This window comes from Microlunatus elymi, assembly GCF_007362775.1.
GTDB lineage: Bacteria > Actinomycetota > Actinomycetes > Propionibacteriales > Propionibacteriaceae > Microlunatus > Microlunatus elymi.
Window position 1 is genome coordinate 4829327 of sequence record NZ_CP041692.1, and the last position, 230133, is coordinate 5059459.

Annotated in this window: 214 protein-coding genes, 4 tRNA genes and 5 pseudogenes (2 of these 223 only partly in view); 88 read left to right on the forward strand and 135 right to left on the reverse strand. The window is 67.0% G+C overall.

Features of this window, described 5'->3' with window-relative positions:
• A protein-coding gene (locus FOE78_RS22085) for a TetR/AcrR family transcriptional regulator (protein WP_143988177.1) crosses the window boundary here: on the reverse strand, nucleotides 1-366 show its 5' portion. 261 nt of this gene lie to the left of the window's left edge; 366 of the gene's 627 nt are visible here — the first part of the coding sequence; its start codon is at nucleotides 364-366; its stop codon lies beyond the left edge, outside the window.
• Between the two features lie 117 nt (nucleotides 367-483).
• A complete protein-coding gene (locus FOE78_RS22090) occupies nucleotides 484-1041 on the reverse strand; it encodes a hypothetical protein (protein ID WP_143988178.1) in 558 nt (185 codons plus the stop codon).
• Nucleotides 1042-1113: 72 nt separating this feature from the next.
• Here FOE78_RS22090 and mshD point away from each other — a divergent pair, with 72 nt between their 5' ends.
• From mshD to FOE78_RS22105, 3 genes are all read left to right on the forward strand, one after another.
• The gene (gene mshD, locus FOE78_RS22095; RefSeq protein WP_210414712.1) at nucleotides 1114-2103 is read left to right on the forward strand and encodes a mycothiol synthase; all 990 of its coding nucleotides are present in this window, start codon (nucleotides 1114-1116) and stop codon (nucleotides 2101-2103) included.
• A 117-nt stretch (nucleotides 2104-2220) separates the two neighbouring features.
• Nucleotides 2221-4596, forward strand: a complete 2376-nt coding sequence (locus tag FOE78_RS22100) for an RNA degradosome polyphosphate kinase (RefSeq protein WP_228265951.1) — start codon at nucleotides 2221-2223, stop codon at nucleotides 4594-4596.
• Nucleotides 4597-4638: 42 nt separating this feature from the next.
• Complete coding sequence (locus FOE78_RS22105) at nucleotides 4639-5538, forward strand: NUDIX hydrolase (RefSeq protein WP_143988179.1); 900 nt, start codon at nucleotides 4639-4641, stop codon at nucleotides 5536-5538.
• Between the two features lie 58 nt (nucleotides 5539-5596).
• Here the strand turns inward: FOE78_RS22105 and FOE78_RS22110 are convergent, their stop codons facing one another.
• The gene (locus FOE78_RS22110) at nucleotides 5597-5848 is read right to left on the reverse strand and encodes a PLDc N-terminal domain-containing protein (RefSeq protein ID WP_210414713.1); all 252 of its coding nucleotides are present in this window, start codon (nucleotides 5846-5848) and stop codon (nucleotides 5597-5599) included.
• 295 nt (nucleotides 5849-6143) lie between these two features.
• Between FOE78_RS22110 and FOE78_RS22115 the strand changes: the two genes are divergently transcribed.
• Entirely contained in the window at nucleotides 6144-8813 is a 2670-nt protein-coding gene (locus FOE78_RS22115; RefSeq protein WP_143988180.1) for a LuxR C-terminal-related transcriptional regulator, read from the forward strand.
• Here FOE78_RS22115 and FOE78_RS22120 read toward each other — a convergent pair.
• Entirely contained in the window at nucleotides 8786-8986 is a 201-nt protein-coding gene (locus FOE78_RS22120; RefSeq protein WP_143988181.1) for an SHOCT domain-containing protein, read from the reverse strand. The two genes, FOE78_RS22115 and FOE78_RS22120, sit on opposite strands and share 28 nt — an antisense overlap.
• Before the next feature lie 43 nt (nucleotides 8987-9029).
• On the reverse strand, nucleotides 9030-9497 hold the full coding sequence (locus tag FOE78_RS22125; protein WP_143988182.1) for a hypothetical protein: 468 nt from the start codon (nucleotides 9495-9497) through the stop codon (nucleotides 9030-9032).
• 148 nt (nucleotides 9498-9645) lie between these two features.
• Here FOE78_RS22125 and FOE78_RS22130 point away from each other — a divergent pair, with 148 nt between their 5' ends.
• Together FOE78_RS22130 and FOE78_RS22135 are read left to right on the forward strand one after the other, a co-directional pair.
• Nucleotides 9646-10098, forward strand: a complete 453-nt coding sequence (locus FOE78_RS22130; RefSeq protein WP_143988183.1) for a DUF6325 family protein — start codon at nucleotides 9646-9648, stop codon at nucleotides 10096-10098.
• Nucleotides 10098-10430, forward strand: a complete 333-nt coding sequence (locus FOE78_RS22135) for an SHOCT domain-containing protein (RefSeq protein ID WP_210414714.1) — start codon at nucleotides 10098-10100, stop codon at nucleotides 10428-10430. The genes FOE78_RS22130 and FOE78_RS22135 overlap by 1 nt, the downstream gene beginning before the upstream one ends.
• Before the next feature lie 49 nt (nucleotides 10431-10479).
• Here FOE78_RS22135 and FOE78_RS22140 read toward each other — a convergent pair whose 3' ends face one another.
• The gene (locus FOE78_RS22140) at nucleotides 10480-11280 is read right to left on the reverse strand and encodes a CYTH domain-containing protein (protein ID WP_143988185.1); all 801 of its coding nucleotides are present in this window, start codon (nucleotides 11278-11280) and stop codon (nucleotides 10480-10482) included.
• A gap of 88 nt (nucleotides 11281-11368) precedes the next feature.
• Here FOE78_RS22140 and FOE78_RS22145 point away from each other — a divergent pair, with 88 nt between their 5' ends.
• The 8 genes from FOE78_RS22145 (at nucleotide 11369) to FOE78_RS22180 (ending at nucleotide 20398) form a co-directional block, all read left to right on the forward strand.
• Nucleotides 11369-14119 (forward strand): cation-translocating P-type ATPase, encoded by a 2751-nt coding sequence (locus FOE78_RS22145; RefSeq protein WP_143988186.1) that lies wholly within the window; start codon nucleotides 11369-11371, stop codon nucleotides 14117-14119.
• A complete protein-coding gene (locus FOE78_RS22150) occupies nucleotides 14116-15042 on the forward strand; it encodes a PPK2 family polyphosphate kinase (protein WP_143988187.1) in 927 nt (308 codons plus the stop codon). Before FOE78_RS22145 ends, FOE78_RS22150 begins: the two co-directional genes overlap by 4 nt.
• A 109-nt stretch (nucleotides 15043-15151) precedes the next feature.
• The gene (locus FOE78_RS22155) at nucleotides 15152-15556 is read left to right on the forward strand and encodes a hypothetical protein (protein WP_143988188.1); all 405 of its coding nucleotides are present in this window, start codon (nucleotides 15152-15154) and stop codon (nucleotides 15554-15556) included.
• A 268-nt stretch (nucleotides 15557-15824) separates the two neighbouring features.
• On the forward strand, nucleotides 15825-16967 hold the full coding sequence (gene pstS / locus FOE78_RS22160) for a phosphate ABC transporter substrate-binding protein PstS (RefSeq protein WP_407662599.1): 1143 nt from the start codon (nucleotides 15825-15827) through the stop codon (nucleotides 16965-16967).
• A gap of 188 nt (nucleotides 16968-17155) precedes the next feature.
• Complete coding sequence (gene pstC, locus FOE78_RS22165) at nucleotides 17156-18079, forward strand: phosphate ABC transporter permease subunit PstC (RefSeq protein WP_210415063.1); 924 nt, start codon at nucleotides 17156-17158, stop codon at nucleotides 18077-18079.
• Nucleotides 18076-18999 carry a phosphate ABC transporter permease PstA gene (pstA, locus tag FOE78_RS22170; protein WP_143988190.1) on the forward strand — a complete coding sequence of 308 codons (924 nt, stop codon included), beginning with the start codon at nucleotides 18076-18078 and terminating at the stop codon, nucleotides 18997-18999. Before pstC ends, pstA begins: the two co-directional genes overlap by 4 nt.
• Nucleotides 19000-19005: 6 nt before the next feature.
• A complete protein-coding gene (pstB, locus tag FOE78_RS22175; protein ID WP_143988191.1) occupies nucleotides 19006-19782 on the forward strand; it encodes a phosphate ABC transporter ATP-binding protein PstB in 777 nt (258 codons plus the stop codon).
• 52 nt (nucleotides 19783-19834) lie between these two features.
• Complete coding sequence (locus FOE78_RS22180) at nucleotides 19835-20398, forward strand: GrpB family protein (protein WP_143988192.1); 564 nt, start codon at nucleotides 19835-19837, stop codon at nucleotides 20396-20398.
• A gap of 325 nt (nucleotides 20399-20723) precedes the next feature.
• Here the strand turns inward: FOE78_RS22180 and FOE78_RS22185 are convergent, their stop codons facing one another.
• The 3 genes from FOE78_RS22185 to FOE78_RS22195 all read right to left on the reverse strand — a co-directional run bounded on the left by FOE78_RS22185 (nucleotide 20724) and on the right by FOE78_RS22195 (nucleotide 22892).
• A complete protein-coding gene (locus FOE78_RS22185) occupies nucleotides 20724-21932 on the reverse strand; it encodes an HNH endonuclease signature motif containing protein (protein WP_168207633.1) in 1209 nt (402 codons plus the stop codon).
• Nucleotides 21860-22249: a hypothetical protein gene (locus FOE78_RS22190; protein WP_143988194.1), complete on the reverse strand. Its 390-nt coding sequence runs from the start codon at nucleotides 22247-22249 to the stop codon at nucleotides 21860-21862. Before FOE78_RS22190 ends, FOE78_RS22185 begins: the two co-directional genes overlap by 73 nt.
• Before the next feature lie 394 nt (nucleotides 22250-22643).
• On the reverse strand, nucleotides 22644-22892 hold the full coding sequence (locus FOE78_RS22195; protein ID WP_143988195.1) for a hypothetical protein: 249 nt from the start codon (nucleotides 22890-22892) through the stop codon (nucleotides 22644-22646).
• A 124-nt stretch (nucleotides 22893-23016) separates the two neighbouring features.
• On the opposite strand from FOE78_RS22195, the gene FOE78_RS22200 reads away from it, so the two are divergent.
• Together FOE78_RS22200 and FOE78_RS22205 are read left to right on the forward strand one after the other, a co-directional pair.
• Nucleotides 23017-23916 (forward strand): DUF2510 domain-containing protein, encoded by a 900-nt coding sequence (locus tag FOE78_RS22200; RefSeq protein WP_143988196.1) that lies wholly within the window; start codon nucleotides 23017-23019, stop codon nucleotides 23914-23916.
• Nucleotides 23917-23983: 67 nt separating this feature from the next.
• The gene (locus tag FOE78_RS22205) at nucleotides 23984-24925 is read left to right on the forward strand and encodes a DUF2510 domain-containing protein (RefSeq protein ID WP_168207634.1); all 942 of its coding nucleotides are present in this window, start codon (nucleotides 23984-23986) and stop codon (nucleotides 24923-24925) included.
• Nucleotides 24926-24948: 23 nt separating this feature from the next.
• On the opposite strand, the gene FOE78_RS22210 is transcribed toward FOE78_RS22205, so the two are convergent.
• The 4 genes from FOE78_RS22210 to FOE78_RS22225 all read right to left on the reverse strand — a co-directional run bounded on the left by FOE78_RS22210 (nucleotide 24949) and on the right by FOE78_RS22225 (nucleotide 28921).
• The gene (locus FOE78_RS22210; RefSeq protein WP_143988198.1) at nucleotides 24949-26280 is read right to left on the reverse strand and encodes a glycoside hydrolase family 3 N-terminal domain-containing protein; all 1332 of its coding nucleotides are present in this window, start codon (nucleotides 26278-26280) and stop codon (nucleotides 24949-24951) included.
• Nucleotides 26273-27652 (reverse strand): mycothione reductase, encoded by a 1380-nt coding sequence (locus tag FOE78_RS22215; protein WP_143988199.1) that lies wholly within the window; start codon nucleotides 27650-27652, stop codon nucleotides 26273-26275. The genes FOE78_RS22210 and FOE78_RS22215 overlap by 8 nt, the downstream gene beginning before the upstream one ends.
• 114 nt (nucleotides 27653-27766) lie before the next feature.
• Nucleotides 27767-28321 (reverse strand): GrpB family protein, encoded by a 555-nt coding sequence (locus FOE78_RS22220; RefSeq protein WP_143988200.1) that lies wholly within the window; start codon nucleotides 28319-28321, stop codon nucleotides 27767-27769.
• A gap of 15 nt (nucleotides 28322-28336) precedes the next feature.
• Nucleotides 28337-28921 (reverse strand): GNAT family N-acetyltransferase, encoded by a 585-nt coding sequence (locus FOE78_RS22225; RefSeq protein ID WP_210414715.1) that lies wholly within the window; start codon nucleotides 28919-28921, stop codon nucleotides 28337-28339.
• A 115-nt stretch (nucleotides 28922-29036) separates the two neighbouring features.
• On the opposite strand from FOE78_RS22225, the gene FOE78_RS22230 reads away from it, so the two are divergent.
• Nucleotides 29037-29717, forward strand: coding sequence for a hypothetical protein (locus FOE78_RS22230; RefSeq protein WP_143988201.1), 681 nt, complete (start codon nucleotides 29037-29039; stop codon nucleotides 29715-29717).
• On the opposite strand, the gene FOE78_RS22235 is transcribed toward FOE78_RS22230, so the two are convergent.
• From FOE78_RS22235 to FOE78_RS22295, 13 genes are all read right to left on the reverse strand, one after another.
• The gene (locus FOE78_RS22235; protein WP_143988202.1) at nucleotides 29706-30071 is read right to left on the reverse strand and encodes a hypothetical protein; all 366 of its coding nucleotides are present in this window, start codon (nucleotides 30069-30071) and stop codon (nucleotides 29706-29708) included. The two genes, FOE78_RS22230 and FOE78_RS22235, sit on opposite strands and share 12 nt — an antisense overlap.
• A gap of 25 nt (nucleotides 30072-30096) precedes the next feature.
• On the reverse strand, nucleotides 30097-31176 hold the full coding sequence (locus tag FOE78_RS22240) for an NUDIX domain-containing protein (RefSeq protein ID WP_168207635.1): 1080 nt from the start codon (nucleotides 31174-31176) through the stop codon (nucleotides 30097-30099).
• 165 nt (nucleotides 31177-31341) lie between these two features.
• Nucleotides 31342-32169: a GNAT family N-acetyltransferase gene (locus FOE78_RS22245; protein ID WP_143988204.1), complete on the reverse strand. Its 828-nt coding sequence runs from the start codon at nucleotides 32167-32169 to the stop codon at nucleotides 31342-31344.
• A 71-nt stretch (nucleotides 32170-32240) separates the two neighbouring features.
• Nucleotides 32241-32912, reverse strand: a complete 672-nt coding sequence (locus FOE78_RS22250; protein ID WP_143988205.1) for an alpha/beta fold hydrolase — start codon at nucleotides 32910-32912, stop codon at nucleotides 32241-32243.
• 229 nt (nucleotides 32913-33141) lie between these two features.
• A complete protein-coding gene (gene ccsB, locus FOE78_RS22255; protein WP_143988206.1) occupies nucleotides 33142-34164 on the reverse strand; it encodes a c-type cytochrome biogenesis protein CcsB in 1023 nt (340 codons plus the stop codon).
• Nucleotides 34161-35987 carry a cytochrome c biogenesis protein ResB gene (gene resB / locus FOE78_RS22260; protein ID WP_228265952.1) on the reverse strand — a complete coding sequence of 609 codons (1827 nt, stop codon included), beginning with the start codon at nucleotides 35985-35987 and terminating at the stop codon, nucleotides 34161-34163. The genes ccsB and resB overlap by 4 nt, the downstream gene beginning before the upstream one ends.
• A 2-nt stretch (nucleotides 35988-35989) precedes the next feature.
• Nucleotides 35990-36709 (reverse strand): cytochrome c biogenesis CcdA family protein, encoded by a 720-nt coding sequence (locus FOE78_RS22265; RefSeq protein ID WP_210415064.1) that lies wholly within the window; start codon nucleotides 36707-36709, stop codon nucleotides 35990-35992.
• A 68-nt stretch (nucleotides 36710-36777) separates the two neighbouring features.
• Nucleotides 36778-37404 (reverse strand): TlpA family protein disulfide reductase, encoded by a 627-nt coding sequence (locus tag FOE78_RS22270; protein WP_143988208.1) that lies wholly within the window; start codon nucleotides 37402-37404, stop codon nucleotides 36778-36780.
• Complete coding sequence (locus FOE78_RS22275; RefSeq protein WP_143988209.1) at nucleotides 37404-38078, reverse strand: histidine phosphatase family protein; 675 nt, start codon at nucleotides 38076-38078, stop codon at nucleotides 37404-37406. The genes FOE78_RS22270 and FOE78_RS22275 overlap by 1 nt, the downstream gene beginning before the upstream one ends.
• A gap of 24 nt (nucleotides 38079-38102) precedes the next feature.
• On the reverse strand, nucleotides 38103-39425 hold the full coding sequence (hemL, locus tag FOE78_RS22280) for a glutamate-1-semialdehyde 2,1-aminomutase (RefSeq protein WP_143988210.1): 1323 nt from the start codon (nucleotides 39423-39425) through the stop codon (nucleotides 38103-38105).
• Entirely contained in the window at nucleotides 39422-40363 is a 942-nt protein-coding gene (hemB, locus tag FOE78_RS22285; RefSeq protein ID WP_323125725.1) for a porphobilinogen synthase, read from the reverse strand. The genes hemL and hemB overlap by 4 nt, the downstream gene beginning before the upstream one ends.
• Before the next feature lie 114 nt (nucleotides 40364-40477).
• Nucleotides 40478-40852: a type II toxin-antitoxin system VapC family toxin gene (locus FOE78_RS22290; protein ID WP_143988212.1), complete on the reverse strand. Its 375-nt coding sequence runs from the start codon at nucleotides 40850-40852 to the stop codon at nucleotides 40478-40480.
• Between the two features lie 23 nt (nucleotides 40853-40875).
• A complete protein-coding gene (locus FOE78_RS22295; RefSeq protein WP_143988213.1) occupies nucleotides 40876-41109 on the reverse strand; it encodes a FitA-like ribbon-helix-helix domain-containing protein in 234 nt (77 codons plus the stop codon).
• 155 nt (nucleotides 41110-41264) lie between these two features.
• Between FOE78_RS22295 and FOE78_RS22300 the strand changes: the two genes are divergently transcribed.
• Entirely contained in the window at nucleotides 41265-42485 is a 1221-nt protein-coding gene (locus tag FOE78_RS22300; RefSeq protein ID WP_143988214.1) for an ATP-binding protein, read from the forward strand.
• Between the two features lie 41 nt (nucleotides 42486-42526).
• Here the strand turns inward: FOE78_RS22300 and FOE78_RS22305 are convergent, their stop codons facing one another.
• From FOE78_RS22305 to FOE78_RS22330, 6 genes are all read right to left on the reverse strand, one after another.
• The gene (locus FOE78_RS22305) at nucleotides 42527-44164 is read right to left on the reverse strand and encodes a bifunctional uroporphyrinogen-III C-methyltransferase/uroporphyrinogen-III synthase (protein WP_210415065.1); all 1638 of its coding nucleotides are present in this window, start codon (nucleotides 44162-44164) and stop codon (nucleotides 42527-42529) included.
• Nucleotides 44165-44426: 262 nt separating this feature from the next.
• Nucleotides 44427-45584 carry a hydroxymethylbilane synthase gene (gene hemC / locus FOE78_RS22310; protein WP_143988216.1) on the reverse strand — a complete coding sequence of 386 codons (1158 nt, stop codon included), beginning with the start codon at nucleotides 45582-45584 and terminating at the stop codon, nucleotides 44427-44429.
• Nucleotides 45581-46939: a glutamyl-tRNA reductase gene (locus FOE78_RS22315; RefSeq protein WP_143988217.1), complete on the reverse strand. Its 1359-nt coding sequence runs from the start codon at nucleotides 46937-46939 to the stop codon at nucleotides 45581-45583. Before FOE78_RS22315 ends, hemC begins: the two co-directional genes overlap by 4 nt.
• Nucleotides 46936-47709, reverse strand: a complete 774-nt coding sequence (locus FOE78_RS22320) for a redox-sensing transcriptional repressor Rex (protein ID WP_407662600.1) — start codon at nucleotides 47707-47709, stop codon at nucleotides 46936-46938. The genes FOE78_RS22315 and FOE78_RS22320 overlap by 4 nt, the downstream gene beginning before the upstream one ends.
• Nucleotides 47710-47847: 138 nt before the next feature.
• A complete protein-coding gene (locus FOE78_RS22325) occupies nucleotides 47848-48288 on the reverse strand; it encodes a DUF7144 family membrane protein (protein WP_143988218.1) in 441 nt (146 codons plus the stop codon).
• Between the two features lie 148 nt (nucleotides 48289-48436).
• Complete coding sequence (locus FOE78_RS22330; protein WP_210414716.1) at nucleotides 48437-50530, reverse strand: LuxR family transcriptional regulator; 2094 nt, start codon at nucleotides 50528-50530, stop codon at nucleotides 48437-48439.
• A 535-nt stretch (nucleotides 50531-51065) separates the two neighbouring features.
• Here FOE78_RS22330 and FOE78_RS22335 point away from each other — a divergent pair.
• Genes FOE78_RS22335 through FOE78_RS22355 form a run of 5 tightly spaced genes read left to right on the forward strand, consistent with a single transcriptional unit; the run spans nucleotide 51066 to nucleotide 59115 of the window.
• On the forward strand, nucleotides 51066-54797 hold the full coding sequence (locus FOE78_RS22335; RefSeq protein WP_143988219.1) for a nitrate reductase subunit alpha: 3732 nt from the start codon (nucleotides 51066-51068) through the stop codon (nucleotides 54795-54797).
• Nucleotides 54794-56524, forward strand: coding sequence for a nitrate reductase subunit beta (gene narH / locus FOE78_RS22340; protein WP_143988220.1), 1731 nt, complete (start codon nucleotides 54794-54796; stop codon nucleotides 56522-56524). Before FOE78_RS22335 ends, narH begins: the two co-directional genes overlap by 4 nt.
• On the forward strand, nucleotides 56521-57153 hold the full coding sequence (narJ, locus tag FOE78_RS22345) for a nitrate reductase molybdenum cofactor assembly chaperone (RefSeq protein WP_210414717.1): 633 nt from the start codon (nucleotides 56521-56523) through the stop codon (nucleotides 57151-57153). The genes narH and narJ overlap by 4 nt, the downstream gene beginning before the upstream one ends.
• Nucleotides 57150-57902: a respiratory nitrate reductase subunit gamma gene (gene narI / locus FOE78_RS22350; protein WP_143988221.1), complete on the forward strand. Its 753-nt coding sequence runs from the start codon at nucleotides 57150-57152 to the stop codon at nucleotides 57900-57902. The genes narJ and narI overlap by 4 nt, the downstream gene beginning before the upstream one ends.
• A 4-nt stretch (nucleotides 57903-57906) precedes the next feature.
• Nucleotides 57907-59115, forward strand: coding sequence for an MFS transporter (locus FOE78_RS22355; protein WP_143988222.1), 1209 nt, complete (start codon nucleotides 57907-57909; stop codon nucleotides 59113-59115).
• 128 nt (nucleotides 59116-59243) lie between these two features.
• On the opposite strand, the gene FOE78_RS22360 is transcribed toward FOE78_RS22355, so the two are convergent.
• A complete protein-coding gene (locus FOE78_RS22360) occupies nucleotides 59244-59573 on the reverse strand; it encodes an L-rhamnose mutarotase (RefSeq protein WP_143988223.1) in 330 nt (109 codons plus the stop codon).
• Nucleotides 59574-59582: 9 nt separating this feature from the next.
• Entirely contained in the window at nucleotides 59583-59867 is a 285-nt protein-coding gene (locus FOE78_RS22365; RefSeq protein WP_143988224.1) for a glutaredoxin family protein, read from the reverse strand.
• A 166-nt stretch (nucleotides 59868-60033) separates the two neighbouring features.
• Here FOE78_RS22365 and FOE78_RS22370 point away from each other — a divergent pair, with 166 nt between their 5' ends.
• The 3 genes from FOE78_RS22370 (at nucleotide 60034) to FOE78_RS22380 (ending at nucleotide 62462) form a co-directional block, all read left to right on the forward strand.
• Nucleotides 60034-60954, forward strand: a complete 921-nt coding sequence (locus tag FOE78_RS22370) for an HAD family hydrolase (protein ID WP_143988225.1) — start codon at nucleotides 60034-60036, stop codon at nucleotides 60952-60954.
• A 97-nt stretch (nucleotides 60955-61051) separates the two neighbouring features.
• Nucleotides 61052-61381 (forward strand): nucleoside triphosphate pyrophosphohydrolase family protein, encoded by a 330-nt coding sequence (locus FOE78_RS22375; RefSeq protein ID WP_143988226.1) that lies wholly within the window; start codon nucleotides 61052-61054, stop codon nucleotides 61379-61381.
• Nucleotides 61382-61547: 166 nt separating this feature from the next.
• Entirely contained in the window at nucleotides 61548-62462 is a 915-nt protein-coding gene (locus FOE78_RS22380) for a cation diffusion facilitator family transporter (protein WP_143988227.1), read from the forward strand.
• A gap of 64 nt (nucleotides 62463-62526) precedes the next feature.
• On the opposite strand, the gene FOE78_RS22385 is transcribed toward FOE78_RS22380, so the two are convergent.
• Nucleotides 62527-63702 (reverse strand): ROK family protein, encoded by a 1176-nt coding sequence (locus FOE78_RS22385; RefSeq protein WP_143988228.1) that lies wholly within the window; start codon nucleotides 63700-63702, stop codon nucleotides 62527-62529.
• A gap of 175 nt (nucleotides 63703-63877) precedes the next feature.
• Here FOE78_RS22385 and edd point away from each other — a divergent pair.
• Nucleotides 63878-65659 (forward strand): annotated as a pseudogene (edd, locus tag FOE78_RS22390) (phosphogluconate dehydratase); the annotation flags it as partial.
• 123 nt (nucleotides 65660-65782) lie between these two features.
• Here edd and FOE78_RS24355 read toward each other — a convergent pair.
• Nucleotides 65783-66502 (reverse strand): response regulator, encoded by a 720-nt coding sequence (locus FOE78_RS24355; protein ID WP_143988230.1) that lies wholly within the window; start codon nucleotides 66500-66502, stop codon nucleotides 65783-65785.
• Nucleotides 66499-67641, reverse strand: coding sequence for a sensor histidine kinase (locus FOE78_RS22400; RefSeq protein ID WP_143988231.1), 1143 nt, complete (start codon nucleotides 67639-67641; stop codon nucleotides 66499-66501). The genes FOE78_RS24355 and FOE78_RS22400 overlap by 4 nt, the downstream gene beginning before the upstream one ends.
• Nucleotides 67642-67866: 225 nt before the next feature.
• Here FOE78_RS22400 and FOE78_RS22405 point away from each other — a divergent pair, with 225 nt between their 5' ends.
• Complete coding sequence (locus tag FOE78_RS22405) at nucleotides 67867-68541, forward strand: hypothetical protein (RefSeq protein ID WP_143988232.1); 675 nt, start codon at nucleotides 67867-67869, stop codon at nucleotides 68539-68541.
• Between the two features lie 69 nt (nucleotides 68542-68610).
• On the opposite strand, the gene FOE78_RS22410 is transcribed toward FOE78_RS22405, so the two are convergent.
• Nucleotides 68611-68712 carry a 30S ribosomal protein bS22 gene (locus FOE78_RS22410; protein WP_042842924.1) on the reverse strand — a complete coding sequence of 34 codons (102 nt, stop codon included), beginning with the start codon at nucleotides 68710-68712 and terminating at the stop codon, nucleotides 68611-68613.
• Nucleotides 68713-68968: 256 nt separating this feature from the next.
• Here FOE78_RS22410 and FOE78_RS22415 point away from each other — a divergent pair, with 256 nt between their 5' ends.
• Both FOE78_RS22415 and FOE78_RS22420 read left to right on the forward strand, forming a co-directional pair.
• A complete protein-coding gene (locus FOE78_RS22415) occupies nucleotides 68969-70252 on the forward strand; it encodes an integrase catalytic domain-containing protein (protein WP_143985799.1) in 1284 nt (427 codons plus the stop codon).
• Between the two features lie 100 nt (nucleotides 70253-70352).
• A complete protein-coding gene (locus FOE78_RS22420; protein ID WP_168207636.1) occupies nucleotides 70353-71219 on the forward strand; it encodes a phosphotransferase family protein in 867 nt (288 codons plus the stop codon).
• Here the strand turns inward: FOE78_RS22420 and FOE78_RS22425 are convergent.
• Nucleotides 71207-72862 (reverse strand): AMP-binding protein, encoded by a 1656-nt coding sequence (locus FOE78_RS22425; protein WP_143988234.1) that lies wholly within the window; start codon nucleotides 72860-72862, stop codon nucleotides 71207-71209. The genes FOE78_RS22420 and FOE78_RS22425 overlap by 13 nt on opposite strands.
• 57 nt (nucleotides 72863-72919) lie before the next feature.
• Between FOE78_RS22425 and FOE78_RS22430 the strand changes: the two genes are divergently transcribed.
• Complete coding sequence (locus FOE78_RS22430; protein ID WP_143988235.1) at nucleotides 72920-73720, forward strand: queuosine precursor transporter; 801 nt, start codon at nucleotides 72920-72922, stop codon at nucleotides 73718-73720.
• Between the two features lie 85 nt (nucleotides 73721-73805).
• Here FOE78_RS22430 and FOE78_RS22435 read toward each other — a convergent pair whose 3' ends face one another.
• Together FOE78_RS22435 and FOE78_RS22440 are read right to left on the reverse strand one after the other, a co-directional pair.
• Nucleotides 73806-74789 carry a phosphotransferase family protein gene (locus FOE78_RS22435; protein WP_168207637.1) on the reverse strand — a complete coding sequence of 328 codons (984 nt, stop codon included), beginning with the start codon at nucleotides 74787-74789 and terminating at the stop codon, nucleotides 73806-73808.
• A 35-nt stretch (nucleotides 74790-74824) separates the two neighbouring features.
• On the reverse strand, nucleotides 74825-75055 hold the full coding sequence (locus FOE78_RS22440; RefSeq protein WP_143988237.1) for a helix-turn-helix domain-containing protein: 231 nt from the start codon (nucleotides 75053-75055) through the stop codon (nucleotides 74825-74827).
• A gap of 249 nt (nucleotides 75056-75304) precedes the next feature.
• Between FOE78_RS22440 and FOE78_RS22445 the strand changes: the two genes are divergently transcribed.
• Nucleotides 75305-75592 carry a DUF1540 domain-containing protein gene (locus tag FOE78_RS22445; protein ID WP_143988238.1) on the forward strand — a complete coding sequence of 96 codons (288 nt, stop codon included), beginning with the start codon at nucleotides 75305-75307 and terminating at the stop codon, nucleotides 75590-75592.
• A gap of 3 nt (nucleotides 75593-75595) precedes the next feature.
• Here FOE78_RS22445 and FOE78_RS22450 read toward each other — a convergent pair whose 3' ends face one another.
• The 3 genes from FOE78_RS22450 to FOE78_RS22460 are packed head-to-tail and all read right to left on the reverse strand — an operon-like array spanning nucleotide 75596 to nucleotide 78659.
• A complete protein-coding gene (locus FOE78_RS22450) occupies nucleotides 75596-76756 on the reverse strand; it encodes an acetoin utilization protein AcuC (RefSeq protein WP_143988239.1) in 1161 nt (386 codons plus the stop codon).
• Entirely contained in the window at nucleotides 76756-77592 is an 837-nt protein-coding gene (gene proC / locus FOE78_RS22455) for a pyrroline-5-carboxylate reductase (RefSeq protein ID WP_143988240.1), read from the reverse strand. The genes FOE78_RS22450 and proC overlap by 1 nt, the downstream gene beginning before the upstream one ends.
• Entirely contained in the window at nucleotides 77589-78659 is a 1071-nt protein-coding gene (locus tag FOE78_RS22460; protein ID WP_143988241.1) for an aspartate-semialdehyde dehydrogenase, read from the reverse strand. The genes proC and FOE78_RS22460 overlap by 4 nt, the downstream gene beginning before the upstream one ends.
• A gap of 85 nt (nucleotides 78660-78744) precedes the next feature.
• Between FOE78_RS22460 and FOE78_RS22465 the strand changes: the two genes are divergently transcribed.
• A complete protein-coding gene (locus FOE78_RS22465) occupies nucleotides 78745-79560 on the forward strand; it encodes a CPBP family intramembrane glutamic endopeptidase (protein ID WP_228265954.1) in 816 nt (271 codons plus the stop codon).
• 4 nt (nucleotides 79561-79564) lie between these two features.
• Here FOE78_RS22465 and FOE78_RS22470 read toward each other — a convergent pair whose 3' ends face one another.
• Nucleotides 79565-80494, reverse strand: coding sequence for a sugar phosphate isomerase/epimerase family protein (locus FOE78_RS22470; RefSeq protein WP_323125703.1), 930 nt, complete (start codon nucleotides 80492-80494; stop codon nucleotides 79565-79567).
• A 76-nt stretch (nucleotides 80495-80570) separates the two neighbouring features.
• On the opposite strand from FOE78_RS22470, the gene FOE78_RS22475 reads away from it, so the two are divergent.
• The 4 genes from FOE78_RS22475 (at nucleotide 80571) to FOE78_RS22490 (ending at nucleotide 84197) form a co-directional block, all read left to right on the forward strand.
• The gene (locus FOE78_RS22475) at nucleotides 80571-81341 is read left to right on the forward strand and encodes a hypothetical protein (RefSeq protein WP_143988242.1); all 771 of its coding nucleotides are present in this window, start codon (nucleotides 80571-80573) and stop codon (nucleotides 81339-81341) included.
• A gap of 552 nt (nucleotides 81342-81893) precedes the next feature.
• Complete coding sequence (locus FOE78_RS22480) at nucleotides 81894-82538, forward strand: VOC family protein (protein WP_143988243.1); 645 nt, start codon at nucleotides 81894-81896, stop codon at nucleotides 82536-82538.
• Nucleotides 82539-82570: 32 nt separating this feature from the next.
• A complete protein-coding gene (locus FOE78_RS22485) occupies nucleotides 82571-83608 on the forward strand; it encodes a histidinol-phosphate transaminase (protein WP_266094997.1) in 1038 nt (345 codons plus the stop codon).
• Between the two features lie 115 nt (nucleotides 83609-83723).
• Nucleotides 83724-84197: a DUF4190 domain-containing protein gene (locus FOE78_RS22490; protein ID WP_143988245.1), complete on the forward strand. Its 474-nt coding sequence runs from the start codon at nucleotides 83724-83726 to the stop codon at nucleotides 84195-84197.
• A 132-nt stretch (nucleotides 84198-84329) separates the two neighbouring features.
• Here the strand turns inward: FOE78_RS22490 and FOE78_RS22495 are convergent, their stop codons facing one another.
• A complete protein-coding gene (locus tag FOE78_RS22495) occupies nucleotides 84330-84692 on the reverse strand; it encodes a hypothetical protein (protein ID WP_143988246.1) in 363 nt (120 codons plus the stop codon).
• A gap of 179 nt (nucleotides 84693-84871) precedes the next feature.
• On the opposite strand from FOE78_RS22495, the gene FOE78_RS22500 reads away from it, so the two are divergent.
• The 4 genes from FOE78_RS22500 to FOE78_RS22515 all read left to right on the forward strand — a co-directional run bounded on the left by FOE78_RS22500 (nucleotide 84872) and on the right by FOE78_RS22515 (nucleotide 89508).
• Nucleotides 84872-85771, forward strand: a complete 900-nt coding sequence (locus tag FOE78_RS22500; protein ID WP_143988247.1) for an alpha/beta hydrolase family esterase — start codon at nucleotides 84872-84874, stop codon at nucleotides 85769-85771.
• A 76-nt stretch (nucleotides 85772-85847) separates the two neighbouring features.
• Nucleotides 85848-87305: a DNA repair protein RadA gene (gene radA / locus FOE78_RS22505; protein WP_143988248.1), complete on the forward strand. Its 1458-nt coding sequence runs from the start codon at nucleotides 85848-85850 to the stop codon at nucleotides 87303-87305.
• A gap of 527 nt (nucleotides 87306-87832) precedes the next feature.
• Complete coding sequence (disA, locus tag FOE78_RS22510) at nucleotides 87833-88900, forward strand: DNA integrity scanning diadenylate cyclase DisA (protein WP_143988249.1); 1068 nt, start codon at nucleotides 87833-87835, stop codon at nucleotides 88898-88900.
• An 83-nt stretch (nucleotides 88901-88983) separates the two neighbouring features.
• Entirely contained in the window at nucleotides 88984-89508 is a 525-nt protein-coding gene (locus FOE78_RS22515) for a 2'-5' RNA ligase family protein (RefSeq protein ID WP_143988250.1), read from the forward strand.
• A gap of 103 nt (nucleotides 89509-89611) precedes the next feature.
• On the opposite strand, the gene FOE78_RS22520 is transcribed toward FOE78_RS22515, so the two are convergent.
• Nucleotides 89612-90127, reverse strand: a complete 516-nt coding sequence (locus tag FOE78_RS22520) for a methyltransferase family protein (RefSeq protein WP_143988251.1) — start codon at nucleotides 90125-90127, stop codon at nucleotides 89612-89614.
• A 67-nt stretch (nucleotides 90128-90194) separates the two neighbouring features.
• Nucleotides 90195-90881, reverse strand: coding sequence for a GNAT family N-acetyltransferase (locus FOE78_RS22525; protein ID WP_143988252.1), 687 nt, complete (start codon nucleotides 90879-90881; stop codon nucleotides 90195-90197).
• A 135-nt stretch (nucleotides 90882-91016) separates the two neighbouring features.
• Between FOE78_RS22525 and FOE78_RS22530 the strand changes: the two genes are divergently transcribed.
• Both FOE78_RS22530 and FOE78_RS22535 read left to right on the forward strand, forming a co-directional pair.
• Nucleotides 91017-91640 (forward strand): TetR/AcrR family transcriptional regulator, encoded by a 624-nt coding sequence (locus FOE78_RS22530; protein WP_210414719.1) that lies wholly within the window; start codon nucleotides 91017-91019, stop codon nucleotides 91638-91640.
• Between the two features lie 140 nt (nucleotides 91641-91780).
• Nucleotides 91781-92197, forward strand: coding sequence for a hypothetical protein (locus FOE78_RS22535; protein WP_143988253.1), 417 nt, complete (start codon nucleotides 91781-91783; stop codon nucleotides 92195-92197).
• Nucleotides 92198-92206: 9 nt separating this feature from the next.
• Here FOE78_RS22535 and FOE78_RS22540 read toward each other — a convergent pair whose 3' ends face one another.
• The 3 genes from FOE78_RS22540 to rfbB all read right to left on the reverse strand — a co-directional run bounded on the left by FOE78_RS22540 (nucleotide 92207) and on the right by rfbB (nucleotide 95540).
• Nucleotides 92207-93085, reverse strand: a complete 879-nt coding sequence (locus tag FOE78_RS22540; RefSeq protein WP_168207638.1) for a phosphotransferase — start codon at nucleotides 93083-93085, stop codon at nucleotides 92207-92209.
• Between the two features lie 62 nt (nucleotides 93086-93147).
• Nucleotides 93148-94539, reverse strand: a complete 1392-nt coding sequence (locus FOE78_RS22545; protein WP_143988255.1) for a sugar nucleotide-binding protein — start codon at nucleotides 94537-94539, stop codon at nucleotides 93148-93150.
• Nucleotides 94540-94541: 2 nt separating this feature from the next.
• Nucleotides 94542-95540, reverse strand: coding sequence for a dTDP-glucose 4,6-dehydratase (gene rfbB, locus FOE78_RS22550; RefSeq protein WP_143988256.1), 999 nt, complete (start codon nucleotides 95538-95540; stop codon nucleotides 94542-94544).
• 66 nt (nucleotides 95541-95606) lie between these two features.
• Between rfbB and rfbA the strand changes: the two genes are divergently transcribed.
• Nucleotides 95607-96482, forward strand: a complete 876-nt coding sequence (rfbA, locus tag FOE78_RS22555; protein WP_143988257.1) for a glucose-1-phosphate thymidylyltransferase RfbA — start codon at nucleotides 95607-95609, stop codon at nucleotides 96480-96482.
• Between the two features lie 65 nt (nucleotides 96483-96547).
• On the opposite strand, the gene FOE78_RS22560 is transcribed toward rfbA, so the two are convergent.
• Nucleotides 96548-97615, reverse strand: a complete 1068-nt coding sequence (locus FOE78_RS22560) for an aldo/keto reductase (protein ID WP_143988258.1) — start codon at nucleotides 97613-97615, stop codon at nucleotides 96548-96550.
• Between the two features lie 80 nt (nucleotides 97616-97695).
• On the opposite strand from FOE78_RS22560, the gene FOE78_RS22565 reads away from it, so the two are divergent.
• The 3 genes from FOE78_RS22565 to FOE78_RS22575 all read left to right on the forward strand — a co-directional run bounded on the left by FOE78_RS22565 (nucleotide 97696) and on the right by FOE78_RS22575 (nucleotide 100451).
• A complete protein-coding gene (locus FOE78_RS22565; protein WP_143988259.1) occupies nucleotides 97696-99684 on the forward strand; it encodes a M13 family metallopeptidase in 1989 nt (662 codons plus the stop codon).
• Nucleotides 99685-99774: 90 nt separating this feature from the next.
• Nucleotides 99775-100053 carry a type II toxin-antitoxin system Phd/YefM family antitoxin gene (locus FOE78_RS22570; protein WP_143988260.1) on the forward strand — a complete coding sequence of 93 codons (279 nt, stop codon included), beginning with the start codon at nucleotides 99775-99777 and terminating at the stop codon, nucleotides 100051-100053.
• Nucleotides 100050-100451: a type II toxin-antitoxin system VapC family toxin gene (locus FOE78_RS22575; RefSeq protein WP_143988261.1), complete on the forward strand. Its 402-nt coding sequence runs from the start codon at nucleotides 100050-100052 to the stop codon at nucleotides 100449-100451. The genes FOE78_RS22570 and FOE78_RS22575 overlap by 4 nt, the downstream gene beginning before the upstream one ends.
• Before the next feature lie 14 nt (nucleotides 100452-100465).
• Here FOE78_RS22575 and FOE78_RS22580 read toward each other — a convergent pair whose 3' ends face one another.
• The 8 genes from FOE78_RS22580 to FOE78_RS22615 all read right to left on the reverse strand — a co-directional run bounded on the left by FOE78_RS22580 (nucleotide 100466) and on the right by FOE78_RS22615 (nucleotide 109482).
• Complete coding sequence (locus FOE78_RS22580) at nucleotides 100466-101989, reverse strand: MFS transporter (protein ID WP_143988262.1); 1524 nt, start codon at nucleotides 101987-101989, stop codon at nucleotides 100466-100468.
• Nucleotides 101986-102543, reverse strand: coding sequence for a TetR/AcrR family transcriptional regulator (locus FOE78_RS22585; protein ID WP_210414721.1), 558 nt, complete (start codon nucleotides 102541-102543; stop codon nucleotides 101986-101988). Before FOE78_RS22585 ends, FOE78_RS22580 begins: the two co-directional genes overlap by 4 nt.
• 110 nt (nucleotides 102544-102653) lie before the next feature.
• Complete coding sequence (locus FOE78_RS22590) at nucleotides 102654-103661, reverse strand: glycine betaine ABC transporter substrate-binding protein (RefSeq protein WP_143988263.1); 1008 nt, start codon at nucleotides 103659-103661, stop codon at nucleotides 102654-102656.
• Nucleotides 103662-103839: 178 nt separating this feature from the next.
• Nucleotides 103840-104847, reverse strand: a complete 1008-nt coding sequence (locus FOE78_RS22595) for a glycine betaine ABC transporter substrate-binding protein (protein WP_143988264.1) — start codon at nucleotides 104845-104847, stop codon at nucleotides 103840-103842.
• A gap of 81 nt (nucleotides 104848-104928) precedes the next feature.
• Nucleotides 104929-105789 (reverse strand): ABC transporter permease, encoded by an 861-nt coding sequence (locus tag FOE78_RS22600; RefSeq protein WP_210415067.1) that lies wholly within the window; start codon nucleotides 105787-105789, stop codon nucleotides 104929-104931.
• A 2-nt stretch (nucleotides 105790-105791) separates the two neighbouring features.
• Complete coding sequence (locus FOE78_RS22605; RefSeq protein ID WP_143989025.1) at nucleotides 105792-107048, reverse strand: quaternary amine ABC transporter ATP-binding protein; 1257 nt, start codon at nucleotides 107046-107048, stop codon at nucleotides 105792-105794.
• A 434-nt stretch (nucleotides 107049-107482) separates the two neighbouring features.
• Nucleotides 107483-108499: a Gfo/Idh/MocA family protein gene (locus FOE78_RS22610; protein ID WP_143988265.1), complete on the reverse strand. Its 1017-nt coding sequence runs from the start codon at nucleotides 108497-108499 to the stop codon at nucleotides 107483-107485.
• A complete protein-coding gene (locus FOE78_RS22615) occupies nucleotides 108496-109482 on the reverse strand; it encodes a Gfo/Idh/MocA family protein (RefSeq protein WP_143988266.1) in 987 nt (328 codons plus the stop codon). The genes FOE78_RS22610 and FOE78_RS22615 overlap by 4 nt, the downstream gene beginning before the upstream one ends.
• Before the next feature lie 239 nt (nucleotides 109483-109721).
• Between FOE78_RS22615 and FOE78_RS22620 the strand changes: the two genes are divergently transcribed.
• The 4 genes from FOE78_RS22620 (at nucleotide 109722) to FOE78_RS22635 (ending at nucleotide 114093) form a co-directional block, all read left to right on the forward strand.
• Nucleotides 109722-110615: a carbohydrate ABC transporter permease gene (locus FOE78_RS22620; protein ID WP_210414722.1), complete on the forward strand. Its 894-nt coding sequence runs from the start codon at nucleotides 109722-109724 to the stop codon at nucleotides 110613-110615.
• A 10-nt stretch (nucleotides 110616-110625) separates the two neighbouring features.
• Complete coding sequence (locus tag FOE78_RS22625; RefSeq protein ID WP_228265955.1) at nucleotides 110626-111537, forward strand: carbohydrate ABC transporter permease; 912 nt, start codon at nucleotides 110626-110628, stop codon at nucleotides 111535-111537.
• Complete coding sequence (locus FOE78_RS22630; RefSeq protein WP_143989027.1) at nucleotides 111534-112889, forward strand: ABC transporter substrate-binding protein; 1356 nt, start codon at nucleotides 111534-111536, stop codon at nucleotides 112887-112889. The genes FOE78_RS22625 and FOE78_RS22630 overlap by 4 nt, the downstream gene beginning before the upstream one ends.
• 91 nt (nucleotides 112890-112980) lie before the next feature.
• Entirely contained in the window at nucleotides 112981-114093 is a 1113-nt protein-coding gene (locus tag FOE78_RS22635) for an esterase-like activity of phytase family protein (protein ID WP_143988268.1), read from the forward strand.
• Here the strand turns inward: FOE78_RS22635 and FOE78_RS22640 are convergent.
• The 3 genes from FOE78_RS22640 to sigJ all read right to left on the reverse strand — a co-directional run bounded on the left by FOE78_RS22640 (nucleotide 114081) and on the right by sigJ (nucleotide 115789).
• Nucleotides 114081-114512 carry a PIN domain-containing protein gene (locus FOE78_RS22640; RefSeq protein WP_143988269.1) on the reverse strand — a complete coding sequence of 144 codons (432 nt, stop codon included), beginning with the start codon at nucleotides 114510-114512 and terminating at the stop codon, nucleotides 114081-114083. The genes FOE78_RS22635 and FOE78_RS22640 overlap by 13 nt on opposite strands.
• Nucleotides 114509-114778, reverse strand: coding sequence for a type II toxin-antitoxin system Phd/YefM family antitoxin (locus FOE78_RS22645; protein ID WP_143988270.1), 270 nt, complete (start codon nucleotides 114776-114778; stop codon nucleotides 114509-114511). The genes FOE78_RS22640 and FOE78_RS22645 overlap by 4 nt, the downstream gene beginning before the upstream one ends.
• Before the next feature lie 63 nt (nucleotides 114779-114841).
• The gene (sigJ, locus tag FOE78_RS22650) at nucleotides 114842-115789 is read right to left on the reverse strand and encodes an RNA polymerase sigma factor SigJ (protein ID WP_143988271.1); all 948 of its coding nucleotides are present in this window, start codon (nucleotides 115787-115789) and stop codon (nucleotides 114842-114844) included.
• Between the two features lie 156 nt (nucleotides 115790-115945).
• Between sigJ and FOE78_RS22655 the strand changes: the two genes are divergently transcribed.
• Nucleotides 115946-116578 (forward strand): LUD domain-containing protein, encoded by a 633-nt coding sequence (locus FOE78_RS22655; protein ID WP_143988272.1) that lies wholly within the window; start codon nucleotides 115946-115948, stop codon nucleotides 116576-116578.
• A 61-nt stretch (nucleotides 116579-116639) separates the two neighbouring features.
• Here the strand turns inward: FOE78_RS22655 and FOE78_RS22660 are convergent, their stop codons facing one another.
• From FOE78_RS22660 to FOE78_RS22755, 20 genes and pseudogenes are all read right to left on the reverse strand, one after another.
• Nucleotides 116640-118631, reverse strand: a complete 1992-nt coding sequence (locus FOE78_RS22660; protein ID WP_143988273.1) for an ABC1 kinase family protein — start codon at nucleotides 118629-118631, stop codon at nucleotides 116640-116642.
• Between the two features lie 207 nt (nucleotides 118632-118838).
• On the reverse strand, nucleotides 118839-119255 hold the full coding sequence (locus FOE78_RS22665; RefSeq protein ID WP_143988274.1) for a hypothetical protein: 417 nt from the start codon (nucleotides 119253-119255) through the stop codon (nucleotides 118839-118841).
• Between the two features lie 228 nt (nucleotides 119256-119483).
• Entirely contained in the window at nucleotides 119484-120473 is a 990-nt protein-coding gene (locus tag FOE78_RS22670; protein WP_143988275.1) for a polyprenyl synthetase family protein, read from the reverse strand.
• 56 nt (nucleotides 120474-120529) lie between these two features.
• Nucleotides 120530-122143 carry an NADH-quinone oxidoreductase subunit NuoN gene (gene nuoN / locus FOE78_RS22675; protein WP_143988276.1) on the reverse strand — a complete coding sequence of 538 codons (1614 nt, stop codon included), beginning with the start codon at nucleotides 122141-122143 and terminating at the stop codon, nucleotides 120530-120532.
• 2 nt (nucleotides 122144-122145) lie between these two features.
• Nucleotides 122146-123702, reverse strand: coding sequence for an NADH-quinone oxidoreductase subunit M (locus FOE78_RS22680; RefSeq protein WP_143988277.1), 1557 nt, complete (start codon nucleotides 123700-123702; stop codon nucleotides 122146-122148).
• A gap of 16 nt (nucleotides 123703-123718) precedes the next feature.
• Nucleotides 123719-125617, reverse strand: coding sequence for an NADH-quinone oxidoreductase subunit L (gene nuoL, locus FOE78_RS22685; RefSeq protein WP_407662671.1), 1899 nt, complete (start codon nucleotides 125615-125617; stop codon nucleotides 123719-123721).
• 28 nt (nucleotides 125618-125645) lie between these two features.
• The gene (nuoK, locus tag FOE78_RS22690; RefSeq protein ID WP_143988279.1) at nucleotides 125646-125945 is read right to left on the reverse strand and encodes an NADH-quinone oxidoreductase subunit NuoK; all 300 of its coding nucleotides are present in this window, start codon (nucleotides 125943-125945) and stop codon (nucleotides 125646-125648) included.
• A gap of 197 nt (nucleotides 125946-126142) precedes the next feature.
• A pseudogene (locus FOE78_RS22695) lies at nucleotides 126143-126937 on the reverse strand (NADH-quinone oxidoreductase subunit J); the annotation flags it as partial.
• A gap of 236 nt (nucleotides 126938-127173) precedes the next feature.
• Nucleotides 127174-127674, reverse strand: a pseudogene (nuoI, locus tag FOE78_RS22700) (NADH-quinone oxidoreductase subunit NuoI); the annotation flags it as partial.
• Nucleotides 127674-128996: an NADH-quinone oxidoreductase subunit NuoH gene (gene nuoH, locus FOE78_RS22705; RefSeq protein ID WP_228265956.1), complete on the reverse strand. Its 1323-nt coding sequence runs from the start codon at nucleotides 128994-128996 to the stop codon at nucleotides 127674-127676. The pseudogene nuoI and the gene nuoH, both read right to left, overlap by 1 nt.
• A complete protein-coding gene (locus tag FOE78_RS22710) occupies nucleotides 128996-131443 on the reverse strand; it encodes an NADH-quinone oxidoreductase subunit G (RefSeq protein WP_143988280.1) in 2448 nt (815 codons plus the stop codon). The genes nuoH and FOE78_RS22710 overlap by 1 nt, the downstream gene beginning before the upstream one ends.
• Nucleotides 131440-132756 carry an NADH-quinone oxidoreductase subunit NuoF gene (gene nuoF / locus FOE78_RS22715; RefSeq protein ID WP_143988281.1) on the reverse strand — a complete coding sequence of 439 codons (1317 nt, stop codon included), beginning with the start codon at nucleotides 132754-132756 and terminating at the stop codon, nucleotides 131440-131442. The genes FOE78_RS22710 and nuoF overlap by 4 nt, the downstream gene beginning before the upstream one ends.
• Nucleotides 132753-133532, reverse strand: a complete 780-nt coding sequence (nuoE, locus tag FOE78_RS22720; protein ID WP_143989030.1) for an NADH-quinone oxidoreductase subunit NuoE — start codon at nucleotides 133530-133532, stop codon at nucleotides 132753-132755. The genes nuoF and nuoE overlap by 4 nt, the downstream gene beginning before the upstream one ends.
• 86 nt (nucleotides 133533-133618) lie before the next feature.
• Entirely contained in the window at nucleotides 133619-134968 is a 1350-nt protein-coding gene (locus FOE78_RS22725; protein ID WP_143988282.1) for an NADH-quinone oxidoreductase subunit D, read from the reverse strand.
• Nucleotides 134968-135786 carry an NADH-quinone oxidoreductase subunit C gene (locus FOE78_RS22730; RefSeq protein WP_168207639.1) on the reverse strand — a complete coding sequence of 273 codons (819 nt, stop codon included), beginning with the start codon at nucleotides 135784-135786 and terminating at the stop codon, nucleotides 134968-134970. Before FOE78_RS22730 ends, FOE78_RS22725 begins: the two co-directional genes overlap by 1 nt.
• Entirely contained in the window at nucleotides 135783-136340 is a 558-nt protein-coding gene (locus tag FOE78_RS22735) for a NuoB/complex I 20 kDa subunit family protein (protein WP_143988283.1), read from the reverse strand. The genes FOE78_RS22730 and FOE78_RS22735 overlap by 4 nt, the downstream gene beginning before the upstream one ends.
• A 54-nt stretch (nucleotides 136341-136394) precedes the next feature.
• Entirely contained in the window at nucleotides 136395-136754 is a 360-nt protein-coding gene (locus FOE78_RS22740; protein ID WP_143988284.1) for an NADH-quinone oxidoreductase subunit A, read from the reverse strand.
• Between the two features lie 127 nt (nucleotides 136755-136881).
• Complete coding sequence (locus FOE78_RS22745) at nucleotides 136882-138186, reverse strand: geranylgeranyl reductase family protein (protein ID WP_407662672.1); 1305 nt, start codon at nucleotides 138184-138186, stop codon at nucleotides 136882-136884.
• Between the two features lie 588 nt (nucleotides 138187-138774).
• Entirely contained in the window at nucleotides 138775-139527 is a 753-nt protein-coding gene (locus FOE78_RS22750) for a metallophosphoesterase family protein (protein ID WP_210414723.1), read from the reverse strand.
• 75 nt (nucleotides 139528-139602) lie between these two features.
• Nucleotides 139603-140895: an isochorismate synthase gene (locus FOE78_RS22755; RefSeq protein ID WP_228265957.1), complete on the reverse strand. Its 1293-nt coding sequence runs from the start codon at nucleotides 140893-140895 to the stop codon at nucleotides 139603-139605.
• Nucleotides 140896-141059: 164 nt separating this feature from the next.
• On the opposite strand from FOE78_RS22755, the gene FOE78_RS22760 reads away from it, so the two are divergent.
• The 3 genes from FOE78_RS22760 to FOE78_RS22770 all read left to right on the forward strand — a co-directional run bounded on the left by FOE78_RS22760 (nucleotide 141060) and on the right by FOE78_RS22770 (nucleotide 143447).
• Nucleotides 141060-142028 carry an aminoglycoside phosphotransferase family protein gene (locus FOE78_RS22760; RefSeq protein WP_143988286.1) on the forward strand — a complete coding sequence of 323 codons (969 nt, stop codon included), beginning with the start codon at nucleotides 141060-141062 and terminating at the stop codon, nucleotides 142026-142028.
• 132 nt (nucleotides 142029-142160) lie between these two features.
• Nucleotides 142161-142793, forward strand: coding sequence for a ClpP family protease (locus FOE78_RS22765; protein ID WP_143988287.1), 633 nt, complete (start codon nucleotides 142161-142163; stop codon nucleotides 142791-142793).
• Between the two features lie 42 nt (nucleotides 142794-142835).
• Nucleotides 142836-143447, forward strand: coding sequence for an ATP-dependent Clp protease proteolytic subunit (locus tag FOE78_RS22770; protein WP_143988288.1), 612 nt, complete (start codon nucleotides 142836-142838; stop codon nucleotides 143445-143447).
• Here FOE78_RS22770 and FOE78_RS22775 read toward each other — a convergent pair whose 3' ends face one another.
• Complete coding sequence (locus tag FOE78_RS22775; protein ID WP_210414724.1) at nucleotides 143448-143990, reverse strand: MarR family winged helix-turn-helix transcriptional regulator; 543 nt, start codon at nucleotides 143988-143990, stop codon at nucleotides 143448-143450.
• 218 nt (nucleotides 143991-144208) lie between these two features.
• On the opposite strand from FOE78_RS22775, the gene FOE78_RS22780 reads away from it, so the two are divergent.
• Nucleotides 144209-146353 (forward strand): MMPL family transporter, encoded by a 2145-nt coding sequence (locus FOE78_RS22780; RefSeq protein WP_228265958.1) that lies wholly within the window; start codon nucleotides 144209-144211, stop codon nucleotides 146351-146353.
• Nucleotides 146354-146531: 178 nt separating this feature from the next.
• Here the strand turns inward: FOE78_RS22780 and FOE78_RS22785 are convergent, their stop codons facing one another.
• The 4 genes and pseudogenes from FOE78_RS22785 to FOE78_RS22800 all read right to left on the reverse strand — a co-directional run.
• On the reverse strand, nucleotides 146532-146849 hold the full coding sequence (locus FOE78_RS22785; protein ID WP_228265959.1) for a helix-turn-helix domain-containing protein: 318 nt from the start codon (nucleotides 146847-146849) through the stop codon (nucleotides 146532-146534).
• A 414-nt stretch (nucleotides 146850-147263) separates the two neighbouring features.
• Entirely contained in the window at nucleotides 147264-147728 is a 465-nt protein-coding gene (locus tag FOE78_RS22790; RefSeq protein ID WP_143988292.1) for a hypothetical protein, read from the reverse strand.
• Nucleotides 147729-147870: 142 nt separating this feature from the next.
• Complete coding sequence (locus FOE78_RS22795; protein WP_143988293.1) at nucleotides 147871-149514, reverse strand: DUF6297 family protein; 1644 nt, start codon at nucleotides 149512-149514, stop codon at nucleotides 147871-147873.
• A gap of 215 nt (nucleotides 149515-149729) precedes the next feature.
• Nucleotides 149730-150371 (reverse strand): annotated as a pseudogene (locus FOE78_RS22800) (ABC transporter ATP-binding protein); the annotation flags it as partial.
• Between the two features lie 171 nt (nucleotides 150372-150542).
• Between FOE78_RS22800 and FOE78_RS22805 the strand changes: the two are divergent.
• A complete protein-coding gene (locus tag FOE78_RS22805; protein ID WP_168207640.1) occupies nucleotides 150543-152291 on the forward strand; it encodes a TM0106 family RecB-like putative nuclease in 1749 nt (582 codons plus the stop codon).
• Here the strand turns inward: FOE78_RS22805 and menD are convergent.
• Nucleotides 152266-153903 carry a 2-succinyl-5-enolpyruvyl-6-hydroxy-3-cyclohexene-1-carboxylic-acid synthase gene (gene menD, locus FOE78_RS22810; protein WP_143988295.1) on the reverse strand — a complete coding sequence of 546 codons (1638 nt, stop codon included), beginning with the start codon at nucleotides 153901-153903 and terminating at the stop codon, nucleotides 152266-152268. The genes FOE78_RS22805 and menD overlap by 26 nt on opposite strands.
• Entirely contained in the window at nucleotides 153900-154910 is a 1011-nt protein-coding gene (locus tag FOE78_RS22815) for an o-succinylbenzoate synthase (protein WP_266095045.1), read from the reverse strand. The genes menD and FOE78_RS22815 overlap by 4 nt, the downstream gene beginning before the upstream one ends.
• A gap of 108 nt (nucleotides 154911-155018) precedes the next feature.
• On the opposite strand from FOE78_RS22815, the gene FOE78_RS22820 reads away from it, so the two are divergent.
• The 4 genes from FOE78_RS22820 (at nucleotide 155019) to FOE78_RS22835 (ending at nucleotide 158862) form a co-directional block, all read left to right on the forward strand.
• Complete coding sequence (locus FOE78_RS22820) at nucleotides 155019-156308, forward strand: AMP-binding protein (RefSeq protein WP_143988296.1); 1290 nt, start codon at nucleotides 155019-155021, stop codon at nucleotides 156306-156308.
• 29 nt (nucleotides 156309-156337) lie between these two features.
• A complete protein-coding gene (locus FOE78_RS22825; protein WP_143989035.1) occupies nucleotides 156338-157222 on the forward strand; it encodes a 1,4-dihydroxy-2-naphthoate polyprenyltransferase in 885 nt (294 codons plus the stop codon).
• Nucleotides 157223-157392: 170 nt separating this feature from the next.
• Entirely contained in the window at nucleotides 157393-157929 is a 537-nt protein-coding gene (locus FOE78_RS22830; RefSeq protein ID WP_143988297.1) for an orotate phosphoribosyltransferase, read from the forward strand.
• 63 nt (nucleotides 157930-157992) lie between these two features.
• The gene (locus FOE78_RS22835; RefSeq protein ID WP_143988298.1) at nucleotides 157993-158862 is read left to right on the forward strand and encodes a glycosyltransferase family 2 protein; all 870 of its coding nucleotides are present in this window, start codon (nucleotides 157993-157995) and stop codon (nucleotides 158860-158862) included.
• A gap of 199 nt (nucleotides 158863-159061) precedes the next feature.
• On the opposite strand, the gene FOE78_RS22840 is transcribed toward FOE78_RS22835, so the two are convergent.
• Nucleotides 159062-159976 carry a CDP-alcohol phosphatidyltransferase family protein gene (locus FOE78_RS22840; RefSeq protein ID WP_168207641.1) on the reverse strand — a complete coding sequence of 305 codons (915 nt, stop codon included), beginning with the start codon at nucleotides 159974-159976 and terminating at the stop codon, nucleotides 159062-159064.
• Between the two features lie 152 nt (nucleotides 159977-160128).
• Between FOE78_RS22840 and FOE78_RS22845 the strand changes: the two genes are divergently transcribed.
• Entirely contained in the window at nucleotides 160129-160380 is a 252-nt protein-coding gene (locus FOE78_RS22845; RefSeq protein WP_143988300.1) for a PLD nuclease N-terminal domain-containing protein, read from the forward strand.
• On the forward strand, nucleotides 160377-161009 hold the full coding sequence (gene mobA, locus FOE78_RS22850; RefSeq protein WP_168207642.1) for a molybdenum cofactor guanylyltransferase: 633 nt from the start codon (nucleotides 160377-160379) through the stop codon (nucleotides 161007-161009). The genes FOE78_RS22845 and mobA overlap by 4 nt, the downstream gene beginning before the upstream one ends.
• 18 nt (nucleotides 161010-161027) lie before the next feature.
• Here the strand turns inward: mobA and FOE78_RS22855 are convergent, their stop codons facing one another.
• Genes FOE78_RS22855 through gndA form a run of 3 tightly spaced genes read right to left on the reverse strand, consistent with a single transcriptional unit; the run spans nucleotide 161028 to nucleotide 163967 of the window.
• Entirely contained in the window at nucleotides 161028-161927 is a 900-nt protein-coding gene (locus FOE78_RS22855; protein ID WP_143988302.1) for an SDR family NAD(P)-dependent oxidoreductase, read from the reverse strand.
• 47 nt (nucleotides 161928-161974) lie between these two features.
• A complete protein-coding gene (locus FOE78_RS22860; protein ID WP_228265961.1) occupies nucleotides 161975-162478 on the reverse strand; it encodes a gluconokinase in 504 nt (167 codons plus the stop codon).
• 52 nt (nucleotides 162479-162530) lie between these two features.
• Entirely contained in the window at nucleotides 162531-163967 is a 1437-nt protein-coding gene (gene gndA / locus FOE78_RS22865; RefSeq protein ID WP_143988304.1) for an NADP-dependent phosphogluconate dehydrogenase, read from the reverse strand.
• A 351-nt stretch (nucleotides 163968-164318) separates the two neighbouring features.
• Between gndA and FOE78_RS22870 the strand changes: the two genes are divergently transcribed.
• The gene (locus FOE78_RS22870; protein ID WP_143988305.1) at nucleotides 164319-165308 is read left to right on the forward strand and encodes a helix-turn-helix domain-containing protein; all 990 of its coding nucleotides are present in this window, start codon (nucleotides 164319-164321) and stop codon (nucleotides 165306-165308) included.
• A gap of 254 nt (nucleotides 165309-165562) precedes the next feature.
• On the opposite strand, the gene FOE78_RS22875 is transcribed toward FOE78_RS22870, so the two are convergent.
• The gene (locus tag FOE78_RS22875; protein ID WP_143988306.1) at nucleotides 165563-166222 is read right to left on the reverse strand and encodes a hypothetical protein; all 660 of its coding nucleotides are present in this window, start codon (nucleotides 166220-166222) and stop codon (nucleotides 165563-165565) included.
• Nucleotides 166223-167275: 1053 nt separating this feature from the next.
• Here FOE78_RS22875 and FOE78_RS22880 point away from each other — a divergent pair.
• Both FOE78_RS22880 and FOE78_RS22885 read left to right on the forward strand, forming a co-directional pair.
• Complete coding sequence (locus FOE78_RS22880) at nucleotides 167276-168610, forward strand: protealysin inhibitor emfourin (protein ID WP_210414725.1); 1335 nt, start codon at nucleotides 167276-167278, stop codon at nucleotides 168608-168610.
• Between the two features lie 155 nt (nucleotides 168611-168765).
• On the forward strand, nucleotides 168766-170388 hold the full coding sequence (locus tag FOE78_RS22885) for a M81 family metallopeptidase (RefSeq protein ID WP_143988308.1): 1623 nt from the start codon (nucleotides 168766-168768) through the stop codon (nucleotides 170386-170388).
• A gap of 91 nt (nucleotides 170389-170479) precedes the next feature.
• Here the strand turns inward: FOE78_RS22885 and FOE78_RS22890 are convergent, their stop codons facing one another.
• Entirely contained in the window at nucleotides 170480-171397 is a 918-nt protein-coding gene (locus FOE78_RS22890; RefSeq protein WP_228265962.1) for a LysR family transcriptional regulator, read from the reverse strand.
• Nucleotides 171398-171484: 87 nt separating this feature from the next.
• Here FOE78_RS22890 and FOE78_RS22895 point away from each other — a divergent pair, with 87 nt between their 5' ends.
• On the forward strand, nucleotides 171485-172702 hold the full coding sequence (locus FOE78_RS22895; protein ID WP_228265963.1) for an MFS transporter: 1218 nt from the start codon (nucleotides 171485-171487) through the stop codon (nucleotides 172700-172702).
• Between the two features lie 370 nt (nucleotides 172703-173072).
• Here FOE78_RS22895 and FOE78_RS22900 read toward each other — a convergent pair whose 3' ends face one another.
• A complete protein-coding gene (locus FOE78_RS22900) occupies nucleotides 173073-173576 on the reverse strand; it encodes a DinB family protein (protein ID WP_143988310.1) in 504 nt (167 codons plus the stop codon).
• Nucleotides 173577-173625: 49 nt separating this feature from the next.
• A complete protein-coding gene (locus tag FOE78_RS22905) occupies nucleotides 173626-175377 on the reverse strand; it encodes an FAD-dependent oxidoreductase (protein WP_143988311.1) in 1752 nt (583 codons plus the stop codon).
• Between the two features lie 258 nt (nucleotides 175378-175635).
• Here FOE78_RS22905 and FOE78_RS22910 point away from each other — a divergent pair, with 258 nt between their 5' ends.
• From FOE78_RS22910 to FOE78_RS22920, 3 genes are read left to right on the forward strand one after another with little or no spacing between them, the layout of a single operon-like run.
• Complete coding sequence (locus FOE78_RS22910) at nucleotides 175636-177015, forward strand: ABC transporter substrate-binding protein (RefSeq protein ID WP_168207643.1); 1380 nt, start codon at nucleotides 175636-175638, stop codon at nucleotides 177013-177015.
• Nucleotides 177006-178325, forward strand: coding sequence for an ABC transporter permease (locus tag FOE78_RS22915; RefSeq protein ID WP_210414726.1), 1320 nt, complete (start codon nucleotides 177006-177008; stop codon nucleotides 178323-178325). The genes FOE78_RS22910 and FOE78_RS22915 overlap by 10 nt, the downstream gene beginning before the upstream one ends.
• Nucleotides 178322-179215: a carbohydrate ABC transporter permease gene (locus FOE78_RS22920; RefSeq protein WP_143988314.1), complete on the forward strand. Its 894-nt coding sequence runs from the start codon at nucleotides 178322-178324 to the stop codon at nucleotides 179213-179215. Before FOE78_RS22915 ends, FOE78_RS22920 begins: the two co-directional genes overlap by 4 nt.
• Here FOE78_RS22920 and FOE78_RS22925 read toward each other — a convergent pair.
• Genes FOE78_RS22925 through FOE78_RS22940 form a run of 4 tightly spaced genes read right to left on the reverse strand, consistent with a single transcriptional unit; the run spans nucleotide 179208 to nucleotide 182940 of the window.
• Nucleotides 179208-179852 (reverse strand): response regulator transcription factor, encoded by a 645-nt coding sequence (locus tag FOE78_RS22925; RefSeq protein WP_143988315.1) that lies wholly within the window; start codon nucleotides 179850-179852, stop codon nucleotides 179208-179210. The genes FOE78_RS22920 and FOE78_RS22925 overlap by 8 nt on opposite strands.
• A gap of 1 nt (nucleotide 179853) precedes the next feature.
• The gene (locus FOE78_RS22930; protein WP_168207644.1) at nucleotides 179854-181725 is read right to left on the reverse strand and encodes a sensor histidine kinase; all 1872 of its coding nucleotides are present in this window, start codon (nucleotides 181723-181725) and stop codon (nucleotides 179854-179856) included.
• On the reverse strand, nucleotides 181713-182096 hold the full coding sequence (locus FOE78_RS22935) for a TSUP family transporter (protein WP_143988317.1): 384 nt from the start codon (nucleotides 182094-182096) through the stop codon (nucleotides 181713-181715). The genes FOE78_RS22930 and FOE78_RS22935 overlap by 13 nt, the downstream gene beginning before the upstream one ends.
• A 52-nt stretch (nucleotides 182097-182148) precedes the next feature.
• Nucleotides 182149-182940 (reverse strand): GntR family transcriptional regulator, encoded by a 792-nt coding sequence (locus tag FOE78_RS22940; RefSeq protein ID WP_228265964.1) that lies wholly within the window; start codon nucleotides 182938-182940, stop codon nucleotides 182149-182151.
• Between the two features lie 166 nt (nucleotides 182941-183106).
• Here FOE78_RS22940 and FOE78_RS22945 point away from each other — a divergent pair, with 166 nt between their 5' ends.
• A complete protein-coding gene (locus FOE78_RS22945) occupies nucleotides 183107-183448 on the forward strand; it encodes a TfoX/Sxy family protein (protein ID WP_143988318.1) in 342 nt (113 codons plus the stop codon).
• Nucleotides 183449-183479: 31 nt separating this feature from the next.
• Here the strand turns inward: FOE78_RS22945 and FOE78_RS22950 are convergent, their stop codons facing one another.
• From FOE78_RS22950 to FOE78_RS22960, 3 genes are all read right to left on the reverse strand, one after another.
• The gene (locus tag FOE78_RS22950; protein WP_143988319.1) at nucleotides 183480-183704 is read right to left on the reverse strand and encodes a hypothetical protein; all 225 of its coding nucleotides are present in this window, start codon (nucleotides 183702-183704) and stop codon (nucleotides 183480-183482) included.
• Between the two features lie 210 nt (nucleotides 183705-183914).
• Nucleotides 183915-183987: transfer RNA gene (locus tag FOE78_RS22955), tRNA-Lys, on the reverse strand.
• Nucleotides 183988-184098: 111 nt separating this feature from the next.
• Nucleotides 184099-184509: a DnaJ family domain-containing protein gene (locus FOE78_RS22960; protein WP_143988320.1), complete on the reverse strand. Its 411-nt coding sequence runs from the start codon at nucleotides 184507-184509 to the stop codon at nucleotides 184099-184101.
• A 238-nt stretch (nucleotides 184510-184747) separates the two neighbouring features.
• Here FOE78_RS22960 and FOE78_RS22965 point away from each other — a divergent pair, with 238 nt between their 5' ends.
• On the forward strand, nucleotides 184748-185434 hold the full coding sequence (locus FOE78_RS22965; protein WP_143988321.1) for a hypothetical protein: 687 nt from the start codon (nucleotides 184748-184750) through the stop codon (nucleotides 185432-185434).
• A gap of 117 nt (nucleotides 185435-185551) precedes the next feature.
• On the opposite strand, the gene FOE78_RS22970 is transcribed toward FOE78_RS22965, so the two are convergent.
• Nucleotides 185552-185905 (reverse strand): metallopeptidase family protein, encoded by a 354-nt coding sequence (locus tag FOE78_RS22970; protein ID WP_143988322.1) that lies wholly within the window; start codon nucleotides 185903-185905, stop codon nucleotides 185552-185554.
• Between the two features lie 269 nt (nucleotides 185906-186174).
• On the opposite strand from FOE78_RS22970, the gene FOE78_RS24625 reads away from it, so the two are divergent.
• The 4 genes from FOE78_RS24625 to FOE78_RS22990 all read left to right on the forward strand — a co-directional run bounded on the left by FOE78_RS24625 (nucleotide 186175) and on the right by FOE78_RS22990 (nucleotide 191109).
• Entirely contained in the window at nucleotides 186175-187581 is a 1407-nt protein-coding gene (locus FOE78_RS24625) for an SH3 domain-containing protein (RefSeq protein ID WP_168207645.1), read from the forward strand.
• A gap of 513 nt (nucleotides 187582-188094) precedes the next feature.
• Nucleotides 188095-189831 carry an SH3 domain-containing protein gene (locus tag FOE78_RS22980; RefSeq protein WP_143988324.1) on the forward strand — a complete coding sequence of 579 codons (1737 nt, stop codon included), beginning with the start codon at nucleotides 188095-188097 and terminating at the stop codon, nucleotides 189829-189831.
• Between the two features lie 150 nt (nucleotides 189832-189981).
• Nucleotides 189982-190054, forward strand: a tRNA-Glu gene (locus tag FOE78_RS22985).
• Between the two features lie 83 nt (nucleotides 190055-190137).
• Nucleotides 190138-191109 carry a phosphotransferase family protein gene (locus FOE78_RS22990; protein ID WP_143988325.1) on the forward strand — a complete coding sequence of 324 codons (972 nt, stop codon included), beginning with the start codon at nucleotides 190138-190140 and terminating at the stop codon, nucleotides 191107-191109.
• A gap of 108 nt (nucleotides 191110-191217) precedes the next feature.
• On the opposite strand, the gene FOE78_RS22995 is transcribed toward FOE78_RS22990, so the two are convergent.
• Nucleotides 191218-191568, reverse strand: coding sequence for a VOC family protein (locus tag FOE78_RS22995; RefSeq protein WP_143988326.1), 351 nt, complete (start codon nucleotides 191566-191568; stop codon nucleotides 191218-191220).
• Between the two features lie 96 nt (nucleotides 191569-191664).
• Here FOE78_RS22995 and FOE78_RS23000 point away from each other — a divergent pair, with 96 nt between their 5' ends.
• The gene (locus tag FOE78_RS23000; RefSeq protein WP_143988327.1) at nucleotides 191665-192069 is read left to right on the forward strand and encodes a VOC family protein; all 405 of its coding nucleotides are present in this window, start codon (nucleotides 191665-191667) and stop codon (nucleotides 192067-192069) included.
• Complete coding sequence (locus tag FOE78_RS23005) at nucleotides 192066-192362, forward strand: winged helix-turn-helix transcriptional regulator (RefSeq protein ID WP_143988328.1); 297 nt, start codon at nucleotides 192066-192068, stop codon at nucleotides 192360-192362. The genes FOE78_RS23000 and FOE78_RS23005 overlap by 4 nt, the downstream gene beginning before the upstream one ends.
• Nucleotides 192363-192482: 120 nt before the next feature.
• On the opposite strand, the gene FOE78_RS23010 is transcribed toward FOE78_RS23005, so the two are convergent.
• Nucleotides 192483-193199 (reverse strand): hypothetical protein, encoded by a 717-nt coding sequence (locus tag FOE78_RS23010; RefSeq protein WP_143988329.1) that lies wholly within the window; start codon nucleotides 193197-193199, stop codon nucleotides 192483-192485.
• A 171-nt stretch (nucleotides 193200-193370) separates the two neighbouring features.
• On the opposite strand from FOE78_RS23010, the gene FOE78_RS23015 reads away from it, so the two are divergent.
• The 3 genes from FOE78_RS23015 (at nucleotide 193371) to FOE78_RS23025 (ending at nucleotide 194260) form a co-directional block, all read left to right on the forward strand.
• Entirely contained in the window at nucleotides 193371-193847 is a 477-nt protein-coding gene (locus tag FOE78_RS23015) for a hypothetical protein (protein WP_143988330.1), read from the forward strand.
• A gap of 206 nt (nucleotides 193848-194053) precedes the next feature.
• Nucleotides 194054-194127, forward strand: a tRNA-Asp gene (locus FOE78_RS23020).
• 59 nt (nucleotides 194128-194186) lie between these two features.
• A tRNA-Phe gene (locus tag FOE78_RS23025) sits at nucleotides 194187-194260 on the forward strand.
• A 1179-nt stretch (nucleotides 194261-195439) separates the two neighbouring features.
• On the opposite strand, the gene FOE78_RS23030 is transcribed toward FOE78_RS23025, so the two are convergent.
• From FOE78_RS23030 to FOE78_RS23095, 14 genes are all read right to left on the reverse strand, one after another.
• The gene (locus FOE78_RS23030) at nucleotides 195440-196705 is read right to left on the reverse strand and encodes an NAD(P)/FAD-dependent oxidoreductase (protein WP_143988331.1); all 1266 of its coding nucleotides are present in this window, start codon (nucleotides 196703-196705) and stop codon (nucleotides 195440-195442) included.
• A 210-nt stretch (nucleotides 196706-196915) separates the two neighbouring features.
• Nucleotides 196916-197956, reverse strand: a complete 1041-nt coding sequence (locus FOE78_RS23035) for an alpha/beta hydrolase (RefSeq protein WP_143988332.1) — start codon at nucleotides 197954-197956, stop codon at nucleotides 196916-196918.
• A gap of 223 nt (nucleotides 197957-198179) precedes the next feature.
• The gene (locus FOE78_RS23040) at nucleotides 198180-198404 is read right to left on the reverse strand and encodes a DUF3073 domain-containing protein (RefSeq protein WP_143988333.1); all 225 of its coding nucleotides are present in this window, start codon (nucleotides 198402-198404) and stop codon (nucleotides 198180-198182) included.
• Between the two features lie 173 nt (nucleotides 198405-198577).
• Nucleotides 198578-199657 (reverse strand): phosphoribosylformylglycinamidine cyclo-ligase, encoded by a 1080-nt coding sequence (gene purM / locus FOE78_RS23045; protein WP_143988334.1) that lies wholly within the window; start codon nucleotides 199655-199657, stop codon nucleotides 198578-198580.
• Entirely contained in the window at nucleotides 199654-199923 is a 270-nt protein-coding gene (locus FOE78_RS23050; protein ID WP_143988335.1) for a hypothetical protein, read from the reverse strand. Before FOE78_RS23050 ends, purM begins: the two co-directional genes overlap by 4 nt.
• 12 nt (nucleotides 199924-199935) lie before the next feature.
• On the reverse strand, nucleotides 199936-201483 hold the full coding sequence (gene purF / locus FOE78_RS23055; RefSeq protein WP_143988336.1) for an amidophosphoribosyltransferase: 1548 nt from the start codon (nucleotides 201481-201483) through the stop codon (nucleotides 199936-199938).
• Nucleotides 201484-201625: 142 nt separating this feature from the next.
• The gene (locus FOE78_RS23060) at nucleotides 201626-202279 is read right to left on the reverse strand and encodes a Type 1 glutamine amidotransferase-like domain-containing protein (RefSeq protein ID WP_143988337.1); all 654 of its coding nucleotides are present in this window, start codon (nucleotides 202277-202279) and stop codon (nucleotides 201626-201628) included.
• A complete protein-coding gene (locus FOE78_RS23065; protein ID WP_143988338.1) occupies nucleotides 202276-202668 on the reverse strand; it encodes a YciI family protein in 393 nt (130 codons plus the stop codon). The genes FOE78_RS23060 and FOE78_RS23065 overlap by 4 nt, the downstream gene beginning before the upstream one ends.
• A gap of 133 nt (nucleotides 202669-202801) precedes the next feature.
• Complete coding sequence (locus tag FOE78_RS23070) at nucleotides 202802-204160, reverse strand: dipeptidase (RefSeq protein WP_143988339.1); 1359 nt, start codon at nucleotides 204158-204160, stop codon at nucleotides 202802-202804.
• A gap of 45 nt (nucleotides 204161-204205) precedes the next feature.
• On the reverse strand, nucleotides 204206-205987 hold the full coding sequence (locus tag FOE78_RS23075) for an ABC transporter ATP-binding protein (protein WP_143988340.1): 1782 nt from the start codon (nucleotides 205985-205987) through the stop codon (nucleotides 204206-204208).
• Nucleotides 205984-207852, reverse strand: coding sequence for an ABC transporter ATP-binding protein (locus tag FOE78_RS23080; protein WP_143988341.1), 1869 nt, complete (start codon nucleotides 207850-207852; stop codon nucleotides 205984-205986). The genes FOE78_RS23075 and FOE78_RS23080 overlap by 4 nt, the downstream gene beginning before the upstream one ends.
• A 206-nt stretch (nucleotides 207853-208058) precedes the next feature.
• The gene (locus FOE78_RS23085; RefSeq protein WP_228265965.1) at nucleotides 208059-208724 is read right to left on the reverse strand and encodes a response regulator; all 666 of its coding nucleotides are present in this window, start codon (nucleotides 208722-208724) and stop codon (nucleotides 208059-208061) included.
• 98 nt (nucleotides 208725-208822) lie between these two features.
• A complete protein-coding gene (locus FOE78_RS23090; RefSeq protein ID WP_143988343.1) occupies nucleotides 208823-210013 on the reverse strand; it encodes a sensor histidine kinase in 1191 nt (396 codons plus the stop codon).
• Between the two features lie 6 nt (nucleotides 210014-210019).
• Nucleotides 210020-210421, reverse strand: a complete 402-nt coding sequence (locus FOE78_RS23095) for a hypothetical protein (RefSeq protein ID WP_143988344.1) — start codon at nucleotides 210419-210421, stop codon at nucleotides 210020-210022.
• Between the two features lie 361 nt (nucleotides 210422-210782).
• On the opposite strand from FOE78_RS23095, the gene FOE78_RS23100 reads away from it, so the two are divergent.
• From FOE78_RS23100 to FOE78_RS23110, 3 genes are read left to right on the forward strand one after another with little or no spacing between them, the layout of a single operon-like run.
• Nucleotides 210783-211166 carry a MarR family winged helix-turn-helix transcriptional regulator gene (locus FOE78_RS23100; RefSeq protein ID WP_143988345.1) on the forward strand — a complete coding sequence of 128 codons (384 nt, stop codon included), beginning with the start codon at nucleotides 210783-210785 and terminating at the stop codon, nucleotides 211164-211166.
• The gene (locus tag FOE78_RS23105) at nucleotides 211163-212821 is read left to right on the forward strand and encodes a chloride channel protein (protein ID WP_210414727.1); all 1659 of its coding nucleotides are present in this window, start codon (nucleotides 211163-211165) and stop codon (nucleotides 212819-212821) included. Before FOE78_RS23100 ends, FOE78_RS23105 begins: the two co-directional genes overlap by 4 nt.
• A 53-nt stretch (nucleotides 212822-212874) precedes the next feature.
• On the forward strand, nucleotides 212875-213963 hold the full coding sequence (locus FOE78_RS23110) for a mandelate racemase/muconate lactonizing enzyme family protein (RefSeq protein WP_143988346.1): 1089 nt from the start codon (nucleotides 212875-212877) through the stop codon (nucleotides 213961-213963).
• A gap of 55 nt (nucleotides 213964-214018) precedes the next feature.
• Here the strand turns inward: FOE78_RS23110 and purL are convergent, their stop codons facing one another.
• On the reverse strand, nucleotides 214019-216274 hold the full coding sequence (gene purL / locus FOE78_RS23115) for a phosphoribosylformylglycinamidine synthase subunit PurL (RefSeq protein ID WP_143988347.1): 2256 nt from the start codon (nucleotides 216272-216274) through the stop codon (nucleotides 214019-214021).
• Nucleotides 216275-216397: 123 nt separating this feature from the next.
• Between purL and FOE78_RS23120 the strand changes: the two genes are divergently transcribed.
• Genes FOE78_RS23120 through FOE78_RS23130 form a run of 3 tightly spaced genes read left to right on the forward strand, consistent with a single transcriptional unit; the run spans nucleotide 216398 to nucleotide 217589 of the window.
• Nucleotides 216398-216715: an ArsR/SmtB family transcription factor gene (locus tag FOE78_RS23120; protein ID WP_143988348.1), complete on the forward strand. Its 318-nt coding sequence runs from the start codon at nucleotides 216398-216400 to the stop codon at nucleotides 216713-216715.
• The gene (locus FOE78_RS23125) at nucleotides 216712-217197 is read left to right on the forward strand and encodes an SRPBCC family protein (RefSeq protein ID WP_143988349.1); all 486 of its coding nucleotides are present in this window, start codon (nucleotides 216712-216714) and stop codon (nucleotides 217195-217197) included. The genes FOE78_RS23120 and FOE78_RS23125 overlap by 4 nt, the downstream gene beginning before the upstream one ends.
• A complete protein-coding gene (locus FOE78_RS23130) occupies nucleotides 217197-217589 on the forward strand; it encodes a VOC family protein (protein WP_143988350.1) in 393 nt (130 codons plus the stop codon). Before FOE78_RS23125 ends, FOE78_RS23130 begins: the two co-directional genes overlap by 1 nt.
• 402 nt (nucleotides 217590-217991) lie before the next feature.
• Here FOE78_RS23130 and FOE78_RS23135 read toward each other — a convergent pair whose 3' ends face one another.
• The 9 genes and pseudogenes from FOE78_RS23135 to FOE78_RS23175 form a co-directional block, all read right to left on the reverse strand.
• On the reverse strand, nucleotides 217992-220130 hold the full coding sequence (locus FOE78_RS23135) for a hypothetical protein (RefSeq protein ID WP_143988351.1): 2139 nt from the start codon (nucleotides 220128-220130) through the stop codon (nucleotides 217992-217994).
• A gap of 38 nt (nucleotides 220131-220168) precedes the next feature.
• Nucleotides 220169-220846: a phosphoribosylformylglycinamidine synthase subunit PurQ gene (gene purQ, locus FOE78_RS23140; RefSeq protein ID WP_143988352.1), complete on the reverse strand. Its 678-nt coding sequence runs from the start codon at nucleotides 220844-220846 to the stop codon at nucleotides 220169-220171.
• The gene (gene purS, locus FOE78_RS23145; protein WP_143988353.1) at nucleotides 220846-221106 is read right to left on the reverse strand and encodes a phosphoribosylformylglycinamidine synthase subunit PurS; all 261 of its coding nucleotides are present in this window, start codon (nucleotides 221104-221106) and stop codon (nucleotides 220846-220848) included. Before purS ends, purQ begins: the two co-directional genes overlap by 1 nt.
• 97 nt (nucleotides 221107-221203) lie before the next feature.
• Nucleotides 221204-221809 (reverse strand): NifU family protein, encoded by a 606-nt coding sequence (locus tag FOE78_RS23150; protein WP_143988354.1) that lies wholly within the window; start codon nucleotides 221807-221809, stop codon nucleotides 221204-221206.
• Nucleotides 221810-221817: 8 nt separating this feature from the next.
• Nucleotides 221818-223758: a ferrous iron transporter B gene (gene feoB, locus FOE78_RS23155; protein ID WP_143988355.1), complete on the reverse strand. Its 1941-nt coding sequence runs from the start codon at nucleotides 223756-223758 to the stop codon at nucleotides 221818-221820.
• The gene (locus tag FOE78_RS23160) at nucleotides 223755-224075 is read right to left on the reverse strand and encodes a FeoA family protein (RefSeq protein ID WP_143988356.1); all 321 of its coding nucleotides are present in this window, start codon (nucleotides 224073-224075) and stop codon (nucleotides 223755-223757) included. Before FOE78_RS23160 ends, feoB begins: the two co-directional genes overlap by 4 nt.
• 139 nt (nucleotides 224076-224214) lie before the next feature.
• Nucleotides 224215-225060, reverse strand: a pseudogene (locus tag FOE78_RS23165) (phosphoribosylaminoimidazolesuccinocarboxamide synthase); the annotation flags it as partial.
• Nucleotides 225061-225098: 38 nt separating this feature from the next.
• Nucleotides 225099-225950 (reverse strand): hypothetical protein, encoded by an 852-nt coding sequence (locus tag FOE78_RS23170; RefSeq protein ID WP_143988358.1) that lies wholly within the window; start codon nucleotides 225948-225950, stop codon nucleotides 225099-225101.
• Nucleotides 225947-226894 (reverse strand): ABC transporter ATP-binding protein, encoded by a 948-nt coding sequence (locus FOE78_RS23175; protein WP_143988359.1) that lies wholly within the window; start codon nucleotides 226892-226894, stop codon nucleotides 225947-225949. The genes FOE78_RS23170 and FOE78_RS23175 overlap by 4 nt, the downstream gene beginning before the upstream one ends.
• Before the next feature lie 350 nt (nucleotides 226895-227244).
• Between FOE78_RS23175 and FOE78_RS23180 the strand changes: the two genes are divergently transcribed.
• On the forward strand, nucleotides 227245-227427 hold the full coding sequence (locus tag FOE78_RS23180) for a PspC domain-containing protein (RefSeq protein ID WP_143988360.1): 183 nt from the start codon (nucleotides 227245-227247) through the stop codon (nucleotides 227425-227427).
• Nucleotides 227428-227715: 288 nt separating this feature from the next.
• Here FOE78_RS23180 and FOE78_RS23185 read toward each other — a convergent pair whose 3' ends face one another.
• The 3 genes in view from FOE78_RS23185 to FOE78_RS23195 are tightly spaced (at most 2 nt apart) and all read right to left on the reverse strand, a layout consistent with a single transcriptional unit that may run on beyond the window.
• Entirely contained in the window at nucleotides 227716-228696 is a 981-nt protein-coding gene (locus tag FOE78_RS23185; RefSeq protein WP_143988361.1) for an ABC transporter ATP-binding protein, read from the reverse strand.
• A 2-nt stretch (nucleotides 228697-228698) separates the two neighbouring features.
• Nucleotides 228699-229538 carry an ABC transporter permease gene (locus tag FOE78_RS23190; RefSeq protein WP_228265966.1) on the reverse strand — a complete coding sequence of 280 codons (840 nt, stop codon included), beginning with the start codon at nucleotides 229536-229538 and terminating at the stop codon, nucleotides 228699-228701.
• A protein-coding gene (locus FOE78_RS23195; RefSeq protein ID WP_143988362.1) for an ABC transporter permease crosses the window boundary here: on the reverse strand, nucleotides 229531-230133 show its 3' portion. It continues 192 nt past the right edge of the window; 603 of the gene's 795 nt are visible here — the last part of the coding sequence; its start codon lies beyond the right edge, outside the window — the gene reads right to left on this strand; it ends in the stop codon at nucleotides 229531-229533. The genes FOE78_RS23190 and FOE78_RS23195 overlap by 8 nt, the downstream gene beginning before the upstream one ends.

The window sequence follows — 230133 nt, forward strand, 5'->3', positions numbered from 1 at the left end:
GCGGGCCAGGAACTCCTCCCGGCGCACGCTGATCCTGGGCGCGTACGAGAGCAACAGGGCACCGAGGTCGTCCCACAACCGGTCCGGCCGCCCGTCCCGGATCCGTTCCAGCGCTGCCTGATCGAGATCGGGGGGTATGTCGCCGACCAGCGCCTCGTCCTTGCCGGCGAAGTGATTGAAGAAGGTCCGCGGGGCGATCTCGGCAACCTTGCAGATCTCCTCCACGGTGACCCGATCGACCCCACGTTCCAGCGCCAGCTGCAGTGCCGCGGCCTGGACGGACTGCCGGGTCGCCAGCTTCTTGCGCTCTCGGAGTCCGAGCCGCGCACCCGATAGCGGCGGGGCCTGTTTCGAACCCGGATCCATCCGCCGATTCTTGCAGAGACTGCAACTAACCACAACGACCCCATCAGCCGCGCGCAAGAACCACCGCCGCACCCGGAATTTCGCGCGCGGCGGCAGGTTTGGCGCGCGGCTGATGGGTCAGCGGAGGGATTGGACCTTCGCGTTGAGTTTGCGGAGGTAGGTGGGGATGGTGCCGGGCGGGCCGGATCGGCGCAGGAGCTGGGTGCCGCCGAGGATCTGGGCGAAGATCACCAGGATGAAGGTGATGCCGAGCAAGGTGCCGGACAGCGAATCCCAGTAGGCCAGGGCGCTGGCGGCCAGCGCCCCGTACATGGTGACCAGGACGGCTGGGTAGCTGGCCACGTGAGCGATCAGGGTGAGCCGCGCACGACCGTGATCGAGGCTCTGGTCTCCGGCCTGCCAGCGGCGGAGTTGCCCGAACCAGCAGACGGCGATCACCGCGCAGCACAACGCCAGGGCGGCAGCGCCGATCACCGCCGTGATCGCGTACGGCCGGGCGTCGGCGGCGTCGGCGGCCAGACCGACCAGGCCGCCGACGGCGGTGATCAGTCCGAGGATCGCGACCAGGGTGCCGACCAGCGCCAGCAATCGCTGACGACGGGCCCAGACGAGGTCCGGCGCGGCAGAGTGATCGGTTCCGGTGTGCTGTCGGTCGGCGGGCGTGCTGTCTTCCATAACCGGGCCACTGTATGTTCGCCCATCGATTCGGCCGGCATCGGGCCGCGCCGGGCTCGATACGGTAGGCCCGTGGACTCCGAGAACCAGCATCGTTACACGGTCACCGCGGCGGACGCGGTGCCGACGGCTGACCGCGACACCGTGCTGGAGATGGCCCGCCAGACCGAGGCTGTCGACGGCCATCCCCCACTCAACGACGAAGCACTGCAGGCGATCCAGCATCCGGAGTCCCTGCCGTCCGGACAGGCCCCGTTGCATGTCACCGTCCATCGGGTCGGTACCGATCCCGACGGCAACGAGTCGCTGGCCTGGGTCGGATACGCGTTCCTCCGGGACGCGCACAGTGATCCGACCGGGTCGTTGTTCGTGCTGCCGGATGCCCGTCGCGCCGGCGCCGGACGGCGGCTGCTGGCCGCGACCATCGAGGCGGCCGAGTCGTCGGTACGGATCTGGGCGCCGGGTAACTCGCTGGCCGCTCGGACGCTCGCGGCCAGCGCTCACTTCGTACCGGTCCGGGAGTTGTTGATCATGGCTCGGCCGCTGGACACGCCGATCCTCGACCCGGAGCTGCCGGACGGAGTGACCATCAGGGCGTTCCGGCCCGGCGTCGACGACGAGGCCTGGGTACGAGTCAACGCCCGAGCCTTCGCGCAGCATCCGGAGCAGGGCCGGGTGAGCCTCGACGGGCTGCACGCCACCATGGCCGAGTCGTGGTTCGATCCGGATGACTTCCTGGTTGCGGTCGGATCGAGTCCTTCGACAGGCTCGGCAACCTCGTTGCTCGGGTTTCATTGGCTGAAGCAGCACTCCGACACCCGGGGGGAGGTGTACGTGCTGGGGGTCGATCCCGACCATGCCGGCCGGGGCCTGGGCAAGGCGCTGCTGCGGGCGGGGCTGCGGCATCTGCGGGATGATCTCGGGCTGACCGAGGTCATCTTGTACGTGGAGGGAGACAATGAGCCCGCGGTCGGCCTGTACGTGCTGAACGGGTTCGACGAGATCAATCGCGACGTGCTGTACGCCCAACACCGTGAGACCGACGATCGAGCGGCCGATTGAACGAATCGGCAACCTGCCGTTCACCTGACGGTGAGGTCGGCATCAGCATGATCTGCAGAGCAGGATGAGAGTGACGATCGCGATCGGGCGAGCGTCGCGGTGAGGGCAGGAGTGAGCATGAACAGCACGGATACCCTTCTGGGCGGCGAGCCGACCGGCAACGGCAGGCTGTTGGGCAAGCCGGCAGAGCCGGACGCCTTCGAGCAGCGGGACGCCGCCGAGACGTCGCGGCAGGATCGTACGAAGGTGCCCGCGATCACCACTCGCACCGCGATGGCCGGAGCGCCGGCCGACACCGACCCGGACAACGAGACCGAGGTGATCGCCGGCAGCCAGACCCGGCTGCTGGACAAGAGCAGCCCGGCCGGCCGGACCAGTCAGGTGACCCGGTCGCTGGCCGACGACGAGGAGGTCGTCGACCCCGACCTGCCCGCCAACCGCTACCTCGACCGGGAGCTGAGCTGGCTGGCGTTCAACAACCGGGTGCTGGCACTGGCCAAGGACAAGGTCCGGATCCCGCTGCTGGAGCGGGTCCGCTTCCTGTCGATCTTCTCCACCAACCTGGACGAGCACTACATGGTCCGGGTGGCCGGGCTGAAGCGCCGGATCGCGGCCGGTGTCGCGGTGCCGAGCGCCAGCGGTCTGATGCCGCGCGAGATCCACGAAGCGACCTTGAACCGGACCCGCGAACTGGTGGCCGAGCAGGCCCGGATCTTCATCGACGAGGTGCGCCCGGAGCTGGCCGAGCACGGCATCGAGATCCTCCGCTGGGATCAGCTGGAGCCGGCCGAGAAGGACCGGATGCGGCAGCTCTTCGCCGAACGGATCTTCCCGGTGCTGACCCCGCTGGCGGTCGATCCGTCGCACCCGTTCCCCTACATCTCCGGGCTGAGCCTCAATCTCGCCGTGCTGGTGAAGAATCCCGACACCGGCGCCCGCCAGTTCGCCCGGGTCAAGGTGCCCGACGTACTCCCCCGCTTCCTGTCGCTGTCCGAGGGCCGGTTCGTTGCGTTGGAGGACATCATCGCCCGGCACCTTGATCAACTTTTCGGTGGCATGCAGGTCGTTGATCATCACGTCTTCCGGGTCACCCGCAACGAGGACGTCGAGGTCGAGGAGGACGACGCCGAGAATCTCCTGGTGGCGTTGGAGAAGGAGCTGCTGCGGCGCAAGGTCGGCCGGCCGCCGGTCCGCCTCGAGGTCGTCGACACGATGGACCCGAAGATGCTCGAACTGCTGATGACCGAGTTGGACGTCAGCGAGCAGGAGGTGTTCAAACTGCCGACTCCTCTTGACCTTGGTGGTTTGAGCGCCCTTGCTGATCTTGATCGGGCCGAGCTGAAGTATCCGGCCTTCCTGCCCAAGACGCATCCGCACCTGGCCGAGGTGGAGACCGCCAAACCGGCCGACATGTTCGCCGCGTTGAAGCAGCGCGATGTGCTGCTGCATCACCCGTACGACTCGTTCTCCACCAGCGTGCAGCGATTCATCGAGCAGGCCGCCGACGACCCGCAGGTCCTTGCCATCAAGCAGACCTTGTATCGCACCTCCGGCGACTCTCCGATCGTGGACGCACTGATCGACGCCGCCGAGGCCGGCAAGCAGGTCCTTGCGGTGGTGGAGATCAAGGCCCGCTTCGACGAGCAGGCCAACATCGCCTGGGCCCGTCGGCTGGAGCAGCACGGTTGCCATGTGGTGTACGGGTTGATCGGGTTGAAGACCCATTGCAAGCTGGCGATGGTGGTCCGCGACGAGCCCGAGGGTCTGCGCCGCTACGCCCACATCGGCACCGGCAACTACAACCCGAAGACCGCCCGGTTGTACGAGGACATGGGCCTGCTGACCGCGAACCCGATCGTCACCGAGGACATCGGCCGACTGTTCAACCACCTCTCCGGAATGACACAGGAGAAGGAGTATCGGCGACTGCTGGTCGCACCGCACGGCATCCGTACCGGGTTGATCGAGCGGATCGAGGCCGAGGTCGAGCATCACAAGGCCGGACGCCCGTCCGGGATCAAGATCAAAGTCAACTCGCTGGTCGACGAAGCGATCACCGATGCGCTGTACCGAGCGTCGATGGCAGGGGTCAACGTGGACTTGTGGGTGCGCGGCATCTGCACCCTGCGGCCGCAGATCCCGGGCCTGAGCGACAACATCCGGGTCCGCAGCATCGTCGGCCGTTTCCTGGAGCACAGTCGGCTCTTCTGGTTCGCCAACGGCGGCCAGCCGTCGGTGGGGATGGGATCGTCGGACCTGATGCACCGCAACCTCGATCGCCGGGTCGAGGTGCTGGTGCAGATCACCAACCAGGCCCACATCGACGAGATCTCCGAACTGTTCGACATCGCCTTCAACGAACGCACCGGCGCCTGGTGGCTGAGCGGCGACGGCACCTGGCACGAGCGGGTGCTGGATGCCGAGGGCAAGCCGCTGCGCGACATCCAGGAGATGATGATCAACCGGACCAGCCGTCGTTCCCGGGCCAAATGATCAACACCGAACGGCCCACCTGATCAACACCGAGGAGACCGAGTGAAGATCATCCAGGCAGCCGGCGCGGCCGTGCTTCGGGACGGTCCCCACGGCCGTGAGGTGTTGATCATCCACCGGCCGCGCTACGACGATTGGACACTGCCCAAGGGAAAGCTGGAACCGTTCGAGACGTTTCCCGAGGGCGCGGTCCGCGAGGTCGCCGAGGAGGCCTCGTCCTGGATCCGGCTGCTGTCCCCGCTGGATCGCACCAGCCATCTGCTGTCGGAGTCCGCGGAGAAGATCGTCGCCTGGTGGCGGGCGGACGCGATCGGACCCACCGACGGCCAGGTCAAGATCAACATCTCCAAGGACGGCCTGCCCGAGGTCGACGAGGTCCGCTGGTGCGGTATGGCAGAGGCGGCGGCACGACTGAGCTACGCGCAGGATCGTTCGGTGGTCGAGCAGGCCGCGAACCAGCCGTACACCACACCGCTGATCGTGGTCCGGCACGCCAAGGCGATCAACCGCAAGGACTGGGACGGCACCGAGGCCGACCGGCCGCTGCGGGCCCGCGGCCGGGTGCAGGCCCGGCGGCTCGCTCCGTTGCTGTCGGCCTACGGGGTGCAGGAGTTGGTCACCTCGCCCTGGCGACGTTGCGCAGCGACAGTTCAGCCGTACGCCTTGGCGCACAAGATCAAGTCCGAGCAGTTGCCGATCCTCAGTGAGGCCGAGGGCAGCGCCGATCCGGACGCGGTGGCGGCCACCATGCGCCGGATCGCCGAGCGAGCCGTGGTCGAGCACCGGCCGATCGCGGTCTGCGGACATCGGCCGGTGCTGCCGACGATGTTCGCCGCGCTCGAACTGCCCGAGCGCGCGGTCTCCACCGCCGAATGCGTGGTGGTGCACCTGACCGACACCGGAGCGGTGCACGCCGTCGAGACCCACCGCCCGCTGGCCTGATCAGCTGAGGACTTTGGCCTTGCCCTGTTGGAATTCTTCCTCGGTGATCGTGCCCGCGTCACGTAGCCGCCAACTTCTCGATCTCACCGACCGCTCCGTCGGAGCCGGCCACCGTCCGGATGTACGCGCGGCTCTGCTGCTCCTGTTCGAGCGCTCGGTGCTGGGCATGCTCACTGATCTTGCGACCCCGCGCGATCAGATAGACCAGCACCCCGAGGTAGGACAGCACGACGATGAAGATGGTCCACAGTGCCTTGGCCCAACCGGAGAGATCATGGCTGCGGAAGATGTCGGCGAAGACCATGATCATCAGCCAGATCCAGACGAAGAACAGCGTGAAGGGCCAGCATCGACCACCTCAGGTCCCAAAAAGTGAAGTTCATCTCGACCTCCTTCGCCGACCATCCTGACCGTGGAAAGGGTGGACCAAAGTCACCCATTTCCGGGTGGTTTGCCGAACCGCTTCGCCGTCGTCGCCGAGCGTCTTAGCCTGAGTTGGGGTCGGCATGGGCCACGTTCGACCCGAAGCCACCTGGGCCCGGCGTCATGTTCGGCCCGCAGTCACGTCGGCCGGGTGGCTTTCCGAGACACACGAGAGCTCGATCGTGGACAGTGATCCGGTAGCAACCACCATCAGCCGGGCGAAGCTGCAACCGCCGGCGTTGACGAACGGTTTCGTTCGGCGACAACGCCTGCACGTCCTCATCGATGAAGCGGTGACCGGACCGCTGACCCTGGTGATCGCGCCGGCCGGTTCGGGGAAGACGTCGTTGCTGTCGAGTTGGGCCGCCGAACACAGCCGATCCACCGCGTGGCTGTCACTGGACACCGCGGATCGAGATCCGGTCCAGCTCTGGACCGGCGTCATCGCCGCCCTGGACAGCATCGCACCGGGCTACGGTTCCGGCGCGCTGGCACTGCTCCGGCACCCGGGTGAACACTTCGAGGTCGTACAGGACCTGCTCAACGAGCTGTACGGCGAAGACCACGAGCCTGCGGTGTTGGTGATCGAGGACGTCCACCTCGTCGATGACACCCGGGAAACCGCCGAGTCGCTGGCCGCATTCGTCCAGGCGCTGCCGCCGTGGCTGCGGGTCGTGTTGACCTCGCGGCGGAAGGCCCGGCTGCCGGTCGACCGGCTTCGGGTACGAGGGCAGCTGCGCGAGCTGCACTTCGCCGAGTTGCGTTTCTCCCACGGTGAGGCCAAGGACATGCTCACCAAGATCGCCCCCGCGATGCCGGAGGAGGAGATGGCCTCGGCGGTACGACGGGCCGGCGGCTGGGCGGCGAGCATTCGACTTGCCGCGTTGGCCTGGCGTGAGGGCGCTGCCAGGCCCGACGCGCAGCAGGACGAGCCCTACGACTTCCTCATGCATGTCGACTACCTGTGGCACGAGCTCCTGGAAGGTGAGGACCCGGAGTTGGTGCAGACGCTGGTCGCGGTGTCGATCGTCGAACGGGTCAACGCGAGCCTGGCTACCGCGTTGACCGGTCGGGACAACGCTGCGGCGATCCTGGCCCGGGCGGAGGCGCACGGTCAGTTCGTCACCCGGCTCTCCTCGCCCGGCTGGTACGCCGTACACAGACTGGTCGCAGACCTGCTGACCGCCGAGTTGGAGGGGCGGTCGCCGGAACGACTTCACGAGCTGCACCGGCTGGCCGGCCGGTGGTTCGAGCAGCACGACGAGATCTCGATGGCGCTCACGCACTGGCTGAAGGGAGACCGGCCGCGAGAAGCACTCCGGCTGATCGCCGACCAGAACGCCGCCCTGTACGACAGCGGGCGCGAGTCGGTGATCGCCGGCACGCTGGCCCAGATCCCGATCGAGATCGCCACCGCGGACCTGACCTCGATGACCCGATACGCCTGGTGCCATCTTCTCGTCGACCGGCGGAAGTTCCTGACCTTGGTCGACCAGCTGATCCAGTGGGCCGAGGACGCTTCCGATCCTTCCCGACGCGACATCAGCGAGATCGAACGCTCACGGATCGACATCCTGGCGGCGATCGCGCACACGGTCCGTGGCGACTGGCTTCGGGGCGGTCAGGAGGCACGCCACGCGTTGTCGGAGTTGGGTCCGCGCTGGCCGCAGGACGGACTCGGCCGGTTCGGCTGGAACATGGTCGCCCGCGAGATCGCCCTGAGCGAGCGATGGGACGACAGCGTCGCCGAGGTGCGAGAGATGATGCAGCTGCTCAGCCTGGACCCGGAGCGCCGGGTCGCCTTCGAGGCGACACGCGCTCTCGGGGAGGCGTTGTCCGGTCATCCGGTGGACGCGCTCAGGGTGAGCGCCGGGATCCGGCGGCTCTCGGATTCCAACAACATGACGATCCTGCGCGCCGAGTCGTCGATCGCCGATGCGGTGGCCAGCCGCGAGTTGGGCGATCGGTCGCGCGCGATCAGGCTCCTGCAAGAGCTTGACGAGACCGCGGTCGGTCCGGCCGAGTACACCAAGCTGCTGGCCAAGATCGAGTTGAGCCTGGCCAACCTGGACGCCGGTGATCTTGATCGGGCCTGGGCGCTGTTCGACGATGCAGAGGACTTCATGCACAACCGGCTCGACGGCCCTGGTGCGCATGACTGGTTGGCCCGGGCCGGCAGCCTGCTGGCACTCGCGTCCGGGGATGCCGAGCAGGCGTCGACCTGGGCGGAGCGGATCGGCGATCCGTTCTGGGCCGGGTACTCCTCGGCCCGCATCCTGATCGCGTCGGGTGAGCGGGCACAGGCGGCCCGGCTGCTCGGTGAGCTGTCGCCTCGGTGCGTCCGCCACTCCGTCCTGCACCGCCTGTTGCTGGCCCGGGCGACAACGTCGTCGGAGGAGTCGCTGGAGCACGTCGTTGCCGCGGTCGAGCTAGCAACCCAGAACGGACTGCTGCAGACCATCGCCTCGGAGGGCCCGCAGGCCGTCGCCCTGATCGAACGTGCCGCCTGGCGGGCCCCGCGGACCTGGCTCAATCGATTGCGTCGGGCGGCAACCCCGGATCTGGAGCAACGGGCTCGTGACATGCCGGGCTTGGTGGAGTCGCTCACCGAACGAGAGCGGGACGTCCTGCGACTGCTGCCGAGCCGGCTGACCTTGCGGGAGATCGCCGACGAGCTCTACATCTCGGTGAACACGCTGAAATTCCACCTCAAGGTGATCTATCGCAAGCTGGGTTGCGGGTCGCGGGCAGAGGCTGCCGACCTGGCCAGGACCTTCGGCCGGATCAAATGGTCCGACCGATCACTGACCGGCTCCGCACACCCTCAATCGTTGAGCACCCGCCGCCTCTGACGTTCCAACTCCTCGGCCGACAACATTCCCTCGTCGGCCAGTCGGGCCAGTTCCCGGAGTTGCTCCACCTGATCAACCACGACGCTGGCGACCATCGGCCAGGTCCGATCGATCGGCAGCGACCGTGTCAGCAGGTCGGAATTCCGACTGCGTACCGGGCTCGGCCTGCCCAATCTTCGCCCCTTGTACGGCATCGGATTGCCTCCATCGGATCGTTCAACTGTCCAGCGCGTCATCGCGCGCCATCCTGGCCAGCGCACCGGCCACCCGGCGGTGAGAGACGCGCTCCCCGCCGGCAACCCTCCCGCCGACCCGACGAGCCGCGAGCGACAGCGGCTCGGCCCATCTCGTCTCGACCAAGATCAGCAGCGCCGTATCGTCGGGTTCCAACGACACCCCGATCAGCTCGATGTCGTGGTCGCTCAACAACGTCCCGAACGGCCGCTTCATCGTCACGAGTTCGGGCAGCAGATCGGCGTCCTCGATCTCCACCACTCGGCGCAGCGCCGCTCCGGGCTCGGAGAGGATCACCACCACGTCGAGGATCTGAATCGCGCCGTGTTCGACCGCGGCGACGAGCGCACGCGCCACCTCGGTCAGCCGGTCGGCATCGGGCGTGGTGACGACGATGTACTCAACGAGGTCCGGGTCGATGCCCAGTCGCTGATCTGCTGCGCCCGTCATTGCGCCGCCTTTCTGCCGCAGGGGCAGGTTGCGAGGCCAGTCACCGTGATCATCGCGCCGGCTTGGGTGGTCGCGAACCACCCGGCTCGGGGTGAGGTAGGACCACCCGTACGTCTTGCAGCCTGTAACCAAACGGGAGGAGCCTGAGATGGGCGAGAACGGAAATCGTGGACCGGTCGATGTGGTGGTGCTGAACTTCCCCGGCAACAGGTTCACCGGCGACATCATCCCCGCGCTGCGTGATCTCGTGGTCGCGGACGTGATCCGGGTGATCGACCTGTTGTTGGTCTACAAGGACACCGACGGCTCCGTCGGCACCGTCACTCTTGAAGGGCTCGGTCCCGACCTGCAACCGAGCTTCCTGAGCATCACCGGCCGATCGGCCGGCGGCCTGCTGGACAGCGAGGACGCCGAGGAAGTGGCACCCGGACTGGAGCCGGGCAACTCGGCCGCGATCCTGGCGGTGGAGAATCGGTGGCTGATTCCCTTCATCCGGGCGGTCCGGGACGCCGGCGGAGAGGTCGTCGATCAGGCCCGGGTGCCGGCGGACGTGATCGAAGCCCAGGAAGCCAAGCAGGCCGTCGGTTCCGGGGGTGCGTGATGGGACTCCTCGGCGGAATCGCCCGGACCGCGGTGGTGGCCGGGACGGCCACAGCCGTCTCGAACCGAGTCTCCCGACGGCAGGCCCGGCGTTGGCAGAACCAGGAGGCGCAGGCCGCGTACGGTCAGCCCGCCGACCCGTACGGCCCGTCGAACCAGCAGTATGCCCAGCCGCCAGAGCAGGACGCCCAGCAACCGGAGCCGTACGCCCAGCCGTTGCCGCCGGCCGATCCGACCACTGAACAGATCGAGCGACTGGCGTCGCTGCACAGCGCGGGAGTGCTCTCCGACGACGAGTTCGCCGCTGCCAAGGCCCGACTCCTGGGTCTGTAGAAGCGGTCTGAGTCCGAAGTGGAGAAGCGGTCTGAGTCCGAAGTGGGCGTCAGTGGGAGACTGCCGCCGGAGCGTCCGCGCTCGCGTTCTGTCGCAACTCCGCGGAGAACATCTCCAGTGCGGTGTGCGTCTTGGTCTGCTGCGGCGCCCCGAGATCGACCCCGTGCGAAGCCAGGAATGCCTTGGCCGTGGCCGCCACCGCGAACGCGTCGGCCGGCGCGCACTTGGTCGACAGCTCCAGCAACGGAGTGCCGTTCGGATAGAGCCAGAGCTCGGCCACCAGCCGCTGGTCCAAGCCGGCCGGCGTCCACTTGAGTTTCAGCACGTTGATCGGTCCGAGCACGTCGAGCCCGGTCAGCCAGCCGCTGCCCACGGTTTCGGTGATCAGCGCCCGCTGGTGCTTGTTGTAGAGGTCGCGGATCGGCCGGTCCCCGGCTATCACTTCCTTGACGTGATGGTCGGACACCTGCACCTTCATCGAACCCGAGCAGATGAATCCGCCGGGCAGCACGTCGACCTCCACCGAGTAGGTCGGATCGGCGCGCAGGCTCGCCGGCAGCGCGGCCGGATCGACCGGCCGGAGCTTGACCACCGAGTCGCCGGCCCGGCCCTGGACGCGGCGGGCCCGCAGGATCAACCCCTGTTTGTTCAAGGTCAGGTCCGGGGTGTCGAAGAAGACCACCTGGCGCAACTGACCGTCGAGCGGATCCATCCCCAGCGCGGTCACCGCGGCCCGCCGCGCCGACGACGGCACGGTCAGCTTGAGTTCGACACTGTCCACTCCCTTCAACAGGTCGACCAACTCGACGAGTTGCTCGGTGGACAGGACAGGTGCATCTGCGACAGACATGCGGCCAGCGTCCTCGGCTTCGGGGTGGATCGGCACCACCCGAGGTGGGGTGGTGTCAACCCACCCGATCGGGCGCGAACCTCGGACCATGGCCACCAACACGACCGCACCACCGGTGGTGCAGGACCGCTCGCCCGAATGGCATCTGCTGTCGGGACCGGACGTCTGCGTACGGCTCGGCGTCGATCCGTCTGTCGGATTGACCTCGACCGAGGTCGAGGCCCGCCGTCGCACGTACGGTCCGAACAAGCTGGCCGAACAGCCGAAGGAACCTGCCTGGCGGGCCTTCGTCCGGCAGTACCGCGATCTGATGCAACTGGTGCTGCTGGGCGCCGCGGTGGTCAGCATCGTTGCGCTGCAGGACCTCTCCACCGGCATCGTCGTGCTCGCGTTGACCGTGTTCAACGCGTTGATGGGCCTGCACCAGGAGGGCAAGGCGGCCGAGAGCGTGGAGAGCCTTCGGAAGATGTTGATCATCACCGCCGGCGTCCGGCGGGGCGGCGAGATCGTGAAGATCCCGGCCGAGGAGCTGGTGCCCGGTGACGTGGTCGGCTTCGAGGCCGGTGACAAGGTGCCGGCCGACGGCCGGATCCTGGTCGCGGCGACGCTGGAGATCGAGGAGGCCGGGCTGACCGGCGAGAGTACGCCGGCGGGCAAGATCACCGAACCGGTCGGGCTGCCGGACCTCGGGTCCGAGGTCGCCCTCGGCGACCGGATCGACATGGCCTACATGAATTCGCAGGTCACCCGCGGGCGCGGGGAGATCGTGGTCACCGCGACCGGGATGGACACCGAGGTCGGGCACATCTCCGGCATGCTCAGCGGCGTCGAGCAGGAGAAGTCGCCGCTGACCAAGCAGCTGGATCAGCTCACCGTGGCGATCACCCTGATGGCGGCGGCTGCGCTGGCGGCGATCGTGATCCTCGGCCTGGTCCGCGGCGAGGACTTCAACTCCCTCTTCCTGATCGGGATCAGCCTGGCCATCGCCGCGATCCCGACCGGGCTGCCGGCGGTGGTGACGATGCTGCTGTCCACCGGCACCCAGCAGTTGGCCGGACAGGGCGCGATCGTCAAGCGGCTGCGCTCGGTGGAGACGCTCGGCTCGACCTCGGCGATCTGCTCGGACAAGACCGGCACGCTGACGCTGAATCAGATGACCGCACGGGAGCTGGTGATCGCCGGCCGCCGCTTCAGCGTGGACGGCGAGGGCTACTCGACCACCGGCCGGATCCGGCACGTGGCCGGCACCGGCGAAGGGCCGCTGGAGCCGTTCCTGCTGCCGATGGCGCTCGCCAACGACGCGGTGATCCGGGACGAGGCCTGCATCGGCGATCCGACCGAGGGTGCGCTGGTGGTGCTGGCGGCCAAGGGCGGGCTGGATGTCGAGGCGACTCGGCGGCAGTACCCGCGGCTGGCCGAGGTGCCGTTCGACGCCGAGTACAAGCTGATGGCAACCTTTCACGACTTCCCCCTCGACACGGGTTCGGTGGTCCGCTGCCTGGTCAAGGGTGCCCCGGATGTGCTGCTGGGCAGGGCATCGCGAGTGGTACGGGCCGACGGGACAAGTCAGCCGATGACCGATGGCGACCGCGCCGTGGTGGCGGCCGAAAACGATCGGATGGCCGGCGCCGGACTGCGGGTGCTGGCGGTGGCCCGTCGTGATCTTGATCCGGCCGCGCTGCCCGCGTCGGGCCCGCAGCTGCTCGGCGTCGTACAGGACTTGGAGTTGCTCGCGTTGATCGGGATCGTCGATCCGCCGCGCAAGGAGGCCAAGGACGCGATCGCACTGTGCCGGCAGGCCGGCATCCGGGTGCGGATGATCACCGGCGACCATGCCACCACGGCGGAGGCGATCGCGCATCATCTCGGGATCGAGGGCCGAGCCCTGACCGGGGCCGAATTCGCCGCCCTGCCCGATGATCAACTTCTCGCCGAGGTGGACGACATCGGCGTGGTGGCCCGGGTGGCGCCGGAGGACAAGGTCCGGCTGGTGGACGTGCTCAAGCGGCGCGGTCAGATCGTGGCGATGACCGGCGACGGCGTCAACGACGCGCCGGCGCTGGCCCGGGCGGACATCGGGGTGGCGATGGGCATCACCGGCACCGAGGTGACCAAGGACGCCGCCGAGATGATCTTGACCGACGACAACTTCGCCACCATCGTCACCGCGGTCCGGGGCGGACGCGGGCTCTACGACAACCTGATGAAGTACGTCCGGGTGCAGTTGATCCTGCTGGCCGGCTTCATCCTCACCTTCGTCGGCGCCGGCATCTTCAACATCGCCAACGGCACTCCGCTGCTGCCGCTGCAGATCCTCTGGATCAATTTCGCCATCGACGTCGTGCTGGCGGTCGGACTCGGCTTCGACGCGGAGGCGCCGGGGCTGATGCAACGTCGGCCGCGGCCGCCGGATGCGCCGGTGGTGCGGCCGGCCCTGGCGGTACGGCTGGCGGTGGCCGGGTTGCTGATCGCGATCGGCACGTTGGCGGTGGTCGCCTGGGCCGAGGACGAGTACGGCGCAGCCGTCGCAACCACGATGGGGTTGACCGCGGCGTCGCTGCTGCACATCGTCGCCGCGATCGAGTGGCGCGACCCAACTCGTACGGTGTTCAACCGGGCCACGATCGCCAACGGCCGCTTCAACCTGCTGGTCCTCACCGCCGCCGGGCTGACGCTGCTGGCCACCGGGCTGGGCATCCTGAACCGCATCCTCGACACCGTGCAGCTCAGCGGCCGGCAGTGGGTGGTCTGCCTGCTCGCCGTCGTCGGCTACCTCGTCCTGTCGGAGATCGGAAAGATCCTCGTCCGCCGCTTCACCGCTCACCAGGAGCAGCCATGACCAGTACGACCAGCGTTGCCGATCAACGCAGCCGCATCCTCGCCGACCTGGTGGTGCAGCCCGGAGCACCCGCCGAACTCGACCGTCGCCACACCCGGTGGACCGGCGGCGCGGACGCCGAGCAACTGTCGTCAACGGAGCTGGAAACTCGGGCCGGCTCCGTCCTGACGCTCGGCGTCCGGGACCTGGCCGAAGCCCAGGAGCTCCTGTGGGCCAGCAATTCGTACGCGCTGTTGCTGGTCTTCCAGGCGATGGACGCGGCCGGCAAGGACTCGACCATCAAGCACGTGATGTCCGGGGTCAACCCGCAGGGCGTGCAGGTGGTGTCGTTCAAGAAGCCGTCCAACGAGGAACTCGACCACACCTTCCTGTGGCGGACCGCCCGGGCGCTGCCCGAGCGCGGGCGGATCGGCATCTTCAACCGCTCCCACTACGAGGAGGTCGTGGCGCTGCGGGTGCATCCGGAATGGCTGCAGCGGCAGCGGCTCCCCCGTACCGATCGTGGACCGGCGTTCTGGGCCGAACGCTACGACGACATCAACGCCTTCGAACATCACCTGGCCCGCAACGGCACCGTGGTGCTGAAGTTCTTCCTGCACGTGTCCCGCGCCGAGCAGCGGCGACGCTTCTTCGCCCGGCTGAACAACCCGGACAAGCAGTGGAAGTTCAACGCCGCCGACGTCGCCGAGCGAGCGCTCTGGGACGACTACCTGCAGGCCTACGACGACGCGATCGGTGCCACCTCCACCCCGTGGGCACCCTGGCACGTGATTCCGGCCGATCAGAAGAAGGTGCTGCAGGCGCTGACGGTCGCGACCATCGTTGATGCCGTCGAAGGACTGGACCTGCGCTGGCCCACCGTCTCCGACGACGATCGTCGCGCCAACGCCGTCGCCCGGCAGCGGCTCGAGCAGGAGTCGTGACATCGCCGGCGACCTCCCGCACCGGCGAAATGCTGCCCTGGACATTCACCGGTATCGCAACTCCGCGGGGCTGATCTACGGCGCAATCGTCGCCGCCGCGGCGCTGGCGGTGACCTCGTCGCACGAGGCCCAGGCCTACCGGGTGCTGGTGGCGGCGGGCGTGACGTTGGTCGTCTACTACCTTGCCCATGTCTTCACCGGAGTCGAGTCGGCCCGGCTCGCGCATCCGATGGAGACCTTCCTGCGGGATCTGCGCAAGTCCACCCGGCACGAGTCGAGCGTCCTGCTCGGTGGGCTGCCGGCCATGCTCGTCGTGGTGGTCGCGGTCCTGTTCGGAGTGTCCACCTCGGTCGCGGTCGACCTTGCTCTGTGGACGACCGTCGGTCTGCTCGGTCTGCTCGGCTGGTTCGTCGGCCGGGCCTCCCGGGCGACCGGCTGGCGGCTGGCCGCCGAGGTCGTCGGCGCCGCCCTGTTCGGGATGATCCTGGTGGTGCTCAAGAGCGTGTTGCACTGAGCTGCACCGTTTGCCCTGCCCTGCTGCCCGGCCGTTCGCCCACTCCGGCTTCGTGCCGACCCGGACCCACCCTTGGCGGGGTGATGTGTGTCCACCCAGCGGCCGGTGAGGATGCAGACACGCGTTAACCCGATGTTCATCTGTACTGAGCGATCCGGTCACGTCGACTGCCTAGCTTCGCTGGCGTCGGGGACATCTGTTCGGCTCGCTCGGACGGCTCCGGCGTTCCATGTCCCGGGGGCGACCCCAGTTCGAAGGGCTCACAACAGTGACGATTTCCGTTGCGCATCGGTCGGGCAAGCCGGCCAAGCGACTGGTGCAGGTGGCAGCCGTGGCGGCCGTCGGCGTACTCGGTCTGACGGCCTGCGGTTCCGATCCGAACCCGGCGGCGACCGGCGCCGCCAACGGCACGGCAGGCACGTCGGGTGCCTCGCTGGCCTGCCCGTCCGGCAAGTTGAACGCGGAGGGCTCGACCGCCCAGGCCAACGCGATCAGCCAGGCGATCTCGGCCTACGGCTCACAGTGCAACAACAAGGCCACCATCGAGTACAACGCGACCGGATCCGGTGCCGGCATCGAGAACTTCACCGGCGGTCTGGTGGACTTCGCCGGCTCCGATGCCGCTCTGGACGACGAGGAGGCGGCGGCCGCCGCAAAGCGCTGCAACGGCAACCCGGCTTGGAATCTGCCGATGGTGGCCGGGCCGGTGGCGCTGGTCTACAACCTGGATGGTGTGGACAAGCTCGTGCTCACGCCGAAGGTGACGTCGGAGATCTTCACCGGCAAGATCAAGAAGTGGACCGACCCGGCGATCGCCGCCCTCAACTCCGGGGTCAAGCTGCCGGACGAGAACATCACCGTCTTCTTCCGCTCCGATGAGTCCGGCACCACCCAGAATGTGGAGAACTTCCTCAAGCAGGCCGGCGAGGGTGCCTGGACCAAGGAGCCGTCGAAGAGCTGGGGCGGCGTCGGCGAGGGCAAGAACAAGTCCTCCGGCATCGCGCAGGCGATCGGCTCGACCAAGAACAGCATCTCCTACGTCGAGTGGAGCTACGCCAAGAACAGCAAGCTGGCGATGGCCCAGCTGGACAACGGAAACGGGCCGGTCGAGCTGACCGCCGAAAACGTCGCCAAGGCGGTGGGCGACGCCGAGGTGATCGGCGACGGCAACGACCTGAAGCTGCAGCTGAAGTACGCTGACACCGAAGCCGGTGCCTACCCGCTGCTGCTGGTGACGTACGAAATCGTGTGCAGCAAGGGCATGGACGCCGACAAGACTGCGTTGATCAAGGACTTCCTCGGCTACATGGCATCTGAGCAGACCCAGACCTCGTTCGAGCAGTTCGGCTACGCCCCGTTGCCGACCGAACTGCGGACCAAGGTCGCGACCGCGGTCAAGGCGATCAGTTGACCGATCGGACGACCGAATCACCGGTTGACACGCTGGCCCCGGATCATCATCCGGGGCCCAGCGTCACGTTGCGACACCTGACGCCGCTGCGCGCCGAGCCGACCCACGTCGATCGGACAGCCGGCGCGCACGGCGATCATCGGGGTGCTGACCACGCCGTACGTGATCACCCGGTCCGGTTCGCCAAGATCGGCCGCTTCGGCGATCGCCTCTTCCGCGGCGCCTCACTCGGCGCCAGCCTGGTGATCATCGCCATCGTCGTCTTCGTCGGCGTTTTCCTGCTCTGGATGGCGATTCCGAGCCTGGCCGCCGATCAGGTCAACTTCTTGACGTCACGGGAGTGGCAGGTCGGCGACAGCGGCAATCTGCGCTTCGGCATCGCCGGACTGCTGTGGACCACGGTGTTGTCCTCGGTGGTGGCGATGCTGATCGCGGTGCCGATCTCGGTCGGCGTCGCCCTGTTCATCACCCAGTACGCACCGCGCCGGCTGGCCGGCCCGCTGGCGTTCGTGGTCAACCTGCTGGCCGCCGTTCCGTCGATCGTGTTCGGCCTGTGGGGCATCATCGAGCTCGCACCCCGGATGCAGCCGATCAGCTCGTTCCTGGAGGACTCCCTGGGCTGGATTCCCTTGTTTCGTTCGGGAGTCTCGGCCGGCGGCACCGTGCTGGTCGCCTCGGTGGTGCTGGCGATCATGATCATCCCGATCGTCACCGCGATCTCCAAGGACGTGTTCGAGCAGACACCCGCCGATCAGCTGGAGGCGGCGTTGGCGCTGGGCGCCACCCGCTGGGAGAAGATCAGGATGACCGTGCTCCCGTACGGCCGGTCGGGCGTGATCAGCGCGTCGATGCTGGGCCTGGGCCGGGCCCTCGGCGAGACCATCGCGGTGATGATCATCTTGTCGATGCCGGCACCCGGCGACCCGTTCAACCCGTCGGTGCTGGCCGGCGGCGAGACGTTCGCCAGCAAGATCGCCAACAACGCCCAGGAGTTCGACACCCCGGAGAAGACCGGCGCCTACATCGCGGCCGGCCTGGTGCTGTTCGTGGTCACCTTCTGTGTGAACGCGGTCGCCCGGCTCATCGCCGACCGAGGACGGGCGAACCCATGACCGCCGAACTCGTCGACACTCGTCCCCAAGCCCAGCCGGAGCCGCTGGACCTGACTCGCCCCCGGGGTGCTCGGACGGCGAAGAATCTGCTGGCCACGGTGCTGGTCTCGGCGGCCACGCTGCTGGCCCTGGCACCGCTGGTGTGGATCCTCTACTCGGTGATCACCCGCGGCATCCGGGTCGTGCTCAACTCGAACTGGTGGTTGCAGAGTCAGCGCGGCATCACCCCGCTGATGGAGGGCGGCGGCGCCTACGCCGCGATCGTCGGCACGGTCGAGATCGCGTTGATCTGTACCGCAATCGCCGTCCCGCTCGGGGTGCTCGGCGCCATCTATCTGGTCGAGTACGCCCGCGGCACCAAGATCGCCCGGGTGATCAGCTTTGCGGTCGACATCCTGACCGGCATCCCGTCGATCGTGGCGGCGCTGTTCATCTTCGCCTTCCTGATCACCCTGCTGGGTCTGGGCCGGTCGGCGGTGGCGGCCTCGTTCGCCCTGGTGCTGTTGATGTTGCCGACGGTGCTGCGGTCCACCGAGGAGATGCTCAAGCTGGTCCCGGACAGTCTGCGGGAGGCCTCGTACGCGCTGGGGGTGCCGAAGTGGAAGACGATCGTGAAGGTCGTCATCCCGACCGCGCTCAGCGGCATCGTCACCGGCGTTCTGCTCGGCATCGCCCGGGTGATGGGCGAGACCGCGCCGTTGTTGATCTTGGTTTCCTATGCGATGGGGATCAACTTCAATCCCGGCTCCGGGGTGATGGCGTCACTGCCCACCATGATCAACTCGCTCCGTGATCAGCCGCCCGGACTGCCGGGATTCGACCGGGCCTGGGGTGCGGCGCTGACGTTGATCCTGATCGTGATCGCGCTCAATCTGATCGGCCGCGGGATCAGCCGATTCAGCAAGTTGAAGGAGAAGTAAGCCCAGATGGCCAAGCGCATCGACGTTAGCGACGTCGACATCTACTACGGCGATTTCCATGCCGTACAAGAGGTTTCGATGACCGTGCAGCCGCGCACCGTGACCGCCTTCATCGGACCGTCCGGCTGCGGCAAGTCCACCTTCCTGCGGACGCTGAACCGGATGCACGAGGTGATCCCCGGCGCGTACGTGAAGGGAAAGGTCGAGCTGGACGGCACCGATCTCTACGGCAGCGGCGTGGATCCGGTCGCCGTCCGCCGGATCGTCGGGATGGTCTTCCAGCGGCCGAACCCGTTCCCGTCGATGTCGATCTTCGACAACGTCGCGGCGGGGCTGCGGCTGAACGGGGTGAAGAACAAGAAGGTCCTCGGCGAGGCCGTGGAGAAGTCGCTGCGGGCGGCGAACCTGTGGAACGAGGTCAAGGATCGGCTCGGCAAGGCCGGCATCGGCCTGTCCGGCGGTCAACAGCAGCGGCTGTGCATCGCCCGGGCGATCGCGGTCGAGCCGCAGGTGCTGTTGATGGACGAGCCGTGCTCGGCGCTGGACCCGATCTCGACGCTGGCGATCGAGGACCTGATCGGCCAACTGAAGGAGGAGTACACGGTGGTGATCGTCACGCACAACATGCAGCAGGCCGCCCGAGTCAGTGATCAGACCGCCTTCTTCAACCTTGCTGCGCAGGGAAAACCGGGCCGGCTGATCGAGATCGGATCGACCGAGAAGATCTTCGCCAACCCCGATCAGAAGGCCACCGAGGACTACATCACCGGCCGCTTCGGCTGACCCTCGTCAACCGTCGGCCGCGAGGTCGCATCGCGGCCGATAACGTTGCCGGATGCCCTTCGCTGACGAATTCAATCCCGACGGTGTCGTCGTCGTTTCCTATCAAGAGTCCTGGGCCCGTCAGGGGGCCGACCTGATCAGCGAACTCCGAGCGTTGGTGCCGGACGCGATTGCGTTCGAGCACATCGGCTCGACCTCCATCCCCGGTATGGCGGCGAAGCCGTGCCTGGATCTGATGATCATCGTCGACGATCTGGATGCCTCGTCGGCCGAGCAGAATCTGTCCAGGGCCGGCTATCGCCGCCGGCCGGAGCCGTGGAACAACAGCGAGTCGGCCGACGGACGCGAGTGGCCGAAGATGGTGTTCGCGCCGCCGATCGACGGGCGCAACTGCAACATTCACGTACGACCTGCCGATGCGGGGACGACCCGCCGGGCGCTCCTGTTCCGGGACTACCTGATCGCCAACCCTGACAAGGTGGCGCTCTGGTCGGACTTCAAGCGGGCGGTCGCAGCCGCGCAGCCCGACCTCGCCGGCTACGGGCAGATCAAGTCGCCTGCCTGGACGCTTCTGATGGAGTGCGCCGAGCGTTGGGCCGCCGAATCGCACTCCTGACTTCGCGCGGCGTCTCTGTCGAAGGGTCGGATGCCCGCACCGATCCAGAGCCTCACCCGAAGGGCCCTGAGCTTGTCGAAGGGCCAGCAACCGCACCAATCCAGAGACTCACCCAAAGGACCTGAGCCTGTCGAAGGGCCAGCAACTGCGGGCGGGCTGCCAAGATCATCTTGCGATACCGGTCCCTCGACAGGCTCAGGACCCTTGGGTCCGCGCGCCTTGCCTAGGGTCCTTCAGTGCGCTCAGGTACCAAGATCATCTTGCGACACCGGTCCACGCGCCTTGCTCGGGACCCTTGGGTTGCGACTTCGTCCGTGGGGTGTGGTCAGGACTGTTGGGGCGCGGCGCAGTGCCAGATCTGGTCGGCGAAACGACTGTCGCCGAGATCGTGGGTTCCGGTCTGGTTGACCAGAAGAACTCTGCCGTGCGGCGCCCGGAACAGGAAGGTTCCGGGCTCGGGTTGTCGGCGATTCCACAAGCCACGGGTGATCAGGTTGTGTTCGCTCCGGCTCAATGGGGCGAGATTGTCCTCACGAGTCTGCCCGGGAACACCGTCTCGATACGGGTCGCTATGGTCAAGATCAAGACCTTGACCGCGTGATGATGAGAACGGGAAGACGCTGGTCGGCCGCTTCAGGAACATCCGCTCCCGCATCGCCCGCGGCCCCTCATACGCATCCACCGGAGTCAATTCGGCGTTCAGGTCGATCACCGGCTTGACGGTGACGTCGCAGCGCCCCAGCCAGTCGGCGACCAGGCTCGACACCACGGGCCCGATGTCCTCCACCCGGGCGACGCCGAGCCCGGACTCCAGGGTCTCCTTGGCGATGTGCACGTACAGCGTGGCGTCGGGACGCATCCGGGCCGGATCCAGCCGACCGATCGCCGCGACCATCGCCCGAGCCAACACCCGATCCTGATCGATCCGCGGGAACCGGACCGGATGATCATCCTCGGCTTGCCTTCCCGGTCCTTCGACAAGCTCAGGACCCTCCGGCTGCATTCCTGGCCCTTCAGTCTCACCCGCAGGACCAAGATCAACACCGGACAGATCCTCGACACCCTCAAGATCGGGATCGAACAGCGACGGCGCGTCATCCTCGGCCAGCAGCCGCAACGCGTGCAACGGATTGGCCAAGATCCCGACCGCCGCAGCCCGCCGCAGACCCTTCGACCGAGTGTCCCCACGGGTGCCCAGGATGTCGGCGATCCGGTCAACCATCGCGTCGAACCAGATCAGATCGGGTGCCTCGCCCCGCACGAACAGGGTCTTGGCGCCGTGCTCGGTGGCCTGACCGAGCCAGACGCCGAACTCGTTGCGATACTCCTCGGCCAGCTTGGCGATCCGCTCGGCGTCGATCTCGATGATCTTGGCGTCGAGCAGCCGCAACACCTGCCCCCACGCCGACCGGCCGACGTAGTCGGCCACAGCCGCATCCACCCGCAACGCCTGATCCAGGCTCAGCTGCCGGGTCTGCTGGGCGATGATCTGCGCCCGCCACCCGTCGATCTCGTTGCCACACACCCGGCCCACAGCCGCGGCAATCGATGCCGCAAATCCAGCCCGTCGGCGATCAACCGCGTTGCGCCCCCACACGACATGCCCAGGGTGCTGGCGAGCTCGGCCACCGCGAACCCGGCCATCCCCGGCGCACCCTCACCGGCTGGATGGATCGGCCGTTCCCCACCGCGAACGTCGAGCTGGTGCGGATCGATCGACTCCGGGGGATTACAGTGGGCCCAATCGACCGCGGTGATCAACTTCTTGTTTCTGGCGGCACGCTCCTGCCGGCACGCGATGCCCGCATTACGCAGCACCCGCACCGGATCAAGCTCGCCACCCTCAACCATGGAACCCATCCTAAAGACGACCACTGACGTCCTTGCCCGCCGAGAAGGTCAATCCAGCAAGAAACTTCTGCGGAAGCTCGGACATCGTCGTGCCACGGGCCGACCCCACCAACAGATACCGGTTGTGTGCCCAGGTCAGCGCCTTACTCAGGTCCCTTGGGGTTGCGTCACGGTTCGCACGCCTTGCCGGAGGCGTTGGTGCGGCCGGGGACTACGATCACCTTGCAGTTCCGTTCCGCGCGCCGTGCTCAGGACCTTCGGCGGGGTCGGATATCAAGATCACCTTGGGTTGACGGTCCGCGCGCCTTGCTCAGGACCCTTGTCGGGCTCAAGTGCCAAGATCATCTTGCGTTGACGGTCCGCGCGCGTTGCTCAGGAACCTTCGGTGGTGCTGTCAGATCCGAAGCGTTAGCAGGTGGGGGAATTGCAGGCTGGTCCAGAGTTCGCCGGCTGCGGCGCCCGAGTCGACGTATCCGATCTTGCTCAGCCAGGCGACCATGAACAGACCGTGGGCGGCGATGATCATGGTCTCGCCGGCGAGGTCGTCGACTCCGGACTGGAAGCGATCGGCGGCATCGTCGGGACTTTCCCAAATTGCGTGGCGGTGATCGAGCCGACCGGCCGGACTCGACGGCCACAACAACGGCGGCTGATCGGCGTGAGCGTCCGGTGGCGCATGCCGGGCGTAACGACCGTACGGCGCACCCCGGGAAGGGCCATCGGAACAGCCGGAACGCTATCGGCTCACCGATCCGTATGCTTTCGCCGTGGCGAGTGCAGGGTGGTATCCGGATCCGGGCGGACAACCCGGCATGTATCGCTACTGGGACGGGCAGTCGTGGTCCGCCGCGTTGTCGGCCAGTCCGACCGCCGCACCGCCTCATCCGGAACTGGGGCAACCGACCGAGCGGCCTGCCGATTCGGCGGCGGACGAGACCCGACCGACCGCGTACCAGAGCTACCGGCAACAGGCGGAGAAGAAGCGTCCGATCGGCTGGTGGATCGGCGGCGGGCTCGGCGTGATCGCCATCATCGTGGTGGTCGTTCTGCTGATCCGCACTCTGGGTGGCGGCACGTTCGGCGGCGGCAACGACCCGGGCGGGCCGGGATCGGCCAACCCCTGCCCTACCACGACCTTCTCGGCGAGCGCTGGCGCCGACCATCCGAACGATGGCCGGGTGCACGGCGGACCGCTCTCCTATCCGCGGCTCGGCGCCCCGTGGAGCGCGCCGCACGGCGACGATCGAGTGCCGTTCGGCAGTGACATCCAGTCCCAGACCGTGGTGACCGAGACGTACGGCTACAAGCAGCAGTGGCTGGCCGGCGTACTGATCGCCCAGCTGATCGCCGGCGACGGCTTCTTCACCCCGCAGCAGGGCTCGCAGATCGTCGCCAAGTGCGTTGTCGGCACCTTCTACGGCGACAATCCGGTGCAGCGGCACGATCTGGTCAGTAAGGCAACGAAGGTCGACGGACGCGACGCCTGGTATCTGAAATCCCACCTGCAGTTCGACATCAAGGGCCTGCAGGCCAAGGGCGAGACCATGATCATCGTGATCATCAACGTCGGCGCCATCTCGGGCCTCTACTACGCGTCGATTCCGGACAACGCCAAGCAGTACCAGGCCGACGCGGACAAGGTGCTGGACCAGCTCACCGTCGACTGATCCGCCCGCGTCCGGACCCTGAGCGTCTTTTGTGAGATGGCCCCGGATGCCGCATACACTCCCCCACGTGGCGAGCGCAGGATGGTATCCGGATCCGGGTGGCCAGCCCGGCATGTATCGCTATTGGGACGGGCATGCCTGGTCGGCCGCGACCTCGCCGAACCCTTCGGTCCCACCGCCCAGTCAGGGCATCGGTCAGCCGGGCGATCAAACAACCGGCCAACAGGCGTACGGCCAGCAGGGTGGGCAGCAGTTCGGCCAGCAGCCCTACGGCCAGTACGGCAGCGCGTACGAGGCCTATCAGCAGCAGGAGAAGAAGAAGAGCCCGATCGGCTGGTGGATCGGCGGCGGGCTCGGCCTGATCGCGATCATCGTGGTGATCGTGCTGCTGATCCGTACCCTCGGCGGCGGTTCGCTGCTCGGCGGTGACGAACCGGGGGGCCAGGGTTCGACCAACCCGTGCCCGACGACCACCGCATCGGCCAGCGCCAAGCCGCATCCCAACGATGGCCGGGTGCACGGCGGTCCGGTCTCCTATCCGGAACTCGGCTCGCCCTGGAGCACTCCACACGGTGACGACCGGGTCCCGTTCGGCAGCGATGTGCAGACGCAGGAAATCACCATCGAGCCGCACTACCAGGGCAACAACAGCTGGGTCGCGTCGGTGCTGATCGCCCAACTGATCGCCGGCGACGGGTTTTTCACTCCGCAGCAGGGCTCGGAGATCGTGGCCAAGTGCATCGTCGGCGCTTTCTACGGTGACAACCCGGTGCAGCGGCACGACGAGGAGAGCAAGGCGACGAAGGTCGACGGACACGATGCCTGGCTGCTGAAGTCGCATCTCACCTTCGACATCGAAGGGCTCAAGGCCAAGGGCGAGACGATGACGATCTTGATCATCGACGCCGGCGCCACCTCCGGGCTCTTCTACTCCTCCATCCCGGACAACGCCAAGCAGTATCAGCCCGACGCGGATCGGGTGATGAGCGAGATCACCGTCGACGGTTGATCTTGATCGTCCGGCCTTGGTGATCAGCTGCAGTCGGTCAGGCCGTAGCGTGCTTTCATGATCAGTACGCGGGTGGCCGAGTCGGCGATCCGCTGCCGCAGTTTCGGGTCCTGCGCGGCGGCGCGTCGGACCGTCTGAACCATCGGCTCGATCGTGCTCGGGTCGCCGACGATCGAGAGATCCCCGCCTGCCTTGAGGAAATCGAGGGCGCGGTCGCGGCTGGGCACGCTGCTCAGCGCCTTGCCGGCCAGGTCGTCGGAGATGATCACGCCGGTGAACCCGAGGTCGTCACGGACCATCCGGGAGACGATCGTGCTGGAGAAGGTGGCCGGACTGTCCGGGTCGATCTTGGTGTAGCGGGCCGAGGACACCATCACCATGTCCACGCCTGCCTTGACCGATCCGCGGAACGGGCGAAGGTCCGGATCGTCGCGGGTGGTGTGATCGTCGGTCACGTCGGTGGCGAAGTCGGTGTTGCCGATCACCCGGCCGAGATTCGGGAAGTGCTTCACGCTGGTCGCAACCCCGGCGGCCTGGATCCCTTTCAGGAAAGCGATGTCGTGCTGTTCGACGACCTTCGGGTCAGGTCCGTAGCCACGGTCCAGCGCGCCGATCGGCCGGTTCCGGTCGCCGATCGACGCCGGGACGACGTCGGCCACCGGAGCAAGATCGGCGTCGATGCCGGCGGCATGGAGTTGATCACCCCAGATGCGGGCCGAGGCGCGCAACTCGGTGGTGCTCATCCGAGCCTGATCGCGAGCGCTCGGGATGGTGTCGAACCCCGGGCCGGCCAGACGCTGCACCTGACCGCCTTCCTGGTCGGCGGCCAGCAACGGGCGTACGCCATGATCGGTACCGACGCGGTGGCGGATGCTGTCGGTGACCTGTTTGATCGTGGCGCGGCCGGCGGTTGAGTTCTCCAGCAGGATCACCGAGCCGACCTTCAACCGGGCCAGGCGTTCGGCCTCGGCGTCGGACATGCCGGCCGAACTCGTACCGGCCATGAAGAGTTGGCCGATCTGCTGCTTCAGCGACAACGCCCCGGCCAGCGAACGACAACTGTTGCTTGTGGCCGGGCTGGTTGATGTGGGCGCAGTGTTCGGCGTCTTCGTCTGCGAGGGTGCCGGGGTCATCGTGGTCGTCGAGTTCAGGGTGGTCTTCCCCGTCGCGGTCGGTGGACCGGTGGTCGGCTGAGTGGCGGTCGGCGCGGCGCTCGCCCGCGGGGTCGAGTGCGGTGTCGTCGAGGACCCGGGGCCGGAGCCGGACTGGTCGACCCCGCCGCAGCCGGTGATCAAGGTCAGACCGAGCAGCAGCCCGGCCGGTAGCCGGGCCCGGCGGCCGAGTCGATCAGTCATCGAACTTCAACGACAGCAGGGCATTCTCGACCAGCTCCGGCAGCGCCGGGTGGATCCAGTACTGGCCGCGGGCCATCTGGTGGGCCGGCAGACCGAAACTCATCGCCTGAATCAGTGGCTGAATCAGCGACGACGCCTGCGGGCCGATGATGTGGGCGCCGAGCAACTGCTGGGTCTGCCGGTCGGCGATCACCTTGGCGAAGTGACGGCTGTCCTCCATCGCCCAGCCGTACGCGACGCTGCCGTAGTCCTGGACTGCCGCGGTGTAGTCGATGCCGCGCTCGATCGCCTCGGCTTCGGTGATACCGACCGCTGCCACCTGCGGGTCGGAGAAGACCGCATGCGGGATGAACCGGTGATCGGATTCGATCATGGCGTCGGGATGCAGCAGATTGTGCTGGACCACCCTGGCCTCGTGATTGGCGACATGCTTGAGCTGATGCGGCGAGCAGACGTCGCCGAGCGCGAACACGCCGTCGACCGTGGTGCGCTGGTATTTGTCGACGATCACCTGACCTTGATCATCAAGGTCGATGCCGGCCGCGGTCACCTCGAGTTGATCACCGTTGGGGCGTCGGCCGGTCGCCACCAGCAACAGGTCGGCGGTCAGGTCACCGGCGTGACTGGTCCGAACCACGACACCGCCCGTCTCGCCCGGATCGACCCGCCGGATCCGGGCGTGCGGCTCGATCCGTACCCTCTCGGCCATCAGTTCGGTGAAGCGGACGGACACGTCGTCGTCCTCGTGCCGCAACATCCGGTCCGATCGCAGCAGCACCGTCACGTCGACCCCGAACGCGGAGAAGATGTGCGCGAACTCGGCGGCGATGAAACCGCCACCGATGATGATCATGGATTGCGGCAACGCATCGATCCGCATCACCGTGTCGGAGGTGTGCGCGGTGACGGCGTCGAGTCCGGGGATCTCTGGCAGGACCGCCCGGCTGCCGGCGGCGATCACGAAGCGGTCTGCGGTGAGTTGCCCGTCGCCGACCTGCACGGTGCCGGGTCCGACGAACCGAGCGTGCTCGCGGTAGAGGGTCACGTTGGGGGCGGTGGCTCGATACTCCTCGCCGCCGGCCGAGATCGGATCGATCCGGCCGAAGATCCGATCCCGGATGGCCGGCCAGTCCGCCTTGTTGAACGTCAGGTCGACGCCGAGCCGAGCGGCCTCGTACGGGCTGTTGGCGAGGTCGGCCGGCAGCACGAACATCTTGGTCGGGATACAGCCGACATTGAGGCAGGTGCCGCCGAAGACGGCGTCCGGTCCGATCCCCTGGTCGATCATGGCGATGTTCAGGTCGGCGAAGCGTTCGTCCACGATGGTGTTGCCGGAGCCGGATCCGATGATGCAGAGATCGAAGTGCCGCATGCGGGCATCGTCGCACGCCCGGCGGCGTTCGGGTGAGACGGTCCGGTCGCTCGTGTCCAGCGCTCGAGATGCGGCCGGTGGGCAGGCCGCGCGCCGGGTCGACGGCCGGCAACCTCACCCAAGCTCGTCGAGCAACGCCACCACCACGTCGGTCTTGCCGAAGGTGTAGGCACGCATGTCGGTGTGGTCGCGTTCGATCAGCTCCAGCTTGACGCCCTCGTAGCGTCGGCGCGCTTCCGGGCTGCGCCGGAGGAGATCACGCAAGCGCAGGTAGTTGCGCCATTCTCCGCTTTGATGATCAACAACGTGCAGGTGCGCCAGGCGGTGCAGCGGTCGCGTCTGGAGCATGAACACGTGCCCACCCTTGCTGCCGGCGTCGCCGCGATAGTCCCAGCCGTCGGCCTCCAATCGCTGTGTCACAACGGAAAGCGGCTGGTCCGGACCGAGTCCGACCGCGAGATCGATGATCGGCTTGGCGAGCAGACCGAGGACCGAGGATGAACCGACCTGCTCGATCCCGGCCGCGGCGCCGTCGAGCACCTCGGCCTCGCGGTCCCGCAACACGGCACCGGCGTCGAGCCACGCCTGAGTTGTCCTGGCCACCCGGATCGCGTTGCGGTCTCCGCCGAGGCCGGCCGTCGTCAACGCGGTCAGGATCGAATCGTCCACCCGATGATCATGGCATCAGCCGGCGTCGGGCGCGACCTCCGCGCGCATCACCCAACGCCACTTGGCGATCTTCCGGACGCGTTCGAACCCGAACCGGGTGAAGAGTTCCTCCGGACCTGTGTGCAGGTAGGCACCGCGCTGCGGCGGCCGGTCGGTGGTCTGCTCCGGGTACGCCTCGACGGTGCCGCCGCCGGACCGGACGATCTCCCGCATCACGGCTTCGACGGCGGTCGCGGCCACACCCTTTTCACGGTGCTTCGAGCCGGTGAACACGCAGCCGATCCGCCAGTCGGGAAGTTCGTCCAGGCCGTCGGTGTATTTGCGCAGGTTCTTGATGTTGGGCAGTTCGACCGGGTGGCCGAACTGGCACCAGCCGAGGCAGTCGTCGCCCTCGTACACCAACACCTGGCGTACGGTTCCGCGCTCGACGTGCCGGCGTTTGGCGTCGCGATTGCCTCCCACGGTGTGCTTCCCGGTCCCCACGCCCTCCGGGTGGAAGCCCATGCACCAACATCCACCCCAGACCCCGTTGTTGGCCTCGACGAGCGCCGCGAAATCGTCCCAGGTCGAAGTAGTCAACATCCGTGTCGTCAACGTCATGGTTCGATGATGCCGTCGAGGCCGCGAGATCGGGTTGATTTCGTACCGACCTCGGTGCGGAATCAACCCGTTGGGCGACCGCGATTCCGGAGCCGTACTGGTTAGGCTCACCCCTGTGCATCACCCCGGCTGGCAATCGACAACCCTGCAAACCATGATCAACGGGATGGCCGGTGTCGGTTCGATCGAGCCGTACGGGTCGATTCTCCGCCCGGACGAGCTCGACAACTGGAGCGACCTGGACGTACGCATCGAGCTGACCGAGCCGATCGACGTCGACATTCTCGGACTCGGTGAGATCTGGGCGTGGCAGGACGTGAGAAGTGGCGTCGGGCAGACTTTGCGGCTCGTGTTCTGCGACGGTCGGCGGATCGATCTCTCGGTGGTCGACTCCGTGATCATGGTGCCGGAGCCACCGGCAGACAATCAGATCCGATTCGACGCCTCACTGGCCGCGAGCCGTTATGGGCGAGGCAATCGGCTGATCGGGCTGCATCTGACCTTGGGCATCCTGCGGGAGGCGTTGGTGTTTTCGATGCTGCTGCGGGATCGTGCCGAGGGAACTGATCATCATCGGCTCGGCAGCGAGTTCGAGGAACGCGCGGAGCAGGTCGCGAAGATCATTTCCAGCACACAAATCGGCCGACGACCCACGGTCGTCCAACGTGCCTGCGAGCTCTACGGCCGCTGGCGCACAGAACTCGAATCCGACTACACGCCTGACTGGTCCGGTCTCACCGCAGTGATAGACCTCGGAACCGCCGGAACGCTCAAGGCTCGCGAGTCAAGCTCCTGACGGCCCGCCGCGTTGTTGATCTTCGATCTGCTGATGAAGATGGTCCGCGTAGCGGATGAGCCATCGCCGCAGCAGTTCCGCCTGCAGCGTTGCGAGCATGATCAACATCACAAAGACCCGTGGCGAGCGTAGTTGGAGCAGTCCGCGAATGCCCCGCCGTCGATGCCGCAACACCTGCATCACAGCAACGATTCCCGTGCCCCAGGCAACGAACTGAGAGGTCATCATCGGCAGCAGCCGAACCACGAACCGCCCGGTGAACTCGGCCGACGTCTGGTCATCGGCGATTCGGAGATCGGCCTGCAGCTGTTCGGATCGGCGTTGGCGCTCAGCCGCTCGTTCGGCCCGTTTCATGATCGCCAGACTACGACCGGGGAGGTCAGGGTGCGGTGGCGATGACCTGGAGCCAATCGTCGAATCGTCCGGGTCGATGCTCCAGCGACCTGATCGTCCAGCCGCGCCCCTTCACCATTGCGCGCAAAGCCGGCTCACGCCAGTAGACGAACCACCGTGGCAGGTCGAGCTTCTGCTCGGTCCAGGCCTCACCGTCGCCCTCCTTGAGGGTGAAGGCGAAGATGCCGCCGGGACGGACCGCCGCCAGCACCCGGCCGACGACCTCTGCGAAATCCGTACGGCTCAGGTGCAACAGCACCGCGTTGGCCAGCACCGCATCCCACGGTCCGCCAAGATCATCGCTGCGGGCATCGATGATCGTCGCCGGGTGGCCGTCGCGCCGCATCAGCTCCACGAACGCGGGGGCAGCGTCACTACGCTGCACCTGCAACCCGCGGGATTCGAGATATGCCGCATCCCGCCCCGGTCCGCTGCCGAACTCCAGCACCCGGCCTCCGGGCACCAGCTCGACAATCCTGTCCAGGAAGGGAATCCGTACGTCGGCGGACGGCCCGGGTGTCCGTTCGGCATAACGGTCCGCGGCCCGGTGGTACGTCTGCAGCGTGATGTCGTTGGGCGCCGGACGTTGATCATCGGCGAGCGCGAGCTCGATCACCTTCTCATCCAGTGGGTCGAGCCCTTCGAGCGGCGACGTCCTGTCCCACCATCGCAGCTCGGCGATCTCGTCGTTCGGCTCGAAGCCTGCGACCGGATCATGATCGACTTCCGTCCGGAAGATCGCCAGCCGCTCCTGTCGGCCGTCGGGCCATCGGTAGTGGGAGACTCCTGCGAAGCTCAACGCGTCCGTGCGCAGCCCGGTCTCCTCCGCCAATTCCCGCTCCGCTGCAGCCCGCGGCGACTCGGCACGCTCGCGCGCACCGCCGGGCAGTTCCCACTGCTGCTTCCACCGATCGAAGACCAGCAGGACCTCGGCACCTCGCCGAACCACCACCAAGGAGGCCGTCAGCGGGCTCTGATGATCATGATCGAGGGCGTGCTCCGGCGCGACCGGATCCCATCCGTTGAGCAGTTCTCCCGACGGAGCGGTCGCCAGCGATTCGGTCACCCGGTCACGGTAGCCATCCGGCCACGGCCGCACGAGTGGTTTGCCCCGGCTGTTCTGTCGCAGCCTCGCGCTGGCCTCGCCGAGATCGGCACAGGATCGAGCACCGATGCAACCGAGGCGAACGTGTGAGCAGCGCAGCAGCACCAACGATTCAGCTTCGGCTGATCAACCGCGCCTCCACTCGTACGGAGTTGTGGTCGACACCTTGACCAGCCCGGATCGTTCCAGGATCGGTCGGGAGTATTCGGTGGAGTCGCTGTGGATCAGGGTCTTGCCGAGCCGCAGCGCAGACCGGGCCCGTTCTGCGGTCAGGGCGCGATAGATCCCGCGGCCACGCCACTGCGGCAGGGTCGCGCCGCCCCAGATGCCGGCGAAGTCGGTGCCGGCGACCGGTTCCAGGCGTCCGGCGCTGATCATCGTCCCGTCGTGCTCGGCCACCCACAGCTCGACCGCATCACCGCGGTCGAGCCGGCGCAGCACGCCGTCGGCGATGTCGCTGGCGCGCTGCTCGTCCGGCGGATCACCGAAGACGCTCTCGGCCATCGCCATCATCACCCGGACGTCGGGCTCGGTGCTGAGTCGACGCAGCGTGACGCCGTCGGGCAACGGCACGACGCCGATTAGCGCTGCAGCCGGCCCGACCATGATCGACTCGGGTTCCTGGGCAACGAAACCATGATCAACCAGCGCCTGGTGCAGGCCGGGAGCATGATCATGCCCTCGGGTTTTCCACTCGACCTTCGCGATCTCGGCTCGCTCCCGGTAGTGATCAACAACCTGACCGACCCAATCGCGGATCGTCGCCTCGTCGGCACCGGCCAGGTCCCGATAGCTGACGAACCCACGTCCACTCGGCATGGTGGCAAGCCGCAGCGGGCCGAGCCGGGTGACATCAAGCGCACCGACGGTCTCGGCGTCCGTCCTCAGCTGTTCGTCGTACGCGCGCAGCAGCGCTGCCTTGTCGTAGCCGCTGGACGCGGGATCAGTCTGCATGCGCGATATGCTCCCGGGTCCGGCGGCCGATTGGCCAATGGATTCAGCAGCCACTCATTGTGAGCAACTCGCTACTGCAGGAGGGAGTTGATCACGGCGGCAAGTTCGGCCGGGCGGCTGAACATCGGCCAGTGCCCCGAATCCAGATCGACGTAATCGAGCCGTTTCGCCTTGCTGAGCTCGGGAACATGGCCCCCGTCGACAGCTTCCTTCGCCTCGGCCGGCGAGAATTCGGGGCAGATCACCGTGACCGGTACCTCGTAGCGCCGGTCATCGGTGAGCTGGACCGGCGCATGAGTGATGCCCTCTGGCACCGCGATCGACTCCTGTACGAAACGATCCCGGGTCGCAGCATCCAGGTCGGCCGAGTCCGGACCCTCGAACGGTTCCCAGCCCGGGAACGCCACCTTGCCGTCGACCGCCGGGAAGGGATTGAAGTAGCGGGCACCGTCGGATTCCGGGAATCCGCCGAGCATCAAGACACGGGAGACCTGATCGGGGCGCCGGTCGGCGGCGATCCAGGCCAATGTCGCCGCTGCCGAATGGCCGAGCACGACGGGACGGTCGGCGGAATCAATCGCGTCGACGACTGCAGCCGTCAGCTCCTCCAGGGTGGTCACAGCGGAATCTTCGCCGGCACCGGCGAGTGGGATCGGGTTGTGTCCGAGTTGCTTCAGCCGGCCGGTGATCGGAGCCCACGCGGAGCCGGTCAGCCACATGCCGGGGATGAGGATGATGTCCATTCGCCGAACCCTATCGACGGTCCCGGACACTCCGGTGTCAGCTTCACCGCCCACACCCGCGATCCCGACAAACCCAAAGTCGCGACAACACGACTTCCAGCGGTCAATTGGCGAAATCCACCGCCCAAAGTCGTGTTGTCGCGAGTTTGGGTGACCACGGACAACCGGACGGGGCGGCGGCCGTCAGGACGACCGTGGCCGTTGGGGGACGGTGGTCAGGACGGGCGGGTCAGATACCGGCGTAGGAGTGCAGGCCGGCGAACAGCAGGTTGACCCCGATGAAGTTGAACCAGAACGACGCCAGGCCGACGATCGCGATCACCGCTGCCCGGGTGCCCTTCCAGCCGGCGGTGGCGCGAGCGTGCAGGTAGCAGGCGAAGATCACCCAAGTGACCAGGGCCCAGACTTCCTTGGGATCCCAACCCCAGAAGCGACCCCAGGCGTACTGTGCCCAGATCGCGCCGGCGGCGATGGTGAAGGTCCAGATCGGGAAGGCGAAGGCGAGCACCCGGTAGGCCACCACGTCCATCCGACGTGCTTCCGGCAGCCGGGCCAGATAGCCCTTGACCGTGCCGCGCCGCTCGGCCCGCTTCTTGATCAAGTAGAGGATCGAGATCACGCCGCCGATGTTGAAGGCGGCGCCGCTGATCGAGGCCGCGGTGATGTGGATGACGAACCAGTACGAGTGCAGCGACGGCACCAGCGGCGCGACCGCAACGTAGAAGACGGTGACCGCCAGCCCGTTGCCGATGGTCGCGAGCATGGTGACCGGCAGGCCGAGCCAGCGCATCCCCATCGTCGCCAGCACCAGGTAGGCGGCCACGATGATCACCATCGCCATCGTGGTGAACTCGTACATGTTGCCCAGCGGCCACCGACCGGCGGCAATTCCGCGAGCGACCACGCCGGCCACCGCGCAGAGCCAGCCGATCAGGGTGAAGGAAAGCCCCAGCCGGCCGAAGGTCTCCATCCGCTGCCGCGGGGTGAGCTTGTGGTCGTTGTACGGCTTATCGCTCCCGCTCCCCGGTCCTTCGACAAGCTCAGGACCCTTGGTCCCGCTCCCCGGTCCTTCGAGAAGCTCAGGACCCTGGCCGGCGCCGACAGCGGCGAGTTCGCGATCACGGGCCGGCTCGGCGACCTCGTTCTTGATCTTGCGCGCCGAGGCCCATTCGACGGTGTGCATGCAGAAGGCCGCGAAGTAGATGACCACCGAGGTCACCATCGCCAGGTTCGAGAAGTACTGAACTGTCATGTCGTCTCCTGCGATTCCTTCTGCGCGAGCCCGTCGTCGTCCGCTGTCGCCGACCGTGTCTTTTCGGCCGACCCGTCCTGACCCGCCGAGCCGTCCAGTTCAGTTGTGGCTCTGTCCGGTCCGGGTTCGGATCGCGGCGTCAAGCCGAGTTGCTGGACCAGATCGTCCAGATCCTCGTTCAATCCCGTACGAGCGTCGGCGCGATCCAGGCCGGCGATCTCGAACACCGTACTACCTCGCGTAGTACGGACGCGAGCCCAGACCCGACGGGGCCGGATGAAGAGCGAGAAGCACAACCCGAACACCGCCAGCCCGATCGCGGTGATCGCGATGTAGGCACCCGGGGTGTCACCGACCTGCAGCTTCACCCAGCGCTGCACCCCGTCCAACTGGATCGAGCCCTGGCCGTTCGGCAGCTTCTGCACGTAGCCCGGCCGCAGGATGAACCGCAGCGGCTGACTCTTGTCCTTCGGGTTCATGATCTGGTTCAGCCCGGTGGTGTCCAGCGAGTAGACGCTCTCCGGCTGCCCGGTCTCCGGCGTCGGCTTGCCGGACCACGCGTTCAGGAACAGTTGCGGATTCAGCGGCCCCGGGAAGACCGACTGCGGACCGGACTTGCCGAGCGCCGCGCTGGGCAGGAACAGTCCCTCGAAGCCGAGCCGCAACGGCCGAGCGTCGGGGGCCTTGATCGCACCCGCCGAGGTGTAGTTGCCGTCCTGCGGCAGGAAGACCACCGGCCCGGAGTAGGCGACGTTGCCGTTGCCGTCCTTGACCGTGATCACCGGCGCATACCCCCAGGCGATCAGGTGCACGTTGGTGCCGTTGATCTTCAGCGGGTGGTTGACCTCGAGAAGTTCTTTACGGGGTTGGGCTCCCGGCTTGTCGGTCACCGTCACGTGCGCCTTGAACTCGCGGGCCGCGCCGCGTTGGACGTTGCCGGTCTCGAACTTCACGTCGAAGCTGTCGACCTTGATGCTGAACGGGGTCAGCGACGACTCCTTGAACAGCGGGCCGGCCTTGAAGTCGTCGTACTGAGCCAGGTTGTTGGCGAAGCCGCTGCCGACCACCACCGAACTGGTGCCGCGGAAGTTGGTCAGCCAGACCACCGCGACCCCGACCAGCACGAACACCAGGCTGACGTGGAAGAGCAGGTTGCCCGCCTCGCGCAGATAGCCGCGTTCGGCCGACACCGACCCGTCATCGTTGCGCACTACCCGATACCGCTTCTTCTTCAACGCCGCCGCAACCCGCGCCATCACCTGATCCGACTTGTCAGCGTCAGGACGCGCTATAGCGCCTTCTGAGGCTGACAAGTCGGCGGAGATATAGGCGGGGAGGCGGTGCAGGTAGCGCGGGGTCTTCGGGGGTTGGGCGCGCAGGGCCTTCAGGTAGACGGTGACCCGCGGGATGATGCAGCCGATCAGGCTGATGAACAGCAGCAGGTAGATGGCCGAGAACCAGGGCGAGGTGTAGACGTTGAACAGTCCGACCTTGTCGTAGATCGGCCCCAACGTCTTGTGCTGCTCCAGGAAACCGTCTACCTGGACCTGCGAGATGCTCCGCTGCGGGACCAGCGAGCCGGGGATCGCGGCCAGCGCCAGCAGGAACAGCAGACCGAGCGCGGTCCGCATGGTCGTCAGCTGGGTCCAGATGAACCGCAGCCCGCCGAGCAGGCCGAGCCGCGGTGCCCCGCCGGACTTGCCGGATTTGCCCGAGTTGCCGGATTTTCCGGCCTTGTTGATCAAGGTAGGAGGCTGGTCGCCGGAGGCGTCCTCGGAGCCGGCGATCGGCGTTTGGTCGGTTTCGGTGGTGGTGTCACTCATCATCAAATCCCCGGTACGAAGTTGCCGGCCCAGCTGGTCAGTTGCAGCATCAGTCGATTCCAGACCCCGGTCACCAGCAGCAGTCCGACGATCACCATGCCGATTCCCCCGATCCTCATCACCGCCTGTTGATGCCGGCGCAGGAAGCCGATCGCGGTCGCCGCCCGGCCGTAGGCGAGTCCGGCGATCACGAACGGAATCCCAAGCCCCAGTGCGAAAACCCCGGCCAGCACGGCACCCCGGGTCGCCGTCCCCTCGTTCAGCGCCAAGGTCAGCACCGCGCCCAGCGTCGGGCCGATGCACGGCGTCCAGCCGAGCGCGAACACGATCCCGACCAGCGGCGCGACGGCCACGCCGACGGCCGGGATCCGGTGGATCCGCAGATCACGTTGACCGAACTTGATCACACCGGCGAACATCAAGCCGAGAACGATGATCACCACGCCGAGCACTCGGGTGATCAGATCGGTGTGCCGGTAGAGCACGCTGCCCAGTCCGCCGGCCAGAGCGCCGGTGGTGACGAACACGGCGGCGATGCCGACCACGAACAGGCTGGTCCCGGCCAGGATCCGCAGCCGCTTCCCGCCGGCGTTGCCCTCGATCACGTCCGCGGCACCGAGACCGGTCGCGTAGGTGAGATAACCCGGCAGCAACGGCAGCACGCACGGAGAGAAGAAGGACACCAGGCCGGCGAGCAACGCGACCGGGATGGCCAGCAGCATCGTGCCGCCGACCGCCGACGCGGCCCACTGCCCGATGTCCAGCACCACCAGCCCTGGCCCGACCATGATCATTTACCCTCCGCGACGTCGTCGATCATGTCGACCAGCGTGGCCTTGGTGATGCTGCCGAGGATCCGGACCGCGACCCGGCCCTGCTTGTCGATGATCAAGGTCGACGGGATCGCGCTCGGTGGCAGGTTCTCGAATTTCACCACCTGGCTGCCGTCGGGGTCGTAGATGCTCGGGTAGGTGATCTTGTTGGCCCGGACGAACGCCTGCGGTTGCGCGGTGCCGGTGTCGCGGCTGTTGATGCCGATGAACTGGGAGACCTTGGCGGTCTCGTCGCTGGCGGCCTGCAGGTCCGGCGCCTCCTTGCGACACGGCGCGCACCAGGAACCCCAAACGTTGTAGACGATCACCTTGCCGGCGTAGTCGGAGCTGTTGATCGTCTTCTTCGGATCGGTCAGCGACGGCCCGCTGATCTCGGGCGCCTTGGCCCGATCCTTCGGTGCCACCCGGGTGAGTTGTTGATCACTGCCGACATAGCCGTTCTCGCTGCCGGTCTGGGAATCCGCGCCGGCCGAGTCGGTGCTGCAACCGGCCAGTCCGACCAAGATCATCACGATCGCCAGCAGGGGTGCGAGTTTGCGGCCCGGCGTCTTGCTCTGGGCCCTTGAATCAAAGCGAACAGACATCAGGCTCCGGCAACGAACTTCTGGGACTTCCCGGCGGGCAGCAGCTCGGCGGCGGGCTCGGCGTACGAGACCGCGACGATCCGGCCGTCCAGGAAGGTGAACGTGGTGATGCTGGCCAGGGTGCACTCGCGCTTGCGCGGGTCGTGGGCGAACCGGCGTCCCTCGACATCCAGGCGAGCGATCCAGATCGGCAGCTGATGCGAGACGATCAACGCCTGATGGCCCTGTGCGGCGGCGGCTGCATCGGCCAGCGCCGCCCGCATCCGGATCGCGATCTGCTTGTACGGCTCGCCCCAGGTCGGCTTCAGCGGATTGCGGAAGTAGCGCCAGTTCCGCGGATTGGTGAAGGCGGAGTTGCGGCTGCCGTCGAATCGCTTGCCCTGCAGGTAATTCTCGGCCTCGATCACCCTCCCGTCGATGCTCACCGGCAGGTCGAGGGCGGTGGCGATCGGCTTCATCGTCTCCTGCGCCCGTTCCAGCGGGGAGCAGCGCAAATGGGTGATGTCCCAGCCGGTCACGTACTCGGCGACTCGGTCGGCCATGGCCCGGCCGCGATCGGACAGGTGGAAGTCGGTCAACCGTCCGTAGAGCACGCCGGTGGGGTTGTGCACCTCGCCGTGCCGCACCAGGTGCACCAACGTGCGGGTCGGATTGTCCCCGGAATTCTCGCTCATGCCTCCGCCTCTGCCGTACGCCGTCTAAGCCTGCGCCGCGGCCCGTGCGGCCTTCGGCAACGCGGCCACGATACGGTCCAGAGCCGCCGAATCGTGAGCCGAGGACAGGAACCACCCCTCGAATGCGCTCGGCGGCAGGTAGACGCCGTCGGCGAGCATCGCATGGAAGAACGCGGTGTACGCCTCGGTCCGCTGCGCGGATGCAGCGGCGTAGTCGGTCACGGCGGTCACGCCGTCGCGCACGAAGAAGACGCTGAACAGGCTGCCGGCGTTGTTGATCACGTGCGGCACACCGGCCGCCTCCAGCGCCGCGTGCACCTCGGCCCGCAACTGCTCGGAGGTCTTGCCGACGGTCTCGTACACGTCGTCGGTGGCCAGCCGGAGGGTGGCCAGACCGGCCGCGGTGGCGACCGGATTGCCGGACAGCGTGCCGGCCTGGTAAACCGAACCGACCGGCGCCAGGTGGGACATGACGTCGGCCCGGCCGCCGAACGCCGCGGCCGGGAAGCCGCCACCCATCACCTTGCCGAAGGTCATCAGGTCACCACCGACACCGTCCAGTCCGTACTGCCCGGACCGGCTGACCCGGAAGCCGGTCATCACCTCGTCGGAGATCAACAAGGCGCCGTGATCGCGACAGAGGTCGGCCAGGAACCGGTTGAAACCGATCCCGTCCTCGACCGCGGGCTCGATCACGCCCATGTTGCCGGGCGCGGCCTCGGTGATCACGCAGGCGAGTTGATCACCGTACGTGTCGAAGGCGGACCGCAGCGCCGGCCGATCGTTGTACGGCAACACAATGGTGTCCGCGGTGGTCGCCGCGGTGACCCCCGGCGTACCGGGAATTCCCAACGTGGCAACGCCGGATCCGGCCGAGGCCAGCAGTGAGTCGACGTGGCCGTGGTAGCAGCCGGCGAACTTGATGATCTTGTCCCGGCCGGTGAAACCGCGGGCCAGCCGGATCGCGCTCAGCGTCGCCTCGGTGCCGGAGTTGACCAGCCGCACCTGCTCGATCGGGGTCCGGTCGATGATCTCGGCAGCAAGATCAACTTCGGCCTCGGTCGGGGCGCCGAACGAGGTGCCGTGCTGGGCCGCATCGGCCACCGCGGACAGCACCTGCGGATGGGCGTGGCCGAGCAGCATCGGACCCCAGCTGGAGACCAGGTCGACGTATTCGTTGCCGTCGATGTCGGTCAGGTAGGCGCCCTTGGCCTGCTTGATGAACCGCGGCGTCCCGCCGACGGCGAGGAAGGCGCGAACGGGCGAATTCACCCCGCCCGGGGTCACCTGCTTGGCCCGCTCGAAGGCGGCGGCTGATAGCTCCACGGGTTTCGGTTGTGGGGTCATCGCTGCAGTTCCTTCCGGTTGGCGTATTCCAGGGCCCAGTAGCTGAGGATGATGTCGGCGCCGGCCCGGCGGATCGAGGTCAGCGTCTCGGTGATCGCGGCGTCCCGGTCGATCCAGCCGCGCTCGGCGCTGGCCTCGACCATCGCGTACTCACCGGAGATGTTGTACGCGGCCACCGGCACGTCCACCGCGTCGGCGACCTGCCGGATCACGTCCAGGTAGCTCAACGCCGGCTTGATCATCACGATGTCGGCGCCCTGTTCAAGATCAAGTCGGACCTCCCGCAGCGCCTCCCGAACGTTGCCGAGATCCTGCTGGTAGGTCTTGCGATCTCCTTGCAGGGTTGACGAAACGGCCTCCCGGAAGGGGCCGTAGTAGGAGGACGAGTACTTCGCCGCGTAGGCCAGGATGACGGTGTCGAGCTGTCCGGCGGCGTCCAGCGCGGACCGGATCTCGCCGATTTGGCCGTCCATCATGCCGCTCGGCCCGACCACATGCGCGCCGGCCTGGGCATGCAACACCGACATCTGCGCGTACAGCTCGACGGTGGCATCGTTGTCCACCAGGCCGTCGGCGGTCAGCACGCCGCAGTGTCCGTGATCGGTGAACTCGTCCAGGCAGACGTCGCTCATCACCAGCAGGTCGTCGCCGACCTCGCCGCGGACCGCCTCGATTGCCCGAGTCAGGATCCCGTCGGTGGCCAGCGCCTGCGACCCGGTCGCGTCCTTCTTCTCCGGAAGCGGTACCCCGAACAGCATGATCCCGGCAATGCCGGCCTCGGCAGCGGAGGCGGCGACCTTGCGGATCGAGTCCAGGCTGTGTTGATCAACACCGGGCATGGACGAGATCGGCCGCGGCTCGGTCAACCCCTCGGCCACGAAGGCAGGCAGGATCAACTGCCGCGGCGCGACCGACGTCTCGGCCACCATCCGCCGCATCACCGGACTGGTCCGCAATCGGCGCGGACGATCCGGCAAGTTCAACCCGGCCACACGTCTCCCCATCCTCGACACAAATTACGACCGACTGTAGTACTGGAAGCTGTGAATGCCTTATCGAGCGGGCGGGGTCAGGAACTTGCAGCGTGGGCCCGAGGCGTTGCTCAGACGAACGTCGATCGTGCCCAGAGGAAGGTTGAGCGACTCGGCGACGGCGACGTACCACGCGTCGTATGGGGTCACGTTGTGCCGCAGCTCCCAGATTCGATCGGCGTGACGGCCGTATCCAATGTATCGGATGCGTCGCGAGGCCAAATCGGTGTGCGCCTCACGCGCCGCGGCCGATGTCAGCTTCTGCCCCAACTCCATCCGCCGAATCGTGTGAGCTACCTCGACCGGCAGGAAATGCGGAGCCACCAGATCCTGCCCAGTCATCGTTCCGCGCGCCCACTCACCGATGTGACCTCTGTCGGTCAGCGCAGCCGCCATCAGAGATGCGTCAATAACCAGGCTCACCGTCGGCCCGAGTCCCGGTCAGCAAGAATCTGTTCGGCAGTGACCGTGGTACCCGAACGACGAACCCGAGCACGCACACGGTCCATCCACTCGTCAGGATCCGGCTGACCGGCAAGGTCGTCGAGTTCCCGCCGCAGGTACTCCTGCAGCGACCTTCCTTGCCGTGCTGCCCGCTTCGCCAACTCGTTCCGGGTTTCCTCCGAGACGTCCCTGATCGTGATCGAGGTCATGCATGCATTTTGCTGCGAGCAGCGGCGCTTTGCAATCGCGTCAGGACGACTTGCGGCAGCCGGCCTTGCGCTGCGACGGCGGGTCGCGCATTTATGCCCTTTAGTGCACTTTACTAGATCTGGATAAAGCCTTCTAAAGCTCGTAAGATTCGGTCGTGGACCCACTGCGAAATCCGTACACGCCCAACGCCGGGGCCGAACCCGAGGCGATCGTCGGCAGAGACGACCAGCTTGCCTCTTTCGATCTCCTGCTCGCCCGATTGGAACGCGATCGGACCGAACAATCGATGATCATCACTGGGCTGCGCGGTGTGGGCAAGACCGTGTTGCTCGGCCAGTTCCGCGCAAAGGCGCTGGGCCGGAGATGGACCGTCGTCGAGCTCGAGGTCAGCAAACACGACGACTCGGGATTTCGCCTCGATCTGGCACATCGGCTTCGCTCCGCACTCTTGGATCTGTCACCAAAGGCTCGGTGGACCGATCGCTTCCATCACGCCGCAGGCGTGCTGAAGTCGTTCACGGTCAGCGTTCAGGCGGACGGCGGCTGGTCCTTCGGTCTCGATGTTGATGCCGCTGAGGGGTTCGCCGATCACGGCAACCTTGCCGCAGACCTGACAGATGTCCTCGTTGCGCTCGGTGAAGCAGCCAAGGAACGCGAGCGGGGTGTCGTGCTGCTCCTGGACGAGATCCAATTCCTCAGCCGACTCCAACTCGAAGCTGTGATCGGTGCACTGCACAAGCTCGTTCAGAGGAAGCTGCCGGTGACGCTCGTCGGCGCTGGACTGCCGCAGATCGCCGAACTCGCCGGCGATGCCAAGTCCTACGCGGAGCGCTTGTTCAAGTTCCCGGCGATCGGAAATCTCAGTGAGGCGGACGGCCGGGAGGCTCTGGCAGCGCCTGCCCGTGACGAGGGCGTCTCATGGACGCCTGACGCCCTGGACGAGGCTGTCACGATCACACAGGGGTATCCGTACTTCCTGCAGGAATTGGGCTACGTGACCTGGTCGATTGCCGAGGGGAACTCGATCAATGCAACCAATGTGCGGGAGGCGATTGACGCCTACCAGTCGAAACTGGATGGCTCGTTCTTCCGGGTTCGTCTCGACCGAGCGACCGAGCTTCAACGCGCCTACCTGCGCGCGATGGCGGACCTCGGGCCGAATGCGCACAAGGCGTCCGATGTGGCAGCACGGATGGGTCGCAGGTCGGAGAATCTCGGCCCCACCCGAGCAGAACTGATCAGTATGGGCTTGCTCTACACGCCGGAATTCGGCTACGCGGCGTTCACCGTGCCGCAGTTCGACAAATTCCTCATCCGTGCGATCCCGAAGCTCGAGGTGCCGAAGCCCAAGCCCCGCGGCCGACGACCGCGCTGAGCGATCCCGGCCGCAACGAGCCGAGAAGCCCGGACCGCAGCTCAGGACGTACGACGGCGGCCGGCCTTGCGCTGCGACGGCTTGGTCACCGGCTGCCCCTCGGCGACCAGCGCATCGCGCCGGTTGGCGGCGAAACCGGCCAGTGCGTCGGCCAGCTCCAGCGCGGACGGCTTCGGCGCGACCACGTCCACCCGCAGTCCGTGCTCCTCGCAGGTCTTCGCGGTGGCCGGGCCGATCGCGGCGATGATGGTGGAGGCGTGCGGCTTGCCGGCGATGCCGACCAGGTTGCGCACGGTCGAGGACGAGGTGAAGACGACCGCGTCGAACTTGCCGGTCTTGATCGCCTCCCGCACCGGCGCGGCCGGCGGCGCGGCCCGAACGGTGCGGTAGGCGGTGACGTCCTCGACCTCCCAGCCGAGCTCGGTGAGTGCCGCCGACAGGGTCTCGGTGGCGATGTCGGCGCGGGGCAGGAAGACCCGGTTGATCGGGTCCAGCACCTCGTCGTACGGAGGCCACTCGGCGGCCAGTCCGGCCGCGGACTGCTCACCGGTCGGCACCAGATCCGGCTCGATCCCCCAGGCCTGCAGGGCGGCGGCGGTGGTCTCGCCGACGGCGGCGACCTTGAGCCCGGAGAACGCCCGGGCGTCCAGTCCGTACTGCTCGAACTTCTCCCGGACCGCGCGGACCGCGTTCACCGAGGTGAAGGCGACCCACTCGTAGCGGCCCTCGACCAGACCCCGTACGGCCTTGTCCATCTGCAGCGGGCTGCGCGGCGGCTCGACCGAGATGGTCGGCACCTCCTCGCTGTGCGCGCCGTAGGTCCGCAGCCGCGCGGTCAGCGACGCGGCCTGGTCCTTGGTCCGCGGCACCAGCACCCGCCAGCCGAACAGCGGCTTGGTCTCGTACCAGCTCAGCGACTCGCGATTCTGCACCGCGGCGCCGAGGGTGATGTGGATCAGATCCGTCGGGTCGGCGGCGATCTTCGCCGTCTCGTCGGCGACCTCGGCCAGCGTGGTGGTGATGCTGAGCTGCTCGGTGCTGCCGCCGTGCAGGGTGATCAGTGCGAGCTCGTCGGCGGACCGCCCGACACTGGTGGCGACGTCGACGAACTCGGCCATCATGCCGACCCGGCTGCTGACGACCAGAGTGGCGACGCCGACCCATTCGGCAGCGGCGGTCTTGGCGAACCGGCCCTCGGTGGCGGACACGAAGTGCACTCCGCCGGCGTTGTTCAGCGCCACCCCGGCGTACTCCGGCACCGCGGTCAGACTGCTGACGCCGGGTACGACCTCGAAGTCGATGCCGCCGCGGACGCAGGCCGCGGCCTCGTCGGAGACCGCGTTGTCCAGAAACGGGTCACCGCTGACCAGCCGGACCACCCGGACACCGGAGCCGGCGTGCTTGAGCACGGTCTTGGCCCGGGCCGACGGCGGCAGCGGCTTGCCTGCTTCGGACAGCCCGAGGATGCTCACCTCGGCCCCGTCGGCGAGCTTGATCGAGGGGTGTTGCAGAATCTCTCGTTGACGCTCCGAGTCCAGGATCACCGCACCGGCATCGCCCAGTGCAGCAATCGCGCCCAGGGTGAGCAGATCGGGATCACCGGGCCCGGTGCCGACGAAGATCACCCGGCCCCGTGTGGTCTGGACGGCAGCGGCCGCTCCGTCCCGGGCCTGTTGCAGGGCCCTTCCGGACGCGGACGCAACGGGGTTGGCGGAGACGGGATTGGACGTGACCTGGGTGCGGGTCTTGCGGGCCGACGATGTGCTCACTGGCGATTCTCGCGTTCTATTTCCTGCCGGGGCCGTTCCCAGCTGTTGCTGCGACGGTCCCGGGTGGACGGCTCGACCGGCCTCGGCCGAGTCCGCCCGAAGATGTGCTGGATCCTGGACTTCCTAGCTCTGCTGCTTTTCGGTTGTCGCGGTCGGGGCGCACCGTCGGCGGTCAAGCCGTACGGAAGTCGCTCGGGTCAACCACGCTCAGCGCCAGCTGCGCGAGTCGGCTGCCGAGTGCGATCGGATCGTCTCGATGACCGCTCCCGCTGATCGTGACCAGACGTCCGTGGCTGCTCACGGAGTCGCCCTGCTCACCATCTGTCAACTGGCCCTGCAACTGCGAGGATTCGGTGCCGGTTCGGCTGCGCTGGCTCTCCTCATCCCCCCTCGTTCTCCCAATAACCGCGACCAGAGTCAAATCGGTGCCCGCATCTCGGACGCTCCCCGAATCCAACCCCTCGACCGTCGCCGCCCCGGCGCCCGTCGGCACCGCAGCGAGACTCGCTCGCGCCCCCACCGGGGCCGTGCATCCGGCCTCGAGGACGGCGAGGAATCGCCGCTCGGCAAGGACTTCTGCCCTGGTGACGGCGTCGTTGAGCCTAGTCAAAACGGCGCGAATCCTCGAATCGAGCGTGGTCGCCGCCTCGACCGCGAGGGCCCCCTGTCCCGGAGCCGGCAACAGCTCGTGGTAGGGCAGCACCGCGGCCGGCAGTCCGCCGACCATCAGTCCGGTCGATTCGTCGCGCTCCAGCCGGTGCAGTCGGCGCAACCCGGCAGCGGCCAGCACGGTTGCGTCGTACCGGCCGTCGCGGACCTTCTGCAGTCGGGTGTCGACGTTGCCGCGGATCGGCTCGATCGCCAGCTTGACGCCGCGTTCGGCGGCCAACTGCTCCAGTTGTACGGCGCGCCGGGGTGCGCCGGTGCCGATCAGCAGAGGTCGGCCTCGGTCGAGTTCGCGGTCCCCTTCGACAAGCTCAGGACACCGGTTCGACAAGCTCAGGACGCTCGGGTCGCGGGCGACGAGGACCTCGTGGGTGTCTTCGCGGGGCGGGTAGGCGACGACTTCCAGGCCGTCCACGTCGGCTGTCGGCAGGTCCTTCAGGGAATGCACGGCGACGTCGATGCCGCCGTCCAGCAGCCGATCTCGTACGGCGGCGGTGAAGACGCCGGTACCGCCGATCTGGGTGAGTTCCCGCCGATCGACGTCGCCCTGGGTCTGGATCGGGACGAACTCACAGTCCACTCCGAATCCGGCCAACGTGCCGGCCACCAGTTCGACTTGTGCCCGAGCAAGTGGCGAATTCCGGGCGCCGATCCTGATCATCATGGTTCGTCCCGGTCGAGGGCCGGTGTCGGTTCGATTGCGCTCAGGTCGGGCTGGGCGGACTCCGCCTCGACCGCATCGGTGGACATCACCGCGGCGACCGCGTGCGGATCAAGGGCGAACAACTCCCGCAGCGCGGCGGCGTAGTCCACCTGGCCCTGATGGGCGGCGTATTCGCGCACGCGCACGGTCGGGTGGTGCAGCAACTTCTCCACCACCCGATGCACGGTCTTGGCGAGCTCGGCCCGGGTCCTCGGATCGAGTTCCGGCAGCCGACCGTCCAGCCGGCGCAACTCGGCGTCGGTGACGTCGGCGGCCATCGACCGCAGTGCCACCACCGTCGGCGTCACCTGCGCTGCTCGCCGCCGCCCCAGGAAGTCGGCGACCTCGCGGCGTACCAGTTCGCGGGCGGCGTCGACCTCCGCGGTCGAGATCCGACCGGTCGACGCCCCGGTGCCTTGCTCGGCCGAGCGCAGCAGCAGTCCGAGATTGATCAGGGGCAGCCGATCGGCGATCGCCGGATCGGCATCGGCAGGCAGCGCCAGGTCGATCACCGCGCCGACCTCGGTGCCGTCCAGCATGTCCGCGGTCAACACCAGACCTTTGGCGCCGGTACAGGTGATCACCAGGTCTGCCTCGGTCACCGCCTCGGGCAACTCGGCCAGCGGACGGGCCCGGCCTCCGATCGCCTCGGCCAGCCGCAACGCCCGATCATGCGTACGGTTCAGGGCCGTCACCCGGGCGCCGGCCGCGGCCACCGTACGAGCGGCCAGACCGGCCATCGAACCGGCGCCGACCACCAGCACCCGCTTGCCCTCGATCGGGCCGACCAGGTCGGCGTACTGGGCCAGCGCGGCGCTGACCATGGACCGGCCGGCCGCGCCGATCGCGGTCTCGGTCTGTACCCGCTTGCCGACCCGGATTCCCTGCTGGAACAGGGAATTCAGCACCGTGCCAACGGTGCCGGCCTGCTGGCAGCCGATCAGTGCGGAACGCACTTGACCGAGGATCTGGTTCTCCCCGATCACCATCGAGTCGAGTCCACCGGACACGTTGAAGGCGTGCGCGACCGCGCCCTCGTCGAAGTAGACCGAGCAGATCCCACGCAGGGTTTCGACCGGCAGTCCGCAGCTGTGGGCGAGTTGTTCGGTGATGTCGTCCAGACCGGCGTGGAAGCGGTCGACCTCGGCGTAGATCTCGGTCCGGTTGCAGGTGGACAACACCACCGACTCGTCGATGTGCTCGCTGGTGACCAACGCGCCGGCCAGCTTGCCGGAGGCCTCGGCGTCCATCGCCAGCTCGCCCAGCATGTCGATCGACGTCGTCTTGTGCGAGACGCTCACCACTAGGATGCTCACGCCGTCACCCCATGAGGGTGTACGGAGCCGGTCCCGTCGGCGTTCGGCCCGGACTCGAGCGGATCGGCCATCTGCTGCTGCTCGTGGTAGGCCAGGATCTGCAGTTCCTGACCGAGATCGACCTTGCGCAGGTTGACCTCGGGCGGTACCGAGAGCGCCGTCGGGGCGAAGTTCAGGATGCTGCGGACACCGCAGGCGACCAGTCGGTCGCAGACCTCCTGGGCGCCGGCCGCCGGAGTGGCGATGATGGCGATCCGGACCTCGGTGCGCTCGACGATCTGTTCCAGGTCGGCGAGATCGGAGATCGGCACTCCGACCACGGTCCGGCCGATCAGGTCGGGTTTGGGATCGAGCAACGCGACGATCTTGAAACCGCGGGAGCCGAAGCCGGAGTAGTTGGCCAGCGCCGTACCGAGGTTGCCGAGGCCGACGATGACGACCGGCCATTCCTGGGCGGACCCGATCTGACTGCCGATCTGGAAGCGGAGATACCGCACGTCGTAGCCGACGCCGCGGGTGCCGTAGGTGCCGAGATAGGAGAGGTCCTTGCGCAGCTGGGCCGGATTGACCCCGGCGGCATCGGCGAGTTCGCCGCTGCTGATGGTGGCCACACCGTCGTCGGCCATCACGTTCAGCGTCCGCAGATAGACCGGAAGCCGGGCGATCGTGGCGTCGGGAATGCCCTTCTCGGCGATCGGCCGATCGGCTCGCACCGAGACCACCTGCGGACCGATTGCCTCCTCGGCCGGCCGAGGCTGTGAGGGCGTCACGTGCGTTGTGCCTCCGATGCTTGCAATCAACAGCTCCGCGACCACACTTTAGGAGCTTGTGAACGCGATAACAAACCTCGGAGGCGGTAACTCACGCCGGTCGGCCGTCCAGCCGACCGGCGCCGACGGATCCAGATCTCAGGCGCTCGCCTCCCGACCGTGGACGGCCAGCGCCCAGATCACGAAGACGTCCAGCGCGATGATCACGATGGTCCAGAACGGGTAGTACGGCATGAATCCGAAGGCACCCAGCGCCCCGATGCCGGCCATCACGATGCCGACCACCCTGCCCCAGCTCTGCCCGGACAGCACCGCGATGCCGGCGAGCAGCACCAACGCCCCCAGGATCAGGTGGATCCAGCCCCAGGCCGTGGTGTCGAACTGCAGGATGTAGTTGCGGGTGGCGACGTAGAACTCGTTGCGGACGATGGCGACCAGGCCCGTGAACGCCTGGAACGCACCCGCCATGATCATGATCACGCTGGCGAAGGTGAGGAATCCGCTGGCCTCGCCGGTGGATCGCGCACCTACCCTGTTCTGCTCGTGTGCCGCGAACTGCGGCGCAGCTTGCTCGGCCATCAGCCGACCCCCTTCGATGCCAGCCGGCGGGCTGGAGTTTGGTGGGCCAGCGGCCGTGCCGACCCAAAACAATCGAAGTCCCCAAGACCGTCACGGCGAATCACGCGCATCGCGTGAAATCGGCTGGCCCGGCCGCCCGGCCCGAAGCTCAACCGCCGAGCAAGCCGAGAGCCAGGGCGAGCTCCACGGCATGACTGCGGGAGGAGACGCCGAGCTTGCGATAGATCGAGCCGACCTCGGTGCTGACGGTGTTGCGGGACAGAAAAAGCCGGTCGCCGATCTCGCGGATGGTCAGATGCGTCTGCAGGTAGGGCAGCAGCCGCAACTCGGCCGGGCTGAGCGGCGGACGCAACGGCGAGGAGGCCGTGCTGTTGGCGTTCAGCACCCGGCGAACCACCGCCACTTCGTCCACCAACGCGCCGAGCTCCGGACGCTGCAGCAGGATGTCGTCGATCTCGCGGAGCAGCTGCCGGGCGGTCGGCCGGTTGTCCAGACTCAGGTAGACCCGTGCCAGTTGCAGTCGTCCGCGGACGGCGAGATACGGCAGCGCGACGGTGCAGACCGGACGCGTACGCATCCCGCGGACCAGCTGCCGGCTCGCGGCCTGCCGATCGTTGTCGTGCACCGCCAGCCGGGCCGCGCCGGCGAAACCGAGCAGGCTGGTCGGGTAGTCCTGGGTCCGGTGTTCCTCGATCACCGCCAGCGCATGCCGTACGTGCTCGCTCGCCTCGGTCCAATCACCGCGATCCATCGCCAGCAAGGCGAGCTCCGAACTCCCCAGCACGTACGCGTCGCTGATGCCCGAGCCGTTGGCGGTCGCCTCGGTGAACGATGCCTTCGCCTCTCCGACATCGCCCGTCAACAGGTAGGCCTCCCCGCGCAGGCACAGCGCCTGGTCCCGCCAGGGACTCCACGGCGGTTCTTCGGCGACCGCCTGGCGGGCGTCCCGCAGCGCACGTTGCGGCCCGTTTGCGCACATCATGCTTCGCAACATCGCCCGGGCGGACGCGAACGAGGCCGAGCCGTCGCCCGGGATCGAGTCGTACTCGGCGTCGTCGATGGCCGCCAACCAGCGCTGAGATTCGCCGACCTGACCGGACAGGGCCGCGATCCAGCCGGCGATCACCGCCAGCGGCGGATGCTCGGTGATGGCGGCGTTGCCGATCGTCTGCAGCCACCGCTGCAGGGTGGACAACTCGCCGGCAAGGTAGGTCGGCAGCGCCAGTGCGGTGATCAACTCGGCGCACCGCCGGCGTTCGCCCGTGCCGAGCAACTGCTCCAGCGCCTTGGCCGGCGAGCCGTGCTCCTCGTACCAATCGGCGGCGCGCAGCTGCAACCTGATCATCAGCTCCGGCTCGACCCGGCGCAGTTCGCCGAGCAGGAACTCGCGGAAGAGGGTGTGGTAGCGATACCATTCGCGTTGCCGGTCCAGCGGGATCAGGAAAACGCTGGACGTTTCCAACTCCTGCAGCAGCTGCTGCGAGCCGGGTCCACGGATCAGCGCATCACACAACGACGCGTTCAGGTGATCGAGTACGGCGGTTCGGCGCAGGAATCGCTGCACCCGCCGAGGCTGCTGCATCAGCGACTCGCGATACAGATAATCGGCGACATAGCGGTCGTCGCCGGACACCGACAGGGCCTCGCGCTGCCGGTCCCGAGCGATCAGCGCGGCGAGATAGAGGCCGACGGGCCAACCCTCGGTCCGCCCGGTCACCGCGATCGCCTGCTCCGCGGAGACCGGCACCCGCGCCTCGGCGAAGATCTGTGCGGCCGCGTTCACGTCCAGAGCCAGATCCGCGGCGCCGAACTCCAGCAGATCGTCGCCGGCCCGCAGCCGCGCCAGCTGACGCTGCTCGGTCCGACTGGCCAGCACCAACTGCGATCCCGGCGGTATCCCGGAGATGATCACGCTCAGCACGTCGCGACAGTGCGGCGCGCGGAGCTCGTGCAGGTCGTCGACGAACAGCACGAACGGATCGGTGCTCTCTTTGAGCGCCAGCGACAACATCGGCGCTGCTCGGCCCAGTGCCGAGACGCCCCGTCCCCGCATGTCGGCGGCCAGCGTGTCGTTCCCGGGGGTCACCCGCGCGTAGGCCGAGGCGAGCAAGGTCAGCAGCACCACCGGATCGTCGTCGAAGCGGTCCAGACTGACCCAGGCCGTCCGCCGCTCCTCGACCAGCGCCCATTCGGCCAGCATCGTGGTCTTGCCGTAGCCGGCCGGTGCGGTCAGCGCGACCACCCGGCACGTACTTCTCCGTGCCCGGTCGATCAAACCGGCACGACTGACCGATCCCGCACGCGGTGGCGGAATCGAGAGCTTGGCTTCCAGAAGATGTCGGTCGAGCCCCCCGACCATCGGCGCGGATTCCTCACGGATCCCGCTCACGGCTTGATTTTACGAACCGGTCAGCGACGTTTCCGACAGTTCGGCAAACTAGCGACGTTGGACCTATCGCCGGTCACGGTCCGGAGCACACCGATCATCGGTCGGCCGGTTGATCGCCACGCTCGATGATCTTGACGTCCTCGACAACACAATCATCGACCACCTGATCGGCGACAACGGCCGCCGAAGCGCCAGAGTCCCACGACCTGCAGATTCACCGACAAGATCAACTGGGTGCAGCTCGATCTCGGTGACGACGTCCATGATCACTTCGTCGACCCGGACGAGCGGCTGCGGATCACCCTGTCGCTTCAGTAGCCGTCGACACCACCGACTTGATCCGACGGCATCCTTGCCAACGGTGTGGTGATCATGGTTCGGTGTGATCATGGCCGCGGACAAAGTTGCCTCAGGGGTTCAGGGTCCGGCAGCACAAGCACTTCTGGATGCCGGGAGATTCTTCACGCGCTGGGAAGAATCCGATGACGGCCGGGTCGTTTTCCGCAAGGGCGGCCGGGCCGGGGACGCCTTCTATCGCGATCGCTGGAGCCACGACAAGATCGTCCGCTCCACCCACGGAGTGAATTGCACCGGATCATGTTCGTGGAAGGTTTACGTAAAAGACGGGGTGATCACCTGGGAGAGTCAGGCCACCGACTATCCGTCGGTGGGGCCCGATCGGCCGGAGTACGAGCCGCGCGGCTGCCCGCGCGGCGCGGCCTTCTCCTGGTACACCTACTCCCCCACTCGCGTTCGTTATCCGTACGCCCGGGAGGTGTTGATCGAGGCCTATAGGGCGGCCAAAAGATCACAGCCGGACCCGGTCGACGCCTGGGCGGCGGTGGTCGGCGATCCGCAGACCCGTCGGCGCTACCAGCAGGCCCGGGGCAAGGGCGGGCTGATCCGGGTCGGCTGGGACGAGGCGCTGGAGATCGCCGCAGCGGCGCACGTGCACACGATCAAGAAGTACGGCCCGGACCGCTGCGCCGGGTTCTCGCCGATCCCGGCGATGTCGATGGTCAGCCATTGCGTCGGCACCCGATTCATCCAGTTGATCGGCGGCGCGATGACCTCCTTCTACGACTGGTACGCCGATCTTCCGGTGGCCAGCCCGCAGGTCTTCGGTGACCAGACCGACGTACCCGAATCCGGCGACTGGTGGGACAGCACCTATCTGATGATGTGGGGTTCCAATGTGCCGGTCACCCGAACCCCGGACGCCCATTGGATGACCGAGGTCCGCTATCGCGGCACCAAGGTGGTCACCGTCAGCCCGGATTATTCGGACAACACGAAATTCGCCGACGAGTGGATGCCTGCCCAGGCCGGTTCCGATGCGGCGCTGGCGATGGCGATGGGACACGTGGTCCTGCGGGAATTCTTCGTCGATCGGCAGACCGACTTCTTCAACGACTACGTCGGCCAGTTCACCGACCTGCCGTTCCTGGTCCGGCTGGAGCAGCGCGAGGACGGATCCCTGGTGCCGGGCAAGTTCCTCACCGAGGCCGACCTCAGCAAGGTCGCCGACGCCTCGGATCTGCCGCCGGAGGACACCTGGAAGACGGTGTTGCTCGACGACGCCAGCGGGCAGCCGGTGGTGCCGAACGGCTCGATCGGCTTCCGCTACGCCGACTCCGGCGAGGGCCGGTGGAATCTTGATCTTGACGGCATCACCCCCAGGTTGAGCTTGTATGCCGGCAATGCGGCCGGCAACGCCGAGGTGCTGCTGCCGGCCTTCACCTCCCTGGACGGACAGGGCGAGGTGCTGCGTCGCGGCGTACCGACGACCATGATCGGTGATCATCGGGTGACCACGGTGTTCGACCTGATGCTGGCGCAGTACGGGGTCGGCCGGGACGGTCTGCCCGGCGACTGGCCGGCCGACTACACCGACACCGACCAGCCCTACACACCGGCCTGGCAGGCCGAGATCACCGGTGTGCCGGCCGAGCAGTGCATCCGGGTGGCCCGGGAATTCGCCCGCAACGCGGTGGATTCGCACGGCCGGTCCATGATCATCATGGGGTCTGGGATCTGCCAGTGGTTCCACGGCGACGCCACCTATCGGGCGGTGCTGGCGCTGTTGATGTTGACCGGTTGCCAGGGCCGCAACGGCGGCGGCTGGGCCCACTACGTCGGCCAGGAGAAGTGCCGGCCGATCACCGGCTGGATCTCGCTGGCCAACGGTTTGGACTGGTCCCGGCCGCCGCGGACGGTGCCGGGAACCTCGTACTGGTACATGCACACCGGGCAGTGGCGCAACGACGGGTACAGTGCCGACTCGCTGCTCAGCCCGCTGGCCAGTGATCAACTGAAGAATCGGCACACCGCCGACGCGATCGCCCAGTCCGCTCGGCTGGGCTGGATGCCGTTCTATCCGCAGTTCTCCACCAACCCGTTGGACGTTGCCGATCAGGCCCAGCAGGCGGTGGCCGAGAAGATGGCCGCCGACGTGCCGAGCTACGTCGCCGACGAGCTACGGTCCGGGCGGTTGCAGCCGGCCATCTCCGACATCGACGCCGAGCAGAACTGGCCGAGAACCCTTGTGCTGTGGCGATCCAACCTGTTCGGCTCCTCGGCCAAGGGCGACGAGTACTTCCTGCAGAACCTGCTCGGCACCCAGGCCAGCGTGCTCGGCACCGAGAACCCGAACGCGCCGCACCCCAAGGAGGTCGCCTGGCACGACGAGACCCCGCAGGGCAAGCTCGATCTGCTGGTCTCGGCCGACTTCCGGATGACCTCGACCACGCTCTACTCCGACATCGTCTTCCCGGCCGCGACCTGGTACGAGAAGCACGATCTGTCGTCGACCGACATGCATCCGTTCGTGCACGCCTTCACCCCGGCGATCGATTCGCCCTGGCAGTCGCGGACCGACTTCGAGTTGTTCCACGGGCTGGCCGAGCGGCTGTCCCAGTTGGCGGTCAAGCATCTGGGCACCCGGCGTGACCTGGTCGCGGTCCCGATGCAACACGACACCCCCGGCGAGACGTCGCAGCCGCGCGGTCAGGTACGCGACTGGCTGACCGATCCGAGCGTGGAAGCCGTACCCGGCAAGACGATGCCGATCTTCAGTGTGGTGGAACGCGACTACACCAAGATCGCCGACAAGCTGGCCGCGGTCGGGCCGCTGGCCGACAAGCTCGGGTTCACCCTCAAGGGCATCACCTACGACATGAAAGAAGCGGTGCGCGGGCTGGCCGGCACCAACGGGGTGATGATGGGCGGCGTCAGCGACGGCCGACCGGCGATCGACACCGACGCCAAACTCGCCGAGGCGATCTTGCGGTTCAGCGGCACCACCAACGGATCCCTTGCCGTGCAGGGATTCAAGACTTTGGAGCGCCGGGTCGGCCGACCGATGGCGGACCTGGCGGAGGGTTCGGAGGAACGCCGGATCAGCTTCGCCGACACTCAGATCTCGCCGCAGCCGGTGATCACCTCGCCGGAGTGGTCGGGATCGGAGACCGGTGGCCGCCGCTATGCCCCGTTCACCCAGAACATCGAACGGCTGAAGCCTTTCCACACCCTGACCGGGCGGATGCACTTCTATCTTGATCATGACTGGATGACCGATCTGGGCGAGGCGATGCCGATCTACCGGCCGCCGCTGGACATGCAGAAGCTGTTCGGCGAACCCCGACTCGGCCGCAACGGCGCCCAGGTCACCGTGCGTTACCTGACGCCGCATTCGAAGTGGTCGATCCACTCGGAGTATCAGGACAATCTGCTGATGCTGTCGTTGTCCCGCGGCGGTCCGACGGTGTGGATCAGCACCGGCGACGCGGACGCGATCGGCGTGGTGGACAACGACTGGGTCGAGTGCGAGAGCGCCAACGGTGTCTACGTGGCCCGGGCGATCGTCAGTCACCGGATCCCGGACGGACTGGTCTTCGTGCACCACGTCCAGGAACGCACCATCGACGTCCCGAAGTCCGAACGGACCGGACGGCGGGGCGGCATCCACAACTCGGTCACCCGGCTGCTCGTCAAACCGACGCACCTGATCGGCGGCTACGGCCAACTGTCGTACACCTTCAACTATCTCGGTCCGACCGGCAACCAACGCGACATCGTTGCGACGATCCGTCGCCGCAACCAGGAGGTGCGATACCGATGAGGGTGATGGCCCAGATGGGCATGGTGATGAACCTGGACAAGTGCATCGGCTGCCACACTTGTTCGGTCACCTGCAAGCAGACCTGGACCAACCGGGCCGGCACCGAGTACGTCTGGTTCAACAACGTGGAGACCCGGCCCGGGCAGGGCTATCCGCGCCGGTACGAAGATCAGGAACGCTGGCGCGGCGGCTGGAAGCTCAACAAGGCAGGCAAACTGCGGTTGCGCACCGGCAGCCGGCTGCGGCGGCTGGCGACGATCTTCGCCAGCCCGGTGCAGCCCAACATCAGCGACTACTACGAGCCGTGGACCTACGACTACCAGATGTTGATCGACGCCCCGTTGGGCGACGACTCCCCGGTGGCCCGGCCGAAGTCGCTGCTGACCGGTGACGACACCAAGATCACCTGGTCGGCGAACTGGGATGATGATCTTGGTGGTTCGGCTCAGCACGGCGACAAGGACGTGTTGGTGCAGAAGGTCCGGCAGGAGTCGGAGCACAAGATCAAGTTCGAGCTGGAACAAACCTTCATGTTCTATCTCCCGCGAATCTGCGAGCACTGTCTCAATCCCAGCTGCATGGCCTCCTGCCCGTCCGGCGCGATCTACAAGCGGGAAGAGGACGGCATCGTCCTGGTTGATCAAGAACGCTGCCGCGGCTGGCGGCAGTGCATCACCGGCTGCCCGTACAAGAAGATCTACTTCAACCACAAGTCCGGCAAGGCGGAGAAGTGCACCCTCTGCTATCCGCGGATCGAGGTCGGCATCCCGACCGTGTGCGCGGAGACCTGCGTCGGCCGGCTGCGTTATCTCGGCCTGTTCCTGTACGACGCCGACGCGGTCACCGCGGCCGCGTCGGTGCCGGACGAGAAGGATCTCTACCAAGCGCAGCTCGATCTGATCTTGGACCCGAACGATCCGGAGGTGATCCGCGGAGCCCGGGAGCAACACATCCCGGACGACTGGATGGAGGCCGCCCGCAAGTCGCCGATCTATCAACTGGCCAAGGTCTACAAGGTCGCGCTGCCGTTGCATCCGGAGTATCGGACGATGCCGATGGTCTGGTACGTGCCGCCGCTGTCGCCGGTGGTCGATCTGCTGACCTCGCAGGGGCATGACGGTGAGGACGCCGGCAATCTGTTCGGCGCGATCGAGTCGCTGCGGATCCCGGTGGAATACCTGGCCGAGCTGTTCACCGCCGGCGACACGAACGTGATCTTGGGCGTGCTGCATCGGCTGGCGGCGATGCGTTCGTATATGCGTGACATCACCCTCGGCAATCCCGGCAACGCCGACATCCCTGCTGCTGTGGGGATGAACGAGGAGTTGGTGCTGTCGATGTACCGGCTGCTGGCGCTGGCCAAGTACAACGAGCGCTACGTGATCCCGCCGGCGCATCTGGAACAGGCCCACGATCTGGAGGAGATCGGCTGCTCGCTGGAGTTCGAGGACGGACCCGGCATGTACGGCTCCGGTCCGATGGGTGAGGCCAGCGGGCGTCCGGTGCCGGTGGCGGTGGAGACCTTCCAGAGCCTGCGGCAGCGGCAGCAGACCGATGTCGCGGCGAATGAGAACAAGCTGCAGGGTCGGGTGAATCTGCTCAACTGGGACGGCAACGGACGACCGGAAGGGCTGTTCCCGCGGTCGCCGGCGACGGCTGAACCGGCCGAGACGACGACCACTCCCGCATCGACGCAGCGTCCGCCCGATCAAGGCGGCACACCATGATGATCACCAAGATCGGCCGCGCGGTACCGAAGACCAGTCAGGCCGATCGGCTGATTCGCCAAGCCGCCTCCTGGGCGTTGTCCTACCCGGATGAGGACGTGTCGGCGCGGCTGCCGCAACTGGTCGAGGTGATGGACGAGTTGCCGCCGGGCGAGGGTCGGGATGCGATGCTGCGTTTCCTGCGGACCTGGATCGACGTGCCGGCCGATCGTCGCCGACGCGACTACATCGAGCTTTTCGATCTTGATCGCAACTACGCGCTGCATCTGTCGTACTGGACGGACGGCGACACCCGCCGACGCGGGCAGGCGCTGGCCGACATCAAGCAGCTCTACCGGACCAGCGGCTTCCTGCTCACCGATGATCAGGAACTTCCCGACCATCTGACCATCGTGCTGGAGTTCGCCGCCGTGGTCGACCCGCAGGCGGGCAGCCGTTTGCTGCAGGACTACCGGCCGTCGCTGGAACTGATCCGGCTCGCACTGGCCGATCGGGGCAGCCCGTTCGCCGACGTGTTGGTTGCCGTTTGTTCAACCCTGCCAGGGGAATCGCCCAAGGACCGGGCGGCCGTGCAGGCTCTCGCCGGACCGCCTCCGATCGAGGCCGTGGGATTGGAGGGATATCGATGAGTCTCTTCCTGTGGGGCATTCTGCCGTACGCGATGATCGTGATCTTGGTCGGCGGCACCATCTGGCGCTATCGCTACGACAAGTTCGGCTGGACCACCCGCTCCTCGCAACTGTACGAGTCGCGGATCCTGCGTTACGCCTCGCCGCTGTTCCACTTCGGCATCCTGATGGTGATCGTCGGGCACCTCGGCGGGCTGGTGATTCCGCAGTCCTGGACGGACGCGGTCGGGTTGAGTGAGCACGGCTATCACCTGATGGCTCTGGTCGTCGGCACCATCGCCGGCGTCTGCACCCTGGTCGGCATCTCGGTCCTGATCTATCGGCGCCGGACCACCGGCCCGGTGTTCATGGCCACCACCAAGAACGACAAGGCCATGTACGTGGTGCTGGTCGCCGCGATCGTGTTCGGCCTGCTCACCACGCTGCTGTTCAGCGGCGTCGGCCCGGCGCAGTCGCACAACTACCGGGAGAGCGTCTCACCGTGGTTCCGGTCGATCTTCATCCTGCAGCCGAACATCGACTCGATGGCCGAGGCGCCGACCGCCTTTCACGTGCACACGCTGGTGGGGATGCTGCTGTTCGCGATCTTCCCGTTCACCCGGCTCGTGCACGCCTTCACCGCGCCGGTGCATTACCTGTTCCGCCCGTACATCGTCTATCGCAGCCGCGACACCAGCCCGTCCGGCAGCCGCTCTCCCCGACCCGGCTGGAGCCCGGTCGGCACTCGGGACCGTGATCAAGTGAGGTGATCCGATGGCAACCGCAGAGACCTCTACGTCACTCAAGACCCAAGGCCAGGCACGGAATCTGGCGGCTGCCACCGCAGCCTTCGCGATCAGCTTCTGGGCCTGGAACATGATCGCTCCGCTCGGTGTGCGCTACACCGAGCAACTGGGGCTCAGCAGCGGACAGAAGTCCTTGCTGGTGGCCATTCCGGTGCTGGTCGGCTCGCTCGGCCGGATCATCGCCGGCGGCCTGGCGGACAAACTCGGCGGCCGGCTGATGTTCACCATCCTGCTGGCCGTCTCGGCTCCGTTCGTGATCTTGGTCGCGGTGGCCGGCCAGGCGAACTCGTACGCGTTGCTGCTGGTGTTCGGCTTCTTCCTCGGCATCGCCGGCACCACGTTCGCCGTCGGCATCCCGTTCGTCAACGCCTGGTACGACCCGGCCCGGCGTGGGATGGCCACCGGCATCTTCGGCGCGGGCATGGGCGGCACCGCACTGTCGTCGTTCTTCACCCCGCGCTTCGTGAACTGGTTCGGCTACTTCACCACCCACGTGATCATCGCGATCGCGCTGCTGATCGGTGCCGCGCTGTGCTGGTTGGTGATGCGGAACGCGCCGACCTGGTCGCCGTCGACCCAGCCGGTAGCGCCCAAGATCATCAGCGTGCTGAAGCTCGGCGTCACCTGGCGGATGTCGTTCCTGTACGCGATCGCGTTCGGCGGATTCGTCGCCTTCTCGACCTACTTGCCGACTTATCTGAAGGACGTCTACCACTTCAGCCTGACCGAAGCAGGCACCCGGACCGCGATCTTCTCGATCATCGCCGTCATCGCCCGGCCGATCGGCGGCACGCTGTCCGATCGGCTCGGACCTCGTACGGTGGTGGCGATCTCGCTGGCCGGCACCGCGGTGATGGCCTTGATCGCCTCGTTCGAGCCACCGCCGGACATCCTGTCCGGTGGCACTTTCGCCATCCTGGCGGCGTTCCTCGGCCTGGGTACCGGCGGCGTCTTCGCCTGGGTGGCCCGGCAGGCGCCCGCGGACAAGGTGGGCAGCGTCACCGGCGTGGTCGGCGCGGCCGGCGGGCTCGGCGGCTTCTTCCCGCCGTTGATCATGGGCGCGACCTACCAGGTCCTGCTGCCCGACTACCGCTTCGGCCTCGACCTGCTGGTGCTACTGGCCATCGGTGGCCTGATCTTCACCCTCGTACACAAGGCCGGCCGCACCGGCCAGTGATCCCGGCCCTGCCCCGACAGCCGCGCGCAGAATCTACTCCCGCACCCGGTATTTCGCGTGCGCGAGTCGATTTCGGGTGCGGCTGTTTTCCGACGGCGGTTTCGAGTGCGGCTGTGCTGGTGGCGGGCTCAGTCGACGTGGAAGACCTCGTCGGCCGGGGCCCACCACTGGCCGTCGGCGACGGTGTCCAACGGCTGCTGCATCGGGTCGGTGATCTTCCACCAGCGTTGAGTGGTTTCGTCCTCCGCCATCCTCGCCATGTCGGCGGCGTAGTCGTCGCCGTGGTACTCCAGGTAGGCGAAGAGCAGGTTCTCCGGCTCACGCAGGAAGATCGAATAGTTCTTGATCTTGCTGGCGGCGATCTGGGCCAGCACTCCGGGCCACACCTCGGCGTGAATCCGTTTGTACTCGTCGATCTGGTCCGACTTGAGCTGGATGATCTGGGCGATGCGCTGCACGGTTCTTGATCACTTTCTCGAGGTCTCGGACAAAGCCTGGCGGAGTCGATCTTCGTCGACCCGCCAGAAGTCGTGCTGCCGACCGTCGACGAACGTCACCGGCACCTGATCGGTGAACTCGCGCTGCAACTGCGGATCGGAGTCGACGTCCACCTCGGCGTACGGCGTACCGGTCTCGGCACAAACCCTGGCAACCACGGCAACAGCGTCGGCGCAGAGATGGCAGCCGACTCGGGTGAGCAGCACCACCCGGGCGTCGCCGGCGTCGGCGAATTGGGCGGGATTGACGACCATGCCGGGAGTCTTCCACAGCGCCGGGACCGCGCATCACGCCCCTCGGACCAACCGCGCGACGTGCTTCTGTCCGCCGAACCCGGGCCTACCGTTGCGAATCCCCGCGGTGCGCAACGTGATTCCCGAATCACTCGTTAAAGCGAATCACTGGTTAGGGTTGGGGACCATGACGACGCCCGACGCCGGCACCGGTACGGCGGTGCCCGACGACGGCGCCGAGCCGACGGCCGACGCCCGCCGCGACGCGCAGGCGTCGGTCGAGAAGGCGACCGCACTCTCACCGAATCTGCCGGGCCCGCTGATCCAGCCCGATCCGACGGCAGCGGCCTTCTTCGACCTGGACAACACGGTCATTCAAGGCGCGTCCTTGTTCCACCTGGCCCGAGGTCTCTACAAGCGGGGGTTCTTCCCCACCCGCGCGATCCTCAAGGGAGTCTGGCTGCAGGCCTACTTCCGCATCGTCGGCCGGGAGAACGACAACCACATGCAGCAGGCGCGGGATTCGGCGCTCAGTTTCATCGCCGGGCGCACCGTCCAGGAGGTCGCCCAGGCCGGCGAGGAGATCTACGAGGAGTCGATCCTGCCGAAGATCTGGCCGGGCACCCGGGCGTTGGTGCAGACCCACCTCGATGTCGGCCAGCAGGTCTGGGTCGTGACGGCCGCTCCGATCGAACTCGCCAGCATCATCGCGGCCCGGCTCGGGCTGACCGGCGCGCTGGCCACGGTGCCGGAGACGATCGATGGTGTCTACACCGGCCGGCTGAAGGGCGAGTTGCTGCACGGCTCGGCCAAGGCCGAAGCGGTACGCGGTCTGGCCGCCGAGAACGGTCTGGACCTGGCCCGCTGCTTCGCCTACTCCGACTCGTACAACGACCTGCCGATGCTGTCCCTGGTCGGCCATCCGTGCGCGGTCAACCCGGACCGCCGGCTGGCCCAGCACGCGCAGGAGCTGGACTGGCAGATCCGCGAATTCCGCACCCATCGACGCGCCGTCCGGCTGGGCCTGCTCGGCGCCGGTGCCACCGGTGTCGCGGCCGGGGCGCTCGCCGCCGGCTTCGGCGTCCGCCGGATCTTCAAGCACGACTGACCGACTCCGTACCAGCGAGCTCGCTTCGATCCGAGCAGGCGCCGGAAGTCTCCTTACCGCCCGCCGAAGGCCGACCAGCAGCCGCTACCGTGACCGGGTGAACTGCGACGACTACCAGCGTGCTGCATTACGAACCGCTCGTGATCGCGATGCCCCGGACGAGTTCATGCATCTTGTCCTGGGGTTGGTCGGTGAGGCCGGCGAGATCGCCGAGAAGGTCAAGAAGCTGGTCCGGGACAAGAACAGCGACCTCGCCCAACTCGACCGCGACGACATGGCCGCCGAACTGGGCGACGTCCTCTGGTACGCGGCCGTGCTGGCCAACTACCTGGATCTGTCCCTGGACGACATCGCCGAGCGCAACATCGCCAAGCTCGCCGACCGGCAGCGCCGCGCGGTCCTCGGCGGCTCCGGCGACCACCGCTGACCAGCGTCCGCCCGCTCCCGAGCGGACCCCGAGCGGACCCGAGCGGGCACCGTGAATCACCCTGGCTCAGTACGCTGTCGCTATCGAGTCGATCTGCCCGGAGGGACAAGGAAGTTGATCATGAACGGCGAGATGATCATGACCGCCGGCCTGACGGAGGTCACCGATGAGCGGCCATGATCATGGTTCGTCGGCGACCCAGAACCGCACCCGGCTGACGATCGCGTTCATGATCACCACCGGCATCCTGCTGGTGCAGATCGTCGGTGCCGCGATCACGGGATCGCTCGCCCTACTGGTCGATGCCGGGCACATGCTCACCGACGCCGGCGGTCTCGCCATTGCTTTGCTGGCCGCAAATCTGATGCTGCGGCCGGCCACCGACCGGCGGACCTGGGGCTTCGCCCGAGCCGAGGTGATCGCCGCCACCGCGCAGGCCGCTGTCCTCTTCGCGGTCGGACTCTTCGTCTTGGTGGAAGGGATTCAGCGGCTGTTCACACCGCCGGAGATCCCGTCCGGCAGCTTGTTGATCTTCGGCATCGTCGGGCTGATCGGCAACCTGATCTCGATCGCCGTCCTGGCCGGTGGACGGCAGGACAACTTCAACCTGCGAGCCGCCTTCCTCGAGGTGCTCAACGACGCCCTCGGCTCGGTCGGCGTGATCATTGCAGCGGTCGTGATCAACACCACCGGCTGGCAACGCGCCGACTCGGTCGCCGCGTTACTGATCGGGGTGTTGATCCTGCCGCGCGCGGTGAAGCTGCTGCGGGAGACGATCAACGTACTGATGGAGACGACACCGCCCGGCCTCGACCTGGACGCGGTTCGGACCCACCTGCTCGGCGTCCCGCACGTCCACGAGGTCCACGACCTGCACGCTTCCCAGATCTCCTCCGGACTGCCGGTGCTGACCGCCCACATCACGGTCGACGCCGGCTGCTTCAGCGACGGGCACGCACCGCAGATCCTTGATCAACTTCAGGACTGCGTCGCCGAGCACTTCGAGGTCAGCGTCGAGCACTCGACCTTCCAGCTCGAACCGGCAACGCATCAGCAGCACGAACACGTCCCGCACGCCTGAGCTACCTCGACTTGTCAGCGGCAGAAGGCGCTATAGCGCGCCGTAACGCTGACAAGTCGGTCGGTCAGCCGGCGAGGGCGCGGTCCACGGCGGCGGGGGCGAGCACCTGGCCGAGGGCGAGGGCGGCGCAACCGACGACGCCGGCGCGTTCGCCGTGGGTCAGCGGGACGATCGCCAACTCCCGGGTGGCCAGCGCGGATGCCTGTGCATACAGGGATTCCCGCAGTCCGGCGACGTAGCTGTCGTACGCCGCGGCAAGATCACCACCGACCACGACCACCTCCGGATTGAGCAGGTTCACCGCCGCCGCCAGCACCTCGCCGGTCCGCCGACCCGCGTCCCGGGTGAGCCGCCGAGCCACCGCATCGCCGGCCACCGCCCGGGCGGCCAGATCTCGTACGTGATCGACCTGCAGTCCGGCTTCGGCGGCGTGCCGGACCAACGCCCAGCCGCCGGCCAGCGCCTCCAGGCAGCCGGTGTCGCCGCACCGGCAGGCCAGCCCCTCGGCCGCGGTGATCTTGGTGTGCCCGATCTCGCCGGCCGCGCCGAGCCGGCCTCGTACCAGCCGGCCGTCGACGACCACGCCGATGCCGATCCCGGTGGAGGCCTTGAGGAAGGTCAGATCGCGATGTTGCTCCAGATGTCCGCGCCGCTCGGACAGCGCCATCGCGTTGGCGTCGTTCTCCACGAACACCGGTGCCCGGCTCAGGTCAGCAAGGTACGGAGCCAGCGGCACCCCGTCCCAGCCGGTCATGATCGGCGAGTCGAGGCTGGCGCCGCGTTCGATGTCCACGGTTCCGGGGATGCTCAGGCCGATCGTGCGTACGGCCGCGGCCGGGCGCGCGATCTCGTCGAGCAGGTCGGTGAGGGCGCCGACCACCGCGGGCATCAGCTGATCCGGCGACACCCCGATCTCCTGCTCCACGTCGGCGGCGGCCAGCACCGTGCCGTCAAGATCGCAGACCGCGACCTGGGTCCGGCTGCGGCCGATCGCCCCGGCCAGCACCACGCCGGCGTCACGGTTGAAGCGCAACTGACCGGGCGGGCGGCCGCCGGTCGACACGCTCGGTTCGTCGTCGGCTTCCACCAGCAGACCGGATCGCAGCAGTGCGGCCACCCGGGCCGCCACCGCCGTACGCGACAGCCCGGTCAGCCGACCGAGGTCGGATCGTGTGGTTGCCCCCTCGCGGACCAGCGCGAGCACGTCGCCGGCAGTCGATGGGCCCTGGATGCTGGCCATGGCTCGGAATTCAAGCACGACCACGTCCCTCAAGCACTACCGGGATCGGGACGTGAAACCGCCAAACCTTCATACTTTTGTCGTCCCAAATACGGAAGTATGTATTGCCAAGAGACACAAGTGGCTCTAGCGTGTTGCCCTCGCCCAGCTTTGAGCTCCAGTCTGCGAGGTCCCAATGACCAGCTCCGTCCACCACCCCGTCCTGGCCGCAGTGACGCAACGCGTCATCGATCGAAGCCGCCTCGAGCGGTCTGCCTACCTGGATCGGATCGATCGGGCAGCCGACCGGGAACCGGCCCGGGCTCGGCTCGCCTGCGCCAACCTCGCCCACGGTTTCGCCGCCGCGGGCCCCGCGGACAAGGAGGCGCTGCGCGCGACGATGAAGCCCAACGTCGCCATCGTCTCGGCCTACAACGACATGCTGTCGGCCCATCAGCCGTTCGAGACGTACCCGGCCCGGCTGAAGAAGCAGGTGCTGCGCTCGGGCGGGATCGCGCAGTTCGCCGGCGGCGTACCGGCGATGTGCGACGGCATCACCCAGGGCCGCGACGGCATGCAACTGTCTCTGTTCAGCCGGGACGTGATCGCGATGTCGACCGCGATTGCGCTGTCTCACGACATGTTTGACGCGGCGCTGATGCTCGGTGTCTGTGACAAGATCGTCCCCGGGTTGCTGATCGGGGCACTGTCCTTCGGCCACCTGCCGACGATCTTTGTTCCGGCCGGGCCGATGACCTCCGGGCTGCCGAATTCGGAGAAGTCCCGGATCCGGCAGGCGTACGCGGCCGGTGAGGTGGGCCGGGAGGAGTTGCTGGCCGCCGAGGCGGCCTCGTACCACTCCGCCGGCACCTGCACCTTCTACGGCACGGCTAACTCCAACCAGCTGCTGATGGAGGTGCTCGGGCTGCATCTGCCGGGCTCGAGTTTCGTCAACCCCGGTACGCCGTTGCGGGACGCGTTCACCGACGCGGCCGCGGCCAGGTCGGTGGCGATCAGCGGGCTCGCTCGACGAGGGGCAGACGGCTCAGCCGCCAACGAGTTCACTCCGATCGGCCGGGTGGTGGACGAGAAGTCGATCATGAACGCGGCGGTTGCGCTGCTGGCCACCGGCGGTTCCACCAACCACACCGTGCATCTGGTCGCCATCGCCCGCGCGGCCGGCATCACGCTGACCTGGGACGACCTGTCCGAGCTGTCCGAGATCGTGCCGCTGCTGGCCCGCGTCTACCCCAACGGCGCGGCCGACGTGAACCACTTCCACGCGGCCGGCGGGCTCGCGTTCACCATCGGCACGTTGCTCGACGCCGGACTGCTGCACGAGGACGTGCAGACCGTGGCCGGACCGGGGCTGCGCCGCTACACCCGCGAGGCTCGGCTGATCGACGGCCGGCTGGCCTATCTCGACGGCCCGGCCGAGAGCCACGATCGCGACGTGCTGCGCGGGGTGGACGATCCGTTCGCCGCCGACGGCGGATTGAAGATGCTGTCCGGCAACCTGGGTCGGGCCGTGATCAAGACGTCCGCGGTCGCCGACCGGCAGCGGACGATCACCGCACCGGCGCGAGTCTTCGACGATCAGGCGCAATTCCTGGCCGCGTTCGAGGCCGGCGAGCTGACCGGCGATCTGGTAGCCGCGATCCGATTCCAGGGACCGGCCGCCAACGGCATGCCCGAGTTGCACAAGCTCACCCCGCCGTTGGGCGTGCTGCAGGATCGCGGACAGCGGGTCGCGCTGGTCACCGACGGCCGGATGTCCGGCGCCTCCGGCAAGATCCCGGCGGCAATCCACCTGACCCCGGAGGCCTCGGCCGGCGGCGCCCTGGCGCGGCTGCGGGACGGCGACCTGGTCACCCTGAACTCGCTCACCGGGCGGCTCGAGGTGCACGTGTCGGACGACAAGCTCGCCGCCCGCACCCCGGCCGTGGCACCCGCTGCCGAGGTGTACGGCACCGGCCGCGAGCTGTTCGGCGCATTTCGTGCCCAGGTCGGCCCGGCCGACACCGGCGCCAGCGTCCTGTTCGCGAGCTCCGCCAGGGCGGATGCCACCGGAGGAGAGGTAAGAACGTCCGGCTGGATCGACTCAACCCCGGAATTTCAGCCCGTCCGGGCGATCCAGCCCGACGTTCTTGCCACTGTCCGGCCGGTCCCCGGGGCGGATGAACCCCGTCTCATAGGCCAGCACGATGGCTTGGATGCGGTCGCGAACCCCGAGCTTGGACAGTAGCCGCGCCACATGGGTCTTGACGGTCGCATCGCTGATCACCAATTCGCTGGCGATCTCGGCGTTGGACAGGCCACGCGCCAGCCTGGCCAGAACCTCGCGTTCACGATCGCTGAGCAGCCGCACCTTCTCCGGCAGCACCAGATCACCCGGCGGCGGTAGCCGGACGAACCGGTCGATCATCCGGCGGACGACTGTGGGAGCCAGCAGCGCGTCGCCGCGTGCCACAGCCCGGACCGCATCGACCAGTTGAGCCCGCGGGGCGTCCTTCACCAGATAGCCGCTGGCACCGGCCCGCAGCGCGGCATAGACATAATCGTCCAGGTCGAACGTGGTCAGGATCAGCACCCGGGCACCGCTGCCCGCGGCAGCCAACCGCTGGGTCGTCTCGATGCCGTCCAGAGCAGGCATCCGGATGTCCATCAGGACAACGTCGGGCTGCAGCGCGGAGACCAGGCGAAGACAGTCTCGGCCGTCCGTCGCCTCCCCCACCACGTCGATGTCGGGCTCGAAATCCAGGATCAGCCGGAACCCGGTCCGGACCAGCTCCTGATCGTCGACGATGAGCAGCCGGATCACAACGACTCCGCTCCCAGCGGCAGCCGGACGCTCACCCTGAATCCGTCGCCGTCTGGCCCGGACTCGAGTACGCCGCCGACCGCATGCGTCCGCTCGGTGATGCCGACCAGGCCGACGCCCGAGCCGAACGATCGGGCCGCGCCGGCGGGCGCACCGTTGACGACCTCGATCCGAAGCACCCGATCGACGATCTCCATCCGCAGATCGGCGACCGATCCCGGCGCGTGCCGGGCGACGTTGGTCAACGCCTCCTGGACGATCCGGTACGTCGCTCGGTCGATCGCCGGCGGCAACGGCTGCGATCGCAGCTCGACCCGGGATCTCAGCTGGATGCCCAGCAGCCGTGCGCTGTCGAGCAGCTGATCGAGCTGAGCCATCCCGACCGGCGGTCTTAAGCCGGATTCCGCGTCGTCGTCTCGCAGGTGATGCAACACGGTCCGGATCTCGCCCAGCGAGCGCCGTGCGCTGCCCGCGATCACGGTCAGCGGCTGCCGGGCCAACCCAGGATCGCGATCCAATGCGGCGCCGGCTGCTTCGGCCTGAACCGCGATCACGCTGAGGTTGTGCGCCACCGTGTCGTGCAACTCCCGGGCGATCTGCAACCGTTCCTCGGCGATGGCCAGCCGCACCAGTTGGGCGTGATCCTTCTCCACCGACCGGATCCGGTGCAGCCAGCGGCGACTGGATCGGCCGAGCAGCCACGTACCGCCGAACAGTACGGCGATGAAGACGTAGTCCACGCCGTTGTCGATCCGCTCCTGTGCCAGCAGCAGCGCCAACATGGCCAGCCCGATCAGGGCCGCGGTGCCCTCCTGATAGCCGGCGGCGACCGAATACATCACCAGAATCAGCACCACCAGTGACCAGAGCGATCCCGGCGACTGACTGAGCAACGCCTGCAGCAGGCCGGCGATACAGACCGCTGCCGCCGAGACGACCGGTGCCCGGGTCCGCCAGGCCAACGACCCGGTCATCACGACGGCGACCGGCAGGGTCAGCGCGAGCGGCCCCTCGTCGGGGTGACCAGTCAGCACGCTGATGACGGCGATCACGGTGAGCACGGCCGAGAGCGCCAGGTCGGAGCGCGGAAATCCCCCGATCCGACGGGTCCACCAGACACCGAACCGGCCGCCCACCACGCGATCACTCTATTCACCAGAAGGGCGGGCCGGCGTCGTCCGCGCGAATGATCTCTGCCCGCCGGACGGGCTACCCCGAGCCCGCCTCGGGCGTCAGCGGCCGTGGCGTTGCGGCGGTCTGCGACGGCCGCAGATTCGCTCCGCCGGCCGACGCGACAGAACCGGCCCCGGCGCCATCGTGGTCTGGTCCCCAGATCGGGACGAAACCACGAAAGGAACGCAATCATGCCTCAACAGACCTGGCGGATCATCGGAGCCATCACGCTCCTCATCGGCCTTGCCAGCCTGATCATCACCACCCCGATGCAGTGGGCACTGACCGCCGGCGGCGGCGATCCCGCGCGGGTGGCCGCGACGCACCCGGATGCCTGGACGGTGATGGGATTGTTTGCCGTACTCGGCCCGGCGGTGTGGATCATCGGGGTCCTGACTGTCGCGAGGTCAGCCAACGGCCGGGGCTGGCTGCTCAGCACGATCGGCGGACTGATCGCCTCGCTGGCGTTGGCCTGCGGCGTCGGGCACCTTGCGGTCTACTTCACGCTGCTGGGCGATCTGACCGGTGCCGGGCTCCAGCAGTCGACGATCCGCGCGGTGCTGTCAGCCGACGGCGCCAACCCCATCTCAACGACCCTGCTGCTGGTCTTCCTGGCCGGCTTCACCATCGGCCCGGTGCTGCTGAGCGTCGGCCTGCGACGAGCAGGCCTGGTGCCGGTCTGGCTGCCGGTCGCGGCGGTGATTGCCGGTGTCGCCAACTTCGCCGGCGGTCCTGTCGCCGGCTCGATCCAGCTGGTGATGCTGATCGCGACCTATCTGCCGATGGCAAGAGTCCTGCAACGTGCGAACCCGGAGAGCACAACAACCCGCGCCGGATCAGCAGACGACAACCGCCTTCGGGTCTGAAGGCGGTGCTGACATCGACGCGGGTATTGGGGGGCCAGCGAACCGGGGACGGTTCTCCTGGCGCCGGACTTACTTGCCTGCGCGGCGGCGCTGGATGCGCGTACGCTTCAGCAGCTTGCGGTGCTTCTTCTTCGCCATCCGCTTCCGGCGCTTCTTGATAACCGAACCCACGTGTGGACCTCTCCATCTCCCCAGGTCAGCGACCCGGGACCAACACCCTGTTGGCATTTGCACGATTGTCGACCGGGAACTCACACCTGACGGCGTGCCCCTCACAGTTTGCAGGGGCCGGACAAGACAGTGATGCTACCCGTGCGGGGCACACCCGCGCGAATCCGCGTTGACTCATCGAAAATGCCCGCGTAGGTCGTGTCGTTGACTCATCTCAAGTTGCCCGCGTGGGACCTCTCGTTGGATGGAGCTCTCGATGGCGGCGCGGAAGGCGATCACTCAAGCCCAGTTGGACAAGTGGCCGAAGGCGACGAAGGCGGAGAAGTCGGCGATCTTGGATGCGGTCTGCCAGGTGACGGGCTGGCATCGTGATCATGCCCGCAAGGCGATCCGGATCGCGTTGGCCCACCGTGCCCACGGTGGCCCGCCTCCGCGTAAGCAGCGTGAGCCGGTGCTGACCTACGACCAGGCCGCGGTCGATCTGCTGCAACGCTGTTGGGCCGTGCTGGACGGGCCGAGCGGCAAACGGTTGAAACCGGCCCTGGCCGACGTGTTGAACAACCTGGCCCGGCACGGCCACCTCGACGGCATCGACCCCACGGTGATCGCCCAGGTCCGGCAGATGTCACCGGCCACCATCGACCGCCGGCTGGCACCGGCCCGGATCGGTCTGGTCGCAGGCAAGGGCATCTCCCACACCCGGCCCGGATCGTTGCTGAAATCGTCGATCCCGATGAAAACCTGGCACGAGTGGAACGAGTCGATCCCCGGCATCATCCAGATCGACCTGGTCGGCCACGACGGCGGCGACGCCAACGGCCACTTCCACTACAGCCTCGATGCCACCGATGTGGCCACCGGCTGGACCGAAACGATCACCGTCAGGTCCAAGGGCGAGCGGATCGTGGCCGCCGGGCTGGAACAGCTCTGGCTGCGTTTTCCCTTCCACGTCAGTGGAATCCACTCCGACAACGGTTCGGAGTTCATCAACCACCACCTGCTGAAATGGTGCACCACCCGCAAGATCAACTTCTCCCGCGGCCGCGCCTCACACTCCAACGATCAAGCCCACGTCGAGCAGAAGAACTGGTCGGTGGTCCGCCGCAACGTGGGCTACTACCGCTACGACAGCCCGCGCGAGCTCGACCTGCTGAACCAGGTCTGGCCGCTGGTCTCACTCCAGGTCAACCTGTTCCTGCCCCAGCAACGCCTGATCTCCAAAACCCGCCACGGCGCCACCGTCACCAAACGCCACGACACCGCCGCCACCCCGATGGATCGACTCCTCACCCGGTTCGGCGACATGGTCGACCCCCACGACCTTGACCGGTTGCAGACCCTGCACCACGACACCGACATCGAGCAGCTGAAATATCAGATCACCGACCTCCAGGCCAACCTGCTCGAACTGGCCCGACGCCGAGGCCAGGTCCAACGCCGAGCCAAGACCAACCACGTCTACCTCAGCAAACGCAAAATGCCCCGAACCAAGCGGGCACCTTCCGATGAGTCAACGACTCAAAACACGCGGGCATCTTGACATGAGGCAACATGGAATCGTAGCCGCACGGCCGCCGGATGGGCGCTCGGCGGGCGACCGGCTCGTTGACGAGCGCGTCGGGTTCGGCTGGAATCGGTGCGTGCATCCTGCTGAGGTGACGGCGCTGGCCGGCCGGCTGGGCATCAGCCCCACCGGTGTGCCGACGCCGGTCACACCGGGTCTGAGCGGCAACGAGCTGTGGCGGTTGAGCACTGCGGACGGCGATCGGGTCCTGCGGGTGTTTCCGCCCGGAACACCGATCGAGCTCGCCGATCGCGAGGTCGCCGCGCACCGATCAGCCGCCGAGCACGGCCTTCGGACACCACGGGTGATCGGCACCGCCGAGGTCGCCAGTCGCCCGGCACTGGCGATGGACTGGGTCGAGGGCGTCTCGGTGGCGGACGCCCTGTGGTCCGGCGAAGACTCCGAACGACTGGGTGCCCGGTGCGGCGCCGAGCTGGCCCGCCTGCATCAGGTCGTCGACGTGCCGCCGATCATCGCCGGCCGGGACTGGATCGACTGGGCCGGTCCGCACGCCGACGAGCTGCGGCCCCGGCTCCGGCTCATCGGCAGCGATTATCGGCTGCTGCATCTGGATTTCCATCCGGAGAACCTGATCATCGGCGCAGACGCGCCGGATCAGCTCTGGGTCTTCGACTGGGCCAACGTACGCGTCGGGCCACCGGTCGCCGACCTGGCCCGGACGTTGTCGATCATGGACCTGGTCGCCGAAGCCGTGCCCGGCCTGACTGATCACCAACGGCGCAACGCCAACCGCTTCCGCGGCGGTCTGCTCAGCGGCTACGCGGCAGCCGGCGGCGATGTCGACGTGCCCCCGTTGATCATGGCCTGGGCGTACGCCGTACAGCTTGTTGATCTTGCCGCCAGCTGGGTGCCGCACTGGTACTTCGACCGGCTGCGGGCCCGGTATCGGGGATTGGTCCCCTCCGACGGTCAGCCCGGCTGAAGTCCCAACTTCGTGATCGACTCCTCCCGCATCTGCCCCTTCCTGATCTTGCCGGTGACGGTCATCGGGAAGTCGTCGGTCAAGATCACGTAGCGCGGGATCTTGTAGTGCGCCAGCCGGTCGCGGCAGTAGACCCGCAACGCCTTGGCCGTCAGGGGTTCGGCACCGGCACGGAGTCTGATCCAGGCGCAGATTTCCTCGCCGTACTTGGCATCCGGGACGCCGACCACCTGGACATCGGCGATGTCGGGATGGCCGTAGAGGAACTCCTCGATCTCGCGCGGGTAGACGTTCTCGCCGCCGCGGATGACCATGTCCTTGATCCGGCCGACGATGGTGAGGTAGCCGTCGGCGCGCATCACACCAAGATCACCGGTGTGCATCCAACCGTCGGCGTCGATCGCTGCCGCGGTCTTCTCCGGCTCCTGCCAGTACCCGAGCATCACCGAGTAGCCCCTGGTGCAGAACTCACCCGGTTCGCCGCGCGGCGCGGTGTTGCCGGACGGGTCGATGATCTTGACCTCGACATGCGGGTGCACCCGGCCGACGGTGGCCGTACGCGCTTCCACGTCGTCGTCGCGCAGCGTCTGGGTGGACACCGGTGAGGTCTCGGTCATCCCGTACGCGATGGACACCTCCCGCATGCCCATGTCGGTCATGCACCGCTTCATCACTTCGACCGGGCAGTTCGAGCCGGCCATGATGCCCGTCCGCAGGCTGCTCAGGTCGTAGCCGGCGAAGTCGGGCAGGTCGAGCTCGGCGATGAACATCGTCGGCACCCCGTACAACGCGGTCGCATGCTCGGCCTGCACCGCGGCCAGCGACGCCGCCGGGTCGAATCCCTCGCTGGGGATGATCATGGTTGCGCCGTGGGTGGTGCAGCCGAGGTTGCCCATCACCATCCCGAAGCAGTGGTAGAAGGGCACCGCGATCACCAGCCGATCGGCCTCGGTGAAGCCGATCGTCTCGGTGACGAAGTAGCCGTTGTTGGCGATGTTGCGGTGGCTGAGGGTTGCGCCCTTGGGATAGCCGGTGGTGCCGGACGTGTACTGGATGTTGATCGGATCGTCGGGCTGCAACGTCGCCGAGATCCGAGCCACCGCGTCGGCCGGGACCTCCGCCGCGGCCATGATCAACTCCTGCCAGGACGGTTCGCCGAGATAGATGATCTTGGTCAGCGCCGGGCAGTCGGGAGCCACCTCGTCCAGCATCGCTCGGTAGTCGCTGGACTTGAAGCTGGGCGCGCTGACCACCACCGAGCAGCCGGACTGGTTCAACGCATAGCGCAGCTCGTGGCTGCGGTAGGCCGGGTTGAGGTTGACCAGGATCACGCCGAGCTTCGCGGTGGCATACTGCACCAGCGTCCACTCGGCCCGATTCGGCGACCAGATGCCGAGCCGATCCCCGGTGCCGACGCCGAGCCCCAGCAGGCCGCGCGCGATCACGTCGACCTCGGCGTTGAATTCGGCGTAGCTCCAGCGCCGCCCGGTCGCACACTCGACCAGTGCGTCGTTGTCCGGATAGCACCCGGCGATCCGTTCGAGATTGGCGCCGATCGTCTCGTCCAGCAACGACGGTTGATCCGGCCCGGCGGCGTACGACAGGGTCTCGGCGTTGGTCCCGGCCTCATCGACAGGAGTCATGCTGCAACGCTAGTCCGGATTCGATCCTGCTGGACCGGATCCCTACGCTTGCTGCCCATGACCGAGTCCGCTCTCTCTGGGCGGCCGGCGCAGCAATCCGAGGAAGCTCGTACCCTCCAATCGCGGACCAAGCGTCCCGCTGCGCCGGCCTTCGCCACCGTTTCCAGTCCCTACTTCCCGATCCTGGTCGGCCTCTTCGTCGGCGTGATGATGATCAGCAACATCACCGGCACCAAGGGCGTCGTCCTGTTTCCGTTCATCAACTTCCACCTCGGCCCTTTCTCCATGCACGGCCTGGTCACCGACGGCGCCTTCTACCTCTTCCCCGCCGCGTACGTGCTGGGTGACGTGATCAGCGAGGTGTACGGCTTCAAGGCGATGCGCAAGGTGATCATCACCGGTTTCGCCGTGCTGCTGCTGGCCTCGTTGTGCTTCTGGCTCACCATCGAACTTCCGGCCGCCGACTTCTACACCGGGCAAGAGGCGTTCAAGACCGTTGCCGGTGTGGTCCCCCGCTTCCTCGCCGCCGGGCTGGCCGGCTATCTCGTCGGCGAATTCCTGAACTCTCTGGTGCTGGTGAAGATGAAGGCCCGCAGCGGCGAACGCCGGCTCTGGGCGCGCCTGCTCGGCAGCACCGTGGTCGGCGAGTTCGCAGACACGCTGGTCTTCTGCTCCATCGCCGCCGGCGCGCTGGGCATCGCGACCTGGCAGGACTTCGTCAACTACACCGCGATCGGCTTTCTCTGGAAGACCCTGGTCGAGATCCTGGTGATGCCGATCACCTATCGGGTCACCGCGTGGCTGAAGAAGAAGGAACCCAGTTACGGCGAGGCGCTCCGCGCCCAATCCGTGCTCTGATCCGAGCGCCCGGGCGAATCTGCCGGCGAGCTGCACCAGGAATCGGCAGAATCCCGACCATCTCGCCGGCAGATTTTCTGTGGCCCTAGATCTGCGCGTCGATGGCTCGCAGATTGGTGATCGTACGATTCCGCCGCTGAGCCGTCCAGGCGGTGGTGTGACCCTCGGGCGGCGGGGCGCCGATGATCGTCATCAGCAGGTGCACCGGCGGCCAGTCGGGAAGATCAACTCCGCGGGCGTTGCGGTAGCTGTCCCAGAATGCCTTGCGGAGCAAGGAAAACTCCAACTCGTGCTCCCAGATGCCGAAGCCCCACTCGCCGAAATCGAAGTCGCTCAGCGGGTGCTGTACGCCGGCGCTCTCCCAGTCGATCAGACCGCAGACGTCGCCGTCGCTGTTGATCATGATCTGACCCTCGTTGATGTCGCGATGGGTGAGCGTCGGCTGGAGCACAAGACACGGCTCGATCACCTGCAGCCACCGATCGACCCGGGTCGCCGGCAGCTCGGCTGCGACGGCGAGATCGAAGCTGAGCTTCTCCAACCGGGATTCGACCAGGTAGTCCTCGAAATGCCGCAGCTCGGCCTCCATCGGGTCCGGGCTGCCCGGCGTCGGATTGCCAATGGCAGCAGGGATTTCGGAGATGTTGATCTTGTGATAGGAGGCGACCAGCTCGCCCAACTGGGTCAGCGTCCGCTGCCAGCGACCAAGATCGACATTGTCCTGCAGGGCTGCCCAGGACCGCGCCCGATAGCGGGTGATCATGGTCACCGGATAGGGCCACAGCTCGTCGTCGACGATCCGGGCCAGCAGTCGCGGCACCGGAATCCCGTACGAGGTCAGCAGGGGCAACGCGACCGCTTCGCGTTCGAGACCCGGCACCCACCGATGGCTGCGCGGCAGCAACAGCACCCGGTCCTCGGCCAGGATCGCGAAGCGATGCCATCCCTCGCCGGTCAGTCGGACACCGGACAGGTCTGCGGTTTCGAGCACTTCGCGCAGCCGATTGCGCTGCGGCGGGGTGAGGACGACTTCGAGCGCACTGGAGTCGAGTGCGTTGGGATTGGTCACGTACGAGGATTCAAACAGTCTGGGAAGGCGTCTGGCTAACCGGTCTCGAAGTAGGAGCCGCGAAGGTAGTCGTGCACCGCCTTCTCGGGGACACGGAAGCTGCGGCCGAACCTGGCCGCCTCCAACTCACCGGAATGGATCATCCGGTAGACCGACATCTTCGAGACTCGCATCACCGAGGCGACCTCGGCAACGGTCAGGAACTTGACGCCCGCCAGCGACCCGCCGATCGGGGTCACGTCGGGTGAATCCGACTCGTTCGTCATCTGAGCACACCGTTTCCGACCCGCGTCGTGGCTGGCTTCCCCTCCAGCGTCGTGCGCGCGTCTAGTGTGAGAGTAGTGGCAAGCGAGGCTTTTGGGAAAGCCGCAGGGTGTACATTTCGCCGACACGCCGCAGCAGAGGCTTGACCCGGGCTCCGACGACTGGTGAGGACAGGCTCGCCTGGCTGGACGAAGCGTCGCAGCGAGAGCAATGTTGGACCCGCAGATCGCCGTCGATCCCGGAGGCTCGTCATGACCACCATCAGCTTGCCGCTCATCAACACCTGCACGGTCGAGGGTTGCTCCTACAACCACGATCACGACTGTCACGCCGGGGCGATCACGGTGATCGAGGAGACCTCGGCCTGCGGAACCTACTTCGCTCAGGGTGACAAGGGCGGTGTCCGGGAGACCGGCCACGTCGGCGCTTGTCACCGGGCCGACTGCGTACACAACTCCGAACTCGAGTGCACAGCGGACGGAATCATGATCGGCGCCGGCGGCGACGTCGCCGACTGCCTCACCTTCCAGCCCCGCTGAGCTTCAGAGTCCCGGGTCGAGGCCGAGTTCGGGGAACACCGCGCGCCGGGTCGCCAGGATGGCCTGATCGAGTCGACTGGCCGGGTCGATGCCGTCGGTGAACGGGGTGTAGTCGACCGGGCAGCCGTCGGTCATCACCGTCGGCGCGGTCGGCCCGATGGTGTCTCGCCAGCGCTGCGGAATCTCCGCCTCCGACGCGATCGGAGTACCCGAAACCACGCCGAGCAGGTGCGCCCAGGCCCGCGGCACCACGTCGACCAGCGCGTAGCCGCCGCCACCGGCGGCAACCCAGCGACCTTCGGTCAGTTCGTCGGCCAACTCGGCCAGCGCCAGGTACGACGCACGCTGCCCGTCCACGCTCAGCCGCAGGTCGGCCAGCGGATCGTGCTTGTGCGAATCACAGCCGTGCTGGGTGACCAGAACAGTCGGCTCGAACGCCGCCACCGCCTCCGGCACGATCGCGTGAAAGGCCCGCAGCCATTCCCGGTCGTTGGTGCCCGACGGTAGCGCCACGTTGACAGCGCTACCCGGCGCCTGCGGCCCGCCGGTCTCGTGCGGAAACCCGGTACCGGGGAAGAGTTTGACCGGCGTCTCGTGCAGGCTGACCGTCAGCACCCGCGGCTCGTTGTAGAAGATGGTCTGCACGCCGTCGCCGTGATGTACGTCGACGTCGACGTAGGCCACCCGTTCGCAGCCGGCATCGAGCAGCCAGCGGATGGCTGCCGCCAGGTCGTTGTAGATACAGAATCCGCTCGCAGCACCGGGCATCGCGTGATGCAGCCCGCCGGCGATGTTGACCGCCCGTCGCACCTCACCGCGCCAGACACTACGGGCGGCGTCGACGCTCGCGGTGACCACCTGGGCCGACACCTCGTGCATGCCTTCGAACACGGGATTGTCGTCGGTGCCCAACCCGTAGATCGGGTTCGGTTCGGCCGCACGGACGGCGTCGATGTAGTCGGCGGTGTGCACACTGGCGACCAGGTCGTCGTCGGCCGGTGACGGTTCGACGACCTGCAGCCGATCCAGCACGCCGAATTCCCGCGCCAGCGAGATCGCGCTGTCGACCCGTCCGGGCGCCATCGGATGCAACGGCCCGAAGTCGTACCGGGTCAGCGGATCCGAAAGGATCAGCCGAGCCCCCGCAGCAGTGTCGGCAACCATCAACGATCGCCGGCGCTGCGGGACGTGCTGCGGGCCCCGTCGGCCAGGTCGCGGCTGCGATCCCTGGCGGCCTCGGTAGCAGCGAGGAACGCTGCCCGCAGCTTGTGATCCTCCAGCACCCGGATGGCGGCGGCGGTGGTGCCGCCCGGCGAGGTCACCCGCTCCCGCAGCACCGACGGGTGATCACCGGTCTCCTTGAGCAGCTTGGCCGACCCGTACACGGTCTGCACGGCCAACTGGGTCGCGGTCTGCCGTGGCAGTCCGAGATGCACGCCGCCTTCGATCATCGACTCGACCAGCAGGAAGAGGTACGCCGGTCCGCTGCCGGAGATCGCGGTGACCGCGTCCTGATACTTCTCCGCGACGATCGCCACCTCGCCGGTGGCCGACAGCAACTTGGCCACCTGCTCGACCTGATCGTCGCTGGTGTGGGCACCGGCCGAGAGCGTGGCCATCCCCTCGTCCACCTGCGCCGCGGTGTTGGGCATCACCCGGACGACCGCGGCGCCGGCCGGCAGCCGTGCCTCGATCACTTCGGTGGCGACGCCGGCAGCCAGCGATACCACCAACGTCTCCGGCGACAGCACCGGAGCGATCTCGTCCAGAACGGTGCCGAGGTCCTGCGGTTTCACCGCGATCAGCACAGTCTCCGCCCCGGCCACCGCCTGGGCGTTGGCCGCGGCCGTCCGTACGCCGTGCCGTTCGGCCAGTTGCTCGCGTCGTTCGGGTCGCCGGGCGGTGACCACGATGTCGGTGGCCTCCCAGCCTGCCCGGAGCAGTCCGGAGAAGACCGTCTCCCCCATCACCCCGGCGCCGATCACGGCGAGTTTGGTCACGGCGCGACCAGTTCCTCGGGCTGTCCGTACGAGCCGGCCACCGGACGTGACGACACCAGCTCGGCAATCTGCACCGCGTTCAGCGCGGCACCCTTGCGCAGGTTGTCGTTGGCGATGAACAGCACCAGTCCGCGGCCGGCCGGCGCCGACTGGTCGGCCCGGATCCGGCCGACGAAGGACGGGTCCTGCCCGGCCGCCTGCAACGGAGTCGGGATGTCACTGAGCGCGACCCCCGGCGCGACGGACAGCAGCTCGGTCGCCCGCTCGGGGCTGATCGGCTCGGCGAATTCGGCATGAATGGCCAGCGAGTGACCGGTGTAGACGGGCACTCGGACGCAGGTGCCGGCGACGAGCAGCTCGGGCAGATGCAGGATCTTGCGGGACTCGTTGCGGAGCTTCTGCTCCTCGTCGGTCTCGGCGCTGCCGTCGTCGACGATCGAGCCGGCCAGCGGCAGCACGTTGTACGCGATCGGCCGGGCGTAGGCCGACGGCTCGGGAAAGTGGACGGCCGACCCGTCGAAGGCGAGCCGGGCGGACTCGGCGGTGACCGCCTGCGCCTGTCCCGCCAACTCGGCCACCCCGGCGCCGCCGGAGCCGGACACGGCTTGGTAGGTGGCGACGACCAGCCGGGTCAGTCGGGCGGCCTTGTTCAGCGGGGCGAGCACCGGCATCGCGGCCATGGTGGTGCAGTTCGGATTCGCGATGATGCCCTTCGGCGGGGCGATCGCATCCTCCGGGTTGACCTCGGAGACGACCAGCGGGACGTCCGGATCCATCCGCCAGGCCGACGAGTTGTCGATCACCACCGCGCCGGCGGCGGCAACCCGCGGCGCCAGCTGCTTGGAGGCGTGCTTGCCGTTGGAGAACAGCGCGATGTCCAGCCCGGAGAAGTCCGCGGTCTCGGAGTCCTCGACCGTGATCTGGGTGCCCTTCCACGGCAGTTTGGTGCCGGCGGACCGGGCGGAGGCAAAGAAACGGATCTCGGACACGTCGAAAGTGCGCTCGTCCAGCAGGCGACGCATCACGCCGCCGACCTGACCGGTCGCACCGAATACTCCAACTCGCATGTGCCGAGCATAAGAGCAGACCCGCCGACGGCCGCATTTTGCGCCAACGGATGGACGGCGCCCCGGGTAGCGGGAAGATAGCCGGGTGAGCGACGCCACCGCACCGGTCCCGGATCAGATCACCGGCAACCGATCGGGGATGCCGCCGCGCTGGGCCGGCATCGAGGTGGTGCTGGTGCTGGCAGTGTCGCTGGGACAGTCGGCGATCTATTCGATCTTGAGCATCATCGATCGGGTGACCCGGCAGCAGGCGTTGAATCAGCAGGCATCACAGCTCAACACCTCGGTCACGCCGGACCGGCCGTGGCTGGACCTGAGCTACCAACTGGTCAACATCATCTTCCCGCTGGTGCCGGTGCTACTGGCGCTGTATCTGCTGGCCCTGCACAACCCGTACGGTGAACGGCGGTCCTGGCGGGTGATCGGCTTCGACCTGCGTCGACCCGGATTTGATCTTGGTCTGGGTGCGTTGACCGCGCTCTGCATCGGCGTCCCCGGGCTCGGCCTCTATCTCGGTGCTCGGGCGCTGGGGCTGAACACTCAGGTGCAGGCGGCCAACCTCGCCGACAACTGGTGGACCATCCCGGTGTTGATCATCGCCGCTGCGCAGAACGCGATCCTGGAGGAAACGATCATGATCGGCTTCCTCTACACCCGCTTCCGGCAACTGAACTGGGCCTGGCCGGTGATCATCATCGTCAGCGCGGTGATCCGCGGCAGCTACCACCTCTACCAAGGATTCGGCGGCTTCGCCGGCAACTTGATCATGGGCGTGATCTTCGGATTGATCTACCTGAAGTGGAAGCGGGTGATGCCACTGGTGGTCACCCACACTCTGCTCGACATCGCGGCCTTCGTCGGCTACTGGCTACTGGCCCCGCACCTCAGCTGGCTCAAGTGAGGAATCAGACCGCGCTGGCGACACCGGTGGAGTCGACCGCATAGTCCGACCGCACCGGTGCGCACAGATGGCTGCGAGCAAAGGCCAACGACTCGGCCAGATCCGCTTCGCGCTGGGCCCGGGTGCCGCTGCGGCGGGAGTTCACCTCCAGCACCACGTGACCGGCGAAGTCGTTCTCCGCCAGCTGTCGCAGCACTTCCCCGGCGTGCTGATCACCGCGCCCGGGGACGAGATGCTCGTCCTTCATCGAGCCGCTGCCGTCGGTCAGGTGTACGTGGCCGAGTCGGTCGCCCCAGAGCGCCGCCAACTCCAGCGACTGCTGACCGGCAGTGGACGCGTGGGACAAATCGAGGGTCAGGTCGGGATAGTCGACCTCGGTCGGATCCCACTGCGGCAGGTAGGCCTTCAACTCCGTGCCGGCCATCCGCCACGGATACATGTTCTCCAGACAGAACCTGACCCCGGTCCGTTCGGTCAGGTCCCGCAGCTTCGGTACGAAGTCGCGCGCGTAGTCCCGCTGCCAGCGAAACGGCGGGTGCACCACCACGACGTCGGCGTCGAGCTGCTTCGCCGCCGCCGCGGAACGCTCCAGCTTGACCCAGTTGTCGGTGCCCCAGGTGCGCTGACTGATCAACAGACAGGGCGCGTGCACCGACAGCACCGGGATCTGGTGATAGTCGCGAAGCTTCTCCACCGCGTCGATGTCGGTGGACACCGGGTCGATACCCACCATCAACTCGATGCCGTCGTAACCGAGTCGACCGGCCAGTTCGAAGGCGCTCGAGGTCGTCTCCGGATAGACCGATGAGGTGGACAGGCCGACCAGCGCGGGGGCGAACTTCAGCGGCGGTTCCGCCAGCCCGGCGACCATGGGTCCGTCGTCGGCGGAGGACCCACCGCGGGGTGCGGAACGGTCGTCGAAGTTGGCTGACACGGCCCCCAGACTAGTGCGGTCCGGCTATGGACGTGCCCTGCAACTGCTTAACGATTGCGCCGCGTAGGCTGCGGCCGTGCCGGAAGTCATGATGGGTTTCCCCCGGGCGTACGCAGAATTCACCAACCCGGACGACGAGACCGAGGTGTATCGGATCGACCTGACCTGGTTGACCTCTCGGTGGGAGTGCATCTTCGGCAACGGCTGCCCCGGGATCTACGCCGACCGTCCGCACGACGGCTGCTGCACGCTCGGCGCCCACTTCGCCGACGAGGACGACGAGAAGCGCGTCCGCAAGGCGGTCAAACAGCTGACGCCCGAGCTGTGGCAGTACTACAAGGAGGGCAAGAAGCGCGGCTGGGTCGAACTGGAGGACGAGGAGACCCTCACCCGGGGCGAGGAACCCGACCGGAAAACGCGCCGGGTTGACGATGCCTGCATCTTCCTCAACCGTCCCGGCTTTCCCGCCGGCGAAGGTTGTGCCCTGCATCATCTGGCGGTGAAACAGGGCCGGCATTTCCACGAGACCAAGCCGGACGTCTGCTGGCAACTGCCGATCCGCCGGCAGTTCCGCGAGGTCGAGCGGACCGACGGCACCTCGTACACGGAGGTCAGCATCGGCGAATACTCCCGTGACGGCTGGGGACCGGGCGGTCACGATCTGGATTGGTACTGCACCGCCAACACCGACGCGCATCACGGCAAGGAACCCGTGTACGTGAACAACAAGCCCGAATTGGTGGCCCTGATGGGTGCCCGCGGCTACGAACTCCTCAAGCAGTACTGCGAGGAGTTCGAGAGCCGCCGCGGCACCCTGCTCCGGCACCCCGCCGATCCGCCCCGCTGACCACCTCCTCCGCCCCAGGTCGGTCTGGTCGAGTGACACTTCCCGCGCATCCACGGTTCTCCCGCGTAGGTTCGAACTTCCGCGGCAGCGCCGGAGGTGCGCGGGAAGCATCTTTGGCGTCAGGAAGGTACGCGGGAGCACCGGAGGTGCGCGGGAACAGGGGCGCCCGGCGCCGCCCGTGCTGGCCGTTCGTTTTCCAACCACAGTCGAGTTTGAGCACAGGGCGTGGTCGCTCTGCGCGTTCGTTTTCCAACCACGATTGAGTTCGTGCGGATTCGGCAGCGGCTCTGGTCGTGCGCTTCTCGACCGAGAACGAGTTCGAGCCTCGGTTGAGCGGCCGCCGGCGACCACGGGCCTCGGCGGTGACAGTGCGGCACTCTCACACGTGTCGCTCGGATCGGGTCCAGGCACGCTTCCCGCACATCCACGGTCCTCCCGCGTAGGTACGAACTTGCGCGGCCGCGCCGCAGGTGCGCGGGAACAGGTGCCAGGCGGCAGATCTGCGCGACCCCGGATCACGGAGCGGTTCGGGGTTCAGGCAGCATGAACCCCATGAGACTTGATCACCTCTCGTTCGCCGCCGGCCCGGAAGGCGCCGCCGCCACCGCAGAGCGACTCGGTGAGATGCTCGGCGCGCAGTTCGTCGACGGTGGTTTCCACCCGAGGTTCGGCACCCGCAACTGGACCCTGCCGCTGGCCGATGAGACCTACTTCGAGGTGGTCGAGGCACTGGATCACCCGGCCGCAGACAAGGCGCCCTTCGGCCAGGCCGTACGGGCTCGGATGAACGACGGTGGCGGCTGGCTGGGTTGGGTGGTCCGCGTTGATGATCTTGAACGGGTGGAGCAGCGGCTCGGACGCGAGGCCGTCCCCGGGATGCGGCACCTGCCCACCGGTGAGCAACTGGAGTGGAAACAGATCGGCGTCAAGGGACTGCAGGCCGATCCGCAGTTGCCGTTTTTCGTGCACTGGTTGAGCGATCCGTCGCTGCACCCGTCGCAGTCCTCCGGCGGCGAGGCGAAGGTGAAGCTGGTCAGCCTTGACATCGCCGGTGATCCGGAGCGGGTGGACGAGTGGCTCGGCGGCACTCCCGATCAGGTTGTCGCCGACGTCAAGATCAACTGGAACGCACCCAACGGGCAGCCGGGTCTGCTGGCCGCGACCTTCAGCACGCCGACCGGCGAGGTCCGGATCTAGTGGTCGTCTCGATCCGTCCGGCGGTCGCCTCGGTGCCTGTCTACCGGCCGGGCAAGCCAGCTCCGGTTGGTCCCGACGGGGTCAGTTTCAAGCTGTCCAGCAACGAGAATCCGTACCCTCCGTTGCCCGGAGTGCTGGCCGCCACCCAGCAGGCGTGCGAGCGGATGAACCGCTACCCGGACATGGCCAACACCGAGCTGACGGCGGAATTGGCCGCCAAGCTCGGCGTGGGCGTCGATCAGATCGCCGTCGGTACCGGCTCGGTGGCGGTGCTCTACAGCCTGTTGCAGGCGGTTGCCGGTGCGGGCGACGAGGTGATCTACCCGTGGCGGAGCTTCGAGGCCTACCCGATCGCGGTGCAGCTCACCGGTGCTCGCAGCGTGCAGGTGCCCAACCTGTCGGACGCCGGTCATGATCTCGAGGCGATCCGCCGGGCGGTCAGTGATGCCACCAAGGCCATCTTGATCTGTACGCCGAACAACCCGACCGGACCGGCCGTCGACCATGATCAACTCGCGGCATTCATCGATGACGTACCTGATCACATCATGATCATCATCGATGAGGCCTACCTGGAGTTCGGCACCGCGCCCCATCGTGCCCGCGGGCTGGAGCTTGTCCGACCGAACGTTGCGTCCCTGCGCACGTTCTCCAAGGCGTACGGGTTGGCCGGCTTCCGGGTCGGCTATCTCGTCGGCGACCCGCAGGTCGCCGGGGCGGTTCGCGCTGTCTCAGCTCCGTTCGGCGTTTCATTGCCGGCACAAGCCGCGGCTGTGGCTTCGCTGTCGGCCGAAGATCAACTACTTGAGCGCGTCGCAGAGTTGATCAAGGAACGCTCGCTCGTCCTGGACGGGCTTCGTGATCTTGGTTTCGCGGTGCCGGACAGTCAATCCAACTTCGTCTGGCTTCCGGCCGGCGAACGGACCGCCGAGTATTCCGACGCCTTCGCCGCTGCCGGGCTGATCACCCGGCCGTTCGTTGACGAGCCCGACGCTGGCATCCGGATCACCGTCGGCGAGCCGGAGGCGAATCGGCTGATCCTCCGAGTGGCGGAGTCGCTGCCCCGTTGAGTCCGGCCGCTCCGATGGGACTCCGGTCACACGGCATCCGCGCGGAGTTTTCTGCTGCTGACCCCTTAGCCCGGTAATGTTCCGTCGGCTTTGACGTCAAACAGCAAGGACCCCCATGAGCACGCAGAATCCGCAGCCCTCCTTCGAGCAGCCCGCCGCGCAGCCGAACCAGCAGTTCGCCGCCGGCCAGCCGGATCCCGCCAGCTACGGCCAGCAGGCCCCGTACGACCAGCAAACACCGTATGGTCAGCAGGCCCCGGCGCCCTACGGTCAGCAGAACCCGTACGGCGGACCGGATCAGCAGTTCGTCGGTCAGCCCGGCGTGCCCGGCTACGGACTGTCGGATCCGAACGCGCCGAAGAAGTGGTCCGGGATGGCGATCGGCAGCTTCGTGATCGGGCTCGTGGTGCTGTGCATCAGCCTGTTCTCGGGCTACGCGATCGCGGCCATTCTGCCGATCGCGCTGGGTGTTGCCGCTCTGCGGGACATCAAGTCCCATGGCAAGAAGGGCAAGGCGCTCGCCATCGTCGGTCTGGTCTTCGGCGGCATCAGCGCCATCCTCTACCTCATCGGCCTGATCCTCGGCTGACCGAACGCCGCCGGCGCCCGGCCGTCACGATCGATCGTCGTCGCGCGGAGTCGCCTTCGCGAGAGTTTTGATCCGATCTGATGGTTCGACTGAGGTGTCCTCGATTGCCTGCCTTGGTAGCTGCGACCATGATCACTTCGGCCAGTCGAGTTGCGATTCGGGGACACCGAGATCACGGCCGTACGCGATCGCCTCGGCTCGGCCGCGATCGTCACCCCGGGGGTAGTGGAACACCTGCCCCGGGAAGATCACGTACACGTCCCGATCACTGCGGAAATCGCAATACCAACCCGGCTCCTGCAGGGCAGCGGCCAACCCGTCGGCGAACGGCGGCGCGTGGTCGGCCGCGAGTTCGAACTCGATGATCGTCCACGTCTCCGGTTGCCCGGCCACGGTGTTGCCGGGCCGGACCCGGGCGATCTTGGTCAACGTGAGCCGCTGATCCAGCTCGGCACCGATCTTCAGACTCTCGGCGATCAGCACACCCTGATACACGGCCACCCCCTCGTGGGCATCGGATGATCACGAACGCTCGACGATTGCACCCACAAACCACGTGGTCCGCGCGATCGATCTTCCGCTGACCGCGGCTGCAGTACTGTCAGCCTGACCGCTGTCGGTCGTGACCGGACCCCGATCCGAGGACCGACCGATTTCAGAGCAGGGGACCAACGATGGCCTTGAGCACCTCCACCATGCCGGCCGGCAACCCGGTCGTCGGCTCAGCGCCCGGCGCGGCTCGGAGGGCGTCGACCCGGGTTGCGCGGACGCTGCTGCGAGCAGTCCTGTCGCTCGCCCTCGGCGTGATCTTGCTCGGCAGTGTCGCCGGCTGCGGCTCAGATGACCCAGAGCCGTTGCAGGCGGGCGTGAACGACCTGTCGATCCAGCACCGGAAGGTGGTCGTCCACGTACCGACTCATCCGGACGGTCCGCTGCCACTGGTGCTCGTGGTGCACCACTACACCGGCTCGATCGACGACGCGATGCTGTACGGCTTCGAGAATCTCGTGGACAGCAAGCGATTCGTGGCCGTCTATCCCGAAGGCGTCGACGGATCCTTCAACGCCGGGCACTGCTGCGGTGATGCCGCCGACAAGGGCACCGACGATGTTGCGCTCCTGACGTCGGTGGTGAAGTCCGTCGAGCAACGTGTCGACATCGATCCGGACCGGGTCTTCGTCACCGGCTTCTCCAACGGCGGCATGATGTCGTACCGGCTGGCCTGCCAGACCGACCTGTTCGCCGCCATCGCGCCCGTTTCGGGAGACATCGAAAGCACCTGCGACCACCCGTCGCGGGTGTCGGTGCTGCACGTCCACGGACTCGCCGACCCGATGGTCACGTTTCAGCCGGCCTCGGACGCACCGTGGCGGAAGGTCGACAACTGCGCGCAGCCCAAGAAGAGCACTCAAAAGACCGTGCACCGTTCGGTCGCCCGCTGTGCCGACGGCCGGGCGGTCGAGGTGATCACCGTCGACGGCGCGGGCCACCAAGTGCCGGAAACGTACGCCCAATTCAACGTTGCGAACACGATCTGGGCGTTCTTCGAGGCGCATCCCCTCGTCGCGAAGTGACGCTCCGCGTCGACACGGACCCCTGAGTCCTGAGCCGTCACCGACTTTGTCGGCGGCGCCGTCTAGGTTGCCGGGCATGGCCAAGACGAAGAACCGACCGGGCTATCACTGCACCGAGTGCGGCTGGACCTCCGCGCGCTGGGTGGGCCGCTGCGGCGAGTGTCAGACCTGGGGCAGCGTGGTGGACGACGCAGCACCGAAGCTGCAGCAGGTGCAGTCGCAGGTTCCGCAGGCCAAGGCGATGCCGATCGGCCAGGTCAGCGCCCGGGCCGCGATGCGAGCCAAGACCGGCGTCGGGGAACTCGACCGCGTTCTCGGTGACGGGCTGGTGCCGGGCGCGGTGGTGCTGTTGGCCGGCGAGCCGGGAGTCGGCAAGTCGACCCTGTTGTTGGAGGTCGCGGCGCGCTGGGCGAAGGCGGGCCGGCGCACGCTGTACGTGTCCGGCGAGGAGTCTGCCGCCCAGGTCCGACTGCGGGCGGGCCGGACCGACGCGCTCGCCGACGAGCTGTATCTGGCCGCGGAGACCGACCTGGGCACCGTGCTCGGCCACATCGAGGAGACCCAACCCTCATTGATGGTGCTGGACTCGGTGCAGACCGTCGGCACCGCCGAGGCGGACGGCTCACCGGGCGGTCCGAGTCAGGTCCGTGAGGTCACCGGCGCGCTGGTCCGGGTGGCCAAGCGCCGCGGGATGGCGGTGATGATCGTCGGCCATGTCACCAAGGACGGCGCGATCGCCGGGCCGCGGCTGCTGGAGCATCTGGTGGACGTGGTGCTCGCGTTCGAGGGCGACAAGCATTCGGGATTCCGGATGGTGCGGGCGACCAAGAACCGGTTCGGCCCGGCGGACGAGGTCGGCTGCTTCGAGATGGGTGAGAACGGGATCGTCGAGGTTCCCGACCCGTCCGGCCTGTTCACCTCCCGGCACGACGAAGCGGTTTCCGGCACCTGTGTGACGGTCACGATGGAGGGCAAACGGCCGCTGCTGGCCGAGCTGCAGGCCCTGGTCGCGCCGAGCAATCTGCAGGCGCCGCGCCGGACCACCCACGGCATCGAGTCGAGCCGGATGGCGATGGTGCTCGCGGTGATCGAACGACGAGCCGGGATCAAGCTTTACAACTGCGATGTGTACGCCTCGACCGTCGGCGGCGCACGGGTGCACGATCCGGCCGCGGACCTGGCAATCGCGGTGGCGGTCGCGTCGGCGGCGACGAATCAGGCAGTTGACCGTTCGACGATCGTGCTCGGCGAGGTCGGTCTGGCCGGGGAGCTACGTCGCGTGCCCGGCACCGAACGCCGCTTGGCCGAGGCCGCTCGGCTCGGTTTCACCGAGGCCGTGGTGCCGCCCGAGTCGAGCCAGGACCGCGCTGGTGGCCGGGAGCAGAAACACGGCATGACGCTGCATCGGGTCACCAACATCGGCAACGCGTTGGGTGTGCTCAACCTGCTGCCGGCGAAGCCGAATCGGGGCGGCAGACACGAATCCAGTAGCGATGCCGGCTCCGACCGACCGGTGCTGCACACGATCGGCTGACCCCGTGGTGCACGCGGCCCACTCGGCCACAGAATCCACCCTCCACTTCCCGATCCGCCGATGATCGGGATACGAACAGGACGTCCTCCCGGCCATCGACCAGGTTTCGCGAACACGATCACCCGCTGATCGCTTCGGATGACCAGAAATGGGCCGATTGGTGCGAATGGGCGGGGCATTCTGTTCACGAGCCGTCAGCGCCTGTCGCCGTTCCGATCGAGCGGACCGGCTCGTCAAGCAGCTCGGCGCTCCGATCCACGGTGACTTCCACGCAGCTTGCCAACCAGTCGAGTCCCGACCCGACAGACCTCCAGCCCGGCCTGCGCCGCCCGTGCCGCCCGGATTCCAGGAGGTTCGGGCTGCTCAGGGTACGGGTATGGGTGCGGTGGCTCCTGAAATCGGGAGGATGGCAGGTCTTGCGGCCGGGATGAGGACCGGTGTCCGCTCCGTTGACGCTGGGCGGGATCACCCGACCGGTCCCGTACGATGACGCGGACGATCAGACGCTGAGGCAGTGAGGGGAATCTGTGGCATCGGATCCGGCGCACCGTAACCGGGAACTCGAATACCTCGCCTTGTTGGCACCGGGCACGCCGTTGCGGGACGGATTCGAACGGATCCTCCGGGGGCGGACCGGCGCGCTGGTCGTGCTCGGCAACACGGCCGAGGTGCTCGCGCTGTGCACTGGCGGCTTCGAGCTGGACGTGCCGTACACCCCGACCTCGCTGCGGGAGCTGTCCAAGATGGACGGCGGCATCGTGATGACCAGCGACCTGAACAGAATCGTCCGGGCCGGCGTTCAGTTCATGCCCGACCCGCAACTGGAGACGCTGGAGACCGGCACTCGGCATCGCACCGCCGACCGGGTGTCCCGGCAGACCGGCATCCCGGTGGCCACCGTGTCGGCGTCGATGTCGACCATCGCCTTCTTCCTCGACGGCAGCCGGCGCCCGTTGGAGACCTCGGACCAGATCATGTCGCGGGCCAACCAGGCAGTGCAGACCATGGAGCGCTACCGCGAGCGACTCTGGCAGAACACCAGCCGGTTGTCCGCGCTCGAGGTCGAGGACCAGGTCACGATCAAGGATTTCGCGCTGGTCGCGCAACGGCTGGAGATGATCCGCCGGCTGGAGCTGGAACTGTCCGACTACGTGATCGAGCTCGGCACCGACGGCCGACTGCTCCGGTTGCAACTGCACGAGCTCGGCGCCGGTCTGGACGACCTGCGGGAACTGCTGGAGCTGGACTATCGACCGCAGGACGACGGCGCCACTTTCGGATTCGCCGGGCTGGTGGACCTGACGTCGGCACGACTGCTGGAGCCGCTGGAGGTTGCGCGGGCGATCGGCTTCGCCAACCAACACCTGGACACCAAGATCAGTGCCCGCGGATTCCGCCAGTTGGCCCAGATCAACCGGCTTCCGACGGCGTACAGCGCCCGACTGGTCGAACATTTCGGCAACCTGCAGGGCGTGTTCGGCGCGACCACGGCCGAGTTGCAGCAGGTCGAGGGCGTCGGCGAGAGTCGCGCCCGAATCATCCGGGAAGGACTGACCCGGCTGGCCGAATCGGCCTACTCGGAGCAGCTCGGCTGATCGTCGGGTGCGGCGGGTCGCGGCGGGTCGCGGCGGGTCGCGGCGACCCGATTGTCCTCGCGGGATCTGTCAGGCTGTGGGCTGTGGCGCTTGCGGTCTGCCTGCTGTTCGACCCGCGCAGCGATCGGCTGCTGCGCGACCTCTGGGCACGGCTGGAGCGGCAGGGAATCAGCACCTTGCAGTCCCACACCCATCGCCGCCATCAACCCCATCTGTCGTACGCGGTCATGTTGGAGTGGGATCTCGCTTCAGTGCGCGCCGCGGTCGAAGCGCTGCCGGGCGGAGATCCGTTGCAGCTGTCCGTCCAAGGCACGGTCTGCTTCCCCCGCGGCCGGGCAGCACTGGCGGTGGCCGGTTCGGCACAGCTGATGGAACGGCAGGAACGGGTCGCTGCCGCCGTGGCGGCGAGCGGAGCGATGCTGCATCGGCACTACCAGCCGGGCCGCTGGATCCCGCACATCTCGGTCGCCACCGGGTCGAACGCGACCACCTTGCCGTACGTGATCAAATCCGTCACCGACATCCTGCCGTTCACCGTGTGCGCCGGGCGCGCAGCACTGGTGGACAGTTCGACCGGCGAGGTGACACCCCTGCCACGACTGCCGTGATCACCAGCGTGACGTCACTCTCGGTCGCCTTGATCAACTTTCGGCGGCCAGCTGACGAGCTCAGCCGGACCAGTGATTCCCTGTCTACACAAGGTTTCTCGGTCTACACAGGGTTCTTGCGGTCTGGTCGCCAGGGGTGCAGCCGCGGGATCCAGGCAGGCACCGCGTTGCGGTACTGCGCATACGCTGTCCCGAACCGGCGCGCCAGCCGAGGCTGCTCGTAGTAGCGGACCGCTAACGCGCCGATCCCCCAGGCGACCGCCGTGTAGCCGAGCATTCCGGTCGAGCCGAAGATCAACGCCTGGCCCAGCAACACGATCAGGAACCCGACGTAGATCGGGTTGCGGACGTAGCGATACCAGCCGGTGATCACCAGCCGTGGCGGCGAAGCAGCCGGGATCGGCGTCCCGCCGGCGCGGACGAAGGCCGCAAACGCGCCGACGATCGGCACCAGCCCGAGCCCGACCAGGACCATCCCCAAAACAGCCGCCCAGAGGGCGATCTCGGCGGACCAACGGACCTGCCAATACCCGAGCCACCAGGGCACCAGACAGCCGAACATGCCACCCAGCGCGAGTCCCCAGCCGGCGGACAGAATCACCTCGCGACGTCGCCTCATGTATCGAGAGTACAACTCTCAGTTTGAGATCACCAGATTCATTTCTGTCGTGCCGGCGCAGCACCGGTCACAGGTCCAGCCGCATCACCACCTTGCGCTTGGTCGGCTGATGCACCTCGATGAAACCGGCTTGAGCGAAGGTCTCCCGAGTGCCGACGTAACCGCCTTCGACGAGATCGGGATAGCCCTCGATCGCGCGAGCGCCGCGTGATCTGGCGAAGGCGACCGCCGCCCGAGCCAGCGCGTGGCTGACGCCACGACCGCCGTACCCGCGACGGGTCAGGAAGCAGGTCAGCGCCCAGACGGTGTCGTCGGACTTGTCCTCGTCGCGGCCGTCCCAGGGCACCCGATTGTTGCGCAGCATCCGCAGATGATCAGGGCGCGGGGCCACCGCGCACCAGCCGACCGGTTCGCCGTCGAGGTAGCCGACCAAACCCGAGGTGGCGCCGGCCCCCGGCTGATCACAAGCCGTCTGCTCCCGGAGTCGGGCCGCGAGCTCCGCAGGGCCCTCGGAGGCCCACGACTCCCCAGGGCTCATCCTGAACCGCTGACACCAGCAGCGTGCCGGGTCGCCCCGAGAGCCGAACAGGGTCTGCAGGTCGGTCCAGCTCGCTTCATTGGCGGGGACGATGATCAACTCGTCCGAGCCGATCGGCGTTCGGGTACGAGGCCGCGGCGACGGTTCGCCGACGGCGGTCCGCTCGCGTTTGCCGGACCGCGCGCCAGCATCGCTTGGCGCATCGTCACTCACCATGGTTCGGCAGCATAGACACCGTTCCTGACGATCTGCGTCCTGATCCTCCGGCGGACCCGGGCAGCTGGCGATTGAGAGTGATACTTTCAATCCGTGGTCGCTGGGACGAGGTCAGGTCAGGACGGCACGGGCGCAATGGGCACGGGTGGGCAGGCGCGGACCCGGTTGGCCAGGGGTGCGGTGATCGCCGCCGCGCAGACACTGTTTCTGGAGCGGGGCTACGCGGCGACGACGATGGAGGCGATCAGCCGGCAGTCCGACGTCCCATCGGCGACCGTCTACCGGTTGTTCTCCTCCAAACTCGGCATCCTTCGAGCGATGATCGCCGTCAGCGTCGACGGTACCCCGGAGGCGATCCCGCTCCCGGAACAACCCGAGGCACGGGAACTGCTGAAGAGCCAAGACCCGACGGAACAGTTGGCCGGGTTCGCCGCGATCTGCCGGCAGGTGAACGATCGCACCTGCCAGCTGTATCAGGTGCTGGTCAGCGCAGCCGCATCGGATCCCGCCGCCGCCGACCTGCTCGCCGAGCTAGCCAAACAACGCAAGGCCGGGCAGGATCGGATCGCTCGCGCGTTGTCCCGCGACAAGTCCCTCAGGCCCGGCCTGCGGCAACGCGACGCGGCCGACATCATCCATGCGCTGATGTCTCCGGAGCTCTACCGGCTGCTGGTGATCGACCGCGGCTGGAAGCCGGACAAGTACCAAAGCTGGCTCGCCGGCACGCTGATTGATCAGCTGCTGTCCGCGCGCGACTGACCACGTGAAGCCTTCGGATAATTGAGGTTGTCGCTCTCGTTTTGAGAGTTACAGTGTCAATTGTGTGCGTCGGTGCACTGCCCGGAGCAGAGCCGACAACGAAAGGAGTCACGATGAGAACCGCACCCAGGCACCCGACAATGGACCTGCTCGAGAGAACCCGCCGTCCCGGCGGCGCCACGCTTCGGCTGACCATGATCATGAACGCCGTGCTGGCAATCGGCGTTCTTGCTCAGGGCTTGTTCGCCGGTGCCTTCCTGCAATCGCGACCGGGTTGGTTCACGGCCCACGAGGCCCTGGGCAACGCGTTGATCATTCCGGCGCTGATCGCCAGCATCACTGCTCTGACACTGCTGGTCCGCGGGCGCGCGGCGGCCACCCTGCTCGTCCGACAGGCAGTACTGCTCGGGCTGATCGTCGCCGTGATCGCGGCCGGGCACGCCGGCGGAGCGTGGCTGATGCTGCACATCCCGGCCGCGATCGCGGCACTCGGGATCGCCGTCCGCGAAGTTACCTTGTACGGCCGTCGGCGTCCGTCGCCGTGGCAGCAGCGTTGAGGTCAGCCCTCAATCGACTCGGCCGGCCGGGGCGAGACCGAGGACGTCGCACACCCACTGCAGGTTGATGGTCGCGAGCTCGAACAGCACCTGCCGCAACCAGGACGGGCCGTTCCGATCGCTCAGCGCGCGGGCGATCGCTGCCCCCGCGTGCCGGACAATCAGACCGGACGGCTCCGCCAGCAGTGTTGACGGACGGGGTCCGCCTTCCAGCCTGAGAGTCGGCAGCAACGTGATCAGATCCTGCAGCGGATGACCGGCACCGGCTTGCGACCAGTCGACGAACCGGGCCTGGGCGCTCGGCAGAATGCACAGGTTGTCGCTGCGTACGTCGCCGTGCACCAATGCGCGTTGGACGGTGGGGCCGGCCGGAAGCTCGCTGCTGATCAGGTCTGCGCCGTACGTTGCAATCCACCGCGGGCTGCACAACCCGGCGCCGATCAGCGCATCGCCGGCCAGCAGCCCTTCCCAGTGCGGCGCCACCTCCGGAATCGGCGACAGCTCCACGCCTGCCAGCGAGCTGAGCTGACCCAGGTCGTGCAGCACGATGTCCATGTCGCCCTGACGCCACTGCACGGTGCCGGTTCCGGCGGGCCAGTAGCCGTCGCTCAGATCCTGCGTGATCAGAACCGGGAACTCGTCATCGCTCAGCCAGCCGACGACCTCCGGTCCGAAGCGGGTACCGGCCGTCTGCAACGCGTCGGACTCGTTCCTCAGCCACCCGGCGGTGAGTTCGTCGGTCGCAGCCTTGACGAAAACGCTGCTACCGTCCGAGAAGCGCGCCACCCAACGCTCTGCGGCAGACAGTCCGCACTCGGGCCGCTCCCATCCGGCCACCGACTTCCTCAGCTGGGCTGCGACGCGTACCAGCACCGTGGGTGTCTGCATCCGCATCAACCTCCGCTCAGGCTCAGCCTCGCCCGGAGCTGCAACAGTCTGCCCCAACGTCGTTACTGCGGATCGTCGAGGTAGCGACCCAGGGCCGTGTTCTGGTCACTGGGAACGAATCCGGTCGATTTGATCTTGGTCAGGTCGAGCACGCTGTTGGCGGGACGCGGCGCGAGATCCTTGCCCTTGCCGTAGGTCTCGGTACTGACCGGGGTGACGGCGTCCGCCGACTTGCCGCGGGCAGCGAAGATGATCTTGGCCAGGCTCGCCCAGCTCTTCGGTTCGCCGTCGCTGGTCAGGTTGTAGACGCCGTACGCGGGCCGGACCCGGAGCAGGTGAGTAATCCCCCGGGCGAGATCGTCGGTGAAGGTCAGTCGGCCGAGTTGATCATCGACCACAGTCGGTTCGATGCCCTGGTCGGCGAGTTTGATCATGGTACGGACGAAGTTGTTGCCGTCCCCGATCACCCAGCTGGTGCGGACGATGTAGTGCTTTGGCACGCCGGCGATGATCAGGTCGCCGGCCGCCTTCGTCTGCCCGTACACCCCCAACGGGCTCAGCGGTTCTTCCTCGGCATGCAGTTCCTCGCTGCCGTCGAAGACGTAGTCGGAGGAGATGTGGACCACGGTCAACCGATGTCGACGGGCGATCTCGGCCAGCGCCGCCGGGCCGGTGACGTTGGTGACCCAGGCGTCTCGGCGACCCTGGGGCGTCTCGGCGGCATCGACGGCGGTGTGCGCGGCGGCGTTGATCACCACGTCGTAGTCGCGCCAGTCGAAGGCGGCTAACGACGAGGGTGAGGCAAGATCAAGAACGGAGCGATCGGTCGCCACCGCGTCGGGCAGCGCCGCGGCCAGCGCCCGGCCGAGCTGCCCGTTGCCGCCGATGATCACCGTTCGTTTGGGCCGCATCGGCCGGACCTCGGCCAGCCGCGGATGTCCCTTGTCCGCTTCGGAAAGCTCGCACTGCTCCAGCGGAATCGGCCAGTCGATCGCCGCAGTCTCGTCGGCCAGATTCAGGAATGTGTAGTCGGAGCGCGCCCCTTCGCTCCAGTGTTCGTTGACCAGATAGCTGTACGCGGTGTTCGGCTCCAGCGTCTGGTAGCCGTTGGCGACGCCGCGGGGCACGAAGATCGCGGTGTCCGGGCCCAGCTCGTGGGTGTAGACGGTGCCGAAACTGTCGCCTTCCCGCAGGTCGACCCAGGCGCCGAAGATCCGGCCGGTGGCCAACGCCACGTACTTGTCCCACGGTTCGGCATGCAGACCGCGGGTGACCCCGGCGGCCTCGTTGAACGAGATGTTGTTCTGCACCGGGCCGAAGTCCGGCAGCCCGAGCTTGATCATCTTCTCCCGCTGCCAGTTCTCCTTGAACCAGCCGCGATTGTCGCCCTGCAAGGGCAGCTCGATGATCGACAATCCGGGGATGGGTGACTCGGTGACGGTCAGATCGGCCATGTTCACTGCCCGGTGGCGGCGTATTTGGCTTCGGTGGCTTGTTTCTGGGGTCGCCACCAGTTCTCGTTGTTGCGGTACCAGTCGATGGTGTTGGCCAGGCCGGTACGGAAGTCGGAGTAGGCGGGTTGCCAGCCGAGTTCCTGGCGGAGTTTGGTGGAGTCGATGGCGTAGCGCAGGTCGTGGCCGGCTCGGTCGTTGACGTGGTCGTAGGCGTCCCGGGGTTGGCCGAGCAACTCCAAGATCAACTCGACGACGTCCTTGTTGTTCTGTTCACCGTCAGCGCCGATCAGGTAGGTCTCGCCGATCCGTCCGGCCTCGATGATCTTGAGCACGGCGGCGCTGTGATCCTCGGCGTGGATCCAGTCGCGCACGTTCTGCCCGGCCCCGTACAGCTTGGGCCGGCCACCGTCGAGGACGTTGGTGATCTGCCGCGGGATGAACTTCTCCACGTGCTGGTACGGCCCGTAGTTGTTGGAGCAGTTGCTGATCGTGGCCGCGACCTTGAACGAACGCACCCAGGCCCGGACCAGCAGGTCCGAGCCGGCCTTGGTCGAGGAGTACGGGCTGGACGGGTTGTACGGCGTCGACTCGCTGAATCGGGCCGGATCGTCCAACTCCAGGTCCCCGTACACCTCGTCGGTGGAGATGTGGTGGTAGCGCACGTCGTGTCGGCGGACCGCCTCCAGCAGGGTGTAGGTGCCGACCAGGTTGGTCTGTACGAACGGTGACGGATCGGTCAGCGAGTTGTCGTTGTGCGACTCGGCGGCGTAGTGAACCACACAGTCGTGTGACCCGACCAGTTCGTCGACGATCGCGGCGTCGCAGATGTCGCCGTGCACGAACCGAAACCGGTCGGCCGGCAACCCGTCCAGCGAGGCCAGATTGCCCGCGTAGGTCAGTTTGTCCAGCACCGTCACCGTGGCGTCGGTGTGGGCCAGCAGGTAGTGCACGAAGTTCGACCCGATGAACCCCGCGCCGCCGGTAACCAGATAGGAAGTCACCCGCGAGAGTCTAGAAGAACGAGAGGTTGCGTGCAGGAAGACCCGGATTGGGCCAGACTTGGCCGAATGCGAGGCATCATCCTGGCCGGCGGCTCCGGCACCCGACTGCATCCGGTCACCCTCGGCGTCAGCAAGCAACTGGTCCCGGTCTACGACAAGCCGATGATCTACTACCCGCTGTCCACGCTGATCTTCGCCGGCATCCGCGACGTGCTGGTGATCACCACCCCGCACGACGCGGACAGCTTCCGACGGCTGCTCGGCGACGGCTCCCAGTTCGGCATCGCGATCAGCTATGCCACCCAACCCGAACCGAACGGGCTGGCCCAGGCGTTCGTGATCGGCCGCGACTTCGTCGGCGACGACTCGGTCGCGCTGGTGCTGGGCGACAACATCTTCTACGGCCCCGGCCTGGGCAGCCAACTGCGCCGCTTCGCCACCGTCGACGGCGGCGCCGTTTTCGCCTACTGGGTGTCGGATCCCGAACGCTACGGCGTGGTTGAATTCGACGATCAGCAACGCGCGATCTCACTGGAGGAGAAGCCGGAGAAGCCGCAATCCAACTACGCCGTCCCGGGCCTCTACTTCTACGACAACCAGGTCCTCGACATCGCCGCCGACCTCGAACCATCACCCCGTGGCGAGTACGAGATCACCGACGTCAACAAGCACTACCTCGAACAGGGCAAACTCCAGGTCGGCGTGCTACCCCGCGGCACAGCCTGGCTCGACACCGGCACCTTCGACTCCCTCAACGACGCCGGCAACTTCGTCCGCACCCTGGAAGCCAGACAGGGCCTCAAGGTCGGCGCCCCCGAAGAAGCCGCCTGGCGCCAAGGATTCCTCACCGACGACCAACTCGCCGACCGCGCCCGAGCCCTGGCCAAGTCCGGCTACGGCACCTACCTCCTGCAGTTGCTCGACCGCGGCAAGGACTCCTGAGCGACTCGACTCGGTCGGACCGGCGGGAGTCTCGGCCCTCGACAGGTTCAGGCCCCCTTCGGGGCTCAGCTCTCGGAGACGCCGCGCCACATGTCGACGCCGGTTTCGTCGATCGCGTACTTGTCGATCTCGGCGAGTTCCTCGTCGCTGAGGTCGAGATTGTCCAACGCCTGAAGGTTTTCCTTGAGTTGGTGCACGCTGGAGGCGCCGACCAGGGTGGAGGTGACGGTCGGCCGACGCAGCACCCAGACCAGGGCGAGCTGGGCCAACGACTGACCGCGGCGATGCGCGATCTCGGCAAGCGCGTCGATCCGCGCGATGATCTTGGGATCGCGCGCGGCGTCCGAACTGAAACTGGGCCGTGAACTGCCGTGCTGGTTTGCTCTGCCCTTGCTGGTGAAGCGGTCGGTGAGCATGCCCTGTGCCAGTGCGGTGAAGGCAATCGCGCCCATCCCCAGATCGTCCAGGGCGTCGGTCAGGCCGCGTTCGATCCAGCGGTTCACCATCGAGTACGAGGGCTGGTGGATCACCAGGGGTGTGCCAAGATCATCGGCGATCGCCTTGGCCTGGCGGGTCCGCTCGGCGGAGTAGGAGGAGATGCCGACGAAGCGGGCTTTGCCGGAACGGACCGCGGTGTCCAGCGCCCCGATCGTCTCCTCCAGCGGAGTGTCCGGGTCGAAGCGGTGGCTGTAGAAGATGTCGACGTAGTCCAGATTCATCCGGCGCAGCGACTCGTCCAGGCTGTTCAGCAGATAGGTGCGGCCGCCGAGTTGGCCGTACGGGCCGGGCCACATGTCCCAGCCGGCCTTGCTGGAGATGATCATCTCGTGCCGGTACGGGCCGAAGTCCTTGATCATCATCCGGCCGAAGTTCTCCTCCGCCGACCCGTAGGGCGGACCGTAGTTGTTGGCCAGGTCGAAGTGACTGATGCCGTGATCTAACGCGCACCGCAGGATCTCCCGCTGCGTCGCGAACGGTCGGTCGTCGCCGAAGTTGTACCAGAGCCCGAGCGAGATCGGCGGCAACAGCAACCCCGACCGGCCCACCGGCCGATAGTCGGTGCCTCGATAGCGATCGGCCGCAGCCAGATAAGGATCGTGAGTACCGGGAACCGGAGAGTCGAATCGCACCATTGCGGCATCGTACGGCGCCGCCTCGAGCGGAGGTCCGAATCCCCGACGCGCGCCGGAAGCGCTGACGTAGCATCGCCCTCGTGACTTCACAGCCTTCAACGCAGCAGAATCCGGTTCCGGCACTCGACCTGTCCCTGACCGACGACTCGGTCCGGGCCCAAGACGATCTCTTCACCCATGTCAACGGCGGCTGGCTGAAGACCGCCGAAATCCCCGACGATCAGCCGATGACCGGTGCGTTCATCAAGCTGCGGGACGAGGCCGAGCAGGCCACGCAGGACATCATCACCGGGCTCTCCGCTGACGCCGCCGATGATCCGAGCACCGACGAGGGCAAGATCGCCACGCTGTACGCCAGCTTCATGGACACCGAGGCGATCGAGGCCGCCGGTGCCGAGCCGATCCGTGCGTTGCTCGCCGAGGTCGACCAGGTCGCCGACATCGACGGTTTCACCGAGTTGCTCGGCCGGTTCGCCCGGGTGGGTGTGCCAGGGCTGATCGGCTTCGACGCCGAGTCCGACCCCGGCGACCCGCAGCGGATGATCATGTTCGTCGGCCAGTCCGGCATCGGGCTGCCGGACGAGGAGTTCTACCGCGCCGACGACTACGCCGAGATCCGCAGCCACTACCTGGAGCATCTGCAGAAGTCGTTCGAGCTGGCCGGCTTCGACGACGCCGCCGAGCAGGCTGCTGCGGTGCTGGCGTTGGAGACCGACATCGCCGCCAAGCACTGGGACAAGGTGAAGACTCGCGACCTGCGGGCGATGTACAACCCGATGAAGCTGGCCGAGCTGGATCAGAGTGCGCCGGGGCTGCGGCTGCGCAACTTCCTGGCCGCGGCCGAAATCGACGAGTCGACCTTCGCCGAGGTGGTGGTCGAGCAGCCGTCCTTCTTCTCCGAAGCGGCGCCGTTGCTGGCCGCGGATCGGTTACCTGCTTGGAAGTCCTGGGCCCGGTGGAAGATCATCACCAGCTTCTCGCCGTACCTGTCCGGCAGCTTCGTCGACGAGCGGTTCCGCTTCTACGGCACGGTGCTGAACGGCATCCCGACGTTGAAGGAGCGGTGGAAGCGCGGCGTCGCGATCGTCGAGGGCGCGCTCGGCGAGGCCGTCGGCAAGGTGTACGTGGAGCGCCACTTCTCGCCGGTGGCCAAAGAGCGGATGGACGAGCTGGTGGCGAATCTGATCGCCGCCTACCGGGACTCGATCTCCGAGCTGGAGTGGATGACCGACGAGACCCGGGCCAAGGCGCTGGACAAGCTGAGCAAGTTCACCCCCAAGATCGGTTACCCGGACAAGTGGCGTGATTACAGCTCGCTGGAGATCAAGCCGGGCGATCTGATCGGCAACGTGATCCGGGCCCATCAGTTCGAGTTGAACCGGACGCTGAACAAGATCGGCAAGCCGGTCGACCGGGACGAGTGGCTGATGACGCCGCAGACGGTGAACGCCTACTACCACCCGCTGCGGAACGAGATCGTCTTCCCGGCAGCGATCCTGCAGCCGCCGTTCTTCAACGAGATGGCCGACGACGCGGTCAACTACGGCGGCATCGGTGCGGTGATCGGGCACGAGATCGGCCACGGTTTCGACGATCAAGGATCCACCTGCGACGGTGACGGCCGGCTGCTGAACTGGTGGACCGACGAAGATCGGGAGGCGTTCGAGCAGCGCACCAAGGCGCTGATCGCCCAGTACGACGCGCTGGAACCGGAGCAGACGCCCGGCCACCACGTCAACGGTTCACTGACCATCGGGGAGAACATCGGTGATCTTGGCGGCCTGTCGATCGCGTACAAGGCGTGGCGGATTTCCCTTGCCGGTAAGGAGCCTGAGGAGATCGACGGCCTGACCGGTGCGCAGCGGCTGTTCTTCAGCTACGCCACGATCTGGCAGACCAAGATCAGGTCCGAGGCGATGATCCAGCGGCTCGCCACCGATCCGCACTCCCCTGCGGAGTTCCGCTGCAACCAGATCGTCCGCAACATCGGCGTCTTCTACGACGCCTTCGACGTGACCGAGAACGACGCCCTCTACCTGCCGGAAGACCAGCGCGTCCGGATCTGGTAACCCGTACGACGACGGGTCGGGTTCTGCCGAGAGCAAGCGGCAGGACCCGACTCGGTTTCCACGCCGCGGATCGATCCGTACCTACAGTTCATGCATGACGTACGTGCGTACGCTGTCGGCAGGACCACGGTTACGGCGTCCGAGCTACGGCAGAACATCTATCGCCTGCTCGATCAGGTGCTTGACAGCGGCGAGCCCCTGGAGATCAGCCGCAAGGGACGGCTGCTGCGGCTCGTGGCTGACGAGCCGCGCGGTGATCGACTGGCCGGCATTCACACCAATCCGAATGTGATCGTCGGCGATCCGGACGATCTGGTCTCCATTGATTGGTCCGGCGAGTGGGATGCCGATCGTCAGGTCCGCCCGTGAAGCGGACCCTCCAGCTCGACACCCATGTGGTGGTGTGGCTGTACGCCGGAGAACATGACCGATTCCCGGACGCCTTACGCGCTCGGCTGAACGCCGACGACCTGCGCATCTCCCCAATGGTTCGCATAGAGCTGACGTACCTCCACGAGATCGGCAGAATCAACGACACTCCGGACAGGATCGTCGGTGAGTTGGCGACGGCGGTCGGGCTGGCCGAGGACGCGCAGTCGTTCTCCAGGGTGATCGAGGTGGCCCAGCGGGAGAGTTTCACCCGTGACCCGTTCGATCGAATCATCGTCGCGCAAGCACTTGCTGCTCATGATCAACTCGCGACAAAGGACGAACGCATACTCGCGGCCTATCCGGACAACGCGCTTTGGGATAAGGACCGGTCCTGATCCGTCCGCACGGATCAGGAACGAACGACGCCACGGTCGCGCATTGCGCGGTTGATCACGAAGGTCGCGGCCAGCAGCACCAGTCCGGCGATCAGGCCGGCCAGCCGCAGGCCGTCGGTGAACGCGACCTGAGCCGCCTGCAGCAGCGCCTGGCCGGTGTCGCCAGGCAGAGCTTCCGCCGCGTGTACGGCGCCGCCGAGCGACTCCCTAGCCGCAGCGACCACGTCGGCCGGAATCCCTGCCGGAGCAGCGAATCCGCGGAACACCGCCGTCACCACCGAACCGATCACCGCGATCCCCAGGGCCCCGCCCAGCTCGTACGCGGTCTCGGACACACCACTGGCCGCGCCGGCCTGCTCGGCCGGTGCGCTGCTCAAGATCAAATCGGCGGTCAGGGTGAAGGTCAACCCGGCTCCCGATCCGACCACCAACAAGATCACCGCCAACACCGGGTACGGCGTGGACGCGTGGATGAACACCAACGCGATCAACGGCAGGCTGAGGGCGAGCATGCCGATCAGGATCGCCGTTCGGGCACCGATCCGCTGCCCGATCCGGCCGGCCAGCAGCCCGAAGACGACCGACCCGACCACTGCCGGCAGCTCGGCCAGGCCGGCCATCAGCGGCCGATATCCCTGCACCAGTTGGAAATACTGGGACAGGAAGAAGACCAGACCGGACATCGCGAAGATCGCCAGCAGGTCGGCCAGCACCGATGACCCGAAACGACGGTTCTTGAACAGGGACAGATCCAACAAGGGCGTGGTCAACCGCTGCTGCCTGCGGACGTAGACGACGATTGCCGGGATGCCGATCAGGGTGGCGATCACCACGTCGATCCGCAGACCGACCGCGAACACCTCCTTGATCGCGTACACGATGCCGAACATGCCCGCCAGTGAGAGCCCGACGCTGGGCAGATCCCAGGCGCCGGCGTGACTGCTCTTCGACTCCGGCAGCAGCTTCGCTCCGACCACGACCAAGATCACCATCACCGGCACGTTGATCAAGAACACCGAACCCCACCAGAAGTGCTCCAGCAGGAAGCCGCCGAGGATCGGCCCGATCGCCATCCCGGCCGAGGACATCGCGCCCCAGACGCCGATCGCCAGCGTGCGCTCCCGGTCGTCGACGAAGATGTTCCTGATCAGAGCCAGGGTGGACGGCATCAGGGTCGCGCCGGCGACGCCGAGCAACGCCCGGGCCGCGATCATCACCTCGGCGTTCGGTGCGTAGGCGTTCAGGATCGAGATCAGGCCGAACGCGGTCGCGCCGGCCAGCAACAGCCGCTTGCGGCCGATCCGGTCCCCCAGGCTGCCCATCGAGACCAGCAGGCCGGCGATCACGAACCCGTACGCGTCGCCGATCCACAGCAGTTGCACGCCGGTCGGTTGCAGATCCTCGCTGAGGAAGGGCGTTGCCACCGCGAGCACGGTCGCGTCGACGGCGATCAACAGCACCGCGAGACTGAGCACGCCGAGCGCGAGCCAGCGCTGGGTCCGGCTCAGGCCGGCCGGTGCGAGCTGTTTGGTGCTCACGCCGGCCTCCGTACGCCGTCGAGCAGCAGGTCGACGATCATGGTCTGGAACTGCGCCTGGCCGGCCAGCCCGGCCTGGATCGACCAGACTGCGGCACTGACCAGCCCGTAGATCGCCTCGGCCAACCAGGCCGGCTGCTGATCGATGCGGAATTCGCCGTCTTCCTGGCCGCGGCGAAAGAGTGCGGTGATCCGCTGATCGATCCGATCCCAACCAGGGTTGGTGTTTCCACCCTCGAAGAGCTGCGCCTGCGACATCAGGAAGGCGAGCAGACCGGCGGACGGCTGGATCCGATCCGCCAGTCGGCGCAGTGCCTCCGACGCCTTGCCGTCCTCCAGCTCGGCCGCGTCCAGCGCCGCCTCGACCTCGCGGATGCCGAGTTCCTCCAGCTCGACCACCAGCCCGTCCCGGCCGGCGAACTGCCGATGCAAGGTTGCCCGGCTGATCCCGGCGGACTTCGCCATTTCGTCCATGGTCGCACTGGCTCGGCGCGACAACAGGTCCGCGGCGGCGCGCAGGCTCGCCTCACGCTTCAGGTCTTGCAGCTCACTCACGAAACGTGAGCGTAGCAATTGCGCCACTTATGTCGCAACCTCGGCTGGATCCTGAGCCCGTCGAAGGACCCCAAGTAGACACCCTTCGACAAGCTCAGGGCCCGGTTCGGTCAGCCGCCGAGCTGGCCGGAAACGACCTTCTGCTCGTAGTCGGGGTGCTTGGTCAGCCACTCTTGAACCGCTTTGTCCGGGTTCTTGTCGTCGTACTTGACGACCATCAGGCTCTCCAGCTCGACCATCTCGTCCTCGTTCAAGATCATGTTCTGCATCAGCTGCGCGGCCAGCGGATGATCATCACCGAAGCCCTCGCGGGTGAAGTCCCACAAGCCCTCCTTGGCGCTCATCGCCTTCTTCGGGTCGGAGAGCTTGCGCAGGTCGTACTTCTCGTAGGCCCAGTGCGGCGTCCACAGCGTGACGGCAATGTTCTTGTGCTGCTTGTAGGCCGTGTCCAGCGCCCGCAGCATCGCCGCGCTCGACGAGGTCTTGAACTGCAGATCCTGCAACCCGTAGGTCGGAATCGTGCTGTTCTGCATCGTCTGCGTCTCGCCGGCGCCGTCCTCGATGCCGATGATCTCGTCGTTGTACTTGTCGGCCATCGTCTTCAGATCGCCGATCGACTTCGCCGGAGAGTAGGCCGGGACAGCGATCTCGATCGTCGGGTTGTCGTACCAGCAGCCGTGCGGCTCCATCTTGTCGCCGTACTTGTTGATGTAGGCCTTGTGTGTGCTCGGCAGCTCGGAGTCGGTGAGGACGTCGTAATCGCCTTGCGCCACAGCGGTGTAGCCGGGCGCAGCGTCGATCACCTTGATCTCGGTCTGGTAGCCGGCCTTGTCCAGAAGGTATTTCATCAGGTGGGCGTTGGCCGCGCCGTCCGCCCAGCCGGCGAACTCGGTGATGGTGATCTTCTTGTCCTCGTCCGCGCCGATCTTCATCGACGACGCGTCCTTGACCCCATCGGTCACCTGACAGTCGGCGTACTTGCTGGCGATGTCGGCCTTGCTGCCGCTGTCGCCACCGCCGTCATCCGAGGCGCTGCCCGTGTTCGATGCGCCGCAGGCTGCCAGCGCCAACATGGCAACCGAGGCCGCCGCGACGATTCCCAACTTCGACTTCTTCATCTGATCCTCATCCATCGTTGATTGATCACGTAGCTCTGTCGTTGTCTCAGCGTTGGGTTCGAACCACTCCCTTCGACCGCGGAGTGCGATCTCGCGCTTTCGCTTGTGCACAAAGCAAGAACCGCACCGGTTGTCGCCGATGCGGTTCTTCGCTGCTTCTAGTACGGCAGTGGCCGGCCTACTTCTTCAGCTGCCCGGAGATGAGCTGCTGCTCGAAGTCCGGGTTGTCCTTCAGCCACTCCTGAACCGCCTTGTCGGGGTTCTTGTTGTCGTACTTGCCGACCATCAGATTCTCCAGCGAGTTGAGCTTGTCCTCCGGCCAGGTCAGGTTCTTGAACAACTGCGATGCCAGCGGATGATCATCGCCGAAGCCCTTGCGGGAGAAGTTCCAGATGCCCTCGGAGCCGCTCATCGACTTCTTCGGGTCCTCCAGCTTGCGCAGGTCGTACTTGGAGTAGGCCCAATGCGGCGACCAGAGCGTAACCGCGATGTTCTTCTTGGACTTGTACGCGGTGTCCAGGGCCTGCAACATCGCCGAGGTCGAGGACGTCTTGAACTGCAGGCCGTCCAGGCCGTAGTCCGGGATGGTCTTGTCCTGCATGGTCTTGGTCTCGCCGGCGCCGGGCTCGATGCCGATGATCTCGTTGTTGTAGTCCTTGGCCATCGTCTTCAGGTCGCCGATCGACTTGGCCGGCGAGTAGCTCGGCACCGCGATCTCGATCGTGGCCGCGTCGAACCAGCAGCCCTGCGGCTCCATCTTGTCGCCGTACTTGTCGATGTAACTCTTGTGCGTGCTGGGCAGCCAGACGTCGCTGAGCACGTCGTAGTCGCCCTGGGCCACTGCAGTGAAGGCGGGCGCGGCGTCGAGGGTCTTCACCTCGACCTGGTAGCCCTTCTCGGTCAGCACGTCCTTCATCACGTACGCGGTGGCGGCCGACTCGGCCCAGCCGCTGAACGCGGTCAGGGTGATCTTCTTGTCCTCGTCCGAACCGATTTTGTCCGAGGACGCGTCCTTCACGCCGGCGTTGACGTCGCAATTGGCGTACTTGCTGGCGATGTCCTGCTTGTCGCCGCCCTTGTCGTCACCACCCCCGGATGCGCTACCGGTGTTCGAGGCACCACAGGCGGCGAGCGCCAGGGCACCGATCGCCGCCACTGCGGCTACTCCGAGCTTCGTCTTCTTCATCTGGTATCGACCCTCTCTTCTGTATCTACCCGACGTAGCTACTCGTTGCCGAGCCGAGCTCGGCGTGTTTGCCCGACACAATCAGGCCTTGTCTGCACCTCGGCGTCGTCCTTGACCAGCGGCCGAGGTGACCCGGTCCAGGAAGACCGCGATGATCACAACACTCAAACCGGCCTCGACACCCAGCGGAGTGTCCAACTGCTGCAGGGATTCGTTGACGTCCTTGCCCAGTCCCTCGGCGCCCGCCATGCCGGCGATGACGACCATCGACAGGGCCAGCATGATCACCTGGTTGACGCCGGCCATGATCGTCGGCATCGCCAGCGGGATCTGGATCTGCCGCAGGATCCGGCCCGAGCTGGAGCCGAATGCCTGGCCCGCCTCGACGACCTCCTGATCGACCTGACGGATCGCCAGTTCGGTCAGCCGAACGCCCGGCGGCAAGGAGAACACCACGGTCGCCACCGCACCGGGAACCGAACCGATGCCGAAGAAGATGATCGCCGGAATCAGGTAGACCATGGTCGGCGTGGTCTGCATCAGGTCCATGATCGGCCGGACCACCGACGAGACACACTTACTCTTCGCCGACAGGATTCCCAACGGTATGGAGATGATCAGCGCGATCACCACCGCGACGATCACCAGGGCCAGCGTGTCCATTGCGTGCGGCCAGAGATCGAACGACCTGATCAACCAAAAGCCGATCACGGTGAAGACCGACAGCTTCCAGCCACTGGCGAAGAACGCGATCGCGGCGAAGATCAAGATCATGATCCAGTACGGCGGCGACGACAGCACCAGGTCGAGGCCGGAGTAGAGCCCGCCGATGACCGCCTTGATCACGTCGAACAGGCCGGAGACGTTGGCCAGCAGCCAGTCGAACAGGCTCTCGGCCCAATCGCCGAGCGGCACCGACGGATTCAGGATCCACTGGAAGATGTTCACTGCACACCACCTTCGACTGCCGTTCCATGATCAACAAAGGCACCGCCTCCGAGTTCGACGGACTGAACACCGTCGCTCGGCTCGGCAGAGGTGTCGACCATCGAGGCCAGCAACGCGACTCGCGGCACCACCCCTCGCAATCGATCGTGATCATCGACAACGGCCAACGGGATCGGCGAATCCGTCGCCGGGGCAAAGAGTTCGGAGATCGGCGTGTCCTGCTTCACCTTGATCAACTGCTCGGTCCGCAACAACGGCCGAAGATCGGACTTGTTCGCCTTGGCAGCGCCGATCGCATCATGATCAGTGACATAGCCTAGCAGGTGACGATTGCGATCGATCACCAGCACACCGGCGGACTGACGCTCACGCATCTCGTGCACCGCAGCCCGCGGGCCGGCGGTGACACTGACCACAGCAGAGGCCGGCTCCATCACCGAAGATGCCGTGAGCACCCGGGAACGGTCGACGTCGGCGATGAACTTGGCCACGTAGTCGTTGGCCGGATCGGTCAGGATCTGTTCGGCGCTGCCGATCTGAACGATCTTGCCCGAACGCATCACCGCGATCCGATCGCCGACGTACATCGCCTCGTTCAGATCGTGGGTGATGAAGACGATTGTCTTGCCCAGTGAGGATTGCAGCTCGATCAGTTGATCTTGCATCTCCCGACGAATCAGTGGATCCAAGGCGGAGAAGGCCTCGTCCATCAGCAGGATGTCGGTCTCCGCCGCGAGTGCACGCGCGAGACCGACGCGCTGCTGCATGCCGCCGGACAGCTGACTGGGCAGGCGATCGCCCCAACCCTTCAGGCCCACCACGTCGAGCCAGTGATCGGCTTGTTCCAGTCGCTTGGTCTTGATCACGCCTTGCTGTTCCAACCCGTACGCGGCGTTCTCCCGGACGGTGCGGTGCGGCAGTAGCGCGAAATGCTGGAAGACCATCGAGATCTCGCTGCGACGAACCGAGCGCAAGGTGGTGTCATTGACCGACGTGATGTCGGTGTCACCGACGTACACCTTGCCCGCCGACGGCTTCCAGAGTCCGTTCAACGTACGGATCAGGGTGGACTTCCCGGAGCCGGACAGGCCCATCACGACGAAGATCTCGCCCGATGCGACCTCGAAGCTGGCGTCGATGACGGCTGCGGTCCCCAGCTGTTTCACCTGCTCCGCGTCGGCACCCTCGCGCAGTCGCCGAACGGCCTCCGCCTCGCGCCGGCCGAACACCTTGAAAACGTGTTCGGCACGCAGCCGCGGCGCCGATCCTTCGGCAGTCGAATCACTCGTTCCAGTTTCAGCTGGAGAAGCCACACAAACCTTTCCCGGACTCGGGGCACGCCGAATATCGCCCGCTGCGGCTGCAGCGGGCGTCGACGAACTCGATCCCCCGCCCACGCGTCACCTGACGCACGCGACCCCACACCCGGCGCGACCTGTCGGCGCTGCACCCGGGGGAATCAAAGGCGGGCGGACACTCCGTGTCCCAATCGTCTTACGCTCTCGTATGCGCAAGCCACCTTAAACAATCGGAGCGCCGCGAATGGCTCCCGGCACCCCAAACAGTGCCGGGTCTGACCCTTGTGAGTGGGCCAGACCCGGCGCTGACTAGGCAAAACGCGGAGCCGACGATCGTTACTTCTTCGTGATCAAACGAGCCGTTTCGACTCAGATCCGTGAGTCGGTGATCAGTCGAGCACGTTGAGTACGGGAGCGATGGTCTTGTCCCGGGCGCTCTGGTAGGCGGCCAAGATCATTCCGAGCACCTGGATGCCCTCGTCCTCGGTGTGCGGGGGGCGTTCGCCGGTGGCCAGGCAGTGGGCGAAGTGGCCGATCTCGGCGGCGATGTTGTTCACCGGCTCGAAGCTGAAGGTCTCCTCACCGCCGTCGCGGAGCCGATAGCTCAGCGTGTTGCCGTCGCTGTGCAGGGAGCCGAGTTCACCGACCACCGAGAAGCGTTCGGTGCACTCGGCGGGCTGGTAGGCCCAGCTGGTCACCAACTGACCGACCACACCGTTGTCGAACCGGATCAGCACCTGAGCGCTGTCCTCACCCTCCATGAACTTCAACCGGTGCGTCGACAGCATCGCCGTCGCCTCCACCGGCACGCCACCGGCCAACTGCAACATCAGATAGCTCGGGTGATAGCCGGTGTCGATCAACTCACCGCCGCCGGAGGTCTCGGTGTGAGCACGCCAGCCCATGTTGGCCGGATCGAAGTTGTTGTAGAAGCTGTCCGTGGTGCGGACCTCGTACACGGTGCCGAGCAGGCCCGAGTCGAGCAGCTCCTTGGCCTTGGCCACGGCCGGCATGAACAGCTGATTGTGCGCACACATCAGCGTGATCTTGTTGTCCTTCACCGCTGCATTGACCCGGCGGGCCTCCTCCGGCGTCAGGCACAACGGCTTCTCACACAGCACGTCGAGTCCGGCCTCGGCAGCGGCGACGATCGCGTCGGCGTGCAGATGATGCGGCAGGCAGATGTCGACCGCATCAAGATCAGCTTCCTTGATCATCTCCCGGTAGTCGGTGTACGCGGTCGCGCCCAGTTCCTCGGCGCGGCTGTTCGCGGTCTCGGCGACCGCGTCCGCGACCGCGGTGACACCGATCTTGTCGGCGTGGGCCTGATAGCCACGGATGTGGGCGCCGGCGATGCCGCCGCCGCCGATGAGTCCGACCTTGATCATTTGGCTGTCCTTGATCATTTGTATGGGACCGTCCTTCCGGATGCTGCGGCTTCGTTGGCAGCCACCACCAGCCGAGTGAGCTCGACCGCGGCAGCGAGATTGACGTCGGCACGGGTGTCATCGGCAATGTGCTGCACCCACTGCTCGTAGGCACTGGGCCCCCGCGCCGGCACCGGCACCTCCTGCACCCCGTCGCCGTACGCGGCGCCGGAGACCTTGATCACATCGTCGCGGTCGCAGTAGCTGAGCCAGCCCTGGGTGCCGCCGATCTCGATCAAGAACGGATCCGGCGAGACAAATCCCGCCTCGATCACACCGATCGCACCCGACGGGTAGCCGACGGTGACCACCGCGTTGTCCTCGACCTTACGGTCGGTGACCTTGCCGTAGATCGCGTTCACCGTCGACGGTGACGGGCCCAGGAACAGCTGAGTCAGATAGACCGGATGACAACCGAGATCGGTGAGCGCACCACCGATCGCCGGCTCCGGTTCGTAGAACCGCTCGGGCAGCCAATTGGCCACCGATCCGTTGTGACACAGGCGAACCCGGGCGTAGGTGAGCTCACCGAGATTGCCGGAGGCGAGCTCGTCGTTGATCACCGTGGTGTAGCCGTCGTACAGCCGGGGCAGCGACACGATCAGCTTCACCCCATGATCATCGCAAGCCTTGATGATCTCCTCTGCCTCGGCGACCGTCGGCGCCAGCAACTTCTCGGTGAAGATGTGCTTACCGGCCCGGGCCGCCGCGACCATCACGTCACGATGGCGGCTGGTCTCGGTGGTCACCGTCACGGCGTCAAGATCATCTCGGGCCAGCAACTGGTCCAGATCGGCGACGTACTCGGTGTTGTACTGGGCTGCGGCCTCGCGACCGCGTTCGGCATCGTCGTCCCAGATCGCGACGAGCTCGGTGTTCGGATTCTGGACAGTTGACCTGGTGTAGTCGCCGGCATGAACATGCCAGAAACTCAGGGTTGCCACTCGGAGGGGCGCGGACACGGGCAATTGCTCCTTTGCCTTTGCAGGTAGAGATTCGTGGGCCGTACGCAGTGTGCAACTGCCATCCGATCACACCCTGGATACTTTCTCAAGCCCCTTTACTAATTCGCTTCGATTAGTCATGATCGGTGCCGGAGACCCATCGGGTCGACGGAAGGAGATCAATGTCGAGTTCAGTCCGGGTCGCCGCGCCACCGCGTACGACCGAGCAACCAGCGCCCAGTCGACGGCAGCACAGGATGAGCACTGCCGAGAAGCGGCGGCTGCGCACGGGGCTGCTGTTCATCTCGCCATGGATCGTGGGTGTGCTGGCCTTCGTGTTCTACCCGGTCATCTACTCCTTCATCATCAGCCTGACCCGCTACTCCGGCATGCAGAAGCCGAAGTTCGTCGGGCTGACCAACTACGTGACCGCCTTCACCGATCCGCTGGTTCGGCAGTCGACCGGCAACACGATCTTCTATGCTGCCCTGGCGGTGCCGATCGGCTTGGTGGTCGCGATCGTCTTGGCGCTGGCGATGAACCGGAACGTCCGCGAGGTCGGCGTCTACCGCGCTGCGCTTTACATCCCTTCCCTGGTGCCGATCTTCGCGCTGGCCTTCATCTTCGCGGTGTTCGTCAATCCGACCTACGGCGTGATCAACCGTTTCATCGCGCTCTTCGGCGGTCAGAACGTCGACCTGCTGGCAGAGCCGACCAGCGCCAAGCTGGTGATCGTGGCAATGGCCCAGATGAGTGCGGGGAATGCCGCGTTGATCTTCCTGGCGGGCCTGCGCAACGTGCCCAACACGCTGTACGAGGCCGCACGAGTCGACGGCGCGTCGCGGTTGCGCCAGTTCACCTCGATCACGCTTCCGCTGCTCAGTCCTGCGATCCTGTTCAACCTGATCACCGGAGTGTCCACCGGCATCCAGGTGTTCACCGAGGGCTTCGTGCTGACCAACGGCAAGGGCGATCCCGACAACGGAACGCTTTTCTACATGATGTATCTGTACAAGAATGCCTTCTCCTACGCCAATCTCGGCTTTGCCTCCGCAATGGCGGTGCTGCTGTTCCTGGTCGGAATGATCTTGGCGGTGCTGATCTATTGGCTGTCTCGCCGATTCGTCAACTACGACGTCTCCGCGGGCTGAGAGGACGACTGTGGCTATCTCCGATCTCGCCGCTCCCGGCGACAACCTCGCCGACAAGCCGACCCGCGACTACAACCGGGCACCCGACGGCAGCCGGCAGAAGTGGTACAGCTCAACCATCGCCCGGCTCGTGATGATCGCGCTCTGTCTGTTGTTCCTGATGCCGTTGTACTGGATGGTCAACTCGTCCCTGAAGAGCGACGAGGAGCTGAACTCCTACCCACCCACCTGGTGGCCGCACTCGATGCAGTTCAGCAACTACGTCGACGCGTTGACAGCGATGCCGTTCCTGCGGCTGTTCGCCAATACGGCGATCATCACGCTCGCGTCGGTGGGCCTGTCGGTCGTCTCCAGCTTCCTGGTCGCGTACGGCTTTGCCTGCATCGAGTGGCCGGGCCGCAACAAACTCTTCTACATCGTGCTGGCGACCCTGTTCCTGCCGTTCCCGGTGACGCTGATCCCGATGTTCGACCTGTACGCCAATCTCGGGTGGGTCGACACCTGGCTACCGCTGATCGTGCCGCACATGTTCGGGTCGGCGTTCTACATCTTCCTGTTACGACAGTTCCTGTTGCAGGTGCCGAAGGACATGCTGGACGCGGCCCGGATGGACGGTGCGAACGATTGGCAGATCGCCTGGCGACTGGTCTTCCCGTCGGCTCTTTCGGCGATCACCGCGGTCGCGATCTTCACCGCCGTCGCCACCTGGAACGACTTCATGGGCCCGCTGATCTACCTGCAGGACACCAACAAGCAGACCTTGTCCATCGGCCTGCAGACCTTCAAGCAGGTCGAGTCCCAGACGGTGCAGTACAACCAGATGATGGCGGCCTCGTTCATGGTCGTGCTGCCGTTGATCATCTTGTTCATCGTCTTCCAGCGCTACTTCCTCAAGGGCATCACCATCGGAGGTTTCAAGTGATCAGCAGACGGACCTTTCTCGGCGGCGCCGCAGCAGCCGGGATCGCCGCTGGTGCAGGGATCCTGAGCGGCTGCGGCAGCCAGCAACGCGGCGGCGACTACGTCTCGCTGTGGGGCGTCGGGGGCGACTCGCGGCCGGCGCAGCAGAAGGTGATCGACGGCTTCCGCAAGGATCATCCCGAGGTCACGATCGACGCCAAGAACGTTCCGAGCAACGGGAACGACGGTGATGCGACCAACGTGATCACCGCAGTCCGTGGCGGCACCGCCCCGGACCTGTGGTGGATGGACCGGTTCGCGGCCGCACAGTATGCCTCCCTCGGGCTGCTGGAACCGATCGATTCCTTGATCAAGAAGTACGAGGACGAGAACTTCCTCGACAGCTGGTTGACCTTCGCGGTGAACGAACTGAGCTACAACGGTCAGACCTTCGGGCTGCCGACCAGCACCGACACCCGCGGCCTGTACTACAACAAGAAGATGCTCCGCGACGCCGGCATCGACCCGGACGAACTGGCGATGAGCAACGGCCCGATCGCCCTGGACCGGTTGTTCGAGATCTGCGACAAGATCACCACCAAGGACAAACGCGGGAACTACACCAAGATGGGCTTCATTCCCTGGCACGGCCAGGGCTGGGGCTACACCTGGGGTGTCGGCCTCGGCGCGTCGTACTTCGACAACGAGTCGTGTGAGATGACCATGCTCACCGACGAGTCGCTGCGCGCGCACCAGATGATCTACGACTTCGCGCGCGAGTTCGACTACTCACGGATCAGCGCCTTCGTCTCCTCCTACGAGCCGAGCAACGCGCCGCCGGGCCAGACCGCCTTCTACACCGACCGACTCGCCTTCGACATCGGCACCAGCGGGACCATGAACGGCATCCGCCAGTACGCACCGAAGCTCGACTGGGGTTACACCCACCTGCCGATCTTCGACAAGGGCATGCGGCCGTACACCTGGTCCGGCGGATTCGGCCTGGTAATGCCCAAGGGATCGTCGATGACGAAGAACGTCTGGGACTTCATGAAGTACTACGCCGGGGTTCCCGGGCTGTCCATCTACTCGCCGGCCACGTTGGCGCTGCCGACCCGCCCGGAGGTGTTCAGCAACCCCGGTCTGAAGGAACTGCAGCCCGCCATCGCGCAGTTGAAGTTCTCCACCTCACGGCCTCCGGTGCCGGTCGGGCAACTGTGGTGGGATTCGCTCGTGCAGGCCCAGGAGAGCGTGACCATCGGATCGAAGACGGCCAAGGAAGCGTTGCAGACGGCACAAGCACGCGTCGGCGGTCAGATGCAGGCAAACTGCCCGTTCAAGCTGCCGCCCGACTACGGCCAACCGGGAACTTGATCTTCACCTCGGCACCCTTGACCGACTTGTCAGAAGCTAGTTGGGTTGTAGCACCACTACCTTCTGACAACTCGGGGATGAGGAGTTGATCATGATCGGAGATCGGGTTCGTGCGGCGGCGACGGTTGTTGCGGCCGGTGTGCTGTTGGCGTCGGCGGCGGTCGCGCCGGCAAGTGCGCACGGCCAGCATCACCATCCGAGTCGCGCGACCTGCCCGCCCGCAGCGTCCGCCGTCGGTTACAGTGACGCGCTGGACAAGCTGGTCGTCGACGGTCAGGAGATCGGCGGTTTGTCCAACCTGGCTTGGGATTCGCGGCGCGGCAGCTATGCGGCCAGCGTGGACAACCACGGCAGCGATCCGTCCCGGGTCTGGTTCATCCGTGATCTTTCTCATCCACGCCCGGTCGGGGATCCGCTGATCCTGCGGAAACTGGACGGCACCCCGTACACGGGCGAGACGGCGGACAACGAGGGCATGGCCGTGCTGCCGGACGGCCGGTTCGTGGTCAGCTCGGAGGTGGAGCCGTCGATCCGGATCTTCTCGCGTTCGGGGCTGCAGCAGCAGGAGCTGCCGGTGCCGGCCCGGTTCGCCGTGGCGCCGAAGGGTGAGGCGACCGAGAACGCGACGCTGGAGGGATTGACCATCAGCCGCTCCGGGCGGATCCTGATCGCCTCCATGGAGGGCACCCTGTCCGGGGACACCGGTGACGGCAGCTTCCGGCGGCTGCTCGTCTACGCCAAGTCCCGGCACGGCTTCCGGCTGACCAAGCAGATCGGCTACCGCGTGGACGACGGGATGCGGATCCCGGAGATCGCCGAGTACGCCCCCGGCAAGTTGTTGATCATGGAGGCGGCCTGGAGCGCCGACGTCGGCAACACGATCACCTTGTACGCCTCCGACATCTCTCACGCCCGTGACGTGAGCCGGGTGCAGGATCTGGCCACCACCCGGAATCTCGTTGTGCACAAGCGATTGATCGACGACGTGACCAAGTGTCCTGATCTTGGTGCGACCGCCAAGGAGACGCAGCTCAATCCGCTGATGGACAACTTCGAGGCAATGGCGGTCAAGCCTGCTATCAACGATCGCAGCTTCGGCGCGAGCGGGCATCGGGGCGCGTACGACGTGACCCTGCTCAGCGACGACAACTTCAACGAATCCCAGACCACGAGGGTGCTCGACCTGGTCGCTCAGCTCCCTTGATCTTCGTCCGCGCCCCCGACGTCGGCGTCCGGGACGCGACGAATCGGAGCCGACACCTCGATCAGGTGATCAAACGGCGAGAAGTCGTCGGTGTTCGCGGTCATCACCGTCGCACCGTGCCGATGGGCCTGCGCGGCGATCAGCGCGTCCTTGCTCCTGATCCTGGCTCCGGTGGCCCGTGCACCAGCGGCGACGATTCCGTACGAGCGCGTGGACTCGATGTCCACGGGGATCCAGTCGAATCGCTGATCGAGATCGTTCAGCCGCCGGGTGCGTTCGGCGATGTCGCCCGGGTTCGTCGCTGCGCGGACACCGAACTCCAGTTCAGCGCGCGACAGGATGCTTGCGCCGTAAACCTCCTGGGGGTCGAACTGATACTGGTCCAAGTCGATGAGGACGTTCGTGTCAAGCAGGATCACGCCTGCTCCCACGGATCCAGCACCTCGCCGGACGGCGACCGCTCGATATCTTCACGCCAACTTGCAACCCGTCCAGGTGCCATCGGCTGCACATCAGCGAGACTCGCACCGGTGACCCAACGGCGAGGCCCCGGTCGGACGGGGACGATGCGCACGCCGGTCGGCCGCCCATAGCTGGTGATCTCGAATTCCTCACCGCTCTCCCGCACCAGCTCAATCACGGTGTTTGGATTCTGCTTGAGTTCACGGGTTCCGATCGTCTTCATGGCGCCGAGTCTAGGCGCGCTGTAGACCTACGTCTACAGTCCGGAGATTTGGCTGAACCCTCCTCACTGCCACGGCCGCAGTTTCGCGGGGTTGGCCACCACCCAGATGTGCTGGATCCGGTCGCCGACGACGTCGAAGGCGAAGACCGTCCGCACCGTTCCGGCCCGAACGGCCACCAGGCCGGGCCGTCCGTTGACGGTGCGTTCCAGGAGGGCCTGGTCCGGGGTGGCTCGATCGGCGAGTGCCGCCCAGGCTGCGGCGACCTGGTCACCGCCGATGATCGGCTCGGTAAAGGTGGTCACTCGGCCGCCACCGTCGGCCGTCGCGACGGCGTCGGGAGCGAGCAAACCGATCAGCCGCTCGACATCCTTTGCCTGCCAGGCCTGTTTGAACTCCCGGACGATCTCGGCCTCGTCCCGCGACGGCGAGGTCGGCGCACGGGTCGACGCCTTGACCCGCCGGCGGGCCGAGGTGGCAAGTTGTCGGCAGGCGCCCGGCGTGCGACCGACGATCTGTGCGATCTCGGCGAACGGATAGCCGAAGACGTCGTGCAGGATGAACGCGACCCGCTCGGCCGGAGTCATCGATTCCAGGACGACGAGCAGGGGCATGTTGACCGACTCGTCGAGCGTGATCTGATCAGCGGGATCCGTCGTCGGCGGGACGAGGCGTCGATCCGCCGGTGCTGTGTCGGGCAACGGCTCGGGGATCCACTCTCCGACGTAGCTCTCGCGACGAGCACGCGCAGACCTCAGCACGTTGAGGCAGATGCGGCTGGTGACGGTGCTCAACCAGGCGCCGGGTGACACAACTCCGATTTGTTGCTCTGCCGACAAGGAATACCAACGGGTGTACGCCTCCTGGACCGCGTCCTCGGCTTCGGCCAGCGAGCCGAGCAGCCGATAGGCGACATTGAGCAGCCGTCGTCGCTCACCCATGATCACCGCGTCGAGCTCACCGCTACCGGGCAGCGGCTCCCGTACGGTCGGAGAGTCGGATGGGTCTGTCATCCGGTCACCTCCTTCGGTCGAATCTCCTCTGGTAATCGACAATCCGGCGCAGCGAAGTGTTTGGTCGTACGTGATCACCTCACACCTCGGGCCCAGCCGGTGACGAACTGGATGGGCGTGCAACCTGTACGCCCATCGCTCACTCCGGAGGCCAGAATGTCCGTCATACCGACCACACAGACCGTATTCGCCGAGCCGGCTTCGGAGGAACGCCTGCACCGGGTGATCGCGGCACTGCAAACCAACGGCTTCGGCGCCGAGTTGCTGGACGACGCCGCCGCCGCTCGGCGACGCGTGGCCGAGCTGATCCCGGCCGACGCAAGCGTCTACACCGGCACCAGCGAGACACTGCGGCTGTCTGGTATCGACGGCGACATCAACGGCACCGAACGCTACGACGCCGTGAAGGCCCGCTCCCGGACGATGGATCGCACGCTGGCGCTCGATGAGGTCTGGCGGATGATCTCCACGCCGCAGTTCATCGTCGGCAGCGCCCAGGCCGTCACCGAGACCGGTGCTCTGGTGCTGGCCTCGGCCAGCGGCGGCCAGTTGCCCGCGTACGCCGGCGGGGCGCCACACGCGATCTGGATCGTCGGCGCACAGAAGGTGGTGCCCGACCTGACCACCGCGCTCGTACGGGTGCAGGAGCACTGCCTGCCGCTGGAGAACGAACGTGCGATGACCGCGTACGGGAAACCCAGCGCCGTCAATCGCCTGCTGGTGCTCAACGCCGAGCCGGCTCCCAGGCGCGGCACCGTGCTGCTGCTGCGCGAAGCGATCGGCTTCTGATCCCGAGTTGTCAGCATCAGGAAGCGTCATAGCGCCCTCTCACGCTGACAACTCGGAAAGGTCAGGGGGTGCGGAGGGCGGTGATCATGGCGCGGAGACCGAGCACGATGCCGAAGAAGAACAGCAGCGTCCCGAGCACCGGATACAGCCGCAACGAGCCGGCGACCACCGGGCCGGCTTCGGCGGTGATCAACAGGATCGCGCCGAGCACGGCGGCGGCGGCGACCAGCGTGATGCTGAGCTGGCCGACCAGGCGGGAGACGAAGTTGCGATCATCGGGATCGGCGAACACCCGGACCCGGGCGGTGAATCGGCCGTTCTCCAGGTCGTCGGTGATCCGGTTCATCCGTTGCGGAAGTCGTTGCAGGGTTGGCAACAGTCGGAAGAGTTCGCGCTCCATCGTGCTGCGTACGGTGGCCGGGTCGGTCAGTTCTCCGACCAGGGCGACGCTTTCACCACGGGCCGTGGTGATCAGGTCGATCCGGGAGCTGATCATGGTGACGCTCGACTCCAGACCGGCCAGCGCGCGCATCGCGGCGGCCACCTGCGGCGGCACCGAGAACCTATGATTGGTGATCAACTTCCACAGCGCCGCGAACACGCCCGCGCCACCGACGGCTCCGAGACCGTTGCGATAGCGGACGATCAGTTGACCGACATCGCGTTCCAGGTCGCGCCGATCCAGTTGTTCGCCGCGGTCGAGCAGGTCGACCAGGGCGTCTGCGGCCCCGATCGGGTCGTCGCGTTCGACCGCGAGCAGCAGCAGACCGAGCGCCGTACGGGATGGTTGGTCGAGACGGCCGACCGAGCCGAAATCCAACAGGGTCAGCGATCCGTCGTCGCCGACGATGATGTTGCCGGGATGCAGGTCGGCGTGGAAGGTGCCGGTGAAGAGGATCTCTCGGAGCACTTCGGTCAACAGCCGTTCGGCCATCGCGGCGCGTTGTTGTTGATCAAGCTCGGCAAGCGCCTCTTCGGCTTGACCAAGCGGGGTCCCCGCAACGCGTTCCATGATCAACACCGCCGGTCCGGACAGGGCCCGATCGACGACCGGCACCTTGATCAACTCCGAGTCCGCCAGCGAGGCGGCGACCGCGGCCGCGTTCTCGGCCTCGATCCGATAGTCGAGCTCCTCGATCAGCGAGTCGGCAAAACCGCGCGCGAGTCGTACGGCGCCCAGAGTCCGGGCCCAGTCCGTGGTGCGTTCCAGCCGGACCGCCAACCTGATCATGATGTCCAGATCGACCTCCACCTGCTGTTCGGCTCCGGGGCGGCGGATCTTGATCACCACCTCGCGGCCGTCGATCAACCGGCCGGCATGGACCTGTCCGATCGAGGCGGTGGCCAGCGGCTGCGGGTCGATGGAGGCGAAGATTTCCTCGACAGGCTTGGGAAGTTCGCCCTCCAGCACCGGCCGGAGGGTGTCCCAGGGCAGCGGATCGACGTTGTCCTGGAGTCGGGCGAGTTCGCGCACGTAGGGTTCCGGGATCAGGTCCGGCCGACTGGACAAGGTCTGTCCCAGTTTGATGAAGGTCACCCCGGCGTCGTTCAACGCCGCCGCCAGCGAACGTGCGGTGGATCGCTGACGCCGTACCTCCGGACGGCGGGCGGCGACCCGCAGCGAGGACGACAGGCCGTGTTTCGCGATGATCGCCAGCACCTGGCCGTACCTTCGACCGCGGCGCATCCGGGCGCCCGCGTCGGTGATCACTCGGCACGGGTTGCCGACGGTTCCGGTCGGTACGATCACCTCGACGATCACCAGCGCGATCAGTGCGAACACGAACACCACGATCAGGCCGAGCAGGGTGACCACCACGGCCTCGGCCGGGGTGCCGACGAACTGCTGGTTCTTGATCAGGCCCAGCCGGCGGTAGACGCTCAGCTGCACCGGCACCGCGACCACGTACATCCCGCCGCCGATGATGATCGACCGTGGCCAGCCGACCGGCACCCCGAGCACACGCCGGCACAGCAGCGCCAGGAACACCGAGACGACGACGAAGCCGCCGGCGGCGAAGAGGAACTGGGCGATCCCGTTGACCACGGTCATGCCCCCATCTCAACAGATCGGCGACGTGCTTCCCCGGAATTTCGACGGCCCGCCCTGTCACACGATCCCCGGGAGATCGACGCCGACGTGACGAAATTTGTATACGCGTCCGGCAGAATCCGCGGAAACCGGCTCGAACGGGAGAACGCGTATACAAATCTCATTGCCCGACCAACAGGCCATCCGGCGGTGTCGGCCGTTCGGCGATCAGGTGGAGGTGCCGACCTCTTCGAGTACGAACGCGTACTCGATGTCGCGGGACGCATCGACCCTCAGCACGGCGTGTCCCGAGCCGCCCGGTATCGCCGGCGACTGCGCGCTGAAGAGGTTCGTGTCGTCGCAGCCGCTGGATCTGGTCCACAAGATCGACGTCGTGCCGCGCTTCGCGCTGAAGGTCGGGCCGTCGCCGGGGCCCCGGCAGACGAACACGCCGATCACCGAACCGCGCACACCGGTGAGGTCGACCGCGAGATGATCCGGTCCACTCGTCTGGGTGGCCGCCAGCAGCCTGCCGAACTGCGGCAACGTGTTCCTGCCGTTCGCCTGGCGATCGCGCAGCGACTGGTCGAGTTCACGGCCGGACACCAGCCGCGAGGCGCTCGACGGTGTGGGGCTCGCCGACACGCTGACAGACGGGAGCGGCGATGGATCGTGCGGTCGGGGCGCAGCGCACCCGGCCATCAACAAGATCGATGCAGTAACGACAACGGCACGTCGGCCGGCATGTGGCCGATCTCGGCGTACGACCATGTAGCGCTTCCCCAGGATGTGTCCGACTCGGACGCAACCGCGGCGAGTGTGCGCAAATCTATGCGATTACCGGCCCTTCGACAGGCTCAGGGACCTGGTGCGTCAGGATGTGCGGGTGACGACGGAGTCGCAGAGGTCGGAGAGGGCGTCCTTGGCGGGGCCGTCGGGCAGCGGGGCGAGGATCCGGCGGGCGGCTTCGGCACGGCGGGCGACGTCGGCGCGGGCTTCGGCGATGGCGGGGTGTTTGCGGAGCAGACCGAGGGCCTCGTCCACCTCGTCGTCGGTCCGCTCCCCCGCCAACAACTCCAGGAGTCGAGCGTCGGCCGGGTCGATGGAGCGCCGGGCCAGCAGGATCGGCAGTGTGTCGACACCCTCGCGCAGGTCGGTGCCCGGGGTCTTGCCGGTCTCGTCGCTGGTGATGTCGATGATGTCGTCGCTGAGCTGGAAGACGATGCCCAACTGCTCGCCGAAGTCGGCCAGCAGCCGTTGGGTTCCGGCGTCGGCACCGGCGATCATGCCGCCGACCTTCGTACTGACCGAGATCAGCGACGCGGTCTTGTCGGCCACCACCTGCAGGTAGTGCTCCAGCGGATCGGCACCCTCCTGCGGGCCGATCGTCTCGGCGATCTGGCCGCGGACCAGCCGGTTGAACATCTCCGCGTACGTCGCGACGATGTCGATGCCGAGGTCGGTGACCAGCACCGACGCCCGAGCGAACAGGTAGTCACCGACCAGGATCGCCAGCGAGTTGCCCCAGCGAGCGTTGGCGCTGTCGGAGCCTCGTCGTACGGTCGCGTCGTCCATCACATCGTCGTGGTACAGGCTGGCCACGTGGGTCAGCTCGACCACGATCGCGCCCCGCGCCACCCTGGCCTCGGCGCCGACTCCAGCCTCCGGACCGAACTTCGATCCGAGCACCACCAACTGCGGCCGGAATCGCTTCCCGCCGGCCTCGATGATGTGCTTGGCCGCCTCGCTGAGTACGGGGTTGTCGGACTCGACCGCGGCCAGCAACTTCGACTCGATCAGTTCCAGGTGGGCGCGCACGGACGCGTCGAAGTCCGTCGTGACGGATTCTGCGCTCGCAGCCATGTCAGCCCTCTCGAGGAAGCTGCTGGGGTCGCCCCAGCCGGGCGCCCCAGACTAACTCAGCGGAGGAACTCTCCGGCATTCGCGGCCAGGTCCAGGATCGGCCCCGGGTAGATACCGAGGACGACGGTCACCACCACGCCGAAGCCGATCGCGGTCAGCGTGGTCCAGCTCGGCCGAACCACTTCGGCGACCTGGTCCCCCGGCTTGGGCTCGGTGAAGAACATCACCACAATCACCCGCAGGTAGATCACCGCGGCGATCAGGCTGATCACCACGGCCGCAGCGACCAGCCAGTACTGGTGGCCGGCCCAGGCGGCGGCGAACACCGACCACTTGCCGATGAAGCCACCGGTCAGCGGGATGCCGGCAAAGCTCAACAGGAACAGCGAGAACACCGCTGCCGTGACCGGCGCCCGGCGCCCCAGTCCGGCCCAGCTGGACAGCGACGCGGACTCACCGCCGCGCCCCCGGACCATGGTCAAGATCGCGAACGCACCGAGCGTGGCCACGCTGTAGGCGACCAGGTAGAACAGCGCCGACGAAACGCTGGACAGGCTCATCGCCGGCTTGCCGTTGCCCACCTGGGACGCACCGACGACAGCCACCAGGATGAAACCGGCGTGGGCGATCGAGGAGTAGGCGAGCATCCGCTTGACGTCGTTCTGGGTGATGCCGAGCACCGCGCCGACGAGCATGGTGGCCAGCGCGACGATGATCAAGAACGGCTGCCAGTCCCACCGCATCCCGCCGAGGGCGACGTAGAAGACCCGCATCAGCGCGCCGACGGCGGCGATCTTGGTGCAGGTCGCCATGAAGCCGGTCACCGGGGTCGGCGCACCGACGTACACGTCCGGGGTCCAGGAGTGGAACGGAACCGCACCCAGCTTGAACAGCAGCCCGACGCCGACCATCACCATGCCGGCCAGCAACAGGCCGTCGTGCTGGGACGAGGTCTGCAGCGAGGTGGCGATCTGCCCCAGGTCGAACGATCCCGCGTAGCCGTACAGCATGGCGATGCCGTAGACGAAGATCGCCGACGACAGCGCGCCGAGCAGGAAGTACTTCATCGCCGATTCCTGGCTGAGCAGCCGACGCCGACGGGCCAGCCCGCAGAGGAGGTAGAGCGGCAGCGACAGCACCTCCAGGCCGACGAACATCATCACCAGGTCGTTGGCGGCCGGGAAGATCAACATCCCGGTCAGCGCGAACATCGCCAGCGGGTAGACCTCGGTGTGTTCCTGGCGGTTGGCGATCGCCTCGGCCTCACCGGCAGTACCCGGCACGGTCGCGGCCTGCGCGGTGAACGCGGAGGCGTTGCCTTCCAGCCGCCGTTCGGCGAAGACCAGGAACGAGATGCCGCCGAAGACCAGCAGCACCGTCCAGAGGAAGTACGTCGGTCCGTCGATCGCCAGGGCGCCGAGAGCGGTGATCGCGGTGGTGCCGCTGGCCCAGTTCAGGATGGTGAAGAACAGGGCCAGGATGATGCCGAGGAAGGTCACCAGCAACTGCAGCGAATGCCGCATCGCGCGGGGTGCCAGAGCCTCGACCAGGACGCCGACGCAGGCCGCCGCGAAGACCACGATGAACGGCATCAACAGGCCGTACTCGATCTTCGGCGCGGGTATCTGCAGTGCGGGCAGCTGCAGTACGGGAAGCTGCAGGACCGTCATCGTCAGCGCCCTCCTTCCGTGACATGGGGTTGCGGATCAGTCATGCCGACATGCTGCAAAGTTGTCGTCACGGTCGGTTCGATGATCGCCAGGAACGGCTTCGGGAAGAAGCCGAGGACCAAGATCACCAACACCAGCGGAATCAGTGCCAGCCGCTCGCGGCCGACCAGATCTTCGGTGAATTTCTCCTTCACCCGTTCGCCGGGCACACCGGTGGCGGTGCGCTGGTACATGATCAACGCGTACAGCGCGGCGAGCACGATACCGATGGTGGCGATCACCGCGTAGATCGGGTGCCGGGAGAACGTTCCGGCCAGCACCATGAACTCGCTGACGAACGTGGACAGGCCCGGCAGCCCGAGCGCGGTCAGTGCCGCGAACATCAACAAGCCCGCCAGCAACGGAGTCGCCTTGACCACACCGCCGAAGTCGCTGATGTCCCGCGAGCCCCGCCGCTTCATCATGAACCCGGCAGCCAGGAACAACGCCGCCGCGGACAGGCCGTGGTTGAGCATGTAGAACGTCGCACCGGTCGCGCTCTGGCTGGTGAAGGCGAAGATGCCCAGCACGATGAAGCCGAAGTGGCTGACCGAGGTCCAGCCGATCAGCCGCATCAGGTCCTTGCTGCCGATCGCCATCAGGGCGCCGTAGATGATCGAGATCAACGCCAGGACCAGCACCACCGGAGTCGCCCACTTCGACGCGTCCGGGAACAGCTGCAGGCAGAACCTGATCATGGCGAAGGTGCCCAGCTTGTCCATCACGCCGGTCAGCATGATCGCGCCGCCCGGGGTGTTCTGCTCCACCGAGTCCGGCAGCCAGGAGTGGAACGGCACCATCGGCGCCTTGATCGCGAACGCGATCATGAAACCGATGAACAGCCAGCGTTCCAGGGTCGGATCGATGTTGAGCTTGACCAGATCGCTGAGCAGGTAGCTCGGATCGCCGGCCTGGGCGGAGATGATGCCCAGACCGATCACCGCGGCCAGCATGACGAACCCGCCGAACAGACCGAACAGCAGGAACTTGGCGGAGGCGAAGGCCCGTCGGGTGCCGCCGAAGCCACCGATCAGGAAGTACATCGGGATCAGGATGACCTCGAAGAACAGATAGAACAGGAAGACGTCGGTGGCCAGGAAGGCGAACATCGCGAAGCCCTCGACCGCCAAGATCAATCCGACGTACGTGTGCGGGCCCCACTTGGGTGCGACCGGCTCACCGTCGGCGGTCTTGCTGCCGATGTGCGGCAGCTCGGCATCGTTCCAGGAGGCGATGATCACCACCGGAGTGAGGAACGCGGTCAGCAGCACCAGAGTCAGCCCGATGCCGTCCAGCCCGAGCGCGTAGTGCGCACCGATCTGCTTGATCCAGGTCAGCTGCTCGGTGAACTGCATGCCACCGCCGACGTGGTAGCTGATCGCGAGCACGATCGTGATCACCAGCACCGCCAGCGAGAACACCAGCCCGGTCAGCTTCGCCGCGTTGCCGCGGACGAAGATCATCGCCAACCCGCCGATCAACGGCAGCAGACCGATGATGGTCAGCCAGGGGAAAGACACTTTTTCTCCTTCCCGCTCAGCCGAGCCGGCCGAGGACGAGGACGCAGCCGATCACGAAGGCTCCGGCGATCATGGTCAGGGCGTAGGACCGGACGAAGCCGCTCTGCCAACGCCGCAGCCGTGCGGACAGCCCGGCGATGATGCCGGACACCCCCATCACGGTTCCGTCGACACCACCGGTGTCGGTCTTGGTCACTCCGGCGACCAGGCCGATGCCCGGGCGCATGAAGACCGCCTCGTTGAAGGCGTCGCCGTACAGGTCGTTGCGGCCGGCCAGGGTGAACGGCGACCGGCTGACCGGCTGTTCGACCGGGATCTCCTTGCCACGACCGAAGATCAAGATCGCGATCACCACACCCACCGCGACCGCTGCCAGAGTGATCACGCCGAGCAGGTTGATGTAGAGCAACCCGGTCGTGTGCACCGGCGTCTGGACACCGACGGCCGGAGCCAGCCAGTTGCCGATCCAGCCGTTCAACGCCACCCCGGCGACCGCCGAACCGATGGCCAGCAAGATCAACGGGATGGTCATGATCAACGGCGACTCGTGCGGATGCACGCCCTGCTGATGCCGCTTGGCACCGAAGTAGGTCATGATCATCAACCGGGTCATGTAGAACGCGGTCACCCCGGCACCGATCAGCGCCAGCGCACCCATGATCTTGTTGTGCTCCCAGGCCGCCTCGATGATGTGGTCCTTGGAGTAATAGCCACTCAGGAACGGGAATCCGATGATCGCCAGGTAGCCGATGCCGAAGGTGACGAAGGTGATCGGCATGAACTTGCGCAGCGCACCGTAGTGGCGCATGTCGACGTCGTCGTTCATCCCGTGCATCACCGAACCGGCGCCCAGGAACATGTTGGCCTTGAACCAGCCGTGGGTGACCAGGTGGAAGATCGCGAACGCGTACCCGGCCGGGCCGATGCCGGCGGCCAGCATCATGTAGCCGATCTGGCTCATGGTGGAGCCGGCCAGCACCTTCTTGATGTCGTCCTTCGCGCAGCCGATCCAGGCACCGAACAGCAACGTGACGGTGCCGACGATGGCCACGATCAACGCGGCGATCTCGGTCTGGGCGAAGATCGCGTGACTGCGCACCACCAGGTAGACGCCGGCGGTGACCATGGTCGCGGCGTGGATCAGCGCCGACACCGGGGTCGGGCCCTCCATCGCGTCCAGCAGCCAGGACTGCAGCGGCACCTGGGCGGACTTGGCACAGGCACCCAGCAGCAACAGCAGACCGAGGATGGTCGCCTGCGCCGAGCTCATCTGCGGGGCACCAGCGTTCACGTCGCTGAACTGCAGCGAACCGAACATGTACAGCATGAAGCCCATCGCGATGGACATGCCCATGTCGCCGACCCGGTTGACGATGAACGCCTTCTTGGCCGCGGTGGCCGCGGTCGGCCGTTCCTGCCAGAAACCGATCAACAGGTACGAGGCGAGGCCGACACCCTCCCAGCCGACGAACAGCGCGAAGTAGTTGTCGGCCATCACCAGCAGCAGCATCGCCGCCACGAAGAGGTTCAGGTAGGCGAAGAACCGGCGCCGATTCGGATCATGCGCCATGTAGCCGATCGAGTAGATGTGGATCAGGCTGCCGACGCTGGTGATCAACAACATGAACACGATCGACAGCTGATCGACCTGGAGCCCGGCGGTGATGTGCCAGTTGCCGACCTGGATCCATTCGTACAGCGTCTGCTGGATGCTGCGCTGATCGGCGTTCTGGCCGAGCAGCTGGACGAACATCAGCAGCGCGATCACGAAGGAGGCGATCGGCGCCAGCGCGGCCAGGATGTGGCCCCAGGCGTCGGAGAGTTTTCCCAGTGCCAGCAGCAGTGCAGCGGCCAGCCCGGGAATGGCGATCACCAACCAGGAGAGGGAGAAAACGCCGGTGGCCGGTGTGGCCACTTCTAGCAAATGCACGCTCTTCGTCCTCTCAGAACTTCAGCAGGTTGGCGTCATCGACCGAGGCCGAGCGACGGGTGCGGTAGATCGTGACGATGATCGCCAGACCGATCACGACTTCGGCTGCAGCCACCACCATCACGAAGAAGGCGGCGATCTGCCCGTCCAGCGATCCGTGCATCCGGGCGAAGGTGATCAACGCCAGGTTGGCGGCGTTCAACATCAACTCGACGCACATGAAAACGATCAGCATGTTGCGCCGGATCATCACGCCCAGCATGCCGATCGAGAACAGGATCGCCGACATCACGATGTAGACCTGGGGGTCCATCACTGCTCCCCTTCCTCGACAGCGCGACCGGGCTGTTCGCTGCCCGGCCCGCCGATCGGTTCGGCATGGGATTGATCATCGGGCTCGGGTCCTTCGACGGACTCGGGGCCCAGGTCCCGGCTGGGTTCGGTGGTGACCTCGGTACGCCGCGGGGCGGCCGGGTGCGGGACGAAGGAGGCAACCGCGGTGGCCGGGTTCTCCGCCCGCTCGGGTGCGATCGCCCGCTGGGTCTGCTGGGTGGGACGGATCAGGTCGCCCGGGTTCTGCACCACGCCGCGTGCGGTCAGGGTGCCGGAGACCGAGCTCTCGGCGATCTCGCCGCTGGCCAGCAGGGCCGGGGTGTCGACCGCGTTGTGCCGGGCGTAGACACCTGGCGGTGGCAGCGCACCCGGGTGGGCGCCGGTCTCGGCGTACGCCTTCAGCCGTTCGGCGACCAGGTCGGACTGAGTCTTCTTCTTGGCCAGGCGCTCCCGGTGCGCCAGCACCATCGCGCCCAGTGCCGCGGTGATCAACAGCGCCGAGGTCGCCTCGAAGGCGATCACGTAGCGGCCGAAGATCAACGACGCCAGCCCCTGAACGTTGCCGCCGTGCGCACTGTTGGCCTGGCCCAGACCGGCCGGCTGACCGACGAGGGCATGACCGATGGCGACGATCAGCAGGACGAAGAAGCCGAGTGCTGCCAGCAGCGCCAGGATCCGTTGTCCCTTGATCGTCTCGATCAGCGACTCGGAGGTGTCGACACCGACGATCATCATCACGAACAGGAACAGCATCAGGATCGCGCCGGTGTAGACGATGATCTGCACGGCGAACAGGAACGGCGCCTGCTGGGCCGCGTACTGCACCGCCAGGGACAGCATGACCGCGGCCAGCGACAGTGCCGAATGCACTGGCCGCTTGGCCAGGATGGTGCCGAGTGCTCCCAAGATCATCACCGGCATCAGCATCCAGAAGGCGACCTCGGGTCCGGTCGCCATCGGAACGATGATCATCGTTTCCCACCCTCTTGATCTTGGTCTGACCCGTGTCCCGAACCGTGTCCCGAACCGTGTCGTGGCTGGGTCGGATGCAAGGCCGGCGCCGACGCCTTGCCCATCTGGGCCAGCGCCGCCGCCGACTGCGGGGTGTCGGCGTACAACTCGGCAACCTCCGCCTGAGCCTTGGCCCGATCCCGTTTCTTCCAACCGGCGTTGGGCAGACCGGAGTTGAAGTCGGCCGGCATCGGCTGGGTCTCGGGGAGGCCCTGGAAGTATTCCTTCTCACTGTCGCCGAGCATCCGCTCGTGCGGCGGGGCGGTCATCCCGGGCAGCAGCGGCGCGAGCAGCTGATGCTTCTCGTAGATCATGTCCTCGCGGGTGAAGTCGCTCAGCTCGAAGTGATTGGTCATCGTCAACGCCCGGGTCGGGCAGGCTTCGATGCACAATCCGCAGAGGATGCAGCGCAAGTAGTTGATCTGATAGACGCGGCCGTACCGCTCACCGGGGCTGTAGCGCTCGGCGTCGGTGTTCTCCGCACCCTCGACGTAGATCGCGTCGGCCGGGCAGGCCCAGGCGCACAGCTCACAACCGACGCACTTCTCCAGGCCGTCCGGCCAACGGTTCAGCTGATGCCGACCGTGGTAGCGCGGGGCGGTGATCTTCGGCCCGGCCGGGTAGGCCTCGGTGAAGGTCTTGGTGAAGAAGGTCTTCAGCGTGATGCCGAATCCTGCGATCGGATCCAGGAATCCCATCAGCTTCCTCCCAACGTAGGCGGTTGAGCTTGCGGTTCGGTCTGCTGGTCGGGGGTTGCGTCAGCCGGTTCGGTGACGACCACCCCGGCCAGTTCGGGCAACACCTGCCCGGGCCGCGGCGGCACCGGGAACCCGCCCGCGAAGGCGTCGAATTCCTTCACCGGTTGAGGTTTCTCCTCCTCCGGCTCACGGCCACCGAAGAAGATGATCGCCAGGATCGCGATCACGATGGCCGCGCCGATCGCGATGAACAGCGGCTGGCCGAACCAGCCCTGGCTGCGGGCAACCCGGAAGGTGGCGACCAGCAGCACCCAGACCAGCGAGATCGGGATCAGCCAACGCCAGCCCAGCCGCATGAACTGGTCGTAGCGGAACCGGGGCACGGTGGCCCGGACCCAGACCATGAAGCCCATGAACAGGATGGTCTTGATCACGAACCAGAGCAGGCCCCAGTAGGCGTGATCCATGCCCAGCCAGTTGAACGGAATCGGCGCGTGGAAGCCGCCGAGGAAGATCGTCACGCAGACCGCGGACACGTTCGCCAGGGCCATGTACTCGGCCATGTAGAACATCGCGAACCGCATCGAGCTGTACTCGGTCAGGTAGCCGCCGACGATCTCCGACTCACCCTCCGGCAGGTCGAACGGGGTCCGGTTGGACTCACCGAAGATCGCGATCACGAAGATCACGAACGACGGGATCAGCACCAGGCAGTACCAGAGGTTCTTCTGCGCGTCGACCACCTCGGAGGTGGACAGCGACCCGGAGTACATGAAGACCGCGACCAGGCTGAGGCCCATCGCGACCTCGTAGCTGATCATCTGCGCACTGGCTCGGATGCCACCGAGCAGGGCGAACGTCTCGTTCGAGGCCCAGCCGGCCAGCACCACGCCGTAGATGCCGACCGAGGTGACGCCCAAGATCAACAAGATCGACACCGGCATGTCGGAGACCTGCAGCATGGTGGTGTGGCCACCGGGCACCGGCACCTTGCCGGCGAACGGGATCAGGGCGAAGATCAACACCGCCGGGATCACGTTCAGTGCCGGTGCCAGCATGAAGACGACCTTGTCCACGCCGGAGGGAGTCAGATCCTCCTTGAGCATGGACTTCAGGCCGTCGGCCAACGACTGCAGCGATCCGAAGGGGCCGTTCATGGTCGGGCCGGGACGGTTCTGCATCCGGCCCAGCACCTTGCGTTCGAAGACGATGCCGAACAGCGTGAACAAGATCAACAGGACGAAGCCGAACAACGCCTTCAAGATCACGACCCAGAGCGGGTCGTGCATGAAGATGTTCAGATCCATCGGCACGAGGGACATCACTTCGCTCCTTCGATCCGTACGACCTCGCCGGAACTTACCGCCAGATGTTCGCTGAGGGCCAATCCGCCGTGGCCGGTCTCGGTCAGCGCGCGGGACGGCAGCCAGATCACCCCGTCGGTCATCTCCGGCACGATCTCGGTGCGGAAACTGATCGACCCTCGATCGGTGGACACCACCACCCGGTCGGCGATGCCGGCTTCGGCCGCGGTCCGCGAACTCAGCCGGGCCACCGGCCCGCGCGCGGTGCCGGCCAGGTACGGCTCGCCGTCGATCGCCCGGGCGTCGTCCAGGTGCAGCCGCCAGCTGGCCAGGATCGCGGTGTTCGGTCCTTCGACGGGCTCAGGACCCTTGGCCCGAACTTGTCGAAGGGTGGCCCGCTCCCCTTCCCAGACACCCAACTCGGCCAACTCGGCGCGGGCCTGCTCGGCGGTACGGATGCCGAGGTCGGTGCCGAGTCCGTCGGCCAGAGCGGCGAGCACCCGCAGGTCGCTCATCGTGTTCGGCTTCTTGATCACCACGCCGAAGGACCGCTCGCGGCCCTCCCAGTTGACGAAACTGCCGGAGCGTTCCTCGATCAAGCCGACCGGGAGCACCACGTCGGCACGCTCGGTGACCTCGCTGACGCGGGTCTCCAGGCTGACCACGAAGCCGGCATTCTCCAGCCCGTGCCGGACCAGCACCGGATCGACGAAGTCGGACGGCTGGACACCGCCCACCACCAACGCCTTCAGGGCACCGGTCGCCGCCGCCACCAACTGCTCGTTGGCGGACCGGCCGACCCGGTCGGGCAACGACGGGAGCCCCCAGGCGGCGGCCACGTCGACCCGGGCGGCCGGATCGGTGACCGGACGTCCGTACGGCAACAGGTTCGGCAGGCAGCCGGCCTCGACCGCCCCGCGCTCACCGGCGCGGCGCGGGATCCAGGCCAGTCGGGCACCGGTCCTCGTCGCCAGCTCCACCGCCGCGGTCAGCGCGCCGGGCACCTGGGCCAGCCGCTCGCCGACGATGATCACCGACGTGCCGTCCAGTTCGACCGACGAGGGCAGCTTGGCCAGCACGTTCGCCTCGTCGCCCGGCACGGTCGGCAGCAGCGTGCCGCCGATCCGCCGGATCCCTTCGGAGGCGTACGGGGCGAGCTGGTAGCTGCGCAGCTTGTTCTTCCGGAAGGCCTTGCGGAGCCGGAGGAAGACGACGCCGCCCTCGTCCTCGGGCTCGAAGCCGGCCATCAGCACCGCGGACGCGTTCTCCAGGTCGGCGAAGGTGACACCCGGCTGCCCGTTGATCGGGCCGGTGCCGGCCACCGCGGCGGCCAGGAAGTCGGCCTCCTCGTCGGAGTAGGCCCGAGCCCGATGGTCGATGTCGTTGGTGCCGATCACGGCCCGGGCGAACTTGCTGTAGGCGTAGGCGTCCTCGTGGGTCAGCCGACCCCCGGGCAGGACGCCGACCGAGTCACCGGCCGCCTTCAGCCCGGCCACCGCGGCGTCGATCGCCTCCGGCCAGGAGGCGAACCGCAACGAACCGTCCTCGTCGCGTACCAGCGGCTGGGTCAGCCGATCCTCGCCCCGGCCGGAACGGAAGGCGAAGCGGTCCTTGTCGGAGATCCACTCCTCGTTGACCTCCGGATCGTCACCGCCCATCCGGCGCATCACGGTCTGCCGGCGATAGTCGACCCGGATCGCCGAACCCGAACTGTCGTGCTCGGCGATCGACGGCACGCTGACCAGGTCGAACGGCCGGGACCGGAAGCGGTAGGCGGCGCTGGTCAGCGCACCCACCGGGCAGATCTGGACCGTGTTGCCGGACCAGTAGCTGTCGAACGGCTCCTTGGCGTACAGGCTGACCTGCTGCAGCGGGCCGCGTTCGCCGAGCACGATCAACGGATCGCCGGCAATCTGGTCGGCGAACCGGGTGCAGCGCGCACACAGCACACACCGCTCGCGGTCCAGCAGGATCTGCGCGGACAGGTTGATCGGCTTGACGTAGAGCCGCTTGACGCCGTCGTAGCGGGACTCACCGTCGCCGTGCGACAGGGACTGATTCTGCAGCGGGCACTCGCCGCCCTTGTCGCAGATCGGGCAGTCCAGCGGGTGGTTGATCAGCAGGAATTCCATGATTCCGCGCTGCGCCTTGTCGGCCCGCTCACTGGTCAGCTGGGTCTTCACCTTCATCCCCGGCATCACCGTGATGGTGCAGGATGCCTGCGGCTTGGGCATGCCCCGGCCGTTGCCCATGTCCGGGATCTCCACCATGCACTGCCGGCAGGCGCCCACCGGGTCGAGCAGCGGATGGTCGCAGAAACGCGGGATGTCGATGCCGATCAACTCGGCTGCCCGGATCACCAGGGTGCCCTTCGGCACGCTCACCTCGACGTCGTCGATGGTGATGGTGATCAGGTCTTCCTTCTTCTCCACCTCGGCGGCGGAGGTGTTCTGCGTGACGGTCACTGCGCAACTCCTGCCGGCTGGACGTAGACCACGTTTCTCTCGTACGGGAACAGCTCCCAGGCGGGCGTGTGGTAGCCGGCCTCGAACTCGTCGCGGAAGTACTTGATCGCGGAGTTGACCGGGGTGACCAGGGCGTCGCCGAGCGCACAAAAGGCCTTACCGCCGATGTTGTCGGACAGGTCGAGCAACTTCTCCACGTCGCCCTCCTGCCCCTGCCCGGCCTCGATCCGCTGCATGATCTGGGCCAGCCACCAACTGCCCTCACGACACGGCGTGCACTTGCCGCAGGACTCGTGCTTGTAGAACTCGACCCACCGCGACACCGCACGAACCACGGAGACGGTCTCGTCGAAGATCTGCAGCGATCGGGTGCCGAGCATCGATCCGGCCTTGGCCACCGAGTCGTAGTCCAGCGGCACGTCCAGATGCTCGTCGGTGAAGACCGGCGAGCTGGAACCACCGGGCGTCCAGAACTTCAGCCGGTGCCCTTCGCGGATCCCGCCGGTCAGGTCAAGAAGCTGACGCAGCGTGGTGCCCAGCGGGACCTCCACCTGGCCCGGGTTCTTGACGTGGCCGGACAGGCTGAAGATGCCCATCCCCTTGCCGTTGTCCACGCCCATCGAGGTGAACCAGTCGATGCCGTTGGCGACGATCGCCGGCACGGTGGAGATCGACTCGACGTTGTTGATCACCGTCGGCGAACCGTACAGGCCGGCCACCGCCGGGAACGGCGGCTTCAGTCGCGGTTGTCCGCGGCGGCCTTCCAGCGAGTCCAGCAGCGCTGTTTCCTCACCGCAGATGTACGCGCCCGCGCCGGCATGCACGATCAGCTCCAGGTCGAACCCGGTGCCGAGGATGTTCTTGCCCAGGTAGCCGGCGGAGTAGGCCTCCATCACGGCCTGCTGCAGCCGACGGATGACGTGCAGCACCTCGCCGCGGACGTAGATGAAGGCGTGCTTGGCGCCGAACGCGAAACAGGAGATGATCACGCCCTCGACCAGGGTGTGCGGACTCGCCATCATCAGCGGCATGTCCTTGCAGGCACCGGGTTCGGACTCGTCGGCGTTCACCACCAGGTAGCGCGGCTTCGACTTGTCCGGATCCAGCAGCGACCACTTCACACCGGTCGGGAAGCCGGCTCCGCCACGGCCCCGCAGCTGCGAGTCCTTGATCATTCCGGCCAGCTCGTCGGGGCTCTTGTGCAACGCCGACCGCAGCGTGGCGTAGCCGCCCTGACGCTCGTAGTTGGTGAGCTTCCAGGCCCGTTCGTCGGCCCAGTTGCGGGTCAGGACCGGGGTAATCGGATCGGTCACTTCGCCTCACCCTCACCGTTGGCTTCTGCTTCGGCCTTCTCCCGCTCGGCGTCGGCCTTGGCCTGCGCCGCCTCCTCGGGCGTCGGCGCCCGCCAGCCGTTCTCGCTGGCGATCCTGACGCCCAGCTGGGACTGCGGTCCGGAGGTCGGGCCCTCGTCGGCGCGGCCGTCGGGGTAGCCGGCCAGTACGCGTTCGGACTGCCGCCAGGTGCAGATCCGGGCGCCGCGGGTGGAGGTCAGCTCCTGGCCGTCGCGCAGCTTGTCCACCAGTTCGACCGCCGAGTCGGGAGTCTGGTTGTCCATGAACTCCCAATTGACCATCACCACCGGGGCGAAATCGCAAGCAGCGTTGCATTCCACCCGCTCCAGGGTGATCTTGCCGTCGGCGGTGGTCTCGTCGTGGCCGACGCCGAGATGCTTGCTGAGCCGGTCGTACACGTCGTCGCCGCCCATGATCGCGCACAGCGCGGTGGTGCAGACACCGACGTTGTACTCGCCGTTGGGACGGCGCTTGTACATCGTGTAGAAGGTCGCCACCCCGGACACGTCGGCGGTGGAAAGGCCCAGAATCTCTGCACACGCTTCGATTCCGGCCGGGGTGACCCGGCCCTCGACGCTCTGCACCAGGTGCAGCATCGGCAGCAGCGCCGACCGCGACTGCGGATAGCGGGCCGCGATCTGGCGCAACTCCTCCAGCGTCTTCTCGCCGATCTCGGTCTCGGTCACGGTGGTGTCGATCGGCTCCGGACGATGCGCGTTCGGATCGGTCGGCGTCACCCCCGGCGGGACCTGACCGAACTGGTCGGTCCGCCGGCCGTCGAGCAGATTCTTCTGCTTGCTGTTGTTGTCGAGATTATCGGCGTTCACCGGTCGACACCTCCCAGAACCGGGTCCAGCGTTGCGATGTTGACCACCACGTCGGCCAGGAAGCCGCCCTCGCTGAGGGCCGGCAATGCCTGCAGGTGATGGAAACTGGGGTCCCGGAAGTGCACCCGGAACGGTCGGGTCCCGCCGTCGGAGACCACGTGCGCACCGAGCTCGCCCTTGGCGCTCTCGGTCGGCACGTACGCCTGACCCGGCGGCACCCGGAAGCCCTCGGTGACCAGCTTGAAGTGATGGATCAGCGCCTCCATCGACTGCCCCATGATGTGATTGAGGTGCTCGTTGGAGTTGCCCTGCCCGTCGGAGCCGATGGACAGCTGCGCCGGCCAGGCGATCTTGGGATCGTCGACCATCACCCGCTGCCCCAGGGTCTCCTCCAGCCGCTTCACGCACTGGTCGATGATCTTGACGCTCTCCCACATCTCGTCCACCCGGTTCAGGAAACGGGCGTAGCCGTCGGCCTCGTCGCGGACCGGGACGTCGAAGTCGTACGTCTCGTAATCGCAGTACGGCAACGCCTTGCGCAGGTCGTAGGAGTAGCCGGCCGCACGCAGCAACGGGCCGGTGACGCCGAGCGCCATGCAGGCAGCAAGATCAAGATGTCCGACCCCGATCAGCCGGCTGCGCACGATCGGGTTCATTCCTGCCAGCTTGCCGAACTCCGGCATCTGCTTCTTGATCGACTTGAGGGTGTCCTTGAGCAGCTGCAGACCATGATCAGGAAGGTCCTGGGCGACACCGCCGGGACGGATGTAGGCGTGGTTCATCCGCAAGCCCGTGACGGCCTCGAAGAAGTCCATGATCTTCTCGCGCTCGCGGAACGCGATGGTCATCATCGTGGTCGCGCCGAGCTCCATCCCGCCGGTGCCCAACGCCACCAGGTGGGACGCGATCCGCATCCACTCCGACATCAACACCCGGATGATCTTGGTCCGCTCGGTGATCTGATCCTCGATCTCCAGCAGCTTCTCCACGCTCAGGCAGTACGCGAGCTCGTTGTGCAACGGCATCACGTAGTCCATCCGGGTGCAGAAAGTCACGCCCTGGGTCCAGGTGCGGTACTCCATGCTCTTCTCGATGCCGGTGTGCAGGTGGCCGATGCTGGAGCGCAGCTCGGTCACCGTCTCGCCGTCGAGTTCCAAGATCACCCGGAGCACGCCGTGGGTGGACGGATGCTGCGGGCCCATGTTGACGACGATCCGTTCGTCGTCGCGTTCGGCCTGGCCGCCGGCGACCTCGTCCCAGTCGCCGCCCATCACCGTGTAGACGGTGCCCTCGGCCGCCTCCTCGCCCGGTGCGGCGAAGAGATCTTCGGTACTGCTGGCGCTCATCAGTTGTAGCTCCTTCTGTTATCAGGAGACGGAATCGTGGCGCCCTTGTACTCGACGGGGATGCCGCCGAGCGGGTAGTCCTTGCGTTGCGGGTGACCAGGCCAGTCGTCCGGCATCAGGATCCGGGTCAGGTGCGGGTGACCGTCGAAGATCAGCCCGAACATGTCGAAGGTCTCCCGCTCGTGCCAGTCGGCACTGGGATAGACGCTGACCACCGACGGGATGTGCGGGTCGCCGTCGGGGGCCGAGACCTCCAGCCGGATCCTCCGGTTGTGGGTCAGCGAGGCCAGGTGGTAGACGGCGTGCAACTCGCGACCGGTGTCGGTCGGATAGTGCACACCGGAGACTCCGCTGAACAGCTCGAACCGCAGGTAGGCGTCGTCGCGGAGGATCTTGGCCAGCGCCAGCAGATGATCACGATGTACGTGCAGGGTGAGATCACCGCGTTCGACCACGACCTTGGTGATCGCGTTCGGGGTGCTCGGCATCAGTTCGGCGATCCGGTCCACCGCGGCGTCGTACCAACCGCCGTAGGGACGCTGGCTCGGTGCGGGGAATTCGATCACGCGTCGCAGCCGGCCGTAGCCGGAGGTGTCCGGAGTGCCCTTGGCGCCGAACATGCCGTCGCGGACGGCGAGGATCTCCGGACCCTCGGCGCTGCCCGGGCCGCTCGGGGTCGGCTCCAGGTCGGCGCGCTCGTCCGGTCCGCCGCCGGGATGCGCGTCCGGCGGGGTCGGCGGCACCTTCTCCTTGGTCTCGGCGGCGTCCTTGCCCGGCTGCTGGGCGTTGGCGTCCTTCGGGTCTTTGTCGTCGGTCACCGCAGCAGGCCCTTCTGTTCGATGGTGGCCGGCTTGGCGAGGGCGAGCCGCTCGTTCTCCTGCTCGGCCCGCTCCTTGTTCGAACCCAGCGGGGCTCGCTCGACCTTCAGCTTGCGCAGCTTGAAGATGCCGTCGATCAACATCTCCGGCCGCGGCGGGCAACCGGGCACGTACACGTCGACCGGGACGATGTGGTCAACACCCTGGACGATCGCGTAGTTGTTGAACATGCCGCCGCTGGAGGCGCAGACACCCATCGACAGGACGAACTTCGGGTCGGCCATCTGGTCGTACACCTGCCGCACGATCGGGGCCATCTTCTGGCTGACGCGGCCGGCGACGATCATCAGATCGGCCTGCCGCGGGCTGTTCCGGAAGACTTCCTGACCCCAGCGCGCGGAGTCGAACCGCGGCGTACCCATGGTCATCATCTCGAACGAACAGCAGGCCAGGCCGAAGGTGACCGGCCAGAACGACGCGCTGCGGACAGCGCCGGCCAGTGCCTCGACGGTGGTCAGCAGGATCCCGCTGGGGACCTTTTCCTCAAGACCCATAGCGAATTCAGCTCCTGGTGACGTGAGTCGGATTGTGTACGTGCTGGTTCATGATCAGTCCCACTCCAGACCGCCGCGGCGCAGGATGTAGAAGTACGCAACGAACACGGTGATGATGAACAGCCCCATCTCGACCAGGGCAAAGACGCCCATCTGGTCGAAGGAAACCGCCCACGGGTAGAGGAAGACGATCTCGATGTCGAAGACGATGAACAGCATCGCGGTCAGGTAGTACTTGACCGGGAAATGTCCACCGCCGACCGGCTGCGGAGTCGGCTCGATACCGCATTCGTAGCTGTCCAACTTGGCCCGGTTGTATCGCTTCGGACCGACCAGCATGCTGGCCGTGATGGTCAGTGCCACGAACGCGGCAGCGATGATCAGGGCGATCACGAACCCGGTGTAGAAGCTCATCGCGTGGTTCCTTCCCTCTCCGACTTCATCGGCACGGCTGTGGGGCTGTCGTTGTGCTGGTCGTTGTTGATCTTGATCGCACTCGGCTGAGGTATGCTCAGGTAACCCGTGCTCAGGTCATCCGTGCTCATGTAGCCGGCGCGATCTTGGACAACCCGTTGACGATCTTGTCGTAGACGTCGCCGTCACGGTGATCGGTCAGATTGGACAGCATCTTCAGGGTGAACTGCATGACCACCTTGCGCGGCAGACCGTACTTGACCGCCGCCTTCATGAACGTCGGGCGTCCGATGATCTTGGTGAACACCCGGCCCAGCGTGTAGTAACCGCCCCAGGTCTCACGCAGCATCGCCGGGTAACCGTGCAACGCCTTCTCCGCACTGGACGTACCGACGCCGCGGTAGTGGGCTTCGGCGATCGCGTTGGCCGCCATCTCGGCCGACTCCATCGCGTACGGAATGCCCTCGCCGTTGAACGGGCTGACCATGCCGCCGGCATCGCCGATCAGCAACAAGCCGCGGTTGTAGTGCGGGGTGCGATTGAAGGCCATCGGCAGCGCGGCGCCGAGCACCTTGCCGACCTGGTTCTCGTCCCGGAACCCCCACTCCTGCGGCGTGTTGTCCATCCAGACCTTGAGCATCTGCCGGTAGTCGACCTTGCCGAATGCCTTGGAGGTGTTGAGAATCCCGAGGCCGACGTTGCAGGTGCCGTCGCCGAGCGGGAAGATCCAGCCGTAGCCGGGAAGCAGGTTGGACTCCCCCGGCTTGCCGTCCCACAGCTCCGGCCAGGACTCGATGTACGGGCTGTTGTGCAGCGGGCTCTTGTAGTAGGTGCGGACCGCGACCCCCATCGGCAGGTGCTCGCGCCGGTTGATGCCCATCGCGATGCTGATCCGGGTGGAGTTGCCGTCCGCGGCGACCACCAGCGGCGCGGTGAACCGGCGCCCGTCCTTGGTGATCACGCCGGCGATCCGGTCGGTGAGGGGGTCAATGATCGGTTCGGTCACGTTGGCCAGCTCGTACAGCTTGGCGCCCGCGGCGACCGCGTTGTTGGCCAGCAACTGATCGAAGTCGGCACGCTGCCGGGTGACACCGAATCCCGGCCAATCGGTCAGATCGGGCCAGTCCAGATCCCAGTGCCGGCCGCCGGCCCAGAACCGCAACCCCCGCTGATGCGCCCAGCCGTTCTCGGTCGAGATGTCGATGCCGAGCTTGATCAACTGCTTGGTGCCGCGCGGGGTCAGCCCGTCGCCGCAGACCTTCTCCCGCGGAAACTTCGTCTTCTCCAGCAGGGAGACATGCAGACCGCTCCGCGCCAGATAGGTAGCAGCCGCCGAACCGCCCGGTCCCGCGCCGACCACGATCACGTCGCTCTCGATCGATCCCGCGGCCGATCGTCTCGAACTCGTCGAAGGACCGGCACCCGTCCCCAGGAGTCCTGAGCTTGTCGAAGGACCGGCACTCGACACCACCTGGGAACCCGAATCCACCTCGGAGACGTTGGGCCGTTCGGAAGTGGGTGCGCCGGAGCCGGTCGCCGCGTGCACGCGATGCGACCCAACTCCCGATCTGGGAGTCGCGCTGCCGTTCATGGACCTCTCCGGGGACTTAGTGAAACTCTTCACTAGCTAGTCGTCACTCTACGACGCAACCGCCGCCCGAGTCACGCCGGTACCTGCGCTAGTGAACCGGCCGCGGCGGATTCGGTCAACTTGAGGCGGGAAGCGGCGTTTCCCCTTGCCAACAAGGACATTTACGCAACTTACATGTTGCGTAAAGACGGCAAGCACGGAGAGGTCGGAGCGGTTGCGGATCCCACCTCGGACACCTCGAAAGTGGGACCCGGACTCGTCCGGCCGCGATCCGATCAAATTCCAGCTCGGGTCGGGTTGTGGGCTCGCGCGATGTCGATCTCGCGGCCACTTTCCAGCACGAGCGGGCAAATGAGCAGCCACGTGACCAGCACCACGTACGACCGCACCGGTTACCGAACGACGCCACCTTGCATGACCAAGACGCGCTCAGCGGCCGTCGCGGGGGCCGAAGACGGTGAGCGCTTCGAAGTCGGAGATCGCGTCGGTCAGATAACTGTCGACCCACTCCTCGACCTGGGGGTAGTCGCTGCCGGCGACCACCCTCCTCCGCAGCTCGGTCAGGTCGACCTGGGTGTGCCGCAGGGTGACGTTGCCGTTGTCCAGCAGGGCCCAGTTGCCGCCCGCACGCCCGTACGGCATGCCGATGCTGCCCGGATTGATCACCAGCCGCCGATCGACCAGCCGAACGAACGGCATGTGCGTGTGCCCGCAGACCACGGTCCGGATCTCCGGGTCGAGATCGGCGAACACCTCGGCCCACTTGTCCATCCGGGTGTCGACCAACACCACCTCGTCGTCGTCTCGCGGAGTGCCGTGACAGAACGCGACCGATCCGAAGCCGTCGAGCTCCATGATCACCGGATGCGGGAGGCCGGCGAGCAGGTCGACCTGTTGATCATCGAGTTGCCGCGCTGCCCAGGCACAGACCGGATCCGGCACAGCCAAAGAGGGATCCGAACGCAGCGCCACCAGCTCCCGGTCCGCGTTGCCGCGCACCAAGATCAACTTCTCGCCGAGCTCGGAGAACCGTTGCAGTACGGCGGTCGGCTGCGGCCCGGACAGATGATCACCGGTGATCACGATCCGATCGCAGGACCGTACGTCGTCCTCGGCCAGCACCGCATCGAGCACCGGCAGTACGCCGTGCACGTCCGACATCACCGCAACTCTGCTGATCACCGGAGCAACGCTAGACGAGACCGGACGAGTGTTTCGAGGATCGCGGCGATGTCGCTGCTGGTCCGGCGGCGGACCTCAGGAGCCGAGGGCGTCACGCATCGGCACCAGCTTGGCCACCGACTCGGCCAGTTCGGCTGCCGGATCGGACTCGGCGACGATGCCGCACCCGGCGTACAGCCGGATCTGCCGCGGATCGTCGGGGTCGATCCGGCCGCAGCGCAGCGCGATCGCCCACTCCCCGTCACCGTCGGCGTCGATCCAGCCGACCGGACCGGTGTAGCGGTTGCGATCGAGCTGTTCGAGCTCGGCGATGGTCGCCCGCGCCGCATCGGTCGGAGTGCCACAGACGGCGGCGGACGGATGTAGCGCCGCCGCCATCGCCAGCGAGCTGGCATCGGGGCCGGCGACCGCGGTCACGTCGGTGGCCAGATGCAGCACGTTGGGCAGCTCCAACACGTACGGCGCATCGGGCACGTTCATCCCCGAGCAGTACGGAGCCAGCGCGCGAGCGACCGAGTCGACGGCGTACTCGTGCTCCTGAAGATCCTTGCTGGATTGAGAAAGCGCCGCCGCCAGAGCAAGATCATGATCGGCATCGTCGGAGCGGCGGATGGTGCCGGCGAGCACCCGCGAGGTGGCCAGACCGGACTCGCGCCTGATCAACATCTCCGGCGTCGCACCGACCAGACCGTCCACGTGATAAGTCCAGCAGGCCGGATAATCGGCGGCCAACCGGGCGACCAACCACCGTGGATCGATCGGGTTCGCGGCCAGCGCCAGCAGCTCCCGCGCCATCACCACCTTGCCGAGCTTCCCGGCGTTGATCCGGCGTACGGTCTCGCCGATCATGCTCTCCCACTCCGGCCCGGACAGCTTGCCGTCGGCGAAGCTGACCGCCCCCGGCGACTGCACCGGCAGCGCGCCTGCGCCCGCGGCCGGGCCGTCCTCCGACGGCCAGTCATCCCCGCCGACGTTGCTGATCGTGGTCCGCCAGGCGCGCCCGCCCCGACGCCCGATCACCACCTGCGGGATGATCAACACCGACTCGCTCGGGGTGTTGTCGTGATCGAAGCAGAAGCTGCCGAAGGCGACGAAACCGGCGCCGGCCGGCTCGTCGCCGTCCAGTCCACGATCGACAACCACCTGCGCACTGGTCTCTCGCCACCACTGCTCGGCCTCGGCGATCGAGGTCGCCTTGTGCCGGGCCACCTCGCCGAAGGCGATCATGCCTTCGCCGCGGCGGATCCAGGCCAGCGCGCCCGGCTCGGGCAGCAGCCCCGACAGTCTGCCGGGATCGGGAATCTCTTCGGTCGCCACGTGCAGCCGCGGTCGGTCGACCGCACCGCCGGCGGAGAGATTCGTGCTCACCCGGCTCAGCGTAGCCCGGCTGCGCTCCGCGAGGACGCCGCCAGCATGTGAGATCCGCCGCTCTCGGGAACCGGTTATCGACTGGCCGCGGCACACCGCGTTCGCCATCATCGTGATCACCGCGGACCGCGACGGGCGCGTCGGCGACGAGCAGAGGAGAACCGGTGCATCCACCGCCGAGCACAACCGTGCCGCTCAGCGTTCCGGTCGGGCAGACGGCCCAGCGACCGGAGTGGGTCGAGCTGCCGGCCGCGGTGCGGGACTGGGTCCAAGATCAACTCGGTGCCGCGGTGGTGGTTGGCCGTTCCCAACGTAGTGGGTACACACCCGGATTCGCCTCCCGGCTGGAGTTGGCCGACGGCCGACGCGTGTTCGTCAAGATCGCCGGCTGGGAGCGCGCCTGGCTGCTCGACTCGTACGCGAACGAGGCGATCAAACGGCGGACGCTGCCGGCCGGCGTGCCGGCGCCGAAGCTGCTGTGGGACGGCCGGGAAACCTTGCAGGGCACGGAATGGCTGGCGTTGATCTTCGAGGACATCGACGGCCGTCATCCCCGGCGACCGTGGCAACCGGCTGCGGCCGCGGCGGCAGTTGCCGCGGTGGAGCGGGCCGCACAGCTGTTGTCGCCGGCACCGGCAGGCTTCGACTGGCAGCCGTTGAGCACCGAGCTGGGCGGCATCACTGAGGACAAGGAGGAGGGGATCCGGCAGCATTTCGGTGACCATGCCGGCGAGCTGCGCGAGCTGGTGGCCGGCTTTGCAGAGCGTTGCTCCGGGACCACCTTGGTGCACGGCGACCTGCGCGACGACAACCTGATCATCGACGCGGGCGGTCGGGCCTGGATCTGCGACTGGAACTTCCCGATGCTGGCCAAGCCGTACGTCGACCTGGTCACGCTGCTGCTGTCGATGCGCGGTGACGGACTGGACGCCGATGCGATCCTGGCCGCCAGTCCGCTGGTGACCGCAGACGACACTGACGGCATCGACAGTCTGCTCGCCGATCTCGGCCTCTACTACCTGATCGCGGCCGAGGGGCCGGAGCCGGACGGTTCGCCTTATCTGCGCCGCCATCAGCGATGGAATCGGGATGTGACCCTCGGCTGGCTGGCCGATCGCCGCGGCTGGCGCTGACGACGGGACGCGCCGAGCGATGAATCCGGCCGGCTGATTCTGCCGTCGGCGGATCTGCTCCGGGCAGATTCGCTTCCGCAACCGACGGCAACCGAGCAGAGTTGATCATGACTTCGAAACCGAGGAGATTTCATGATCAACTCCATCGACCACCGCCGGGAAGGCGAGCCGCAATTCCGGGCCGGGCTTGATGATCAGCTCGCGCAACGTCTGCTGGAGCAGCGAATCGTGGTGCTCGGCCAGCAGGTCGACGACGCGATCGCCAACAGGTTGAGCGCGCAGTTGCTGTTGCTGTCGGCCGAGGATCCGCGCGCCGACATCAGCCTTTACATCAACTCCCCCGGCGGCTCGGTGACGGCCGGGTTGGCGATCTACGACGTGATGAAGCTGATCCCCAACGATGTCAGCACCCTGGGCATGGGGCTGGCCGCCAGCATGGGGCAGTTTCTGTTGTCCGCCGGGACCAAGGGCAAGCGCTACTGCCTGCCGCATGCCCGGGTGCTGATGCATCAGGGATCGGCCGGCATCGGCGGGACCGCCGCGGACATCGAGATCCAGGCCCAGAACCTCGACTACACCAACAACTTGGTCAACACGCTGATCAGCGAGCACACCGGCCAGACCAAGGCGACGATTGATGCCGACTCCGGACGAGACCGCTGGTTCACCGCCGACGAGGCCCTGCACTACGGGTTCATCGACAGTGTGGTCACCGAGTTGGCCGACGTCCGCCCGGCCGGCCGCAGCCGATCCGCCCGACTCTGAAACCTCAAGCCTGCAAGGGATCCAAGATAGGAGAAGTTGATCATGAGTCAGTACACGATTCCGTCGGTGTTGGAACGGACGCTGCGCGGCGAACGGGTGTCCGACATCTACTCTCGGTTGCTCAGTGATCGGGTCGTCTTCCTGGGCACGCCGATCGACGACGGCGTGGCCAACGTGATCATCGCCCAACTGCTGCATCTGGACTCGGAGAACGCCGAGACCGAGATCGGCCTCTACATCAACTCCCCGGGCGGTGACCTGACCGCACTGATGGCCATCTACGACACCATGCAGTTCATCAGCTCCGACGTGGCCACCGTCTGCATCGGCCAGGCCGCCTCGTCGGCCGCCGTGCTGCTGGCTGCGGGTACGGCCGGCAAGCGTTCGGTGCTGCCGCACTCCCGGGTGCTGCTGCATCAGCCCTCGGGTGGCGCCGAGGGCACGATTCCCGATCTCGCCATCCAGGCGAAGGAAGTCGCCCGGTTGCGCAGGCAGTTGAACGAGATCCTCAGCCGGCACACCGGCCAGTCGGTGGACAAGATCAAGACCGACACCGATCGCGATCTTGTGCTGACGCCCGAGGACGCCATCACGTACGGCCTCGTGGATCGGATCATGCAACCGCGGCAGGTGCCCGCGTACAAGGTCGGCTGATCAGGCAGGGCTTTCGCCGAGCGCCTCTTCCAGGGCGTGCGACGTCCGTACCAGGAAGTTGATCACCACCGCCCGCTCGGCGGCGGTGAGCTCGGCGGCCGGGGCGAATCGATGGGCGTGCTGGCGTCCGACGGTCTGCTCGGCGGCCAGTGCGGTCTCGGCGGTGATCTCCACCGCGATCCCTCGTCGATCGGTCGGGTGCGCGCTGCGGACGACGTGCCCGGCCTGCTCGAGCCGATCCAGCATCTTGGTCGTCGACGCGGTCGTGATGCCGAGGTGTCGGGCCAGCAGACTCGGCGTGGTCAGCCTGCCCTGATTGCGTTGCACGATCAGGAAGTGCAGTGCCCGCATGTCGGTCTCGTTCAGCCGCATGTAGCGGCGAGCGGCCTCGGACAGCCGGCGTTCGACGTCCCGCAGCCGGCCCATGGCGCGCATCAGTTCGCCGATCTGCGCCAACTCCTCTGGCTGCAAGCCGGCCCGATCGATCAGCCGCCCGGTCGGGTCGTTCCACTGCGGGTCGTAGACGGCGTCGGCTGCACGCACGGGGCTGTCATTGCCCTGTGCCGCTCGAGCGGTGCCCGCCATCTGTCCTCGCCTCCGGTGCCGGATTCGGTCAGCATCGTAGACCCCAGCATGTTTCTTGCTAGGCTCATTGCTAGCCAAGCTAGCGATTGACGAAGGCGAGTCGCCCGATGCCGTCCAGTTCAGCCGAATCCGCCACCGCTCCAACTGATCGACGGAGTCGAACGCCGCATCGACGGGTGCTGCGGGTCTTCGTCCCTGCCCTGCTGATCATCGGCTGGCTGGTCGCCGCGTCCATCGGCGGGCCGTACTTCGGCAAGGTCGACGAGGTGTCGTCCAACGAGGCCACCAGCTACCTGCCGGCCAGCGCCGACTCGACCCAGGTCCAGCAGCGACTGCCCGACTTTCTCGGCGGTGACACGATTCCGGCGATCGTCGTCTTCGTGTCCGATGCCGATGTTGATCAACAACAGCTCGGCGAGCTGCAGCAGGTCACCAAGAACCTCGGCGACGTGCCCGGCGTCGACAGCGTGTCACCCGCCGTACCGTCGAAGGACGGCAAGGCCGCGGAGGCCTTCGTGGCGGTCGATGCCGACGCCGACGTCGAGTCCGTGGTGAGCCAACTGCGTGATCAACTTCGCGCCCAGGCTCCGGCCGCCGTGACGGTGCACGTCACCGGACCGGCCGGCTTCACCGCAGACCTGACGGAAGCCTTCGCCGGCATCGACGGCCTGCTGCTCGGGGTCGCGCTGGCCGCGGTGTTGATCATCCTGGTGATCGTCTACCGGTCGCTGCTGCTGCCGCTGCTGGTGTTGATCACGAGCATGTTCGCGCTCTGTACGGCGCTGCTCACCGTCTGGTGGCTGGCCAAGGCCGGCGTGCTGGTGCTCACCGGCCAGACCCAGGGCATCCTCTTCATCCTGGTCATCGGCGCGGCCACCGACTACTCGCTGCTCTACACCGCCCGCTATCGCGAGGAGTTGCGACGGCATCGGGACAAGAGCGCAGCCACCTGGGCGGCGCTGCGTGCGGCGCGGGAACCTATCATCGCCTCGGCCGGCACGGTGATCGCCGGCCTGCTCTGCCTGCTGCTCAGCGATCTCAATTCCAACAAGTCGCTCGGACCGGTGGCCGCGATCGGGATCGGGTTCGCGCTGCTGGCGGCGCTGACCTTGTTGCCGGCCGCGCTGTTCGCGTTGGGCCGGGTTGCGTTCTGGCCTCGTACGCCCCGCTACGCAGCACATGCGATCGACGCGTCGGCCGTCGACACCGGCCTGTACGCGCGGATCGCTGCGTTGATCGGCCGCCGCGCCCGGCTGCTCTGGATCGTGATCACCGTGCTGCTGCTGGCCGCGGCCACCGGCCTCAGCCAGTTGCACGCCGATGGCGTGGCACAAAGTGAGCTGGTGACTGGACCATCCGATGCCCGGGACGGCCAGAACGCACTGTCACAGCACTTCCCCGGCGGCTCCGGCTCGCCCGTCTACATCATCGTGAAACAACAGGATCTGCAACGCGCGGCCGACATCGCCGCCGGCTTGGACGGCATTGCCTCGGTGTCGGTGACCAGTGCCGACGCCCCCGGTGGCTCGGCGCCGGTGACCGCCGACGGCATCACCCCGGTCCGAGGCAAGACACCGGCGCCGACGGTCAAGGACGGCGACGTGCTGCTGCAGGCGACCTTGAAGCCGGCTCCGGACAGCGCCGAGGCCGAACAGGTGGTGATCAACTTGCGTGATCAACTCGGCGATCTCGGCATCGTCGGCGGTGCCACCGCGACCGCGGTCGACACCAACGCCACAGCGATCCACGACCGGAACGTGATCATCCCGGTGGTGTTGGTCGTGATCATGTTGATCTTGATGCTGCTGTTGCGGTCGGTGATCGCTCCGGTGTTGTTGATCATCACCACGGTGCTGTCGCTCGCTGCGACGCTGGGCATCTCGGCACTGGTCTTCAACCACATCCTCGATCTGCCCGGAGCCGATCCGTCGGTTCCGCTGTACGGGTTCGTGTTCCTGGTCGCGCTCGGCGTGGACTACAACATCTTCCTGATGACCCGGGTGCGGGAGGAGTCCCTCGAACTCGGCACCCGGGCCGGGATCGCCAAGGGGCTGGCGATCACCGGCGGAGTGATCACCTCGGCCGGGCTCGTGCTGGCCGCGACCTTTGCCGCGCTGGCCGTGATTCCGATCCTGTTCCTGCTGCAGCTGGCGTTCATCGTCGCGTTCGGGGTGCTGCTGGACACGTTCGTCGTACGCACCCTGCTGCTGCCGGCCATCGCCCACGACCTCGGCCATCGAATCTGGTGGCCGTCCCGACTGGCCAGCGAGTCCAGCCGAACGGGCCGTCGTACGGAATCCAAGGAGCTTGCGAACCCATAGATCGCTCGTGGACACCGCAACCTCCTGAGATCCAAGCCTGGTGGGGCGGCCGTTCGCGGCCGGTGCCATGACCTGCTCGAATCCCGGCGTGCGCGCGGACTCAGAGAAGGCAAACAGATCGAACTGCCCCAGAACCCAGCTCGAGCTGGAAATTGATCCCACCGGCCCGAGGATTGCGTTAGGCCGCCAGTGCCAGCACCTCACCGGAGCGGGACATCGCGCGCCGACGATGATCAACGGACCGCGGCGGTGCGGCAGTTGGTTGATCGACCTGCCGGCGGAGCAACTCGACGTACGTCTTCGACACCAGCTCCAGCAGGTCCAGGCCGAGCGCCCGGGTGACCGCGGCCAGCATCTCCGAGGACGGCTCCTTGCGCCCCCGCTCCATCTCGGACAGGTACGGCACCGACACCCCGGCGTCACCGGCGACATCGGCCAGGGTGCGTTCTTGATCATGGCGTGCCTGCCGGATCACCGCGCCGAACAGGTCGCGCAACAAGGGATCCTGATCGGACGTCGGCCTGTCCAACGGAACAACCCGGTCCAACGGAACAACCCTGTCCAGCGGAACGCGCCTGTCCAGCGGAAGAACATTGTCCGGCCTTGCGTCCTGTGGCTCGGTCGGTTCGGCAACGGCAGGGTCGGTCATCGCGGTCTCCCGGTCGGGGTCGATTTCGCCCCACGCTAACCCCGGCCGGTCCGATTGCGCGCCGGCTTTCGCTACTGGCAGAAGGCACCGTCGAATCGGTTCAGCGCGCCCGCCGGTTAGTTCGCTCCCGCATCTTCGCTTCCCGCGCACCTGCGGCTCTCCCGCGCAAGTTCGTACCTGCGCGGCTGCGCCGAGGGTGCGCGGGAGCGGCTTCGTTCGGAGGCTCCTGAAGCGCCTGCCCCAACCCCGTCCCGACACCCGCTACGAGACCGTGGCGTGCTGCGTCGCGCGGACGGCTCGTGTGCCGGTGACGTCCAGCCCGACGACATAACTGCCCAGCGCGACGGCGAACAAACCGGCCATGATCATCGACGAGGCGTCGTAGTTGAAGTCGAGGAAGCTGGCCCCGTTGAAGGCTACCCCGATGATGGCGACCACGCCGACGATCGCCGTGGCCAGGGTGGCCCCGTCATGTCGACTCAACGCGGGCACCAGAGTGACCAGGCCGCCGAGGATCAGGACCATCCCGAGACCTGCGTGGAGGACGAGCCAGCCGTTGCCGTGGCTGACGGCCCAGCCGACGCTGCTGACCGATCGGCTGAAGTAGTTCGCGGTGCCGTCGGATCCGGGGTGGACCTTGGGGATGGTGACGAAGAGATTGGTGACCATGCCGAGCACGAACTGCACCAGTAACAGTAGCGCCATCACCAGGTAGAACCGGCCCACCAGCGACGCTCACTGTTGGCCGCTGAAGCTCTGCGAACCGCCGACCGTGGCCGGCTGCCGATCCAGCACCCGGCCATTGTTGTCCCGCAAATCCTCCGCCGGCGGCCGTTCTCAGCCCAGGTCGTGGTCCCGATTCAAGATGTCAGCGAGCAGCGTTGCGGCGGGCCTTCTCCGCGTTCACCGCCTTCTGTTGTTCTTCCGCCTGCGACTTCAGCGCGTCGAAGTCCAGCGTCAACAGCACCAGGGCGACGATGACGGCCAGCACCAGTGAGATCATCGGCGACAACCCGAGCAGCATCGGCGCGGTGATCACCAGGCACATGTCGAACCCGCGGATCATGCCGAAGATCAACCCCGGCGGGATGGCGCCGAACTGGCTGGCCATCGCGGGACCGCCGAAGTTCGGCGGCTTGCCGGTGGTCCACCGTACGGCGCCGAGGAAGCCGGCCGCGCCCGTGGCCAGAGCCATCTCGATCGCGGTCCCGATCGGCTGATGTTGGGCCGAGCCGAAGCCGAGGAAGGCCGGTACCGCCAGCGCGACCCAGATCAGCATGATCACCGCGGGCACCGCGACCACTGCACGCTTGACGGCCTTGGTGGCGAACGGCATGCAGCGCGCCAGGCCGCTGGTGCGCGTCAGCACCCGCAGCCCGTTCAACATCGGCACCAGCGCACCGAACAGCACCAGCGCGGCGAAGATCGGCATCACCGGACCCATCCCGAGCGCGTCGGCCGCGTACGGGACGACCAGGCTGAGGGCCACCCAGAGCAACGGCTGTGGGCTGCGGATCAGCCGTTGTGCCTCGCGCCAAATCAGCGGCTGCAGCCCGGTGCCGCGGCCCTTCTTCGGCTTGACGTGTCCGATCTCCATGGCCCGGCGGTCCACCACGATGTCGCGAATCAGACCGAAGTCGAGGGCGAAGAACGCGCCGGAGATGCCGCTGACCAAGGCGCCACCGCTCATCAACCGGGCCCGGCGGATCCGACCGAGGCGAGCCCGAGCCAGCGTCGCGGTGATGATCAACACCAGCAGCGCCGCGGCGCCGACGGTGAGCCCGATCTCGATGCCGCGGCGGTTGTTGACGACGAAGTCGATCCAGCCGGCGGCGACCGCGATCACCGCGAGCAGAGCCGCCAGGCCGATCAGTCCGAACAGATAGCCGAGCAGCCGGGTCAGCAGGTGCCGTTCGGCTCCCTGCTCGGCCGCGGCGAACGAGATCGCGGCGGCCGCTGCCAACCCGGTACCGACACCCCAGGCGAGGATCTCCATTCCGGGTGTCCCGGTCAACGCGGCGATCAGGGCCCCGATCGCGCCACCGAACACCAGCCCGGCCACCATCATCCCGATCAGCCGCGGGGCCAGGATGCGGGAACGCTGCACCGGCGCGTCCAGCAGCCAGAAGCCCTCGGCAGCCGACGCCAGCACCGGCCCGAACAGCCGGCTCAGCACCAACGCCGCGGCGACGGTGATCGCGAACGCCGCCCAGGGCAGCAGTCCGCGAGCCGATCCGCAGGCGGCGGAGCTGCACTGGGAGACGGTGCCTTGGGCCTGAACCACGACGTTGGCGATCATCGCGCCGACCAGCGCGAAGCCGAAGACCGCGATGTAGCCGTCGGAGATGGCCTCACCCAGCGAACGGGTCGCCCGCCCGGTCCGCCAGTCCTTGATCATCGCCTTGAGTTCCTTGGCGGTGGCCGGCTGGTCGGCGACCAGGCCGGCGCGCTGCGGATGCTCCCCGGCCGATTGCGGCGTCGAGGCGTCGTACGGAACGTCTGCGGTGCTCATCGGTTACGCGTCTCCGACGGCGACTTGGGCCGGTTCTGGTTCTTCTTGCGGCCCTGGCTCGGCTGCGGCTTCTTGCGCTGCTGCTGCTGCTGTTTCTTCGGCGCGTTCTGGTCGGCGGCCAGTTCGGGTTGCGGGCCGCCGACCTGCTCGGCGGCCAGTTGCGGCACCGGCGGTTCGGCCAGGCTTTCTCCGGTACGAGGCCCGACGGCACCGTCGCGGGCCGAGCCGAGATGCAGGATCCGGGTGGCCACCGCGTTCACCAGACTCGGTTCGTGACTGGCGAAGACGATCGCCAGCCCCTTGTCCCGCTCCTCCTTCAACCGGCCGGACAGCCAGGCGATGCCCTCGGTGTCCAGCCGGGCCTCCGGTTCGTCCAGGATCAGCAGCTTGCGCGGCCGGACGAAGGCGGTCGCCAGCGCCAACCGGCGCCGCTGGCCCGAGGACAGGGTTCCCGGCAGCTGGCCGGACTGCGGGATCAGCTGGACCTCGTTCAGGATCTCGTCCACCACCGGCTCGGGATCGCTCAGCCCGTGCGCCCGCGCCAGCAGGTCGAGGTGTTCGACCACGCTGAGGTCGGGGAAGAAGTCCAGGTCGTCGATCACGGTGGCCATGTCCCGGCGGATCTCCGGCGAGGTCTCGCTCAGCTTCGTACCGCAGACCTCGATCAGGCCGTCGTCCGGCTTGTCGGCGCCGACCAGGCAGCGCAGCAGGGTGGACTTGCCGGCGCCGTTGCGGCCGGTCAAGGCGACCGCGTCCCCCTCACGGACCTCGAGGTTGAACTTGTCCAGGATGGTCACCGGCCCGAAGGCTCGCCGGAGTCCCGACACCTTCAACACCACGTCGCCGCGTTTCGCCATAGTGCGGCCCATTCTGCTCTATCGCATCGCCGAGACCGATTTCGCCTGTCGAGATCCGGTGTTCGCCACCTGGATCCCCTGGCTGGGTCAGCGCCACGGCCAGGCGGTTCCGCGGTTCGGGAGCCGGGATGCCGTGCCGAACTGTCGGCGGTCAGTGGCATGGTTGGCCCCGTGATCGTCCTGGGAGCGTACGCGGCGCGCAGTTGCGCGGTGAAGACCCACAACGCGTTCGATCCGACGAGTCCGGCGCCGGTGCGCGAGATCGACGAGGCGCTGGCCGAGATCTTCGAGGGCGCCGAGCAGTTCGAGGACGCGGTGATCTCCCGGCTGGCGGCGGCCGCTTGCGGACGCGTGATCGATCTGCGACTCGCCGACGGGCTGCCGGCCCACGTGCAGTCCGGCGCCTGTGCCGAGGCGATGGCCGGCGGTGCCGAGCTGATCGTCGGCGGGTTGCTGCCGCTGGACGGCGAGCATCATCGCTCCGGTCGGCCGGACGTGCTGGTCCGCGGCGAGGACCAGGCCGACGGCCGTCCCGGCTATCACCCGGCGTTGATCAAGATGCACAAGATTCACGAGCGGAAGAAGCCGACCCGCTCGCCACGGCCGAATGCGTCATTGCTGCTCAGTCGGTTCGACGCTCCCGCGCCGGAGCATGCCGACGAGGTGCCGGGCTACGGCTTCCGGCTCAGCTCCCGGGACAGCGACCTGATCCAGTTGGCGCACTACCGGCGGATGCTGCAGGACCTGGGCTGGTCCGCACCCGGCCGTCCGTACGCGGGCCTGGTCGGCACCGACGACTGGATGGGTGGCCAGGACCTGATCACCTGGATGGATCTGGCCGAGCCGCTGCTGCGGACGTTCTCCCGGACCGGCGAGTCCGGCTGGACCGCCCGCAGTGCTCTGGAGCGGTACGACCATGAGCATGCGTTTCGGGTCGACGTCGCCAAGATCGCAAGCCAGCAAGGAAAGAACGGCTCCAGCCCGAGACCGCTGGTGCAACCGATCGTCACCGACGAGTGCAATCGCTGCCCGTGGTGGGATCACTGCCGTTCCCAGTTGGCCGACGACGATGTCAGCCTGCGGATCGGCAAGGGCGCCCTGGATGTACGTGAGATCGCCACCCTGAGGGCGCACGGCATCTCCACCGTCAGCGACCTCGCCGGCGTCGACCTTGATCAACTCTTCGGCTGGTATCTGCCCGAGGTCACCCACCGCGCGGGCGCCGAGGAGCGGCTGCGACAGGCTGCCCACCGGGCGAAGTTGATCACCACCGGGATCGAGTTCGAACGGATCACCAGCGGGCCGATCGAGGTTCCCGGTGCCGAGGTGGAGATCGATTTCGACATCGAGACCACCGTCGACGGCTGCATCTACCTGTGGGGATTCCGCAGCCATCGCGGCAGCTCGGCCGACACCGATCACGGCCGGCCGGCAGACGGCGTCTATCACCCGTTCGCCGCGTTCGATGATCTTGATGCCGACGGCGAACGCGCGCTCGCGGTGCGGGCGCTCAGCTGGCTTCGGCAACAGGCCGAGGTGAATCCGAGCATCCGCGTCTACCACTACAGCGGCTTCGAGCCGGCCGCCCTGCGCCGGTTGGCCGATGCGCATCCGGACGAGGAGATCCTCAGCTGGGCGGTCGATTTCGCCGAGCAGTACTTCTGCGATCTGTTGCCGTTGGTGAAGGAGAACTTCTTCGGCGTCAACGGCGTCGGGCTGAAGCCGGTGGCCACCGGCGCGGCCGGGTTCAATTGGCGTGACGACGACGCCGGTGGCCTGAATTCGACGCGGTGGTTCGTCGATGCGGTGCACGCGGACTCCGCCGAGCAACGCGAGCTCGCCCGCGCCCGGGTGCTGAACTACAACGAGGACGATGTGATCGCCACCGCCATGGTCAGAGCGTGGCTGCGAGGGAATTGAGTCGCTGATCAAGAGTTCGTCGATGCCGCCGGTCCACGGCGACGTCGACGATCTCCAGCCCCGCCGGCGGTTGCCGCAGAAGTTGATCAAGGTCGGCGAGTTCGTCGATCTTGGTGTACGCCGCCCCGACCGATCCGGCGACCGCACCCAGGTCGACGCGGTGCGCCGTACCGAAGACCCGCTCGAAGGCACTCAGCTGCGCCGGATGTCCCTGCTCCAGGGTGGCGAAGATGCTGCCGCCGTTGTCGTTGGCGACCACGATCCGCAACCGCGGCTGCGGCTCGGCAGCGCCGATGATCAGACCGTTGGAGTCGTGCAGGAAGGTCAGGTCGCCGAGCAACGCGTGCGTCGGTTGATCTGCGGCCAGCGCAATGCCGACGGCGGTGGAGATCGATCCGTCGATGCCGGCCAGGCCGCGGTTGGCGTACACCGCCGGACCGTCGGCGCGGACCGGCGCAAGATCAAGATCACGGATCGGGTTGGAGGAACCGACGAACAGCAGGTCGTCGGATCCGAGACGACCGAGCAGCGTACGCGCCAGAGCCGGACCGGTGATCGACGCCGAGTCGTTGATCAACTCGTCGATCCGGCCGCTGAGCTGGCGATCCGCCTGCTGCCAGCGTTCCAGCCAGTCCCGGTTGGCCGATTGCGGATGACCGATGTTGAATCGGGCGATCACCCGATCGGCGTTCATCGCGGGATCACGCCATTCCGGGCTGGGCTCGACGATGATCAACTCGACGTTGCTTCGGCTCATCAATGCGGTCACCGGCCGGGACAGCGTCGGATGACCGACCACGATCACCCGCTCGATCTCGTCCGCCAGGCCGGACTGCAACAACAGGCGGTAGCTGCCGATCGCGGTGGCCGCGGTACGAGCGTTGCTGGACGGTTCGGCCAGCAGCGGTACGGCCGCCCGGTCGGCGATCTCGGCAACCCGTCGACCGTCGTCGGTCGGCAGGTCGCCGGCCACGATCACGGTCAGCGGCTCGGCCGGCAGGTCGGTCGACTCGATCTCGCGGGTCAACCCGGTGATCTCGCGATACTCCTCCTCGATGCCGTCGATCGGCTCCGGCACCAGCGGTTCGGAGAAGGCGATGTTGAGATGGAACGGGCCGGCGATCATGGTCCGCTGTCCGGAGCAGGCCACCAGACCACGATGCAGCTCGAACCGCCAGGACCGCGGATCAAGATCATTTCCGGCCAGCTGGACCTCGGCCCGGACGTGCCCGGCGAACAGACCGCGCTGTCGGGTGGTCTGATTGGCGCCGGAGTTGATCATGGCCGCCGGACGATCCGCGGTGATCGCGATCAGCGGGATCCGGCTGTGCCAGGCCTCCATCACCGCGGGGTGCAGATTGCCTGCGGCGGTGCCCGAGGTGGTGATCACCGGCACCGGCAGCCCGGACGCCTTGGCGAGCCCGAGCGCCGTGAACGCCGCGCTTCGTTCGTCGATCCGGACGTGCAGCCGTAACAAGCCGATCTTGTCCGCCTCGAAGATCTCGTAGGACAACGGCGCATTCCGAGATCCCGGCGACAGCACCACCTCTCGTACGCCGAAGGAGATCAGCTCCTCCACCACGACCCGCGCGCACTCGGTCGACCCCGTCACCGCACACCCTCCCCCGAGGGTTCTGAGCCTGTCGAAGGACCGTAGCCCTCCGACGACTGCACCCCAAGATCATCCAGCTCCAGCCCGGCCAGCCCCAACGTGTCCGCCAACCGCAGTTGCCATGCCTGATCAAGATCATCCGGTGCGACGCAGCGCTCGATCGCAGCCGGATCAAGATCAAGATCATCGACCGGCAGCACGCCGGCATCGGCGATCAGCGGCGGCCGGCCAAGATCATCGGTGAGCAGCCGGATCGTGTTCAGCCCGCAGGCGTACGGCAGTTCGGGCAGCGCTGCCGCCAGGGCGATCCCGGCTCGGATGCCGACGCTCGTCTCGACCGCACTGGACACCACGACCGGCAGGCCGATCTTGTCCGCGATCTCCAGACAGGCCCGCACCCCGCCCAGCGGCTGCACCTTCAAGATCGCGATGTCGGCAGCTTCCAGCTCGGCCACGCGATACGGATCTTCGGCGCGACGGATCGATTCGTCGGCAGCGATCGGCACCGCGATGTCAGCCGCCCGGAGTCGCGATCGCAACGCTGCCAGGTCCTCGACCCTCGGACACGGCTGCTCGGCGTACTCCAGTCCGAAGGGGCTCAGCTCCCGCAGCGCGGCGAACGCCTCGTCGACGCCCCAGCCGCCGTTGGCATCCACCCGGATCCTCCCGTCGGGTCCGAGCGCATCCCGTACGGCGGCCACCCGAGCAAGATCATCAGCGGGTGACTGGCCCGGCTCGGCCACCTTGATCTTCGCCGTCCGGCAGCCGGACTCGATCGCCAGCCGGTGCGCCATCTCGGGCGCGACCACCGGGATGGTTACATTCACCGGAATCTCGTCCCGCCGCGGCGCTGGCCACGGTTGCGTTGCCTGCTCGATCGCCGCTCGCAGCCAGGGCACGATCTCGGGGCCGTAGTAGTCCTCGAACGGGCTCCATTCGGCCCAGCCCGCCGGTCCCCGCCAGATCATCCCGTGTCGTTCGGTGATCTTGCGGAACCGAGTCCGCATGCCGATCGCGTACGTGGTGATGGACGGCCCGGGCACGGCCGCCAGTCTAAGAGAGTGCAGCGGTTCCCGATTCCGAGCCCGGCGGACCGGCGCGGCAGACTGTCGGCCGTGAGTTCGTTGCGGGTGCTGGAGTCGGACGCATCGCTGCCGCAGGTGCGCGCAGCGATCGCGGACACGTTCGCGGGTGGCCAGCCGGTCGCTCCGCTGCCGGCCGATCCGGTGACCGCACCGCGGGTGCTGGCGATGCTGCAGCCCGACGAGCCGGTGGTCGAGCCGGACGCTGCGGTGATCGTCTCGACCTCGGGTTCTACCGGGGCGCCCAAGGGAGTGGTGCTGTCGCGGGCCGCGATCAGGGCTTCGGCCGAGGCCACCCATCGGCGGCTCGGAGGCCCCGGCCGCTGGCTGCTGGCGCTGCCCACGCACTACGTCGCCGGCTTCATGGTGGTGGCCCGGGCGACCGTCGCCGAAACCCCGGTGGAAGAGGTCGGCCGAGACCTGGCCGGGCTGGCTCGCGCGGTCGCAGCAACCGACCTGCCGACCTACCTGTCGCTGGTGCCGACCCAACTGGCCCGCGCACTGGATCAGCCCGAGTTGGTCACCGCGCTGCAGAGTGTCGGCGCCGTCCTGCTCGGCGGCGCGCCGGCACGGCCGACGCTGTTGCGGCGGAGCCGGGAGCTGGGCATCACCGTGTTGACCACGTACGGGATGAGCGAGACCTGCGGCGGCTGCGTGTACGACGGCGAGCCGCTGTCGGGCGTCGAGGTCGGGGTCGACGAGCCGGATTCGGACGGGGTGGGCCGGATCCTGCTCGGAGGCCCGGTCGCGTTCTCCGGCTACCGGTTGCAACCGAATCTGACCGCGTCCACGTTGCTCACGGAGCCCCGGCGCGCGAACGTTCCCGGGCCGCCGCCTTGCTCAGGACCCTTGACTCCCGATTCTCGCCGCTTGCCGACCGCTGGCCAGTTTGCTGGGGCAACACCTGAGCGTCGCTGGGTGCGGACCAACGATCGGGGGCGGTTGATCGGCGCCCGGCTGGAGGTGTTGGGGCGCTTCGACGACGTGATCGTCAGCGGTGGCCTGAAGATCGACCTGGCTGCGGTCGAGCGGACCGCTCGGGATTGGCCGGCGTTGGGATCCGGGGAGATCGTGATGCTCGGCCTGCCGGATCGAGAATGGGGCACTCGGCTGGTCGCCTTCGCCGAGACGCCGTCCGCCGGTTCCGTCGGGGCCGATGTGACAGCCGACCTGACCGCGTTGCAGGATTTCCTGTCCGGCCGGGTGGCCCGGCACGAACGTCCCAGGGAGTTGATCATGATGCCGCGATTGCCGCGTACGTCGAGCGGCAAGGTCGATCGACAGCGCCTGCTCGCCGACGCGATCGCCGAGCAGCAACGGTGAGCGCGGCCGCGATGCCGGGTGCACCGGGCATGCCGACGCCGGCCCAATGGGTCGCCGGCGCCCGGCCTCGTACCCTGCCGATCTCGATCGCACCGGTGATCGCCGGTTCGGCCACCGCGCACGCCGCAGGTGGCTTCATGATCATTCCTGCCGTGCTGGCGCTGCTGGTCAGCATCAGCCTGCAGATCGGAGTCAACTTCGCCAACGACTACTCCGACGGCATTCGCGGCACCGACGAGCAGCGGGTCGGACCGATGCGGTTGGTCGGCTCCGGCGTGGCCCGGCCGGTGCTGGTGAAGCGCGCGGCGTTCGGCTGTTTCGGGCTGGCCGCGCTGCTCGGTCTGGTCTTGATGATCTTGTCGGCCCAATGGTGGCTGCTGCCGGTCGGCGTCGCCTGCATCCTCGCGGCCTGGTACTACACCGGCGGCAAACATCCGTACGGCTACATCGGCCTCGGCGAGATCTTCGTCTTCGTCTTCTTCGGCCTGGTCGCGGTCGCCGGCACGACGCTGGTCCAGCTGGGGCGGATCGACCTGCCCACGATCCTGGTCGCGATCGGGATCGGGCTGCTGGCCGACGCGGTGCTGGTCTCCAACAACCTTCGCGACATCGGTGGCGACACGCTCTCCGGCAAACGCACCCTGGCCACCCGGATCGGCGACAAGGCGACCCGCCGACTGTTCGCCGGTCTGGCTCTCGGCGCGGCCGTCGCGTTCGTCATCGCCGCGGCGCTGACCAGCTGGTGGGCGCTGCTGGCGCTGATCGGCATCGGCTATCTGGCGCCGCAGGTGGTCACCGTGCTCCGCGGCGCCGTCGGCCCCGGCCTGATCCCCACCCTGAAGGCGGCCGGTCTGGCCGACCTGTTCTCGGCCATCGGTCTCGCCGCCGGCCTGGTCATCGCCGGCCTGATTTGACCGGCCCGATCTGACCGGCCCATCGGGTGGCCGACCAGATGCCCCGCGAACACAATCACCCGCTCAATGATCGGAACCGGCGTCGGTAAGCGCTGGACTGTGCCATCGGCGGGCGATCGTGTTCGCGAGGTCCAGGGGTCGGCGCCCGACGAAGCTGGCAGAATCCCGGCGTGACCGATGACCGAGCGGCGCTGGCCGCCGAGATCGATTCGTTGTGCCGGCTCAACGGGCAGTTCACCCTGCGCAGCGGGCTCGTGGTCGGCGAATACTTCGACAAGTATCGGTTCGAGGCCGAACCGCAGCTGTTGCGACGGGTCGCGGAGGCGATGGTGCCGCTGCTGCCCGAGGACACCCAGGCACTGGGCGGGTTGGAGTTGGGCGGCATCCCGATCGCGACCATGATCAGCTCGCTGACCGGTCTGCCGGCCCGGTTCATCCGCAAGGAAGCCAAGACCTACGGGACCCGTCGGCTCGCCGAGGGTGGTGACCTGGACGGGCTTCGGGTCACCCTGATCGAGGACATCGTCACCACCGGCGGCGCCGTCCGCAACGCCGCCGTCGCCCTGCGCGGGCTCGGCGCCGAGGTCGACACCGTGGTCTGTGCGATCGACCGTTCCGAACCCTGCGCCAACCGGCTGCACGAGGTCGGGGTGGCCACCCGTTCGGTGCTGACCAAGCAGGACCTGGACGCCGTACGCGTCGGGTAGCGCGTGGGTGTGTCTTCGCCGGTTGACGCCCGGTGACACCGCGGTGGCCGTAAGGTTAAGGCCATGCAGTCGGGTCCTCGGGTCAGCATCATCGTGCTGTCCATGGGTGATCGTCCCGAGGAGCTGGATCGTTGTCTTCGTAGCGCGCTGGCTCAGCGGTACGACTCCTTCGAAGTGTTCTGTGTCGGCATGGGCTGGCAGCCCGAGAACGTGCCCGACGGCGTACGGACCGAGGGTCTGGAGGAGAATCTCGGCTCACCCGGCGGTCGCAACTACGCCGCCACCCGGGTTCACACCGACGTTTTCATGTTCCTCGACGACGACGCGTGGCTGCCCGATCCGGACTTCCTGCACAAGGCGATGGTGATCTTCGATCGCTGGCCCAAGCTCGGCCTGCTGGCGCCGCGGCTGTCCGATCAGGACGGCACCACCCTGCGTCGCTGGGTCCCGCGCGCCCACGTCGGCGACCCGATGGATTCCGGCCCGGCCTTCACCTGCCCGGAGGGTGTGACCCTGTATCGGCGCGCCGCCTGGGAGTCGGTCGGCGGCTTCCCGGGCAACTTCTTCCACGGCCACGAGGGCGTCGACGTCTGCTGGCGGATGCGCGATCGCGGCTGGGACGCGTGGTACGAGTCCTCGCTGACCGTGCATCATCCCGCGTTGCCGCCGGGTCGCCACTCCTACTACCTGCGGCTGAACGCACGGAATCGGGTCTGGGTGGCCCGCCGGAACCTGCCGGTGCCGCTGATTCCCGTATACGTCGGCATCTGGACCGCGATCTCGCTGAGCCGCAACGCCCGCGACTGGGAATCAGTGAAGTCCTGGGTCGCCGGTTGGCGCGAGGGCTGGCGTACCTCCCCCGGCGAGCGCGACCCGATGCACTGGAAGACCGTCGCCAAACTGACCCGCCTGGGCCAACCGCCGATCATCTGAGCCGTGATCTCTGGGGCACCCCGATCCCGCGACTCCGCTCCACATCCGTCAGCCGCGCGCAAAATCCCCTCCCGCACCGGATATTTCGCGTGCGGCGGCAGATTCGGCGCGCGGCTGACGAGGAGCGACCACCACCTCGTACGTTTCCTCACCGAAGCTGGAATACGTCGCCGGGCCGGACGGCCCGCGACTCGAACGACTACTCCGCGGGCGGGTTGAGGCGGCTGGAGGCGAGGATCGAGATCAGGTAGCCGGCTGCGGTGAGGAAGGCCAGCGGCAGCCCGACCACCGCCCAGATCTGGAGCAGGAACTCGGCGCCCAGCGACGGCGGCGGATCGGAGTAGGCGTGCGCACCCGGCCCGTTCGGAATGAACCACTCCACACCGACCAGCCGCAGGACCAGGTCCGCAGTGGCGATCACGAGCAAGATCAACGAGTACTCGATCGCACCGAACGCCCGGAAGAACGGGAAGAACCGCAACAGCGACCGCAGCGAACGCAGGCCACCCGAACGCGGTGCGGCGATCTCCGCATCCTCGCTCAGCTTGGGATATCCCTGGTATGCGCGAGCGACGTGAACAAGATCACCGAACGCCTTCTTCAACAGCACCAGCACCGAGGTTGCCATCCCGATCAAGGTCCAGCCACCGAGCTGGGACAGTCCCCCGTCCAGGTGAATGCCGAAGCCGATCGGCAGCGCCATCTCGGTCACGTAATGGCAGATCCGGTCGATGTAGACCCCGGCCGCCGACCGCTGGTCACGCCAGCGAGCGATCTCGCCGTCGGTGCAGTCGATCATGATCGAGAACTGGATCAGCACCGCACAAGCCAGGAACGGCCACCAACCGGGAAAGATCAACACCGCGGCCGCGAGCAGCCCGATGATCGCGATCCACCAGGTCACCGCGTTTGCGCTGATCCCGGTCGGCAACAGCAGCCGGGTGATGTAGATCGACCCCTTGCGCAGATAGAGCGCACCGGCCCAGTGCTCGGAATTTCGGCGGCCCAGCACCGTCGGCGGTTGCGCCACCGCCCGCAGCTCGGCCATCGTCGGGTGGTTCGAGCGTACGGTTCCGGGCTCGCCGGAACCGGGCGGGTGGGGGTGTTCGGACATGGCCGACAGCATAAGGTCCGGTCGACACTCCTCCGGCGCGGACCGGTCCGCCCGCACCGGGTCGATGATCGTCCGAATGACCGAGCGCACCGATCCGGTGACAGAACTGGCGGGCCGCTGCCACCGGTACAGGTCCGGACTACGCTGAGGCCATGGGTCGGTATCTGCCAATCATCATGATGGTGTTGCTCGCCATCTACTGCGTGGTTGAGGTAGCCCAGGCCCCGACGTACGCCGTTCGCCGGATGCCTCGTTGGCTATGGGCAACTGCAATCATCTGCCTGCCTCTGGTCGGGCCGATCGGCTGGCTGGTCCTCGGCCGGCCGAACCGGGAGTCCCGCAACGATTCCGTCAAGCGTCCGAAAGCACCCGACGACGACAACGATTTCCTGCGCGGCCTGTGACTGCTGAATCCGACGCCGGGGATGTCCCGCGCCCGAGCGTCGTACATCCGCGCGTTGCTGCGATTGTCCTTGCGGGCGGTCGATCCCGGCGATTCGGTTCGGACAAACTCGCCGCCCACTTGGACGGCGTCGCGTTGATCGATCACGCCGTCGGTACGCTGCCGGACGACTGGCTCGTGATCATGGTCGGGCCGCCGCGAAGGCTCGATTCGGACCGCAAGATCATCACCGTACGAGAGCAGCCGCCGGGCAGCGGACCGGCCGCGGCCCTGGTGACCGGCTTCCGTACCGCCCTCGATCACGGGATCGATCGGGTGGTCACCCTGCCCGGTGACGCACCCGGAGCCGGCATCGCGGCGGTGCGCCTGGTCGACGAGCTGTCGACGCTCGGCCCGGACGCGGCCGTGGTCGGAGTCGACGCCGAAGAGGTCGAGCAGCCGCTTCAACTCGCCCTCAGCGGGTCCGTGCTGCATCGTTTGGCTGCCCGAACCGACGTCGCCGACTTCAGCGCCCGCAATCTGCTGCCCGACCTCGGCGATTACCGCCGACTCCGGCTACCCGCCGAGCTCGTCGACGATGTCGACACCCTTGACGATCTGGCCCGGCTGAGGCGGTCTCAGGCTCAGTAGCGGCCACGACGCGATGGCTCAGGCTGCTCGCTCGTCGGGGATCGGAAAGCTGACGCCCGTGACGCGTTCGGCGGCGGTCCACAGTCGGAGTCCGGACTGCGGGTCGCTCATCAGCCGACGCGGCCGCACCTTCCACGGCGTGCCCCGGCCGACCCACCGTGGACCGATGTAGTCGCCGCCGTTCACCTCCGGCGAGACTGCGGCGTGGACCTGACTGCGAGCGCCGTCGGCCGCGGTCGAACCCAACGGTGCGCCGGTTCGATGCAGCAGCCGCGGGATGAAGCCGGGGTGCTGGGCGAACAGCCCGGTGTTCGACCAGCCGGGGTGAGCAATCACCGAGCTGACCGCCGACTCGGCGGCACGCAATCGGCGGTCCAGTTCCAGCCCGATGGCCCCACAGGCCAGCTTGCTCTGCGCATACACCAGGCTCGGGTTGTAGTGCCCGGCCAGGCCCAGACTGGGATCGATCCGCCGCGGCGCCCAGGCCACCACACTGCTCAACCAGACCACGCGGCCCGCCCGCTGCTCCAGCGCCGGCATCATCAACGCGGTAAGGCGAAAGTGGCCGAGCAGGTTGGTGGCGTGTTGCAACTCGAAGCCGTCGGAGGTCAGCGTCCGCCGCGGCACCATCGACGTGCCGGCGTTGTTGATCAAGGCATCCAGCGGCCCTCGCCGAAGTTGATCTTGGGCGAAGGCGTCCACCGACGACTGATCGGCAAGATCAAGATCAGCGATCTCGAGGGCGGCGTGCTGCACCGTCATCCGGATCCGTTGCTCTGCAGCCTTACCGCGTTCGCGATTGCGGACCGCGAGCACGATCTGAGCACCGCGTGCCGCCAGTTGTTCGGCCGAGGCGAGGCCGAGGCCGCCGCTCGCTCCGGTGATCAGGATCCGCCGTCCGGCCAGGTCGTGGGTCATGGCCCAACCCTAGATTTCCTCACCCGGACAGCGAAACCGCGCCCGGCTCAGCTGCGCAGGCCGAGTTCGCGAACGGCCTGATCGACGATTCGTTCCGGAGCTTGATCAATGTCCACCACCAGGCCCGGCTCGTCCGGTTGCAACCGTTCCAGGGTGTCCAATTGCGAGTCCAGTAGAGCCGGCGGCATGAAATGATCTTGCCGCGCCGTCATCCGCCGCCTGATCACTTCCGGGTCGCCGTCCAGATGCAGGAACCTGACATCCGCGTCGGCTGTCTGCAGCAGATCCCGGTAGCTGCGCTTGAGTGCGGAGCAGGTGATGATCACACTGCCCGGCGCGGCACTGATCCAATTCCGCAGGGATTCCAACCAGGGCAACCGATCCGCGTCGGTCAGCGGGATCCCGTCGTGCATCTTGGCCACGTTGGCGGCCGGATGGAAGTCGTCCGCCTCGGCCTCCTGCCAGCCGAGTCGGCGGGCCAGCAACTCGGCCACCGTCGTCTTCCCCGACCCCGAAACTCCCATCACCACCACAGCCGACGTGTCAGCCACTGGTTTGGTCATAGCCAAACCACCGACTGACAACTCGGCGTTGAGGGAGGTGTCACTGCTGGGTTTCGGAGCGGTCGAGGCTCCACTCGGTGTGGAAGGTGCCTTCCTTGTCCACCCGGTGGTAGGTGTGCGCACCGAAGTAGTCGCGCTGGGCCTGGATCAACGCGGCCGGCAGCCGATCGGCGCGGATGCCGTCGTAGTAGGCCAGCGAGGACGAGAAGGCCGCCGTGGGTACGCCGTTCTGCGCGGCACCGGCGACGATCCGCCGCCAGGCCTCCAGGCCGGAGCTGACCGCCTCGGCGAAGTAGTCGTCGGCCAGCAGCAGCGGCAGCTCCGGGTCGCGCTCGTACGCCTCGGTGATCCGGTTCAGGAAGCGAGCCCGGATGATGCAGCCGCCGCGCCAGATCCGGGCCATCGCACCCCGGTCGATGTCCCAGCCGTACTCCTTGCTGGCGGCTGCGATCTGGTCGAAGCCCTGGGAGTAGGCGACCACCTTGGACGCGTACAACGCCTGCCGGACGTCCTCGATGAAGGCGTCACGATCCTTGATCTCCCAGTTCGCCGTCTTGCCGGCCAGCTTGGCCCGGGCGGCCTCACGCTGCGGCACCGAACCGGACAGCGCCCGGTCGAAGGTCGCCTCGGCGATACCGGTGATCGGCACACCGAGATCGAGAGCGTTCTGAACCGTCCAGCGGCCGGTGCCCTTCTGCTCGGCCCGGTCCAGGATGATGTCGACGAACGGCTTGCCCGTCTCGGCGTCGACGTGCGCCAGCACCTCGGCGGTGATCTCGATCAGGAACGACTCCAGGTCGCCGGTGTTCCACTGCTTGAAGATCTCGGCGATCTCGGCCGCGGAAGCGCCCAGCCCCTGCCGCAGCAGGTCGTAGGCCTCGGCGATCAGCTGCATGTCGGCGTACTCGATGCCGTTGTGCACCATCTTGACGAAGTGGCCGGCGCCGTCCGGGCCGATGTAGGTGCAGCAGGGCACGCCGTCGACGTGGGCGGAGATCTTCTCCAGCATCGGACCGAGGGACTCGTACGACTTGGCCGAGCCTCCGGGCATGATCGACGGCCCGTTCAGCGCGCCCTCCTCCCCACCGGAGACGCCCATCCCGACGAAGTGCAGATTGTGCTCGGCCAATTGCTGTTCCCGCCGGATGGTGTCCGGGAAGTGCGCGTTGCCGGCGTCGATCACGATGTCGTCCGGCTCCAGCAGCGGAATCAGTTCGTCGATCACCGCGTCGGTGCCGGCACCCGCCTGCACCATGATCACGATCCGCCGCGGCCGCTCCAGCGACGCCACGAAGTCCTTCATCGACTCGCTCGGGAGGAACGTGCCTTCGTCGCCGTGATCGGCGATCAGCGACTGGGTCCGCGCATAGGTGCGGTTGTGCAAGGCGACCCGGTAGCCGTTGCGGGCGAAGTTGCGCGCCAAGTTGCGCCCCATCACCGCCAGTCCGGTGACCCCGATCTGCGCGAGTTCTGACATCTACCGACTCCTTCGTACGTCTGCTGTCTGGCCTCAATTGCCCGGCGTCCATCGGCCCGGCGTCCGCTCCGTCAACCTGATCCGCGGCCCGGCCAGGCTCGATCCGGCGACCCATCTTCGCATCGACCGCGCGCGGGCGCGTACAGGTCTCATTCATGCCGGCCGAGATCGTCGGCTCGGCGGCCCTGACTGATCAGCTTTGGCGTCATCAGCTGGAATCGCCGTACCTGCCGCGCACGGTGCCGATCCGATTGCACTAGCCTGCGGATTGGACCTGCAGAACCGTAGGCAGGATCATGCCGCATCGGGAAAAAGCGCCATCGCTGCCGGCGACGTCGCGAAGGGGTCTGAATGCTCGAGATCTTCGACATCGACGAGGAGTCGGAGCGACTCTACGGACGGCTGCTGGCGGTCGGAAACGCGCCGATCGAGAAGCTCGCCGACGGACAGCCGATGGTCGAGATCGAGGAACGACTGGCGACCCTGCATGAGCGGGGGTTGGCGGTGCGCGAGGTGAGCGGCTGGTGGCTGGCCGTCCCGCTGCCGGACGCGTTGCGGGCGTTGCGGGCCAAGCGGACGGCAGAGCTGGATGCGCTGGTGGCGTCGGCGGATGCCGCCCAGACTCGGTTGATGGCGATGTCCGACGGCGGCGACAGCGGACTGCGGTCGCTGATCGGCCGGGAAGAGGTGCAGTCGGCGCTGAACGAGATCGCCGGTCGGGCTCGCTTCGAGATCTGCGGTTTCGACAAGCCCCCGTACGTGACCACCCGGGCCCCGACGCGGGAATGGCTGGAATCGAATTCGGCGGAATTCCAGGCCCTGCTGCGCGGAGTCCGGATCCGATCGATCTACCATCCGGGCTTCGATGAGAATCGGCTGGCCGAGATGGCGTTGTTCCACGAGGTCGGTGAACGTGCCCGGACCGGGGACGTACCGATGAAACTCGTGGTGGTGGATGCTGTCGTCGCCTTCACGCCGGCACCGGCCTCGTACGCGCCGGACCAGGAGACGCGGGCGACGCTGGTCCATCATCCGATCATGGTGGAGGCGTTGCAGTCGTTGTTCGAAGCGGTCTGGCATCGCTCGCTGCCGATCGACACCACCAGCAGCGGCGTGGCCGCCGATCCTCGCCGCGATCTGCTGGTTTCGTTGTTGATGAGCGGCGCGACCGACGTCGCGATTGCGAACCAACTCGGGGTCACCGAGCGATCAGTACGTCGTTGGATCGCCAGTCTGATGGACGACCTGGAAGTGCAGACACGTCTCCAACTCGGCGCCGCCCTGGCGCGGACCGAAGCACTTCGCTCCGACAACCGGCGGTTGGCCGAGGACGACGCCTAGGAGGGTGCTGAATAAGACGCTCGTCGCGAGCGGCGTGATGTGCGTGCATGTCGTCGCAGGGCGACGCTCCACGTCGACACGGCAAGGCGCGCGAGCGAGGGCGTGCGTCAGCACGTTGAGCGAGTGCATGTCGGCGCAGGGCGACGCTCCGCGTCAACACGCCGCCGATGTACGTGCAGCGCGTTGCTCAGCAGAGCGGATTGTTCAGCACGCTCCTGGGCCAACCTGGCTGGCTCGGGACGTGACCGCTCAGCTCAGTTGCTGAACAGCGAGTGAATGTCGGTCACGGACGCCTCGGCGGTCGCGGCACGCGCGCCGTTGAGGGTCGCGGCGCCGTTCAGACTGCCGGCCCCATTGAGCGAACCGGCACCGTTCAGCGAATCTGCACCGGTCAGACTACCTGCACCGTTGAGGGAACCGGCACCGTTCAAGGTGGCAGCACCGTTCAGCGAACCTGCGCCATTCAGACTGTCGGCCCCATTGAGCGATCCGGCACCGTTCAAGGTAGCAGCCCCATTCAGCGAGTCGGCACCGTTCAGACTCCCGGCGCCGTTCAAGCTGTCGGCACCGTTCAGCGAACCGGCGCCGTTCAAGGTGGCAGCCCCGTTGAGCGAGCCAGCACCGTTCAAGCTGTCGGCCCCGTTCAGCGAACCGGCGCCGTTCAAGGTGGCAGCGCCGTTAAGCGAGTCGGCACCGTTCAGCGAACCCGCGCCGTTCAAGTTGCCGGCACCGTTCAAGCTGCCGGCACCGTTGAGCGAACCAGCGCCGTTCAGGGTGGCGGCTCCGTTGAGACTTGCGGCACCATTCAGCGCGTCCGCACTCGCGGCCTGAACACCGCAGAATCCGACCGCCAAGGCGAGCGCCGTCGCAGCCCCAGCGATTCGGCCGGCACGCCGGACAGAGACCTCAGTCATGGATGATTTCCTTTCCCCCAAGCGCCAGCACCCTCGACCCTGGAGGCCCGGGTGACTCGGACCGGCGCCCGTGCTGTTCAACCTACTTTTGCTCTTCGTGACGTACCCGAGACCACGAACGTCCAAAACCGGACATGTCCGGTATAGGACAAGACGGTCGGATCGTGCTACTGTTCCCGATACCGGCAGCGCCCGTGGCTCTGAGACATCAGAACCACGGGCGTCACCCGGGGGATGTGATCAGTGCCCGCCTCGCGGCGGTCACTCATCGGCTAGCGATGGGCCGTTCGAGCAGCGCCGACCACTCGGGCCTGTCGCCAGACTAGGAGGGTATTGACCTCATCAGAGGCCAGCTACCCGCGCTCGCATCTTACCAAGAAAACTTCCGATCAGTTGCGGTCAGTCCATCAATCTGTCCGCATGCCCAGGGAGCTCGGGGACCCTTTGGCGGATGGGAGGTTTTCGGCAACGGTTGCGCGCCACGCGGGGCCAGACGACGTCGGGGGACGTCCCGGTCAATCCAAGCGTGGCGACGCATCCAGCCGTCCGAGTCCATGTCCAAGCTCGGCCAACCCTCTGGGCCCGGGACGGGGGTCATCATCCCGGTGCCCAACGACTGATCAACCGTCAAGATCGCTCCCGGGGGAATCGCTGAGCGATCTTTCGCAGCCGGCCCGTGGTGCGTCGGGTTCACCACGGCCGTACGGTCGAACGTCGGTCGAAGACTGGATGCGCCGCCCACGTCAGGAGCTCCAACGCCGATGATCAACTTCGGCCGACGGATCGCCCGCCGGAACCGGAGATCCAAGCGTTGCGGTGCAAGCACGATGCTAGTTGCCTGAGAACTGACCTCGGGTACCTTTCAGCCGTCCACTACCGGACATTTCCGGTAGTGGACAGCGTTTGTCCTAAGCCTGGATAAGGCGGTCTGCCGACGGCCCACCGCAACCCTCGCAGCTGCCTCCGTACGCCATGGCGACGCTGATGCCGACGTTTTGTCGGACCGCCGAGCTAGCGTCAACGACGCGATCAACTACGGCGTTGGAGGCTGCCATGTCCTGTCATTTCATTCCGACCTATCTCTTGCAGCACATCATCGACAACACGGCCGATGATGATCACCACGCAGCCCTGTGCCGGTCGACGCTGCAGATCGACGACCGGGTCAGACAGCGGCGCCGACTTGTTGATCATGGACCGGCAGCCGATGCGGACGACGCACGACGTACGGTCTACACCGCAGCCAACACCGAAGACCTGCCCGGAACCGTTGCCCGCAAAGAGGATGATCCGCCGGCCGGCGATGCTGCGGTCGACGAGGCATGGGCGTCGTCGGGTCAGATCTGGGATCTGTTCGCAGACGTCTGTCAACGGCAGTCCGTGGACGGTCGCGACACCCCGATCAAGATCACGGTCCATTACGGACGGGATTACGACAACGCCTTCTGGGACGGACAACAACTGGTTTTCGGTGATGGCGACGGGGTGATCTTCACCCGATTCACCAAGCCGATGGACGTGATGGCACACGAATTCACCCACGGCGTTACGCAATACACCGCCGCGCTCACCTACCAGGGCCAGTCCGGCGCCCTGAACGAGAGCATCTCCGACGCGTTCGCCGCGATCTGCAAGCAATGGGTCAACGGCCAAACGGCCGAGCAGGCCGATTGGCTGATCGGCGAGGGATTGTTCATGCCCGGAGTCCAGGCAAAGGCCTTGCGTTCGATGAAGGATCCCGGCACGGCCTACGACGACCCTCGTCTGGGCAAGGACCCGCAGGTCGGATCGATGGCCGACTACGACAACACCACTGACGACAACGGCGGCGTGCACATCAATTCCGGGATCCCCAACCGGGCGTTCTATCTGACGGCCACCGCACTGGGCGGTCACAGCTGGGATCAGGCCGGCCCTGTCTGGTATCGCGCGTTGACCGGCAGCGAGGTGGGCGCCGACACCGACTTCGCCGGCTTCGCCAACGCCACCGTCGAGGCCGCCCGGCAGCTGTATCCCGACCACGCGGATGTCGCGGACAAGGTCCGTCAGGCGTGGGCGACGGTGGGGGTGCTCGACGCGGACACCGCCCCGGCCGCGGCCGGCTCCGGCGGCGCGGTCGGCGCAGCGGTTCCGACGGTCGCCATCCGCCGCAGCGGCGGCATCACCGGGGTCAGCCGAAGTGCCACCATCGATGCCGACAGTGAGCGTGGCCGCCGGCTCAGCGCCCTGCTCGACCAGACCGACTTCTCCCGTCTCGCCAGTTCCCCGCCGCGACCGGACCGGTTCGTCTACACCGTTCAGTACGCCGGCCAGGAGATCACCGTCGGTGAGCAGGACCTGCCATCCGGCCTGTCGGCCGCGTTCCGGACGGCGCTGGACGAGTCCTGACCGACCTCGGGTCGGCTGGGCGTTACCCGAGGTTGGCCGCACCACCGAGTGCGGACAGCCGGGTTGACAGCGAGCGGCGGGCAGGTCGGCCACGCGCGGGCGAGCGGCAGATGGAATGATCCGTGATCATCAACTCTCAGCGGAAGGATGCAGGCATGGCCCTGCCGGCGTCACAGATCTGGTCCGGTTCACTTCCCCCTATCGAGGCCGGCGGCATCGCCCGGCCACGGATCGGGATCGGCGGCATGTCGATCGAGGCCAGCACCTTCTCCCCGCATGTCAGCGGACCCGAGGCGTTCACGGTGCGGCGCGGGAAGGAACTGATGGACTACTACCCCTTCTTCGTCGGTCCCGGATCGACTGTCGACGACCGGCTGTCCGAGGCGCGCGCGGCCGTTGATGATCTTGGCCCGGAGGCGGACTGGGTGCCGCTGGTGCACGCCCGGTCGCTGCCGGGCGGTGCGGTTGATCCCGACTTCTACGTCGCGGTCAAGGACGAACTGATCGCTGCGGTCCGCGCCTCGATCGCCGAGGACGGTCCGTTCGACGGCTTCTACTTCGACATCCACGGCGCGATGAGCGTGCTCGGCATGACCGACGCCGAGGGCGACCTGGCCACCGCACTGCGGGAGGCGCTCGGCCCCGACACCCTGATGTCCACCTCGATGGATCTGCACGGCAACGTGTCCCGGGAACTGCTGGACGCCACCGACCTGATCACCTGCTATCGGATGGCGCCGCACGAGGATGCGATGAACACCAAGCAGCGGGCGGTCTTCAACCTGCTGTCCCGATTGCGCGCAGGTACCGGGTCGGACCCGCAGGCTCGGCGGCCGTACAAGGCCTGGCGGCAGGTCCCGGTCCTGCTGCCGGGTGAGAAGACCAGCACCCGGCTGGAGCCGGCCAAGAGCATCTATGCCGAGGTCCCCGAGGTCGAAGCGCTCGACGGCGTCGTCGATGCGGCGATCTGGGTCGGCTACGCCTGGGCCGACGAGCCGCGCTGCCAGTGCGCGGTGGTCGTCACCGGGGACGATCAAGACGTAATTGCGCGGGAGGCCGAGCGGTTGGCCCGGCTCTACTGGGAGGCCCGGGAGGATTTCGTCTTCGTCGCCGATGCGCTACCGCTGGGCGAGGCTCTCGACGCGGCGCTGGCCGACGGCGCACCCCGCCCGTTCGTGATCTCCGACTCCGGTGACAATCCGACCGCCGGCGGCACCGGCGATGTGTCCTGGACGCTGGGCGAACTGCTGCAGCGACCGGAACTGTCCGACTCGGATGCGTCGAGGACGGAGCTCACCGTCATCCACGCGTCGATCTTCGATCCGGTCGCGGTGGCTGCCGCCGTCGAGGCCGGCGTCGGAGCAACCGTCCGGGTCGACGTCGGAGGCCACGTCGACGGCGGCCCGCGTGGCCCGGTGCCGATGACCGCCGAGGTGTTCTCGATCACCGCGGGGGATCCGACGGCGGGCACGCAGGTCGTGCTCCGGCAGGGTTCGGTGTACGAGATCGTGACCGAACGCCGCAAGCCGTTCCACAAACTCGCCGACTTCACCAAGCTCGGCCTCGATCCGCAGTCGGCGGACATCATCCTGGTCAAGATCGGCTACCTGGAGCCGGAGTTGTACGAGCTGGCCGCCGGCTGGAAGCTCGGCCTCACCCCCGGCGGCGTAGATCAAGATCTGCTCCGACTCGGCCACCATCGGCTGCAACCCGGCGTGTTCCCGTTCGACACCTCGGCGACCGATCCCGACCTGACGCCGGTGGTGACCCGCCGCTGATCCCTTGCGCGATCATCCCGGGCCGATCGCGGCAGTGCGCCCGTGACCTCCGCGGGGTGGCCGTGCCGGGCTCGCGAGCGCGCCCGACGCTTCAGCGGAGGCCGGCGGCGGTCAGCGCTGGACCGCGACGGCGCAACAGGCGCTGCATGGCCGCGGCCAGACTGGTCGGTCTGCTGTCCGGCCAGACCGCGCCGACCTCACGCTGGGCGACCGGCCGGGCGATCGCGACCTCGACTCCGCCACTGCCGGCGGCGGCTCGATCCTGCGGCACCAAGGCCACCCCGAGTCCGGCGGCGACCAGACCCCGTACGGTGTGCAGGTCGTCGCCCTCGAAGGCGACCCGGGGCTCGAAACCGGACTCGCCGGCCAACTCGTACAGGAGCGAATGCAGCCCGAAGCCCGGCTTCAGGCTGATGAAGCGCTCGTGGGCCGCTTCGGCCAGGTCCACTCGAGCGGCGGAGGAGAATCGGTGACCCGCCGGCACCAGCAGGACCAGCGGCTCGGTGTGCAGCGACACCGCGACCAGCTCCGGCCGGTGCTCGATCGGCGCGATCAGTGCGATCTCGGCGGCGCCCGAGTCCAGCGCGTCCAGACAGCTGCCGCGTGACCCTTGGGTGAGCTCGAACTTCGTCCGCGGATGGTCGGCCAGGAACGCCCTGATCAGGTTCGGCACCACCCGGTCGCCGAGGGTGTTCTGGAAGGCGATGCTCAACGTTCCGTACGCCTGGGAATCCCGTTCGCGGACGGCATCCGCCCCCGCCGCGGCGGCGGCCAGCGCGGCCCGGGCGTGCGGCAGCAGGGCCTCACCGGCCGGCGTCATCCGGATCCCGCGGCCGTGCTTCTCGACGATCGGTGCCCCGAGAACATCGCCCAGCCGCGCCAGTCCGCGGCTGACGGTCGGCTGCGGCAGCCCGAGCACGTCGGCCGCTGCTGTGACCTGGCCGGTGTCACCGACGGCGACCACCAGCGGGAGCAGCGGAAGCAGACGACGCTGAACAACCTCATCCACGGCAGACCACATCCATAGCAACAGCGTATTGAATGTCGAGGTGTGATGCATTGGACTCATGCGTTCTCGGTGCCTACCGTCGGATCCGTGAGCAAGACAGCCGCCGAACCGACCGCCGCGGTACCCGTCGCCTGGCCCGGCTACGCGCGCGGCAGCAGCGGCTACCGGCGGATTCTGATCGCCCTCGGCGCCGCCGGCGTCGCCACCTTCGCGCAGCTCTACGCGCCGCAAGGCATCCTCCCGTTGATCGGGGGATCACTGCAGGTCGACGCAGCCCGGTCGGCGATGACCGTCTCCGCCGGCACTTTCGGTCTGGCCATCTCGGTGCTGGGCTGGTCCTGGCTGGCGGACCGGATCGGCCGGGCGCCGGCGATGAAGATCGCTCTGGCGGCGGCTGCCGTCCTCGGTCTGCTGACCGTCCTGGCCCCGAACTTCGAGGCCATGCTCGGGTTGCGGATCGCCGAGGGCGTGGCTCTCGGTGGAGTTCCCGCGCTCGCCATCGCCTACCTGCACGAGGAAGTCGAGCCGGGCCAGGTGGCGATCGCTGCCGGCACGTACATCTCCGGGACGACGGTCGGCGGCCTGCTCGGCCGGCTGGTGGCCGCCCCGTTCGCCGACTGGGGCGGCTGGCGGATCGGCATGCTCAGTGTCGCGGTGATGGCGGGCATCGCCTCGGTGCTCTTCATCCTGCTGATACCGGCGGCACGTGGTTTCCGGCCGACCGGCGCGTCCGGGCGGCAGGTGACGGCCGGACTGCGGGCGAATCTGAAGAACCCGGCCATGCTGGTGCTCTACGCCCAGGCGTTCCTGCTGATGGGCGGCTTCGTGGCGATCTACAACTACCTCGGCTATCGGCTCGAGGCGGCGCCGTTCGGACTCCCGGTCAGCTTGGCGGCGCTGATCTTCCTGGCCTACCTGGCCGGCACGGTGTCGTCTCGGATCGCCGGTGGCCTGGCCGCTCGTCGTGGCCGTCGGCCGGTGCTGCTGATCTCGACCGTGATCATGATCATCGGCGTCGCGCTCACTTTGCCCGACTGGCTGCCGACGATCTTGATCGGCTTGGTGATCTTGACCGCGGGCTTCTTCGGTGCGCACTCGATCGCCGCCGGTTGGGTCGGCGCCCGCGCGCGAACCGGAAAGGCGCAGGCGACCTCGCTCTACAACCTCTTCTACTACGGCGGATCCAGCCTGTTCGGCTGGCTCGGCGGCGTCGCCTACCTGGTCGGCTGGTTCGGTACGGCGTCGATGGTGCTCCTGCTGGCCGCGGCGGCGTTGCTGATCGCCGTTGTCGGGGCCCGCGACTGAGACCGGATCCGGACAGCCGGCCCGGGCCCGTACTGGTTTCGGTGATCATCCTGGGGCAGTAGCCGATGATCGGCCTACAGGCTGACGACCACGGCGGGCCGATGCGGAAGAGTCTTCACCGTGAGCGTTCTGCGACGCACACATCGGCGGATGAGGTCGACGATCTTCGAGGGGTCGATCGACGATCGCGGCGCCGATCTGGTTCGAAGGTCGACCTGAGGTCTCGGGGGAACGTCCGGTCCGACCCGACGAACACGTCGAGGAGTTGGGATGGTGGCAGTCCGCCGCCCACCATCCCAACTCCTTTCGGTGCCGCCAGGCGACCGTCCGCTACGAGATCCGCGAAGCCCGGACGGATCAGGAGCTGCGGTCAGTCGAAGCCGACGACACCGTCCAACTGCTCACGGAGGATGTCCAGCTGACCCGCGTGACGGGCGATCTCCTCGATCATGTGGGCATAGATCCAGCGCAGCGAGACCACGCCCAGCCGCGGATGGGAGCCGGTGTCATCAAGATCATGTTCGGCCGCGATCAGGCGGGATCGCTGACAGGCCTGCTGAAACTCCGCGATCAAGTTGCCGAGTTGATCATCATCCTCGAGCCGGAACTGCCAGTCCGGGTCGACGTCGCGCCACTGCGGACGCGGCCGACCCTGTAGAACCTCGACGAACCAGGCTTCCTCGACCCAGCGCAGATGCTTGATCAAACCCGCCACCGTGGTCGGCGAATCGACCAGCCGACGTCGTGCCGCGGCCTCATCCAGTCCGGCGGCCTTGCGTACGGCAATGGCTCGATACTGCTCCAGGAATCCTTCCAGGACAGCACGTTCGGGGTCGGTGCCGTTCGGAGCCGGCAGCGCTTCGGGAATGATCATCGCCTCACTCTACGAATCGAACGACGGGCCGCTCCGCATGATCGCCTGATCATGAGATCGGTACGTCGGCGCTCGCAGCCAGCCAGCGATGGACCAGCGGCACCACCGACGCACCCTCGCCGCTGGCCGCCGCCACCCGCTTCATCGAACCGGAGCGGATGTCCCCGGCGGCGAACACGCCCGGCACCGTCGTGGCCAGATCGGTCGGCGGAATCCCTTGCTGCCAAGCACTCTGCGGCACGTCTCGTCCCGTCAGCACGAATCCATGATCATCGCGGGCAATGGCGTCGGGCAACCAGTCGCAGTGTGGCTGAGCACCCAGCAGCAGGAACAAGCCGCCCGCCGGTACGGTGCTCCGTTCGCCGGTCCGGGTGTCCTCCAGGCACAGCCACTCCAGCGCATCGTGGCCGCCGCCGTCGACGACCGTCGTACACGTTTGTACGGTTATCCCTGCCGTGTAAGCGATCTCGCCGATCAGATAGGAGGACATGGTCTCCTCCAACCCGGGTCGTCTGATCACCAACCGGACCGACCGGGCGAACCGAGCCAGGTGCACCGCTGCCTGACCGGCGGAGTTTCCGCCGCCGACCACCACCACGTCGCGGCCCTCCATCTCCCGCGCCGCAGTCAACGCGGCGCCGTAGTGGACGCCGGTGCCGACGAGTTGCTCCAGCGGTTCGACGCCGAGCTTGCGGTAGGTGACGCCGTTGGCGATCACCACCGAACGCGCACGGATCGTCCCACCCTCGGTGTGCAGCAGATGCGGTGAACCCGGCACCATCCGCTGCACCGGCCAACCGGTGAAGAATTCCGCACCGAATCGCAGCGCCTGGTTGCGTGCGCGTTGAGCCAGCCGCATGCCGGAGATGCCACGTGGGAAACCGAGATAGTTCCTGATCATGGAACTGGTCCCGGCCTGGCCACCGATCGCCCCGGACTCGATCACCACCGTGGACAAGCCTTCGGACGCGCCGTAGACCGCGGTGGCCAGCCCGGCCGGACCGGCGCCGACCACCGCAAGATCAACAACTCCCGGCACTCCGTCCGGCGCGCCGTAGATCGATCGGGCGACCTCGCTGACCGATTTCGGCGCCAGCGGATCCCGCACCACCGACCAGACCAGCGGATATTCCGCGTCGGCCGGGAACCGATCGCGCACCAGCCGGCCAACCTCGGAATCGGGATGGTAGAGCCCGGTCGGCATACCCATCCGGTCGAAGAAGTCACGGATCTCGGTGACCAGCGGGGTCGCCGTCGGCGCGATGATCTTGGCGGTCACCGCTTCCGGATCCGGCACGGTGGAGCCCCAGTCCGACAACAGATCGGTGATCGCGTTGTGGAATTCCTCGTCCCGCGGGCCGCGTGGCATCAGCAGGTACGCGTCGTACTTGCCCTTGGCCATGCCCTGGCGCAGCGACGGACCGTCGACCGTGAATCGCTCCATCGGCGTAACGATCGCGCGTCGCGCGGTCGGCACCGCCGCCCGCCACTTGCCGAACGCGACCAAGATCGATTCGTCCGGCAGCCGGGAATCGGCTACCAGCAAAGCAATCTGGCGGCCTTGCTGCTGAAGTTCGTCGATCACCTCCAACGCCGCGGCGCAGGAGGTGGCAGTCTGCAGCAGGTAGTCGCGCCCGTACCGCCAGAACTCCTCCAACAGACGATCCGCGTGCTCCCCGGAGATCAGCACGATCGCCGGCTGCGGCCCGGCACCGTGACGGTCGTGGGGTACGGCAACAGAGTCTGCGGCGAGTGCGGGGTCGGCGTCGGAGACGGCGGGGAACGGAGCCGGTACGGTCATGGCGCCCAACCTACTGACCGGGAATGCCCTGCTGCGGGGCCAGGGCGACCGCGCTGGTCCGGTGGTCCACCCCCGAGGCTTGCTCGTAGCCCGCCTCGCCTGGGCCGAACCTGAGACTCTGGGAAGCGGAGAGCCCTGGCGGGCAAGATGAAAGTGGCCGCCCGGATTCCACCCGATGCGCCAGGTTTTGCTACGAACCCGACGATGTGTGCTCTCCGGACCGCGACCGGACGATCGGTACACGTACGAGGAGGGGACGTGGCAGCGCGAAGGAGAAGGATCTGGCTCGGTGTCCTGGCGGTGGCCTCATCGCTGTCGTTGGTTGCCTGTAGCGGTTCGGGCAACAACAGCAGCGGGTCGCCGAGTTCGTCGGCGAAAAGTCCGGCAGCCTCCAGCAGTCCGAGCGCCAGCAGCCCGGACCTGAGCGGTAAGTCGTTCACGATCCTCGGACAGTGGACCGGCGGTGAGCAGAAGGCCTTCCAGGCGGTGATCGACGCCTTCGACAAGAAGACCGGCGCCAGCGGGAAGTACACCCCCGCGGCGGGCGGTGACGAGGCGACCGTCCTCGGCACCAAGGTGGCCGGCGGCAACCCGCCGGATGTGGCGATCCTGTCGCTGCCCGGCGCGATCGCCCAGTACGCCTCGTCCGGCAAGCTCCAGCCGGCTACCGCTGCGATGCAGTCCGCGACCAACGACAACTTCAGCAAGGAGTGGGCCACCCTGGGCTCGTACAAGGGCAAGTTGTACGGGGTTCCGGTGGACGCGTCGAACAAGTCGACCATCTGGTACAACGCGAAGTTGTTCTCCAATGCGGGACTCAAGTCTGCCCCGGCGACCTGGAACGATTTGATCAAGGACGGGCACACGTTGTCCGACTCCGGGGTCGCAGTGCCGATCTCGGTCGGGGGTGGCGACGGCTGGACGTTGACCGACTGGTTCGAGAACGTCTACCTGCGTACGGCAGGTTTGAGCATGTACGACAAGCTCACCAAGCACGAGATCAAATGGACCGATCCGTCCGTCACCAAGGCCCTGGACACGCTGAAGCAGATCTGGGGCAGCAAGGCGTTGATCGGTGACCCGGCGCAGGCGGTCAAGGTGCCGTTCACCGCGTCGGTGGACAACGTGTTCAAGGCGAACCCGAAGTCGGCGCTGGTCTACGAGGCGAGCTTCGTGGCGACCACGATCACCAGCGACAAGTTGCCGGCCAAGGTCGGCACCGACGCCAAGGTCGCTCCGTTCCCGTCCGTGGACGGTTCCAAGCCGGTGGTCGAGGCGGCCGGTGACTTCGCGGTCGGTTTCACCAAGAACGAGGCGGCCAGCCAGTTCATGGCCTATCTCGGCAGTGCCGAAGCCGCGAAACTCCTGGTCGGCACCGCCGGCAGCGGCTTCATCTCGGCGAACAAGAATCTGCAGGTCCCCGACTACAACGACCCGGTGTCCGGTCAACTGGGCAAGCAGATCGTCGATGTCGGCAACAACTTCCGCTTCGACATGTCGGACCAGGCTCCGGCCGCGTTCGGCGGCACCCCGAACAAGGGTGAATGGGCCGACCTGCAGTCCTTCCTGACCACCGGCAACGTCAAGGCCACACAGCAGCAGCTGGAGAAGGACGCCAGCGCGGTCAAGTGGCAGTGACTGTGCGACGTCGATCGCCGGGCGAAAGCGTCTGGGTCGGCCTGATCTTCCTGTTTCCTGCTGCTGTGTTCCTGCTGGCCATCGTGTTCTACCCGATGATCTACACGCTGATCCGCAGCTTCTTTCACGACGGGCCGAGCGGGCAGGCCACCGGATTCGCCGGATTGTCCAACTACATCTCGATCTTCACCTCCAGCGACTCGTTGAAGGCGTTCGAGAACAACATTCTCTGGGTGATCATCGTGCCCGCCGTGGTCACCGTGTTGGGCTTGTTCTTCGCCGTGCTCACCGAACGAATCCGCTGGCGGTCGGCGTTCAAGATCGTTTTGTTCATGCCGATGGCGATCTCCTTCCTGGCTTCGGGAGTCACCTGGTCGTTGATCTACGTCGACAACCCCAGCCAAGGTCTGGCCAACGCGGTTGCGACCGGCATCCACGACACCTTCCATCCGCAGCAGACCTATCCGGAGCTGCATCCCAGCGGCACCGCGACCGCGTTGAAGGGCAATGCGAGCCAGGGCTACACCTCCACCAAGGCCTACCCCGTGCCGAGTCAGGCGTTGTTGCCGTTGACCGGGCTCGACCTGACCAGTCCGCCGCCGAACGCGCACGCCGCGGTCGCGCCGGCCCCCGGCCGCGGTCTGAACGGCGTGGTCTGGAACGATTTCAAGCTCGGTGGCGGCGGCAAGCCCGGCGTGATCAACCCCGGCGAACTCGGCATTCCGCAGCTCACCGTCGAGGCGGTACGCAACGGGTCGGTCCAAGCCACCACAAAGACTGCCGACGACGGCTCGTTCAGCTTTGCCGATCTGCCGTCCGGCAACTACCAGCTCGTCTTGCCGGCCGGCGACTTCGCGCCGGCCTACGACGGGATCTCCTGGCTGGGCAAGGATCTGATCACGCCGTCGATCATGGTCGCCTACCTGTGGATCTATGCCGGCTTCGCGATGGTGCTGCTGGCCGCGGGGATGTCACAGCTGCCGCGCGACACGTTGGAGGCAGCCCGGATCGACGGCGCCTCGGAGTGGCAGGTGTTCCGGCGGATCACCGTGCCGCTGCTGTCCCCGGTGCTGCTGGTGGTGTTCGTCACGATGTTGATCAACGTGCTGAAGATCTTCGACATCGTCTTCATCATGCAGCAGGCCGCCGGCGGGAACGCCCGTTACGCCAACGTGCTGGCGGTCCAGCTCTACACCGACTACGGCAATCAGCAGTTCGGCGCAGCCAGCGCGATCGGGATCGTCCTGGTGCTGTTGGTGATTCCGGCGATGATCTTCCAGATTCGCCGCTTCAGAAGGGATGAGCGATGACCGCGATCAGCAACACCGGAATCGTTACCGGTCCGGCCCGGCGCGGCTGGGCGTCGCGGCTGGCGTCGAGCGCCGGCGGTGGCGTGTTGCAGATCGTTCTCATCGTCGTCGGGTTGCTGTGGCTGCTGCCGACCTTCGGTCTGCTGGTGGAGTCGCTGCGCGATCCGGCGCAGTACGCCAACGGCGGCTGGTGGCAGGCCATCGTCCACCCGGCCCAGCTGACGGTGGCGAACTACCAGACGTTGCTGCAGAACCCGATCATGCGCAGCAGCTTGATCAACACCGTGTTGATCACGGTCCCGGCAACGATCTTGGTGGTGCTGATCGGGTCCGCGGCCGGTTACGCCTTTGCCTGGATGCGTTTCCCGGGTCGAGACGCGATCTTCCTGGTGGTGGTCGGCCTGCTGGTGATTCCGATTCAGATCGCGCTGATCCCCGTGGTCAAGCTGTACGGGTTGCTCGGCCTGACCGGTTCGCTGATCTCGGTGATCTTCTTCCACGTCGGTTTCGGGTTGCCGTTCGCGATCTTCCTGCTGCGTAACTACTTCGCCGGGATCCCGCGCGATCTGATGGAGGCGGCCCGGATCGACGGCGCCGGCGAGGGACGGATCTTCTTCAGCGTCATCCTTCCGCTGGGGATGCCGGCGATCGCCTCGTTGGGCATCTTCCAGTTCCTGTGGGTGTGGAACGACCTGCTGGTGGCGTTGGTGTTCAGCAACAGTTCCAGTCAGCCGATCACGGTGGCGCTGGCGAGTCAGACCCGTCAGTTCGGCAGCAGCATCGACGTGCTCGCGCCGGGAGCCTTTCTGTCGTTGGTGATTCCGTTGATCGTCTTCCTCGCCTTCCAGCGCTACTTCGTCCAGGGCGTGATGGCCGGTTCGGTCAAGTAACAGCCTCGAGGTACGTGAGGATGGCACGGACCCGGCGATTATCGGTGGCCGCGTCGTCCAGGTCGAGCTTGATCAGGATGTTGGCGATGTGGGTTTCCACGGTCCGTTCCGACAGGCACAGTCGATTGCTGATCGCCGCGTTGGAACGGCCTTCTGCCATCAGTGCCAGCACCTCACGCTCTCGGCTGGTGAGCCGATCCAGCACAGTGCCGGAACGGTGCCGCCCGAGCAATCGCGCCACCACCTCGGGATCGAGGACAGAGCCGCCGGCGGCAACCCGTTCCAGCGCCACCAGGAATTCGTCCACGTCCAGCACCCGATCCTTCAACAGGTAGCCGAAGCCGTCGGTCCCGGACCCGACCAGCTCGACGGATCGCCGGACCTCGATGTGCTGGGAGAGCAGCAGCACCGGTGTGGGTGGATTCCAGGCCCGGATCTCCAACGCTGCTTGGATTCCTTCGTCACGGGCCGGCATCCGGACGTCGAGCACGACCACGTCGGGGCGATGCGCCCGGACCTGGGCCACCGCGGTCGCCGCGTCCGCGGCCCGTCCCACCACCTCGTGTCCGGCCGAGTTCAACAGGGCGGCCAGTCCCTCCCGGAACAGTGCGGAGTCCTCGCCGATCACGACGCGCATCTCAGGCCTCGGCTCGGACACCGGGACGTCGACCGGACCGGTCACGGGTGTCGGCCGGACGATCCCGTACCGGCTTCGGAGCGCTCGGCAGCGTGATCGAGATCGTGGTGCCACCACCGATCGGCGATCGGATGCCGAATCGTCCGCCGATCGCGAGCACCCGTTCCCGGATGCCCGCCAGACCGACCCCGATCGCCGGGTCGGCTCCGCCGCGGCCGTCGTCGGAAACGCTGACCAGCAAGGCGTTCTCGGTTCGGTTCGCGAAGATCCGGATGGTCGTGGCTCCGGCGTGCTTGAGTGCGTTCGCCACGGCTTCGGCCGCCACGTAGTAGGCCGTCGTACAGACCGCGTCCGGCAACTCGCCGGCGGTGGCCTCCACCGACACCAGCTGAGGCGCCTGCCGCGCCAACTCTGCCAAGGCCGCTTCCAGTCCGTCGTCCAGCGCGCTGGGCCTGACCCCGTGCGCCAACTGCCGCAACTCCGCGACTGCCGTGGCCAACTCCGCAACGGTCTGGTCCAAGGCGACCTCCACGTCGGCGTCGGCGATGCCGGACCGCTGCAGCACGCGCAGCCGCATCCCCAGCGCGACCAGTCGTTGCTGTGCGCCGTCATGCAGATCGCGTTCGAGGCGTCGGCGTTCCTCGTCGCCCGCGATCAGGATCCGCTGCCGTGATGCCGCGATCTCACCGAGCGCCTGAGTCAACTCCGTACGCAATCGGACGGCTTCCAGCACCGGTGCGGCCGCGACGGCAACGGCTCGCGCGGGCGGTTTGACGCGTTGCCGGGATCCGATGATGGCGCCGATCTCCTCTCCTCGGCTGCGGACCACCACAGCCCGTCGGTCCAGGTCGGCGTCGATCGCCAATTCATGATCAACTTCGTCGCCCTGCACGGTGACCGGGTGAGCGTCGCTGAGCCGGTGCAGGACGACGCGCAGCCCGGGGTCGCGCAACGCCTGCCGCAGAACGGTCTCGATCAGTTCCGGTTCGGCGGTGCCGGCATCGACCTGGCACCGCAACAGCCGGAGGGCGCGAATCGCGCGTTCTCGTTCGGGATAGACGACCCGGCCGATGGCTGGCCCGAGCAACCGGTACAGCGGGATCATCAGCAGCATCAGCACGGCCGTCGCCACGATCGTCACCGCCGGTGAGTCGGTGAGGATGTGGGGTCCGGCGGCCGAGGCGATCGCGATCAAGATCAACATCAATCCGGTCAGCGCCGTCGTTGTCGCGGTCGCCACCGTGGCCCGATCGATGTCGAACCAGGTCGGCCGCAGCAGCGCGACGGTGACCGCGGCCGGGATGACCACGTACATCACCAGCAGTCCGAAGACGACAAGATCGGGTTGTCCGCTGAGCAGGTAGCCGATCCAGCACAGCAGCAGAGTGAGCGGGAGACTGCTCCCGGCCAGCAGCATCCAGCGCAACTGCAGGCGCTGCCGTTCATCGCTGCGGCGGTAGCGAGGGATCAGCGAGGACACGGCTGCGATCAGGAGAGCGAAGAAGCCGAGCACCAACACGACTCCGATGACCTGGAGCACACCGGCGACGTCGCGGGCAGCCCCGGTGACAGTGTGATCATCCGGATTGACGCCGACGTACCAGGATGTCGCGATCAGCAGATTGAAGACCGCCGGCACTGCGACGACTGCGAAAGCCAGCCGTCGCCAGCCGGCCGAGCCGAACCAGCCGTCGGGCATCACCAGCACGATCAACGCGTACGGAAGGTAGAGCAGCATCCAACTGCCCGACAAGGCGCCGTTGTCGGGCAATTCGGTGACGATGGTGGCGACCGCGGCGGCGGCGAGCAACGGCCCTTGCGGCCGGCCCGGCGCCTTCCACGCCAGCAGTGTGGCCAAGATCAAATTGACCACGGCGACGACCGCGGTGACCAGCAGTTGGCCGGGATCGGTCGCGGCCGGCGAGGGCGCGGGGACAGCTGCGAGTTGATCATGATCCCGAGCGGGGTCCCGATCGCGGCGGTGATCGACAGCACGACGGCGGTTCGCGCGTTCTGTGGAGTCCGAAGTTGTCCGGACCGCAGATAGGCGGCGGTGCCGAGCGCTCCGGTGGCCACATGAGTAACGATCGCCGTGCCGGCCACTTCGGCCGGAGTCAGCGTGGTCAGAGCGACCAGACCGATGGTGGGAAGGACTCCTCCGGGGCCGATCGCCGTGATGCCGATCCCGCCGGCCAGACCGAGGATTGCGAGCAGGATCATGATCAACGGCGAGCTGCCGCCCATGGCGATTCTCCTTTACTGCAAGTCGACTCCGGCCACATCGATCGGATGGCGATCACAGCGGATCGGCGCGATGATCACGGTGGACGACGGCCTGCAGGGCAAAGCGGTCGGCCCGGATCTGCAGCACCTCGCTGTCGACGGCCATGCCGTCGTCGAGTCGAGTCAGTCGCTCGATGGTGAAGATCGCCGCGCCGTCCGGCAGGTCCAACAGTTCGGCGACGTGCGGCTCCGCGACAGCGGCGTGCACGGTGATCTCGGCCCGGCCCAACCGCGTACCGGTGGTCTGCTCGATCAACGCGAACACGTCGGAGCCGGCCAGATCCGCCGCCAGCAAGGGCTCACCGACCTCGTACGTCAAGTAGCTGACATCGTAGGACAGTGGCTCGTCGTTGATGAACCGCAGCCGCTCCAGGCGTACGCCGCCGGCCGTCGGGTCGATCTCGAGCTGGGCAGCCACCTGGTCCGGCAGCCTGGCGATCGACTCTGCGACCAGCACCCGGTTTCGTACGGTGCCGTAGCCGGCAAGCGTCTCCGCCAGCCCGGCCAGCCGATCCAGCCCGTGGCCGTACTTCGCTGACGCGACGGTGGTGCCGGCACCGCGTTTGCGGTCGATCAGGCCCTGCTGACTCAGCAGCTGCAGGGCTTCGCGAACGGTGTTGCGCGACGCTTCGAAGTCGCGCACCAGCACTGCCTCGTCGAGCCGGGCGCCGACTGCGAGTTTGCCGGCCAGGATCTGTCCGCGTAGTCGGTCCGCAAGGTCGTGTGCCCGGTCGGCCCGTGGGTGTGCCGAGGTCCATCCGGCCGGTATTCGTCGCGGCGTTGCACGGTGTTTGGTCGAGGGCACCGAGCAACCTTAGCAACTTCCGCCAGAGTTCCGCCACATTGCTGTTCGCCGCGGTCCCGAGCCGGCAGTGGTTAGCTTCTGGTAGCGGCTCGTCACTCCTGCGCATCCGCCGAGAGCGTTCGTAACCGCTCACTTTTACGGAATTCCTGACTTTCGGGAGATGGCCATGACCGCACAGGATGACCTGGTCGAACGTGTCCGCGCCGCGCTCGCGGACCACCCGTCGCTGCGGGAGGTCGCAATGTTCGGCGGCCGATCGTTCATGATCAACGACAAGATTGCCGTGGCCGCCCGCAAGGGTGGCGATCTCCTGGTCCGGGTGGCCGCGGCGGACCACGCCGAGCTCATCAAGCGTCCCGGCGCAGGCCAGGCGACGATGGGCACAGACCGAACCATGGGGCCGGGTTGGATCTCGGTCGAAGCCGCGTCGCTCGACACCGAAGCCGAATTGGCGTACTGGCTGGAGATCGCCGTGAACTACAACCGATCCGTCACCGACCAGGGCTGAAGCCCCAAGCCTGCAAAGGAGAACTCGGGACTCACGACCGGAGCGGCCCGGCCGTCGTGTGCCGACGTCGCAGCCCGAGCACCAGCAGGACCACCCCGCCGGCAGCCACCGCGGCTCCGATGTAGATCCAGACCCGCTCCCCCGTCATCGCGCTGCCGCCGATCAGGTTCAACCCCTGACCGACCCAGAGCGCTCCGACCAGCAGAGCGAGAACACCCACCACGATCATGGCGATACGAACCGGCCGAGAGTGCATCCTCAGCCCCTTCTCTCGTTGCCGACCTGCCGAGGCCGACAAGGACCCCGAAGCCGTTGGCCGCGGCCTCGACTCCAGCCTGGCACTCGGCCCGACAGCGGATAGAGGCGAAGATCCCGAGTTGCCGCAGTCGGGTTTGGGAAAATCCGAGCCCGCCGAGCTTGACCGCGTACGAGCGCCGGCGCCGCGGATCGGCGCGCCAGTTCCAGGTGGGCCCCGTGGGACTCGAACCCACAACCCGCGGATTAAAAGTCCGCTGCTCTGCCAATTGAGCTAGAGGCCCGTCGAACGCACTCGCGATCGAGCGACGCTCAAGCGTAGCGGTCGACGACCGATTCGCGTCGGCGGGCGGTGCGCGTCATGGGGTCACAGCGTCGCCGAGGAGGTAGCGCGATCACGTGCCGCGCTGATCGCGCCACTCGCCGACCACCCGATCGGCGCTGACCGTACGCAGGAAGGAGTCCGGGCCACGGTTGTGACCGGACGGCGGCCTCAGCCGCATCTCGCGGATCCGGCGGTTGAGTTCCTCGACGACATCTCGGACTTCCTGCTCGGTTCGCAGCTCCGACACCGTGTCGACGATCTTCTCGGCCTCCTTGCGCAGCGCCAACTCCGGCGGCAGCACCCCGGACAGGTCCTCGCGCTGCACCCATTGGGTCACCCAGTCGCGCGCGCCGTGCCCGGTCAGGTTGGGCAGCGGCTTGCCGTATCCCGGCAGGTTGTCGAATTCGCCGCGCTCCTGCGCCTCGCGGATCAGCCGGTCCTGCATCGATTCGCCGACCCTCGGCTTCTGTTGGTCATTCATCTCGGTCTCCCAAGGGACTATGTGAATGGCTTCACAAGCACCCTAGCGCGCCGGCCGCGATCGGTCGAGCCCCCGACGAGACCTGTCGCGCCCCATCAGCCGCGCGCGAAATCTGCCTTCGCACCGGAAATTTCGAGTGCGGCGGTCGATCTCGGGTGCGGCTGGGAGCAGTCGGACGCCGCTCGCCGATGGCTGCCGAAGCCGCGCTCGCGACCGATCGCCTGGCAGGCTGGGCGGCATGGATGCTTGGTTGATCGGGTTGATCGCGCTGCTGGTGGTCGGCATCGGCGTGATCGCGTACGGAGGTTTGTCGGACCGCCGCAAGCACCAGCGCGAGGTCACCGCGCTGCTGTCACCGCCGCCGCGCACAGTGCCGCAGTTGGACCCGAGCGCCAGGACCCCGCGATACGTCACCACGTTGCAGGCGCACCGACCGCCGGCCGCCGGCGAACGCCCCCAGCTCAGCGATGATCAACGCGAAACGATCAAGCACGAGTTGAGGTCAGCTGTCACGGTCCCGATCGGGTACTCCTCCGAGGCATTCCTGACCGACCGTTCCACCGGCTGGGCCGTCCTTGATCATCCCCGGGTACTGGTCAGCGCGGAGCCGATCATGAGCGTTCGCGAGCTGATCTCGATCATCGAACACATGATCACCGACGGGGACGGACTAGTGATCGCGGCCCCGTCGATGGCACCCGACGTGCTGGACACCCTGGAGGTCAATCACATCCAGCGCAAGATCGATCTGCTGGTCCTGCTGACCCGGGATCCGGCACCGATGGACAAGATCATCGAGACCACCGGAGCAACCCTGATCAGCCGGATCGATCTGCAGAACGGTTCGGTTGCCGATCGCGATCTCGGGCACTGCGATCGCTGGGTGAGCGACCGGCGCAGCAGCCATTTGATCATGAACCACTGACTCTTTTCGCTCCAGCCGGAGTCCCACAAATCCGGGCCGCCAGTGCCTCCGGTGCAGTTGACTTGTCAGACCGCAATCCCTGTGTGGGCAGGGATCCAGCTCGAACGGCTGCACCGATCAGCCGTATCCGAGTCTATGCAGTTGATCATCACTGATGCCGAAGTGATGCGCGATCTCATGTACGACAGTGATGTGGACCTCGTGCACCACCTCCTCCGCCGTGTTGCAGATCTGCAGGATCGTGCCGCGGAAGATCGTGATCCGATCGGGCAGCACCCCGGCGTAGTTGTGATCCCGTTCGGTCAGCGGGACGCCGTGATACAAGCCGAGCAGGTACGGCCCGCCCGGAGGTGGCCAGTCCTCGACCATGATCACCACGTTGTCGATCAAGTCCGCCAGCGCCCGCGGCACGTCCGCCAAGGCGCGTTCGACCAGACGGTCGAAGTCGTCGGCAGGCATCGTGATCGGCATCGGCCAAGTCTTGCCGATGATTCGCGTCGGACAACCACCAGGGCACCAGAATCACACCAGTGCAATTTGTACCCCGCGGTTCGGCGTGTCGGGTTGCGAGAGCCGTCGCAACGACACTCACCTGTTGATCTTCGTCGGGAATCGTAGTTAGTCTCCTGGGGAATTTGTGACTGCTGTTACTGACGTGATTGGGGATTCGCAGGGTGCAGCAGCGCACTGCAGAAGCCCCCACTGGCGGCCCGGGAAGGCCGCCCAAGGAGGAAGTCACAGTGAGTGAAGGCACGAGAAGCAAGGCATTACGCAAGGCGGGCGTCGCCACCGCCGCCATCACGGCGGGTGCGGCGCTCGCGATCGGCGGCGTTCAGTTCGCCACCGCGAAGTCGGCCACCGCAACCACCGGCGTGAACATCCGTTCCGGGCCGGGCACCTCGTACCGGATCGTCGGCGGACTGGTCCGCGGGCAATCGATCACCACGGTCGGCAAGGCGAGCGACGGCTGGGTAAAGGTCCGCTTCAACGGCGGTGCGGCCTACATCTCCGCGCAATATCTCGACACCGCCGGCACCAGCGTGAGCACCGCACCGGTGATGATCTACACCCAGGGCGTGAAGATTTCCAGTGCACCGCTGAACGTACGCCAGCAGCCGGCCCTCAACGCCAAGGTGATCGGCTACATCTCCGCCGGCCAGCAGGTCACCCTGACCGGCAAGCAGACACAGGGGTATGCCGAAGTGCTGTACGGAGGTCAACGGGCCTGGGTGTCGGCGCGGTACTTGATCAGTTCCACCTCGGCGCTGCCCAGCACCACCGGCACCCGCTACGCCACCGCCGACCTGTTGATCAGGACCAGCACCGACGCGGACTTCAAGATCATCACCACCGCACCGAAGGGATCCCGGCTGCAGGTGACCGGAACCACCAGCAACGGATACGCCCAGGTGATCTACAACAACGCGATCCGCTGGGTGACCGCGAAATACCTGGCCAGCAAGGCGATCCCGGGCCACAGCGCCACATCGAGCCGCCCGTCGACCGCACGCAGCACGGCACCGAAGACGATCAGCAAACCAAGATCAACCGCCGTCCAGCAGAGCAGCCAGCGGGCCGTCAACCGAGCGCCGCGCGCGATCGGCACCCGCTTCGCCACCACCGAGCTGCTGGTCCGCAGCACCTCGGGCAACGACTACAACACCGTGGCGACAGTGGCTCGTGGCAACACGGTCAAGATCACCGGCCGGACCAGCAACGGCCGTGCAGAGATCGTCTACAACGGCGGTTCTCGTTGGGTAACAGCACAGTATCTGTCCACCAGCAGGCCACAGAGCGCCGCGACCAACTCGACCTCGCGCAGCGGATCAAGATCAACATCGGTCCGGGCCACGTCGACCTCCAGCGGTGGCGTCGATCCCAGCTACTCGGGCAAGAGCCGCAACGTCTCCGACAGCACCTGGGATCAGCTGGCGATGTGCGAATCCAGCGGCAACTGGAGCATCAACACCGGCAACGGCTTCTACGGCGGCCTGCAGTTCACCCTGCAGACCTGGCGCGGCTTCGGCGGCACCGGAATGCCCAACCAGGCAAGCCGTTCCGAACAGATCCGGGTCGCCGAACGCATCCTCGCGGTTCAGGGCTGGGGCGCATGGCCGGCCTGCAGCAGCAAACTCGGCCTGCGCTGATCCGGTGTCGGTGCGACCATGATCAAATCTCGGACGTAGCCGACCGACCCAGCAAGATCGATTCGCTTCCGCCCATCCGCACCCACTGCGGATGGGCGGAGGCGGTTTCTCAGAAAACCCTGCCGGCAGGCAACCCTCAACCGATGATCGAGCCCACCTTGACCGCCGGTGATATTCCCGTGATTCGTTCGTGATCGGAACGTGATCGCGCTTGCGGACGAAACGGCCCGATCGGCCGAGATCGCCGATTCCCCGCCTGATCGGGGGCTTCACCGCTGTGCCAGCCCTCTCCGAACGCCTCCGAATCACACCGTTGCAACTTAATCAAGTCGCACGGCGTGTCGATTTGCCTAGGCGCCCCAGCACGTACTCGACGGTTGCCGCAAAGCCTGAGACGTGGATAAAGTCCTGCGCAGTTTGTGGCTGCTGTGACTGGCGTGATTGGGGAATCACAAGGTGACAGCGGTGAGTACATCCATCCACGGTCCGGGAAGGCCGTAGAGGAGGAACACAGTGAGCAGCGCCATGCGTAAAGCCGGCGCCGTGACGTCGTTGCTGGCCGCGGCCGGCGCGGCGATCACGGTGGGCGGCGTACAACTCGCCTCGGCCGATTCCGTGACGGCGACCGCCGGTGTCAACATCCGCTCCGGCCCCGGGACGAAGTACGCCATTGTCGGCGGACTGACCGCCGGGCAGCGGATCACCGCGGTCGGCAAGCCGACGAACGGCTGGATCAAGGTCCGCTTCAACGGCGACACCGCCTACGTCTCGGCGGCATACCTCGATCTCAAGAGCGGGGACACGTCGCCCGGACCGGCGAACATCTACACCAAGGGCACCAAGATCGCCACCGCGCCGCTGAATGTGCGCCAGGGCGCCAGCCTGGGCAGCAAGGTGATCGGCTACATCGCCGCCGGCCAGAACGTCACCCTCACCGGCAAGCAGTCGGCCGGCTTCGCCGAAATGCTGTACGGAGGCCAGCGGGCCTGGGTCTCGGGCCAGTACCTGGTCAGCTCGATGAACGCGCTGCCCAAGAAGACCGGCGCTCGTTACGCCACGGCCGACCTGCTGATCCGCACCAGCACGGATTCCGACTTCAACATCATCACCACGGTCAAGAAGGGCACCCGGCTGCAGGCCACCGGGGTCACCCGCAGCGGCTACGCCCAGATCGTCTACAACAGCGCGATCCGTTGGGTGACGGCAAAGTACCTGTCCACTCAGCCGGTCAGCAGCGCGCCCGCCAGCAACTCGGGTACGTCGTCGAGCGGTCCGGCGAAGCAGACCAAACCCGCCACCTCGCACTCCAACCCGGCCAAGACGAGCGGCTCCACGTCGGGCACCTCGAAGGCCGACCCGTCGAAGACGGGCAACGCTCGACCGACGACACCGGCCGTACCGAAGGTCGTCGGCAGCCGCTACGCGACCACGGAGCTGCTGATTCGCACCACCTCCGGCAGTGATTTCAAGACCGTCGCCGAGGTGCCGCGCGGCGCTCGGCTCCAGATCACCGGCGCCACCGCCAACGGCAAGGCGCAGGTCGTCTACGGCGGCGTCGCGCGCTGGGTCACCGCGCAGTACCTGTCGACCAGCAAGCCGAAGGCGCAAACCAGCCGGCCGGTCACGCCGGCGCTACCGCGGGTGGTCGGCACCCGGTACGCGACCACGGAGTTGTTGATCCGGACCACGTCGGGCTCCAACTACAAGACCGTCGACACGGTCCCGACCAGGACCAAACTCAAGATCACCGGCACGTACGCCAACGGCCGGGCACAGATCGTCTACAACGGCGCGGTCCGTTGGGTGACGTCGCAGTATCTGGCGAAGTCCAAGCCGGCGTCGCGGTCGTCCTCCGGCGGTTCCAGCTCGGTCGGCCTGGTCGGCTCGAACACGTCCAGCAACAAGGGCAAGATCGCGCTGAACTACGCCAAGGCGCAACTGGGCAAGCCGTACGTGTGGGGTGCCGAGGGGCCGAACAGCTTCGACTGCTCCGGCCTCACGCTGCGCGCCTGGCAGGCCGCCGGGGTGAATCTGCCGCGGACCTCACAGCAGCAGTTCCTGGCCAGCCCGCGGGTCTCGATGAGCAACCTCAAGGTCGGCGACCTGGTGTTCTTCTACGGGCCGAGCCCGAGCCACGTCGGCATCTACGCCGGCAACGGCAAGGTGATCAACGCGCCGCGGCCCGGCAAGGTGGTCGAGTACACCCCGATCGCGTACATGCCGGTCGCGGGAGCCACCCGGCCGGGCTGATCATCACGGTCGTACCCGCATGATGAGCGGCAGCAGCGGCGGTCCTTCCACATCTCGGCGGAAGGGCCGCTGCCGCCTCTGCACCCGGCACAGCTCGAGCCGATCTGGTTTGGGTGATCATGCCCGGGACCCCTATAGTCATGCGGTCAGGTCCCCATCGTCTAGAGGCCTAGGACACCGCCCTTTCAAGGCGGCAACGCGGGTTCGAATCCCGTTGGGGACACCCTGCCAAGCCTGCGAATCATTGAGCTGGCCGACGGCGGCATCGGTGTCCTCTGCAACCGGCCCCTGACGAACGGCACCACCATGGTCGATCCGGATCCCTTCACCGACGATGTGTACGCGATCGCTGCTCACTACGGCATTTCGGCCGGGGACGTGGCGCCCGCTCCGACTCAGGGACAGGTGAATGTGACCGTGTTCCTGGGCACGGAACTCGTCCTGCGTATCCCGCGCAACGCAAGAGCGCAGGAGCGACTTGCCAAAGAGGCCGAAGTCATTCCGCTGGTCCGCGCGGCGGGCGTGCCGACCCCCGCAATCGTCGGCTACGACGTAACCCGCCAGATCGCAGACGTACCGTACGTCGTTCTGGAGCGACTGCACGGCCTCACCTTGGCCGAGTTGGACCCTGCCAACCGCCGACTGGCCCACGAGTCCCTGGGTGAGATCCTCGTGGTCCTTCACCGGATCCGTCGCAGCAGCGTCGGAGCTACCGACACCATTCCGCAGCCCTTCACATTCTCCGCAGCGGAGGTGGTCCAGCGCCTCCGAGAAGCGGGTGAGATCGGCACTGCCCAGTCCGATTGGCTCCTGGAGCGATTCGAACTTCTGAACAGCGAGGGTCCCTCACCAGCCGACCCCGTCCTGGTCCACCGCGACGTCGCCCCATCGAACGTGATCGTCGACCGACAAGGGCGAGCAACGGCACTGTTGGACTGGGGTTGTGCCGAGTGGGGTGCCCCGGCTCGCGACCTGGTCGGCCTGCCGCTGCCGGCGCTGCCCGCCCTCCTGTCCGGTTATCGATCAGCCCTCCGTGGCGCCGCGTCCGGAGCGCAAGACATCGACCCCGATCTGGGGCTTGAGCGCGATGCCTTGTGGTTCCATCTCTATCTGGCGCTGGCCAGACTCTTGAAAGAGCCCTCGACCTCAGAAGATCGACACTGGGCCGCGCCGCGGCAGGCGACCCTGCTCGACATCCTTGCCTTCGTTTCCGGTGCGGTCCCGGACTCATGGCCCGCCCTCCTACGCCGCCCACATCCTCGTGAAGGTCGCTTCTGAACTCCGCGGGCCGACGGCACCGATCTCACGCTCGCGACCTGTCCGGGCGGGGCGTTCCCGCAAGGGATCGGTTTGCGGGAACCCGGTGGCGACGTTGTCGACCCGCTCTCACTCGCGGTGCAGAGCGACGTTGATCACGTGCCCGTCAGGGCTCCGGACGAAGAACCGGCGAATGCCCCACGGTTCATCGGTCAGCGGGTGCACAATCTCGTAGCCGCGTCGTTGCGCCTCCTCGTACGCGGCATCGACGTCGTCGACCTTGATCGTCATGACCGAGTCCTCCGGCGCAGTTGCGTCCCGGGTCACGACCTGGACGTTGGCAGCGCCGTCCGGCGAGCTGAATCGGGCCACCCAGCCCTGGTTCATGGTTTCCTCTGTCAGGCCGAGGAACCGGAAGAATTCTCTCGCCCGCTCAACATCGCCGGTGTGCAGGTTGGTCATCGCCTCAGTCGCCTCCATCGTCGAAGTCTGACATTCGGCTCGGACACAAACGGCATCCGGACGTACGGCTCGCAACCCTTGACGGCGCACTTGCATTTTGCAAGTATCAGTCGCATGAGCCTCTTCATCACCTGCCCGGTCGCGAACGTCGAGCGCGCGACCGCCTTCTACACCGCGCTCGGCTGGACCCTCAACCCGGAGATGTCCGATCACAGCGTTTCCTGCTTCGCGATCGCCCCCGAGCAGTACGTGATGCTCGGCAGCCGCGAGATGTACGCGAGCGTCGGCGGCGTCGACGAGCTGACCGGCGGACCCGATACGCCCTCGAAGGTCACGGTCTCCTTCGACCTCGGCAGCCGGCAGGCGGTCGACCAGCTCATCGAGCGGGCCGGGGCCGCCGGCGGGCGGATCGGCGACACCGACGACTACCCGTTCATGTACCAGCGCCAGTTCGACGACCCCGACGGCTACCACTACTCACCGTTCTGGAAGAAGCCCGACGCCGATCCGACCGCGTGAGCGACCTCGCCGCGGCCCTCGACGTTGTCGGAGCCCGCTGGGCCCTGCTGATCGTGGAGCGGCTGCTCGACGGGCCGCAGCGCTACGGCGACCTGCAGCGGGACCTCGGAGCGCCGACCAACATGCTCGCCACCCGACTGCGCGAGCTCGAAGCGGCCGGCGTGCTGTCCCGGCTGCCGCTGAGGCACAACACCCGGGCCTACGCGTTGACCGACCGCGGACTCGCTCTGCGCGCGGCAATCGTTGCGCTCGAACACTGGGGCGCCGAGAACACGTCGGACCCGTCTACCTGAACGGGCAGTGCCCCTCGGCCGGTGATCGCCTTCCGCGTCAAGACCGGCAGGATCGACAGAGCGCCCAACCAGGTCGATGCTCTCGAGTCCCGTCGGGACGTGCGGCCGCGCTCGCCGACGTCAATCAGCGCCGAAGAAGTCCGCTACCTCCAACTCAGCCAGCTTCGTGTTGATCTTGGTGGCGCTCCAGTCGGAGCGATCAGCCGGCTCGGTGTTGGCGGCGACCAGCCCGGCGAACGCGACCGCGGGCAATTCGTCGCGTTCGGCACGGCGACGGCCGTCTCGAGCAAGATCACCGATGATCAGGCCACGCATGAACGCGGCGCCGATCCGTGCCAGCACAGGGAAAGCGACGCGCGAGCGAAAGCCGAAGAACTCGACAAGGCGTCGGTAGTTGCCGGCGAGCCGTCCGGTCAAGCGGTCGTCGACGTCACGAACCGCGGTCGCGACGCGATCATGCAATGCTCCGTCCGGCATCGTCTGCACCGACATCACCAAGATCAAATAGGTACGCCACCGGGCCGTCTCGGCGCGATCGAGGTCGAAGTCGTCGGCCGCGGTGATCCGAACGATCTCGTCGAGCACGTCGGCGCGTCCGTCCGCGGTTGCCAGTCGATCCGCTCGCTCGCCGATCAGCGTCCGCAGTTGCCGGGTCGCCAGCTCATTGCGGGTCGGAACCGCCGGGATCGCCTGCTCGGCCAACTCGACGGCGACGTCGGCCAGGAACGCATCGCGCTGCGGCCAGCAGCGGTATGCGGCGGTCCGGGACACGTCGGCGTCTCGGATCGCGTCCTCGAAGTTGAGCCGGCTCAGATCCTGGCCGGCCACCCTGGCCACGCCCGCATCAAGGACCCGGCGACGCGTCGCGTCGAGGCTCAGTCGCGGCCGTCGCCCGCCCGTCGTACGGGTTCCCCCGGGTTTCGGTATTCGGGGTTCCAAACTGCCTGCCATGCCCGTACGGTACTTCACGTACCAACTTGGTACACGGAGTACCAACCGGAGGTCGTGATGAATCAACTCAATGGATCCCCACTCGTTCTGACCGCACCGCCGCCCGCAGCGCGGGTCTCGCGCGCGGCGGTCGGATTCTTCGTCGCGGGCTTGGTGATGACGGTCGCCGCGCTCGGCTACACACTGCTGGATCAGACCGTCCTCGGCGGGCTGAATGCGCAGCTGCACGCCGTTTATGACTCGTACGGAAAGCACGTGCGGCCCGGGGCGCTCTACGGCTACCTGTACGCGCTCGGCGGGCTGGGTGTCGTCGGCTGGCTGTGCTGCCTGAACCGGATTCGCAGAAGTCCCCGCGCTGCGCGGATCTGGAGCAGCTCGGTGCTCGTCTTGTCGGCGCCGGCGATCGCACCGCTACTGCTGCAGGAGTACGGACAGTTCGTCTTTCCGGTCTCGTTCGCCGCGATCTACTCGGGCATCTGGGTGCTCGGTCTGGTCGGGACCGTGCTGCTCTTCCGCCGAACCAAGTCCGGCTGATCCCTGACAGGTTCGGGACCGATCCGGCGCCACCGTTGCGGTGGTGTCGGACCCGGGCAAAGTGGGCGAGGCAGCGTCGCTGCCAGCTTTCGGCGCGGCAGCATCCGGGCGGCGGTGCGTCGGTCGGCGGTGGTCTGCGCCGGTTTTTCTTGGGCCCGGACCTACGCTATAGTTTCGCGGGCGCCAGCAATGGCGTACTGCAGCAAGGCCCAGTGGCGCAGTTGGTTAGCGCGTCGCCCTGTCACGGCGAAGGTCGCGGGTTCAAGTCCCGTCTGGGTCGCGGAAGCGGCGAGGTCGAAGCCTCGCCGTTTGTGGTTGTGGACAGCGTCCGCATCACTTGGCCAGGTAGCTCAGCCGGTAGCAGCGTTCGCCTGAAAAGCGAAAGGTCGGCGGTTCGATCCCGCCCCTGGCCACTCATTGGCGCGGTCGAGCTGGTTGCCGCTGCCGCCGGTCTACGTTGGCGGCTCACGTCGGGGGACCGACCCCCGCACCCCGCCCCACTCGCTCCCACAAGTCACTCGCCCCGCCTCCTCCGCTTCGCTCGGAGCCGGTCTCGCGCTGGAGCGCTCCACAGGCGTGCAACCTGCCGGTCCCGAACTCGCGCTCCAGCTCGCTGCCGCTGCCGCGATTCATGTTGGCGGCTTACGTTGGGGGTGACCGGATCTGCCGGCGAGATGCATCTGATTCGGGCACGATGACTGCCATCTGGCCGGCACATTCGTCGGCCACTCGTTTCGCGTGAGCCGGTCGCAGTCTCCGGGGTTGGCCGGGTCGGATTGCCTTGGCTCCTTCGATTTGCTCGATCCGGGCGGCACCTATCGGCCGGCAGACTCTCGGCCCCCGGAATGAAGGAGGTTCCGGTCGGTTACGCCGTGCGTATGGGTGCGCGAGCTCCTTCGATTTGCCCGAGCGGAATACAGGGCCGACACCAGCAAGCCATCATCCTCTCCGGAACCGGATTGAAGGAGGTTCCGGTGGGTCAGGCCGCGCACCGATGCCTTGGCTCCGTCAAGTTCTCCCGCCGGTCTGCATGCACGATTGCAGTGGCAAGCGTGGCGGAGTTCGCGTGCTCGACAAGCCCCAGACATTCTCTTGTTTATCGGCTACCCAGCCACAAGCCCACCTTGGGTGCACGTTCAGTGCTTGGGAGCACCACGGGCCGCGGCCCTTCGACAAGCTCAGAACCCTCTGATCACGACCGCGCTCGGCACCGACTCCCTGCCCTCTACAAGGGCGCGAGGCCCTTCGGATCAACACCGCGCGCCCTACCACCGAATCCCCCGCCCTTCGACAAGCTCCGGGCCCGTTGATCAAGAGTGCGCGCTGACCGCCGGTATCGGCCTTCGACAAGCTCAGGGCCCTGGGGTCACCGAATAGACGAGGGAACGATCTGGAGTGATCTTGCAAACTCAACCACTCCAACGCAACCTTCGGATGCCCGTCGAGCACCCCAGCACGAGACCGGTGCCGCAGCGCAGCGGAGGCGCCGAGGCGACGGGACCGCGGACGCAACCACGCCGGGGTCGGGTGGTCGCCCGTTACGCAGGACGCCAGACCAAGTCGCCGGCAGCAGGCAGAGACTCGACCGCGAATCAAGATTGCGAAGGAGGGCGGGCGACGTCGCCGATGATGGCACCGGTCTGCCGAGGCCAGATCACGTACCGGTAAGCCAAGTTGATCAAGGTCTCGACCCGGTTGCGACCACCGAGCAGGAACCACAGATGCAGCGCGACCCAGGCAATCCAGGCGAGGGTTCCGGTGATCTTGATGCCACCGGCGAGTTGTACGACGGCGGACCGATTGCCGATCGTGGCCAGGATTCCCTTGTCGTGATACTGGAACGGCTCGGTCGGCAAACCTCTTGTCCTGCGTACGATCTGCCGCGCGGCATGGGTGCCCATCTGCATCGCCGGCGGCGCCAGCTGCGGCAGCGGTGCGTCCGGATTGATCGCAGTGTCGCCGACCGCGTACAAGCGATCATGATCACGGACCTGAAGATCATCTCCGATGATCACGCGGCCGCCCTTGCCAGTGGGCAATCCCCAGTCGGCCAACTCGCGATAGCCGGCGACACCAGCCGCCCACACCACCAAGTCCGCGCGGATGGTCGAATCGCCCTTCAACCGGACATGATCCTTGGCGACCTCGGCGATCGCGGTCTTCAGTCGGACGTCGACGCCGCGCTGGATCAACTGCCGCAGTGCGTACTTCTGCAGCGACGGGTCGAACGGCGCCAGCAGCGAGTCGGTCATCTCGACCAAGATCACGTTCACCTCGGACGGGTTCAACTCCGGAAACGTCGGCGTCAGCATCGCGTGCTTCAACTCCGCGATCGCGCCCGCCATCTCCACACCCGTCGCGCCACCGCCGACCACGATCACATTGAATCGGCCGGTCCCGGTCTCCGATTCGCCGGCGATCTTCTCCAGACCGCCGAAGATCGCGTCCCGGACTCGCAGCGCGTCGGCGCGGGTGTACATCGACATGCTGTGCTCCGCAGCCCCCGGCACACCGAAGTGATTGGTGGTGCTGCCGATGCCGATGATCACGTAGTCGTAGTCGATCGGCGAGCCGTTGTCGACCAGGACCTGACGACGTTCCTCGTCGATTCCGGTCACCTTGGCCCGCCGATATCGGGCGTTGTTGCGTGCGCTCAGGTGGCGCAGCGGATAGGTGATGTCGCCCGGATTCAGACCACCGGTGGCGACCTGATACAGCAGCGGACGGAAAGTGTTGTACGGATGTTGGTCGATCACGGTCACCTGGACGTTCGCATGCGCCAACTCCATCAGGGCCGACGCACCAGCAAATCCGGCACCGAGAACGACCACGTGCGGGACGTGCTCGTTGCTCGTCATGCCTCCATTCAAACACTCATTGTGGATTCCCGAATGTGACCTTGGCTACCGCCTGGGGGACCCGGCGAACGCCACGCGATCGCCTTCCGGCCGGGATTTCTTTGCCGGCGGGACAATCAGCGACATCCAGTGCTACATCATGATCTCGAGTTTGATCTTCATCCCGATCATCGCGCTGCCCGATGATCTTGCACAATCCCGGTGCCGGCGTTACTCGTCCTCGATCGGGTCGAGCTCGTCGAGGTAGCCGAGCCAGGCCGTCATTTCGGCGAACACGGCGTCGCGGACCGGTTTGGCGCTGAGTACCAGGTCGTGCAACCCGTCCTCGAATCTGACCACCGTGACGTGCCGGCCCAACCGGGGCGCACGACGGGCGATCTGCTCGACGTCGAGGACGGTGTCGGCCGTCATCAGGTCCGGATCCCAACGACGGCGGAACTTCGTCCGAGCCGAACACATCACCAGGATCGGCACCTCGATGCCCAGCCCAGCGGCGACCCGAGCATGGCCCTGCCGGATCGCCCGGATCCAGCCGATCAGGATCGGCGGGCCCGGAGAACCCTTCCAGGTCAGGTCGTAGTCCCATTCGCCGTCGCGGTCCGCGCGCAGCGCACGCGCGTAGAAATCGCTGCCCGGCATCGGGATCGCGGTGGTAGCGAGGCCGCGGCTGGCCAGCGCGTCGATCACCGGCGTACCGATGGCGCGGACCATCGCCGAACCCTGCAGGTCGAGCCACGGTGAATTCAGGATGATGCCGTCCACACTGCCCGGCCGGTCGGCGGCGTACAACGAGGCGATCAAGCCGCCGGTGGAATGACCGGACAAGATCAACTGATCGCGTTCGCCGGCTGGCCCTTCGGAGTTGATGATCTTGATCGCGGCATCGAGTTCTTCGGTGTAGTGGTTGAGTGCGCTGATGTAGCCCTGCAACTGGCCCTCGCGTAGGCTGCGTCCGTAGCGCCGCAGGTCGACGGCGTAGAAGTCGTAGCCGTGGTCGGCGAAGAAGTCGCCGAGGTGGGTCTGGAAGAAGTAGTCGTTCCAGCCGTGCAGATACAGTGCCGCGCGGCGGTGCCGCTCGCCGGAGCGCCGGACCAGCGTCGCCGCCAGGGAACCCGCTGCCTCCTCGCCCACCAATTCGGCTTCGGGCAGCGGAAGGTCACGGCATTCGTAGCCGGGCAGCACATCCGGGCGCCAGTCATCGGCGTCGCTCGTGTTGGACTTCGGCGCGTCCGGGTCGACCAACTCGACCATCAGCGGCTGACCGAGTACGCGGTGGGTCGAGGACGCGGCCCTTCGACAAGCTCAGGGACCTTCAGCCGAGTCGGCGGCCCTCCGAGAGGCTCAGAGACCTTGCAACCGAGATTGAACACAGAATCACCGACGGCCGAAACCTGAGTGGTTCGGTCGTCGGTTCGATGCGTGTCCCTCGTCATGCCCGGCAGCTTAGTCGGGCTGGTGTCAGCGGCAGCGGCCGCTAACCGGACTTGCGGAGGTCCCCGTAATCGTCGTCTCGGGCCGGGGACGACTGCTCGTACTCCTCGGCAAGATCGGCATACGCCTCGGGTATGGCTTCCGTATCGCCCGTCGCTTCCTCCCCGCGCAACTCGCGCTCCAGGGAGGAGAAGTCCGTGTCAACCGCACGGTACTTCAACTCGCGGGCAACCTTCGTCTGCTTCGCCTTTGCACGGCCGCGCCCCATAGGGTCGACCCCCTCGCGTTATCCGCCTGCGGCGATGCCGCGGCTCATGTTGGTCAATGTCGTGGGCATAAGGCTACCCAATGCGATGCTGTGTGCAAACCCGACCCCCAGGGCGTGCCCATCCAGATCGCGGACCTGCCCTCAGCCGTCCGCGACACGACCGGTGAAACAGTTCAGCCGTGCCTGCCGACCATCTCCACCGTTCCGTCGCCGGCCACCGCCTCGCCGCAGATCCAGGACCGCACCCCGCGCTGGTTCAGCAGTCTCAGCGCCGCGTCGGCCTGATCGGCCGGCAGCAGCGCGATCATCCCGACGCCCTGGTTCAGGGTCGCCTCGATGTCGGGCTGCGAGATCGAACCGACCTCGCGAACCAGATCGAAGACGGCCGGCGGCTGCCAGCTCGCACGATCGATCCTGACCGTGATGCCGTCCGGCAGCACCCGGGCCAGATTGTTGGCCAGTCCGCCGCCGGTGATGTGACTCATCGCGTGCACCTCGTACGCCTCGATCAGGGCCAGCGCGTCCAGCGCGTACACCTTGGTCGGCTCGAGCAACTCCTCGCCCAGCGTGCGACCGAGCTCCGCGACGTCGCGATCCAGGGCCCACCCGGCGTCGGTCAGCAACACCTTGCGGACCAGCGAGTAGCCGTTGGAATGCAGACCGGACGAGGCCATCGCGATCGCCACGTCGCCGGCCCGGACCCGCTCCGGGCCGAGGATGTTGTCCTTCTCCAGCACTCCGGTGGTCGCGCCGGCCACGTCGTACTCGTCCGGTCCGAGCAGGCCGGGATGCTCCGCGGTCTCGCCACCCAGCAGCGCACACCCGGCCACCACACAGGCGTCCGCGATGCCCTTGACGATGGCCGCGATCCGCTCCGGTACGACCTTGCCGCAGGCGATGTAGTCGGTCACCCACAACGGTTCGGCGCCGCACACCACCAGGTCGTCGACCAGCATGCCCATCAGGTCGAAGCCGATCGTGTCGTGCTTGTCCAGGGCCTGGGCGATCGCGACCTTGGTGCCGACGCCATCGGTCGAAGTGGCCAGCACGGGATGCTGATAGCGGGCGATCTTGCTCGCGTCGAAGAGCCCGGCGAAGCCGCCGATGCCGCCGATCACCTCGCTGCGTTCGGTCCGCTTGACGAACCCCTTCATCAACGAGACCGCGCGATCACCGGCCTCGATGTCGACCCCGGCGCTCACGTAGGCCGACTGCTGGTCACTGCCGGAAGACGACTGTGCTGGCTGTGTCACGTCTGCACCCTATCCTTGCTGCGATTTCGAACCGAGAACACCAACAGCAGCGCCCCGAGCAGGGTCGGGATGGCGAACAGGATCGCCAGAAAACTGCCGAAGATCAGGCCGTAGCCGTGTGGGTCGGACGATGCGTCGCCGATCGCCGATCTGATGGCCAGGGACAGCGTGAACAGCATCGGTACGCCGCCCAGCACGATCAGTACGAGGCCGGCCACCCGGCCGACGATCGAGCGATGACTTCGGCCAGCGGGATTCTGAGTCATCAGCGGTCGACGTCAGGGCCGGCTGAGCGCGTCGACCGCGCCGACTCCGGCGGTGGAGGCGGGAAGTCCGTCGATGTCGGTCGGCTCCCGGTCGTAGTCGGGCAACTGCTTGCCGAGCCGTTCGGACAGCGGGATCTGCACCGGGTAGATGCCGTCGAAACAGGCGCGGCAGAAACTCGACTTCGGCAGCTCGGAGGCGGCGACCAGGCCGTCCAGGGAGACGTAGCCGAGCGAGTCGGCGCCGATCGAACGGCAGATCTCCTCGGTGTTCAGGCCGGTGGCGATCAGTTCGGCCCGGGTCGGGAAGTCGATGCCGTAGAAGCAGGGCCACTGCACCGGCGGGGAGGAGATTCGGATGTGTACCTCGGCCGCGCCGGCCTCGCGGAGCATCCGCACCAGGGCCCGCTGGGTGTTGCCGCGGACGATCGAATCGTCCACCACCACCAGCCGCTTGCCGGCGATCACGTCGCGGAGCGGATTGAGCTTCAGCCGGATGCCGAGCTGACGCAGCGTCTGGCTGGGTTTGATGAAGGTCCGGCCGACGTAGGAGTTCTTCACCAGCCCTTGCCCGTACGGGATACCCGACGCTTCGGCGTAGCCGATCGCCGCCGGTGTCCCGGACTCGGGCACCGGGATCACCAGATCGGCGTCGGCGGGATGTTCGGCGGCCAGCGTGCGGCCGACCTCGACGCGTACGGAGTGGAGTCGTTTGCCGGAGATGGTCGAGTCCGGTCGGGCGAGGTAGACGAACTCGAACAGGCAACCCTTCGGCTCCGGCTCGGCGAACCGACGGCTGCGCAGGCCGGCGGCGTCGACGGCGATCATCTCGCCGGGCTCGACCTCCCGGACGAAGCTGGCGCCGATGGTGTCCAGGGCCGCGCTCTCGCTGGCGACCACCCAGCCGTGCTCCAGCCGACCCAGGCAGAGCGGCCGGATGCCCTGCGGATCGCGGGCGGCGTACAGGGTCTCCTCGTCCATGAAGACCAGGCTGAACGCTCCGCGCAGGTGCGGCAGCACCTCGATCGCCGCTTCCTCCGTGTTCAGTTCCGTGTACGTGGCGATCAGGGCCGTGACCACGGAGGTGTCGTTGGTGACCTCCTTGCTCAGCGCGCCAGGGACCAGCGAGGTGCCCGGCAGATCACGGTCGGCCAGCCAGGCTTCCAACTCGGTCAGATTGGTCAGGTTTCCGTTGTGAGCCAGCGCAAGGCCGCCGGTGGCGGTCGGCCGGAAGGTCGGCTGGGAGTTCTGCCAGACGCTGGCGCCGGTGGTCGGATAGCGGGTGTGGCCGATCGCCAGATGCCCGCGCAGTGAATTCAGAGTGGCTTCGTCGAAGACCTGGCTGACCAGACCCATGTCCTTGAACACGGTGATCCGCTTGCCGTTACTGACCGCGATGCCGGCCGACTCCTGCCCACGATGCTGCAGGGTGTAGATGCCGAAGTAGGTGAGCTTGGCGACCTCTTCGCCGGGCGCCCAGACGCCGAACACGCCACACGCGTCCTGCGGGCTACGATCCTGCGGGTCCAGATCGTGGGTCAGACGGCCGTCTCCTCGTGCCACCCGCCAGAGTCTACGGGTGCGCGGCGACATTCCCATATCGCGCGCGTGCAAGAACGTCGGACGGGACGACACGGACCCGGCCCATTTCGCGGGTTGGGATCATCTCGACCGACGTTCTTGCACGTTCGGACCGCCACCGTTGTCAATCGAAGAGCTGCCAGTGCCCTTCGGAGACCACCTCGACAGCGCCGTCCACCACCGCGATCGCCGTCTGATCGTCGATCGCGTACGCGGGTGTGGTGATCTTCTTGGCCCACCGGCGGGCGCTGTCCAGGCTGTTGTCCGGCCAGCCGGGGAAGTCCAGATGCGGGAAGATCGAGAAGTCGACCACGCCCAGGGTCTTGTCGCCGCCGTCGGGCTGCCACTCGACGAACTCGTTGCCGATCCGGGGTGTCATCACCATGCTGCCGGCGCTGACGCCGACCCACACCAGCTCGGGCAGCGAGGTCAGCAGCTCGGCCAGTCCGGACTTCCGCATCCAGTGCGCCAGGTAGACCGCCTCACCTCCGTCGACCAGCAGCACGTCGGCCTCCCGGACCCAGGGCACCCAGCGGCGGTCGGCCATGCCGTCCAGGGCCGTCAGCTCGAGCACGCCGACCGACTTCCAGCCGAGATCGCACAGACCGCCGCCGGCGATGGCGCGCCACACCGACGCCGGCGTACAGGCGGGATGGCCGTACTGCGCAGTGGGAATGAAGAGCGCGTTGCACTGCTCGATCGGCTTGCCGAGCATGCCGACCAGCGCGTTCTTGATGGTCGGGTTCCTGACGCCTCCGGAGGTCAGCAGCAACTTCACGATCGGCTCGCGGCATTCGTCCCGTCGACTGCCTCCGGCCGGCGCGGCCCGGGAAACCGGTGCACCTCCTGCGGCCAGTCCAGGGCGACCGCGACGCGGCCGGCCCAATAGCGGGCGCTCTCGTCATCGGGCGCCTGGATCACGGTGAAACCACCGAGATGTTCCTTGGTCTCGACGTACGGCCCGTCGCAGAAGACCGGCTCGCCGTCCTTGGCCCGCACGTTGCAGATCGCGGTCGAGGCGTCGATCCCGCCGTCGGCGAACACGAAGACGCCGGCCTGTTTCATCTCGTCGAGGACAGCCATGCTGGCCTTGCTCTTCTGGACGAGTTCCTCGGGCGTGTGCTCCTGCACCCACTCGTCGTTGAACGCAATCAAGTACTGCGGCATCGTCGTACCTTTCCGGTTCGTCGGTCGAGGCCCGTCGCCTCGGGAGGACTTCGTCGCGGTTTGTCGGCCGCGCTCACCTACTCCACGAACGTCCTCGCCTCGATCCGACACCGAGTCGCGACAATGTTCAAGATCAATCTGCGCGACAGTTCAGCAGCAGCAGGGCCTCGCCGGCGCAGGCCTTGGCGAAGTCGCCGAGGTGCAGGGACTCGTTGCTGCCGTGCGGGCGCGAATCCGGGTCGGCGACGCCCGTGACCAGGACGGTCGCGTCCGGATAGGCCCGCGCGAAGTCGGCGATCATCGGAATCGAACCGCCCTGCCCCATGAACACCGGCTCGGTCCCCCAGGCCTCGCTGAAGGCCGACCGGGCAGCGTCTGCGTACCGGCCCTCGAACGGCACCACCGACGGGTCGCCGTTCTCGCCCGGGGTGACGGTGACCTGCGCACCCCACGGAACATGATCTTCGAGGTGCTTGATCAACTTCTGCTGCGCTTCGGCCGAATCCTGTCCGGGCGCCACCCGCATGCTGATCTTGGCCCGAGCCACCGGCCACAAGGTGTTCGACGCCTTGGCCACCGGGGTCGCGTCCAGGCCGACCACGGTGATCGCCGGCTTGGCCCAGATCCTCATGGCATAAGGACCTTCGCCGATGAAGTCGACACCGTCCAAGATCGCCGCCTCGGTCCGCAACCGTTCCTCCGGATAGTCGACCTCCGGCGCCGGTGCGGTGTTCAAACCGTCGACGGCGACATTTCCTTGATCATCATGCAGGGTGGCGAGCAGTCGGCAGATCGCTGTCAGCGCGTCCGGTACCAGGCCGCCGAACATGCCCGAGTGCAGAGCGTGATCGATGGTGCGCAGTTCTACGTACGCCTCGGCCAGTCCGCGCAGGGTGTTGGTGAAGGCCGGTACGCCGACCTCCCAGTTGCCGGAGTCGCCGATCACGAACACGTCGGCGGACAGCTCCTCGCGATGTTTGGCCAACAATGCTTGCAGGGTTGGCGATCCGACCTCTTCCTCGCCCTCGATGAAGAGCGTCACCCCGACCGGAGGTTGGCCGTTGAAGGCCCGCAGCGCTGCCAGGTGCATCGCCAAGCCACCCTTGTCGTCGGCAATTCCGCGGCCGAAGAGGCGGTCGCCGTCGCGGGCCACCCGGAACGGGTCACCGCGATCCCACAGATCCGGGTCGCCCTCGGGCTGTACGTCGTGATGGGCGTACAGACAAACCGTCGGCTGCCCTGCAGGGGCAGGGAAATGTCCGATCACGGCGGGCGCGCCGCCGTCGACCTGGCTTATCTTGACCTCGGCCGCACCAAGATCACGCAGCTGCTGGGCGACGAACTCCGCACTGCTGCGTACCTGGTCGGTGCGATCGGGGTCGGCGCTGACGGACTGAATCGCGACGTGGCGTTCGAGTTCGGCCAACACGGCCGGCAACTCCCGCTCGACGGCTGCGCGGACTTCTTGTGCGGTGCTGGGGACAGCGGTCATAGCCGGAGCTTAGCCAGCCACAGCACCGCGGTCACGCGCCCGCGTTCAGCGATAGCCGCGGGCCTGGATCTCGTACAACTCCGCGTAGGCGCCACCGGCTGCCATCAGTTGATCATGGGTGCCCTGCTCGACGATTCGGCCGCCTGCCAACACCAGCACGATGTCGGCCGCGGCGACCGTGGAGAACCGGTGCGTCACGAGCAAGGTCACACCGCCGCGGCCACCGGCGGATCGAGCCGCGACGGCGTAGCGATCGAACAGGGCGTGTTCGGTCGCGGCGTCCAGCGCGGACGTCGGCTCGTCCAGGGCCAGCAGCAACGGCTTCTGCCGCATCATGCCGCGGGCGATGGCGAGCCGCTGCCATTGACCGCCGGAAAGATCAACTCCAGCCGGCCAGCTCGGACCGAGCTGGGTGGCGAGCCCGTCCGGCAGCGCCGTCAGCACGTCGGACGCCGCGCCGTCATGCAGCGCTCGGCGGACCTCGCCTTCGTCGTCGACCCGACCGACCTCACCCAGTCCGACCGCGTGCAGAGCAGCGAATTCCAGGTCCGCGTGGTCTTGGAACGCCGCCGATGCCCGTTCCCGCCAAGCGGTCAGATCGATCTCGGCAAGATCAACACCGTCGACCAGGATCCTCCCCTCGGTCGGCTGATACATCCCGGTCAACAGTTTGACCAGGGTGGATTTGCCGGCGCCGTTCTCGCCGACCAACGCGACCACGCTGCCCGCCGGAAGATCAAGATCAATTCGGTGCACGGAGTCGTGCTCCGCTCCGTTGTAGCGGTAGCTGACGCCCTCCAGCCTGAGCCCGGTCGCCAATCGGGCAGGTGGTTGCAGCTCTCCGGTGTAGCGATGATGCACGCCGGCCGCGTAGTCACGCAGCCAGACGAATCGGACGGCCGACCGGGATGCCTCGCCCAGCCATTTGATGTTGGCGACCAGATTCGAGCTCACCTGCTGCAACGAGCCGATGGACGTGATCGCGATGGTCAGCACGGCAACCGAGACTGAGCCGTCGATGGCGTCGGAGATCATCCAGCCGATGATCGCGATCGCGCCGCCGAAGTAGAAGATGCCGTTGCAGAGATCGAGCAGCGCATGCTTGCTGTTGCGTACGAGATCGGGCTGCTGCGCGGCCCGGGCACTGTCGCGGATGCGCTGCATCATCACCCGACGCAGCCCGAAGACTCTCGCCTCGGCACCGGCATCCGGATCCCGGGTGAGATCGACCAACCGATCGGTGAGGCGGCGGTACGGACTGCCCTTCTCCTCGGCGATCTTGTCCCAGCGTGCGGTCCGGGCGATCAGCAACAACCGCGGCACCCCCAACGCCGCCAAGATCAGCAGCCGCCAGTCGGCGGTCAGCGCGACCACCACGGTGGTGCCGCTCCAGGCGACGGTGTGAATCAGGTTCAGCACCGCGTTCAGCGCCTGGCCGACACTGCCCGACCACGTCCGGAAGGTCTGCAACTTGTCCTGCAGCTCGGGATCCTCGTGGTGATCAAGCGTCTCGATGGTGGCCATCAGCAGCGACGTCTGCCGGGAGAATTCGAAGGCGACGTAGGTCTGTTGCTTGATCCGGGCGTTGACCCCGATCACTTGCAGGGCGCCGGTGATACCCGTACTGCAGGCCAGGCCGGCCACCGCGATGATCAACTGGGTCGGGTCGTGGTGCACCACCCCGGACGCGAACAGACCGAAGAACAACGGGTTCAGTCCGCGCAGTATCTGGCCGACGGTCTCGGTGAAGGCGGCAATGGTCTCCTTCTTGCTGACCCGGAACGCGGTGGCGCAGACCAGGGCCAACGCCCGCAGGGTGGCGATCATGCTCCCGCCCCGGCACTGTCGCCGGTCCCGCCGGCGAGGGCGAATCTCCTCGCCTGCAAGGTGAACATCTCCGCGTACGCGCCACCGGCGGCCATCAGTTCCTGGTGGCTGCCGTCCTCACTGATCCGGCCCGTGTTGCCGTCCAGCACCACGATGCGTTCGGCTCTCCGCACGGTGGAAAGACGGTGACTGACCAGGATGGTGGTGACACCGTGCGTCAGGTCAAGGAATCGGTCGAAGATGGCTGCCTCGGCGCGTACGTCGAGGGCGGCCGTCGGCTCGTCCAGGACCAGCACCCCGGCACCGCCGGCGACCGCGGCCAGCGCGCGTGCCAGCGCCACGCGCTGCCATTGGCCGCCGGACAGGTCGGTGCCACCCTCGAAGTCCTTCGACAACGGCGTGTCCCAGCCGTCGCCGAGAGCCGCGAGCAACTCGTCGCCGGCCGCCCGCTGCAGCGCCGTCGCGGCGACGTCGTCGCCGGCCCGGCCCATCGCGCCGAAGGCGACGTTGTCACGCAACGACAACGGATAGTGGACGAAGTCCTGGAACACCACGGCGACCCGACCGCTCTCGTCAACATCGACAAAGGGGTCGCCGCCGCCGACCCGGACGCTGCCCTGATCCGGCCGGTACAGTCCCGCAATCAGTTTGATCAAGGTCGACTTGCCGGCCCCGTTCACGCCGACGACGGCCAGCGACTGTCCCGGTGGGACCTCCAGCGACAGCCCGCGGAGCGTCGGTTCGGTACGCGACGGGTAGCCGAAGGTCAGATCCTTGACCTCGATCCCGAGCGCGCCGCCGGACGGAACGGTCGGCGCGGGGAGTTCGGCGGGCCGCAGATCGGGCAGACCGAGGGAGCGACGCAACGAGACCAGGTTGCGCAAGAAGACGGTCGTCCGCATCAGGCCGGACTCGACGTCGCCCATCGGGCCGAATGCCTCCAACCCCAGAATCGCGACCAGGTAGGTGGTGACCAGTCCGACCGCGACCGCGCCGACGTAGGCCTGGTAGCCGAGCAGGGCGAGCGAGCCGCCGATCACCAACGCCTCGGCCACCATGACCATGATCAAGATCAGCCGACGGCGGCCGGTGTGCGGCCAGAACACGTCCTGGGCAGCATGCCAGGAGCGAACGTACCGCTGCTCCAGCCAGCCGGCGATGCCGAAGACGCGGATCTCCTTGGCTGCTTCGGGATGGATCATCAGCCGGCTGATGTAGTCGGCCCGCTGCCGGTCGGCGTTCGGCCTCTCGAAGACGTTGTCCAGCAGTTCGTCCAGCCAGCCTCGTACCTGCCGGGAGACCAGCACGAAGCAGGCGATGATCACCAACGGCACCCACCAGTGCCAACTGAACACCACCGCGGCCGCGCCGAGTGCGGTCAGCTTGGTGACCAGGAACTCCCAGCTGCCGGTCATCCCGAACCGCAGCAGCCAACTCCGGCTGTTCTCGGCCAGCGTGCTCAGCCGCTGGGCAGTCTTTTCGTCCTCCAGCGTGCCGAGGTCCGCCGGCTGCAGACCGGCCTCGCCGATCAACTCGTCCAGTCGTGCTCGGTAACCGGCGCTGGTCCGCGCTCCGGCCCAGGTCATCGCCGCACCACTGATCTGGCCGAGGACCGCGGCGACCGCGAAGACCACGAACCAGCCCCACAGCGGCCGCGCCGCGGCGTCGTGCAACACGACCGCGGACAGCGCCCCGACCAACCGGCCGACGACGATCATGTTGGCGATGTTGCAGGCGACGCCGAGCAGGCTCGCGGCCAGGCAGAACGTGCTCCAGCCCGGGGCTACCGTCCACATCAGCCGGATGTGGGTGCCGAAGCCGGTCAGCCGTTCCAGCAGTGGAGCCTTGTCATCGGCCTCGCCCATTCCACGCCCCTGTCCGCCCCATTACGGCTGTCCGCCCCATTACGGCTGTCCGCCCCATTACGGCTGTCCGCCCCATTACGGCTGTCCGCCCCATCACGGCTGTCCGCCCCATCACGGTGTCCACTCGGTTAGGACCCGAAAGCACCCTGCACTCCAACGGGCGGACCCGCAACCCGTTAGCGGCTCGTTCGGACGCCGGACCCGAATCAGCCTTTGAGCAGACCGCTCTGATAGGCCAGCGCGACCGCCTGGGCCCGGTCGCGCGCTCCGGTCTTGGCGAAGACGCGGGAGACGTGGGTCTTCACCGTTGCCTCACTCAACACCAGGTGGGTGGCGATGTCTCCGTTGGTCATTCCTCGCGCCATCAGCACCAGAACCTCGGCCTCACGCGGCGTCAGCAGGTCGATCACCGTGTCGTGGTCGGTGCTGTCGGTCGGCGATTCCACCGCCCGCTGCATCACCCGGCCGGCGATCCGCGGGTCGAGCCAGGACTGCCCGGCGGCCACTGCCCGGATCGCCGACGGCAGATCCTGCGGCGCGGCGTGTTTGAGCAGGTAGCCGCTGGCGCCGGCACGAAGCGCCGGATAGAGCGCGTCGTCGTCGGTGAAGGTGGTCAAGATCAACACCCGGACGCCGGGTTGGCCATCGATGCGGGTCCGACGGACGATCTCCTCGGTGGCCTCGGCGCCTGCCAGCACGGGCATCTGCAGATCCATCAGCACCACGTCCGGCCGATCGCGTACGGCTGCCTCGACCGCCTGCGCGCCGTCGGCCGCCTCTCCGATCACGGTCAGGTCCTCGTGCGCGGACAGCAACATCAGCAGCCCGGCCCGGACGAGTTCTTGATCATCAGCCACCAGTACCGATGCCACCCTGGCCCGCCTTCCCCCGGTTGGCCGCATTGTAGGCCGCGCAGGTCCAGCGTTGGTTCCGCGCTCGCATTACAGACGCGGCCGCGATCTGCAGCGTGTCAGGTCGGGCGCCCGGCCGAAGCCGGCAGTACGGCCTTGATCGCAAAGCCGCCGTCCGGCAACGCTCCGGTCTCCAGTTCGCCGCCGACCAGGTGTACGCGTTCGGCCAGCCCGGCCAGGCCGTGTCCGGTGGACAACGCAGGCTTGTGGCCGGGCGACCGGGTGCCGCCGTCGTTGATCACGCTGGCACGCAGGCGGGGCGGTATCCAATCCAGGTTGACCTGCACCCTGGCCCCTTCGCCGGCATGCCGTACGGCGTTGTTCAACGCCTCCTGGACCAGCCGGTAGCAGGTCATCTCGACACTCGGGTCGAGGTCACAAGGCTGCCCTGTCACCACAAGCTCGACCGCCTGTCCGGCCTGGCGGGCCCGATCGATCAAGGCCGGCAGCTCACTCAACCGTGCCCGGGCCGACGGCGTCTCGACCGACTCGTCCTCGCTGCGCAGCAGCTCCAGCAGTCGCTGCAACTCGTTCATGGCCTGGATGCCGGACTGTTCGATCGCGTCCAGCGCCGGCCGCACCCGGCCCGGCTGCTGTCCCATCACTGCCAGCGCCCCGGCGGCCTGCAGCGTCATCGCGCTGACCGAGTGCGAGACGATGTCGTGCAGTTCTCGGCTCATCGCCAATCGTTCATGCCGGACCGCGGCTCGGATCTCCTGCTCCCGCAGCAACTCCAGTTCGGCAAGCCGACGCCGGGTCCGATGCCGCAACCGGGCCGCGACCCAGACTGCGGCCAGGATCAGCACATCGGTGATCACCGTGCCGAGCAGCCAGAATCCCACCATGTCGTTGCGACCGACCGGAAAGGTGTTGATCACTTCGACGGCGAAGACTCCCGCGGTTGCGACCAGCGACAGCACTGCACCCTGCCGACTGCTGCGCGAAGCGACGGTGAACATCGCCACCAGCAACGCACCGAACGGCTGCAACTCCGGAAACACCAGGGACGACATCGCCGCCGCCCAGCAGATCACGAAGACGGGCATCGGCCGGCGTCGGCGAAACAGCAGAGCGGTCGGCCCGATCAGCAGGATGACGATCCCGGCCGTGGTCGGCAGCTGCCCTCCCGGACGCAGCCCGGCATCCTCTGTCCGGGAGGCGAAGATGACGAGGTCGAAGGCACCGGCGGCGATCGCGAGCAGCAGGTCGATCAGCCGCGATCGCCACAACCGCCGGTTGTCGATCGCCATCGGCGGTCAACAACCCGAGCAGGACTTGAGGCAGAGAATGCGGCACCACCAGGGCTGATCCGCGACCGCCGCCCGCCCGCTGATCAACGGCTGAGCGGTCTCCAGGAAGACCAGATCCTGCTGGACCGGAAGCAGTTGCAGGCCGGGAGACTCGGCCGCCAGGATCTCCGCGGCCTGATCGGGGCGGATCAGGCCCGGCCGGATCCGATCGATCGGATAGCGTGCACCGTCGGCGAGATCGAACACCTCCAGGTGTTCGGCCCGATGCGGAACCGCGCACATGGCCGCCGCGAGGTCGTTGTCGACCTGGACGACATAGGGATGGACCACCCGGCCGACGCCGATCCGGCCGACCGCGGATGCCCCGGGCCGCCGACCGTGGACGGCGACCTCTGAACCGAGTTGCATAGCGCGATCATGCCGTACGGCGGCCGATTCGGGGGTCAACCTGTCGAAGATCGGTCTGCCGCGGTAGCGCCGTCGTCCGACAACCGTAGGGCGATATACATCCAGAGGATGACGACACCGGATCGTCGCGACGGCAGAGTTGTTCCCGGACAAGTCCTGGAGCGTCCACACTCCTCGGGGGGAAGGGTGTGGACGCTCCAGCCTTGTGAACCCATCCTGATTCCTGACTGAGACCGCCGACTTCTGCGCACTTCTTGCAGTCTGCAAGTCTTGCGTTGTGCAAGAGCGAAGATCATTCAGTCCGGCCGTCGATGCGTTGCAGGCAATAACCCGCGATCTGCTCGGTTTGGCGGTACGCAGCGTGGACGAGGTCAGCGAGGTGACCGTGCCGCAGATGCGATTGCTGTTCGCGGTCCATGATCACGGCCAAGCCTCCTGCACCGAACTGGCGCACGCGCTCGGTCTGAACGGCTCCTCGGTGACCCGGCTGGCGGACAAGCTGACCGTGTCCGGGCATCTGGTGCGTACCGGTGCGCAGGACAGCCGCAGCAAGGTCGTCCTGGAGCTCACCCAGCGTGGGCACGAGGTGATCGACGCCGTACTGGCCTGGCGATCTCGGGAGTTGACCCGGGTGTTGCACCATCTGGACGCGGACGCGCTGCGTTCGCTGACCGCGAGCCTGGATCTGCTGCATGACGGGCTGCGGAGGCGACACCACGATCTGACCGGGCCGGTGCCGCTGTGAGCCCGGGAGGAAGATCAGGTTCGCGTCCGGCTTCGGCGAGCGACGAACTCGGCGACTTCAACGTCCATCCTCGACTGTTGGTGATCACGGCCTGGGCACTGCCGATCGGCGCGCTCGGCGCGGTCGCGGCCTGGTTGCTGCAGATGCTGATCGGCGTCGTCACCAATGCGGTCTTCTATCACCGTTGGGACACCTCGCTGGTCGCCCCCGGGGCGACCCATCACGCGTGGTGGCTGGTGCTGCTGGCACCGATCGCCGGTGGCCTGGTGGTCGGCCTGATGGCCCGCTACGGGTCGGAGAAGATCCGCGGCCACGGCATGCCGGAGGCGATCGAGTCGATCCTGGTCGGCGGCAGTCGGGTGGAGCCGAAGGTGGCCGGACTGAAGCCGATCTCGGCGGCGGTCAGCATCGGCACCGGCGGCCCGTTCGGCGCCGAAGGGCCGATCATCATGACCGGCGGCGCGATCGGTTCGATCCTCGCCCAGCATTTCCGGCTGACCGCCGACGAGCGCAAGACCCTGCTGGTCGCCGGCGCCGCGGCCGGGATGGCAGCCACCTTCAACTCGCCGCTGGCTGCGGTGCTGCTGGCGGTTGAGTTGTTGCTGTTCGAGTGGCGGCCGCGCAGCTTCGTACCGGTGGTCGCGGCCGTGGTCTCCGGCACGGTGGTCCGCGGAATGCTGATCGGCACCGGGCCGATCTTTCCGGTGCCGCACGCACCGGTGACGATCAACTGGCACGACGACGCCCTGGCGGTCGTGGTGGGAATCAGCGGCGCGTTGGTGGCGTACGGGGCCACCCGGCTGGTGTACTTCGCCGAGGACCTGTTCCGCCGGCTGCCGATCCACTGGATGTGGTGGCCGGCCATCGGCGGCCTGATCATCGGGCTCGGCGGCCTGGTCGAACCACGCGCATTGGGCGTCGGCTACGACGTCATCGATCAACTGCTGACCGGGCACGCGACGATCGACCTGATCATCGGCATCCTGGTGGTCAAGACGCTGATCTGGTCGCTGTCGTTGGGATCCGGCACCTCCGGCGGCGTGCTGGCGCCGACGTTCATGATCGGCGGCGCGCTCGGTGCGGCCATGGGACTGGTGTTCCCGTCGGTCTTCCCCGGCTTCTGGGCGATGCTCGGACTGGCCGCCGTGGTCGGCGGTGTGATGCGGTCGCCACTGACCGGCGTGGTCTTCACCCTGGAGTTGACCCATGCCTGGGATGCGCTGGTGCCGCTGCTGGTCGCCTCGGTCACGGCGTACGCGGTCTCGGTGCTGGTGCTGAAGCGATCGGTGCTGACCGAGAAGATCGCCCGTCGCGGGCTGCATCTGAGTCGCGACTACACCACCGACCCACTGGAGACCTTCTTCGCCGCCGACGCGATGCGGACCGGCGACGACGCGATGGAACTGGCCCGCGAGCTGGCCGCCCGTGGTGCCCACTTCGTGGTCGGCGAACGGGACACCCTGCGTCATGTGGCCTACTCGTTCGCCCAGCACGGCCATCCCGAGGCCGCAGTGCTGGCCGAGGACGGGCAGGTGCTCGGCCACATCGATGTGCAGTCCCTGTTGACCGCGCGACTGCACGACCTGACCGAGGCCACCGAACGCACGCAGGTCTTCCGTCGGCCATTGGGCATCGGCAGCCGAGTGCCCGGCTGAGCTCAAGTTCGCGGCCCGTTAGGGTGTTTCTCGATCCCGACCGAGGAGTACGGATGTCCGTGATCACCGCCGCCGAGGCCATGCTCGCCGATCTTGAGGTGGAGACCGTCCGCACCGACGCGACCCAGAGTTTCGTCAAGCAGGAAACGATTCTGGTGTCGATCACCACTTCCGACGAGCTGACCGGGACCGGGTACGCGTACACCATCGGCACCGGCGGTCCGGCGGTGCTCTCGCTGCTGCGTGAATCGCTGTTGCCGCTGCTGATCGGCGAGGACGCCCGCAATGTCGAGTGGCTCTGGCGCAAACTGCACGACACCACTCATGCCACAACGGTCGGGGCGATCACTGCGCTGGCGTTGGCCGCGGTCGATACCGCACTGTGGGATCTGCGCTGTCTGGCGGCCGGCCAACCGCTGTGGCGACTGGCCGGCGGCTATCGGCAAGCTGTCCCGCTGTACGACACCGAGGGCGGCTGGCTGCACCTGGACACCGACGAACTGGTCCGCGGCGCACTGACCTCACAAGCTGCCCGCTGGCACGGTGTCAAGATCAAAGTCGGCAAGCCGGCGATCACCGAGGACGTGGCCCGGCTGCAAGCCGTCCGCGATGCGGTTGGTCCGGAGTTTCCGATCATGGTCGACGCCAACCAGTCGATGACCAGCGCCGAGGCGGTACGACGTGCCGCGGCCTATGAGCCGGTCGGGCTGGGTTGGTTCGAGGAACCGCTGCCGGCCGACGATGTCGGTGGCCACGCCCGGCTCGCCGCGGCCACCAGCATCCCGGTCGCCGTCGGCGAATCGCTCTACTCGATCGGCCAGTTCCGCGACTACCTGCAGCGTGAAGCCGCACACGTCATCCAGGTCGACGTGGCCCGGATCGGCGGCATTACACCTTGGCTCAAGGTGGCCCACCTGGCCGAGGCGCACAACGTGGCGGTCTGCCCGCACTTCCTGATGGAACTGCACGTCAGTCTGGTCGCCGCGGTGCCCAACGGGCGTTATGTGGAGCACATCCCGCAGCTGCGCGCGGTCACTACCGAGGAGATCACCATCGCCGACGGCCTCGCCTACGCCCCGGAGCGACCCGGGCTGGGCATCGCCTGGGACTGGGACGCGCTGGACGATCGTCGCGTCGGCTGATCCATCCGAGTTGTCAGTCGGTGGTTTGGCCATGGCGAAACCACCGACTGACAACTCAGTGGTCGAGGGCCGCTGGAATGGTCTGCCGCCACCTGTCGGCGAGCTCGGTCAGGTCCACGCTGAACTGGCCGGCGATCGACAGCGCGTCGCCGCCGACCAGGCCGAGCTCGCGAACCGACACGCCGTGCTGTGCGCACACCGCCGTGAAGGCGTCCCGCTGCTCCGGCGGCAGCGACACCAGCACCCGACCGGTGCTCTCGGAGAACAAAGCCACAAAGGGATCCTGGTCGTCCGGCAGCGACAGCTCGGCACCGCGATGATGACGCAGACTGCACTCGACCAGGGCCTGCGCCAGGCCGCCCTCGGACAGATCGTGAGCGCTGCTCAGCAGCTGTTGCCGGGCGCCGCTGATCAAGACCTCGGCCAGCCGCTGTTCATGATCAAGATCGAGCTGTGGCGGCAGACCGCCGAGATGATCATGGACGACATCGGCCCAGACCGAACCCGCCAGCTCGTCCCGGGTGTCGCCGAGCAGCATGATCACGTCGCCGGCGGCGCGGAAGCCGGCGGGCGTCCTGCGGGTGACGTCGTCGATCACACCGAGCACACCGACCACCGGCGTCGGCAGGATCGCCTGCTCGCCGGTCTGGTTGTAGAAGCTGACGTTGCCGCCGGTGACCGGCGTGCCGAGGGTGCGGCAGCCGTCCACCAGCCCGGCGATGGCGCGCTCGAACTGCCACATCACCGCCGGGTCCTCCGGTGAACCGAAGTTCAGGCAGTCCGAGACCGCGAGCGGGCTGGCGCCGGTGACGGCGACGTTGCGGTACGCCTCGGCCAACGCCAACTGCGCACCGGCGTACGGGTCGAGGTAGCTGAACCGGCCGTTGCAGTCGGTGGCCAGCGCGACGCCCAGGTTGGTGTCCTCGTCGATCCGCAGCATGCCGGAGTCCTCCGGCTGAGCCAGCACCGAGTTGCCGCGGACGTAGCGGTCGTACTGGTCGGTGATCCAGGACTTGTCGGCCAGGTTCGGCGACGAGATGATCTTGATCAGGGTTTCCTGGAGTTCGTCGGCGGACGCAGCTCGTTCAAGATCATCAACGCCGTCGACCTGGACCCCGTCCTGCCAGGTCGGGCGAGCGTACGGGCGTTCGTAGACCGGGCCCTCGGCGGCCACCGTACGCGGCTCGACGTCGACGATGGTCTCGCCGTGCCAGTCGATGATCAACCGTCCGGTGTCGGTGACCTCCCCGACCTCGGTGGCCAGCACGTCCCACTTGCGGCAGATCTCGAAGAACTGGTCCAGGTGCTGCGGCTCGACCACCGCCATCATCCGCTCCTGGGATTCGCTCATCAGAATCTCTTCGGGGCTGAGCGTGTGATCACGCAGCGGCACCCGGTCCAAGATCACGTGCATGCCGCCGTCGCCGGAGCTGGCCAGCTCGGCGGTGGCGCAGCTCAACCCGGCAGCGCCCAGATCGCTGATCCCGTTGATCACACCGGCCGCGAAGAGCTCCAGCGTGCATTCGATCAGCAGCTTCTCCTGGAACGGGTCGCCGACCTGCACGCTCGGTCGCTTGGCCGGCCCATCGGCGTCGAACGTCTCGCTGGCCAGCACCGAGGCGCCGCCGATCCCATCGCCGCCGGTTGCGGCCCCGTACAAGATCACCTTGTTGCCGGTACCGGTGGCCCGGCCGAGTTGCAGGTCCTCGTGCTTGAGCACGCCGATGCAGAGCGCGTTGACCAGCGGGTTGCCGAGGTAGGACTTGTCGAAGACGACCTCGCCGCCGATGTTGGGCAGGCCGAGGCAGTTGCCGTAGCCGCCGACGCCGGCGACCACCCCCGGCAGCACCCGGTGGGTGTCGGCCGCATCCAGCGGTCCGAACCGGAGCGCGTCCATCACGCCGATCGGCCGGGCGCCCATCGCGAGGATGTCGCGGACGATGCCGCCGACTCCGGTGGCCGCGCCCTGATACGGCTCGACGTAGGACGGGTGATTGTGGGACTCGATCTTGAAGGTGACCGCGTACCCCTGGCCGATGTCGATCACGCCGGCGTTCTCGCCGATGCCGGCCAGCAGCTTGCCGGTCCGGGTCTCGGCCGGGAGTTCGCCGAAGCGGCGCAGGTGGACCTTGGACGACTTGTAGGAGCAGTGCTCGGACCACATCACCGAGTACATCGCCAGCTCGCTGCCGGTCGGTCGCCGGCCGAGGATCTCTCGGATCCTGCTGTACTCGTCTTCCTTCAGCCCGAGTTCGCGCCACGGCTGGCTCTGCTCGGGTGTTTTCGCCGCCTGTTCCACGGTGTCCGCCACGGCGGTAAGGCTAATGCTTGGGACTGCCTGGCGACGAATGGCGATGTCGACCCTTGACGCGCTGTCTGTAAGCGGACATTGCGTACCCTTGTGGTTACGTAACTATCTGGGTACGCTGCTGGTATGGATGCGGTATTGCAGGCGCTGGCGGATCAGAGCCGGCGGACCGTGCTGGAGATTCTTCGTGATCATCCCGCCACGGCCGGTGAACTCGCGGCGGCACTTCCGATTGCCCGGCCGGGAGTGTCGCGGCATCTGCGCGTCCTCAGGGAAGCCGGATTGGTGACGGTGGATCAGGAAGCCCAACGACGGATCTACAGCCTCCATCCGGAGGCGCTGATGGAGGTCGATCAGTGGCTCGAGTCCTACCGCGCCCTGTGGGAGCAGCGGCTCGACGCTCTGCACACCGAGATTGCTCGAGGGAAGAAGGCACGCAAGTGAACATCATCGGAACCATGCGCCGACTCGACGAGAGCCGCGGCGCCGTACGGGTCAACGATCTCTACGACACCGACATCGACGACCTGTGGCAAGCCTGTACGACGCCGGACCGGCTTGCCCGGTGGATCGGTGAGGTGACCGGCGACCTGCGCGTCGGTGGCACGATCCACGCGTCCTGGACCAGCAGTTGGACGGGGCCGGGGAGGGTGGAAGTCTGCGAGGCTCCGCGGCATCTGCTGCTCACCCTGGAACCCGGTGCCGAGGATCAGACCCAGGTCGAGGCGTGGCTCAGCGAGGAGGGTTCGCAGACCCGGTTGGTGGTCGAGGAACGCGGGCTGCCGTTGGCGAACCTGCATTTCTACGGGTCCGGCTGGCAGGCACATCTGGAGGACCTCGGCAGGTCGCTGGTCGGCGAGCCGTCGGTCTGGCATGACCGTTGGACCGAACTCACGCCGGCCTACCAAGAGTTGGCGGTGAACTGATGTCGGACCAGATCAAACTCAGCGGGACCACGTTGAACGCACCCGACGCCATCGCGCTGGCGCGGTTCTATGCCGAGATCACCGGAGGGGTGGCCCACGGCGACGAGCATTGGGCGATCGTCACCGGTCCGAACGGAGAGATCGGATTCCAGCAGGTCGCCGGCTTCCGGCCGACTCAGTGGCCCGAGGGCGACGTACGGATGCAGCTGCATCTCGACTTCTTCGTGGACGACCTCGCCGCCACCGAGACGCGGGTGCTGGCCGCCGGAGCAACCCGGTACGACTTTCAGCCGAACTCCGACCACTGCTTCGTCTACGCCGACCCCGCCGGCCACCCCTTCTGCCTCTCCACCTGGGACACCGCGCGTGTGATGGATGAAACCGGAGCCTGACTGCGCACCTACTCGCCGGGGCAGTTGGTTTGCATCCAGCGTGGCGGCCGAGTCCGTGTTGGCTTCGGTCGACTCCGCGGGCGGCGGGCGCGTTCGTTTTCCAACCAGTGATGACTTCGATCGGGCCCCAAGGTGCAGAACGTGTCCGTTTCCCAACCAGCGTTGGGTTTCGTCACGAGCCCAGGGCAAGTGGTCGATTCCACCCCCGGGAGATTCAAGGAGTCGGCGTCCCCGATGCCGTGGACACCGGTCGGTCCGCTCGGGCGGCGAAGTTGCGCGACGGAAGTGCAGAAAATCCACGACAAGGGCTGCACCTTCGTCACGCAACTTCATTCGGGACCGAGCCGACGAAATCGACCCTACGGGCGGCGAAATCGCCGGCTGGCGCCTCGATCTCAGGGTTCAGCGCCGGCGGGACTTCGCGCGGAGGGCGGGATTGCCGGAGCGGGAGGCGTGTTTGCGATCGATCTCGGGCAGCAGACCGACTGCCGGCGTGGGCTGATCGGCGAAGTCGCTGCCGCGCAGCACCGCCGGCCAGCCGTACGGTCGCAGCCGGTAGTAGAGCATCCCGGCCGTGGTGGCGGCGAAGGGGCCGGTCAGGGTGAGGAAGACCGAGATGCCGGCATCGTTCAGCAGGGTGCCGATGATCGCGGTGACCAGGACGGCGATCGCCGTGACCTGGTAGCTCGACCAGAGGTCGGCGGTGATCGCGTGCCGCAGCCGGCGGAAGATCACGACCCAGATGATCACCCCGATGATCACACCGGCAATGCCGAGCGGCGCGATCAGGGTTGCGCCCGACGCCTCGGCCTTGCGGATGATGATCGGCCAGGCGTCCCCGCTGATCACCCGCTGGACGAAGTCGCCGAGATGGCTGCGGTGCCCCGCGCCGCGCGCCCAGTCCAGCACCGAGACGATGCCGACCACCACGACCGCGACCACGGCGATCACCGCCAGCCGCTGCCAGGTGATCTTGAAACCGGAGACCGCCAGCGCCAGGAACAGCACCGCCGGCGTCAGGCTGATCACGCCGCCGAAGTCCGCACCCATCGACGGCCACCCCTCACACGCCACGGCCAGCCCACCGATGATCAACACCGCAATCACCGGCATCCACTGGTGTGCACGGATGTTCTTGGCCCGACCGGTCCGCGCGAACCGGTGCGCGAGGTAGCCGGCGACGACCAGCGTCGCCGCCGCGTAGCAACCGAACGTGGTGTTGCCGAAGCCGTACCACCGACCACCGACCACGGGTCGCGAGTTCAGCAGCGATCCCGGCTGCATCACGCCGCCGAGGGCGGCGTCGACGGTGAAGGTCGCCATGGTGATGCCCGCGGCCGCGATCGGGATCGGAATCTTCAGCCAGCGGGACAGACCCAACGCCAGCGCCGGCAGGATCACCGCCCAGCAACACAGCGTGATCACCAGGGCCACGGCCGGATGTGATTGCGCGGCCCAGGGAAAGGAACCGGTCAGCATGAGTGATGCGGTCAGCGTGGTGAGCCCGGCGACCATGATCGCCACACCCCTCCAACGCCGCGTGGCGACGAACACCGTCAACAGCGCAGCCATCAGAACGCCGATGGCCGCACCGGCGGCGTACCCGATCGGGGCGACCGCGGACAGATTGCTGATCATGGTCAAGTGATCGCTGATGATCTTGGTCGAGACCGGCTGCTGGTCGACCTGGAACAGCGTGCCGTCCACCGGCGCGGACGCCGGCAGCGCGGCTGAGCCGCGACTGAAGTCGATCAAGGTACGGGTCAGGTCGATCAGCGTGACGATGCCGTGGCGCCGGGTGGTGTCCGAGGTCATCATCCCCGGCAGCGTGGTGCCGAGCCGGTAGATCAGCTGCAGATTCTGGTTGTGCGAGCCGGGATCGGGTCCGATCCCCGTCACGAGCACGGTGACGTCCTTGCGACCCGCCAACGCCGTGATGACCTGATCGGAACGCGACCCGGCATCGACCAGCGTCAACGGACAGGTCAGCCGATATCCGTTGCTGGCAAAGGAATCCGAAGTGCGGTAATCCTGCAGGCTGCCGTCAGGCTTCGCCGCCGCCAACGCTGCTCCCGGTCCGACTGCGCTCACACATCCGTTGCTGAGCTCGGCCAGGATGCCGAGTCGCGCGTCGCCGGAATTCGATGCGGCGACCTTGAGCCGGGCCTGCCAGTCGTCGACCCGGGCGTTCGCGCCGCTGCCGGTCACCGACGGCGTGCACAACCCTCCCGCACCGGTACGGCGTCCGGCACCGACGGTCAGCCAGCCCGCCGCCGCGCACTCACCTTGGTTGCGGGCGCGGATCGACATCGCACCGGTCTGCACGTCGCCGGCATGCTCGGAGATGATCTTGTCGTCCGTCGCGTCCGGTTGATAGCGGCCGGTGACACCGACCACCACGAGTTTGCTGGTGTAGATCGCGCTCGAACTCGGCGGCTCACCCAGCGTGCTGATCACCCGCAGCAGGGCGAAGATCAACGCCAGCGCGATCACGGCCAACATCGCCCGCACACTGAGCGGGAAGCGACGACGGGTGCTCATCGCGACATCCGGTACGGCGACTGCCGGCCGGTCATCGATCAGGCAGCCTGCAGCTGCTGGAGCACGCTGGCGAAGAAGCCGACCCCGTCCCGTCCCGGAGCAGTCAGCGGGTCGACGTTGTGCTCCGGGTGCGGCATCAGACCGACCACATTGCCACGCTGATTGGAGATTCCGGCGATGTCGCGGTAGGAACCGTTCGGGTTGCCGCCGTGATAGCGGAAGACGACCTGACCCTCCCCCTCGAGCCGATCGAGGGTGTCGTTGTCGGCGACGTAACGACCCTCGCCGTTCTTCAGCACGATGCTGATCTGCTCACCCTGCTCGTACTGATTGGTCCAGGCGGTGCGATTGGATTCGACGATCAGTTGTTGATCAACGCAGGTGAAGACCTGGACGTCGTTGCGGATCAGGGCGCCCGGCAGCAGATGTGCCTCGCACAGGACCTGAAAGCCGTTGCAGATGCCGAGCACCGGCATCCCCGCGTCGGCCTTCTCGATCACCTCGGTCATGATCGGCGCGAACCGCGAGATGGCACCGCAGCGCAGGTAATCGCCGTAGGAGAAGCCGCCGGGCAGGATCACCGCATCGATGCCCTGCAACGAATCGTCGGCGTGCCACAGCGACACCGCCTCCGCGCCGGACAGTCGGACCGCCCGGAGCGCGTCATGATCATCGAGCGTGCCCGGAAAGGTGACCACGCCGATCCGCGGTGCCATCAGGCCACACCCGCCGGTTCGGTCTCGACCCGTACGGTGAACCCCTCGATCACGGTGTTGGCCAACAACGTCTCGGCGGCCTTGGCGATCTCCGCCAGCCGGGCCTCGGTGAGCTCGCCGTCGACCTCGATCTCGAACCGCTTGCCCTGCCGCACCGTCAGCCCGTCGAAGCCGAGCCGCTGCAGCGCCCCGGTCACCGCCTTGCCCTGCGGGTCCAGGATCTCCGGTTTGGGCATCACATCGACCACCACTCGCGCCATGCGTGTGATCCTAATGGCCGAGTACGGATCCACCGATTTCGCCCGCGCTGACGACCGGCCGATGGCGAGGGAGGGTGGCCGATACGTCAGCCCGTGGTCAGGCCGAGCGCCGGCCGAGAGTCAGCCAGCGCGGGCCACGGCGGGCCGGCGCCTCCTCGGCCCGCAACTCAACCAACTCCGGGAACAGCTCACGGACGGCGGTCTCCAGCCGTTCGTGCAGCGTCACCCCGGCCGCCGGACAGTGCGAGCACGTGCCGGAGAGTTTGAGTACGGCTCGCCGGTCGGCAACCTCCACGATCTCGACCCGACCGCCGTGCGAGCCGATGTAGTCACCGACCGGGCCGGCGAGCACCTCTGCCAGAGCTGCGCGCAGCCGGCCGTCGGCGCCGGCATCTTCCGCCGGCTGCCATTGCGCCGGCTGCTCGAGCGCGGCCTGCAGCCCGTCCCGTACGGTTCCGCCGAGTTCGGCCCAACCGTGCGGCGGGGCCAGCCGGACGCGTACCGCACCGGCTTCGACGATCACCGCGGCAACCGTCCGATCGGCCAGCAACCGGCCGAAAGCGCCCGGTGCCGCGGCGACCGGACCGGCGAAGTCGAAGATGCCGGAGGGAATGATCCAGCGTACGGTGTCCGGCGCGTCCTGCACCGGCTCGGGATGCATCGGCACCGGTGCGCTGCGCGGCGTCGATGCGACGGTCGTCATCGACCGGGTCATGTCAGTGCCCCGACCACGGTGTGGGTCAGGAAGGCCATCCCCCAGGCCAGCACGAACATGTAGCCGAACGCGATCGCCGGCCACTTCCACGATCCGGTCTCCCGGCGCATCACGCCGATGGTCGACATGCATTGCAACGCGTACAGGAAGAAGACCAGCAGCGCGGCGACGGTCGGCGGGGTGAACAACGGCTTGCCCTGATCCGGCCCGTCGGTGATGGTCATCTTCTTCAACGCCGTCGACGGATCCTCCGGATCGGTGGCCGCGGCCACCTGCCCGAGGGTGGCGACGAACGTCTCCCGGGCCGACAGCGATGCCAGCACTCCGATATTGATCCGCCAGTCGAAGCCGAGTGGGGCGAACACCGGTTCGACCGCGTGGCCGAGGTCGGCGGCGTAGCTGTGGTCCAACACATAAGCAGACACCGCAGCCTCGTCGTTGGTGTTCACGCCGGCCGCCTTCATGCTCGCGATGCTCTGCACCGGCAGATTCAGCAGCAGCCACAGGATCACCGTCACCACCAGGATGATCCGGCCCACCTTGCGCAGGAACCCTTTGCAGGCGTCCCAAACCGACAATCCGACAGTCCGCAGCCGGGGCAGCCGGTAGGACGGCATCTCCATGTAGAACGGCATCACCGGCCCGCGCCGGCTGCCGATCCGCTTGAACACGAACGCCGTACCCATGGCCGACAGCGCACCGCCCAGATAGAGCGCGAACATCACCACGCCCTGCGCGCCGAACGGGCCGAACCGGACGTCGCGGTCGACCAGCAGCCCGATCAGCAACACATAAACCGGCAGCCGAGCCGAGCAGGTCATCAACGGTGCGCCCATCATGGTGGCGAACCGATCCTTCGCCGACGGCAGCGACCGGGTCGCCATGATGCCGGGGATCGCGCACGCCAGCGAGGACAGCAGCGCGACGAAGGCCCGACCCTCCAGGCCCACCTTGGCCATCAGCCGATCCATCAGGAACGCGGCCCGGGACAGATAGCCAGTGCCCTCCAGCAGTGAGATCAACAAGAACAGCAAGGCGATCTGTGGCAGGAACACCACCACACTGCCGACGCCGCCGATCAACGCCTGACCGAGCAGTCCGCTCAGCCAGCTGTTACCGACGTACTGCGCGACCAGGGAACCGAGCCAGTCGAAGATCGCCTGCACGCCGTCCTGCAACGGCGCGGCCACGGTGAAGATCACCTGGAAGAAGCAGAACATGGTGGCCAGGAAGATCAGCGTGCCCCAGACCGGATGCAGCAGCACCGCATCGATCCGCCGGGTGCGGTGATCGACGTCGGGCACCCGGTAGTGGCTGCTGCGCAGCACCGAGTCGGTCCAGGAACGGACCTGCTCGGATTCGGTCGGCGGCAGGATCATCGGCCGCGGCCAACCGGCCGGGTCGACCAGGCCGGTACGCAGATCTGCCAGCTCGGTACGAGATCCGGCGGCGACCGGGATCACCGGGACGCCGAGTGCCCGCTGCAGAGAGGCGACGTCGATCCAGCCGCCGCGTCGAATCAGTTCGTCGCGGAAGGTCAGCACCACGCAGACCGGCAGTCCGCGTTGCAGGACCTGCGCCAGCAGCGGCAGCGATCGGCGCAGGCTGGTCGCGTCCAGGGTGACCAGCAGCGCGTCCGGCGTCTGGATCGCGTCGACGTCCGGGTCGAGAACGTCGGCGACGACCAGTTCGTCCGGGCTGATCGGCTCCAGACTGTACGTCCCCGGCAGGTCCTCCACGATCACGTCCCGATCGGCCACTCGCAGGCTGCCCTCGTACCTGGCAACGGTGACGCCGGGATAGTTGCCGGTCTTGCTGCGCAGTCCGGTCAGCGCATTGAACAGCGTGGTCTTGCCCGAATTCGGGCTGCCGACCAGCGCCAGCCGGAGATCTCCGATCTCCGCGGCGGTGGCGACCGGGCCGCAGTGCGAGCTCATTCGGCGGATTCGGCGCTCGGAATCGGGCGCACCAAGATGTGTGCGGTCTGGGCCCGGCGCAACGCGATCTCGGTGTCGGCGACGCGATAGACGACCGGGTCGCCCAGCGGTGCCCGGCGCAGCACACTGACATCCCCACCCGGAGCAAAGCCGAGATCGCGCAGCCGGCGCGCGGTCAGCGTGTCCAGGTCGTCGGCGTAGCCGGTGATCCGACGGGTCGTCCCGGGCGGCAGCTCGGCCAGCGAGCCGACGGCCGCCGGGTCATCGCGTGGGGTCGCGTCACGACGTACCCGTGAACCAAGGAACGCGAGCGACATGGCACCTCCGAACAGCTCCGCCGAACAGCCCGCAACGACTGTTAGGGAAGCCTAACCGATGGTGTCCCGGTGTCGTCAATAGCGCTCTCAGCTTGGTGCAGGGTCTGCCTGAACGGTGCGGGGCGAGTTACCAGCCCTGACCGGTCAGGGTCTCGTACGCGTCCAGGTAGCGCTGCCGGGTGGCCTCGACGATGTCGACGGGCAGCGGCGGCGGGGCGACGTTGCTGCTGCGATCCCAGCCCGACCGGTCGGTCAGCCAGTCCCGCAGGAACTGCTTGTCGTACGAGTCGATCCGCACGCCCGGCTGCCAGGTCTTCGCATCCACGAATCGGGACGAGTCCGGGGTGAGCACCTCGTCGGCGAGCACGATGGTGCCGTCGGCGCGGCGGCCGAACTCGAACTTGGTGTCGGCCAGGATGATGCCGCGGTCGGAGGCGTACTGCTCGGCCTGCCGGTAGATGTCCAGGGTCAGGTCGCGGATCCGCTCGGCGGTCTCCTGCCCGATCCGCTCGACCGTCTGCTCGAAGCTGATGTTCTCGTCATGCTCGCCGAGCGGGGCCTTGGTGGCCGGGGTGAAGATCGGCTCCGGCAGCCGCGAACCGTTCTGCAGGCCCACCGGCAGCTCGATCCCGCAGACGGTGTGAGTGTGCTGGTATTCGGCCCAGCCCGAGCCCATCAGGTAGCCGCGCGCCACGCATTCGATGTCGATCATCTCCAGCCGTTCGCAGACCACGGCGCGGCCGGCAACGGCTTCGGGTACCTCGGTGGAGACGACGTGGTTGTCGACGTCGTGGAGTTGATCGAACCACCACAACGACATCCGGGTCAGGATCTCGCCCTTGTCCCGGATCGGCGGCTCCAGCACGAAGTCGAACGCCGAGATCTTGTCGGTGGCGACCATCAGCAGCCGGTCGTCCCCGATCGCGTACAGCTCACGGATTTTGCCGGCGTGCAGCAGCGGCAGGTCGAGCGCAGTCTCATACACGCCCGGAAGCCTATTGGATGCGCTTCGGCCCGGCTCATTCAGTCGATGTCGCGGCGCAGCACCAACAGATAGCCGACCGCCGCGGGCACCACGGCCCAGGCCACCAGTACGACGAAACCGGTGATCGCCGACTGGCCGTCGCCGAGGCCGGCGGCCTGCATCAGACTGCTCGCCCCGGACCCGAGCATGGCGTTGGTCGCGTTGGTCGGCATCTGATGGCTCAGCACCGTCCAGTGATTGGCGGTGAAGAGCGTCGCCAGCAGCGGTTCCACGATGTAGGCGAAGGCGACCGCGACGGTGATCGAGACGATCATGTTCCGGATCAGGATGCCCAGGCCGTACCCGATCATCGCCCACAGGGCGATGGTGACGATGTTCATCAGCAGCGCCTGCCAACTGGAGGCACTTCCCAGCTGCAACGATCCGCCCTTGATCAGGACGAAGATCACCGCGACCAGGAAGCCGAGCACCGTCGACGCCAGCCCGAGGGACAGCCCGAAGCCCAGCGTGATGCCGCCCTTGGCGAGCGCGACGCGGCTGCGTCGTGGTTCGGCGAGGTACGTGGTCGCCAGCGTCTTGTGCCGGTATTCCACACCCATCGCGATCGCGCCGGCCACGATCGCGATGATCCGGCTGAACTGGTTGCCGCCGGCGTAAATCATGGCGATCGCCGAGGATTTGTCGAGCACCAGGTCACTGCCGCCGCCGGCACTCAGCAACACGATCGCACCGTAGAGGCCGCCGCCGGCGGCACCGGCAGCCGCGCTGATGATCATCAGCACGATCCACATCCGAGTCGTGATCAACTTGCGCAGTTCGGCGATCAGCAACTGACCGAAGCCGAGCCGTCGCATGCCGGGCAGGCTGCCGGCGGCTGTCGCGACGCTCATGCCTCTCCTCCCAACAGGGCAAAGAATTCCGCCTCCAGATCGACCTGGAGGTCGGCCAGTTCGAGAACCGGCACACCGGCGTCGAACAGCGCCCGACCGAGGCCGGCCAGATCCGACCCTTCGACCCGCAGGTAGGTCCCGGACCGGTCCTCGGCCGACCGCCATGACAGCCCCAGGCCGTCCAGCACCGGTCCGGCGACCGCGACCTCGGGGACTCGCAGCCGTATCGCCGCCCGTTCGGTGGACAGTTCTCGCATCGGCGCCTGCCGGATCAGCTTGCCGTTGTTGATCACCACCACGTCGTCGACGGTGGCCTCGACCTCGTTCAGGATGTGCGACGACATCAGCACCACCCGACCCGGGGCGGCGAACGCCCGCAGGAAGCCGCGCAGCCACCGGATGCCCTCCGGATCCAGCCCGTTGGCCGGTTCGTCCAAGATCAAATAGTCCGGATCGCCGAGCAGTGCACCGGCCAGCGCCAACCGTTGCCGCATGCCGAGCGAGTAGCCACCGACCCGTCGATCCGCGGCGTCGGCCAGGGCCACCAACTCCAGCAGCTGATTGATCCGGTCATCGGTGGCACCGGCCGTCGCCGCCAGCACCCGCAGGTGATCGCGGCCGCTGCGCCCCGGATGGAACGCGGGCTCCAGCACGGCGCCGACGGTGCGTTGTGGTTGCGGCAGCTCGACGTAGGAGAGGGTGCCGAAGGTCGCCGACCCGGCGGTTGCAGCGACCAGGCCCAGGAGGGTACGCAGGGTGGTGGACTTGCCGGCACCGTTCGGCCCGAGGAAGCCGGTGATCCGTCCGGGCTCGACGGTGAAACTGAGTTGATCAACGGCTCGTACCCTGCCGAACGTCTTCACCAGCGAGTCGATGACGATCGGCGCAACACTCTGCTGTGGCTGCGACGGCGGCAGAGTCGCGCTCGGAGCCGACTGGGACATGACGACACCTCAAGGTGGTTGAGTCGGAAGGTTGACGCGGCTGTACGTGATCTTGCTGCCTGACCCTATGGCATGGTGGAGTCACCCCGCTGGGCTTCGATTAGCCGAGGTACGCGTTGTGTCGGGCCCGGCGAATCGACGCGGACCTCGGCAGATCCCGGGCGAGGGATGTCCGCGGGACGACGTTGCCGGGGTCCAGTGCAGTCAGGGTCTGCCCGACCGCATCCCTGAGGCGTCCCGGGCGGAACCGTCGAAACAAGGATCACGACCCTGCCGATGCGGCAGAGTAGTGGACGTCGCCGATCTCGTACCGGCGGCGAACAACCGACAAACCAGGAGTTAGGAATCCCATGTCCACCCTCGCCCGCCCTCGGAACGACCGCATGATCGCCGGCGTCTGCTCAGCATTGGGCCGACGGTTCGGGATTTCCGCCAACGTTGTCCGGCTGATCTTCGTGCTCAGCTGCCTGTTGCCCGGGCCGCAGTTCCTGATCTACATCCTCGGCTGGATCCTGATCCCCGAAGAGCGCTGATCCCAGAACCACACTCCACCCCCGAACGCTCCCGCACCCCTCCGGTGCGGGAGCGTTTCTGTTGCCCGTGCGACGCGCCGCCGACCTCACGATCGGTACGCCGCCGCCCCGCTCACCGCCCGCCCGAAGTCGCGACAACACGACTTCGAGCGGTCGATCCAGGTCTCCGGCCAGCCCAAACTCGCGTTGTCACGACTTCGTGCATCGGGACCGGCCCCGGCCCAGCCCAAACTCGCGTTGTCGCGACTTCGGGTTGCGGGCGCGGACCGATCCCCCGGACCTGCGGGCTCAGCGGTGGTAGAGGGTGCGGACGATGTCCTCGATGGCGGGTTCGGAGAGGGTGAGGTCCCGGACCTCGGCTACGGCGGTGACCTCGGCGAGAACCTTGGCCGCCGTGGTCTCGTCGGGGGCGAAGGAGAACTGCTGGCGGGCACCGTTGAGTTCGCTGCCGACATTGGTCGCGCTGGGCACCGCGATCGGCGATCGCGGTTCGGCCAGGTCGACGATGAGCACCCGCTGCATGGCCACCCGGCGGGCCAGCCCGTCCAGGGTTCCGTCGTAGGCGAGTCGTCCGTGATCAACGACCAGCACCCGTTCGCAGAGCCGTTCGATGTCGCTCATGTCGTGGGTGGTGAGCAACAGCGTGGTGCCGCGCTCGGCCCGTTCGGCGATCAGGAACTGCCGCAGCCGCTCCTTGCTGATCATGTCCAGCCCGATGGTCGGTTCGTCCAAGATCAACAACCGCGGCCGGTGCACCAGCGCGGCTGCCACCTCACCGCGCATCCGCTCACCCAACGACAACTGGCGTACCGGAGTGTTGAGGAATCCCGACAACTCCAGCCCGTCGATCAGTTCGTCGATCCGCGGCTTCGCTGCCTCGGCACTGATCCGGTGGACCGCGGCCAGGATGGTGAACGACTCGCCCAGCGGGAGGTCCCACCACAGTTGACTTCGCTGGCCGAAGACGACGCCGATCTCGCAGGCCAGGGTCCGGCGTTGCGGCACCGGATCGAAGCCGCAAGTCCGGACTCGCCCGGAGCTAGGCACGAGGATGCCGGTGAGCATCTTGATCGTGGTCGACTTTCCGGCCCCGTTGGCGCCGATGTAGCCGCACGCCTCACCGGCGTTGATGCTGGCGGTGATGCCGTCCACCGCATGCACCACCCGCTTGTCGCGGCGGATCCGGCCGGCTTTGGCGCGGACGACGAAGGATCGCCGCAGTTCGTCCAACTGGATGATCGGGTCGGACTTGTGTTCGATCGTCTCCATGATCAACCTCCGGCTCCGGTGTAGTGGCGAACGCCCAATCGCCAGATCAGATAGGCCAGCAGCCAGCTCCAGACCGCGAACACCGGCGCAAACCAGCCGAGCCACGCCGGCAGGAACGTCGGGCCGTCCAGTCCCAAGATCAACAAGCACGGCAGGTACGCGGTGACGGTGACGGGAAAGACGAAGGTGAACAGCACCCGCAGCGGCGCCAGCAGCACACTGCCGGGAAGGTGGCCGGCGTAAGAACCCCCGTACACAAAGGCATTGGTGAATTCTGACCCGTCGATGATCCAGAACTGGATCCCGCCCGCCAGGACGAACAGAGCGGCGTAGATCGCGGCCCCGTAGATCGGCGTGGTGATCAACAGGTAGATGTTCTGCGCACTCAGATCGAGGTCCAGCCAGAACACCATCGCGATCGCGACCAGCAGACCCAGCAGGGCCCGCCCGACCCGGCGGAGCTGGAAGTCGGAGGTGATCATCTGCGCCAGCACCGGCATCGGCCGGACCAGGAACGCCTCCAGCTTGCCTTCCCGGATGTAGCGCGGGATCTGATCGGTCTGGCCGAAGATCAGGTCTGCGAGGCTGAAACCGAGATTGGCCAACCCGAACACCAGCGTGGCCTGGCCGAAGGTCATTCCGCCCAACGTCGGCGTGTTGGTCAGCAGCACGTAGATCTCGACGAACTCCAACGCCCCGGTGAAGAACGAGTTCACCGCGTTGATCCAGAAGCTGGAACGGTAGGTCAGCTGGGCGCGGATCCGCGACCGCAGCACGGTCGCGTACGACTCCCGTACCGAGATCGAGGTCGGATCTCGACGAACCGATTGCAGCTCAGCCACCCTGCACCACCAATCGCGACTGTGCCCGCCACATCATCAACCGGGTGATCAACACCAGCACCGCGATCCAGATCAGCTGCACGCCGATGACTTGCAGCGCCGCGCCGCCGATCACCCGACCGGAGATCACGTCGATCGGGCTCTGGAACATCGACGGGAACGGCGACGCCTGGGCGATGGTCTGCAGCCAGCCCGGGAAGATGTGCACCGGCACGTAGAAGCCGCTGAGCAGCGACATCAGCAGCAGGTACAGATTGGCGTAGCCCTGCACGTCGAAGGTCCAGAAGCTGATCAGGTTGACCCCGTAGCGGAGCAGGAAACTGATCGACACCGCACAGGCCAGGCTGAAAAGTCCGAGCGGCGCGGCGGTCCAGGAGTCCGGCAGCGCCAGCCCGGTGGTCAGCGCCCCGATGATCAACGGCAACAGGCCACGAGCCGGCAGCATCAGCGCTGCCCGCCCGAAATCCCTTGCCCAGTAGGAAAGTTGCAGGTCCAGTGGCCGGGACAGGTCGATCGCGATCTCGCCGGTGCGAACCCGCTCGGACACCTCGTGCTGACTCATCAGCCCGATGCCGGCGAGCAGTCCCTGGCCGAG

What these genes read in the sequence shown, in the direction of transcription:
- FOE78_RS22090 (WP_143988178.1), bottom strand. Translation starts at nt 1,041, where the DNA reads ATGGAAGACAGCACGCCCGCCGACCGACAGCACACCGGAACCGATCAC.
- FOE78_RS22100 (WP_228265951.1), top strand. Translation starts at nt 2,221, where the DNA reads ATGAACAGCACGGATACCCTTCTGGGCGGCGAGCCGACCGGCAACGGC.
- FOE78_RS22110 (WP_210414713.1), bottom strand. Translation starts at nt 5,848, where the DNA reads ATGATCATGGTCTTCGCCGACATCTTCCGCAGCCATGATCTCTCCGGT.
- FOE78_RS22125 (WP_143988182.1), bottom strand. Translation starts at nt 9,497, where the DNA reads ATGACGGGCGCAGCAGATCAGCGACTGGGCATCGACCCGGACCTCGTT.
- FOE78_RS22130 (WP_143988183.1), top strand. Translation starts at nt 9,646, where the DNA reads ATGGGCGAGAACGGAAATCGTGGACCGGTCGATGTGGTGGTGCTGAAC.
- FOE78_RS22135 (WP_210414714.1), top strand. Translation starts at nt 10,098, where the DNA reads ATGGGACTCCTCGGCGGAATCGCCCGGACCGCGGTGGTGGCCGGGACG.
- FOE78_RS22140 (WP_143988185.1), bottom strand. Translation starts at nt 11,280, where the DNA reads ATGTCTGTCGCAGATGCACCTGTCCTGTCCACCGAGCAACTCGTCGAG.
- FOE78_RS22145 (WP_143988186.1), top strand. Translation starts at nt 11,369, where the DNA reads ATGGCCACCAACACGACCGCACCACCGGTGGTGCAGGACCGCTCGCCC.
- FOE78_RS22150 (WP_143988187.1), top strand. Translation starts at nt 14,116, where the DNA reads ATGACCAGTACGACCAGCGTTGCCGATCAACGCAGCCGCATCCTCGCC.
- pstA (WP_143988190.1), top strand. Translation starts at nt 18,076, where the DNA reads ATGACCGCCGAACTCGTCGACACTCGTCCCCAAGCCCAGCCGGAGCCG.
- pstB (WP_143988191.1), top strand. Translation starts at nt 19,006, where the DNA reads ATGGCCAAGCGCATCGACGTTAGCGACGTCGACATCTACTACGGCGAT.
- FOE78_RS22180 (WP_143988192.1), top strand. Translation starts at nt 19,835, where the DNA reads ATGCCCTTCGCTGACGAATTCAATCCCGACGGTGTCGTCGTCGTTTCC.
- FOE78_RS22190 (WP_143988194.1), bottom strand. Translation starts at nt 22,249, where the DNA reads ATGGTTGAGGGTGGCGAGCTTGATCCGGTGCGGGTGCTGCGTAATGCG.
- FOE78_RS22210 (WP_143988198.1), bottom strand. Translation starts at nt 26,280, where the DNA reads ATGACTGATCGACTCGGCCGCCGGGCCCGGCTACCGGCCGGGCTGCTG.
- FOE78_RS22215 (WP_143988199.1), bottom strand. Translation starts at nt 27,652, where the DNA reads ATGCGGCACTTCGATCTCTGCATCATCGGATCCGGCTCCGGCAACACC.
- FOE78_RS22225 (WP_210414715.1), bottom strand. Translation starts at nt 28,921, where the DNA reads ATGACGTTGACGACACGGATGTTGACTACTTCGACCTGGGACGATTTC.
- FOE78_RS22235 (WP_143988202.1), bottom strand. Translation starts at nt 30,071, where the DNA reads ATGAAACGGGCCGAACGAGCGGCTGAGCGCCAACGCCGATCCGAACAG.
- FOE78_RS22245 (WP_143988204.1), bottom strand. Translation starts at nt 32,169, where the DNA reads ATGCAGACTGATCCCGCGTCCAGCGGCTACGACAAGGCAGCGCTGCTG.
- FOE78_RS22250 (WP_143988205.1), bottom strand. Translation starts at nt 32,912, where the DNA reads ATGGACATCATCCTCATCCCCGGCATGTGGCTGACCGGCTCCGCGTGG.
- ccsB (WP_143988206.1), bottom strand. Translation starts at nt 34,164, where the DNA reads ATGACAGTTCAGTACTTCTCGAACCTGGCGATGGTGACCTCGGTGGTC.
- resB (WP_228265952.1), bottom strand. Translation starts at nt 35,987, where the DNA reads ATGAGTGACACCACCACCGAAACCGACCAAACGCCGATCGCCGGCTCC.
- FOE78_RS22265 (WP_210415064.1), bottom strand. Translation starts at nt 36,709, where the DNA reads ATGCTGCTGGCCATCCCGGTCGCGTTGCTCGCCGGCCTGGTGTCCTTC.
- FOE78_RS22270 (WP_143988208.1), bottom strand. Translation starts at nt 37,404, where the DNA reads ATGTCTGTTCGCTTTGATTCAAGGGCCCAGAGCAAGACGCCGGGCCGC.
- FOE78_RS22275 (WP_143988209.1), bottom strand. Translation starts at nt 38,078, where the DNA reads ATGAGCGAGAATTCCGGGGACAATCCGACCCGCACGTTGGTGCACCTG.
- hemL (WP_143988210.1), bottom strand. Translation starts at nt 39,425, where the DNA reads ATGACCCCACAACCGAAACCCGTGGAGCTATCAGCCGCCGCCTTCGAG.
- hemB (WP_323125725.1), bottom strand. Translation starts at nt 40,363, where the DNA reads ATGCGGCGGATGGTGGCCGAGACGTCGGTCGCGCCGCGGCAGTTGATC.
- FOE78_RS22290 (WP_143988212.1), bottom strand. Translation starts at nt 40,852, where the DNA reads ATGGCGGCTGCGCTGACCGACAGAGGTCACATCGGTGAGTGGGCGCGC.
- FOE78_RS22295 (WP_143988213.1), bottom strand. Translation starts at nt 41,109, where the DNA reads ATGACCTCGATCACGATCAGGGACGTCTCGGAGGAAACCCGGAACGAG.
- hemC (WP_143988216.1), bottom strand. Translation starts at nt 45,584, where the DNA reads ATGATGATCAGGATCGGCGCCCGGAATTCGCCACTTGCTCGGGCACAA.
- FOE78_RS22325 (WP_143988218.1), bottom strand. Translation starts at nt 48,288, where the DNA reads ATGGCCGAGCAAGCTGCGCCGCAGTTCGCGGCACACGAGCAGAACAGG.
- FOE78_RS22335 (WP_143988219.1), top strand. Translation starts at nt 51,066, where the DNA reads ATGGCCGCGGACAAAGTTGCCTCAGGGGTTCAGGGTCCGGCAGCACAA.
- narH (WP_143988220.1), top strand. Translation starts at nt 54,794, where the DNA reads ATGAGGGTGATGGCCCAGATGGGCATGGTGATGAACCTGGACAAGTGC.
- narJ (WP_210414717.1), top strand. Translation starts at nt 56,521, where the DNA reads ATGATGATCACCAAGATCGGCCGCGCGGTACCGAAGACCAGTCAGGCC.
- narI (WP_143988221.1), top strand. Translation starts at nt 57,150, where the DNA reads ATGAGTCTCTTCCTGTGGGGCATTCTGCCGTACGCGATGATCGTGATC.
- FOE78_RS22355 (WP_143988222.1), top strand. Translation starts at nt 57,907, where the DNA reads ATGGCAACCGCAGAGACCTCTACGTCACTCAAGACCCAAGGCCAGGCA.
- FOE78_RS22365 (WP_143988224.1), bottom strand. Translation starts at nt 59,867, where the DNA reads ATGGTCGTCAATCCCGCCCAATTCGCCGACGCCGGCGACGCCCGGGTG.
- FOE78_RS22370 (WP_143988225.1), top strand. Translation starts at nt 60,034, where the DNA reads ATGACGACGCCCGACGCCGGCACCGGTACGGCGGTGCCCGACGACGGC.
- FOE78_RS22380 (WP_143988227.1), top strand. Translation starts at nt 61,548, where the DNA reads ATGAGCGGCCATGATCATGGTTCGTCGGCGACCCAGAACCGCACCCGG.
- FOE78_RS22385 (WP_143988228.1), bottom strand. Translation starts at nt 63,702, where the DNA reads ATGGCCAGCATCCAGGGCCCATCGACTGCCGGCGACGTGCTCGCGCTG.
- FOE78_RS22405 (WP_143988232.1), top strand. Translation starts at nt 67,867, where the DNA reads ATGCCTCAACAGACCTGGCGGATCATCGGAGCCATCACGCTCCTCATC.
- FOE78_RS22415 (WP_143985799.1), top strand. Translation starts at nt 68,969, where the DNA reads ATGGCGGCGCGGAAGGCGATCACTCAAGCCCAGTTGGACAAGTGGCCG.
- FOE78_RS22425 (WP_143988234.1), bottom strand. Translation starts at nt 72,862, where the DNA reads ATGACTCCTGTCGATGAGGCCGGGACCAACGCCGAGACCCTGTCGTAC.
- FOE78_RS22430 (WP_143988235.1), top strand. Translation starts at nt 72,920, where the DNA reads ATGACCGAGTCCGCTCTCTCTGGGCGGCCGGCGCAGCAATCCGAGGAA.
- FOE78_RS22440 (WP_143988237.1), bottom strand. Translation starts at nt 75,055, where the DNA reads ATGACGAACGAGTCGGATTCACCCGACGTGACCCCGATCGGCGGGTCG.
- FOE78_RS22445 (WP_143988238.1), top strand. Translation starts at nt 75,305, where the DNA reads ATGACCACCATCAGCTTGCCGCTCATCAACACCTGCACGGTCGAGGGT.
- FOE78_RS22450 (WP_143988239.1), bottom strand. Translation starts at nt 76,756, where the DNA reads ATGGTTGCCGACACTGCTGCGGGGGCTCGGCTGATCCTTTCGGATCCG.
- FOE78_RS22460 (WP_143988241.1), bottom strand. Translation starts at nt 78,659, where the DNA reads ATGCGAGTTGGAGTATTCGGTGCGACCGGTCAGGTCGGCGGCGTGATG.
- FOE78_RS22480 (WP_143988243.1), top strand. Translation starts at nt 81,894, where the DNA reads ATGAGACTTGATCACCTCTCGTTCGCCGCCGGCCCGGAAGGCGCCGCC.
- FOE78_RS22490 (WP_143988245.1), top strand. Translation starts at nt 83,724, where the DNA reads ATGAGCACGCAGAATCCGCAGCCCTCCTTCGAGCAGCCCGCCGCGCAG.
- FOE78_RS22500 (WP_143988247.1), top strand. Translation starts at nt 84,872, where the DNA reads ATGGCCTTGAGCACCTCCACCATGCCGGCCGGCAACCCGGTCGTCGGC.
- radA (WP_143988248.1), top strand. Translation starts at nt 85,848, where the DNA reads ATGGCCAAGACGAAGAACCGACCGGGCTATCACTGCACCGAGTGCGGC.
- FOE78_RS22520 (WP_143988251.1), bottom strand. Translation starts at nt 90,127, where the DNA reads ATGAGGCGACGTCGCGAGGTGATTCTGTCCGCCGGCTGGGGACTCGCG.
- FOE78_RS22525 (WP_143988252.1), bottom strand. Translation starts at nt 90,881, where the DNA reads ATGGTGAGTGACGATGCGCCAAGCGATGCTGGCGCGCGGTCCGGCAAA.
- FOE78_RS22530 (WP_210414719.1), top strand. Translation starts at nt 91,017, where the DNA reads ATGGGCACGGGTGGGCAGGCGCGGACCCGGTTGGCCAGGGGTGCGGTG.
- FOE78_RS22535 (WP_143988253.1), top strand. Translation starts at nt 91,781, where the DNA reads ATGGACCTGCTCGAGAGAACCCGCCGTCCCGGCGGCGCCACGCTTCGG.
- FOE78_RS22540 (WP_168207638.1), bottom strand. Translation starts at nt 93,085, where the DNA reads ATGCAGACACCCACGGTGCTGGTACGCGTCGCAGCCCAGCTGAGGAAG.
- FOE78_RS22545 (WP_143988255.1), bottom strand. Translation starts at nt 94,539, where the DNA reads ATGGCCGATCTGACCGTCACCGAGTCACCCATCCCCGGATTGTCGATC.
- rfbA (WP_143988257.1), top strand. Translation starts at nt 95,607, where the DNA reads ATGCGAGGCATCATCCTGGCCGGCGGCTCCGGCACCCGACTGCATCCG.
- FOE78_RS22560 (WP_143988258.1), bottom strand. Translation starts at nt 97,615, where the DNA reads ATGGTGCGATTCGACTCTCCGGTTCCCGGTACTCACGATCCTTATCTG.
- FOE78_RS22570 (WP_143988260.1), top strand. Translation starts at nt 99,775, where the DNA reads ATGCATGACGTACGTGCGTACGCTGTCGGCAGGACCACGGTTACGGCG.
- FOE78_RS22590 (WP_143988263.1), bottom strand. Translation starts at nt 103,661, where the DNA reads ATGAAGAAGTCGAAGTTGGGAATCGTCGCGGCGGCCTCGGTTGCCATG.
- FOE78_RS22595 (WP_143988264.1), bottom strand. Translation starts at nt 104,847, where the DNA reads ATGAAGAAGACGAAGCTCGGAGTAGCCGCAGTGGCGGCGATCGGTGCC.
- FOE78_RS22610 (WP_143988265.1), bottom strand. Translation starts at nt 108,499, where the DNA reads ATGATCAAGGACAGCCAAATGATCAAGGTCGGACTCATCGGCGGCGGC.
- FOE78_RS22620 (WP_210414722.1), top strand. Translation starts at nt 109,722, where the DNA reads ATGAGCACTGCCGAGAAGCGGCGGCTGCGCACGGGGCTGCTGTTCATC.
- FOE78_RS22635 (WP_143988268.1), top strand. Translation starts at nt 112,981, where the DNA reads ATGATCGGAGATCGGGTTCGTGCGGCGGCGACGGTTGTTGCGGCCGGT.
- FOE78_RS22645 (WP_143988270.1), bottom strand. Translation starts at nt 114,778, where the DNA reads ATGAAGACGATCGGAACCCGTGAACTCAAGCAGAATCCAAACACCGTG.
- sigJ (WP_143988271.1), bottom strand. Translation starts at nt 115,789, where the DNA reads ATGACAGACCCATCCGACTCTCCGACCGTACGGGAGCCGCTGCCCGGT.
- FOE78_RS22655 (WP_143988272.1), top strand. Translation starts at nt 115,946, where the DNA reads ATGTCCGTCATACCGACCACACAGACCGTATTCGCCGAGCCGGCTTCG.
- FOE78_RS22660 (WP_143988273.1), bottom strand. Translation starts at nt 118,631, where the DNA reads ATGACCGTGGTCAACGGGATCGCCCAGTTCCTCTTCGCCGCCGGCGGC.
- FOE78_RS22670 (WP_143988275.1), bottom strand. Translation starts at nt 120,473, where the DNA reads ATGGCTGCGAGCGCAGAATCCGTCACGACGGACTTCGACGCGTCCGTG.
- nuoN (WP_143988276.1), bottom strand. Translation starts at nt 122,143, where the DNA reads ATGACGGTCCTGCAGCTTCCCGTACTGCAGCTGCCCGCACTGCAGATA.
- nuoK (WP_143988279.1), bottom strand. Translation starts at nt 125,945, where the DNA reads ATGGACCCCCAGGTCTACATCGTGATGTCGGCGATCCTGTTCTCGATC.
- nuoH (WP_228265956.1), bottom strand. Translation starts at nt 128,996, where the DNA reads ATGTCCCTCGTGCCGATGGATCTGAACATCTTCATGCACGACCCGCTC.
- FOE78_RS22725 (WP_143988282.1), bottom strand. Translation starts at nt 134,968, where the DNA reads ATGAGCGCCAGCAGTACCGAAGATCTCTTCGCCGCACCGGGCGAGGAG.
- FOE78_RS22735 (WP_143988283.1), bottom strand. Translation starts at nt 136,340, where the DNA reads ATGGGTCTTGAGGAAAAGGTCCCCAGCGGGATCCTGCTGACCACCGTC.
- FOE78_RS22740 (WP_143988284.1), bottom strand. Translation starts at nt 136,754, where the DNA reads ATGAGCTTCTACACCGGGTTCGTGATCGCCCTGATCATCGCTGCCGCG.
- FOE78_RS22765 (WP_143988287.1), top strand. Translation starts at nt 142,161, where the DNA reads ATGATCAACTCCATCGACCACCGCCGGGAAGGCGAGCCGCAATTCCGG.
- FOE78_RS22770 (WP_143988288.1), top strand. Translation starts at nt 142,836, where the DNA reads ATGAGTCAGTACACGATTCCGTCGGTGTTGGAACGGACGCTGCGCGGC.
- FOE78_RS22795 (WP_143988293.1), bottom strand. Translation starts at nt 149,514, where the DNA reads ATGAGCACCGCAGACGTTCCGTACGACGCCTCGACGCCGCAATCGGCC.
- FOE78_RS22815 (WP_266095045.1), bottom strand. Translation starts at nt 154,910, where the DNA reads ATGCGGACTCGGTTCCGCAAGATCACCGAACGACACGGGATGATCTGG.
- FOE78_RS22825 (WP_143989035.1), top strand. Translation starts at nt 156,338, where the DNA reads ATGCCGACGCCGGCCCAATGGGTCGCCGGCGCCCGGCCTCGTACCCTG.
- FOE78_RS22835 (WP_143988298.1), top strand. Translation starts at nt 157,993, where the DNA reads ATGCAGTCGGGTCCTCGGGTCAGCATCATCGTGCTGTCCATGGGTGAT.
- FOE78_RS22840 (WP_168207641.1), bottom strand. Translation starts at nt 159,976, where the DNA reads ATGTCCGAACACCCCCACCCGCCCGGTTCCGGCGAGCCCGGAACCGTA.
- FOE78_RS22845 (WP_143988300.1), top strand. Translation starts at nt 160,129, where the DNA reads ATGGGTCGGTATCTGCCAATCATCATGATGGTGTTGCTCGCCATCTAC.
- FOE78_RS22855 (WP_143988302.1), bottom strand. Translation starts at nt 161,927, where the DNA reads ATGACCCACGACCTGGCCGGACGGCGGATCCTGATCACCGGAGCGAGC.
- gndA (WP_143988304.1), bottom strand. Translation starts at nt 163,967, where the DNA reads ATGTCAGAACTCGCGCAGATCGGGGTCACCGGACTGGCGGTGATGGGG.
- FOE78_RS22870 (WP_143988305.1), top strand. Translation starts at nt 164,319, where the DNA reads ATGCTCGAGATCTTCGACATCGACGAGGAGTCGGAGCGACTCTACGGA.
- FOE78_RS22875 (WP_143988306.1), bottom strand. Translation starts at nt 166,222, where the DNA reads ATGACTGAGGTCTCTGTCCGGCGTGCCGGCCGAATCGCTGGGGCTGCG.
- FOE78_RS22880 (WP_210414725.1), top strand. Translation starts at nt 167,276, where the DNA reads ATGTCCTGTCATTTCATTCCGACCTATCTCTTGCAGCACATCATCGAC.
- FOE78_RS22885 (WP_143988308.1), top strand. Translation starts at nt 168,766, where the DNA reads ATGGCCCTGCCGGCGTCACAGATCTGGTCCGGTTCACTTCCCCCTATC.
- FOE78_RS22900 (WP_143988310.1), bottom strand. Translation starts at nt 173,576, where the DNA reads ATGATCATTCCCGAAGCGCTGCCGGCTCCGAACGGCACCGACCCCGAA.
- FOE78_RS22905 (WP_143988311.1), bottom strand. Translation starts at nt 175,377, where the DNA reads ATGACCGTACCGGCTCCGTTCCCCGCCGTCTCCGACGCCGACCCCGCA.
- FOE78_RS22920 (WP_143988314.1), top strand. Translation starts at nt 178,322, where the DNA reads ATGACCGCGATCAGCAACACCGGAATCGTTACCGGTCCGGCCCGGCGC.
- FOE78_RS22925 (WP_143988315.1), bottom strand. Translation starts at nt 179,852, where the DNA reads ATGCGCGTCGTGATCGGCGAGGACTCCGCACTGTTCCGGGAGGGACTG.
- FOE78_RS22935 (WP_143988317.1), bottom strand. Translation starts at nt 182,096, where the DNA reads ATGGGCGGCAGCTCGCCGTTGATCATGATCCTGCTCGCAATCCTCGGT.
- FOE78_RS22945 (WP_143988318.1), top strand. Translation starts at nt 183,107, where the DNA reads ATGACCGCACAGGATGACCTGGTCGAACGTGTCCGCGCCGCGCTCGCG.
- FOE78_RS22950 (WP_143988319.1), bottom strand. Translation starts at nt 183,704, where the DNA reads ATGCACTCTCGGCCGGTTCGTATCGCCATGATCGTGGTGGGTGTTCTC.
- FOE78_RS22960 (WP_143988320.1), bottom strand. Translation starts at nt 184,509, where the DNA reads ATGAATGACCAACAGAAGCCGAGGGTCGGCGAATCGATGCAGGACCGG.
- FOE78_RS22965 (WP_143988321.1), top strand. Translation starts at nt 184,748, where the DNA reads ATGGATGCTTGGTTGATCGGGTTGATCGCGCTGCTGGTGGTCGGCATC.
- FOE78_RS22970 (WP_143988322.1), bottom strand. Translation starts at nt 185,905, where the DNA reads ATGCCGATCACGATGCCTGCCGACGACTTCGACCGTCTGGTCGAACGC.
- FOE78_RS22990 (WP_143988325.1), top strand. Translation starts at nt 190,138, where the DNA reads ATGGTCGATCCGGATCCCTTCACCGACGATGTGTACGCGATCGCTGCT.
- FOE78_RS22995 (WP_143988326.1), bottom strand. Translation starts at nt 191,568, where the DNA reads ATGGAGGCGACTGAGGCGATGACCAACCTGCACACCGGCGATGTTGAG.
- FOE78_RS23000 (WP_143988327.1), top strand. Translation starts at nt 191,665, where the DNA reads ATGAGCCTCTTCATCACCTGCCCGGTCGCGAACGTCGAGCGCGCGACC.
- FOE78_RS23015 (WP_143988330.1), top strand. Translation starts at nt 193,371, where the DNA reads ATGAATCAACTCAATGGATCCCCACTCGTTCTGACCGCACCGCCGCCC.
- FOE78_RS23030 (WP_143988331.1), bottom strand. Translation starts at nt 196,705, where the DNA reads ATGACGAGCAACGAGCACGTCCCGCACGTGGTCGTTCTCGGTGCCGGA.
- FOE78_RS23035 (WP_143988332.1), bottom strand. Translation starts at nt 197,956, where the DNA reads ATGGTCGAGTTGGTCGACCCGGACGCGCCGAAGTCCAACACGAGCGAC.
- FOE78_RS23040 (WP_143988333.1), bottom strand. Translation starts at nt 198,404, where the DNA reads ATGGGGCGCGGCCGTGCAAAGGCGAAGCAGACGAAGGTTGCCCGCGAG.
- FOE78_RS23050 (WP_143988335.1), bottom strand. Translation starts at nt 199,923, where the DNA reads ATGACTCAGAATCCCGCTGGCCGAAGTCATCGCTCGATCGTCGGCCGG.
- FOE78_RS23065 (WP_143988338.1), bottom strand. Translation starts at nt 202,668, where the DNA reads ATGCCGCAGTACTTGATTGCGTTCAACGACGAGTGGGTGCAGGAGCAC.
- FOE78_RS23070 (WP_143988339.1), bottom strand. Translation starts at nt 204,160, where the DNA reads ATGACCGCTGTCCCCAGCACCGCACAAGAAGTCCGCGCAGCCGTCGAG.
- FOE78_RS23075 (WP_143988340.1), bottom strand. Translation starts at nt 205,987, where the DNA reads ATGATCGCCACCCTGCGGGCGTTGGCCCTGGTCTGCGCCACCGCGTTC.
- FOE78_RS23080 (WP_143988341.1), bottom strand. Translation starts at nt 207,852, where the DNA reads ATGGGCGAGGCCGATGACAAGGCTCCACTGCTGGAACGGCTGACCGGC.
- FOE78_RS23090 (WP_143988343.1), bottom strand. Translation starts at nt 210,013, where the DNA reads ATGGCGATCGACAACCGGCGGTTGTGGCGATCGCGGCTGATCGACCTG.
- FOE78_RS23095 (WP_143988344.1), bottom strand. Translation starts at nt 210,421, where the DNA reads ATGCAACTCGGTTCAGAGGTCGCCGTCCACGGTCGGCGGCCCGGGGCA.
- FOE78_RS23110 (WP_143988346.1), top strand. Translation starts at nt 212,875, where the DNA reads ATGTCCGTGATCACCGCCGCCGAGGCCATGCTCGCCGATCTTGAGGTG.
- FOE78_RS23120 (WP_143988348.1), top strand. Translation starts at nt 216,398, where the DNA reads ATGGATGCGGTATTGCAGGCGCTGGCGGATCAGAGCCGGCGGACCGTG.
- FOE78_RS23130 (WP_143988350.1), top strand. Translation starts at nt 217,197, where the DNA reads ATGTCGGACCAGATCAAACTCAGCGGGACCACGTTGAACGCACCCGAC.
- FOE78_RS23135 (WP_143988351.1), bottom strand. Translation starts at nt 220,130, where the DNA reads ATGAGCACCCGTCGTCGCTTCCCGCTCAGTGTGCGGGCGATGTTGGCC.
- purQ (WP_143988352.1), bottom strand. Translation starts at nt 220,846, where the DNA reads ATGGCACCGCGGATCGGCGTGGTCACCTTTCCGGGCACGCTCGATGAT.
- purS (WP_143988353.1), bottom strand. Translation starts at nt 221,106, where the DNA reads ATGGCGCGAGTGGTGGTCGATGTGATGCCCAAACCGGAGATCCTGGAC.
- FOE78_RS23150 (WP_143988354.1), bottom strand. Translation starts at nt 221,809, where the DNA reads ATGACGACCGTCGCATCGACGCCGCGCAGCGCACCGGTGCCGATGCAT.
- feoB (WP_143988355.1), bottom strand. Translation starts at nt 223,758, where the DNA reads ATGAGCTCGCACTGCGGCCCGGTCGCCACCGCCGCGGAGATCGGAGAT.
- FOE78_RS23160 (WP_143988356.1), bottom strand. Translation starts at nt 224,075, where the DNA reads ATGTCGCTCGCGTTCCTTGGTTCACGGGTACGTCGTGACGCGACCCCA.
- FOE78_RS23170 (WP_143988358.1), bottom strand. Translation starts at nt 225,950, where the DNA reads ATGAGCGTCGCGACAGCCGCCGGCAGCCTGCCCGGCATGCGACGGCTC.
- FOE78_RS23175 (WP_143988359.1), bottom strand. Translation starts at nt 226,894, where the DNA reads ATGTCCCAGTCGGCTCCGAGCGCGACTCTGCCGCCGTCGCAGCCACAG.
- FOE78_RS23180 (WP_143988360.1), top strand. Translation starts at nt 227,245, where the DNA reads ATGTCCACCCTCGCCCGCCCTCGGAACGACCGCATGATCGCCGGCGTC.
- FOE78_RS23185 (WP_143988361.1), bottom strand. Translation starts at nt 228,696, where the DNA reads ATGGAGACGATCGAACACAAGTCCGACCCGATCATCCAGTTGGACGAA.